General features: G+C 64.8%; 202 protein-coding genes, 5 tRNA genes, 1 other RNA gene and 1 riboswitch (2 of these 209 running past the window's edge). Of the genes, 142 read left to right on the forward strand and 66 right to left on the reverse strand.

What is annotated here, in order from left to right; genetic code table 11:
* Both QF038_RS06675 and QF038_RS06680 read left to right on the forward strand, forming a co-directional pair.
* A protein-coding gene (locus QF038_RS06675; protein ID WP_307609439.1) for an NAD-glutamate dehydrogenase crosses the window boundary here: on the forward strand, window positions 1-1980 show its final stretch. The gene continues 2874 nt to the left of window position 1, outside the view; 1980 of the gene's 4854 nt are visible here — the last part of the coding sequence; the start codon falls outside the window, past its left edge; the stop codon is at window positions 1978-1980.
* Window positions 1981-2008: 28 nt separating this feature from the next.
* On the forward strand, window positions 2009-3475 hold the full coding sequence (locus QF038_RS06680) for a sensor histidine kinase (RefSeq protein WP_307609440.1): 1467 nt from the start codon (window positions 2009-2011) through the stop codon (window positions 3473-3475).
* A gap of 97 nt (window positions 3476-3572) precedes the next feature.
* Here QF038_RS06680 and QF038_RS06685 read toward each other — a convergent pair whose 3' ends face one another.
* A complete protein-coding gene (locus tag QF038_RS06685; protein WP_015937605.1) occupies window positions 3573-3821 on the reverse strand; it encodes a WhiB family transcriptional regulator in 249 nt (82 codons plus the stop codon).
* A gap of 324 nt (window positions 3822-4145) precedes the next feature.
* Here QF038_RS06685 and QF038_RS06690 point away from each other — a divergent pair, with 324 nt between their 5' ends.
* Window positions 4146-4526 carry a hypothetical protein gene (locus tag QF038_RS06690; RefSeq protein ID WP_307613418.1) on the forward strand — a complete coding sequence of 127 codons (381 nt, stop codon included), beginning with the start codon at window positions 4146-4148 and terminating at the stop codon, window positions 4524-4526.
* Window positions 4527-4581: 55 nt separating this feature from the next.
* Here QF038_RS06690 and QF038_RS06695 read toward each other — a convergent pair whose 3' ends face one another.
* A complete protein-coding gene (locus QF038_RS06695; protein ID WP_307609441.1) occupies window positions 4582-8709 on the reverse strand; it encodes an FtsK/SpoIIIE domain-containing protein in 4128 nt (1375 codons plus the stop codon).
* Between the two features lie 156 nt (window positions 8710-8865).
* Between QF038_RS06695 and QF038_RS06700 the strand changes: the two genes are divergently transcribed.
* The 6 genes from QF038_RS06700 to QF038_RS06725 all read left to right on the forward strand — a co-directional run bounded on the left by QF038_RS06700 (window position 8866) and on the right by QF038_RS06725 (window position 16466).
* On the forward strand, window positions 8866-9450 hold the full coding sequence (locus tag QF038_RS06700; protein WP_307609442.1) for an acyltransferase: 585 nt from the start codon (window positions 8866-8868) through the stop codon (window positions 9448-9450).
* A gap of 122 nt (window positions 9451-9572) precedes the next feature.
* On the forward strand, window positions 9573-10760 hold the full coding sequence (gene glf / locus QF038_RS06705) for a UDP-galactopyranose mutase (protein ID WP_307609443.1): 1188 nt from the start codon (window positions 9573-9575) through the stop codon (window positions 10758-10760).
* Window positions 10757-12757, forward strand: coding sequence for a glycosyltransferase (locus QF038_RS06710; RefSeq protein WP_307609444.1), 2001 nt, complete (start codon window positions 10757-10759; stop codon window positions 12755-12757). Before glf ends, QF038_RS06710 begins: the two co-directional genes overlap by 4 nt.
* Window positions 12754-13638 carry an ABC transporter permease gene (locus QF038_RS06715; RefSeq protein WP_307609445.1) on the forward strand — a complete coding sequence of 295 codons (885 nt, stop codon included), beginning with the start codon at window positions 12754-12756 and terminating at the stop codon, window positions 13636-13638. The genes QF038_RS06710 and QF038_RS06715 overlap by 4 nt, the downstream gene beginning before the upstream one ends.
* Window positions 13639-14376, forward strand: a complete 738-nt coding sequence (locus QF038_RS06720) for an ABC transporter ATP-binding protein (RefSeq protein ID WP_307609446.1) — start codon at window positions 13639-13641, stop codon at window positions 14374-14376. It begins immediately after the preceding gene.
* A gap of 116 nt (window positions 14377-14492) precedes the next feature.
* Window positions 14493-16466: a DUF6541 family protein gene (locus tag QF038_RS06725; protein ID WP_307609447.1), complete on the forward strand. Its 1974-nt coding sequence runs from the start codon at window positions 14493-14495 to the stop codon at window positions 16464-16466.
* Window positions 16467-16567: 101 nt separating this feature from the next.
* On the opposite strand, the gene rfbA is transcribed toward QF038_RS06725, so the two are convergent.
* Window positions 16568-17440 carry a glucose-1-phosphate thymidylyltransferase RfbA gene (rfbA, locus tag QF038_RS06730; protein ID WP_307609448.1) on the reverse strand — a complete coding sequence of 291 codons (873 nt, stop codon included), beginning with the start codon at window positions 17438-17440 and terminating at the stop codon, window positions 16568-16570.
* A gap of 102 nt (window positions 17441-17542) precedes the next feature.
* Here rfbA and rfbB point away from each other — a divergent pair, with 102 nt between their 5' ends.
* From rfbB to QF038_RS06755, 5 genes are all read left to right on the forward strand, one after another.
* Entirely contained in the window at window positions 17543-18541 is a 999-nt protein-coding gene (gene rfbB / locus QF038_RS06735) for a dTDP-glucose 4,6-dehydratase (RefSeq protein ID WP_307608976.1), read from the forward strand.
* Between the two features lie 3 nt (window positions 18542-18544).
* Entirely contained in the window at window positions 18545-19951 is a 1407-nt protein-coding gene (locus QF038_RS06740; RefSeq protein WP_307609449.1) for a bifunctional dTDP-4-dehydrorhamnose 3,5-epimerase family protein/NAD(P)-dependent oxidoreductase, read from the forward strand.
* Between the two features lie 144 nt (window positions 19952-20095).
* Entirely contained in the window at window positions 20096-20734 is a 639-nt protein-coding gene (locus QF038_RS06745) for a glycosyltransferase family 2 protein (RefSeq protein WP_091415582.1), read from the forward strand.
* A gap of 32 nt (window positions 20735-20766) precedes the next feature.
* Window positions 20767-21114 carry a DUF2304 domain-containing protein gene (locus QF038_RS06750; RefSeq protein WP_091415585.1) on the forward strand — a complete coding sequence of 116 codons (348 nt, stop codon included), beginning with the start codon at window positions 20767-20769 and terminating at the stop codon, window positions 21112-21114.
* A 110-nt stretch (window positions 21115-21224) separates the two neighbouring features.
* Entirely contained in the window at window positions 21225-22349 is a 1125-nt protein-coding gene (locus tag QF038_RS06755; protein ID WP_307609450.1) for an acyltransferase, read from the forward strand.
* 100 nt (window positions 22350-22449) lie between these two features.
* Here the strand turns inward: QF038_RS06755 and QF038_RS06760 are convergent, their stop codons facing one another.
* Window positions 22450-23559, reverse strand: coding sequence for an NAD(P)-dependent oxidoreductase (locus tag QF038_RS06760; protein WP_307609451.1), 1110 nt, complete (start codon window positions 23557-23559; stop codon window positions 22450-22452).
* A 61-nt stretch (window positions 23560-23620) separates the two neighbouring features.
* Window positions 23621-24508: a glycosyltransferase gene (locus tag QF038_RS06765; RefSeq protein ID WP_307609452.1), complete on the reverse strand. Its 888-nt coding sequence runs from the start codon at window positions 24506-24508 to the stop codon at window positions 23621-23623.
* Window positions 24509-24666: 158 nt separating this feature from the next.
* On the opposite strand from QF038_RS06765, the gene QF038_RS06770 reads away from it, so the two are divergent.
* Window positions 24667-25953: a hypothetical protein gene (locus tag QF038_RS06770; protein WP_307609453.1), complete on the forward strand. Its 1287-nt coding sequence runs from the start codon at window positions 24667-24669 to the stop codon at window positions 25951-25953.
* Between the two features lie 105 nt (window positions 25954-26058).
* On the opposite strand, the gene QF038_RS06775 is transcribed toward QF038_RS06770, so the two are convergent.
* Entirely contained in the window at window positions 26059-28437 is a 2379-nt protein-coding gene (locus QF038_RS06775; protein ID WP_307609454.1) for a GH25 family lysozyme, read from the reverse strand.
* A 46-nt stretch (window positions 28438-28483) separates the two neighbouring features.
* Between QF038_RS06775 and QF038_RS06780 the strand changes: the two genes are divergently transcribed.
* The gene (locus QF038_RS06780) at window positions 28484-28750 is read left to right on the forward strand and encodes a hypothetical protein (RefSeq protein ID WP_307609455.1); all 267 of its coding nucleotides are present in this window, start codon (window positions 28484-28486) and stop codon (window positions 28748-28750) included.
* A 179-nt stretch (window positions 28751-28929) separates the two neighbouring features.
* On the opposite strand, the gene QF038_RS06785 is transcribed toward QF038_RS06780, so the two are convergent.
* From QF038_RS06785 to QF038_RS06795, 3 genes are all read right to left on the reverse strand, one after another.
* A complete protein-coding gene (locus QF038_RS06785; protein WP_307609456.1) occupies window positions 28930-29946 on the reverse strand; it encodes a GDP-mannose 4,6-dehydratase in 1017 nt (338 codons plus the stop codon).
* Window positions 29943-30926 carry a GDP-mannose 4,6-dehydratase gene (locus QF038_RS06790; protein WP_091415602.1) on the reverse strand — a complete coding sequence of 328 codons (984 nt, stop codon included), beginning with the start codon at window positions 30924-30926 and terminating at the stop codon, window positions 29943-29945. Before QF038_RS06790 ends, QF038_RS06785 begins: the two co-directional genes overlap by 4 nt.
* A gap of 81 nt (window positions 30927-31007) precedes the next feature.
* Window positions 31008-32159 (reverse strand): glycosyltransferase family 1 protein, encoded by a 1152-nt coding sequence (locus QF038_RS06795; protein ID WP_307609457.1) that lies wholly within the window; start codon window positions 32157-32159, stop codon window positions 31008-31010.
* An 89-nt stretch (window positions 32160-32248) separates the two neighbouring features.
* Here QF038_RS06795 and galE point away from each other — a divergent pair, with 89 nt between their 5' ends.
* From galE to QF038_RS06870, 15 genes are all read left to right on the forward strand, one after another.
* A complete protein-coding gene (gene galE / locus QF038_RS06800; protein ID WP_307609458.1) occupies window positions 32249-33268 on the forward strand; it encodes a UDP-glucose 4-epimerase GalE in 1020 nt (339 codons plus the stop codon).
* A gap of 177 nt (window positions 33269-33445) precedes the next feature.
* Window positions 33446-34669, forward strand: coding sequence for a CpaF family protein (locus QF038_RS06805; protein WP_307609459.1), 1224 nt, complete (start codon window positions 33446-33448; stop codon window positions 34667-34669).
* Entirely contained in the window at window positions 34666-35523 is an 858-nt protein-coding gene (locus QF038_RS06810) for a type II secretion system F family protein (protein WP_373461531.1), read from the forward strand. Before QF038_RS06805 ends, QF038_RS06810 begins: the two co-directional genes overlap by 4 nt.
* A complete protein-coding gene (locus QF038_RS06815) occupies window positions 35523-36461 on the forward strand; it encodes a type II secretion system F family protein (protein WP_307609460.1) in 939 nt (312 codons plus the stop codon). The genes QF038_RS06810 and QF038_RS06815 overlap by 1 nt, the downstream gene beginning before the upstream one ends.
* A gap of 65 nt (window positions 36462-36526) precedes the next feature.
* Window positions 36527-36823, forward strand: a complete 297-nt coding sequence (locus QF038_RS22300) for a hypothetical protein (protein ID WP_373461625.1) — start codon at window positions 36527-36529, stop codon at window positions 36821-36823.
* 42 nt (window positions 36824-36865) lie between these two features.
* The gene (locus QF038_RS06825) at window positions 36866-37288 is read left to right on the forward strand and encodes a TadE/TadG family type IV pilus assembly protein (protein ID WP_373461626.1); all 423 of its coding nucleotides are present in this window, start codon (window positions 36866-36868) and stop codon (window positions 37286-37288) included.
* Between the two features lie 100 nt (window positions 37289-37388).
* Window positions 37389-37781 carry a hypothetical protein gene (locus QF038_RS06830; RefSeq protein WP_307609461.1) on the forward strand — a complete coding sequence of 131 codons (393 nt, stop codon included), beginning with the start codon at window positions 37389-37391 and terminating at the stop codon, window positions 37779-37781.
* A gap of 29 nt (window positions 37782-37810) precedes the next feature.
* Window positions 37811-38224, forward strand: coding sequence for a pilus assembly protein TadG-related protein (locus QF038_RS06835; protein ID WP_373461627.1), 414 nt, complete (start codon window positions 37811-37813; stop codon window positions 38222-38224).
* A gap of 103 nt (window positions 38225-38327) precedes the next feature.
* Window positions 38328-39443, forward strand: coding sequence for a peptide chain release factor 2 (gene prfB, locus QF038_RS06840; RefSeq protein WP_307609463.1), 1116 nt, complete (start codon window positions 38328-38330; stop codon window positions 39441-39443).
* Between the two features lie 171 nt (window positions 39444-39614).
* Complete coding sequence (gene ftsE, locus QF038_RS06845) at window positions 39615-40394, forward strand: cell division ATP-binding protein FtsE (RefSeq protein WP_307609464.1); 780 nt, start codon at window positions 39615-39617, stop codon at window positions 40392-40394.
* The gene (gene ftsX, locus QF038_RS06850; protein ID WP_307609465.1) at window positions 40391-41305 is read left to right on the forward strand and encodes a permease-like cell division protein FtsX; all 915 of its coding nucleotides are present in this window, start codon (window positions 40391-40393) and stop codon (window positions 41303-41305) included. Before ftsE ends, ftsX begins: the two co-directional genes overlap by 4 nt.
* Before the next feature lie 26 nt (window positions 41306-41331).
* Window positions 41332-42759 (forward strand): M23 family metallopeptidase, encoded by a 1428-nt coding sequence (locus tag QF038_RS06855; protein WP_307609466.1) that lies wholly within the window; start codon window positions 41332-41334, stop codon window positions 42757-42759.
* A gap of 84 nt (window positions 42760-42843) precedes the next feature.
* Window positions 42844-43317: an SsrA-binding protein SmpB gene (smpB, locus tag QF038_RS06860; RefSeq protein WP_050054575.1), complete on the forward strand. Its 474-nt coding sequence runs from the start codon at window positions 42844-42846 to the stop codon at window positions 43315-43317.
* Between the two features lie 77 nt (window positions 43318-43394).
* Window positions 43395-43763, forward strand: a transfer-messenger RNA (tmRNA) gene (gene ssrA / locus QF038_RS06865).
* A 228-nt stretch (window positions 43764-43991) separates the two neighbouring features.
* A complete protein-coding gene (locus QF038_RS06870; protein ID WP_307609467.1) occupies window positions 43992-44975 on the forward strand; it encodes a S1C family serine protease in 984 nt (327 codons plus the stop codon).
* Window positions 44976-45042: 67 nt separating this feature from the next.
* Here QF038_RS06870 and QF038_RS06875 read toward each other — a convergent pair whose 3' ends face one another.
* From QF038_RS06875 to QF038_RS06920, 10 genes are all read right to left on the reverse strand, one after another.
* On the reverse strand, window positions 45043-45411 hold the full coding sequence (locus QF038_RS06875; protein WP_142064599.1) for a hypothetical protein: 369 nt from the start codon (window positions 45409-45411) through the stop codon (window positions 45043-45045).
* Window positions 45412-45454: 43 nt separating this feature from the next.
* Window positions 45455-45901 carry a CrcB family protein gene (locus QF038_RS06880; RefSeq protein WP_307609468.1) on the reverse strand — a complete coding sequence of 149 codons (447 nt, stop codon included), beginning with the start codon at window positions 45899-45901 and terminating at the stop codon, window positions 45455-45457.
* Window positions 45898-46341 carry a CrcB family protein gene (locus QF038_RS06885; RefSeq protein ID WP_307609469.1) on the reverse strand — a complete coding sequence of 148 codons (444 nt, stop codon included), beginning with the start codon at window positions 46339-46341 and terminating at the stop codon, window positions 45898-45900. The genes QF038_RS06880 and QF038_RS06885 overlap by 4 nt, the downstream gene beginning before the upstream one ends.
* A complete protein-coding gene (locus QF038_RS06890; RefSeq protein WP_307609470.1) occupies window positions 46342-47055 on the reverse strand; it encodes a metal-dependent transcriptional regulator in 714 nt (237 codons plus the stop codon).
* Window positions 47056-47086: 31 nt separating this feature from the next.
* Window positions 47087-47845, reverse strand: coding sequence for a class I SAM-dependent methyltransferase (locus QF038_RS06895; protein ID WP_307609471.1), 759 nt, complete (start codon window positions 47843-47845; stop codon window positions 47087-47089).
* A gap of 57 nt (window positions 47846-47902) precedes the next feature.
* The gene (locus tag QF038_RS06900) at window positions 47903-49345 is read right to left on the reverse strand and encodes an aminotransferase class V-fold PLP-dependent enzyme (protein WP_307609472.1); all 1443 of its coding nucleotides are present in this window, start codon (window positions 49343-49345) and stop codon (window positions 47903-47905) included.
* Between the two features lie 36 nt (window positions 49346-49381).
* Window positions 49382-49495, reverse strand: a riboswitch (SAM riboswitch).
* 158 nt (window positions 49496-49653) lie between these two features.
* On the reverse strand, window positions 49654-50466 hold the full coding sequence (gene hisN, locus QF038_RS06905) for a histidinol-phosphatase (protein WP_307609473.1): 813 nt from the start codon (window positions 50464-50466) through the stop codon (window positions 49654-49656).
* Between the two features lie 48 nt (window positions 50467-50514).
* The gene (locus tag QF038_RS06910; RefSeq protein WP_307609474.1) at window positions 50515-51630 is read right to left on the reverse strand and encodes a ribosome small subunit-dependent GTPase A; all 1116 of its coding nucleotides are present in this window, start codon (window positions 51628-51630) and stop codon (window positions 50515-50517) included.
* The gene (aroA, locus tag QF038_RS06915) at window positions 51614-53002 is read right to left on the reverse strand and encodes a 3-phosphoshikimate 1-carboxyvinyltransferase (protein ID WP_307609475.1); all 1389 of its coding nucleotides are present in this window, start codon (window positions 53000-53002) and stop codon (window positions 51614-51616) included. The genes QF038_RS06910 and aroA overlap by 17 nt, the downstream gene beginning before the upstream one ends.
* Before the next feature lie 7 nt (window positions 53003-53009).
* Complete coding sequence (locus tag QF038_RS06920) at window positions 53010-53558, reverse strand: DoxX family protein (protein WP_307609476.1); 549 nt, start codon at window positions 53556-53558, stop codon at window positions 53010-53012.
* A gap of 214 nt (window positions 53559-53772) precedes the next feature.
* Between QF038_RS06920 and QF038_RS06925 the strand changes: the two genes are divergently transcribed.
* On the forward strand, window positions 53773-54627 hold the full coding sequence (locus QF038_RS06925; RefSeq protein WP_373461628.1) for a sigma-70 family RNA polymerase sigma factor: 855 nt from the start codon (window positions 53773-53775) through the stop codon (window positions 54625-54627).
* Window positions 54624-54884 carry a mycothiol system anti-sigma-R factor gene (gene rsrA, locus QF038_RS06930; RefSeq protein WP_091415642.1) on the forward strand — a complete coding sequence of 87 codons (261 nt, stop codon included), beginning with the start codon at window positions 54624-54626 and terminating at the stop codon, window positions 54882-54884. Before QF038_RS06925 ends, rsrA begins: the two co-directional genes overlap by 4 nt.
* Before the next feature lie 129 nt (window positions 54885-55013).
* On the opposite strand, the gene QF038_RS22305 is transcribed toward rsrA, so the two are convergent.
* The 5 genes from QF038_RS22305 to QF038_RS06950 form a co-directional block, all read right to left on the reverse strand.
* Window positions 55014-55088 (reverse strand): 50S ribosomal protein bL37, encoded by a 75-nt coding sequence (locus tag QF038_RS22305; protein WP_369299106.1) that lies wholly within the window; start codon window positions 55086-55088, stop codon window positions 55014-55016.
* Window positions 55089-55234: 146 nt separating this feature from the next.
* The gene (locus QF038_RS06935) at window positions 55235-55849 is read right to left on the reverse strand and encodes a PadR family transcriptional regulator (protein ID WP_307609478.1); all 615 of its coding nucleotides are present in this window, start codon (window positions 55847-55849) and stop codon (window positions 55235-55237) included.
* Window positions 55849-56709: a DUF4097 family beta strand repeat-containing protein gene (locus tag QF038_RS06940; protein ID WP_307609479.1), complete on the reverse strand. Its 861-nt coding sequence runs from the start codon at window positions 56707-56709 to the stop codon at window positions 55849-55851. Before QF038_RS06940 ends, QF038_RS06935 begins: the two co-directional genes overlap by 1 nt.
* Before the next feature lie 81 nt (window positions 56710-56790).
* Window positions 56791-57390, reverse strand: coding sequence for a GDSL-type esterase/lipase family protein (locus QF038_RS06945; protein ID WP_307609480.1), 600 nt, complete (start codon window positions 57388-57390; stop codon window positions 56791-56793).
* A gap of 141 nt (window positions 57391-57531) precedes the next feature.
* Complete coding sequence (locus tag QF038_RS06950; protein WP_307609481.1) at window positions 57532-61341, reverse strand: multifunctional oxoglutarate decarboxylase/oxoglutarate dehydrogenase thiamine pyrophosphate-binding subunit/dihydrolipoyllysine-residue succinyltransferase subunit; 3810 nt, start codon at window positions 61339-61341, stop codon at window positions 57532-57534.
* Window positions 61342-61847: 506 nt separating this feature from the next.
* Between QF038_RS06950 and QF038_RS06955 the strand changes: the two genes are divergently transcribed.
* The 5 genes from QF038_RS06955 to QF038_RS06975 all read left to right on the forward strand — a co-directional run bounded on the left by QF038_RS06955 (window position 61848) and on the right by QF038_RS06975 (window position 67131).
* On the forward strand, window positions 61848-63230 hold the full coding sequence (locus QF038_RS06955; RefSeq protein WP_307609482.1) for a hemolysin family protein: 1383 nt from the start codon (window positions 61848-61850) through the stop codon (window positions 63228-63230).
* Entirely contained in the window at window positions 63227-64297 is a 1071-nt protein-coding gene (locus tag QF038_RS06960) for a hemolysin family protein (RefSeq protein WP_307609483.1), read from the forward strand. The genes QF038_RS06955 and QF038_RS06960 overlap by 4 nt, the downstream gene beginning before the upstream one ends.
* 166 nt (window positions 64298-64463) lie before the next feature.
* Window positions 64464-65444: a metal ABC transporter solute-binding protein, Zn/Mn family gene (locus QF038_RS06965; protein ID WP_307609484.1), complete on the forward strand. Its 981-nt coding sequence runs from the start codon at window positions 64464-64466 to the stop codon at window positions 65442-65444.
* Window positions 65441-66256, forward strand: a complete 816-nt coding sequence (locus QF038_RS06970; RefSeq protein WP_307609485.1) for a metal ABC transporter ATP-binding protein — start codon at window positions 65441-65443, stop codon at window positions 66254-66256. Before QF038_RS06965 ends, QF038_RS06970 begins: the two co-directional genes overlap by 4 nt.
* Window positions 66256-67131 (forward strand): metal ABC transporter permease, encoded by an 876-nt coding sequence (locus QF038_RS06975; protein WP_307609486.1) that lies wholly within the window; start codon window positions 66256-66258, stop codon window positions 67129-67131. The genes QF038_RS06970 and QF038_RS06975 overlap by 1 nt, the downstream gene beginning before the upstream one ends.
* 1 nt (window position 67132) lies before the next feature.
* Here QF038_RS06975 and QF038_RS06980 read toward each other — a convergent pair whose 3' ends face one another.
* Window positions 67133-67648 (reverse strand): Fur family transcriptional regulator, encoded by a 516-nt coding sequence (locus tag QF038_RS06980; RefSeq protein ID WP_307613422.1) that lies wholly within the window; start codon window positions 67646-67648, stop codon window positions 67133-67135.
* Window positions 67649-67742: 94 nt separating this feature from the next.
* Between QF038_RS06980 and QF038_RS06985 the strand changes: the two genes are divergently transcribed.
* A complete protein-coding gene (locus tag QF038_RS06985) occupies window positions 67743-68399 on the forward strand; it encodes an MBL fold metallo-hydrolase (protein ID WP_307609487.1) in 657 nt (218 codons plus the stop codon).
* Here the strand turns inward: QF038_RS06985 and QF038_RS06990 are convergent.
* A complete protein-coding gene (locus QF038_RS06990; RefSeq protein ID WP_307609488.1) occupies window positions 68396-69487 on the reverse strand; it encodes a PLP-dependent cysteine synthase family protein in 1092 nt (363 codons plus the stop codon). The genes QF038_RS06985 and QF038_RS06990 overlap by 4 nt on opposite strands.
* 73 nt (window positions 69488-69560) lie before the next feature.
* On the opposite strand from QF038_RS06990, the gene QF038_RS06995 reads away from it, so the two are divergent.
* Genes QF038_RS06995 through QF038_RS07005 form a run of 3 tightly spaced genes read left to right on the forward strand, consistent with a single transcriptional unit; the run spans window position 69561 to window position 72097 of the window.
* The gene (locus tag QF038_RS06995; protein WP_307609489.1) at window positions 69561-70472 is read left to right on the forward strand and encodes a sulfurtransferase; all 912 of its coding nucleotides are present in this window, start codon (window positions 69561-69563) and stop codon (window positions 70470-70472) included.
* A gap of 9 nt (window positions 70473-70481) precedes the next feature.
* A complete protein-coding gene (locus QF038_RS07000) occupies window positions 70482-71675 on the forward strand; it encodes an NAD(P)-dependent alcohol dehydrogenase (RefSeq protein ID WP_307609490.1) in 1194 nt (397 codons plus the stop codon).
* Window positions 71672-72097 carry an HIT family protein gene (locus QF038_RS07005; protein WP_307609491.1) on the forward strand — a complete coding sequence of 142 codons (426 nt, stop codon included), beginning with the start codon at window positions 71672-71674 and terminating at the stop codon, window positions 72095-72097. The genes QF038_RS07000 and QF038_RS07005 overlap by 4 nt, the downstream gene beginning before the upstream one ends.
* Window positions 72098-72145: 48 nt before the next feature.
* Here the strand turns inward: QF038_RS07005 and hrpA are convergent, their stop codons facing one another.
* The gene (hrpA, locus tag QF038_RS07010; RefSeq protein WP_307609492.1) at window positions 72146-76111 is read right to left on the reverse strand and encodes an ATP-dependent RNA helicase HrpA; all 3966 of its coding nucleotides are present in this window, start codon (window positions 76109-76111) and stop codon (window positions 72146-72148) included.
* A 101-nt stretch (window positions 76112-76212) separates the two neighbouring features.
* Window positions 76213-76380 carry a hypothetical protein gene (locus QF038_RS07015; RefSeq protein WP_307609493.1) on the reverse strand — a complete coding sequence of 56 codons (168 nt, stop codon included), beginning with the start codon at window positions 76378-76380 and terminating at the stop codon, window positions 76213-76215.
* A gap of 81 nt (window positions 76381-76461) precedes the next feature.
* On the opposite strand from QF038_RS07015, the gene QF038_RS07020 reads away from it, so the two are divergent.
* Window positions 76462-77430 (forward strand): GlxA family transcriptional regulator, encoded by a 969-nt coding sequence (locus tag QF038_RS07020; RefSeq protein ID WP_307609494.1) that lies wholly within the window; start codon window positions 76462-76464, stop codon window positions 77428-77430.
* Here the strand turns inward: QF038_RS07020 and QF038_RS07025 are convergent.
* Together QF038_RS07025 and QF038_RS07030 are read right to left on the reverse strand one after the other, a co-directional pair.
* The gene (locus QF038_RS07025; protein ID WP_307609495.1) at window positions 77427-77729 is read right to left on the reverse strand and encodes a protealysin inhibitor emfourin; all 303 of its coding nucleotides are present in this window, start codon (window positions 77727-77729) and stop codon (window positions 77427-77429) included. The two genes, QF038_RS07020 and QF038_RS07025, sit on opposite strands and share 4 nt — an antisense overlap.
* A gap of 64 nt (window positions 77730-77793) precedes the next feature.
* Window positions 77794-78837: a M4 family metallopeptidase gene (locus QF038_RS07030; RefSeq protein WP_307609496.1), complete on the reverse strand. Its 1044-nt coding sequence runs from the start codon at window positions 78835-78837 to the stop codon at window positions 77794-77796.
* Window positions 78838-79139: 302 nt separating this feature from the next.
* On the opposite strand from QF038_RS07030, the gene QF038_RS07035 reads away from it, so the two are divergent.
* Window positions 79140-80981 (forward strand): HNH endonuclease signature motif containing protein, encoded by a 1842-nt coding sequence (locus tag QF038_RS07035; RefSeq protein WP_307613423.1) that lies wholly within the window; start codon window positions 79140-79142, stop codon window positions 80979-80981.
* Between the two features lie 67 nt (window positions 80982-81048).
* Here QF038_RS07035 and QF038_RS07040 read toward each other — a convergent pair.
* From QF038_RS07040 to QF038_RS07055, 4 genes are all read right to left on the reverse strand, one after another.
* Window positions 81049-81124, reverse strand: a tRNA-Arg gene (locus tag QF038_RS07040).
* A gap of 159 nt (window positions 81125-81283) precedes the next feature.
* Window positions 81284-82828, reverse strand: a complete 1545-nt coding sequence (locus QF038_RS07045; protein WP_307609497.1) for a ferredoxin--NADP reductase — start codon at window positions 82826-82828, stop codon at window positions 81284-81286.
* Window positions 82825-83697, reverse strand: coding sequence for an FAD:protein FMN transferase (locus tag QF038_RS07050; protein WP_307609498.1), 873 nt, complete (start codon window positions 83695-83697; stop codon window positions 82825-82827). The genes QF038_RS07045 and QF038_RS07050 overlap by 4 nt, the downstream gene beginning before the upstream one ends.
* Before the next feature lie 3 nt (window positions 83698-83700).
* Window positions 83701-84177 (reverse strand): FMN-binding protein, encoded by a 477-nt coding sequence (locus tag QF038_RS07055; RefSeq protein WP_307609499.1) that lies wholly within the window; start codon window positions 84175-84177, stop codon window positions 83701-83703.
* Between the two features lie 172 nt (window positions 84178-84349).
* On the opposite strand from QF038_RS07055, the gene argS reads away from it, so the two are divergent.
* From argS to QF038_RS07185, 26 genes are all read left to right on the forward strand, one after another.
* Complete coding sequence (gene argS, locus QF038_RS07060) at window positions 84350-86014, forward strand: arginine--tRNA ligase (protein WP_307609500.1); 1665 nt, start codon at window positions 84350-84352, stop codon at window positions 86012-86014.
* A gap of 5 nt (window positions 86015-86019) precedes the next feature.
* A complete protein-coding gene (gene lysA / locus QF038_RS07065; RefSeq protein ID WP_307609501.1) occupies window positions 86020-87489 on the forward strand; it encodes a diaminopimelate decarboxylase in 1470 nt (489 codons plus the stop codon).
* The gene (locus QF038_RS07070) at window positions 87490-88806 is read left to right on the forward strand and encodes a homoserine dehydrogenase (RefSeq protein WP_307609503.1); all 1317 of its coding nucleotides are present in this window, start codon (window positions 87490-87492) and stop codon (window positions 88804-88806) included.
* Window positions 88807-89913 (forward strand): threonine synthase, encoded by a 1107-nt coding sequence (gene thrC / locus QF038_RS07075; RefSeq protein WP_307609504.1) that lies wholly within the window; start codon window positions 88807-88809, stop codon window positions 89911-89913.
* Between the two features lie 2 nt (window positions 89914-89915).
* Window positions 89916-90890, forward strand: coding sequence for a homoserine kinase (thrB, locus tag QF038_RS07080; RefSeq protein WP_307609505.1), 975 nt, complete (start codon window positions 89916-89918; stop codon window positions 90888-90890).
* 298 nt (window positions 90891-91188) lie between these two features.
* Window positions 91189-93372, forward strand: coding sequence for a transcription termination factor Rho (rho, locus tag QF038_RS07085; protein ID WP_307609506.1), 2184 nt, complete (start codon window positions 91189-91191; stop codon window positions 93370-93372).
* Window positions 93373-93637: 265 nt separating this feature from the next.
* Complete coding sequence (prfA, locus tag QF038_RS07090; RefSeq protein ID WP_307609507.1) at window positions 93638-94711, forward strand: peptide chain release factor 1; 1074 nt, start codon at window positions 93638-93640, stop codon at window positions 94709-94711.
* Between the two features lie 35 nt (window positions 94712-94746).
* Window positions 94747-95634, forward strand: a complete 888-nt coding sequence (prmC, locus tag QF038_RS07095) for a peptide chain release factor N(5)-glutamine methyltransferase (RefSeq protein ID WP_307609509.1) — start codon at window positions 94747-94749, stop codon at window positions 95632-95634.
* Entirely contained in the window at window positions 95631-96455 is an 825-nt protein-coding gene (locus QF038_RS07100; RefSeq protein ID WP_307609510.1) for an L-threonylcarbamoyladenylate synthase, read from the forward strand. Before prmC ends, QF038_RS07100 begins: the two co-directional genes overlap by 4 nt.
* Window position 96456: 1 nt before the next feature.
* Window positions 96457-97368, forward strand: a complete 912-nt coding sequence (locus tag QF038_RS07105; RefSeq protein ID WP_307609511.1) for a glycosyltransferase — start codon at window positions 96457-96459, stop codon at window positions 97366-97368.
* Window positions 97369-97374: 6 nt separating this feature from the next.
* Window positions 97375-98334: a glycosyltransferase gene (locus QF038_RS07110; protein WP_307609512.1), complete on the forward strand. Its 960-nt coding sequence runs from the start codon at window positions 97375-97377 to the stop codon at window positions 98332-98334.
* Window positions 98335-98433: 99 nt separating this feature from the next.
* Window positions 98434-100302, forward strand: a complete 1869-nt coding sequence (locus QF038_RS07115) for a nucleoside-diphosphate sugar epimerase/dehydratase (RefSeq protein ID WP_307609513.1) — start codon at window positions 98434-98436, stop codon at window positions 100300-100302.
* On the forward strand, window positions 100302-101324 hold the full coding sequence (locus QF038_RS07120; protein WP_307609514.1) for a glycosyltransferase family 4 protein: 1023 nt from the start codon (window positions 100302-100304) through the stop codon (window positions 101322-101324). The genes QF038_RS07115 and QF038_RS07120 overlap by 1 nt, the downstream gene beginning before the upstream one ends.
* 97 nt (window positions 101325-101421) lie before the next feature.
* The gene (locus tag QF038_RS07125) at window positions 101422-101904 is read left to right on the forward strand and encodes a hypothetical protein (protein WP_307609515.1); all 483 of its coding nucleotides are present in this window, start codon (window positions 101422-101424) and stop codon (window positions 101902-101904) included.
* A complete protein-coding gene (locus tag QF038_RS07130; RefSeq protein ID WP_307609516.1) occupies window positions 101897-102235 on the forward strand; it encodes an AtpZ/AtpI family protein in 339 nt (112 codons plus the stop codon). Before QF038_RS07125 ends, QF038_RS07130 begins: the two co-directional genes overlap by 8 nt.
* Before the next feature lie 81 nt (window positions 102236-102316).
* Window positions 102317-103117, forward strand: a complete 801-nt coding sequence (gene atpB / locus QF038_RS07135; RefSeq protein ID WP_307609517.1) for a F0F1 ATP synthase subunit A — start codon at window positions 102317-102319, stop codon at window positions 103115-103117.
* Between the two features lie 79 nt (window positions 103118-103196).
* Window positions 103197-103400, forward strand: a complete 204-nt coding sequence (gene atpE / locus QF038_RS07140) for an ATP synthase F0 subunit C (RefSeq protein ID WP_009356484.1) — start codon at window positions 103197-103199, stop codon at window positions 103398-103400.
* A gap of 52 nt (window positions 103401-103452) precedes the next feature.
* Window positions 103453-104004: a F0F1 ATP synthase subunit B gene (locus QF038_RS07145; RefSeq protein ID WP_091415703.1), complete on the forward strand. Its 552-nt coding sequence runs from the start codon at window positions 103453-103455 to the stop codon at window positions 104002-104004.
* A complete protein-coding gene (locus QF038_RS07150) occupies window positions 104004-104831 on the forward strand; it encodes a F0F1 ATP synthase subunit delta (protein ID WP_307609518.1) in 828 nt (275 codons plus the stop codon). Before QF038_RS07145 ends, QF038_RS07150 begins: the two co-directional genes overlap by 1 nt.
* Before the next feature lie 82 nt (window positions 104832-104913).
* A complete protein-coding gene (gene atpA, locus QF038_RS07155) occupies window positions 104914-106551 on the forward strand; it encodes a F0F1 ATP synthase subunit alpha (protein WP_142037917.1) in 1638 nt (545 codons plus the stop codon).
* Between the two features lie 73 nt (window positions 106552-106624).
* On the forward strand, window positions 106625-107515 hold the full coding sequence (locus QF038_RS07160; RefSeq protein WP_307609519.1) for a F0F1 ATP synthase subunit gamma: 891 nt from the start codon (window positions 106625-106627) through the stop codon (window positions 107513-107515).
* A gap of 81 nt (window positions 107516-107596) precedes the next feature.
* Complete coding sequence (gene atpD / locus QF038_RS07165; protein WP_307609520.1) at window positions 107597-109051, forward strand: F0F1 ATP synthase subunit beta; 1455 nt, start codon at window positions 107597-107599, stop codon at window positions 109049-109051.
* Between the two features lies 1 nt (window position 109052).
* Complete coding sequence (locus QF038_RS07170) at window positions 109053-109337, forward strand: F0F1 ATP synthase subunit epsilon (protein ID WP_013601509.1); 285 nt, start codon at window positions 109053-109055, stop codon at window positions 109335-109337.
* A gap of 10 nt (window positions 109338-109347) precedes the next feature.
* Window positions 109348-109779: a DUF2550 domain-containing protein gene (locus QF038_RS07175; RefSeq protein WP_091415706.1), complete on the forward strand. Its 432-nt coding sequence runs from the start codon at window positions 109348-109350 to the stop codon at window positions 109777-109779.
* 5 nt (window positions 109780-109784) lie between these two features.
* A complete protein-coding gene (locus QF038_RS07180) occupies window positions 109785-111095 on the forward strand; it encodes an alpha/beta hydrolase family protein (protein ID WP_307609521.1) in 1311 nt (436 codons plus the stop codon).
* Window positions 111092-113641: a bifunctional lysylphosphatidylglycerol flippase/synthetase MprF gene (locus tag QF038_RS07185; protein ID WP_307609522.1), complete on the forward strand. Its 2550-nt coding sequence runs from the start codon at window positions 111092-111094 to the stop codon at window positions 113639-113641. Before QF038_RS07180 ends, QF038_RS07185 begins: the two co-directional genes overlap by 4 nt.
* Window positions 113642-113798: 157 nt before the next feature.
* Here QF038_RS07185 and QF038_RS07190 read toward each other — a convergent pair whose 3' ends face one another.
* Together QF038_RS07190 and nucS are read right to left on the reverse strand one after the other, a co-directional pair.
* Window positions 113799-114002 (reverse strand): cold-shock protein, encoded by a 204-nt coding sequence (locus QF038_RS07190; protein WP_011692441.1) that lies wholly within the window; start codon window positions 114000-114002, stop codon window positions 113799-113801.
* A gap of 324 nt (window positions 114003-114326) precedes the next feature.
* On the reverse strand, window positions 114327-115022 hold the full coding sequence (gene nucS, locus QF038_RS07195) for an endonuclease NucS (protein WP_307609523.1): 696 nt from the start codon (window positions 115020-115022) through the stop codon (window positions 114327-114329).
* 137 nt (window positions 115023-115159) lie between these two features.
* Here nucS and QF038_RS07200 point away from each other — a divergent pair, with 137 nt between their 5' ends.
* Entirely contained in the window at window positions 115160-115516 is a 357-nt protein-coding gene (locus tag QF038_RS07200; protein WP_091415713.1) for an ATP/GTP-binding protein, read from the forward strand.
* Window positions 115517-115551: 35 nt separating this feature from the next.
* Complete coding sequence (locus QF038_RS07205; RefSeq protein WP_307609524.1) at window positions 115552-116352, forward strand: alpha/beta hydrolase; 801 nt, start codon at window positions 115552-115554, stop codon at window positions 116350-116352.
* Between the two features lie 20 nt (window positions 116353-116372).
* Here QF038_RS07205 and QF038_RS07210 read toward each other — a convergent pair whose 3' ends face one another.
* Complete coding sequence (locus QF038_RS07210; protein ID WP_373461534.1) at window positions 116373-117680, reverse strand: AI-2E family transporter; 1308 nt, start codon at window positions 117678-117680, stop codon at window positions 116373-116375.
* A 191-nt stretch (window positions 117681-117871) separates the two neighbouring features.
* On the opposite strand from QF038_RS07210, the gene QF038_RS07215 reads away from it, so the two are divergent.
* The 9 genes from QF038_RS07215 to QF038_RS07255 all read left to right on the forward strand — a co-directional run bounded on the left by QF038_RS07215 (window position 117872) and on the right by QF038_RS07255 (window position 127548).
* On the forward strand, window positions 117872-119575 hold the full coding sequence (locus QF038_RS07215) for a hypothetical protein (protein WP_307609525.1): 1704 nt from the start codon (window positions 117872-117874) through the stop codon (window positions 119573-119575).
* A gap of 52 nt (window positions 119576-119627) precedes the next feature.
* Window positions 119628-120602: a tetratricopeptide repeat protein gene (locus tag QF038_RS07220; RefSeq protein ID WP_307609526.1), complete on the forward strand. Its 975-nt coding sequence runs from the start codon at window positions 119628-119630 to the stop codon at window positions 120600-120602.
* Window positions 120602-121699 carry an NADH:flavin oxidoreductase/NADH oxidase gene (locus QF038_RS07225; protein WP_307609527.1) on the forward strand — a complete coding sequence of 366 codons (1098 nt, stop codon included), beginning with the start codon at window positions 120602-120604 and terminating at the stop codon, window positions 121697-121699. The genes QF038_RS07220 and QF038_RS07225 overlap by 1 nt, the downstream gene beginning before the upstream one ends.
* 14 nt (window positions 121700-121713) lie before the next feature.
* A complete protein-coding gene (locus tag QF038_RS07230; protein WP_307609528.1) occupies window positions 121714-122001 on the forward strand; it encodes a DUF3253 domain-containing protein in 288 nt (95 codons plus the stop codon).
* A gap of 115 nt (window positions 122002-122116) precedes the next feature.
* Window positions 122117-122959 (forward strand): ABC transporter ATP-binding protein, encoded by an 843-nt coding sequence (locus tag QF038_RS07235; RefSeq protein WP_307609529.1) that lies wholly within the window; start codon window positions 122117-122119, stop codon window positions 122957-122959.
* Window positions 122941-124512: a transporter gene (locus tag QF038_RS07240; protein ID WP_307609530.1), complete on the forward strand. Its 1572-nt coding sequence runs from the start codon at window positions 122941-122943 to the stop codon at window positions 124510-124512. The genes QF038_RS07235 and QF038_RS07240 overlap by 19 nt, the downstream gene beginning before the upstream one ends.
* A 21-nt stretch (window positions 124513-124533) precedes the next feature.
* A complete protein-coding gene (gene nagB, locus QF038_RS07245; RefSeq protein WP_307609531.1) occupies window positions 124534-125316 on the forward strand; it encodes a glucosamine-6-phosphate deaminase in 783 nt (260 codons plus the stop codon).
* Window positions 125317-125434: 118 nt separating this feature from the next.
* Window positions 125435-125767, forward strand: a complete 333-nt coding sequence (locus QF038_RS07250) for a DUF3039 domain-containing protein (RefSeq protein WP_373461535.1) — start codon at window positions 125435-125437, stop codon at window positions 125765-125767.
* Entirely contained in the window at window positions 125767-127548 is a 1782-nt protein-coding gene (locus tag QF038_RS07255; RefSeq protein WP_307609533.1) for a DEAD/DEAH box helicase, read from the forward strand. Before QF038_RS07250 ends, QF038_RS07255 begins: the two co-directional genes overlap by 1 nt.
* A 78-nt stretch (window positions 127549-127626) precedes the next feature.
* On the opposite strand, the gene QF038_RS07260 is transcribed toward QF038_RS07255, so the two are convergent.
* Together QF038_RS07260 and QF038_RS07265 are read right to left on the reverse strand one after the other, a co-directional pair.
* The gene (locus QF038_RS07260; RefSeq protein WP_307609534.1) at window positions 127627-128265 is read right to left on the reverse strand and encodes an isochorismatase family protein; all 639 of its coding nucleotides are present in this window, start codon (window positions 128263-128265) and stop codon (window positions 127627-127629) included.
* A 9-nt stretch (window positions 128266-128274) separates the two neighbouring features.
* A complete protein-coding gene (locus tag QF038_RS07265; protein WP_307609535.1) occupies window positions 128275-129603 on the reverse strand; it encodes a nicotinate phosphoribosyltransferase in 1329 nt (442 codons plus the stop codon).
* 198 nt (window positions 129604-129801) lie between these two features.
* Between QF038_RS07265 and clpS the strand changes: the two genes are divergently transcribed.
* The 6 genes from clpS to rdgB all read left to right on the forward strand — a co-directional run bounded on the left by clpS (window position 129802) and on the right by rdgB (window position 134144).
* Window positions 129802-130185, forward strand: coding sequence for an ATP-dependent Clp protease adapter ClpS (gene clpS / locus QF038_RS07270; RefSeq protein ID WP_307609536.1), 384 nt, complete (start codon window positions 129802-129804; stop codon window positions 130183-130185).
* A complete protein-coding gene (locus tag QF038_RS07275; RefSeq protein ID WP_091415741.1) occupies window positions 130178-130744 on the forward strand; it encodes a DUF2017 domain-containing protein in 567 nt (188 codons plus the stop codon). The genes clpS and QF038_RS07275 overlap by 8 nt, the downstream gene beginning before the upstream one ends.
* A gap of 123 nt (window positions 130745-130867) precedes the next feature.
* Window positions 130868-131863, forward strand: a complete 996-nt coding sequence (gene murI, locus QF038_RS07280; RefSeq protein ID WP_373461629.1) for a glutamate racemase — start codon at window positions 130868-130870, stop codon at window positions 131861-131863.
* On the forward strand, window positions 131860-132657 hold the full coding sequence (locus tag QF038_RS07285) for an MBL fold metallo-hydrolase (protein ID WP_307609538.1): 798 nt from the start codon (window positions 131860-131862) through the stop codon (window positions 132655-132657). Before murI ends, QF038_RS07285 begins: the two co-directional genes overlap by 4 nt.
* Window positions 132658-132723: 66 nt before the next feature.
* A complete protein-coding gene (gene rph, locus QF038_RS07290; protein ID WP_091415747.1) occupies window positions 132724-133482 on the forward strand; it encodes a ribonuclease PH in 759 nt (252 codons plus the stop codon).
* Window positions 133479-134144 (forward strand): RdgB/HAM1 family non-canonical purine NTP pyrophosphatase, encoded by a 666-nt coding sequence (gene rdgB, locus QF038_RS07295; protein WP_307609539.1) that lies wholly within the window; start codon window positions 133479-133481, stop codon window positions 134142-134144. Before rph ends, rdgB begins: the two co-directional genes overlap by 4 nt.
* An 89-nt stretch (window positions 134145-134233) precedes the next feature.
* Here rdgB and QF038_RS07300 read toward each other — a convergent pair whose 3' ends face one another.
* The gene (locus QF038_RS07300) at window positions 134234-135028 is read right to left on the reverse strand and encodes a DedA family protein (RefSeq protein ID WP_307613425.1); all 795 of its coding nucleotides are present in this window, start codon (window positions 135026-135028) and stop codon (window positions 134234-134236) included.
* 149 nt (window positions 135029-135177) lie between these two features.
* Between QF038_RS07300 and QF038_RS07305 the strand changes: the two genes are divergently transcribed.
* Together QF038_RS07305 and QF038_RS07310 are read left to right on the forward strand one after the other, a co-directional pair.
* Window positions 135178-136188 carry an exonuclease domain-containing protein gene (locus tag QF038_RS07305; RefSeq protein ID WP_307609540.1) on the forward strand — a complete coding sequence of 337 codons (1011 nt, stop codon included), beginning with the start codon at window positions 135178-135180 and terminating at the stop codon, window positions 136186-136188.
* Between the two features lie 72 nt (window positions 136189-136260).
* Window positions 136261-136740, forward strand: a complete 480-nt coding sequence (locus QF038_RS07310) for a DUF4395 domain-containing protein (RefSeq protein WP_307609541.1) — start codon at window positions 136261-136263, stop codon at window positions 136738-136740.
* Here QF038_RS07310 and QF038_RS07315 read toward each other — a convergent pair.
* Window positions 136721-137803 carry an ADP-ribosylglycohydrolase family protein gene (locus QF038_RS07315; protein ID WP_307609542.1) on the reverse strand — a complete coding sequence of 361 codons (1083 nt, stop codon included), beginning with the start codon at window positions 137801-137803 and terminating at the stop codon, window positions 136721-136723. The genes QF038_RS07310 and QF038_RS07315 overlap by 20 nt on opposite strands.
* A 196-nt stretch (window positions 137804-137999) precedes the next feature.
* Between QF038_RS07315 and QF038_RS07320 the strand changes: the two genes are divergently transcribed.
* From QF038_RS07320 to QF038_RS07335, 4 genes are all read left to right on the forward strand, one after another.
* Window positions 138000-138965 carry an aquaporin gene (locus QF038_RS07320; protein WP_307609543.1) on the forward strand — a complete coding sequence of 322 codons (966 nt, stop codon included), beginning with the start codon at window positions 138000-138002 and terminating at the stop codon, window positions 138963-138965.
* Between the two features lie 67 nt (window positions 138966-139032).
* Window positions 139033-140217, forward strand: coding sequence for an exonuclease SbcCD subunit D (locus QF038_RS07325; protein WP_307609544.1), 1185 nt, complete (start codon window positions 139033-139035; stop codon window positions 140215-140217).
* Window positions 140214-143315 carry an SMC family ATPase gene (locus tag QF038_RS07330; protein ID WP_307609545.1) on the forward strand — a complete coding sequence of 1034 codons (3102 nt, stop codon included), beginning with the start codon at window positions 140214-140216 and terminating at the stop codon, window positions 143313-143315. The genes QF038_RS07325 and QF038_RS07330 overlap by 4 nt, the downstream gene beginning before the upstream one ends.
* Before the next feature lie 191 nt (window positions 143316-143506).
* A complete protein-coding gene (locus tag QF038_RS07335) occupies window positions 143507-144796 on the forward strand; it encodes an MFS transporter (RefSeq protein WP_307609546.1) in 1290 nt (429 codons plus the stop codon).
* 29 nt (window positions 144797-144825) lie between these two features.
* On the opposite strand, the gene QF038_RS07340 is transcribed toward QF038_RS07335, so the two are convergent.
* Complete coding sequence (locus tag QF038_RS07340) at window positions 144826-145560, reverse strand: IclR family transcriptional regulator (protein WP_307609547.1); 735 nt, start codon at window positions 145558-145560, stop codon at window positions 144826-144828.
* Window positions 145561-145804: 244 nt separating this feature from the next.
* On the opposite strand from QF038_RS07340, the gene QF038_RS07345 reads away from it, so the two are divergent.
* On the forward strand, window positions 145805-147136 hold the full coding sequence (locus tag QF038_RS07345) for an MFS transporter (protein WP_307609548.1): 1332 nt from the start codon (window positions 145805-145807) through the stop codon (window positions 147134-147136).
* A 130-nt stretch (window positions 147137-147266) separates the two neighbouring features.
* Here QF038_RS07345 and QF038_RS07350 read toward each other — a convergent pair whose 3' ends face one another.
* The 3 genes from QF038_RS07350 to QF038_RS07360 form a co-directional block, all read right to left on the reverse strand.
* Window positions 147267-147914 carry a phosphoribosyltransferase gene (locus tag QF038_RS07350; RefSeq protein ID WP_307609549.1) on the reverse strand — a complete coding sequence of 216 codons (648 nt, stop codon included), beginning with the start codon at window positions 147912-147914 and terminating at the stop codon, window positions 147267-147269.
* A 96-nt stretch (window positions 147915-148010) separates the two neighbouring features.
* Window positions 148011-148838, reverse strand: a complete 828-nt coding sequence (locus tag QF038_RS07355; RefSeq protein ID WP_307609550.1) for an alpha/beta fold hydrolase — start codon at window positions 148836-148838, stop codon at window positions 148011-148013.
* 67 nt (window positions 148839-148905) lie between these two features.
* Entirely contained in the window at window positions 148906-150309 is a 1404-nt protein-coding gene (locus QF038_RS07360; protein ID WP_307609551.1) for an amino acid permease, read from the reverse strand.
* A gap of 283 nt (window positions 150310-150592) precedes the next feature.
* Between QF038_RS07360 and QF038_RS07365 the strand changes: the two genes are divergently transcribed.
* The 5 genes from QF038_RS07365 to QF038_RS07385 are packed head-to-tail and all read left to right on the forward strand — an operon-like array spanning window position 150593 to window position 156583.
* A complete protein-coding gene (locus QF038_RS07365; RefSeq protein ID WP_091415778.1) occupies window positions 150593-151303 on the forward strand; it encodes an NUDIX domain-containing protein in 711 nt (236 codons plus the stop codon).
* On the forward strand, window positions 151300-152604 hold the full coding sequence (gene nadA, locus QF038_RS07370; RefSeq protein WP_307609552.1) for a quinolinate synthase NadA: 1305 nt from the start codon (window positions 151300-151302) through the stop codon (window positions 152602-152604). The genes QF038_RS07365 and nadA overlap by 4 nt, the downstream gene beginning before the upstream one ends.
* A gap of 17 nt (window positions 152605-152621) precedes the next feature.
* On the forward strand, window positions 152622-154499 hold the full coding sequence (gene nadB, locus QF038_RS07375; RefSeq protein WP_307609553.1) for an L-aspartate oxidase: 1878 nt from the start codon (window positions 152622-152624) through the stop codon (window positions 154497-154499).
* Window positions 154492-155424, forward strand: coding sequence for a carboxylating nicotinate-nucleotide diphosphorylase (gene nadC / locus QF038_RS07380; RefSeq protein ID WP_307609554.1), 933 nt, complete (start codon window positions 154492-154494; stop codon window positions 155422-155424). Before nadB ends, nadC begins: the two co-directional genes overlap by 8 nt.
* A 4-nt stretch (window positions 155425-155428) precedes the next feature.
* Window positions 155429-156583 carry a cysteine desulfurase family protein gene (locus QF038_RS07385; protein WP_307609555.1) on the forward strand — a complete coding sequence of 385 codons (1155 nt, stop codon included), beginning with the start codon at window positions 155429-155431 and terminating at the stop codon, window positions 156581-156583.
* Between the two features lie 30 nt (window positions 156584-156613).
* On the opposite strand, the gene QF038_RS07390 is transcribed toward QF038_RS07385, so the two are convergent.
* Together QF038_RS07390 and QF038_RS07395 are read right to left on the reverse strand one after the other, a co-directional pair.
* Window positions 156614-157462, reverse strand: coding sequence for a fumarylacetoacetate hydrolase family protein (locus QF038_RS07390; RefSeq protein WP_307609556.1), 849 nt, complete (start codon window positions 157460-157462; stop codon window positions 156614-156616).
* A 58-nt stretch (window positions 157463-157520) separates the two neighbouring features.
* Complete coding sequence (locus tag QF038_RS07395) at window positions 157521-158207, reverse strand: DUF1684 domain-containing protein (protein WP_307609557.1); 687 nt, start codon at window positions 158205-158207, stop codon at window positions 157521-157523.
* A gap of 134 nt (window positions 158208-158341) precedes the next feature.
* Here QF038_RS07395 and QF038_RS07400 point away from each other — a divergent pair, with 134 nt between their 5' ends.
* Window positions 158342-159154, forward strand: a complete 813-nt coding sequence (locus tag QF038_RS07400; protein ID WP_307609558.1) for a hypothetical protein — start codon at window positions 158342-158344, stop codon at window positions 159152-159154.
* Between the two features lie 74 nt (window positions 159155-159228).
* Window positions 159229-160035 (forward strand): transglutaminase family protein, encoded by an 807-nt coding sequence (locus QF038_RS07405; protein ID WP_307609559.1) that lies wholly within the window; start codon window positions 159229-159231, stop codon window positions 160033-160035.
* On the opposite strand, the gene QF038_RS07410 is transcribed toward QF038_RS07405, so the two are convergent.
* The 8 genes from QF038_RS07410 to bcp form a co-directional block, all read right to left on the reverse strand.
* The gene (locus QF038_RS07410) at window positions 160036-160506 is read right to left on the reverse strand and encodes a MarR family winged helix-turn-helix transcriptional regulator (RefSeq protein WP_307609560.1); all 471 of its coding nucleotides are present in this window, start codon (window positions 160504-160506) and stop codon (window positions 160036-160038) included.
* Window positions 160506-161648 carry an LLM class flavin-dependent oxidoreductase gene (locus tag QF038_RS07415; protein WP_307609561.1) on the reverse strand — a complete coding sequence of 381 codons (1143 nt, stop codon included), beginning with the start codon at window positions 161646-161648 and terminating at the stop codon, window positions 160506-160508. The genes QF038_RS07410 and QF038_RS07415 overlap by 1 nt, the downstream gene beginning before the upstream one ends.
* A gap of 115 nt (window positions 161649-161763) precedes the next feature.
* Window positions 161764-164982: an efflux RND transporter permease subunit gene (locus QF038_RS07420; protein WP_307609562.1), complete on the reverse strand. Its 3219-nt coding sequence runs from the start codon at window positions 164980-164982 to the stop codon at window positions 161764-161766.
* 69 nt (window positions 164983-165051) lie between these two features.
* The gene (locus QF038_RS07425) at window positions 165052-166554 is read right to left on the reverse strand and encodes a malate:quinone oxidoreductase (RefSeq protein ID WP_307609563.1); all 1503 of its coding nucleotides are present in this window, start codon (window positions 166552-166554) and stop codon (window positions 165052-165054) included.
* Between the two features lie 79 nt (window positions 166555-166633).
* A complete protein-coding gene (locus QF038_RS07430) occupies window positions 166634-168301 on the reverse strand; it encodes an ABC transporter substrate-binding protein (protein ID WP_307609564.1) in 1668 nt (555 codons plus the stop codon).
* Between the two features lie 182 nt (window positions 168302-168483).
* Entirely contained in the window at window positions 168484-169176 is a 693-nt protein-coding gene (locus QF038_RS07435; RefSeq protein ID WP_307609565.1) for a fasciclin domain-containing protein, read from the reverse strand.
* Between the two features lie 277 nt (window positions 169177-169453).
* Window positions 169454-169535, reverse strand: a tRNA-Leu gene (locus QF038_RS07440).
* 116 nt (window positions 169536-169651) lie between these two features.
* Entirely contained in the window at window positions 169652-170125 is a 474-nt protein-coding gene (bcp, locus tag QF038_RS07445) for a thioredoxin-dependent thiol peroxidase (RefSeq protein WP_142057891.1), read from the reverse strand.
* Between the two features lie 96 nt (window positions 170126-170221).
* On the opposite strand from bcp, the gene QF038_RS07450 reads away from it, so the two are divergent.
* Window positions 170222-170680: a MarR family winged helix-turn-helix transcriptional regulator gene (locus tag QF038_RS07450; protein WP_091416069.1), complete on the forward strand. Its 459-nt coding sequence runs from the start codon at window positions 170222-170224 to the stop codon at window positions 170678-170680.
* Between the two features lie 455 nt (window positions 170681-171135).
* On the opposite strand, the gene QF038_RS07455 is transcribed toward QF038_RS07450, so the two are convergent.
* The 3 genes from QF038_RS07455 to QF038_RS07465 form a co-directional block, all read right to left on the reverse strand.
* A tRNA-Lys gene (locus QF038_RS07455) sits at window positions 171136-171211 on the reverse strand.
* A gap of 114 nt (window positions 171212-171325) precedes the next feature.
* Entirely contained in the window at window positions 171326-172390 is a 1065-nt protein-coding gene (locus tag QF038_RS07460) for a sorbosone dehydrogenase family protein (RefSeq protein ID WP_307609566.1), read from the reverse strand.
* A 43-nt stretch (window positions 172391-172433) separates the two neighbouring features.
* A complete protein-coding gene (locus QF038_RS07465) occupies window positions 172434-173594 on the reverse strand; it encodes a hypothetical protein (RefSeq protein ID WP_307609567.1) in 1161 nt (386 codons plus the stop codon).
* 325 nt (window positions 173595-173919) lie between these two features.
* Here QF038_RS07465 and ilvD point away from each other — a divergent pair, with 325 nt between their 5' ends.
* The 10 genes from ilvD to QF038_RS07515 all read left to right on the forward strand — a co-directional run bounded on the left by ilvD (window position 173920) and on the right by QF038_RS07515 (window position 188985).
* Window positions 173920-175641, forward strand: coding sequence for a dihydroxy-acid dehydratase (ilvD, locus tag QF038_RS07470; protein WP_307609568.1), 1722 nt, complete (start codon window positions 173920-173922; stop codon window positions 175639-175641).
* A 393-nt stretch (window positions 175642-176034) separates the two neighbouring features.
* The gene (locus QF038_RS07475; protein WP_307609569.1) at window positions 176035-177942 is read left to right on the forward strand and encodes an acetolactate synthase large subunit; all 1908 of its coding nucleotides are present in this window, start codon (window positions 176035-176037) and stop codon (window positions 177940-177942) included.
* Between the two features lie 2 nt (window positions 177943-177944).
* Window positions 177945-178457: an acetolactate synthase small subunit gene (gene ilvN / locus QF038_RS07480; RefSeq protein WP_050054685.1), complete on the forward strand. Its 513-nt coding sequence runs from the start codon at window positions 177945-177947 to the stop codon at window positions 178455-178457.
* A 92-nt stretch (window positions 178458-178549) separates the two neighbouring features.
* Window positions 178550-179575 (forward strand): ketol-acid reductoisomerase, encoded by a 1026-nt coding sequence (gene ilvC / locus QF038_RS07485; protein ID WP_091415822.1) that lies wholly within the window; start codon window positions 178550-178552, stop codon window positions 179573-179575.
* Between the two features lie 121 nt (window positions 179576-179696).
* Entirely contained in the window at window positions 179697-181286 is a 1590-nt protein-coding gene (serA, locus tag QF038_RS07490; RefSeq protein WP_307609570.1) for a phosphoglycerate dehydrogenase, read from the forward strand.
* Window positions 181287-181496: 210 nt separating this feature from the next.
* A complete protein-coding gene (locus QF038_RS07495) occupies window positions 181497-184295 on the forward strand; it encodes an ABC transporter permease (RefSeq protein ID WP_307609571.1) in 2799 nt (932 codons plus the stop codon).
* Window positions 184292-185047 (forward strand): ABC transporter ATP-binding protein, encoded by a 756-nt coding sequence (locus QF038_RS07500; RefSeq protein WP_091415831.1) that lies wholly within the window; start codon window positions 184292-184294, stop codon window positions 185045-185047. Before QF038_RS07495 ends, QF038_RS07500 begins: the two co-directional genes overlap by 4 nt.
* Before the next feature lie 33 nt (window positions 185048-185080).
* Window positions 185081-186640: a methionine--tRNA ligase gene (gene metG, locus QF038_RS07505; RefSeq protein ID WP_307609572.1), complete on the forward strand. Its 1560-nt coding sequence runs from the start codon at window positions 185081-185083 to the stop codon at window positions 186638-186640.
* Between the two features lie 76 nt (window positions 186641-186716).
* The gene (locus QF038_RS07510) at window positions 186717-187769 is read left to right on the forward strand and encodes a 3-isopropylmalate dehydrogenase (protein ID WP_307609573.1); all 1053 of its coding nucleotides are present in this window, start codon (window positions 186717-186719) and stop codon (window positions 187767-187769) included.
* Window positions 187770-187872: 103 nt separating this feature from the next.
* Entirely contained in the window at window positions 187873-188985 is a 1113-nt protein-coding gene (locus QF038_RS07515; protein WP_307609574.1) for a branched-chain amino acid aminotransferase, read from the forward strand.
* Window positions 188986-189090: 105 nt separating this feature from the next.
* Here QF038_RS07515 and QF038_RS07520 read toward each other — a convergent pair whose 3' ends face one another.
* Window positions 189091-189699 (reverse strand): hypothetical protein, encoded by a 609-nt coding sequence (locus QF038_RS07520; protein ID WP_307609575.1) that lies wholly within the window; start codon window positions 189697-189699, stop codon window positions 189091-189093.
* Between the two features lie 88 nt (window positions 189700-189787).
* Here QF038_RS07520 and QF038_RS07525 point away from each other — a divergent pair, with 88 nt between their 5' ends.
* The 8 genes from QF038_RS07525 (at window position 189788) to QF038_RS07560 (ending at window position 197990) form a co-directional block, all read left to right on the forward strand.
* Window positions 189788-190591 (forward strand): MBL fold metallo-hydrolase, encoded by an 804-nt coding sequence (locus tag QF038_RS07525; protein WP_307609576.1) that lies wholly within the window; start codon window positions 189788-189790, stop codon window positions 190589-190591.
* A gap of 43 nt (window positions 190592-190634) precedes the next feature.
* Window positions 190635-191411, forward strand: coding sequence for a fumarylacetoacetate hydrolase family protein (locus QF038_RS07530; protein ID WP_307609577.1), 777 nt, complete (start codon window positions 190635-190637; stop codon window positions 191409-191411).
* A 48-nt stretch (window positions 191412-191459) separates the two neighbouring features.
* A complete protein-coding gene (gltX, locus tag QF038_RS07535) occupies window positions 191460-192974 on the forward strand; it encodes a glutamate--tRNA ligase (protein ID WP_307609578.1) in 1515 nt (504 codons plus the stop codon).
* The gene (locus QF038_RS07540) at window positions 192974-193711 is read left to right on the forward strand and encodes an HAD family hydrolase (RefSeq protein ID WP_307609579.1); all 738 of its coding nucleotides are present in this window, start codon (window positions 192974-192976) and stop codon (window positions 193709-193711) included. The genes gltX and QF038_RS07540 overlap by 1 nt, the downstream gene beginning before the upstream one ends.
* A 159-nt stretch (window positions 193712-193870) precedes the next feature.
* A tRNA-Gln gene (locus tag QF038_RS07545) sits at window positions 193871-193942 on the forward strand.
* A 138-nt stretch (window positions 193943-194080) separates the two neighbouring features.
* A tRNA-Glu gene (locus tag QF038_RS07550) sits at window positions 194081-194156 on the forward strand.
* Window positions 194157-194655: 499 nt separating this feature from the next.
* A complete protein-coding gene (locus tag QF038_RS07555; protein ID WP_307613426.1) occupies window positions 194656-196380 on the forward strand; it encodes a dynamin family protein in 1725 nt (574 codons plus the stop codon).
* Window positions 196377-197990: a GTPase gene (locus tag QF038_RS07560; protein ID WP_307609580.1), complete on the forward strand. Its 1614-nt coding sequence runs from the start codon at window positions 196377-196379 to the stop codon at window positions 197988-197990. Before QF038_RS07555 ends, QF038_RS07560 begins: the two co-directional genes overlap by 4 nt.
* 25 nt (window positions 197991-198015) lie before the next feature.
* Here the strand turns inward: QF038_RS07560 and QF038_RS07565 are convergent, their stop codons facing one another.
* Both QF038_RS07565 and QF038_RS07570 read right to left on the reverse strand, forming a co-directional pair.
* Window positions 198016-198564, reverse strand: coding sequence for a DUF1697 domain-containing protein (locus QF038_RS07565; RefSeq protein WP_307609581.1), 549 nt, complete (start codon window positions 198562-198564; stop codon window positions 198016-198018).
* A 62-nt stretch (window positions 198565-198626) separates the two neighbouring features.
* A complete protein-coding gene (locus tag QF038_RS07570) occupies window positions 198627-199346 on the reverse strand; it encodes an IclR family transcriptional regulator (RefSeq protein ID WP_009356552.1) in 720 nt (239 codons plus the stop codon).
* Between the two features lie 112 nt (window positions 199347-199458).
* On the opposite strand from QF038_RS07570, the gene leuC reads away from it, so the two are divergent.
* The 6 genes from leuC (at window position 199459) to QF038_RS07600 (ending at window position 206009) form a co-directional block, all read left to right on the forward strand.
* The gene (gene leuC / locus QF038_RS07575) at window positions 199459-200925 is read left to right on the forward strand and encodes a 3-isopropylmalate dehydratase large subunit (protein ID WP_307609582.1); all 1467 of its coding nucleotides are present in this window, start codon (window positions 199459-199461) and stop codon (window positions 200923-200925) included.
* 8 nt (window positions 200926-200933) lie between these two features.
* The gene (gene leuD / locus QF038_RS07580; RefSeq protein WP_307609583.1) at window positions 200934-201536 is read left to right on the forward strand and encodes a 3-isopropylmalate dehydratase small subunit; all 603 of its coding nucleotides are present in this window, start codon (window positions 200934-200936) and stop codon (window positions 201534-201536) included.
* Between the two features lie 149 nt (window positions 201537-201685).
* Window positions 201686-203011: a UDP-N-acetylglucosamine 1-carboxyvinyltransferase gene (gene murA, locus QF038_RS07585; protein ID WP_307609584.1), complete on the forward strand. Its 1326-nt coding sequence runs from the start codon at window positions 201686-201688 to the stop codon at window positions 203009-203011.
* A gap of 10 nt (window positions 203012-203021) precedes the next feature.
* Window positions 203022-203798: a 1-acyl-sn-glycerol-3-phosphate acyltransferase gene (locus QF038_RS07590; RefSeq protein ID WP_307609585.1), complete on the forward strand. Its 777-nt coding sequence runs from the start codon at window positions 203022-203024 to the stop codon at window positions 203796-203798.
* Window positions 203788-204858, forward strand: coding sequence for an NAD(P)H-dependent glycerol-3-phosphate dehydrogenase (locus tag QF038_RS07595; protein WP_373461537.1), 1071 nt, complete (start codon window positions 203788-203790; stop codon window positions 204856-204858). The genes QF038_RS07590 and QF038_RS07595 overlap by 11 nt, the downstream gene beginning before the upstream one ends.
* 2 nt (window positions 204859-204860) lie before the next feature.
* A complete protein-coding gene (locus QF038_RS07600) occupies window positions 204861-206009 on the forward strand; it encodes a D-alanine--D-alanine ligase family protein (protein WP_307609586.1) in 1149 nt (382 codons plus the stop codon).
* Window positions 206010-206071: 62 nt separating this feature from the next.
* Here QF038_RS07600 and QF038_RS07605 read toward each other — a convergent pair whose 3' ends face one another.
* The gene (locus QF038_RS07605; protein ID WP_307609587.1) at window positions 206072-206575 is read right to left on the reverse strand and encodes a DUF3515 domain-containing protein; all 504 of its coding nucleotides are present in this window, start codon (window positions 206573-206575) and stop codon (window positions 206072-206074) included.
* An 87-nt stretch (window positions 206576-206662) separates the two neighbouring features.
* On the opposite strand from QF038_RS07605, the gene thiL reads away from it, so the two are divergent.
* From thiL to rsmD, 4 genes are read left to right on the forward strand one after another with little or no spacing between them, the layout of a single operon-like run.
* On the forward strand, window positions 206663-207709 hold the full coding sequence (gene thiL, locus QF038_RS07610) for a thiamine-phosphate kinase (protein ID WP_307609588.1): 1047 nt from the start codon (window positions 206663-206665) through the stop codon (window positions 207707-207709).
* A gap of 22 nt (window positions 207710-207731) precedes the next feature.
* The gene (locus tag QF038_RS07615) at window positions 207732-208718 is read left to right on the forward strand and encodes a DAK2 domain-containing protein (protein ID WP_307609589.1); all 987 of its coding nucleotides are present in this window, start codon (window positions 207732-207734) and stop codon (window positions 208716-208718) included.
* Window positions 208708-210972 (forward strand): ATP-dependent DNA helicase RecG, encoded by a 2265-nt coding sequence (locus QF038_RS07620; protein WP_307609590.1) that lies wholly within the window; start codon window positions 208708-208710, stop codon window positions 210970-210972. Before QF038_RS07615 ends, QF038_RS07620 begins: the two co-directional genes overlap by 11 nt.
* Window positions 210973-211017: 45 nt before the next feature.
* Complete coding sequence (gene rsmD, locus QF038_RS07625; RefSeq protein ID WP_307609591.1) at window positions 211018-211680, forward strand: 16S rRNA (guanine(966)-N(2))-methyltransferase RsmD; 663 nt, start codon at window positions 211018-211020, stop codon at window positions 211678-211680.
* Window positions 211681-211705: 25 nt separating this feature from the next.
* On the opposite strand, the gene QF038_RS07630 is transcribed toward rsmD, so the two are convergent.
* Together QF038_RS07630 and QF038_RS07635 are read right to left on the reverse strand one after the other, a co-directional pair.
* Window positions 211706-212494, reverse strand: a complete 789-nt coding sequence (locus tag QF038_RS07630; RefSeq protein ID WP_307609592.1) for a spermidine synthase — start codon at window positions 212492-212494, stop codon at window positions 211706-211708.
* Window positions 212494-213723 carry an aminotransferase class I/II-fold pyridoxal phosphate-dependent enzyme gene (locus QF038_RS07635; RefSeq protein WP_307609593.1) on the reverse strand — a complete coding sequence of 410 codons (1230 nt, stop codon included), beginning with the start codon at window positions 213721-213723 and terminating at the stop codon, window positions 212494-212496. The genes QF038_RS07630 and QF038_RS07635 overlap by 1 nt, the downstream gene beginning before the upstream one ends.
* Window positions 213724-213766: 43 nt before the next feature.
* On the opposite strand from QF038_RS07635, the gene coaD reads away from it, so the two are divergent.
* The 9 genes from coaD to ftsY all read left to right on the forward strand — a co-directional run bounded on the left by coaD (window position 213767) and on the right by ftsY (window position 224376).
* A complete protein-coding gene (coaD, locus tag QF038_RS07640; protein WP_307609594.1) occupies window positions 213767-214267 on the forward strand; it encodes a pantetheine-phosphate adenylyltransferase in 501 nt (166 codons plus the stop codon).
* A 123-nt stretch (window positions 214268-214390) separates the two neighbouring features.
* On the forward strand, window positions 214391-214915 hold the full coding sequence (locus tag QF038_RS07645; RefSeq protein ID WP_307613428.1) for a DUF177 domain-containing protein: 525 nt from the start codon (window positions 214391-214393) through the stop codon (window positions 214913-214915).
* Window positions 214916-214951: 36 nt separating this feature from the next.
* Window positions 214952-215155, forward strand: coding sequence for a 50S ribosomal protein L32 (rpmF, locus tag QF038_RS07650; protein ID WP_009356569.1), 204 nt, complete (start codon window positions 214952-214954; stop codon window positions 215153-215155).
* A gap of 21 nt (window positions 215156-215176) precedes the next feature.
* Window positions 215177-215920, forward strand: a complete 744-nt coding sequence (rnc, locus tag QF038_RS07655) for a ribonuclease III (RefSeq protein ID WP_307609595.1) — start codon at window positions 215177-215179, stop codon at window positions 215918-215920.
* Between the two features lie 4 nt (window positions 215921-215924).
* Window positions 215925-216893 (forward strand): bifunctional DNA-formamidopyrimidine glycosylase/DNA-(apurinic or apyrimidinic site) lyase, encoded by a 969-nt coding sequence (gene mutM, locus QF038_RS07660; RefSeq protein WP_307609597.1) that lies wholly within the window; start codon window positions 215925-215927, stop codon window positions 216891-216893.
* A gap of 131 nt (window positions 216894-217024) precedes the next feature.
* Window positions 217025-218311, forward strand: a complete 1287-nt coding sequence (locus QF038_RS07665; RefSeq protein ID WP_307609598.1) for an MFS transporter — start codon at window positions 217025-217027, stop codon at window positions 218309-218311.
* Window positions 218308-219420: a hypothetical protein gene (locus QF038_RS07670; RefSeq protein WP_307609599.1), complete on the forward strand. Its 1113-nt coding sequence runs from the start codon at window positions 218308-218310 to the stop codon at window positions 219418-219420. The genes QF038_RS07665 and QF038_RS07670 overlap by 4 nt, the downstream gene beginning before the upstream one ends.
* Before the next feature lie 137 nt (window positions 219421-219557).
* The gene (gene smc, locus QF038_RS07675) at window positions 219558-223142 is read left to right on the forward strand and encodes a chromosome segregation protein SMC (RefSeq protein WP_307609600.1); all 3585 of its coding nucleotides are present in this window, start codon (window positions 219558-219560) and stop codon (window positions 223140-223142) included.
* Between the two features lie 25 nt (window positions 223143-223167).
* On the forward strand, window positions 223168-224376 hold the full coding sequence (gene ftsY, locus QF038_RS07680) for a signal recognition particle-docking protein FtsY (protein ID WP_307609601.1): 1209 nt from the start codon (window positions 223168-223170) through the stop codon (window positions 224374-224376).
* Window positions 224377-224395: 19 nt separating this feature from the next.
* Here ftsY and QF038_RS07685 read toward each other — a convergent pair whose 3' ends face one another.
* Window positions 224396-225637 carry an MFS transporter gene (locus QF038_RS07685; RefSeq protein ID WP_307609602.1) on the reverse strand — a complete coding sequence of 414 codons (1242 nt, stop codon included), beginning with the start codon at window positions 225635-225637 and terminating at the stop codon, window positions 224396-224398.
* A 227-nt stretch (window positions 225638-225864) separates the two neighbouring features.
* On the opposite strand from QF038_RS07685, the gene QF038_RS07690 reads away from it, so the two are divergent.
* Together QF038_RS07690 and QF038_RS07695 are read left to right on the forward strand one after the other, a co-directional pair.
* Complete coding sequence (locus QF038_RS07690) at window positions 225865-227223, forward strand: ammonium transporter (RefSeq protein WP_307609603.1); 1359 nt, start codon at window positions 225865-225867, stop codon at window positions 227221-227223.
* Window positions 227220-227558, forward strand: coding sequence for a P-II family nitrogen regulator (locus QF038_RS07695; RefSeq protein ID WP_015937412.1), 339 nt, complete (start codon window positions 227220-227222; stop codon window positions 227556-227558). Before QF038_RS07690 ends, QF038_RS07695 begins: the two co-directional genes overlap by 4 nt.
* Before the next feature lie 122 nt (window positions 227559-227680).
* Here the strand turns inward: QF038_RS07695 and QF038_RS07700 are convergent, their stop codons facing one another.
* The gene (locus tag QF038_RS07700) at window positions 227681-229084 is read right to left on the reverse strand and encodes a glucose-6-phosphate dehydrogenase (RefSeq protein WP_307609604.1); all 1404 of its coding nucleotides are present in this window, start codon (window positions 229082-229084) and stop codon (window positions 227681-227683) included.
* Between the two features lie 83 nt (window positions 229085-229167).
* Here QF038_RS07700 and ffh point away from each other — a divergent pair, with 83 nt between their 5' ends.
* Window positions 229168-230686, forward strand: partial view of a signal recognition particle protein gene (gene ffh, locus QF038_RS07705; protein WP_307609605.1) — the 5' portion only. It continues 65 nt past the right edge of the window; 1519 of the gene's 1584 nt are visible here — the first part of the coding sequence; its start codon is at window positions 229168-229170; the stop codon falls past the right edge of the window.

Genomic DNA, 230686 nt, shown 5'->3' on the forward strand with positions numbered 1-230686 from the left:
ATTACCGCCCGCGGCGCTTGGGAATCAGTGAAACGCCACTTCAGCGAGCTGGACCTGGACACGCAGACGCAGCCTTTCAGCGTGGTGGGTGTGGGAGACATGTCCGGTGACGTGTTCGGTAACGGCATGCTGCTCTCAAGGCACATCAGGCTCATCGCGGCATTTGACCACCGCCACGTCTTCCTCGACCCCAACCCGGACGAGGAGACCTCGTTCGTGGAGCGGCAGCGGTTGTTCGAGCTGCCCAGGTCTTCGTGGGACGACTACAACAAGTCACTCATCAGCGAAGGCGGTGGCGTGTTCGCGCGCCAGGCGAAGTCGATTCCGGTGTCGGCCCAGGTCCGGGCTGCCCTGGGACTGCCTGCGGACACCACCGAGCTCAGCCCGCCCGAACTCCTTCGCGCCATCCTGCTGGCGCCTGCGGACCTGCTGTACAACGGCGGGATCGGAACCTACGTCAAGGCGAGCACCGAATCCAATGCCTCGGTGGGGGACAAGGCCAACGACGCCATCCGGGTGGACGGCAAGGACCTGCGCGTCAAAGTAGTGGGCGAAGGCGGAAACCTTGGCATGACGCAGCGTGGCCGAATTGAGGCCGCATTGCAGGGGGTCATCCTGAACACCGATGCCATCGACAACTCCGCCGGCGTCGACTGCTCGGACCACGAGGTCAACATCAAGATCTTCGTGGACCGCATGGTGGCTGCCGGGAAGCTGTCCGCCGAAGAGCGCGCCGGGTTCCTTGCGTCGATGACGGATGAGGTGGGACGCCTGGTCCTTGAGGACAACATCGACCAGAACATCCTGCTGCTGAACGACCGTACCCGCGTGGCCGAGTGGAGCCCGAGCTACGAGCGCCTGATGGACTGGCTGGAGAAGAAAGCTGACCTGAACCGGGAGCTGGAGGCGCTGCCCACCACGGCGGAGCTGCACGAACGGCTGCAGCAGGGCCAGGGCCTGACCTCTCCGGAACTGTCGGTGCTGGCCGCGTACGCCAAAATCGAGCTGGCCTCAGCGCTGCGGGACAGCGACCTGGCTGATGACCCATGGTTCCGGAAGACGCTGCGGGCCTACTTCCCGGAGCAGCTGCGGGATCGCTTCGATGCGGAGCTGGATACTCATCCGCTGCGCCGCGAGATCATCGCCACGGTGGTGGCCAACGACATGATCAACCTTGGCGGCATCACGTTCGCCTTCCGGACTATGGAAGAAACGTCGGCCTCTGAAGTTGCGGTAGCCAAGGCCTTCGTTGCCCTGCGCGAGGTCTACGAGCTCGATGCGATGGTGGAGGAGCTGAACAGCCTGCCGGCGTCGTTCCCGACCGAGCACTGGAGCGCAGTCCACCTGGACATCCGGCGGCTGCTTGACCGGGCCGTCCGGTGGTTGCTGGGACAGGGCAGCGTGTCCAGGCCCATCGCCGACGTTGTGGAGGAATTCAAGCCCCTCGTCGACCCGATGCGGGCGCGCCTGCTGGAGTACCTGCGCGGCGACGACCGGGACAGGGTGGCCGGCTGGCTTGAGACGGCCCGCGAATGGGAGCTTCCCGAGGGGCTGGCCCTGCGCTGGGCGGAGCTGTTCGAGAGCTTTGTCCTGCTGGACATCGCTAAGATCGCAAGGGTTCGCAGGAATCCTGTGGAGGAGATCGCGGCGGTCTACTACACCGTTTTCAACCGGTTCCACGCGGATTCGCTCCTGGAGCGGATCAGCAGCCTGCCGCGGCAGGACCGGTGGCAGGCGTTGGCCAGGGCTGCCTTGCGCGATGATTTATATTCCACAGTCTCGGACATCACGACGGCGGTGCTGGACGCCACCGCTGCGGCCGATTCACCGGAGGCGCGGCTCAAGGACTGGGAGGCGCAGAACGCCGAGCAGTTGGTCCGCGCGAAGAGCATGTTTGATGAGGTCAATGCCCTCGAGGCCGACGATATGGCTTCACTGTCGGTAGCATTGAGGCTCTTGAGGTCAATCGTCCGACGCTAGCCGGTGCTGCGTCGCAAATGGAGGTGCAGTGGCAATCTTTACGGACCCTATCAGGGAACATGCTGATTTCGGGCCGGGCGATGCCGAATGGCTGCACCTCCTGGTGGGGGACTGGCAGATGGTCGCGGACCTGGCGTTCGCCGACCTGGCGCTCTGGTTCCCCCACCCGGACCACGGGTACGTGGCGCTGGCTCACGTCCGGCCGTCCACCACACATACGGTGTTCCATGGCGACTTCGTGGGGGAACCAATCCGCTCCGACCTCCAGCCGCTGGTGGATAAGGCCTGGAACAGCCGCTCTATCGAGCGCTCCAGCGAAACCAACTGGAGCAGCGAAATGGCGCTCCGGGTGGAAGCCGTTCCCATGGTCCGGAACGGGCGAACCCTGGCCGTTGTCACCACGCACATGGACCTTTCAAGTTCACGCATGCCCTCCAGGCTTGAACTGACGTACCGGCAGTGCGCCTACGACCTGCTGCGGATGGGGACGTTGGGGCTATGGCCGGACTTCGCCTCGCCCACGGGTTCCCGCCGCGGCGCACCTCGTGTGGGTGACGGTCTCATCAGGCTGGACGCCGAGGGCGTGGTGCAGTACGCCAGCCCCAACGGTGTGTCCGCTTTCCGGCGCCTCGGTGACGGGGAGTCCCTGGAGGGGCGCTCCCTGGCCGAGGTCACGGCCAGCCTGCTGAAGGACCGCCGCATGGTGGACGAAACTTTGCCACTGGTAGTAACCGGACGGATGCCGTGGCGCAGCGAGATCGAGTCCCGCGGCGTAAGCCTGTCACTGCGGGCCATCCCACTGCGTGATGAGCAGCAGCGCTTCGGCGCGCTGGTCCTTTGCCGCGACGTGTCCGAACTTCGGCGGCGCGAGATGGAGCTGGTGACAAAGGACGCCACCATCCGCGAAATCCACCACCGGGTCAAGAACAACCTGCAGACCGTAGCCGCGCTGTTGCGCATGCAGTCCCGCCGGATGGTGAGCGATGAGGCGAAGCAGGGGCTCGAACAGGCGATGCGCCGGGTGGCAACCATCGCACTGGTTCACGAAACTCTGTCCCAGGGCCTGACGCAGAGCGTCGACTTTGACGAGCTGATCGGCCGGCAGTTCCGGCTTTCCGCGGAAGTGGCGTCGCCGTCGCAGCAGGTCCGGACCGAGCGTTCGGGCATGTTCGGGGAGCTGCCGAGTGATTTTGCCACGCCGCTGGCGCTGGTGATTAATGAACTCGTCACCAACGCTGTGGAGCATGGCCTGGAAGGGCGGGCCGGGACTGTCTGGCTCCTGGCCGACCGTTCCGAAGGGGACGACGGCGAGGAGCTCACCGTGACCATTGCCGACGACGGCGTGGGACTTCCTGACACGCCCCACGTTGAGGGCCTCGGCCTGCAGATCGTGCGCACACTGGTGACCAGCGAGCTGGGCGGGAGCATCCAGTGGCTTCCCCGTGAAGGCGGCGGCACCGCCGTGCAGATCCGGCTGATCCTTCCGGCGAAGTAGCAGGAGACAGCAGAAGGCCCTGGCGGCAACCTTTGCGGGTTGCGGCCAGGGCCTTCTTCTTAAGCTTTTTCAGCCAGCCTTTGAGTGCCTGGACGGATCAGGAGGCGCGGCGGGCGCGTGCTGCGCGGCGCTTCAGGGCGCGGCGTTCGTCTTCGCTCATGCCGCCCCATACGCCGGCATCCTGGCCCGATTCGAGAGCCCACTGCAGGCATGTGTCCACTACCGGACACCGGCGGCAGACGCTCTTGGCTTCCTCGATCTGCAGGAGCGCCGGACCTGTGTTTCCAACGGGGAAAAACAGTTCCGGGTCCTTTTCGAGGCACGCTGCGCGGTTACGCCAATCCATGCTGATCAGTTGCTCCATTTCTGGGAAGTGCCCTTTGTGAAATTATTCACTAGTAGCTACAAAGGAAAGGGGCCCGGCAGGGCCCCGTTGGTCATCTGAATCAAGCCTGTCATGTTAACGCTGTGTAAACAAGGGGTAATAAGGCTTGAAATCCCCGGATCGCTGAGCGATACATCACAGTGGTGGTATTGGGCCTCACCACTGTCCGACTATGTCCGGTAGGGTGCCAGTGTGTCAAGACCTCCGGAAAACCCACCAGACCCGCAGGCTCCAGCAGGGGGTTCCGGGCCAGAACAGCCAAGTGGCCGGGTCCGTCCGCCCGCGGTGCTCGTGGTGGCAGTGATTGTCGCCGCCGAAGCAACCGCCCTGTTGGCCGCGGCCGCCTGGTACGGCTACCAGCTTGCAGCGGGCAGTCCCGTGCTGTCGTTCTGGGGTGCCGTTTTTACACTGGGGCTGTTGCTGGCGTTCTCGGCCTGGCTTTACGCGGTGGCACTTTTTCTCTACCGCGGATACCGGTGGACCAGGGCTGCTGCCCTGGTGGCCCAGTTGTTTGTCCTCACCATCGGCTTTCCTACACTGAGCGCCGGCCTTCCCGTGGGTGGACTGGCGATGCTGGTCCCCGCGTTCACTGCCATTGTGCTGTTGTTCCAAAACAAGGTCATCAGGTTCGCCTCCCGCACGGGCAGTTCGACGCCGGCACTTTGACCGACTCGACTCCTTGCTAGGGCTGCACGCCGCGTTTGCATGCTCGGGTCCGGCACTATGTATGTGGCCCGTTGGAGTTGGCCCAGCCGACTTGGATGCTCCGAGCCACGCTGCGGGAGATTAGCACTCCTCGGCCGGGCGGCGGGTGGGCCTCCACTTCGAACCTTGTTCCAAAGAGGTCCCCATCCTGTAATGAACGCGGAGCCAGCAACACTCCGGTGCCGGACGCGCGGGACTTCATCGCCAACGGCACGCGCTGCGAAAGCAGCGGGCTGTAGTTGGCCGTCAGCACCACCGCGCAGCCCAATGCGTTCAGTTCCCACAGGTGCTGCAGGGCTTCGGCGTTAAGGAGGTCGGCATCGTCCACCAGCGCCACTGTCCCTGGTTGCGTACGGCCCGCCGCTGCCATCGCCACCGACTTCTGCCAGTACTCACTGGGGTCACCATCTGCTTCACGGCGAAGCCATGGCCCGCCTGCCGGATTCATCAGCGGCAACGCCTTCAGGAAGTTGGTTTTCCCGGATCCGGGCCCGCCCAGGACTGTGAGCACGCCTCCGTACGGCAGGCTGATGGATGCTGGCTCGAGCTCATCCCCGCCAACGCCAATCAACAGTGGCCGGCCGTTGCTGCTGTTTGCCCCGTTGTTGTTGCCTGGCGCGCTATTGGCCGGCTTTGGAGACTCGAGGGAGCTGGTCCGATTGCTCGTTGCGCTCGAACTGATCTTGGTGGCCTGCACCAGCGCAGGAAGTGGTTCGATGCGGAAGGGACGCTTTGTGGGCGGCGTCGCCGAGGCCAGGCCCGGCTTGCTCAGGATTTCCGGGTCCGGGCGGTACAGCTGGCTTACGGCGGGGCCGCCGCCGGCGATAGGGCCAAACGCTACGGCCCGTCCCTTGTGCCGTGCTGTGGCCGGCATGCGCGGCCACGCTATGCGGCTGTCCGGATTGGATCCGGTGGGGAAATAGAGCCGGTTAGCAAGCAAAGCGAACGTCCGGGAACTGACAAGTTCCCTATCGCCCTCAAGCATCACCACAATGTCCGCCCGGCTGCCGTCCCGGGCCAGATCTTGCACGAGGTCTTCAGCCCAAGCCAGGGGTCCTGCGCGCAGCGCCGATATCCATGATCCCCATCCGGAAATAGCCAGTACCAGTGGCACCTCGCCCTTCATGCCACCGCGGCTTAGCCGCCGGGCCATCTCCTGTTTCAGGCGCTCCAGCACCCGGACTGCCCGCCGCAGCTCGTGCGTGCCCACCTGCGCTCCAACCCGCCCCGAGGGGGCAAGGCCACGGAAAGTTCCGCCTGCGTCCAGCAGGTAGCAGTGGGCTTCCACCGGATGGAGGGCAAGTTGGGAGACGGCGAATTCGAGGGCATCCAGCGCACCTGAAGACGGGCCGCCGACCAGCGCCAGATGACTGTGCTCCGGGGGCTTCCATACGAGGGGGACCACCTTTTGTTCTTCGGGCAGATCCATCAGTCCGAGTTCGGTCATCCATCCTGCACCTTTCCCTCTGCCGGGGTGGACTGCCGGCAGTCTGCCGTCAGGAACCGGCAGGTTCGAAGGCAGGGGAGCGGCCACCGGACGGCGGGGTGCCGGCCCGTTCTGGCCGTGCCACAGGTCCTGCACGATCTCCACCAACGGCTGGGCAGCTTGGGTGGGTGTCCGCTGCCCGGACGGTTGGCCCCCGCTGCTTTCTCTGCCTGCATCACTGGTTCCATGCGATGTAAAGCAGTCCACGGCGCGTTGCACCTTGAAAACGTCCGCCCGGTCAGACCCACCAGGGGCTGTCCCGATCGTCGCGGTCTGAAATTCCTGCGGCGCCTCAGTACCCCGCGCCATGAAAGCCCGTCCCGGCGTACCCACGCTGATACCGGCTGCATCCTTGGTGTTGATAATGTCGCAGGACTCCATATCGGATTGCACTCGAAGGGCAATGCTGGAGGTGACATTGGCACGGATGTCCGCTGTGACGGCTCCCTGCGGCCGCTGGGTAGCCATCACCAGGTGGATCCCCAGTGACCGCCCGATTGCTGCGATCCGCATCAATTCCCGCAGTACCTCCGGCGCATCGTCAACGAGCATCCTGAATTCATCGATCACAATCACAAGGTGGGGGAGCGGAAAGTTGTGGGAAGCCCAGGTGGAACGGTACGAGGCGAGATCCGGTACCCGGGCGGCGGCCAGTGCCTCCTCCCGCAACCTGATCTCAGCCCTGAGCGAGGCCATGGTGCGTTCGAGCTCGTAGGTGGACAGATCGGTCAGCAGCCCGACGCAGTGGACGAGTTTGGTCAAGGGGCTAAGCCCGGACCCGCCCTTGAAATCAACGAAAAGGAAATTCACGCGGTCTGGCGGATGACTGAGCGCCAATGCCAGGGCGAGCGTGCGGAGCAGTTCAGACTTGCCAGAGCCCGTGGTTCCCGCGACCAGCAGATGCGGGCCGTCTGAGACGAGGTCCAGGCCGTGCGTTCCAGTGGCGCTGATTCCCATAGGCACAGGCAAACCATCGGCCTGTGCGCTCGCAGTCCACCGGGCCGCGACCCCGGCTGGGGAAAGCGGCAGGAAGTCACTGAGCGAGCAGGAGCTGGGGACAGCGTTGTGTCCTTTGTCCGGCGGGGCCGGTTGTCCGGCGAGGTTCCGGCAGAAATCGCTGAACACTGCCTCCGGGGCGAGATCCGGGACGAAGGCAACCTCACCGGCCGGGCTCCGAAGGATGGATGTCCGCTCAGAAATTACCGCCTCCCAGGGGCGGTCACCTCCGCCGGCAGCAGGGAGGAACTGAAGGACCTGCCAGCCAAGCCCCGCCGCCAGGGCGGACGTCGTGTCGTCGTCCTGTGCACTCGAAGTTCCGAGCATGATGAGGACACCACGTTGATGGGCGGAACCAAACCCCTCGGCCAAAATCCTGCGTGCGTCATTGGAGGAAGCGGTGAGAGTGCTGCCCTGCAGGTACCGCGCGGCCAGAGGAAGGCGCTCCGCGTCGCCCACGATGAGAACGCGGGTGGTGCGGGCCCTGGGGTAGCCGGCGAGTTGCATGACGAGCGAACGGACCAGGCCGTCGGCCACGGCTTCCGGTCCCCGGAAGGTGGTCCTGGCGATATCCGGATCCAAAGCTACGGGAACGATGCCTGCGGATGGTAGGCCGGCGGAAGGGTAGCCCGGCTCAACTTTCACGTTTGGCGGTTGGGAAGCCTCGCCAAGCCGCAGCCACACACCGGCCTCCTCAACGCCATCGTCGGAGGAGGCAGTCTGCGTTTTGCCGACCGGTCTTTGGCTGCCCTCTTTCGGGTTGCCTTGCTTCTGGCGGGCGGCCAGCACAAGGCATGCAAGCGACGGGCCCGCCAGGCGTCGTCGTTTCCGGTCTTCCTCCACGGCGGCTGCAACAGCTTTGGCAAGCTCCCGCCGCTGGCGTCGCCCGGCGGCGAGGGGCACGAGGACGGATACTGCTGAAGCGGCTGAAAAGGCGAGGAACATCCACATCCCAGTGATCACGGCAAGCCCCACCCCGATCAGCAACGGAAGGGCTGCCGTCAGGACGAGCACTGTCCGGTTGCTTGCCTCCGTTCGGCCGGTGACGGTGAGGGGCTCCTGGGTGGACATCCCGGCGTCCGCGAGTGCTCTTTCCGGCAGGTCCAGCAGAACCAGCGACATTTTTGTGTTCCCGCAACGGATGACAGAGTCCGTGGAAATGACTGCGTTCCGAACCCTCTCGCCGTCCACGTCGACGCCGTTTGCGCTGTCCAAATCGATGATCATGATGTCCGTTTCGGTGACATCGAGGCGGGCGTGTTCACGGGAGAGTTCGGGGTCGGGGATCACGATCCGGGTACTGCTCCTGCCGATGGTGTACGAGCCGCGGCGTAACGGCACGACGATGCCGGCGCCCACGCCGCTGTGAACCGCAAGGGCGAGGCGAGCATCATCAGCGGGCGCCCGCCGTCGTAAGTTACGCGCGCCGTGCAGGGCGGCCCCCTCGATCAGAACCGCGCCATTAACCAAGGGGGCTTCACCCACCGTGAGTGACTGAAGCGCCTTGCTGCTGACCGATACGCCCCCTGCGCCGAACTGGCGCGTCAGTTGGCTTTGGATGTGGGCACCAGCAGTGCCTTCGGGGGCCTGGATGGTCAGTTCCAGGGGTGCGTCCTGCAGCCCGGACTCCTGGCTGCGGACGAGGGTGCAATGGAATTTCATGCGTATGGATCCTCACGGCCTTTGAATCCACGCTAGCCAGCCGGAGGGCGCCGCAGCCCGGACGAGTTTCTGTATGTGGACAAACTCTGTCGGGGCTCGGTTAGGATCGCTACAGACTTCGATCGCACACGCGGTCCCGGCTATGAAGGAGGCACTGTGAGCACTGTTGCAGACAGCGCTGATGTGTCCGAGGAAGCCATCATCGGGGCAGGAACAAAAGTGTGGCATTTGGCACAGGTCCGGGAGTCCGCGCAGGTGGGGGAGAACTGTGTGATCGGCCGCGGGGCCTATATAGGTCCAGGCGCCATGCTGGGCGACAACTGCAAGGTCCAGAACTATGCCCTGGTGTACGAGCCGGCGGTGCTGGAGGCCGGCGTATTTATTGGTCCTGCGGTGGTGCTGACCAACGACGTTTTCCCCCGGGCTGTGACTCCCGACGGCGAGCTGAAGACAGAGGACGACTGGGACAAAGTCGGTGTCACTATCCGCGAAGGTGCGGCTATCGGGGCCCGGGCGGTGTGTATCGCGCCGGTGACTATCGGTGCATGGGCAACAGTCGCCGCTGGTGCTGTTGTCACCAAGAATGTGCCCGACTTTGCCCTTGTGGCGGGCGTACCCGCCCGGCGTGTTGGTTGGGTTGGGAAGGCGGGCCACCCGCTGCACCACGAAGGCGGAGAATGGGTTTGCCCCCAGACCGGAGCCAGGTACGTTGAGCAGGAAGGCATCCTGGCCGAGGGGTAAAACGACCCGTTTCAGTGGGGCACAGGGGTGCCGGATTCGACGTGCGCTGTGGTGCCTCGGGTAGGCTAGAGCAGCAGACAATGCGCACCATTGCGCTGCCCGCATTCAAACCAGGAGATTTTGTGACCGCTGACCTTGTCATCGTAGGGTCCGGCTTTTTTGGCCTGACAATCGCAGAACAGGCCGCTACTGAGCTCGGCTTGAAGGTGGTTGTCCTCGACCGCCGCCACCACATCGGCGGTAATGCCTACAGCGAAAAGGAAGAGCAAACCGGTATTGAAATCCACCGGTACGGCGCCCACCTTTTCCACACATCCAACGAGCGGGTGTGGGAGTACGTCAACAGGTTCACCACCTTCACCAATTACGTGCACAAGGTCTACGGCGTGCACAAGGGCGAGGTCTATTCCCTGCCGATCAACCTCGCGACCATCAACCAGTTCTTCCGCGCCAACCTCACCCCGGGCCAGGCGAGGGACCTTATCCAGGAGCAGGCTGGCGAGCTTGCAGGAACTGATCCCCAGAACCTCAACGACAAGGGCATCCAGCTGATCGGCCGGCCCCTGTACGAAGCCTTCATCAAGCACTACACCGGGAAGCAGTGGCAGACGGACCCCAAGGACCTGCCGGCGGGCATCATCTCGCGGCTTCCGGTGCGCTACAACTACGACAACCGGTACTTCAATGACAAGTACGAAGGCCTGCCGACGAACGGCTACACAGCCTGGATTGAAAAGATGGCCGAGCACCCCAACATCGAGGTGCGGCTGAATACCGACTTCTTCGACGAGTCGCATGAGTACAGCAAAAACAAGGTTGTGGGGAACATCCCGGTGGTGTACACAGGCCCCGTGGACCGCTACTTCGACTATGCCGAAGGCGACCTGTCATGGCGCACCATCGATTTTGAGGAAGAGGTTCTGGACGTTGGTGACTTCCAGGGCACGTCCGTTGTGAACTACAACGACGCCGACATCCCCTACACCCGGGTGATCGAACCACGGCATTTCCACCCCGAGCGTGACTACCAGACCGAGAAGACGGTCATCATGCGCGAATTCTCGCGGTTCGCCGAGAAGGGGGACGAGCCCTACTACCCGGTGAACACCTCCGCCGACCGGGAGCGCCTGCTCAAGTACCGGGACCTCGCCGCCGCAGAGAAAGCCGTCCTGTTTGGCGGACGCCTGGGCACCTACAAGTACCTGGACATGCACATGGCTATCGGGGCTGCGCTGAGCATGTTCGACAACAAGATCCGGCCGCACTATGAAAGCGGCGTACAGCTGGAAAGTGGAGGCGTGGACGCATGAGCGTGGCCCAGCAGAATAACGAAATGCAAGCCGCAGAAGTTCAGGACGCTGCCGCCTGGACCACGATCCAGCGCGTGATTTTGCCCGGCGAACGGGGGATGGAGACCCTGCCGCTTTATATGGACTCCGGTGTGGTGGCCAGCGCCGTTGAAGTTGCGGCAGGAGCACTCCCACAGATGGACGACCAGGGGCTGAACCGGACTGTTCATGCCGATGACGTGCTCTCCAGGACCACTGCATCGGTCCGGGCCGGTGAGCGGATTTCCTTCGGAACCTACTTCAACGCCTTTGCGGCGTCCTACTGGAAACGGTGGACAACCGTCCGCGAGGTCCGCTTGAATGTCCGCACGTCCGGCCGCGGTACGGTCAGCGTTTACAAATCGAACGCCCGCGGCTCCCTCCAGCATGTCGAGACTGTCAGGGTCCAGGGTGATGCCGAAACCACTTTCGACCTTTCCCTCGTTCCGTTCGGGGACGGCGGCTGGTATTGGTTTGACGTTGCTGCTGGAACCGAGGAAATGCTCTTCCTCGGTGCCGAATGGCAAACATCGGCAGAACGCCGTAAAACGGGCACGGTCACAGTGGAAATCACCACGCTCAATAAGACCGCTTTCTGCATCAACAATCTGCGGATCCTGGGTAGCCATCCGGAAGCATTGGAAAGCGTCAAGGAAGTAATAGTTGTTGACCAAGGTACCGAAAAAGTGCGCGACGCCGACGGTTTCATGCAGGTTCGCCAAGCCTTGGGTGACAAACTCCGAATGATCCATCAGAACAATCTGGGCGGATCAGGAGGTTTCGCCCGGGGCATGTATGAGGCCGTGGAAAATGGAAGCGATTACGTCCTTTTGCTCGACGACGACGTCGTCATTGAACCCGAAAGCATTGTCCGCCTCGGTATCTTCGCGGATTATTGCAAAACACCCACGCTTGTTGGTGGGCATATGTTTGACCTCCACGACCGCAATGTTCTGCACACCCTCGGTGAAGTCGTCAACCCATACTTGATTGGCCCGGATGAGCCGAACCCAGGCCAGCGGATGCGGCACAATTTTGCCCGCGGAAATCTGCGCGATACGCCCTGGATGCACCGCCGGGTTGACGTGGACTACAACGGATGGTGGATGTGCCTGATTCCCACCGAGGTTATCCGTGAGATCGGCTTGTCCTTGCCTGTTTTCATCAAATGGGACGATTCCGAGTACGGCGTACGGGCCAAAGCGGCCGGTTACAACACCGTTTCGCTGCCGGGATCGGCAGTTTGGCACGTGTCCTGGATTGATAAAGACGACCTGGTCGGCTGGCAGGCGTACTTCCACACCCGCAATCGCTTCATCTACGCCCTTCTTCACAGCCCGTACGACCTGGGCGGGGGTCTCCTGGACAATTCCATGAAGTTGGATGTAAAGCATCTCATTTCCATGCAGTACTTCACTGTCCGCGGCAGGATTGAGGCCATGAAGGATCTCCTGAAAGGCCCGGATCAGTTGCACGCGATCCTCGCCACCAGGTTGCCGGACATTCGCAAGATCGCCGAGGAGTATTCGGAATCGCAGTTCAAACCAGAAGTTGAGGACTTCCCGCAACTGAAGTCCGGACGCCCGCCCCGTCGGGGCAGGGGCTTCTCGGCTCCGTCGTACGCGACCATTGTGCCCTGGGCAGCCAAGAACGTCATCCGGCACGTGGCGAAGCCTGTCAAGGAAACTGCAAAGGAACACCCGCAGGCCTTTGTGCCGCACCAGGACAACAAGTGGTGGCGTATGTCGCAATACGACAGCGCCATTGTGTCGAACGCCGACGGAACAGGTGCTTCATGGTACCTGCGCGACCCGAAGCGTGTGCGTGAGCTTCTCGGGGAAAGCGTAAGAGTTTATGGCAAGGTGCTCAAGAACTGGCCTCGCCTTAGGACTCAGTATCGGAATGCGTTGCCTCAGATCACGTCCATGGAGGCGTGGAAGGCCACCTTCGAGAGTAATGCCCAGGACGATGTGAAATGAGTCAGACTGGGGAGGTCGCAGGGCTTGAGTCTCCCGGTGTAGGGGGTGGACTGTTCGACGTATTTCGCCAACGTTTTCTGCTAAAGCTTCTGGTCAAGAAGGAACTCCAGGTTCGTTACCGGGGGTCGGTACTTGGCCTGTTGTGGTCCTACGTGAAGCCCGGTGTGCAGTTTGTTGTGTTCTACATTGCACTCGGCGTTTTTCTGGGACTCGAAAAAAGCGCCCGCAATCCCGATGGGCTGGCAAATTACGCAGTGTATCTCTTCTCGGGCATAGTGCTCATCAACTTCTTTACTGAGGCATTAAGTAACGCGGCCCGTTCAATTGTCAGCAACGGCGGCCTCATCAAGAAGATTTATTTGCCGAGGGAGCTGTTCCCGGTCGCTTCGGTTTGGGTTTCGGGAGTGCACTTCGTTCCACAGCTGCTGGTGCTCATAGTCGCCTGCATGGCTGTGGGGTGGAAACCAACGGCCCTCCAGTTACTTGCTGCCCTGGCCGGCTTCCTTATCGTTACGATGCTGGCGACCGGCCTTGGTCTCCTGTTCGGTTCCGCCAACGTATACTTTCGTGATTTCGAGAACCTGGTAGATATGCTCTTGATGGTGGCCACCTGGGCGTCACCGGTCATGTATGCCTGGACCATGGTGCGGGACAAGATCGGGGATTTCTGGTTCACGGTCTATCAGGTGAACCCGATTACCGTCGGCATAGAAGCGTTCCACTATGCGTTTTGGTTGCCAACGACGGATGGCAGTGCGGCGCTGCCGCCCAACTTGCTATCTCTGTGGATACCCCTCGGTTTTGCCATTTCAGCCGCTGTCTTGGTCCTCGGGCAGTGGACGTTTCGCAGGCTTGAAGGCCGATTTGCGCAGGAGCTTTAAATGTCAGTTGCCATTCAGGTCAGCAACATCAGCAAGGAGTTTGTACTTCGGCATACCCGCTCTATCAAGGAAGCCGTCGTTTGGCTTGCGAAAGGGCGAAAGGGTGATCTTTCTAAAAAGTTTCACGCCTTGCATGACGTAAGCCTGGAAGTCGAAAAAGGGGAGACAGTTGCGCTCCTGGGGCTCAACGGCTCCGGGAAGTCGACCCTTCTCAAGCACATCTCGGGAGTGATGCTTCCTGACAGCGGGTTCGTAGGAACACAAGGGAGAGTCGCGGGACTGATTGAGGTGGGCGCTGGCTTCCATCCCGACCTCTCCGGCCGGGACAACGTTTTCCTCAATGGCGCCATTCTCGGCATGTCGGAAAGCCAGATACGGGAACAGTTCGATTCCATTGTTGAGTTTTCCGAAATTGGTGACTTCATCGATACTGAGGTGAAGTTCTACTCTTCCGGGATGTACCTCCGGCTGGCATTTTCTGTAGCTGTCCACACGGATCCGGAGATCTTTCTTGTTGATGAAATCCTGGCAGTGGGCGATGAACCGTTCCAGCGTAAATGTCTCGATAAGATCAAACAGCTTTCGGACGCCGGAAAGACCCTCATAGTCGTCAGTCATGATTTGGATCTTGTATCGCGCATCTGCGACCGCGGGGTCGTGCTGGACCATGGAAATGTCGTTTTTGACGGTCCTATCGGTGAAGCTGTTACTAACCTGAGGGCGGCGAACCAACGCTAGAGTTGGAATACTGAGCCAGCGGCGGGCTTCAACCCATCTACGAACGAAGAGCAATGTCCTCATGTCGAATTGAGGTATTATCGCGCGTCTCTAACTAAATTTCTGGAGGATTATCTGTGTCCTGGTTTTCCATAGTTCCGCTTGTCTTTGCTGCGGTGGCTATTCTCTTCATTCCAGGAACAGTGGTCGCGCTGGCAAGCAGAATTCGCGGATTGGCACTCTTTGCCGTGGGCCCTGCTATCACCGTGACTTTGGTTGCAGTTGCCGCGGTTGTGGCACCCATGGCCGGCCTCACATGGTCTGCAGTTCCCGTTCTGTTACTGACATTGCTCTTTGCGGCCCTGGCGTTTGCCCTGACAGCCTTCCTTATGAAGGGCAAGGGGCGCAGGGGCGCCGTGGTTGATTGGCGGACTTCCGGATTGCAGTGGGCTGCCGTCATCGTTGCCGCCTTTCTCGTGGGCCGGCGTGTGGTTGCTGTTGTGGGCGCACCCGAGGCTTTCTCTCAAACCTTCGACAACGTCTTCCATTTAAACGCGATCCGGCACGTAGAGGACACGGGTTCTGCCTCTTCTCTTACCATCAGCTCATTTACGGGTGGTTCCTTCTACCCGGCAGCCTGGCATGACCTTGTGTCATTGCTGACGAACCTCACCGGCGCCGACATCCCGGTTGCGGTCAACGTGGTCAATCTTGTGGTGGCCGCCCTAATGTGGCCATTGGGTTGCATGTTCCTCGCCCACACGGTTGCCGGCGCCCGGGTTGCAGTTACCGTTGCGGCTGGCATCCTCGCTGCCGCCTTCGGTTCCTTCCCCCTCCTGCTCCTCGATTTTGGTGTGCTGTATCCGAACTTCCTTGGCAATGCCTTGATACCTGTGGCGCTGGCCTTGGGAATACGTCTGCTGGGCCTGAGGGTGGAGACATCAGAATCCCGAACAGTGGACGGCCTGTTACTGCTGACCAGCCTGCCAGGTATCGCGCTTGCGCACCCCAGCAGCGTTATGGCATTCCTCGCGCTGATGGTTCCACCATTACTGTTTGCCTGGGGCAAGGTAACGGCCCGACTCTTCCAGGCAGACACCGTGTCCTGGCCTCGCCTGCTGGGCATGCTCGCTGTGTTGTTCGCAGGTGTGGCAAGCCTGGTGACCACGTGGCAGAACGTGCGACCCTTGGAAGAGGCCGCCTTTTGGCCCCCCGTGGAAACCACCGGAAGGGCCATCGGCGAGGTGCTCACCAGTTCTGCTGTTGGCCGGCCAGTATCGTGGGCGGTTTCCATCCTGGCAGTTGCCGGGATTGTTTCTCTCATCGTCCGGCGCTCCCAATTGTGGTTCATCGGGACGTATTTGATGGCCGCCAGCCTGTTCGTCGTTGTCGCGTCATTCCCGGTAGGTCCACAGCGCATGTTCATCACCGGGGTGTGGTACAATGATCCGCCCCGGCTTGCATCCCTCTTACCCATAGTGATCCTGCCCCTTGCCACAATCGGCGCGGTAGCTTGCTGGGACGGGTTGGTTTTGCCTGCTGTATGCAAGATGCTCCGGGGCGTCGGAGGTAAATCCTCGCCGGGCAAACCAGCTGCAGCTTTTGCTCTCCCAATAGTCGGCGCGGTGGCCGTTTGTATTTTGGCTTTCGGCACCCAGCAGGCAAACGTCCGGGAAGCCGTCAACGCGGCAGCCCCGGGTTATCAGCTGACCAAGGATTCTCCGCTGATCTCAACTGATGAACTGGCCCTGATCAAAAGACTTGACAGCAAAGTTCCCGAAGGCTCTGTAATAGCCGACAACCCATGGAACGGGAGCGCTTTGGCCTACGCATTCAGCGGGCGTCCTGTCCTGCTGCCGCACATGCATGGCTCGGTGCCGGAAGGTGGGAAGAAGATCATTGACGACTTGAACGATGCCTCGGTGGATCCTTCAGTCTGCCCTGAAGTCGAGCGCCTCAACGTGGACTATGTCCTCGATTTCGGGCACCGCGAAGTACACGGTGGGGACCACGGATACGACGGCTTGGACAATCTGGCGCTGGATGGTGTTGCGCGTCTGGTTGATGAAGAGGGCGAAGCAAAACTCTACGAGATAACAGCCTGCAAGTAGGTTCCTTTTGCCTCAGGGGCTGCGAGGTGCTGTTCCTCAACTGGCAAGCCTGCGGGGGATGGGCCCGCGTCCTTGACGGGCCTGCCCTGGGGGCCTTGGTTCTACGCTTGTGAACCGTTGAGCAGGCCCAGCAAATAGCTTCCGTAGCCGCTCTTAACGAGGGGCTCTGCGCGTGTTTTCAGCTCGTCGTCGCTCAGGAAACCCAGTCGCCAAGCGATTTCCTCCGGAGCACCGATCTTGAGACCCTGGCGGTGCTCAACGGTCCGAATGAAGTTTGACGCATCATTGAGCGAATCAAAGGTTCCTGTATCCAGCCATGCGGTGCCGCGGGGCAGGATCTCAACTTTTAGCTGCCCGCGCTCAAGATACGTTCGGTTGACGTCCGTTATTTCCAGCTCCCCGCGTGGGGACGGTTGCAGGTTCTTGGCGATCTCAATGACGTCATTGTCATAGAAGTAGAGGCCTGGTACGGCATAATGGCTTCGCGGTTTGAGCGGCTTTTCCTCCAAGGAGACAGCCTTGCCTTGCTCGTCGAACTCGACGACACCATAGGCAGCGGGATCCGATACCCAGTAGCCAAATACGGCTCCACCCTCGATGTCCTTAAAGCGCCGCAGCTGGGTGCCCATGCCTTGACCATAGAAGATGTTGTCACCAAGCACGAGTGCAACTGGTTCATTTCCAATGTGCTCTTGACCCAGAATAAAAGCTTGCGCCAAGCCATCGGGACTTGGCTGCTGCTTATAGGTGATGTTGACTCCGAACTGCCAGCCGTCGCCCAGCAACCGTTGGAACTGTTCAGCATCGTGGGGGGTGGTAATAATGAGGATGTCTTTGATGCCGGCCAGGATCAGTGTCGAGAGCGGGTAGTAAATCATCGGCTTGTCGTAGACGGGGACGAGTTGCTTGCTTGAGCCAAGAGTAATTGGGTGCAGCCGCGAGCCCGTGCCGCCGGCCAGAATGATTCCACGCATAGGCTCTATCATTGCCTGCGCGAACGGGCACCGGCAAACCCACAACGTTTGCTGCAACTCCCATCACTGAGGCAGCCTGTCATAGCACGTTAGGCTATGTGAATGCAGAAACTCCTTGTCACTGGCGGTGCCGGTTTTATTGGTTCCAATTTTGTTCACTACGTTCTCGACCACACGGATGACCATGTCACCGTGTTGGACAAGCTGACTTACGCGGGCAATCTGGAGTCCTTGAAGGGTCTGCCGGGGGAGCGGTTCGAGTTTGTCCAGGGGGACATCGCCGACCCTGAACTGGTCGACCGGCTGGTGGCCGGGACTGATGTCGTGGTGCACTATGCTGCTGAATCGCACAACGACAACTCGCTGCACGATCCTCGCCCGTTCCTTGACACCAACATCATCGGCACCTACACGCTGATCGAGGCGGCCCGGAAGCACAACAAGCGCTTCCACCACATCTCCACCGACGAGGTCTACGGCGACCTGGAACTCGATGACCCGGAACGGTTCACCGAGCAGACGCCGTACAACCCCTCCAGCCCGTACTCGTCCACGAAGGCCGGCTCGGACCTTCTGGTCCGGGCGTGGGTTCGTTCGTTCGGGCTGCAGGCGACCATCAGCAACTGCTCGAACAACTACGGCCCGTACCAGCACGTGGAGAAGTTCATCCCGCGCCAGATCACCAACGTCATTGACGGGATCCGGCCCAAGCTTTACGGCAAGGGCGAGAACGTCCGGGACTGGATCCACGCGAACGACCACTCTTCAGCGGTGCTGGCGATCATCGCCAAAGGCAGGATCGGTGAAACGTACCTGATCGGTGCTGACGGCGAGAAGAACAACAAGGACGTCGTGGAACTGATCCTCAAGCACATGGGCGAGTCCCCGGACGCGTACGACCACGTGGTGGACCGGCCCGGCCACGACCTGCGCTACGCCATCGACTCCACCAAGCTGCGTGACGAACTGGGCTGGGAACCGCAGTTCTCCAACTTCGATGAAGGCATCGAGGACACCATTGCCTGGTACCGGGACAACGAAAACTGGTGGCGGCCCCAGAAAGCAGCCACCGAAGCCAAGTACAAGGAACAGGGCCAGTAGAAGATGTCGATCGAGTTTTCGAAGAAGTTAGTTGCCCACGAAACGCCGATCCCCGGCGTCGTCCTCTACGATCTTCCGGTCCATGGTGATAACCGCGGCTGGTTCAAGGAAAATTGGCAGCGTGAAAAGATGGTTGCCCTTGGCCTGCCGGATTTCCGCCCGGTGCAGAACAATATTTCCTTCAATGAAAGGACCGGCACCACGCGTGGCATCCACGCCGAGCCTTGGGACAAGTTCATTTCCGTTGCCACCGGCAGGATTTTCGGTGCCTGGGTCGACCTTCGTGAAGGGCCAACCTTCGGCACTGTCTTCACCGCCGAACTGGATGCAAGCCAGGCGATTTTCATTCCGCGTGGCGTCGGAAATGCCTTCCAGACCTTGGAAGACAACACGGCCTACACCTACTTGGTCAATGACCACTGGTCGGCAGATGCCCAAGGTCAATACACCTTCCTGAACCTTGCCGACGAGTCGGCCGCAATACAGTGGCCTATCCGTCTGCAAGATGCAGAGCTCTCTGACAAGGACAAGGCCCACCCGCGACTGGCGGAGGTTGTGCCCATGCCTCCGAAGAAGATCCTGGTCGTGGGCGCGGACGGCCAGCTCGGCAAGGCGTTGCGTGGGCAGTACGACGGCGACCTGTCGGTTGAGTTCGCAGGCCGTAGTGATTTCGATATCACCGATGCGGGGGCCTTCTCCAACCGTAACTGGAAGAACTACTCAACAATCATCAATGCAGCGGCCTACACCGCTGTGGACGCCGCGGAAACCGCAGAAGGCCGGGCAGCGGCCTGGGCCAACAACGTAACGGCCGTGTCACATCTGGCGAGGATCGCCGTCGAGCATCAGCTGACGCTTGTCCATGTCTCCTCGGACTATGTCTTTGACGGTTCACGGGGCATCCATGACGAAACAGAGGCATTCTCGCCCCTGGGTGTCTACGGGCAGACGAAGGCTGCCGGCGATGCCATTGTGAGTGCAGTTCCACGGCATTACATAGTGCGAACCAGCTGGGTCATTGGAGAGGGTTCCAATTTTGTCCGGACCATGGCCTCTCTTGCCTCACGAGGTATCAAGCCTTCTGTTGTCAACGATCAGGTCGGGCGGCTTAGCTTTACCGAGGACATCGCGGCTGGTATTCAGCACCTGCTCCTGACGGCAGCACCCTACGGGGCGTACAACATCACCAGTGACGGCGATCCGCAGTCGTGGGCCGACATTGCCGCTGATGTGTACGAGTTGTCGGGAGCCAGCCGTGAAGACGTCACCGGGGTTTCCACTGAAGAGTATTTCAGGGGCAAGACGGCAGCGCCGAGGCCGCTGAACAGCGTCCTGGATCTGGCGAAGATCAAGGCGACAGGCTTCAAGCCCTCAGACTCCGTCAGCAGAATGGTGGAATACCTGAGGTAGCGTGCAGGAGTCGTTCCCGTCCGACGTCCTTTTCCCGGGCGGAAAACGCCGCGCGAACAGTCCCCGGAGGATGCCGCGCGCCGTATCCATGCCTTGCCATATGCAACAATTGAACCCGTGAGTCGCACCTGGATCGTAATTCCCATGTACAACGAAGCTACTGTCGTAGGTTCGGTCGTCGAGGGGCTGCGAAAGCAGTTTCCCTACGTAGTCTGCGTCGACGACGGGAGCACCGACGGATCACAGGAGCAGGCGCGGGCTGCAGGCGCAGTTGTGGTTCAGCATCCGATCAACCTCGGCCAGGGTGCTGCCCTGCAGACGGGTATCGAGTTTGCACTGCAGGATCCGGAACTGGATTGTGTCGTCACTTTCGACGCCGACGGGCAGCACCGGGTAGACGATGCCAAGGCCATGGTTGACCGGGTGCGGGCTGGCGAAGCGGATATCATTCTTGGCTCGCGGTTCCTGGACGACCGCACTCAGCTCTCAGCAGCAAAGCGCCTTGTCCTCAAGACGGCGGCGATCCAATCACGAATGGCGACTGGCCTGAACCTGACTGACGCCCACAACGGGCTCCGGGCATTCAACCGCTATGTTGCCTCCAACATCCATCTGACGCAGAACCGAATGGCCCACGCATCTGAGCTCGTGAATCAGTTGGCCAAGCTCAAGCCGAACTACGCTGAGCACCCCGTGGAAATCATCTACACCGACTATTCCAAGGCCAAGGGTCAATCCCTGTTGAACTCAGTCAACATCGTGGCCGAGCTGTTCTTTAAGTAGACCCTCTTCGTATACAAGCCCAAGGTGCCAGTTTGTTAATCATTGTTCAACTTGTTCTCGTTGTTGCCGTCATGGTGGTTTCGCTCGCCCTGATGCGCGGCGGATCCAACGCCAGGCACCTTGCCGTTCGACGCATGCTGCTGATGATCTTCGCGGTAGTCGCGGCGCTGTCCGTTTTCTTCCCGGATGCACTCACCCGGGTGGCGCTATTCCTCGGCATCGGTCGTGGCACAGACCTCGTTCTCTATGGTGCGGTCGTTTCATTGTTCGTCTTTATGGCGACGACGTACCAGCGCTTCCGGCATGCTGAAAATGCGCTGACGAAGCTGTCGCGGCGTATCGCGATCGACGAGGCGCCCAAGCCGGGGGAGCTTGTCTAGTGAGGCAAGCCGGTAGCGTATCCACCCAGGCCGGAAGTGGAGGATCACGCGCCGAGCAGTCGGGGCCAAGGCCCCGGTTCGGGAAAGCGCTTGACCCAAGAAACAACAGCATGAACATGATCCGCTTGGGTCTCGCCGCGCTGGTGCTCTTCGCCCACAGTTTCTACCTGGCCGGAGCGGGGGAAGGGCCCCATGTCCGGGGCGAAAACCTCGGTGGGTGGGCCGTCGCCGGATTCTTTGGGCTCAGCGGGTTCCTCATCACGGGTAGCCGCTTTACGAACGGGCTGGGAGAATATCTGGTCCATCGAGTGGCACGCATCTACCCGGCGTTCCTCGTCTGCCTCGTGGTGACTGTCGCTGTATTCGCGCCGCTTGGTTATGTGCACCAGAACGGAACACTGGCCGGTTACTGGACAACGGAGACCACTCCACTCAGGTTCGTGTTTTCGAACTTGTTCCTCGAGATGAAAAACTACGACGTTGCCTTCACGCCCGCCGTTGTTCCCTTCGCTGGCTCCTGGAACGGATCGTTGTGGAGCCTTTATTACGAATTCCTCTGCTATCTGGTCATTGCCGCTATTGGAGGAATAGCCTGGGTCCGGCGTTCGCCATTGCCCCTGGCGCTGGCTTTTGCAGTGAGCGTCATTGTCTACGCCAATTTGCCTGCGATCACGCCCTTGCTCGCGGACACCAACTTCGCCCTGCTGGCGAAGTTGCTGCCTTTCTTTCTGGGCGGAGCAGTCATCCAGGCATTGTCCAAGTGGATCGGACTGCATTGGGCAGGCGGCCTTGGATCGATCTTTGGCGCGGTGCTCTGCGTCGCCCTCGTTCCTACGTGGGGCGGCCAACTTGCCGCACCGCTTATTGCTTACGGCTTACTGTGGGTCTCGTCCGTGCTGCCGTCCCCGCGGCTGGTTCGCGTTCATGATGTTTCTTATGGGTTCTATATCTACGCTTGGCCAGTACAACAGCTACTCGCGCTCTACGGCGTGCACAACCGGGGAATGGCCGTCTACATCCTCTCGTCCGGTGCCGGAACGCTCGTACTCGCTCTCGCAAGCTGGCTTCTTGTTGAGCGACCTGTCATGCGGGCCGTCCGCCGCCGGCGCAAGACTTCATCCGTTCCAGCGGCCGTAGGGGGCGCAGCACCTGCAACCGGAACGGGGAACCAGCCGGAGACTGCAGGGCCGCAGGCGCAGCCGGAATCAGAGGCAGCGGTGGCCGGGAAGGCCTGATCTTTGCTGTCTTCCCCCCACCCGGCCCGTTCGGCACGGCAAACAAAAGCAGCGGGAGTGTGGCCGTAGCCCACTCCCGCTGCTTGCCGGTCCTGCCGGCCTAGAGGGCTGCTTCCGCCGGCAACCGTCCGTCAATCCACTCGGCAAGGCGGGAAATGCCAGCTTCAAGATCGTAGCGAGGCTCCCAGGGGAGCTGAGCCTTTGCCGGCTCCACATCGGCCCAGGCATGCCGGACGTCCCCTTGGCGGAACTGCCCCGTAACGTGGGGTTCCGGGGCTCCGTAGTAGCGGCTGATGATTTCAGCGGCAGTCCGGATGGTCTGGAACTCTCCGGAACCTATGTCCAGTGCTCCATCATGTGCCTTTTCAGCCACAGCTGCGGCAACAACCGCAGCTGCAACGTCATCGATCAAAACGAAGTCGCGACGGACTTCACCGTCTTCATACAACGGGATGGATTTGCCGGCCTTGGCCATGCGGCAGAAAAGGGACATGATCCCGGTGTAGGGGTTGATCAGGGACTGGCCGGGCCCGTAGACATTCTGAAGACGCAGGACAGCAGCTTCCACTCCATACGATTTCGACCAGGACTCCAGGATGTTCTCCTGGGCGAGCTTGGTGGACCCATAGACGCTGACTGGAGCGGGTGCGACAGCGGCGGCCGACATCGCGACGGGGTGGGCGTCGGGGAAGTCCCACTGAGAGCGGGACAATATTTCATTCGAACGCTGGCCGGGGTAGAAAACGTGTCCATCGACGTCGGACTTCCACGCGCCTTCGCCGTATACGGCCCTGCTGCTGGTCAGAACGATTCGCCGCGGCAGTTTCCCGCTGCGGTTGAGCCCGTCAAGCAGCTGGGTTGTTCCCACGACGTTGACCATGGCATGGCGCGTTGATTCCTCAAGGGACTGGCCTGTGCCCGTTTCAGCCGCAAGGTGAATAACGACGTCGGGGGCCACGGCCGGGAGTACGTCATCCCAGGTTTTTGCGTCAGTGATGTCTGCAACAATGAGCTCCACGCCGGGGTCAAGCTCCGCCGGCCGGGTTTGGCCGGAATGAATCTGCGGATGCAAATTGTCCAACGCGACGACCCTGTCAAAGGATGCCACCAGTGCAGGAGAGATGGCACATCCGATGAATCCGGCACCTCCTGTGACGAGGACGGTACCCCGGTTGGCGGGAGACGTATTCGTGGACGACGGCTGGGTCACAGGTAAAGCCTTTCTAGGGCGGACATCTTCAGCGTCCAGTTTCTCACAGGATAGCCACGGGTCAGGAGCCGAAGGCGTGCCTGGCAGTTGCCCTGATCGCCTTCGTGTTGCGGGAGAATACAGCGGCCGGCAACAGAGTGAGTGCGTGAAGCCGTGATGTCCAGCGGATCCTTGCCGCTGCGGCTGCCTTGTTCCAACCTTTGTCACGGCAGAGTCCCTCGGCAATCCGCGCATATTCACGGTCTCCGGCGAACCGGGTTCCGTCCGACAATGTAGCGGCCGAAGCGCTCTCTGAGTGGCGCCTGTAGGAAAAGGCCAGTGTCGGTACATGGACGAGTGAGGCACCTTGGAGCACCATGTCCATCACCAGCGCCAGATCCTGCACAATGGGAAGCCCGTCCCGGAAGTTGACCTGCCGGATAGCGTCCGTACGGAATGCAAGCGACGGCCAATACAGCCAGTTTCCTCCAAGCAGGCTCACTGCCAGAGGTTCGCCGGACAGTACTGTCGGCGAGGTGGTCTTCGGGCCCACGAACTTTCGTTTCACGGAATCGGCGAGCGACCGCACCACCTGTCCGGTCTCGTCGATGACCTGGACACCGGGCTGTATCACTGAAGCATCGGGAAAATCGGTGTGTGCCCTGAGAACAACATCGACGTAGTTCGGCAGCAGTACGTCGTCGCAGCCGAGGATGACCATGAGTTCCTCCGAAGCCTGACTGACGCAGGTCCGGTAGTTTTCGGTGATCCCCTTGTTGGTTTCGTTGCGCTTGTACGTGACCCGTTCGTCGTCAATGGTTGCGAAGTACTCGCGGACTGTCGGATCGGGGTAGCAGTCGTCGATGACGGTAAGGAGCCAGTCCGGATTTTCCTGGGCCAGGACGCTGGCCACAGTCTCTTTGAGCAAGGCCGGATCGCCCCAGTAGGGGACAAAGATATCGAGCGGCATTTTCCAACTTCCCAGTATGGCGGGAGCTCTCCAGAGCTCATGCAGAGGTGCCAAGACGGCAGCGGCGATTGAGTGCGGGCCCGTCTCCAACACTAATATGTTGCCATGACTTCCCTAGTTAGCCGGCAATTACACCCTTTGGCACAAATGGTCAACGGATGACCCGCATCGAGGGGAACTCCTCACATAAGTCAACGATAGCCGGACGTCAGGCCGCGTCGGTAGGGCTTGCTTCCCTGGCGTCGGCGGCTGCAGGCTACCTTGTCATCTGGTTCGTGCCCAGAGTTTTGAACAAGGCTGACAACGCCGAATTCCTGGCATTCTGGTCTGCCCTCTTCCTCCTCTTCGGGATACTGGGCGGCCTGCAGACAGAAATCCTGCGTTACGTGACAGCTCATACTGCTGATCCGGCACCGCAACGGACTGGGTCGGAACATCAGAAATCCGTGCCGCTGTTCTTCGTTGTCCTCACCCTCTCAGGAACCCTGGCAGTCCTCATCGTGCTGTCTTCGATGCTGTGGGGCCCGGCGGTCTTGGGGCCGAACTGGCTTGCCCTTGTTCTGGTCCTTGCAGGGGCATGCATTGCATTTTCTATCCACGCCGCTTTAGCCGGCGTCCTCAGCGGACGTCATTTCTGGGGTAATTTTTCCGCACTCGTGGCATCCGAATCCTGTTTTAGGCTTCTGCTGGTGTTGCTCGTCGGAATAATTGCCGGGTCCACTGCAGGCCTTGCCGCTGCAGCGGCCGCGGGAGCCTGCGCCTGGGCAATTGTTTCCGTGTTCAGTCCGCAGTTGCGTGCTGCCTTTCGGCAGCCCTTGGCTGTACCCGTGTGGGAGTTTGCCCGGAAGGTAGGCCACGCGAGCGTTTCCACGTCTGCCAGTGCGACGCTTGTGGTGGGCTTTCCGATTCTCTACAGAATCACGACGCCGGCGGATGTCTACCTTGCGTCGGCGCCCCTGCTCCTTGCAATTCTCCTCACGAGGGCTCCGCTCATGGTGCCCTTGGGGACGTTCCAAAACGTGGCTATCGCGCATTTCGTCAGGCATAGGAGCCGGGGGCTGGCAGCGCTTCGGCCCATCGCCCTCGCCATTGCCGGCGTTGCAGCTGTCGGGGCCGCTGCAGCTTATTTCATTGGTCCCTGGCTAATGGTGCTGCTGTTTGGTTCCGAGTACCACGTCGCGCCGTGGGTCCTGGCGGGTCTGACAGTGGCTGCGGCAGTGCTTGCGCTGCTGACGCTTACTGGCGGCATGTGCGTTGCCTTGAACAGGCACCATGTATCGTCAACCGGTTGGCTGGTCGCCAGCGCTGTATCGCTGCTGGTCCTGGTATTGCCACTGGATGCCGACGTGCGTGCCGTGCTGTCCTTGCTTGCCGGTCCACTGCTTGGCGTAGTCATCCACACGCTCTCGCTCTCGCGGTCACAGCCCGCGGCGGCTTCTTCCTAGAAGACGCGGGCGGGTTCCGGGCAAGACGGTTCACAGCAAGATGCGGGGCCCATCCCGGTGGAGTGGGCCCCGCATCTGCAAGCACGGTAGTTAGCGCGCCGCCGCCTAGTACCGCCTGATGGTGTAACCGGCGGCAGGACTCCAAGTGATGGAGCCGCCTTGGAAGTTTTGCCAACATTCAGTGGCACTGCAGGTTTCGCTGTTTGTCGGGAAGCCAAAGAACCCGGTTTGCGCGCCATTGGACCGCCACAGGCCGCCAATGCCGCTGTTGTACACGGCGCCCATGCCAACTCCTGAGGCCCACAGTATTTCGCCTCCGACGAAGCTTTGCGTGCAAGACGTTGCGCCGCACGTTTCTGACGCCGTCGGGAATCCCAGTCGACTTGATTCTGCACCCATCGAAGCCCACAAGGCACCGATGCCGCCCTTGTAGACGGCTACCGCGCCGGTGTTCCGGGACCAGAGAACGTCGCCGCCTCGAAAGCTTTGCTTACAGGAGTCGATGCCGCACGTTTCGTTGCTGGTTGGGTAGCCGAGCCGGCTTGAAGACGCCCCCAAAGCACGCCACAGATTGCCAATGCTTCCCGTATATATGGCCCACTGGCCCGTTTCGGGAGTCCAATAGATGGTGCCGCCCTTGAAGGATTGCAGGCAGGCGGTGCCGGTGCATGACTCCTCGGCTGTTGGATAACCCAATCGAGCTTGCTGGCCACCCATGGAATTCCAAAGCGCCCCAATGCCGCTGTGCCACATCACGCCAAAGGCGGCTGAGATCGTATCCGGGTCCTTGAGGATCTTGGCCCGGGCAAAATCCTGGTAGCACTCTTTACCGTTGCAGAACACGGTATCTGCCACGGGGGCTCCGAAGCGGCCGTTTTCTGCTTGGGACGTGTTCCACTTCTTGGAGATTTCGCCTGCAGCGACAATTTTCGCCCCGTAGTCCTGTGCCCAGAAAATTTCCCCGCCCGAAAACGCCTGGCGGCAGGAGGCGGCACCGCACGTCTCCGTCTTGGCCGGAGCGCCCACCTGGCTGAGCAAGCCCCCCTGGGCGCGCCATTTCCACCCGATGGAGGAGTTCCAGACCGGGACGGCGCCGGTAACAGCCGACCAGGCGAGTGATCCACCCTGGAAGTTTTGAATGCAGCCGCCGGAGTTGCACGACTCGTTATCGACGGGATACCCAAGCCTTCCGTTTTCCGCCCCGAGGGTGGTCCACATCGAACCTATGCCACTCTTTGTTACAGCCCAGGCGCCGGTAGCATCCGTCCAGATGATTTTCCCGCCCTGGAAGGCCTGTGTGCAGGCCGTCGCTGTGCACGATTCGGGTGCCGTGGGGTACCCAAGGCTGCTCGAGGGGCCTCCCATAGCCTGCCACCTGGTGCCAATGCCGCCACGGAATACGGGAACTGAAGGTGTCGCCGTGCTCCAATAGACCGAGCCGCCTTGGAAGCTTTGCTGGCAAGCCGAGGTCGAACAGCTTTCGTCCGATGTTGGATAGCCCAGCCGGCCGTCTACGCCGCCCCATGAGCGCCACACCGAACCGATGGAACTGAAGTACACCGCGTTGGCACCTGTGGCGCCGCTCCAAAGGATCTGGCCGCCGTCGTACTGCCTGTAGCAGCCTCCGGCAGCCAGCCCGCAGTAGAGCGAGAGGGTTTGATTGCCGAGCCGGCTGGACGAGCCGCCCATATCCGTGTACTTGCGAAGAATTGGGTCAAAGCCCGATGCCAAGGCCTGGAGTTCGGGGTAGCTTCCGCTGAATACGTTGGAATCCCCAACGAAAGGACCCATGCTGCTGTACTGCCAGATGTCGTACTTTGCCCAACCGGCCGGCAGTGTTCCGGGGCTCACAGTACGGTAGGAAGCGATGTGCAGTGGTTGGTTACGGAATGCTGGCGTGTTTCCTGTGCATTGCGTCCACCAGTCGGTTGTGGTGTAAATCGCGGGATACCGCCCGGTCAGGGCATAGACGTTGTTCGAGAAGTCCGCGATCCAAAGGATCATGTCGCTTGCTGACATGTTGTAGCAGGTATTGCCAAGCGATGAATAGGGATTGTATTCGATGTCGAGCAGTGGAGGCAGCGTCCAGCCGTCCCCGCTCCAAGCACCACCATTCCTGACAAAGTAGGCTGCTTGAGCGGCGCCGGACGAGACGTTGGGGATGGCAAAGTGGTAAGCTCCGCGGATCATTCCGGCATTTCGCGCCCCACTGTACTGCCCTGCGAATTCGGGGTTGAGATATGTCGTGGCCTCTGAGGCCTTGACGTACGCGAATTGAGCACCCATATTCCGCTGCTGCTGCCAGTTCACTGCGCCCTGGTGGCTACTGACATCCAGTCCCTGGATGCCAGGGGGCATGTAGGTATTTTCGGCTGAGAGGCTGTTCGGAGCAGATTGTTTTGTAAGCTTCTCCAGTCCCTGTCCCATGTGTGCGCCGTGGGCGCCCTGGGCTTCCTTCAGTCTGGTCAGCATGTCGTCCTGCAACGGGGATTCGCTGGCGGTTGGTGCGGGGCTGGCAGGAACAGACGCAATGGCTGTTCCCGGAACAGCTGGTGCCGATGTCGTGGCTGGCGTTACAGGGGCGATGGATTCCTGGGGGAGGGCCGTCTGCTCTCCAGCACTGACAGTGGGCGACGCCGAGGGGGACGTCATCAGCGGCGATGTGCTTCCCTGGCCGGATCCCGGCTGTTCCGCAGCGCTGGTCAGCGCCGCGGGAACGAGCAGGGACCCGACAAGTGAGGCAGTGAGAACCGCCGCTGCCAGCATGCGCCGGCCTTTTGAAGGATGGGCATCCTGAGAGGGATGAGGAGACTTGGGGCTCATTACTTACTCCGGCCGGCAATGCACATATGGCGATTAGAATCGGGTCGTCATTTCCGACGCGGAGAAGTGAAATCCGTCCCCACAGCCTTTGTGACCCGGCCAATGTAGCACCAATGTTACGGATGTAACCAGAGTTGCCTGTTGATGCAAATGTTAAAGCTGTGGGGCTTTGTCCTTTGCCAGCAGATCCTCGTCGTTCCTCACCATCGCCGCTACGAGGGACTCAAAGTCCATCGATGGCCGCCATCCCAGCTCGGAGGAGATTTTGGTGATGTCTCCCCTCATCTCAGCAGCATCACTGGGACGGGCCAGCGATTCGTCGAGCTCCACCACGGACCGCCAGTTGTCGATGCCAACCGCGGCAAAAGCGGCCTCCACAAAGTCCTGCACGGAATGGGAAACGCCGGTGGCCACCACAAAATCCGAAGGGTTGGCCGCGCTTACGATCCTTTCCATGGCGTCGACGAAGTCAGGCGCCCAGCCCCAGTCCCGCACAGCATCCAGGTTGCCCAAGGAAAGCTTGTCCAACTTGCCGGCTGCGATCGCGGCGGCCCCGGCGGTGATCTTGCGGGTCACGAATTTAGCCGGGCGGCGCACAGATTCGTGATTGTAGAGAATCGCTGATGCTGCAAACATCCCGCGTCCCCGGTATACGTTGACCGCGTGATGGGCAAATGCTTTAGCAGCGCCGTATGGAGATACAGGGCTTATGGGCGTCCTTTCGTTCTGCGGCGCAGACTTTGCCTCTCCAAACAATTCGGCACTGGAAGCTTGAAGAAAGCGTATTTCCTTCCCGGTAGCCTGCTGCAGCTGCCACGTCGCCTCGAGCATGGAGACTACGGAAGCGCCGGAAACCAGTGCGGTCTCGTAGGGTTGCTGCCAGGACTGATACACAGAGCTGATGCCGCCCAGGTTGAACACCAGGTCCGGCCTGACAGATTTCAGGACTGAGCCCACGTCATGAGGCTGGGATAAATCGCCAAGGTGGTATTCAACCCCGTCAACGGTGGTCTCGCCGTCGTTGATGTGGGCCGGCACATGGCGGACGAGGCCATGCACCTCCCAACCCTGCGACATGAGCGATTCCGCCAGGTATGAACCGTCCTGCCCTGTTACGCCCGTAATGAATGCGGTGCCGGGACCTGTTCGAGCGTTGTTCTGCCGATTCACCGCATCAGGGCCGACTGCTCGGCAATGTCGTTCTCCACCATCATGCGAACAAGCTCATTGAAGGAGACCTTCGGCTTCCAGCCGAGCTTTTCCTGCGCCTTCGCGGCGTTTCCGATCAGCAGATCAACTTCAGCAGGACGCATGAAGCGCGGGTCCTGCCTGACATACTGCCGCCAGTCATCAAGGCCCGCTGCATCAAATGCCGCTTGGAGAAGTTCTTCGATCGAGTGGGTTTCGCCGGTGGAGATGACGTAATCATCAGCCTCCGGCTGCTGGAGCATAAGCCACATGGCTTCGACGTAGTCCCCGGCAAAGCCCCAGTCACGCTTGGCGTCGAGGTTTCCGAGCACAATCTCGTTCTGCAGGCCCAGCTTGATGCGTGCAACGGCGAGGGAAACTTTGCGGGTTACAAATTCCGGCCCGCGGCGCGGCGATTCATGGTTGAACAGGATGCCGCTGGATGCGTGCATGCCGTAAGACTCGCGGTAATTGATGGTCATGTAGTGGCCGAATACCTTGGCGACCCCATAGGGCGATCGGGGCCAGAGGAGGGTTTCCTCCGTTTGAGGCACCTGCTGGACCTTGCCGAACATCTCCGATGAGGACGCCTGGTAGAAACGCACCTTGGAGATGTCATCACCGGCGTAAAGACGCGTAGCCTCGAGCATGTTCAGGACGCCCTTGCCCGTCACATCGCTGGTCAGTGAGGCGTTTTCCCAGGAGTAGGCCACGAAGGAGATTGCCCCGAGGTTGTATACCTCGTCGGGCTGAGCGATGCCAAGCACCCGAACCAGTGAGGAGACGTCCGTCAAATCCCCGGTCAGCAGCTTGACTTCAGGAACGGTCTGGCGGACCAGGTCGTGCTTCGGGTTGTTCTGTCCCCGGATGAGGCCAAAGACTTCGTAGCCCTTCGAGACAAGAAGCTCGGCGAGGTAGAGGCCGTCCTGGCCAGTGATTCCGGTAATTAGCGCACGGGGCATGGAAAGGTCCTTAGATATTGTTTGCTGGGCTTATGCCACTATATATGGCGGGCGAATTGACCTGGGGAGTTGCCCTGTGGCTCAGGCTGCGGAGCGGTCCCCGGTACGCCGATTGAAGGCGTAGCGGTAGGCCTGCTCGTGAACTTCGGCACAGTGCTTCCAGGTGAACTTCTGTACCTGCCGTAATCCAAGCGTTTGCAATTCTTCCGTCCTGGCTATGGCGGTCCGGACCGCGGATGCAATGGCTTCAGGGTCTTCAGGATCGAAGAGAACGGCTGCGTCACCGACTATTTCGGGCAAGGACCCCGCGGTGGAGCTCGCCACAGGGCACCCGGAGGCCATCGCTTCCAGCGGAGGGAGCCCAAAGCCCTCATAGAGACTTGGGAAGACCATACATGCGGCGGTCCGGTACAGTTCCCTGAGCTCGGCCAATGGCACAAGGCCCCGAACTTCAACGTTGGCAGGGATATCCGTGAGCGTGTCGAGTGCTCCGCCGGTCAGTATGAGGCGCAGCTCAGGGTTGGAGACAGCGAGCAGCTTCATGGCCTCGAAGAGGGTGGCATGGTTCTTATGCTTCCAGCCCCTCGCCGGGTACATGATGAAGTTGCCCCGTTGTCCCAGGTTCGGCGTGAACTCTTTTGCATCGACGCCAAGGTGCGCCGTAAAGATCTTCTCCGGATCGATTCCCAAATGCTTGACAATGCTCTCCTTCGCGAAGTCGCTGATAGTCACGATCGCATCCGCATCGCGAGCCGCTTTTTCGTAAAAGACTTTGCGGTATAGCTTGTCGGCTGGACCAAAAAGCTCCGGGAGGTCAAGATGCTGTACGTCGAGCAGGGTCTGGACGAACGGTGTTTCCTTGGCCGGCTTGGGCAGCGGGACTGTAAACGGAACGTGGAAGACATCCATCGGACGCATCGAACCGAGGATGGACTTCCTCTTGATCATCCCCTTGGCCAGTGTGGCCAATCGTTGACTGGTGGAAGAGCCTCCGGCAAGCCCGGGGACCACTATTTCGTCCGTCCCCTCGGAGAAACCGCGTGCTGCATCGTTGACGTAGCAGGTTGCCTTAACCATGTTCGATGCAGCAAGTTGGCGCGTCAGCTCACGCGCGTAGGTCTCGCTGCCGCCCATCCCTCCCGGGACGAGAGTGAGCATGGAAACGCCCACGTTCAGCACCTTGCTGGACTCATCTTGGGTGCTGTGCGGCAGGGCGGAATCAGGGTTTGTCATGCTGAACATCCTAGCGTCGGGGCCAACCTGCCACCTTGGGCATAGCGTCGCTTGCTGTCGGCATTGATGGCCACCCTAGACTGTTGTGCATGAAGATATTGGTCACCGGTGGCGCCGGCTACATCGGATCGCACACGACACTTTGCCTCCTTGAAGAGGGCCACGACGTCGTAGTCGTCGATAACCTGATGAACTCGAGCCCCGAATCATTGCGCCGGGTCGAAGAGTTGACGGGCAAGCCGGTTGATTTCCGGGAGCTGGATCTACTGGACGGTGCCGCCGTCGATAAGGTTTTCGCGGAGGGCGGCTTCGATGCTGTAGTGCACTTTGCGGGGCTCAAAGCGGTAGGTGAGTCCGTTGAAAAGCCCCTGATGTACTACAAGAACAATGTTGTGGGAACGCTTAACCTGTTGGAGAGCATGGAAGGAGCAGGCGTCCGCCGCCTGGTTTTCAGTTCGTCCGCCACGGTTTACGGGGCCTCGGAGGAGGTCCCGCTGATCGAAAAATCGCCGTTGGACGCCACTAATCCCTATGGCCGGACCAAAGAGCAGATCGAGGATATCCTCTCGGACCTGGGTACTGCCAGCCCGAACTGGAGCATCGCCTTGCTCCGTTACTTCAACCCTGTGGGGGCACACGAATCAGGCCTCATCGGCGAGGACCCGCAGGGTACTCCCAACAATTTGCTGCCATTTGTGGCACAGGTCGCAGTGGGCCGGCGGGACAAGGTGCTGGTATTCGGCAACGACTATCCCACGCCGGACGGTACCGGTGTCCGTGATTACATCCATGTCATGGATCTTGCTGCGGGTCACTTGGCTGCCCTCAAGTATGTAGCGGCGAAAGATGGTGTCTTCCGCTGGAACCTGGGGACCGGCCGTGGATCATCAGTGCTGGAAGTCATAGAGGCCTTCGGGGCGGCCGCCGGCCGGTCTATCCCCTATGAGTTTGCGCCGCGACGGCCGGGGGATGCGGCGGTCAGCTATGCCGACCCGTCTGCTGCCCTAGCGGATCTGGGTTGGTCGGCACGCAGGAATCTCCAGCAGATGTGCCAGGACCATTGGCGCTGGCAGGAAAACAACCCCATGGGATACCAGCAGACGGTCTGAACCCAATTCGGGAGGGCAACGGCCGCGAGCCTTGGGCTCCAGTCGGGCGCCCTCAGCGGCCTTCGGGATAATTATCCACAAGTGACGAAGATATGACTTGGCAGCGTGTTGTACGCTCCCTAGGCTTTACCCAGTTGCACTGCCTCCGCCGGGGGCGGCAGTTGTATTGGGGAACATATGGATGCGCTGGCAATTGTCGAGGACGAAGTCCGCGAGCTGATCCGACGTCGGGGGCTTGATCCTCTGCACCAGACCGGAGAAGTGCGACGCCTGGTTGAGGCAGCAGTAACCGACTATGACGAACGTGCGCTGATGGGTCCGCTTCCTCCCATCGGTCCCTTGGATGCCGCACGGAAGTTCCTCTTTGACGCGGTCGCCGGATTCGGCGTCCTGCAGCCGCTGCTGGACGATCCAACCATCGAAGAAGTCTGGATCAACGCCCCCAGTGAGATCTATGTCGCCAGGAACGGCGAATCGGAGCTAACCTCGCTCAGCCTCACGGAGCAGCAGGTCCGGGACCTGGTGGAGCGCATGCTCAAGAGTTCCGGGCGCCGGCTGGATATGTCGTCGCCCTTTGTTGATGCAGCACTTCCTGACGGATCCCGGCTCCACGTGGTCATCCCGGACGTGACCCGGCGGCATTGGGCGGTCAACATCAGGAAATTCGTCGTCAAGGCGAGCAGGCTCGAGCACTTGGTAGAGCTTGGCACCCTGACACCCCAGGCGGGCCGTTTCCTCGGCGCTGCGGTTTCGAGCGGGCTCAACATCCTCGTGTCGGGAGCGACGCAGGCGGGCAAAACCACGATGCTGAACTGCCTGGCAGCGAGCATCGGGAGCCGGGAACGAGTCGTCACGGTGGAAGAGATTTTCGAACTGCAGTTTCCCTTGCGGGACGTCGTTGGATTGCAGTGCCGCCAACCTAACCTTGAAGGCGAAGGCGAAATTCCACTGCGGCGGCTCGTTAAGGAAGCTCTCCGGATGCGTCCCGACCGGCTGGTGGTAGGAGAAGTCCGGGAAGCCGAGAGCCTTGACATGCTCATCGCCTTGAATTCAGGATTGCCGGGAATGTGCACTGTGCACGCCAACTCGGCCCATGATGCCGTCACGAAAATCTGCACACTTCCGCTGCTGGCAGGTGAGAACATATCTTCTGCCTTCGTTGTCCCGACGGTTGCGTCCTGCATCGACCTGGTGGTCCACTGCAGCCGCCGAGCGGACGGACGCCGGGAAGTTACCGAAATCCTCTCCCTGGGCCGACGTGTGGAGAACGGGATCATCGAATCATCTCCAGTGTTCACCGTCGTCGAAGGCGTGCTGCAGCCACGTGCCAACTCCATGCCCGCGCAGGAGAAGTTCTCCAGGGCAGGTTATGACGTCGCCGCGCTGCTGGATGCGCGATGATGTCGGCCCTTCTTGGAGTTACGGCCGGAACAGGGTTTTTCCTGATCTGGTGGTCCTTCTGGGAGTCGCCGAAACGCCCCGTTCCTAAAGAAAAAGCGAGCCGCCTCGCGGACCTCCTCGCCAGGGCAGGTATAGAGAAAGTGTCGCCCACCGGCCTCCTTGGCTCGTGTGCGGGTCTGGGACTTTTCGTCGCCCTCTTCTTTTTCGCTGTTACCCGTTCCTGGCCGATCTCCTTCTGCTTCGGCCTCTTCGGCGCCTGGCTGCCCATCACGGTCCTTCGCTGGAAGGCAAAGAGGAGGAGCGCATTGCTACGCACCCTGTGGCCTGATGTCGTGGACCACCTCCGTTCCGCCATCCGGGCCGGGTTGCCGCTTCCGGAAGCCCTGATCCAGCTGGGTGACAAAGGACCCGAAGAGTTGCGGCACGTTTTCCGTGACTTCGGCGCCGACTACCGGGCCGGCGGCCAATTCGAAGCATCGCTCAACCAACTCAAGCACCGCCTCGCTGATCCGGTAGCAGACCGAATCGTCGAAGCCCTCCGCCTGACACGTGAAGTTGGTGGCTCGGACCTTGGCAAGCTCCTCGGGACTTTGGCAGAGTTTCTGCGGGAAAATGCGCGAACGCGGAGCGAGTTGGAAGCACGGCAGTCCTGGACCATCAATGCGGCAAGGCTCGCCGTTGCCGCTCCCTGGATTGTCATGATGCTCTTAGCAACAAGACCGGAAGCAGTGCAGGCTTACAACACTCCAGTGGGCGCCGCTGTCCTGCTTGGCGGGCTGGTCGTCTCCCTGGTTTGCTACTCCATCATGCTTCGGATCGGTGCACTGCCGCAGGACGAGAGGGTGCTCAGGTGATGGATATTTCGCCTCCCGCTGTTGTCTGCGGAGTGGTGATGGGGACAGGACTGTGGCTCATCCTTTTCCGTTCTCCCTGGATGCGTGCTCTCACGCTGTCGCAGCGCATCGAACCGCAGTTGAAATCGCAAAATCTTGAATCAAGGCTGCTTCGCAGCGCGGACCAGAACGTCACCCCTTTTGGTCCCCTGGAACGGATTCTTCGCCCGCTGCTGCGCGACGGACTTTCCGCGCTTGGCAGGCTAAACCCGGTGTCCAGGGCTACGGCTCGAAGATTGGCCCAGGCCGGGATCAATAAGTCACCGGTGGATTTCAGGGCTGAGCAGCTGTTATGGGCAGCGACCGGGTTCGCTGCTTCAATCGCCCTTATTGTCCTTGGTGCAGCTTCCGGAAGGTTCAATCCATTGCTGGCCGCGGTGGCCGTGGTGGGATGCGCCGTCGGCGGCTTTATGCTCCGCGACTACTGGCTGGGCGTTCAAATAAAGCGCAGGGAGGCGAGGATGATGGCAGAATTCCCAAGCCTTGCCGAACTTATGGCACTGGCCGTCAGCGCAGGGGAGAGCGCCACTGGCGCCTTGGACCGTGTCTGCCGCAGCGCCAATGGTGAACTCACGAAGGAGTTTTCGAAGGTTCTTGCCGAAACCAGGGCAGGTAAACCCTTGGTCCAGGCTCTCCAGGAGTTCTCATCACGGACAGACCTCGCGCCTCTGGTCCGGTTCGTCGACGGAATCGTCGTGGCTGTCGAGCGGGGTACTCCCTTGGCTGATGTGCTCCGTGCCCAGGCACAGGACGTTCGGGATACGGCCAAGCGCGACCTGATGGAAGCCGCGGGAAAGAAAGAGATTGCCATGATGGTGCCACTTGTCTTTGGTGTGTTGCCCTTGACCGTGGTCTTTGCGGTCTTTCCCGGCATCGCGGCGATCAACCTCGGATTTTGACGGTAAGACAACACGACCAAGAAAAAACCAACAGCCCAAACATAAACAGGAATAGGACGGAAATGATGGAGAAAATGGGGATTCGCTGCATGGTGCTGTTCCTGTCATTGGCGGCAGCGCTGCTTCCGGGCGTGAGCGCCGGGAACGGCAGGAGACTGCAGCTTGAAGGAAGCCGGGATCGGCTGGCAGTAGGCGGACCCTTAAGAAGGACCAAGCACGTCGATAATCCCGAGCGGGGCGACGTTCCTGGCTGGGTCATGATTACTTTGATGTCGGCAGTCCTGGTTGCCGCGCTGCTGGCGCTCGCAGGTCCCGCCCTGGAAGCCATGTTCAATCAGGCGATGGACAAGGTCGGAAGCTAGGCTGTGTTTCCGTCTGCCCGCGGCGGGGCCACCGACTACGCCCTGGACAGCAGACGAAAAAGCTTTGCCCGGGGCGGGATCGAGGCGGGAGCCGAACCCGGCGAGCGGGGCTCGGCCGTGGTGGACTTTGTCCTCGTGGGCAGCCTGCTCACATTGTTTTTCCTCGCGATCATCCAGTTGACCCTGGTCCTGCATGTGAGGAATACGTTGATCGACGCTGCGGCATCGGGGGCCCGTTATGGAACGCTCGCTGACCGGGGTGCCGGTGATGCCGAGGAACGCACCCGCACCCTGATCCAGGCTGCTCTAAACGCAGGGTTTGCGGAACAAATCAGCACCCGCCAGGTCACCTACCAAGGCCTGCGGACCCTCGAGGTGACGGTCCGGGCGCCGATGCCGGTGATCGGACTTATCGGACCCCGCGACATGCTGGAGGTGAATGGCCATGCCGCGATGCAGCCGTGAATCCACCCAGCTTCGCTTCCGCGCCAGGCTGCGGGAAAGCCTATGCCAGGGTCCAGGAAGCCGGCAGCCGGGCGGACACCAGCACGAACGGGGGAGCGCCGTGGTTGAGTTCACCTTCCTCGCGCTCCTGCTGATGGTTCCGTTGGTGTACTTCATCATCACCATGAGCCAGATCCAGGGCGGCTCCTTTGCCGTGGTCGGGGCGGCGGACCAGGCCGCCAAGGTCTACATAGCCCAGCCTGATGCCGCCACCGCGCAGGCTGCCGCCGAACAGGCCGTGGCGATCGCGCTGGCGGATTTCGGACATCCGGCTGAAGAGGCCCGGGTGGCAACAACATGTAATCCGGCAGACTGCCAAGCCGCAGGAAGCACCGTGACGGTGACCGTGAACCTGACAGTGCCGCTCCCGTTCCTGCCTTTCAACGATGGCTTCCGGCTCAGCGCCAGCGAGGTGGAGGCGTCGTCCACCCAACTCGTGGGCAGGTTCCGGTGAGACAACATCCAAAGAACGAAGACGGCCAGATGATGGTGCTGATCCTTGGCTACGTTGTGCTGGCCTTGCTGGTCACTACAGTGGTCATCGGCATCTCCTCGGTGTACCTCGAACATAAGCGGCTGCTTTCCCTGGCCGACGGCGCCTCCCTCGCCGCGGCGGACAGCTACACTCTGGGCGAAGTGGCAACGCAGGGCGGCAGCCCGTCGGCGGTTCTCAGCTCTGCCAGGGTCAGGAACGTGGCAGCCGACTTTGTCTCGAGGAGCCCCGCCTCCCAGCGCTTTGACAGGCTTGCCGTCACGGGGGCGACCGGTACACCTGATGGATCCACCGCCGTCGTGGTGCTCACGGCTGCAGTGCACCCGCCCGTGGTGAACTTCCTGATTCCCGCCGGGATAACCATCGAGGCGACCTCCACAGCACGCTCCCGGCTCACCCGTTGACACCCCATGCTCAGGGCCCGAAAAGTCCGAAATATGCGCTGCCGGTCGAGGGGACAGCCATCCAGGATCAGGCCCTTCCCGGATAGCGTAGGCTTAAACAACCATGGCCAATATTGATTTTTCCGCTGAAATCCGCGCCCTTCGCGCCACCTACGACTCCATTGAAAGAGTCTCCGACGTAGAAGCTCTGAAGGAAGACATCGCCGAACTGAGCGAGCGGGCAGGCGAACCGGACCTCTGGGACGATCCGGCAGCGGCACAGAAAATCACCTCCCGCCTGTCACACCGCCAGACTGAACTGGAGCGTCTCAACAGGCTCGTTTCCAGGATCGATGACCTCGAAGTCCTGGTGGAGCTTGGACAGGACGAGGACGACGCCGATTCCATGGCGGATGCGGCAGCCGAACTCGAGTCGATCAAGAAGGCCCTGAAGGAACTCGAAGTCGTCACCCTGCTGTCGGGTGAATACGACGAGCGCGAGGCCGTAGTCTCCATCAGGGCCGGAGCCGGCGGCGTGGACGCAGCCGACTTCGCCGAGATGCTGATGCGCATGTACCTCCGCTGGGCCGAACGCCACGGTTACCCCACCACCGTCATGGACACTTCCTATGCCGAGGAAGCCGGACTGAAATCGGCAACCTTCGAGGTCAAAGCCCCGTACGCCTTTGGAACGCTCAGCGTTGAAGCCGGAACGCACAGGCTGGTCAGGATCAGCCCCTTCGACAACCAGGGCCGTCGCCAGACATCCTTCGCCGCCGTCGAAGTCATCCCGCTCATTGAGCAGACCGACTCCATCGAGATTCCGGACAACGAAATCCGCGTCGACGTGTTCCGCTCCTCCGGGCCCGGCGGCCAGTCCGTCAACACCACGGACTCCGCCGTGCGCCTGACCCACATTCCTACCGGCACCGTGGTGTCCATGCAGAACGAGAAATCGCAGCTGCAGAACCGGGCTGCCGCCATGCGCGTGCTGCAGTCCCGGCTCCTTCTCCTCAAGAAAGAGCAGGAAGACGCCGAAAAGAAGGCGTTCGCCGGAGACGTTAAAGCCTCCTGGGGTGACCAGATGCGGTCCTATGTCCTCAATCCCTACCAGATGGTCAAGGACCTGCGGACCGAGCATGAAGTCGGCAACACCGCGGCCGTTTTCGACGGCGAAATCGATGACTTCATCGACGCCGGCATCCGCTGGCGCACGGACAACCGCAACGCAGAGAAGTAGCAGCCGGAAGCCGCAGCAAGCGACACGCCCCTTGAAACCCGCCTGATTCACAGGCTTCCCTGCGTATAGTCGAGGGGCCGGGGCCCTACTTTCCCCAAACGAAAACCCGCGCACCGGCTGCAGAACTGGGCTGCATCAGAATCAGCCATGCCCTGCAGGGTACTTAGGGCCATGATCCGATTCGAAAATGTCACCAAGGTCTACGACCAGAAAGCCCGGCCTGCGCTGGACTCTGTCAACCTTGAGATTGACCGCGGCGAATTCGCCTTCCTCGTCGGCGCGTCCGGCTCCGGCAAATCCACCTTCCTCCGGCTCGTCCTGAAGGAAGACCGGGCAACCTCCGGCGCCGTCTATGTCGCCGGCCAGAACGTCGCCAAAATCTCCAGCTGGCGCGTGCCGCGGCTCCGCCGGGGGATCGGCGTCGTCTTCCAGGACTTCCGCCTCCTGCCGCAGAAGAACGTCTTCGCCAACGTGGCCTTCGCCATGCAAGTCATCGGCAAGAGCCGCAGCGTCATCCGTGACACCGTTCCCGAGGTCCTGAAGACCGTTGGCCTGGAGGGCAAAGAGCACCGCATGCCCCACGAACTCTCCGGCGGTGAGCAGCAACGCGTGGCCATAGCCCGTGCAGTGGTCAACCGGCCGGGGATCCTCCTCGCGGATGAGCCCACAGGAAACCTGGACCCCACCACGTCCATGGGCATCATGGGCATCCTGGACAAGATCAACCAAAACGGAACCACCGTGGTGATGGCCACGCACGACGACGACATCGTCAACGAAATGCGCAAACGCGTGGTGGAGCTTAAGAACGGCGTGGTCATCCGCGACGAGGCCAAGGCACTGTACACCTCCATGATTCCCGTCGTCGGCCAGTCGCGCAGGCTCAAGGACGCCAGCGGCCGGGAGACCCCCGAAGCCGAACAGCCGGGCGAAGGCGAGGGACAGCGATGAGGCTTGCATTCATCCTCAGCGAGATCGGCAGCGGCCTCCGCCGCAACCTCTCCATGGTTGTCTCCGTCATCCTGGTCACTTTCGTCTCGCTCACCTTCGTGGGCGCGGCGGGCATGCTCCAGATGCAGATCAACCAGATGAAGGGCTACTGGTATGACAAAGTCCAGGTGGCCATCTTCCTGTGCAGTGAAGGTTCGACGGCGGCCGGTTGCGCCAGCGGGCCCGTCACCGCAGAGCAGCAACAGAGCCTGAACTCCCTCCTCGAATCCCCTGCGGTGGCCCAGTACATCAACGACTTCCAGTACGAGTCCAAAGACGAGGCCTACAAGCACTTCAAAGACCAGTTCTCGAACTCACCCATCGTGGACTCCGTGACTCCGGACCAGCTGCCGGCATCCTTCAGGATCAACATGAAGGACCCGGAGAAATACCAGATCATCAGCGAGACCTTCGCGTCCCAGCCGGGCGTGGAGACCGTCATTGACCAGCGCCAGCTGCTCGAACGGCTGTTCTCGGTTATGAACGGGGCCTCCCTGGTGGCCGTCAGCATCGCCGGTGTGATGATCGTCTGCGCCATCCTGCTGATCGCCACCACCATCCGGCTCTCCGCCTTCAGCCGGCGGCGGGAAACGGGCATCATGCGCCTGGTGGGCGCTTCAAAGACAGTAATCCAGCTGCCGTTCATCCTGGAAGGCGTCATTGCGGCAGTCATTGGGGCTGCACTGGCCTCCGCCACGCTGTGGGCCGTTGCGCACTTCTTCCTCGGCGAATACATGTCCCAGCAATACCCGGACACGGCGTTCATCTCCTCGGGCCAGACGCTCATCCTTGCACCGGCCCTGATAATCCTTGGCGGATCCTTGGCGGGAATTTCGTCTCTCTTGACCTTGCGCCGATACCTTCGGGTCTAGGTATGCAAACCGAACAAGGAATGCCCATGAACGTAACGGATCCAACGTCCCCGCGGTGCCCGCACACAACCCGGCGCAAGGCGCCCCGACGCGCCGGCGTGATCAGCGCGGTGCTCGCCGTTGTCCTCGCCGCAGGGCTGGCATCCTCCAGCCCGGTAGCTTTCGCCGACGAGCTTGAAGACAAGCAAAAGGCGCTTGAAGCCGAAGCCGCGAGGGTCCAGCAGTCACTGGAATTCGTTGATTCGCGCATCGCCAAGGCTGCATCCGACCTGGTCATCTACCAGGGCCAGCTGCCCGGCGCGCAGCAGGCACTCCTTGAGGCCCAGGGCAGGGTTGCCGGGGCAGTCAAGGAAGTGGAAGCGCTCTCCGCCCGGGTGGACATGGCCCAGCAGAACAAGGCCAAAATCACGCAGCAGCTTGAAACGGACAAACAAAAGATTGCCGACACCAAGAAGCTGATCGGCCAGATCGCCACCCAGGCCTACAAATCCGGGGGAGTGCCGTCCAACCTGTCCTTGTTCTTCGGCTCGAACAACGGCGGAAGCCTGACCGAAACCATGGATCTTGCGGACCAGGCCATGCGCAGCCAGAACGCCGCCATGGACAAGCTGTCCCAGCAGAACGCCACCAACGTCAACTCCGAAGCACGCCTCCAGGCAGTCGAAGCGGAAATCAAGGACTTGAAGGCCAAGGCTGACGCCGCCCTTGAGCGGGAGAAAGCAGCCCGGGACGAAGCAGCTGCCAGGAAGGACGAGGTGGACCGGCTGATTGCGGACACCACCCGCCTTGACGCTGAACTGCAGGCTGCCAAGCCCGGTATCCAGTCCCAGCTCGCCAGCGTCCAGGCCAGCCAGAATGCCGTGGCAGCCGAAATCGAGGAGCGTGACAGGAAACTGCGCGAGGCCTGGGAAGCCGAGCAACGCCGGCTTGCGGCGGAAGCCGCAGCAGCAGCGGCCGCGGCCGCGGCAGCGAGGAACCAGCCGCCGCCACCCGTCCAGCCGTTCGTGCCGCCGGTAGGTTCGCCGTCGGCCTTTGGCCTCCGGCATCCATTTGACGGCAGCGTCCCCATCACGTCCGGCTTCGGCTGGCGTGCAACGCCCCCCGGAACCATCGACTTCTACGGCCAGGGCGGCTACCTGCACACCGGCATCGACTTCGGTGCAGCTTGCGGCACGCCAGTGTATGCGGCGGCAGCAGGTGAGGTCTTCAGCTCAGGCTGGAACTCAGCCGACGGCGGCGGCTGGCGGGTGAAGATCTCCCATGGCTTGGTTGAAGGCAACACCTTGAACACGATCTATTACCACAACTCCAGCATCGTGGTCTCGAACGGCCAGCGGGTATCGCAGGGACAGCTGATTGCCTACTCCGGCAACACAGGCAATTCCACCGGCTGCCACGCCCACTTTGAAACCTGGCTGAACGGCAATGCCGTGGACCCGATGGGGCTGCTGTAGGGGTCATAAGCCTGCCGTACACTGGTATGACTCCGCGCCGGCAGGCCTGGAGGACATCCGATTCTTGAACTGAGGAGCTTTCCCTTGCCTAAAGAAAGTGGCCGTAAAGTGGTGGCCACCAACCGCAAGGCCCGGCACGACTACCATGTGCTGGACACCTACGAGGCTGGAATCGCGCTGATGGGAACCGAAGTGAAGTCCCTGCGGGAGGGCCATGCCTCCATGGTGGACGGATTTTGCACCTTCTACAACGACGAGCTGTGGATGGAAGCCATCCACATCCCGGAGTACAACCAGGGCAGCTGGACCAACCATGCGGCACGCCGCCGCCGGAAGCTGCTGCTGCACCGCGAGGAACTCATCAAGATCTCGCACAAAGTGCGCGAATCGGGCTACACGATCGTCCCCCTGCAGCTGTACTTCGTTGATGGCAGGGCCAAAGTGGAGATCGGCGTGGCACGCGGCAAGCGCGAGTACGACAAGCGGCAGACCCTCCGCGAACAGCAGGACAACCGCGAAGCGCAGCGCGAAATGCGGGAGCGCAACCGCCGCCGCTAGGCTGGAATGAATTCCCTGAATGATGCGTTATGATGGGTAGTCCGGTGGGCTTGCCTGCCGGTTTGGTAAAAGAATATGGGGATGATCGGTTTCGACGATGTTAGTCGCGACAGGTGAAGCGGGCCGAGGATGCAGAATTATCTCGTAAACGCTGTCTGCAAACCAATAAGTGCCAATTCTAAGCGCACTGACTTCGCTCTTGCTGCCTAAGCAGTAAGACAGTCCGTCAGCCCGAGGTTGCTATCGCCCCGGATCCTGGCGTCATTTAGATAGCCACTGCTGTCCACCTCCGTCATCGGGGTGAACGGGACTTTTAGATGACTGGGCCCGGATCAGCCAGCTGTTTGCAGCATGGCTGGGGCCGAGAAAATCCGACGCAAACTGCGCCCGGAGAAGCCCTGACAACACGACATCGGACGGGGGTTCAATTCCCCCCATCTCCACATTTGTGATGACGTCCTCCCGCAGGGAGGGATTCATCGGGAAACACCCCGGTCCTCGGACCGGGGTGTTTTTCTTTGCCCGGGGGCTGCGCAGCGTGGCCAGTGGGCACCCGTACACCCCGTTCACCGACGGCGTAGCGCGGACGGGACTATGCACCCGCCAGCGATCGTTGTCACCGGTAGGACCCGGACAAGCAATGCCGCCGGGATCTGCCAACCAGGAGGTGCCTCATGAACCAGGGGAGCGAGCCAGCGTCACAGGCGTCCGACGTCGACGCCCTGGACTCGTATTCGCAGACAGTCATGCGCGTCGCCGCCACCGTCACACCCCACGTGGCTGCCTTGGAAATGTCCGCGGGCCGCCGCAACGGCCGCGTCCGCGTAGGCGCGGGATCCGCGGTTCTTTTTACCGAGGACGGATATCTCCTGACCAATTCCCACGTGGTGGCGGGCACAGACAAGGGGCATGCTGTTTTCGCCGACGGCAGCCGGATGGACCTGGAGCTCGTAGGTGCAGACCCCCTGTCCGATCTCGCGGTGGTCCACGGCAGGGCGCCGCGGATCCCGCCGGCCCAATTTGGAGCTGCTGAATCCTTGCGCGTGGGCCAACTTGTGGTCGCCGTCGGTAACCCGCTCGGCTTGGCCGGTTCAGTAACGGCGGGCGTGGTGAGCGGCCTTGGCCGTGCCATCCCGGTATGGGCTGGCGGCAACCGACGGGTGATCGAGGATGTCATCCAGACGGACGCCGCACTCAATCCGGGGAACTCCGGGGGAGCGCTGGCTGATACCCACAGCCGGATCGTAGGCATCAATACTGCGGTGGCCGGCGCCGGACTGGGCCTGGCCATCCCCATCAACGCCACCACCCGGCGGATCATCGCGGCATTGCTGGCTGACGGGCGTGTACGGCGGGCCTACCTGGGCCTGGTCAGCACGCCTACCCGGCTTACCCCCAGTGCAGTGATCAGGACCGGCCAGCGGGATGCACTGCGGGTGGTGGAAGTGCTGCCTGGTTCCCCGGCGGACAAGGCAGGCTTGACGGCCGGAGACATCCTCCTCGCGGCCGGCGGCCGCCCGGTCAGTGACGCCGAAAGCCTGCAGCGTCTGCTGTTCGCCGACGCCATTGGCGAACCGCTCCAGCTAGCCGTGCTGCGGGATGGCAAGGAAGCCCACCTCACCGCAGTGCCCGAAGAGATGACCAGCAACGGAAAGTAGCCATCGGGCCGGCACCGCCTGGACAGCAGCGGACCCGCGCCGGGCCGGACCCGGAAGCCGGGCCGGCTTAGTCCTGGCCCGCCACGTCCGCGATGCCCACGAAGCGTGTGCCCACGCCGTCGAACTCGCTGCGGACGTAACCCTGCCGCAGTGGTGGAACATCCGCCGGATCGTGGTGCGCGCACACCACGTAGGTAAACTCCGGCCACCACTTCTTGGGCCGCGCCGCTTCCTCGTAACCGCAGACAGCGCACTCCAGGTGCACCCAGACCGGCCGCTTTCCTGTTCGATTGGCGCGGGACTGGACCAGCCACGGCGGCGGGTTGTCCAGGATCTTCCCGAGTTCCGCCTCGGTCATCCACTTTGGAAGGCCATGGCGCTGAGCCATTTCCATCGGTACATCCAGGGCAATGGCCGCGTCACGTCTGCTAATCATCACCATCCACGATACGGGAGCCCGCCAAATCGGCTTCCGCAGCTCAAGAAGCGAGGGCCAACCCTGCAGCGGCCGCGCCAAAACCAAGAACCAGATTGCCGGCCAGGTTCAACGCCGCGGCACCGAACCGTGCTTCTGTCAGCAGGCGGACAGTTGCCGTGGTCCAGGAACTGAAGGTGGTGAGGCCGCCTGCCAGTCCGGTGGCAAGTGCGGGCTGCCATTCCGGGGCCAGCCCCAGCTTGAGGGTGACCGCATGGGCGGCGCCGATGATGAAGCACCCCACGACGTTCACCAGGAGCGTGGCCCACGGCCAGTGCAGCCGCTCCCTGCGCCCGGGGCCGCGGGCACCAGCGCCGGGGGGTCGCGAGCCATGCGTTTCAAGCCCGCGGGCAGCCCGGAATGCCGTGTGGTGCGCGAACCAGCTGTCCACACCAAAACGGAGCAGCGCACCGGCAACCCCAAACACCCCTACGAGGGCAGCAGTCATCATGGCCGCCCACTCACCCGGCCGCCGTCGCGCCCGTCCAGCCAGCCCGCCACAACCTTTCCGGACCGCCACCCCGTACCGGCCGCTGCCAGCCCCAGCACCAGTGACAGCACCAGGTAGGCAATCCACGTAAAGTGGGAGCCCGCGCGGGCCAGCTGGTCCACCGCGAACACCACCGCCGAGAACGTGGTGAACGATCCCAGGAGGCCCGGGCCCAGGCCGGCGCGAAGCCAGAACGCGGTGTGCGGCCGGGCCATCCACACCGTGGTCAGCAACGCCAGAACAAAGCTTCCACCAACGTTGATCCACAGCGTGGCCCACGGCACCGACCCCGGAAGATCCGGAAAGAGAAGTCCCAGCCCAAAGCGGAGCTCAGTACCGATCAGGCCCCCAACAGCAACAGCAAACCAGGCACCCGCCGCCGGCACGCCGCCAGGCTTCACTCAGGGGTCCCCGAGCAGGCAGCCGGGGTGGGGATGGTCGCTGTGCACCCACAGTGCGGAGGTAATTTCGTCGGCCAGGTCATAGTCCCTGGTCCTGCCCGAGTTCCGGATTCGCACCACCAGCGCCCCGCCGAACGGCTTGCGGCCCACCACCTCCACTTCGGCGTCGAGGTCTATTTCCTCGGCGGAGAGGTAGCGGAGCAGGTCCGGGTTTTCGTCGCTGATGCGGGTGATCCTGCCGGTGTGCCCCTGGTCCAGCTCACCCAGCAGGTGTGCGCGGGGCATCCGGACTGTGCCTTCGGCGGTGGGGATCGGGTCCCCATGGGGATCGCGCTGCGGGTCACCGAGTATGGCTGCCACACGCTCAATGAAGGTGTCAGAGACGGCGTGCTCCAGCAGTTCGGCTTCGTCGTGGACCTCGTCCCACTTGTAGCCCAGCTGCTGGACCAGGTAGGTCTCGATCAGGCGGTGGCGGCGCACCATGGCAAGCGCCAGCCGGACACCCTGGTCCGTGAGGGTGATGGCGCTGTAGGGTTTGTGGTCCACCAGCCCCTGGTCCTTCAGCTTGCGCACCATTTCGGATACCGAAGAGTTGGCCACCCCGAGGCGCTGGGCCAGCTGGGAGGACGTGATGGGCTTGTCCTGCCATTCGGTGAACGAGTAGATGACCTTGACGTAATCCTCGATGGAGGAGGAGGGCGCGCTGGTCTTCACAGCACCAAGCCTACCCGTTCACCGCCGGCGGTTATGCTTTGCTGGCCCGCCAGGTGAGCGTGAGATAGGGCAGTTCGAGCTCTTCATCCAGGCTGTGGCCCAAGTGCTGGTGCAGATACCAGTCGAGGTTGGCCAGCACTTTTGCGCGGGTGGTCTCACCGGCCCGCAGGTAATAGCTCCGCGACTTCGTCAGCTCCACGAGGTCGATAGTGGTGACACTGTCCTGCCAATGCGTTACGTGGCCCTCAAGACCGCGGAACTCCGGCCCCACCTGCGGCCGGAAATCCGGCTTGTAAACGTCTCCGGCATGCATGATCCGCGAAAGCCGGTGAACCCAGGGAACCGAGGTGTCCAGCTGGTTCCAGATCAGGCCCAGGGTTCCGTGCGGACGCAGGACGCGTGCCAGTTCGGTGCTGGCCGCGAGGGCATCGCACCAGTGCCAGGCCTGGGCAACGCTGACGACGTCGAACGCTGCCGCGGGCAGTCCAGTCGCCTCCGCGGTGGCCCGGACAGCTGTGACGTCAGGATAGTGCGCCCGCAACTGTTCGAGCATGTCCTCGGAAGGGTCCACGGCGGTGACTGACAGGCCCATGCCGAGTAGGAGTTCGGTGAACTTCCCGGTACCGGCCCCGGCGTCAAGGGCATCGCGGGCTCCAGCGGGGACCAGCCATTGTGCGGATTCTTCCGGGTAACCCGGCCGGACCTGCTGGTAGTGCCTGCCGCCGTCCTGGAAGCTCTGGCCGAGCTCCCGCCGCCGTCCGTGGTCAAGTTTGGGGCCACCCCGTACCACCTGTGGCCCTCCTTCGATTGATGCCCTTTGGGTATCCTCCGAATTTACCGCAAGTGCTTAGTCGTCGATGCAGGGAGCGGCACCCGCGGTCCCGGGGGTGTTGGGAGCCCAGTGCGGGTAGGTCCGCGTGTCGTTTGCGGGAACCCAACGTCCGGCGTCCACCACGTAGTCCCAGCCCAGCCCGTCGTTACGCAGCGCCGCGATGCCGGCAAGGAGGCGTTCGGCGTCTTCCAGGCGGGAGCCGACGCCGAAGCTGGCGCGCAGGGAGCCGGAGGGCAAACCCAGGCGCTTCAACAGCGGGTGGGCGCAAAAACGTCCGTCGCGCAGGCCCACGCCGTGTTCGGCGGACAGGTAGGCGGCCACCAGGCCAGCGTCGTAGCCTTCCACCGAGAAGTTGACCACGCCGATGGTGTCCGTATCCGGGTTGGTATCCTTGAAAATCTGGTGGACGGTGACGCCGTCGATCTGCTGCAGGCCTTCCACCAGGAAAGAGCGGATGGCCGCTTCGTGCGCATGCCACTGTTCCTGGTCGAGCCCGGCGATCACCTGGGTTGCGCGCGCCAGCGTGGCGGCGCCCAGGACGTTAGGGGAGCCGCCCTCATGGCGGGCCGGGCCGGTGGCCCAGCTGACGCCGTCGAGCCTTGCTTCCTTGACGGCGCCGCCCCCGGCAAGGTGCGGCGTTCCGGCATCCAGCCAGTCGGTCGGGCCCACCAGCACGCCGGCGCCGAACGGTGCGTACAGCTTGTGGCCGGAAAAGGCGAGGTAGTCGATGCCGTCCGCTGCAATGTCCACGCGGCGGTGCGGTGCCAGCTGGGCGGCGTCCACCACGATCCGTGCGCCGTGGTCATGGGCAAGCGCAGCCAGGGCCCGGACGGGAAGGATCTCGCCGGTGACATTGGACGCGCCGGTGACGGCGAGCAGGCTCACGCCGCCCTGCTCCAGCTCCGCGCGGACGGCGTCGATGGTGCCGGCGATGGTGTCGGCGGCAACGATGCTGCGGTGCGGGACGCCCTGCCACGGCAGCAGGTTGGCGTGGTGCTCGATGTCCAGGTAGAGGACGTCGCCGTCAGGCCGTCCGTCTGTTTCTGGCAGGCAGCCGGCCAGCAGGTTCAGCGAATCCGTGGTGTTCCGCGTGAAGATTACGGAGTCATCCGGGCGGCCGCCCACGAAGTCGCGGACGATGTTTCGCGCGTTTTCGTAGACGGAGGTGCTGATCTGTGATGCATAACCGGCGCCGCGGTGGACGCTGGCATAGAACGGCAGGATCTCGTTGAGGTACGCCGAGACCACGGAGAGGGCCGGAGCCGAGGCCCCATAGTCAAGGTTGGCGTAGCGGATGTGGCCGCCGTGGATCAGCGGCGCCTGGATTTCTGCGCCGGTGACGGCAGCGAGCGGAGGGCCGGCAGCGGCGCGGCGGGCATCAAAGGTGGTTCCGGCCTGTGCTGTTTCAGATCCGGCAGCTTCGAACGTTGCGTTGGGGGAGACGGTGGCAGTTGTCACGAAAGACCTCACTTCAAAAGGACTCCCGCTCCCGGGAATCCGCGCTTGCCGCATCCGCTCCGGACCGGCCTGGTCGTCACCCGGGGCACCCCACCGCGGTTGGAGGGTTGCCGGCCAGCAAACCGGGGTTTCGCGCTGGCACTCGTGACCTGGTTAAGAGCGTAGAACATCGGGTTGGGAGGTTTTAAGTCGGGACGATTGTTAAGCGCTTTGTTACGCGCGGCCGGAAAGAGCTTCTTTTGCCGAAGAAACGACGGCGGGCACCTCCCCAAGGAGGCGCCCGCCGCTGATTCTTCGATGGTCTTCTGTTACAGGAGGTCGTCCAGCTCCGGGTTCAACCTGCGGAGTACCTCCGAGTGCAGGATGGAGTTGGTGGCCAGGGCGTTGCCGCCGAAGGGCCCGTCTTCCCCTTCCAGGGAGGTGAAGCGCCCGCCGGCTTCCACCACGATCGGTACTAGCGCGGCCATGTCATAAAGGTTCAGTTCAGGTTCGCAGGCGATGTCCACAGAGCCCTCGGCCACCATGCAGTAGGACCAGAAGTCGCCGAACGCCCTGGTCCGCCACACATCCTCGGTGAGGCCCAAAAAGTTCTCCAGGTTGCCGCGTTCCTTCCAGCCTCCCAGGCTGGAATAGGAAAGGGAGGCGTCGGAGAGCCTGGAGACGTTCGAGACGCGAAGCCGCGTGGCCGCAGCGAGGGAACGGCCCATGTACGCGCCCATCCCCTTGGCCGCCCACCAGCGTTTGCCCAGGGCCGGTGCGCTGACCACACCTACCACCGGTTCGCCTTCATCCACCAGGGCGATCAGGGTGGCCCAGACCGGGACGCCGCGGACAAAGTTCTTGGTGCCGTCAATGGGATCAATGATCCAGCGGCGTGAGCCGTGCCCTGTGCTGCCGAACTCCTCACCCAGCACGGCGTCGCGCGGGCGGGAACGGGATAACTGGCCGCGGATGGCTTCTTCGGCGGCCTTGTCCGCGTCCGTGACCGGCGTCAGGTCAGGCTTGGTCTCCACCTGGAGGTCCAGGGCCTTGAAGCGGCCCATGGTCTGGTCATCCACGGAGTCGGCCAGCACATGGGCCAGGCGCAGGTCATCGTTGTAGCTTGAAGCGGGTTGGATCATGGTTCCAAACTACCGTCTGCGCGCGGTTCTGCTGGGAGATCGGCCCTGTCAGTTGACGCTGCCAAGCTCCTTGGCCTCCTGGGCCTCCATGCGGGGATCGGTGCCGAGGAGCCTGCGCAGGGAGGCCAGCCGGGCAACACCCGTGGCCCCGGCATGGCCGCCTGCCACCCAGGCATCCAGGCCGCAGTTCACAGCCATGGCAGTGTGCTTGCAGCCCCGCTCGCAGTCCTCAATGCCGGGGTAGAGGTCCGGGAAGGAACGCAGGATCCGGTCCGGGTCCACGTGGGCCAGGCCGAAGGAGCGGATGCCCGGGGTGTCGATGATCCAGCTGCCCGGCGGCGCGTCCGATAACCTCAGCGCCAGGGCTGACGACGACGTGTGGCGGCCGCGGCCCGTCACGGCGTTTACCCCGCCGGTGGCACGCTCGGCCCCGGTCAGTGCGTTCACCATGGTTGATTTGCCCACGCCCGAATGCCCCAGCATGACGGTGACTTTTCCGTCCAGGTAACCGCGCAGCTCTGCCACCGCGTTGATGTCCAGCCGGGCCGACAGCCCGTCATCGGAGCGGGCGTCGATACCGGACGCCGCGGAGTCCGCCGTCCGGCTGATAATGACCGGGAAGTCCAGGTGCGTGTAGTTGGATAACAGCTCCGCCGGATCCTTGACGTCCGCCTTGGTGACCAGCAGGATCGGCTCGATCCCGGCGTCGTACGCAGCCACCAGGGCGCGGTCGATGAAGCCGGTGCGCGGCTCCGGGTTGGCCGCGGCCACCACAATCACCAGCTGGTCCGCATTGGCCACGACGGCCCGTTCCACGGGATCGGTATCATCGGCGCTGCGCCGAAGGAGGGTTTTGCGGTCCTGGATTTTCACCAGCCGGGCCAAGGTGTTGGGGTCGCCGGAAACGTCTCCCACCAGCGACACGAAGTCGCCCGCCACCACCGGGTTGCGGCGCAGCTCGCGTGCCCGGGCGGCGATGACAACACGTTCGTTGCCGGAGTCCTCGCCCACCACTGCCGTGTACCGTCCGCGGTCAACGGTGACGATACGGCCGGTGACGGCGTCGTCATGGCTGGGCCGGTCCTTGGTGCGGGGCCTTGAGCCTTTTTTGCTGGGCCGGATGCGGACATCCGACTCGTCCCAGGAGTCAGTGCTCCGCGCCACCGGCTGAACCTTCCGACACTGCACTGGAAACACCGGTCTGGGCCAGCATGTCCGCCCACAGCCGGGGGAAATCGGGCATCGTCTTGGCGGTGGTGGCGATGTCCTCCACCTGGACGCCCTCCACGGCCAGGCCAAGGATGGCTCCGGCCGTGGCCATGCGGTGGTCCGCGTAACTTTGTACGACGCCGGCATGCAGCTTCGCGGGCCGGATCACCAGGCCGTCGCTGGTCTCCTCGGCGTCGCCGCCCAGGCGGTTGATTTCGGTAACGAGGGCTGCCAGCCGGTCCGTCTCGTGTCCGCGCAGGTGTGCGATGCCGGTGAGCCGGGAGGGGGTGGTGGCCAGTGCGCAGAGCGCGGCGACCGTAGGCGCCAGTTCACTGGTGTCCGCGAAATTGGCACCCTTGATTTCCGCTCCGCCTGTGACGGTGAGGACACCATCACGCAGGCTGACATCGGCACCCATCTCGGCCAGGATGCTGCGCCACAGATCCCCTACCTGCTGCGTCTGTTCCGGCCAGCCCGGAATCCGGACGGTCCCGCCGGAGGCCAGTGCGGCGGCAAGGAACGGGCCGGCGTTGGACAGGTCCTGCTCGATCTGCTGGTCGAAGGCGCGGATAGGCCCGGGAGCAACAACCCAGTGGTTCGGGACAGAATCGTCAACCACAACCCCGGCGCCGCGCAGGACGGCAACTGTCATGTTGATGTGGTCCAGGCTGGGCACCGGTTTGCCGACGTGCTCCAGGTGCAGCCCCTCGGTGAACCTTGCGCCTACCAGCAACAGGGCCGAGACAAACTGCGACGAGGCACTGGCGTCGATGACCAGGTGGCCGCCCTGGACCTCGCCCGAGCCTTCCACCACGAACGGCAAGGACGACGGCGTGCCGCCATCCTGGCCGGAAACAGCCACTCCCAGCGCCTTCAGCGCTTCGATGATGGTTCCCATGGGCCGCTTCCGGGCATGCGGGTCGCCGTCGAACAGGCTGGCGCCATTGCGCAGGGCGGCCAGCGGCGGCACGAACCGCATCACCGTTCCGGCGAGGCCGCAGTCGATCGTGGCTGCGGACGGTGTCCCGTCCGCGGCGATCGGGAGGACCTCAAGGTCCGGCCCGAAGGCACCGTCCCCCGGCACTTCGGTGATGGTGGCGCCAAGCTGGCGGAGCGCCTCGATCATCAGTGCGGAGTCCCTGGAGTGCAGCGGAGCGCGCAGCCGCGACGGGCCGTCGGCCAGGGCGGCGAGCACCAGGTACCGGTTGGTCAACGACTTTGAGCCGGGCACGGTGACCGTGGCATTCACAGGGCGGGACGCGAAGGGGGCGGGCCAGTGGGGAAGGGACGGTCCGGTGTTGTCCCGGGCGGCGGCTGGTGCGGTCATGTCCTGCTTATGCCCCCGTGGCGTGTTCGACGGCGCGGCGCATAACCTTGTCGGCTTTGTGCAGCTTTTTGTTGGTGGTCTTCCGGGCATCCGCGGCGAGGTGCGCGGCGCCCTTCCTCGCGTCGGCCGCCAGGTGCTCGGCACGCCAGGCGAGCCCCGGCTTTCCCGCAGTGTCCACGGAAGCAAGCAATGCCCCTCCGCTCAAGGACAGGTTCTTCAGCAGCTGGTTGCGGCGGTTCGTACGGCCCTCCTTGCTGCTGATGTCCGCGCTGCGCCACTCGACGAACGTATTGAGCATGGAAACCACAGTCAGCACGGTGGCCGAAAGGCGGGAAAACTTCCCCAGCCCGAACAGGACGCCGGCGCCCACCTGGGTGCCGCCGATGATCCGGGCCAGTGTCTTCTCATCCGTCTGGAAAGGCAGCGCCGCCGCTGCCTTGCTCAGCAGGGGCGAGAGCTGTTGCGCGGTATCGTCGGCATTCTTGAGCTTATCCATCCCGGCAAGAACAAAACTGGAAGCCAGCATGGGCCGTGCGAGTGTGCGGACAAAGGACATGGATTTCCTCCTGGGTGGACGAACCGCGTCTGGTGCGGCGGAGTCCGTTCTAGTCTTGCACTTTTGGGGAATATTTGCCTGAAGCCGCAGGTTATGGAAACTGGGCCTGGAAAGCCGGGCCCACAAGACAAAGCACCGGACAACAGAGTGGAGTTGGCCCTTGAGGCGGGTGTTGGACGGAATCGAAGCAGCAGGCCCGGTGGCTATTCACTCGATGGGGGCCGAACCCCCTGAGTATGGTCCGCCGCGTGCGCAGAGCCTGACAGTAGACTTGAAGGCAATGAGTACCTTGGATCCGGCCGTTTCGGCCATGTATGAGGCTTCGCAGAACGAAGCCAAGAGCAGCGCTGATATCCGGCCCGAGCGGGCAGAGCCGGCGGAAGACTCCGGGCAGCCTGCGGAAGACTCCGGGCAGCCTGCGGAAGCAACCGAAGAAGCGGTCAACATTTCCACGGAATCCGCGGAGGACCGCCGTGTCCGGTTTGAACGCGACGCGATGCAGTACGTCGATCAGCTGTACTCCGCGGCCATGCGGATGGCCAGGAACCCAGCCGATGCAGAGGACCTCGTCCAGGAGGCCTACACCAAGGCCTTTTCCGCGTTCCACCAGTACAAGCCGGGAACCAACCTCAAGGCCTGGCTGTACCGGATCCTGACGAACACCTATATCAACCTGTACCGCAAACGGCAGCGCGAACCGCTCCAGTCCAACTCGGACACCATCGAGGACTGGCAGTTGGCGCGTGCTGAGTCACACACCTCCAGTGGGCTGCGGTCCGCTGAGGCGGAGGCGCTGGACCACCTGCCGGATTCGGACGTCAAGCGCGCGCTTCAGGCCATTCCCGAAGAATTCCGCCTTGCGGTGTATTTCGCGGACGTTGAGGGGTTTGCGTACAAGGAAATCTCAGACATCATGAACACCCCCATCGGAACAGTGATGTCCCGGCTCCACCGCGGCCGGAGAATGTTGCGGGACATGCTCGCGGAATACGCCGCCGAGCGAGGATTCAAAACAGCCGCAGTTGCACCGGACGCGGCGGAAAGCACACAACAGGAGAACAGGAAATGAGCGACTGCCAGGGATTGGGCGACTGCGACGATACCCGGATGCAACGCATCTACGAGTACCTTGACGGCGCGCTGACACGTGAAGACATCACGGAAATCAAGACGCACCTTGATGAGTGCCCGGAATGCACGGAGCAGTACGACCTTGAGTGCGTCATCCGCAACATGGTCAAGCGTTCGTGCACCGAAGCTGCTCCGGACAACCTGAAGAACGCCATCCTGGACCGGATCCACTCGATCCGTCCAGTGGATGCGTAGCCGGTAGGGGACGCACAGTAATACCGGACGCGCAGGCCGCGATCCCCGGATCCCGATGAGATACAAAGGACCCCGAAAGCCGAATGGCTTCCGGGGTCCTTTGCTGTAACCGCTATACCTGGCATGTGCCTAGGTGTTGGGGCGCTTCCCGTGGTTCGCGCCGCCACGCTTACGGTCACGACGCTTGCGTGCACGCTTGCTCATAGCTGGCCTCCTTACTGTTGGTACTCAAAAAAGAGCTGCCCTCAAGTCTCCCACATGATCTGATGCCCCGCGAACCGGCGACTGCCGCGTGACCTGCGGTTCGATGAGGCTTCGCCCGTACCAGGCGAGGGGAAGGCTCCCGCAGCCTAGTTCCGAAGTGAGTTGCGGATGGCGATGCCCGCCTGCTCCAGCACCGTCCGAAGCGTTTCCAGAACCACGGGACTCAGGGGTTGCTTTGCTGCCTGCTGCCGGAGTTCGGCGCGAAGATCGTCCCTGAACGCCTGGAGCATCAGCTCGGCTTCCTTCAACGAACTTTTGCTGTCAGCAGCCGGGCCACCTTTGAGGGCCATGAACGCGGCAGATGCGGCACCGGCCCTTGCCGCTTCGGCGGTGGCCGCGAGGTCGGCCCTGAGGCCGCGCATGTTGCTGCGGATATCCTCACGAAGGTTGTCTGCCAGCCGGCGCACTGACGCAGAGATTTCCTTCTCTACTCCTGCCAGTTCCTCACGGCGCAGGTTGAGTTCCGCCAGGCCGGCCGGAGTGATGCGGTAGTTGGTCCGGCGGCCAGAGGTTTCGGTGACCACCAGGCCCTCTTCCTCCAGTTTTCCGAGCCTGGGGTAAATGGTTCCGGCGCTGGGGGAGTAGGTCCCGCCAAAGCGTTCCTTGAGTGCCTTGATCAGTTCGTAGCCGTGCTTTGGACCCGATTCGAGGAGGGCAAGCAGGTAAAGCCGCAGGGCGCCGTGGGCAAAGACGGCAGGCATCAGTGCCGTTCTTCCGCAGACCCCGTGGTGTTTCCGTTCGCCTCGCCGGGCGCCCTGTGCAGGATGGAGGTCTTGCCCGATACGGAATTGGTCCTGACCAGCATGAGTTTGGCGTCCGGGCCGGCAATCGTCTCCACCTTGCCGCCCGTGACGTGGTACTGCTGGTTGCCGATCACCACTGCTCCGGTGGCCGATTTGGCGACGATATCCACGCCGACGTCGTGGGGGATCCGGATGGTGAGGTTCCCGGAAACTGAATTGGCGCCGAAATCCTGGGCGAAATCCAAGAGGTCGAAGTTCATATCGCCGCTGACCGTGTTGGCGCGGATGTGGCTGAAGTGGCCGGAAGCGGTGACCTCGCCCGAGACGGTCTTGGCAGTGAGGACACCGCTGTGGTTCCGGGCGCTGAGTTCGCCGCTCACGGTGGTGACGACCAGTTCGCCGTCGGTGCCGTCGGCCATGACGGAACCTGAGACGGTGTTCAGGCGTGTACGGGAGGCCATTCCTGACACCAGGCCGTCACCGCTGACCGTGCCTGCCTCAACGTCCACGGTGGCAGGCAAGGCAATGCTGATGACGGCGTAGTTTTCACTGTGGTGGTTCACCGTTCCCATGAGGTTCTTGAACCAGCCCTGCGGCCCGTGAAGCTGGTGCCGGACCTCCAGCCGGCCGTCCTGCAGCGAAACAGCCACGGGGTCGCCCTGCACTTCGGAAATCTCGATCCGGGTGTAGGGCTGTTCGTGGGCCACTACATCGAACCGGCCACGGACCATCCCCAGTTTCAGTGATGAGACAGACCCGACGTCGATTGTCTCCGCGCCCGTGACATCCCAGTTCTGGTCAGGTGTTGTTCCAGCCATGGCTCCTCCAAAGACGATATATCGTGTGTGACCAACGTACTCCCGGGGCGGGAGGACTTCAAGATATATTGCGAAGAAACGTTACTCTGGCGCTGCCATCCCCAGCCACTGGAACCAGCCGCGGTGCAGCACCAGCCAGGCCATCAGGCCGTAGCCCGCCTGCCCCGGGGTGCCCCCGTTGGCGGCAAGGTCCTGGCGCCACTGTTCGTGGTTCAGGAGCGGGGAGAAGGTGTCCACGTAGAGGTGCTTGCGGCGGGTGGTGACGTCAGCGAAAGCGGTGTTCAACTCATCGAGTCGCCGGTTCTGGGCCGGGTCGAGGGTGGGCGGCGGCCCAACAACAAACACCTCCAGCCGGTTCTGCGAGGCAGAATCGAGGATGTTGGCCAGATTAAGCCGGCTGCGCGCCGTGGACAGGCCAAATTCAATATCGCGTCCGGACAGGCCGATGACCAGGCGGTTCTCGTACTGGCTGCTGAACCTCCGGCCGGTCTCCTCCAGCCAGCGGGCGGCCAGGCCCTCCGTACCTTCCTGCGGGCAGGGGAGTGCGTAGCTCTCCAGGACCATCCCGTCCTGGGGAGTGCGGGCCAGTACGCGGCCCAGCCAGCCCAGCGCCCGGGGGTCGCCCAGTCCGGCCAGCAGTTCATCTCCTACAGCTGCGATGCGCAGCTTCCTGTCTTCCACACGTTCCTCTTTACTTCGGTGCCTGCCGGCCGCCACCCGGGAAAGTTTCCCTGTCCGGGCAGGCGCTGTCCATCCCATTAAACAGAACTGCCCGGCCGGAGTCTGGTATTTCGACGTCCGGCCGGGCAGCCTTATTGGTTATTACCGTGCAAATGCCTGCTTCAGCAGGGCATCCTGCTCCGCGGCGTGGCGCTTCATGGAACCTGCAGCGGTGGACGCCGATGCCGGGCGCGACACGAGGCGGACCCTGCGATCAAGTGCGTCCGGAAGGTTCAGCCCGATGAACGGCCACGGTCCTTGGTTGGCAGGCTCATCCTGCGCCCAGACAACCTCGGCGTTCGGGTACTTGGCCAGTTCGGCGGCAATCTCCGCGTGCGGCAGCGGGTAAAGCTGCTCCACCCTGACGATCGCCGTCGTTGTGTCGCCGGTCTTCTGCCGCGTGGACAGCAGATCGTAGTACAGGCGGCCGGAGACCAGCAGGACACGTTCGACGGCGTCTGCGGCCAGCTGCTCATGCTCAGGGATCACAGGGCGGAAAGTGCCGTTCGTGAAGTCTTCCACGGATGAGGCGGCAGCCTTGAGGCGCAGCAGCTGCTTGGGCGTGAAGATGATCAGCGGCTTCCGCGGACGGCTGTACGCCTGGCGGCGCAGCAGGTGGAAGTGCGAGGCGGCCGTGGTGGGGTTGGCCACGATGATGTTCTCTTCGGCACACAGCTGCAGGAAGCGCTCGATCCTTGCGGAGGAGTGGTCCGGGCCCTGGCCCTCGTAGCCGTGCGGCAGCATCAGCACCAGCGAGGACCGCTGGCCCCACTTCTGCTCGGCCGAGGAGATGAACTCATCGATGATGGTCTGGGCGCCGTTGACGAAGTCGCCGAACTGGGCTTCCCAGAGGACGAGGGCGTCGGGGCGTTCCACCGAGTAGCCGTACTCGAAGCCCATGGCCGCGTATTCGGACAGCAGCGAATCGTAGATCCACAGCTTGGCCTGGTCGTCGGAGAGGTTGCCCAGGGGCAGCCATTCCTTGCCGTTGGCGCGGTCGTGGAAGACAGCGTGGCGCTGAACGAAGGTGCCGCGGCGAGAGTCCTGGCCGGCCAGGCGAACGGGCACGCCTTCCATGATCAGTGAGCCGAAGGCTGCGATCTCGCCGAAGCCCCAGTCGATGCCGCCTTCACGGGACATCTGTTCGCGCTTCTCGAGCAGTTGTTTGAGCTTCGCGTGGACGGTAAAGCCCTCGGGAATCTCCACGTGCGCCTTGCCGATCCGGGCCAGCGTGTCAGCGGAGATGGCTGTGGACACCGGCGTGTTGGTGTTGGAATCGGACTGCTGGGCGATGGGCCGCTCGATGTCGGAGACTGCTGCCGAGTCCGCCGTGATGATCGGAATCGGGGAGGTCTGGGCTGCGTGGGTCTCAGCGAAAACGCGCTCCAGCCGTTCCTGGTAGTCGCGGAGCAGCTGCTCGGCCTCTTCTTCGGTGATGTCACCACGGCCGATGAGCGACTCGGTGTAGAGCTTGCGCACCGAACGCTTGGCTTCGATCAGGTTGTACATCAGCGGCTGGGTCATTGAGGGGTCGTCGCCCTCGTTGTGCCCGCGGCGGCGGTAGCAGACCATGTCGATGACAACGTCCTTGTGGAACCGCTGGCGGAACTCGTAGGCGAGCTGGCCAATGCGGACCACGGCCTCGGGGTCGTCGCCGTTCACGTGGAACACCGGGGCCTGGATCATTTTGGCAACGTCGGTGGAGTACGTGGACGAACGGGACGAGGACGGAGCTGTGGTGAAGCCCACCTGGTTGTTGACCACGATGTGGATGGTTCCGCCGGTGCGGTAGCCGCGCAGCTGGGACAGGTTCAGGGTCTCAGCGACCACGCCCTGGCCTGCGAAAGCGGCGTCGCCGTGGACCACGATGGGCAGCACCGGGAAGGACTCGCCCTGGTCCAGGCGGTCCTGCTTGGCACGGACGATGCCCTCGAGGACGGGGTCCACAGCTTCGAGGTGGGACGGGTTGGCGGCCAGGTAGACCTTGGTCTCCTTGCCGTTGTCCGAGGTGAACGTGCCCTCGGTGCCCAGGTGGTACTTGACGTCGCCGGAACCCTGGACCGAACGGGGATCCTGGGTTCCTTCGAATTCGCGGAACACCTGTGCATAGGTCTTGCCGGCGATGTTGGTCAGCACGTTCAGGCGGCCACGGTGGGCCATGCCGATGGCGACCTCGTCCAGGCCGTCATCGGCGGCGTCGGACATGATGGCATCCAGCAGCGGAATCAGGGACTCGCCGCCTTCAAGTGAGAAGCGCTTCTGGCCCACGAACTTTGTCTGCAGGAACGTCTCGAATGCTTCAGCAGCGTTCAGCTTGGACACGATGCGCAGCTGTTCTTCGCGGCTGGGCTTCGAGTACGGGTGTTCGAGCTGGTCCTGGAACCACTTGCGCTCGGCAGGCTCCTGGATGTGCATGTACTCGATGCCGGTGGTGCGGCAGTAGGCGTCGCGCAGGACGCCCAGGATGTCGCGGAACTTGAGCATGGACTTGCCGCCGAAACCGCCGGTGGGCCACTCGCGGTCCAGGTCCCACAGAGTCAGGCCGTAGGTGAGGACGTCAAGGTCCGGGTGCTTCCGCTGGACGTATTCCAGCGGATCGGTGTCCGCCATCAGGTGGCCGCGGACGCGGTAGGAGTGGATCAGCTGCTGGATCCGGGCCACCTTGTTGATCTCGTCGGCCGGATCAACCTGCTTGTCCGCGCTCCAGCGTACGGGCTCGTACGGGATGCGCAGGGACTCGAAGATGTCGTCGTAGAAGTTCTGCGCGCCCAGCAGAAGCTGGTGGACCAGCTTCAGGAACTCGCCGCTGCCGGCACCCTGGATCACTCGGTGATCGTAGGTGGAGGTCAGGGTCAGGACCTTGCTGATGGCGTTCTGGGCGATGATCTTCTCGCTGGCGCCCTGGAATTCGGCGGGGTAGTCCAAGGCGCCGACGCCGATGATGGCTGCCTGGCCCTTGGAAAGGCGGGGCACCGAGTGCACGGTGCCGATGCCGCCCGGGTTGGTCAGGGAAACCGTGGTGCCCTGGTGGTCCTCGGCCGTCAGCTTGCCGTTGCGGGCGCGCTTGATGAGGTCCTCGTAGGTGTGCCAGAACTCGGAGAAGTTGAGGGTTTCCGCCTTCTTGATGTTCGGCACCATCAGCAGGCGGGTTCCGTCGGGCTTGGGCATGTCGATGGCGATGCCGAAATTGACGTGTGCCGGCTGGACGGCGACGGGCTTGCCGTCCACCTCGTCGTAGTACACGTTCATCGACGGGAACTGGGACAGCGCACGGATGACTGCGTAGCCGATCAGGTGCGTGAAGGAGACCTTGCCGCCGCGGGCGCGTGCCAGGTTGGAGTTGATGACAACACGGTTGTCGATCAGCAGCTTGGCGGGGATGGCCCGGACGCTGGTTGCGGTGGGCACCTCGAGGCTGGTGACCATGTTGGTGGCGATCGCCTTGGCCGGCCCGCGCAGGATGGACACAACGTCCTCTTCGGGGGCGGTGGGGGCCTTGACGTTCTTGGGCAGCTGCGCGGGGATGGGCTGCGAACCGGTGCCGGACTCGGTCTTCTTTCCGCCATCGCGGGCAACGGTGGCGGGGGCTTTCTTGACGGCAGCGGGGGCGGCAGGTGCCGCAGAGGCGGGCGGGGCCGACGGCGGAGCGGGCGGTGCCGCAGCCGGCGGCGCTGCCGGTGCTGCAGGAGCCGCGTTCACGACCGGCATTTCCCTGGTTGCGGGATGGGCAGTGGCTTGCGCCGAATTTCCGTTGGAAGAAGAACTGCTGCCCGAGCCGAAGGATTCAAACAGCGGCCACCATTTGGCGTCAACAGCGTTCTTATCCTTTTGATACTGCTCGTACAGTTCGTCAACGAGCCACTCGTTTCCGCCAAATTCCTCTGGTAGACGGTGGCTAGGCTGCTCTGGCACTTGAAATACGCCTCTTCCATGAGTTTGATTTCTCTCCGGCCCACGGTGCCTCAGCACTACGTATTAACCGGTCTCTGCGTCCTCTGAACCCAGACCATTGCCAGTCTAGTGAGCATCTTGTGGTAACTGCCAATAAGGGTGACCCAAATCATGATGAGACGCAAAAAGGGCCGAATATGGCGGACGGGGGCACCTGCCAGGCTCGCAGGACCGGGGACTCGCTCCTGTAGACTGAAATTCTTATGGACAGTAAATCTAGGTGCCGGCCTGGGGGCTGTCAGCGGGGCGTAAGCAGCGCCGCACAGTCCACCCGAAGAGCCGGCAAACCCCGAACACGCGCCCATCACCATTCGCTGGCATTGCCGGCAGGAGCTGCAAAGGATACTGCGTCGGCCTCGGCTGACCACCCTCCGCCGGACCGATATTCCTGGCGCGGGTCCTTTGCAAATGGCTCCCTGACTACCCAGCCAAAGTCCATGGCTACCGCTGTCCAGGCGGGATGCTGAATGGAATGGCTTCTCCTCGCAGCCGGATTGCTGCTGATCGCCGGCACAGGCTTTTTTGTCGCCGTCGAATTTTCACTCATTGCACTTGACCAGGCAACGGTCCAACGGGCCATTGACGACGGCGACGACGGCGCCATTCCTTTGCTCGCCTGCCTCAAGTCGCTCTCCACGCAGCTTTCCAGCTGCCAGTTGGGCATAACGCTCACCACCTTGCTGACCGGTTACGTGATGGAGCCCTCGGTAGGCAAGCTCCTGGAAGCCCCGCTGGCCGCCGTTGGACTTCCTGACGTTGCAGTCGCCTCCATTTCGCTGGTCATGGCGATGGTGCTCGCAACCCTGCTCTCCATGCTCCTGGGTGAACTGGTGCCCAAGAACATGGCCATCGCCTTGTCCTTTCCGGTAGGCCGCGCCCTCGCCAGGCCGCAACTGGTCTTCACCGCCGTGTTCAAACCCGCCATCGTGGTCCTCAACGGCTTCTCCAACAGGGTCCTGAACGTTTTTGGGCTGGAAGCGAAGGAAGAAATTTCCGGTGCCCGGACTCCTGCTGAGCTGGCATCCCTGGTGCGGCGCTCGGCTGCGATGGGAACGCTCGACGCCGGTACCGCCAACTTCGTGGCGCGCACACTGAATTTCTCCACCCGCACTGCCGCCGACGTGATGACTCCGCGCATCCGCGTGGAAACCATCGAGGCGGACCAGCCGGTGTCCGACATCCTGGCGGCCGCGCGCCGCACGGGATATTCACGGTTCCCCGTCATTGGTGAATCGGCGGACGACATTAAGGGCCTGGTCCACGTCAAGAAGGCAGTGGCAGTGCCGTGGGACCGCCGGCAGAACCTCGAAGCCGGGGCCATCATGACCGAAGTGCTCCGCGTCCCGGAAACCATCCACCTTGATGCCCTGCTGGCAGAACTGCGCGAGGGCAACCTTCAGTTGGCGGTGGTACTGGACGAATACGGCGGAACCGCAGGAATCGCCACCCTCGAGGACCTCGTGGAGGAAATTGTGGGCGAGGTGGCCGATGAGCACGACAAGGTCCGCCCGGGCCTGCTCCAGAGCGCTTCCGGTGACTGGTACTTCCCTGGCCTGCTCCGCCCGGATGAACTGTCCGAGCAGATCCCCGGCCTGACCGTCCCTGACGAGGCAGCGTACGAAACAGTGGGCGGCTATGTGATGAGCGAGCTCGGCCGGATCGCTGTTGTCGGGGACACGGTCGCCGTGGAGGGCGGAACGCTGAGCGTCACCAGGATGGATGGCCGGCGGATCGACCGGATCTGCTTCCGTCCGGCCGCGCCGGAGCCTGAGGCAGCGGACCCTGGCGACAGGACCACCAACGGCAGGCAGGGCAACGGCAGGACTAAAAACGACAGGACCGAACGATGAGCGACTGGGCCGGAATACTGTGGCTGGTTGTCCTCCTTTTTGGCAACGCGTTTTTTGTGGCCGCTGAATTCGCCGTGATGTCTGCCCGCCGCAGCCAGATCGAGCCGCTGGCCGAGGCCGGTTCCAAACGCGCGCAGACCACCCTGCGGGCCATGGAGAACGTTTCGCTGATGCTGGCCTGTGCCCAGCTGGGTATCACGGTCTGTTCGCTGCTGATCCTGCTGGTGGCAGAGCCGGCCATCCACCACCTGCTGGCGGTGCCGCTGGAGACACTGGGCCTGCCCATGGAGATCGCCGATGTGACGGCCTTTGCCGTGGCGCTGATGCTCGTGACGTTCCTGCACGTAACTTTCGGTGAGATGGTGCCCAAGAACATCTCGGTGTCCGTGGCGGATAAGGCAGCGCTCTTCCTTGCCCCGTCGCTGATGTTTATCGCCCGGCTGGTGAACCCGGTCATCTACGTCCTGAACTGGTCCGCCAACCACATCCTCAAGCTGCTCCGTATCGAGCCCAAGGATGAGGTGAACTCCTCCTTCACCCTGGAGGAAGTGCAGTCGATCGTGCAGGAGTCCACCCGCCACGGACTGGTGGATGACGAAGCGGGCCTGATTACCGGCGCACTCGAATTTTCCGAGTACAACGCCGCTGACATCATGGTTCCACTTGAAAAGCTGGTGATGCTGAAGGCCGCCACCACGCCGGTGGAGTTCGAGAAGGCCGTGAGCCGTACCGGGTTTTCCCGGTTCCCGATGCTCGACGACGACGACATGCTCTACGGCTACCTCCACGTGAAGGACGTCCTGTCCATCCCGGAGGTCGCGTACGAACGGCCCATCGCCGAAAGCCGGATCAGGTCCCTGGCCAACCTCGCCCTGGACGATGAAATTGAAAAGGCGATGTCGGTGATGCAGCGAACAGGTTCGCACCTGGCACGCGTCATCGGGCCGGACGGAAACACCAAGGGTGTGTTGTTCCTCGAGGACGTGATCGAACAGCTGGTGGGTGAAATCCGTGACGCCACGCAGGCCAGGGGCGTGCGGCGTCTGGGCCAGCCCAACGGGGCCTAGCAGCCGCGCTGGCGCTGCCGCAGGGGAGCCCCGGAGTCAGGGGCCCTGCCATGCTGATGCGTGACAGGGCTTCCTGCGCCCCTTTTCCTAAATAGGAATCATTCCCATTTAGGTATAGGCTTTAGTGGTTCCCTTGCGATCCCACAACCACTGAACTGAGGTTTACGTGCGCCGTTCCGCCGCCGCCCGAACGTCCCTTGCCCTCTTTGCCGGGCTTGGCCTGCTGCTTAGCGCATGCAGCCCCCAGCCCGAGGCCTCCGGAGGGACCGCGGCTGACGGAATCAACGTGGTGGCTTCCACCAACGTTTACGGGGACATTGCAAAGACGGTGGGCGGCGACAAAGTGAGCGTGACCGCCATCATCAACAAGACCAGCCAGGACCCGCACTCCTACGAGGCCAGCGCCCAGGACCGGCTGGCCGTCTCCAAGGCAGACCTCGTGGTGGAAAACGGCGGGGGCTACGACGACTTTCTGCACACCCTGGTCAAAGACAGCAGCATTGAAGCACACAACGTGCTGAACGCCGTCGAACTTTCCGGCCTGGCGCATCCGGAGGATGAACCCGCGGACGCGGCGGCGGCGGAGCCTGCGGGCGGGGAAGGGCACGATCACGGCGAGTTCAACGAGCACGTTTGGTACAGCCTGGCCGCCATGGGCCGGCTGGCCGACGACCTTGCTTCACGTCTGGGTGAGCTGGAACCGGGTTCAGCCGCCACCTTCACGGCCAACGCCGGCACTTTCAAGTCGGAACTGGATCAGCTGGCCGGAAAGCTTGGGGCGTTGAAGACCAGCGCGGCCGGGGACAAGGTAGCGGTCACTGAGCCCGTGCCGCTCTACCTGCTCTCCGATGCGGGGCTGGAGAACGCTACTCCAGAGGACTACACTGCTGCGATTGAGGAAGGCTCCGACGTCCCGCCGGCCGTACTCAAGGCCGCAACTGACCTGGTTGCCTCAAAGTCCGTCCGGTTCCTTGCCTACAACGGCCAGACCGAAGGTCCGCAGACTGAAGCGCTGAAGAAGGCGGCCGAAACGGCAGGTGTCCCGGTGGTCGATTTCAATGAAACGCTGCCTGAGGGCAAGACCTACGTGCAGTGGATGACGGACAATGTGAACAACGTCAGCAAAGTTCTGGAGACCAATAATTGAAACCTGTGGTCAGCCTCGCCGGGGCGTCCCTCGCCTTCGGCCAGCGGACGCTGTGGGAGGACCTGGACCTGGAGATCAGGCCTGGTGAGTTCTTCGCAGTGCTTGGCCCCAACGGCAGCGGGAAAACGAGCTTCCTCAAAGTCCTGTTGGGTCTGCAGAACCTGCACCGGGGCACCGCCATGCTCGGTGGACACCCCGTTGAGCGCGGCAGCAGCCTGATCGGTTACATCCCTCAGCAAAAATCGTTTGCCCGTGACACGCCGATGCGTGCCCGGGACCTGGTGGGCCTGGGGGTGGACGGTCACCGCTGGGGGCTTCGCCTCTCCTCGGCCAAGGCCAACCGTAGGATTGATGAGCTCCTTGACCTGGTGGGCGCGTCGGACTACGCCAAGGTTCCGGTGGGCCAGCTCTCCGGCGGTGAGCAGCAGCGGCTGCGCGTGGCCCAGGCGCTGGCAACAGACCCAAAAGTCCTGCTCTGCGACGAGCCGCTGCTCTCCCTGGACCTGCACCACCAGCAGGCCGTCAGCGCGCTGATAAACAAGCAATGCCACGAGCAAAACAGTGCGGTGGTTTTTGTCACCCACGAGATCAACCCCATCATCGACTATGTGGACCGGGTGCTGTATCTGGCCGGCGGCCGCTTCAAGGTGGGCACTCCGGAGGAAGTGATGACCACGGAGGTCCTCTCCGACCTGTACGGCAGCCATGTTGAGGTTATCCATGCCAACGGACGCATTGTGGTGGTGGGCCTGCCGGACGCCACCACCCACCATCATGCTGAGGCGCATGCCCTTGCAGGAGAGGTGGCCTGATGGATGCCGACAGTATTATTGGTGCCATTTTCAGCTTCGAGAATTACGGCGAGCTGCTGGTCCTGGTCCAGAACTCCATCTGGGCCGGCGCCGTCCTGGGCCTGCTCGGCGGCCTGGTGGGGACGTTCGTGATGAAACGTGACCTTGCGTTCGCCGTCCACGGAATTTCGGAACTGTCCTTCGCCGGTGCGGCCTTCGCCCTGCTGATTGGCGCGGATATCGTCTTCGGTTCGCTCATCGGCTCGGTGGCTGCCGCGCTGCTGCTCGCCGTGATGGGAGTCAGGGCAAGGGACAAAAACTCCATCATCGGGGTGATCATGCCATTCGGGCTGGGCCTCGGGATCCTGTTCCTGTCCTTGTATGAAGGCCGTGCCGCCAACAAGTTCGGTTTGCTGACCGGGCAGATCGTTTCGGTGGATACCGTCCAGCTTCAAGCGCTGGCCGGAACCGCCGTTGTGGTGATGGTGGTCCTGGCGGCCATCTGGCGGCCACTGAACTTTGCCAGCGTCGATCCCGAACTTGCCGAGGCCCGCGGCGTTCCGGTCCGGACGCTGGGCATCATCTTTATGGTCCTGCTGGGCATCAGCGTGGCCCTGTCCATCCAGGTGGTGGGAGCCCTCCTGGTGCTGGCCCTCCTCATTACGCCGGCTGCTGCGGCCCTCCGGGTGACGTCGTCGCCTGTGGCCGTGGTGGTGCTCAGCGTGGCCTTTGCCGTCACGGCCATCGTTGGCGGAATCCTGCTGGCCCTGGGCGGACGTATCCCTATCAGCCCGTACGTCACCACGTTGTCATTCCTGATCTACGTGGTGTGCCGGAGCATCGGTTCCGTCCGTGCTTCCCGCGGGATCAACGGGCGGGTACTGCAACCGCAGTAACCTACAGGGTGCCGGCGGCCTTGCGTGCCGTGCACTCCGGGCAGAGCCCAAAAATCTCCACCGTGTGCGCCACCTCGGTGTAGCCATGTTCGGCTGCGATCCGGGCTGCCCACGTTTCCACGGCCGGCGCTTCCACTTCCACTGCCTTGCCACAATTCCGGCACAGCAGGTGGTGATGGTGGCCCGTTACGGCGCACCGGCGGTACACCGCCTCGCCGTCGCCGTTGCGCAGCACGTCAACGAGTCCTTCGTCGGCCAGGGACTGGAGGATCCGGTAGGCAGTAGCAAGGGAGACAGAGACACCCTGGTTCTGCAGGATCCGGTAAAGCTCCTGCGTGCTGACGAAGTCATCCAGTTCGTCCAGTGCGGCACTGACCGCCAGCCGCTGTTTCGTGACCCGCTGTTCCTTGACTGCACCTGCGCCCGCAGCAGCTGTACCCGCTCCGGCATTGACGGCGCCGCCGGAAGCCGGGGCCGAAGCGGGCTTGGTTGACTCAGCCTTGGTGCCGAACGGCATGGATGGACTCGCTTCCCTAAGGATGGTGGCAAAGATCCAGATTACCAGCCGAAGCTTCGTGGACACGGTCCGGGCCGGACCCTAGGCTGGCGCTATGAAGCTGACCAAATACACCCACGCCTGCGTCCGCCTCGAGAAGAACGGCCGGATCCTGGTGCTGGATCCCGGAACATTTTCTGAATCGGCAGAGGCGCTGGCCGGTGCCGCCGCCGTTCTGGTCACCCACGAACACAACGACCACATAGACGTCCCGGCAGTGGTGAACGCTTTGAAGGAGAACGTCAACCTGGCGGTTTTCGCCCCGGCGGGTGTCGCGGAGAACCTGCGCAATGAAGCCCCGGACGCCGCGGCCCGGATCAACACGGTGGAGCCGGGTTCGTCGTTTGAAGCGGCAGGCTTCGACGTCCGGAGTTTTGGCGGCCAGCACGCCCTCATTCATCCGCAGATCCCGGTGGTGGCCAACATCGGCTACCTCCTGGACGGGAACGTCTACCACCCGGGTGATTCGTTCGTGATCCCGGACGGCATCGACGTGCAGACGCTGCTGGTGCCCCTGCAGGCACCGTGGAGCAAAGCGGCGGAAGTGGTGGACTTCGTGATCGGCGTCCGGGCGCCGCGCGCATTCCAGATCCACGACGGCCTGCTCAATGACAACGGCCTGAAGATCGTGGAAGGCCACGTCAAGCGGCTGGGGGCAAAGTACGGCACCGAGTACCGGCACCTGGCTGCCGGGGAGTCGGTGGAGGTCTAAACCGGGCCCGCGTCCCAGGTGCCAGTATCAAAGAAGCGCCTGATCACCCCTTCGTAGGGTGCCGGGTCCAGGCCTTTGGACGCCAGCCAAGTCGGGTTGTAATAGTTGCCCGCGTAGCGCTCGCCGCCGTCGCACATCAAAGAGACGATGCTGCCCCTGCGGCCTTCGGCGATCATCGCCGCGACGAGCTGCCAAACTCCCCAAAGGTTCGTTCCCGTGGAGGGGCCGGCATGGAGCCCGGCAAGCGTGCGGAGGTGGCGCATGGCGGCGACAGATGCCGCATCCGGAACCTGGACCATGTGGTCAATGACCGAGGGCACAAAACTGGGCTCCAAGCGCGGCCGGCCGATGCCCTCGATCCTCGAGGGCAAGCCAGTGGCAGGGCTGGACGTGCCACCGCGCCAGCCGGGGAGGAAGGCCGAGTTCTCCGGATCCACCACCAGCAGGCGGGTTGGGTGGCTGTGGTAGCGCAGGTATCTGCCGATCGTGGCACTGGTGCCGCCGGTGCCAGCGCCCACCACGATCCAGTCCGGTACGGGGTGCTCCTCCAGTTCGAGCTGGCCGAAAATCGACTCCGCGATGTTGTTGTTCCCGCGCCAGTCCGTAGCGCGCTCAGCGTAGGTGAACTGGTCCATATAGTGCCCGCCGCTGGTGGCGGCCACCTCTTCCGCCATGGCATAGACCTCGGAAGCGTGGTCCACCAGCAGGCAGGAGCCGCCGAACTGTTCAATCAGGTCAATCTTTTCCTGGCTGGTACTGCGGGCCATGACCGCGATGAATGGCAGCCCCAGGAGCTGGGCAAAGTACGCTTCGGACACCGCCGTACTGCCGCTGGACGCCTCAACGATGGTGGTGTCCTCCCTGATCCAGCCGTTGACCAGGCCGAACAGGAACAGCGACCGCGCCAGCCGGTGCTTGAGGCTGCCGGTGCGGTGCGTTGATTCATCCTTCAGGTAGAGCTGGACTCCCCAGTGTTCCGGCAGGGGTATCAAGTAGAGGTGGGTATCGGCTGAGCGGTTGTTTTCTGCCGTGATTTTCCGGATGGCTTGGTCCGCCCAGGCCCGGCCCGCGCTGCGCTCGATCTTCACCGCACCAGCCTACCTGCGGCTTCGAGGGCTGCCGTTAGAGTGGGATCGTTGGCCGCCTGATGTAAGGAGCACCGTGAAGCCACTGCTGGATGTTGCCGCCCTGGAGGAACGCCGTGTCCGCGGCCTGCATACGGTGCTGCTGGATGTGCGGTGGGCGTTGGGCGACCCGTACGGCCACGACCACTTCCTGCAGGGCCACTTGCCGGGCGCTGTGTTTGTTGACCTGGCCGGCGAACTTGCGGACCCCGCTGTGCCGGAGCGCGGCAGGCATCCGCTGCCGTCACCGCTCCAGTTCCAGGACGCGGCCCGGCGCTGGGGCATCAACAACGGCGACGTTGTGGTGGCGTATGACGACAGCGGCAACATGGCCGCGGCCCGTGCGTGGTGGATGCTGCGGAACGCCGGCCTCACCGAGGTTTACCTGCTCGACGGCGGGCTGGCTGCCTGGCGCGCAGCAGGACTGCCGCTCGACCAAGGGGAAGTCGTGCCTCCGTCCGGGAACGTGACGCTGGCGGACGGGCAGATGCCGGTCCTGGATGCAGCCGCTGTTACGGCCTGGACGGAGAATCAGCAGGTCCACGGCGGGGCCCAACCGGACAGGCTCCTCCTCGATGCACGCGCCGCCGAAAGGTACCGCGGGGAGATTGAGCCTGTTGATCCGCGGGCCGGCCATATCCCCGGCGCCGTCAGCGCGCCAACCTCACAGAATGTAGACAGCAGCGGCCGGTTCCTGCCTCCTGCCGAGCTGCGCCGCCGCTTCGAAGCGCTGGGCATCAGCGACGACGTCGAGGTGGGGGTCTATTGCGGGTCCGGCGTCACTGCTGCGCACCAGGTGGCCGCCCTGGAGCTGGCCGGATTCCGCGCCGCTCTCTACCCCGGGTCCTTCTCCGAGTGGTCCAGCAACCCCCTGCTGCCGGTGGTGACCGGGCCCGGTCCCCGCGGCGACGGGCCTGCAGAGTGGAAAGTCCAGGGCGGGCAAGGGTAGCGTCGCACTATGACTCCTGGACGTCCCGTGCCGCCGCCCCTTGCCAAACCTGCCGCCCCCGAACCGGCAGTCCCTGAAACCGTCACCCCCGGTTCCGCTGCCGCTGGTTCCAGGAATTCCGACGGCGGCGTCCTGGCCGCCGCGTACGGCGCCACGTCCGCGGACAGCGGCCTGGTCCCGCTGACTCTTGCGCGGCGCACACCCAAACCTGACGACGTCGAAATTGGCATCGAGTTTTGCGGACTGTGCCACTCGGATGTCCACGCTGTGCGGGGCGAGTGGGGCGGCCAGGCCTATCCGCTGGTCCCCGGCCACGAGATTGTTGGAACCGTAAGCCGCGTCGGTTCCGGTGTCACCGACTTCGCCCCGGGGGACCGGGTGGGGGTGGGTTGCATCGTGGACTCCTGCCGGGAATGCGAGAGCTGCCTGGACGGCCTGGAACAGTACTGCGAGAACGGAATGACTGGCACCTATGGTGCCGTTGACCGCCGGAACGGCGATGCGATCACCCAGGGCGGCTATTCCTCCACGGTGGTGGTGGACCGCCGCTATGTCCTTCGCGTGCCGGGATCCCTGGACCCGGCCGCCGTCGCCCCGCTGCTGTGCGCCGGCGTCACCACCTACTCGCCGCTGCGGCATTTCGACGTCGAAGAAGGCGACGTTGTGGGAGTCGTAGGGCTCGGCGGGCTCGGCCACATGGCAGTCAAGCTCGCCAAGACCATGGGCGCGAAAGTGGTGGTGTTCACCACCTCGGAGTCCAAGGTGCCGGCCGCCCTGGAACTTGGCGCTGACGAGGTTGTCCTGTCCCGGGACGAAGCGGCGATGGCCGCGGCAAACCGCACCATCGACCTGATCATCGACACCGTGGCCGCACCCCACGACCTGAACCCGCTGTTCCGCACCCTGCGGGTGGACGGTGCGCTCTTCCAGTTGGGCCTGCCGTCCGAGGCAATGCCGCCAGTGAACCCGCGGGCACTGATCCGCCGCCGGATCGCCTACGCCGGCTCACTGATCGGCGGAATCGCGGAGACGCAGGAAATGCTGGACTTCTGCGCCGAACACGGCGTGGTGGCGGACATCGAAGTGGTCCGCGCGGACCAGCTGAATGAGGCCTACGACCGGATGGTTGCAGGCGATGTGAAGTACCGGTTTGTGCTGGATACCAGCACCCTGCAGGCACCCGCCGAGGAGGCAGACGCATGAGCACGCTATTCACCAGGATCCTGAACGGCGAAATCCCCGGCCGGTTTGTGTGGCGCGAAGACGACGTGTCCGCGTTCCTCACCACGGGTCCGCTGGCGGACGGACATACGCTGGTGGTCCCCACCGAGGAAGTGGACCGCTGGACGGACGCTTCCCCGGAAACGTTGGCGAGAGTCATGGAGGTGGCCCGCCGCATCGGCGCTGTCCAGGTGGACATCTTTGACGCGCCGCGCGCCGGGCTCATCGTTGCCGGGTACGAGATCAACCATCTCCACGTGCACGTGTGGCCGTCCAGGAGCATGGCCGACTTCAACTTTGCGTCCGCTGACCAGAATCCCGACCCCGAAGTCCTCGACGCCAATGCCGAAAAACTGCGGCAGGGACTGCGCGACGCCGGGTATGGCGAGTTCGTCCCGGCCTAGACTGTTCGGCTGGATCTTTTACCTGGGCCGTTGGCCCAAGCCCTTTTCCTAGGCCGGCGCGAGCGCTTTGTTGAGCACGGCACGGATCCGCTTCTCGGACACTGAATAGGCCGTTCCAAGCTCGACGGCGAACAGGCTCACCCGGAGCTCCTCGATCATCCACCGGACCTGGGCGAGCTCGCCCCCGGCCCGCCGGCCCGGAAGCAGGGCTGACACGGCGTCGTCGTAGTCATCCTCAAGGCGCTGCACGGCTGCCATGTTTAGGGCGTCGCGCTGGACGTTGCCGGGCAGGCGCTCCAGGCGCTTCTCAATGGCGGCGAGGTAGCGGGGGAGCTGGCTGAGCTGTGCGTAGCCGGTACGGGCCACGAAGCCGGGGTAGACGAGTTGCTCCAGCTGGCTCTTGATGTCATTGAGCGCGCTGATGAGCGCCAGGCTGGTGGTGCCCTTGAGCTGTTTTTCGATCCGCCGCGTACTGGCGAGGATCCGCTCCACCACCGCCGTCACACTGAACACCGTGTCGATCAGCTCGGCGCGGACCACCTCATACAGTGCGTCGAAGGACTTCCGGTCCCACGGGAGTTCGGCTGGAGTGAGCTTATCGATGGCCGCGAGGGCGCAGTCGGCGATCAGGGCCGAAACGGACCCGTGCGGGTTCTGGCTGAACGTCAGCTTCTCGGTGTTGCTCAGGTGCTCCAGGACGTAGCGGTCCGGAGCTGGAACCCGCAAGGCCAGCAGCCTGATCACGCCGCCGCGCATGGCATCCCGCTGCTCGTCAGCGGTCTGGAAAACCCGCAGTGCCACGGACTTGCCTTCGTCCACCAAGGCCGGGTAGCCGGTGACGGTGTGGCCCTTGACGATGTTGCTGACCTGGCGCTGGATGGTTCCGAAGCTCCACTCGGTCAGGCCCTCCTGCTCCCGGAATCCGGCAGGGGCTGAGCCTGCCGGCACCTGGGCGGGGGCTTGCGAGCGTGACGTGCCGCCGTCGTCCGCCCTCCCGGCGGCACGGCCAGCCTTGCCGCCCGGAGCGGTAGAGGCAGGCGTGGCACCCAGGGACTCGGCAATGGCGCGGCGGGTGGCAGGCGCCAGCTCCTCCTGAAGCGCCGCGAGGTCCTTGCCTTCACCGAGGACCCTGCCCTTGCTGTCCACAACCTTGAAGGTGACGCGGAGGTGCGGCGGCACGGCATCCCAGTTCCATGAACGCGGCGGAATGACGTGTCCGCGGATCCGGCGGAGCGCAAGCTCAAGGGATGGCTCCAGATCGTCGGAGACCGGGTCAAAATCGGACTCCAGCACAGCCACTGCCTGCCGCGCCACGTCCGGGGCCGGCACGAAGTTCTTGCGGACCTGCTTGGGCAGGGACTTGATCAAGGCCGTCACCAGCTCAACGCGCTGCCCGGGGATCAGCCAGCGGAACGCCTTGTCATCCAGCTGGTTAAGGAACAGGACCGGCACTTCTGCCGTCACGCCGTCGGACGGATCCGGCGGTGACCCCGGAGCAACCGGATGGAACTCATAGGTCAGCGGCAGCTCAAAGCCCTTGTGCAGCCAGGTCTTCGGGTATGCAGAAACATCCAGATTGTCCGCGTCATCGCTCAGGAGCAAGGATTTGTCGTAATCGAGGAGGTCCGGGTTCTGCTGCCGGGCTTCCTTCCACCACTTGTCAAAATGCCGCTCCGACACCACATCCGGGCCGATTCGCGCGTCGTAGAACTCGAAGAGTGTCTCGTCGTCCACCAGCAGGTCGCGGCGGCGCATCCTTGCTTCCAGCTCCTCAACTTCCTGCAGGAGGGCGCGGTTGCGGTGGAAGAACTTGTGGTGGGTTTTCCAGTCACCCTCCACCAGGGCATGCCGGATGAAAAGCTCCCTGGCGACGACCGGGTCAACCCTGCCGTAATTGATCCTGCGCTGGGCGATGATGGGCACGCCGTACAGAGTGACCTTCTCGTAAGCCATCACCGCGCCCTGCCGGGTGGACCAGTGCGGTTCGCTGTAGCTGCGCTTCACGAGGTCCGGGGCCACCTGCTCTGCCCAGACCGGATCAAACTTTGCCGCCACCCTGGCCCAGAGCCGGCTGGTTTCCACCAGCTCCGCCGCCATCACGAACGTAGGTGACTTCTTGAACAGCGCCGACCCGGGGAAAATGGCGAAACGGGTGCCGCGGGCGCCGGCATACTCGCGCTTGCGCTCGTCCAGGATGCCGATATGACTCAGCAGTCCGGACAGCAAGCTGATGTGGACGCCGTCGTGGTTGCCCACGGGGTCCGCGAGGCGCTTGTTGTCCAGGCTGATGCCCAGGGGCCGCGCCAGCTGGCGCAGCTGGGCAAACAGGTCCTGCCACTCACGCACCCGCAAGTAGTTGATGAACTCTGCCCGGCACAGCCTCCTGAACGCGGAGGAAGACAATTCCTGTTGCTTTTCCTGCAGGTAGTTCCAGAGGTTCAGGAAGCCGGTGAAGTCCGAGTTCTCGTCCTTGAACCGGTTATGCTTTTCGGCTGCCAGCTGCTGCTTGTCCGTGGGGCGCTCGCGGGGGTCCTGGATGGTGAGCGCTGCCGCCAGGATCATCACTTCGCGGACGCAGCCGCGTTTGCCCGCCTCCACGATCATGCGGCCCAGCCGGGGATCCACCGGCAGCTGGGCGAGTTTTTGTCCGACGGCGGTGAGGCCGCCGCCGCTCTTGGGACCGCCTTTTCCGTTCTGCGGGGTGGCCGACGCCAGGGCGCCGAGTTCGCGCAGGAGCGTGACGCCGTCGTTGATTGCCCGGGTTTCCGGGGGCTCCACAAACGGGAAGTCCCCCACGTCCTTGGGGCCGCGCGCCACGCCCATGGCGGTCATCTGCAGGATGACGGCGGCAAGGTTGGTGCGCAGGATTTCCGGATCCGTAAAGAGGGGCCGGGACTCGAAGTCTTCCTCCGAGTACAACCGGATGGCGATGCCGTCCGAGACGCGGCCGCAACGCCCTGACCGCTGGTTCGCGGACGCCTGGGACACACGCTCGATGGGAAGGCGCTGCACCTTGGTGCGGTGGGAGTAGCGGGAGATGCGGGCCGTGCCGGTGTCGATGACGTACTTGATGCCCGGCACGGTCAGGGATGTTTCCGCCACGTTAGTGGCGAGAACGATGCGGCGCTTGTTGCCGGGATGGAACACCTTGTGCTGTTCCTGCAGGCTGAGGCGGGCGAACAGGGGGAGTACTTCTGTTCCCGTCAGCCTTCGGTTGGACTGGATGCGTGCGTTGAGGGCCTCGGCGGCGTCGCGGATCTCACGCTCGCCGGAGAAGAACACCAGGATGTCGCCGGGCGCCTCCAGGGCGAGTTCGTCGACGGCGTCACAGACGGCGTCGAGCGGGTCGCGGTCTTCCTCGAGTTCGTCGTCAGAGGCGTCCTCTTCATCCGTGCCGGCCGGCGGCTGCGACAGCGGGCGGTAGCGGATTTCCACCGGGTACGTCCGGCCGGACACTTCCATGATGGGAGCAGGTTTTTCGGGCGTACCGAAGTGGTTGGCGAACCGCTGCGGATCGATGGTGGCGGAGGTGATGATCACCTTCAGGTCTGGACGCTGCGGCAGGATGCGCTTGAGGTACCCGAGGATGAAGTCGATGTTGAGGCTGCGCTCGTGGGCCTCATCAATGATGATGGCGTTGTACTTGCGCAGCAGCTTGTCGCGCTGGATTTCCGCCAGCAGGATGCCGTCGGTCATCAGTTTCACCTTGGTAGCGCGGCTGACTTCGCCGGTGAAACGGACCTGGAAGCCGACTTCCTGGCCGATATCCACACCGAGCTCCTCGGCAATGCGTTCGGCCACGGTACGGGCAGCCAGCCGGCGCGGCTGGGTGTGGCCGATCAGGCCGTTCTCACCGAGGCCGAGTTCAAGGCACATCTTGGGGATCTGGGTGGTCTTACCGGAGCCGGTCTCGCCGGCGATGATGGTGACCTGGTTCGCTGCGATGGCTGCCATCAGGTCTTCGCGGCGCTCGGAGACCGGCAGCTCGGCAGGATAGGAAATGTGAAGTGTCATGGCTGCTGCAAGTCTACTGCGGGAGCCCGGGCTTCCCGTTTCGACCCTATACAGCTGTTCGGCCGCGAGGGCTTGGTGGTGCGGTGGTTCGGCGGGTGGTTCTAGAAAATGCGGAGTGTGTAGTTGGAGCTGGGAAGGTCCAGGGCGGACCATGCTTCGTGGGATTCGACGGGAGGCGTATGCCCCCGGCCATCGCGCAGGAGCGATGAAACGGTGGCAGCGAGGACAACGAGCAGGAGGACGATGAGGAGGGTTATGAGGATTTCCATGCCTCCATGCTTCTCCTGTTCAAGAACAAGAAAAAGTGGCAGAAATGCCCAAAAAGCTATAATTCCTGCCACAATGGGAGCATGCTGAAATCAGTAGCAGTCATCGTGGTTCCCAACTTCTCGATGTTCGAATTCGGCACTGCCTGTGAAGTGTTTGGAATCGACAGGTCCGGCAGGGGGAGCGGCGTCCCCGCCTTTGACTTTCGCGTCTGTACGCCCAACCCCGGCAGCGTCAGGCTCAAGAACGGCCTGTCCATGAATGTGGAGCTTGGCCTCGAAGCCACCGCCGACGCCGACCTGGTCATCATGGCGCCCTACGGCAGGGACGATGATCTGCCCGAATCGGTCCTGGAAGCACTGCGCGCTGCCGATGCCAGGGGAGCGTGGGTGATGTCCATCTGCTCCGGAGCTTTTGCCCTCGCCCGCGCCGGGCTCCTGGACGGCCGGCGCTGCACCACGCACTGGCACTATTCGGGCCAGCTGGCCGCCCAGTACCCGCAGGTGCAGGTGGACGAAAACGTACTCTATGTCCAGGACGGTAACATCATCTCCTCCGCCGGCACTGCCGCCGGGATTGATGCCTGCCTGCACCTTGTACGCGTGGAACTCGGAGCGAACGTTGCCGCCGCCATTGCCCGCGACATGGTGGTCCCCCCGCACCGCGACGGCGGCCAGGCGCAGTTCATCGACCGTCCCATGCCCACCTGTGGCTCGGCTCCGATGGAGCAGCTCCTTCGCTGGATGGTGGAGCACCTGGACCGTGAGCACACGGTGAATGAGCTGGCAGCGCGGGTGCACATGTCTGCCAGAACGTTTGCCAGGAAGTTCAGGTCCGAAACCGGCGCAACCCCGGCGGCCTGGCTGAATTCGCAGCGGGTGCTTCGGGCCCAGGAGCTGCTCGAATCCAGCGATCTGAACATCGAAGAAATCGCACGGGAGGCCGGCTTCGGCCATCCGGTGCTGCTGCGCCACCACTTCGCCAAAGTCCTGGACACCAGCCCTCAGTCCTACCGCAGGGCATTCCGGGGCCAGCTGGAGGAAGCGGTTTAGCCTTTCCGCTCCTCAGCGGCAGCCCTGGTGCTGTCCACCAGTACACGCCACGGGCCGGTGACTGCCTGCTCAGGAAGGGCGGCGCGATGTTGCCCGGCGCGAATGGAGTAGATGAACCGGTCCGGCTGGGCTCCTGCGAATTCTGCTGCGGCTGCCCTCGGTGTCCGCGGAACGGCGTCCCAGGGGCATGCTTCCACAATGGGCTGCCACTGGTTCCTTGCCGTCTCGGACTCAGCGTTGACAGTCCAAATCCGGGTCATCGCCGCGACGCCGCCGGTGCGCTCCACACTGATCTTCATGGCCTGGTTCCTGGGTGGTACCTCGGGCCTGGTGGCCCGAAGTACGGCACAGCCAGGCAGCCCGTTAAAGCTTGACCTTCACAGTTTCCCACGCGTTCCGTACGGCGTCATGCTCTTTTGATCCGGAACCGAAAAGCTCGGTGGCAGCCGCAGCCGTGGCGCGCGCAAAGACGGTGAAGGTGGCGCCGGAGGGAAGAGAACCTCCGGTGAGCGTCTCGTACCAGATGCGCCCGGGGGTGTCCCACGCGTTTCCGCCCAGCTGTTCGGCCAGCACACAAAACGCACGGTTGGGGATGCCGGAATTGATGTGGACTCCGCCGTTGTCAGCACTGGTCTTCACGTATGAGTCCATGGAGTCCGGCTGTGGATCCTTTCCCAGCACGTCGTCGTCGTAAGCCGTGCCGGGGGCCTTCATGGAGCGCAAGGCCTGCCCCTGAACCTGGGAGGTGAAAAGGCCCTCACCAATCAGCCAGCTGGCTTCGGCGGTGGACTGGTTCTTTACATACTGCTCCACGAGGGCGCCGAATACGTCCGACATGGATTCGTTGAGTGCGCCGGCCTGGTTCCGATACACCAGTCCAGCTGAATACTGGGTGACCCCGTGCGCGAGTTCGTGGCCGATAACAGTGAGGGACTTGGTGAAGCGGTCAAAAACTTCGCCGTCACCGTCACCGAAGACCATCTGCGTGCCGTCCCAAAAAGCGTTGTCGTACAGCTTGCCGAAGTGAACGGTGGCGTTCAACGGCAATCCCCGGCCATCGATCGAGTTCCTGCCGAAGACGTCCGCATACAGCCGGTGCGTGTGGCCGAGCCCGTCATAGGCCTCATCCGCTGCCGGATCTCCGGTAGCGGGCTCACCCTCTTTCCGGACAAGTTTGCCGGGAAGGACTTCTGAACCCGCGGCGTCGAAAACGGTGCGGTTTGATGGTCCGGGTTTCGCCTGGCGCACTCCTGCAGGAGTCTCGGGAGCAGCTTGGGTCCGTGCGGCGTGGACTGAGCGGACGTGGCCCAGTGCTTCCCTGGCGGCCCTGGCTGCCGCAGAGAACTCCGGCGCGTCCTGCCTGGCGAGGCGCCGCAACAGGTAGGGCGGAATGATGGAGCAGTACATGTGAGACCCCTTTGCTTCTGTTGGTGTGAACAGCCTACGAGGGGGCACCGACAAAGCGGCGGAGCGCGCAGGGCCCACGCCGTCAATGTATTTGGCACACTGCGTCGGAGTCTGGTGCCAGCAAGTGTTTGCTGGCCGGTTTCATGGGGCGCACAGAGGCGTCCGGTTTTGTCAGACCCCGCCAAGATGATGGAGGTATGGGAACGGACCGGGCGGTGGTGCAGGCGGATGACGTCACTGGTGCGCTCGCTGAGCGTTCGGAGGCGCCCGGTTTTGTCATACCCCTTCAGGAAGATGGAGGTATGGAAATGAATCCGGCGGTGGTGCAGGCGGAGGGGGCGGTTGATGCGTCGGTCGCGGCTTTTATGGCTGCGCTGAGAGATACTGCCGAGTCCGATAATGCAGAGTCCGGCCCGGACGTTTCCGGTGGTGGGGGTGATGGCGCTGACGGTGCTGATTCCTTTGGGTTTGATGATCCGTTGCAGCGGTTGGTGGATGCGGCGGTGGATATTCTGGCGGCGGTGGGTCGGTCGGAGGCGAAGATCGCGGCGGTGAAGGCGTTGGCGGTGGCAGTGCTGGCCGGGGCCACGAGGGCGTTGAACGGCCCGGCGTCGTCTCCCCAGGAGGCTTCGGCGCAGGAGAGGAGCCTGGTGGCTGAGGTCGGGTGCGCGCTGGCGATCGGTGACCGGGCCGCGGGGGCGCTGCTGGCTGAATCCCACGCCCTGACCACGTCATTGCCCAGGGCGTTGGCGGCGTTGCGGGCCGGGACGATGTCCTGGGCCCATGCCCGGACGATGGTGGAGCAGACCTCCTGCCTGGACCCTGCTGCGGCGGCGGCGTTGGAGGCGCATTTCCTGGACCCGGACGCCCCGGGCGCGGCCCGCGGGTGCCCGATCGGGGAGATGCCGGCGTACCGGTTCAAGGCCCGGGCCCGGGACTGGCGGGAACGCCACCACCCCGAAAGCCTGGAGAAACGCCACGCCAGGAGTGTGGCGGACCGGCGGGTGGAGTACTGGCCGGACAACGACGGGATGGCCTGGGTCGCCGCGCTCCTGCCCGGGGACCAGGCCTCGGCGATCTGGAACAGGCTCAGCGCCATCGCCCGCGGCAAGCAAGGCCCCGCCGAAACCCGCAGCCTGCCCGAGCTCAAAGCAGACACCTTCACCGAAGGCCTCCTCACTACCGGCACCACAGCCGGCAACACCGCCAACGACGTGGGTACCGGCGGCGATCGCGGAGCTGGCGATGAAATCAGCGCAAGCAGTGTCAGCAACGGTGCTGACAGTACCGGCGGCGGCAACAGTGCCGGGGACGGCGAACCGGATGGTCCCCGCCAAGGTGATGGAACCACTTCAGGAACAGCTCCTGGTTTAGGATCACCGATCCGGGCGCAGGTGCTGGTCACCGTGCCGGTCTGCTCCCTGATGGGCCTGACTGATGAGCCGGCGATGCTGGACGGGTTCGGACCCATCCCGCCTTCGATGGCACGCAGGCTCGTCGCAGATGGGGCCGCCTCGTTCTACCGGGTTCTGGTGGATCCGCGGGATGGGGCGCCGCTGGAGATCGGCCGCACCAGCTACCGGGTGAGCAAGGCGATGCGGAACTGGCTCAGGCTGCGGGACGGCAAATGCCCCTTCCCCGGCTGCAACAACCCATCCCTGGACAACGAGGCGGACCATATTCTGGCCTGGGCCAAGGGCGGCAGCACGGGGGTATCGAACCTGGGACAACCCTGCCGGAAACATCACAAGCTTCGCCACACCAGCGGCTGGAAACCCACCCCGGCCAGCAAAACAGAATCACCCGGCTGGACCTCACCCACCGGACGGCACTATAAAAGCGAATACCAGGACTGGGAACCACCCCACTGGCCAGACACAGCCGTGCCCGAGAGCATCCGTGAGTTCGATGAACTCCTGCAACTGTGGGAACTCCCCGATGACCTTTCCGGAGTACCGACACCGCCGGAGGACCTTTCCGAAGCCTGCCCTCCGCCGGTCGAACCACCTTTCCCCCATGAACTTTTTCAAGACGACATTCCGGAAGAGACGTTTGCGGACTGGTTCCTGTCGCAAGACAAGCCCCCGAAAGACCCGTTACCACACCTGCTAACCCAACCCGGTAAGCCGGCTACCTGGGGTTAGCGGGTTAGCCACCACCTGATCCGGATAAAAGAGAAGCACCCTGGCCGTGTGACCAGGGTGCTTCAGATGGTGCCCTCGATAGGATTCGAACCTACGACCTTCTGCTCCGGAGGCAGACGCTCTATCCCCTGAGCTACGAGGGCAATCCGGGGTTCCTGCCGTTGCGGGCGGGACGTCCTAGAGCTTAGCAGTAAGGTGGCCCGCAAGGGAAAATCGCCCCCGCCGCGAGTCCTTCAAAGCCAGCCAAGGTCAGCAACTGCAGCCAGCCAAGGCTAGCAATCAAGACCACAAGGCTTCGGATATCAGTACCCGGAGAACGAATCCACGTGCACGCGCCTCGCCCCGGCCTCACGCGCCGCCCGCCGCAAAGAGGCAACGCTGGCCGGTGAACCCGAAATATACACATCGCGCTCGGCCACATCCGGGACCGCGGCCCTGAGGGCTTCCCCGTCCAGCGCAGAGCCGTCCGCCGGGAAGGCAGTGATGTGTGGGGGAGGCACCGAGCCATCCGCGATCCTGGCGATCACCCGAACGCCTGCCGCGTTCAGCTCGTCAGCATAGGCAACCTCATCGGCAGTCCTGGCAAGCAGGAGGAGGACAGCGTCGCGGTCCCGCAGGCCGCCGGATGAGATATGCGAGAGGAACGGGGTGATGCCGATCCCGGCGGCAATCAGAAGCACTGGCTTCCGGGGATCGCGGGGGAGCACAAAGTCGCCACCCACCGAGGTGGCTGTCACCGCATCGCCGGGCTTCAAGGAAAGCAAGACCTTCTTGGCGGCGGACACGGGCTCGGCCGTCCGCACGCCAAACTTCACCAGGCGCTCACCGGGGGAGCCCGTCAAACTGAACACCCGGCGTCGTCCTTTCCCATCCGCCTTCGCGTGCGGAAGGTCCAGCTCCATGTACTGCCCCGGCAGGAAACGGACGGGGCGGGAGGGCTCGAAGGAGAACTCGGTGGTACTGGGTGTCAGTGGCCTCGTACCGGTGAGCGTCAAGCTCACGCCGCCCCTTTGGCCCGCCATAAAAGCGAGCAGATTGCCCAGCAACAGCGCACCCTCTGGTGAATTCGCCAGGAAGCCGAAGTTGTAGGGGACGGCAAACACCACGCCCACCACGGCTGCCAACCCCAGTTGCTGCCACCTGCGCGGCGGCAGCGTCAGCGGCTCGGTGAGCATGAACCCCACAAAGAACAGCAGCGGCCGCTGGGCAAGAGCCTGCCACAGGGCCATTCCTGCCGACATGCCGGCCTGCAGCAGTTCCTGGCTGATGATTGCCGTGGCCACCACAAGGAAGACGGCCGCCATCAGGAACTTCCGGGTGCGGTACAGGACCAAGAGGACACCAGGAACCAGCAGCCACAGGATGGCAGGCGTCGCAGCCCACCACGTGGCAATGTTCAGGCCCGTGAGCCCGGCCGCGAAGGCGCCTGCAGCCGCGGGATTGAAGATATGGCGGCCGCGCCACGCCAGGGCGTACTTCGACGCCGAGGCGAGCACGCAAGCCAACGCCACCCCCGCCACATCCATGGGCACGAAGGACGGCCAAAACAGGAAATACAGCAGCAGGCCGGTGATCAACGAGGACTCCGAGTGGGGCCGCACATGGAACAGCGCCGCCAGGGCCCTGTTCGAGGCGTACGTCAGGCCCAGGCACAGGACCAGGTGTCCGAGCATCTCGGGGATGCCGAACGTCAGCCAACCAAGGGCATCGAGCAGCAAGCTGTAGGCCGCAAGCGCCGCGAGGACCAGGAGGACCAGCCGGTACATGGTGAACCGGCCCAGCGCCGTATCCACGCGGCCGGCCAGGGAGGGGGCCGGCCCTGCTTTTGGAGTTTCAACAGGGCTCATGTGAACAGTGTCCCTTCGAAGTCGGCGGAGCGGGCCGCGCTGCCATCGGAAAACACGGTGAGCCAGGAGAAATCGAATTGCTCCTGGAGCTGGTCTCCGGGGACAAAGAAAAGGGCGGTGGCCAAGGCGTCGGCCAGCATTGCGGTGTCCGCCAGGGCCCACGTGGCGACGGCGGTCCGGACGGGTTCGCCAGTGGTGCCGTCCAGCACGTGGTGCAGTCCGTCCCCCCAGGCGCGCCGGTTGGAAGCCGAGGCGCACAGGGCCCGGTCCGCCAGCGGAACGATCCCGATGGCCTGTGCAGGATTGTAGGGATGCTCCAACGCCACCTCGGTGGGCAGCGGACCGCACGCCAGCAGGTCGCCGCTGGCATCGATGATGAATGCGTCCAGCCCTTCGGCAAGAAGCTCGTCCGCGAGCAGGTCAACCAGCAGGCCTTTACCAGCAGCCCCGATATCCAGCACCACCGGGGCAGTGGTGGTGATGGTGGTGCCAGCCCACTCAAGGACCGCGTCCCAGGGCGGCGCCGCTAGAGGGGAGCCGGAGGGCTTAAGGGAATATCCGGCGTCGTACCCCAGCCGTTCAAGGGAAGCGCCGATCAGTGGGGTCATGGCGCCGTCGGTCATGCCGTACAGGGTCCGGTACAGGGCACCAAGCCGAACGGCCTCATTCGCAAACTCATATCGTCCCGGCTTGCGGGCCAGGGCGCTGACGCGGGAATCGGATCGGAAACGGGACCACTCGGCGTCGAAACGCTCCACCCGTTCCGCCAGACGCGCCCTGACCGGCCCACTCAGCGGAACGGGCGTGGAAATCTCCCACTGCGTCCCGATCCCCTCGAACGCAAAATCCTCCCAGTCCCCATCCGGCACAGGCTACTGCGCCTCCTGCTTGATCTTGTCCACTGCCTGGTTGAACCCGCCGCTGGTCAGCGAAGAACCGGCAACTTTGGAGACATTAAGTTCGTCGATGTTCTTGCCCACGATCTGCGCCGCAATGCCGCCGGCGAATTGCCCCTGGAACTTGCGGGTGTTCGGGTTGGACGGGTGCTGGGTGATGTTGACGCCCGTGACGGTGCCACCGGCCAGGGTAAGTTCCACCCCCACCGTCTCCGTTCCATTGGGGGAAACGTAATTTCCATCAGCGCTGTAGGTTCCGTCCTTGTACGTGGAACCGCTGCCGGCCAGCGACGACGTCCCGGCGGACGGACTGGCGGCAGAAGTCTCCGCAACGCTGCCCCCGGGGGCGGCGGGTGTGCTCTCGGCGGCGGAAGGCGCGCATCCGGCTACGGTTCCAGCGAGGGACAGGCCGGCGATTCCGGCGAAAACACTCTTGCGGACTGACGGTCTCATCAAGGCTCTCATTTCGTTTAAGTGTTCGTGGCAGTGTTTACGAAGGTGTCAACGTCAAACCCAGCGTATTGGTTCACCTTGTAGCTGGCTTGTGTATTCCCTGTGGAATGCCTGTCACGGCGCTGAACGTCCCAATTCTTTTGCTGTCACCAGCCCCCGGTAGGCTAGAGGGGTGACTCCCGAAGAACTCTCCCTCGCCATATCCGCCTGCCTGAAAGACGCCGTCGCCGCCGGCGAGATCGCCCTTTCAGCATCAGCAGTGCCAGACGAGGTACGCGTGGAGCGGCCCAAGAACCGCGAGCACGGAGACTGGGCCACCAACATTGCCCTGCAGCTTGCCAAGCAGGCCGGCACCAACCCGCGCGAGTTCGCCACCGTGCTGAGCGCGCGGCTTAAATCGATCGACGGCGTCTTCGCAGTGGATATCGCCGGACCCGGCTTCCTGAACATCACCGTGGATGCTGCCACGGCCGGCGCGCTCGCCAAGGTCATTGTTGAGTCCGGAAGGCAGTACGGAACCAATACGGCGCTCGCCGGGCACACGGTGAATATGGAGTTCGTCTCCGCCAACCCCACAGGCCCCCTGCACATCGGCCATACGCGCTGGGCCGCCCTGGGCGATGCCATTGCGCGCGTGCTCCGCGCCTCCGGAGCGGACGTCACGGCCGAGTACTACATCAACGACGCCGGCTCACAGATGAACACCTTTGCCACCTCCGTGTACTCCCGCCTGCACGGCCTCCCCGTCCCCGACGGCGGATACCCCGGACAGTACATCGCTGACCTTGGCCACGAGGTGCTCACGGCACACCCGGATATCCGCGAACTCACCGAAGTTGCTGCCCTGCCGGTCATCCGCGCGGCCGCCTATGAGGCCCAGATGAAGGACATCAAGGCCACCCTGGCGGACTTCGGCGTCGAGTTCGATGTGTTCTTCTCCGAGCAGGAACTGCACGACGCCGGCGCTATCGAAAGTGCCGTTGCCCGCCTTCGCGAGCAGGGCCACGTGTTCGACGACGGCGGTGCCGTCTGGCTGCGGACCACCGACTTTGGCGACGACAAGGACCGCGTGATGATCCGCGCGAACGGCGAGCCCACCTACTTCGCCGCGGATGCCGCCTACTACCTCTCCAAGAAGGACCGCGGCTTCACCGAGAAGATCTACCTGCTCGGCGCGGACCACCACGGGTACATCAACCGGCTCAAGGCCATCGCCGCCTGCGCCGGGGACGATCCCGAGGTGAATATCGAGGTGCTGATCGGCCAGCTGGTGTCCGTGAACGGCGCCAAGCTGTCCAAGCGGGCCGGCAACATCATCGAGCTCAAGGACCTGATCGACTGGCTGGGCAAGGACGCCGTCCGCTACTCGCTGGCGCGGTTCCCCGCAGATTCGCCGCTGACGCTGGACCCGGAGCTGCTGAAGAAGCACAGCAACGAGAACCCGGTGTTCTACGTGCAGTACGCCCATGCCCGCTCCCGTGGCGCCGCCCGCAACGCGGTGGCAGCCGGGGTGGAGCGCCAGGTGGACGGCAAGGACAGCTTCGACGCCGCGCTCCTGGACCACGCCACCGAAAACGAACTGCTCTCCTACCTGGGCAGCTACCCTTCCATCGTGGCCAAGGCCGCGGAACTGCGCGAGCCGCACCGCGTGGCACGGCACCTCGAAGCGATCGCCGGCGCCTACCACCGCTGGTACGACGCCTGCCGCATTGCGCCGATGGGCGACGAACCGGTGACCGATGTGAACCGCACCCGGCTGTGGCTCAACGATGCCACCAGCCAGGTGCTGGCGAACGGCCTGGACCTGCTCGGCGTTTCCGCGCCGGAACGGATGTGACGGAAATGTCTGTACAGACCGGCAACACTGCGTCCCCGTTGGCGCCCGAATGGCTTGCAGTCCCCGAGGACCTGAATGCCCTGCAGGAACCGATGTGGGCCAGGACTGTTGAACGGAACGACGACGGCGGCCTGGCAGTTGCCGGCGTTTCCGTTGCCGCCCTGAAGGAACAGTTCGGCACTCCATTGTTCGTGATGGACGAATCGGACTTCCGTTCCCGCGCACGAGCCTTCAAGGACTCCTTTGACGCCGCCTTTGCCGACATCTGCGGCGGCGTGGACGTCTACTACGCCGGTAAATCCTTCCTGTGCACCGCAGTGGTGAAGTGGGTGGAGGAGGAAGGGCTGCGCCTGGACACCGCCTCCGGCGGCGAACTGGCCGTGGCCGCCCGCGCCGGGATCCCGGGGGAGCGCGTCGCCCTGCACGGCAACAACAAGTCCGACGCCGAGATCAACCGTGCGCTGGACATGAAGCTGGGCCGCATAGTGGTGGACAGCCTGGCTGAGCTGGAACGGGTCGGGGCCATCGCCCAGGCCCGCGGCGACCAGGCAAAGGTCATGCTGCGGCTCACCCCCGGCGTGCACGCCCACACCCATGAGTTCATCGCCACCGCCCACGAGGACCAGAAGTTCGGCCTCTCCATGGCGGGGGACACCACCGGGCAGGCAGGCCTGTCAGCCGCGGAGGAAGCCGTAGCAGCAGCGTCCGCACATGCGGGGATTGAACTGCTGGGACTGCACTGCCACATCGGCTCCCAGATCTTCGAACCGGACGGCTTCGCGCTGGCCGCGGAGAAGCTGCTCCGCTTCCTCGCCGCCATGCAGGAAAAGTACTCCATCGTGATGCCGGAACTGGATCTCGGCGGCGGCTACGGCATCGCATACACGCCGGTGGACACCCCCCGCCCCGCAGCAGAGATCGCGACGGCGATGGCCGCCGTCGTGCGTTCCACCTGCGCTGAGCTGGGCATTGACGCCCCCCGCATCTCCATTGAGCCAGGACGCGCCATCGTGGGCAGCACCACCTTCACCCTGTATGAGGTGGGAACCCTGAAGACCGTGCGCGTGGATGCGCCCGGAACTGCGAGTGACGGCGGCAACAACGTTACGTATCCGCGCCGGTATGTTTCGGTTGACGGCGGTATGAGCGATAACGCCCGGCCGGTGCTGTACGACGCGGATTATTCGGCCGTCCTGGCCTCCCGCACGTCCTCCGCCGCGCCCCAGCTGTCCCGCGTGGTGGGCAAACATTGCGAGAGCGGCGACATAGTTGTTAGAGATGTATATCTGCCCGAGGACGTGGCAGCCGGTGATCTGCTTGCTGTACCGGGGACCGGCGCCTACTGCTGGGCCCTGTCAAGCAACTACAACTATCTGGCCCGGCCGGGCGTTGTCGCGGTGCGCGACGGATCTGCCCGGCTGATTGTCCGCGGGGAAACCGAAGAAGATCTGCTGAACCGCGACATGGGAGCCTGAATGACGGAAATGCGAACCCTGAAAGTAGCCCTGCTGGGCTGTGGCAACGTTGGGGCCCAGGTTGCGCGGATTCTCATTGAGGATGCCGACGCCCTTGCCGCCCGGACCGGGGCCCGGCTGCAGCTCAGCGGGATTGCGGTGCGCAACGTCAACTCCCGCCGCGACGTGGACCTGCCCCAGGAACTGTTCACTACGGACGCCGAGACCCTGGTCAAGGACGCAGACCTGGTGATCGAACTGATGGGCGGCATCGAACCTGCCCGCACGTTGATCCTCTCCGCGCTGCGCAATGGCGCCTGCGTGGTCACCGGCAACAAGGCACTCCTCGCCCAGGATGGCCCCACCCTCTACGAAGAGGCTGACAAGGCCCACGTCCAGCTGTCCTACGAAGCAGCCGTGGCCGGCGCCATTCCCATCCTGCGCCCCATCCGCGACAGCCTGTCCGGTGACCGGATCACCCGCGTGCTGGGCATCGTCAACGGCACCACCAACTACATCCTGGACCAGATGGACTCCACCGGAGCCCAGTTCGCCGACGCCCTGGCCGAAGCCCAGCGCCTTGGCTACGCGGAAGCGGACCCCACTGCCGACGTCGAGGGCCACGACGCCGCCGCGAAAGCCGCGATCCTCGCGTCCCTTTCGTTCCACACCCGGTTCGCCCTTGAGAACGTGCACTGTGAAGGCATCACCTCCGTCAGCGCCGCGGACATCGCCGCTGCCAAGGATGCAGGTTTCGTCATCAAACTGCTGGCGATTGCCGAGAAGCTCAGTGATGCCGACGGCGGCGAGGGCGTGTCCGTCCGCGTCCACCCCACGCTCCTGCCGCGCGAGCACCCACTGGCCGCCGTCCGCGGGGCCTTCAACGCCGTATTCATCGAGGCGGAAAACGCCGGCGAGCTGATGTTCTACGGCCAGGGTGCCGGCGGAACCCCCACGGCCTCCGCAGTACTGGGCGACCTCGTCTCAGCCGCCCGCCGCCTGGTGCTCGGCGGCCCCGGACGCACCGAAACCACCACGGGCCATGTACCGGCGCTTCCCATCGACGCGGCCGTCACCAGCTACTACATCGGCCTCGACGTGGCGGATGAGCCTGGCGTCCTGGCAAGGATTGCCCAGCTGTTCGCCGAGCACGGCGTGTCCATCGAAATCATGCGGCAGACCATCCACCGCGACGCCGAGTCCAACGTTGAGTCGGCCGAACTGCGGATCGTTACGCACCGCGCGTCAGAGGCTGCCCTTGCAGCCACCGTCGAGGCCGTGAAGGGCCTGGACGTCATCAATTCAGTTACATCCGTTCTGCGGGTAGAAGGAGTCTAAGTGGCTCACCAATGGCGCGGCGTCATCCGCGAATACGCTGACCGTCTGCCCGTGACCGAGTCCACCCGGGTCATCACCTTGGGTGAGGGCGGTACCCCGCTGGTGCACGCGCAGAAGCTTTCCGGGCTCACCGGCTCGGAGGTGTACCTGAAGGTGGAGGGCATGAACCCCACCGGCTCCTTCAAGGACCGCGGCATGACCATGGCCATGACCGCCGCCGTTGCCGCCGGGGCCAAGGCCGTTGTATGCGCCTCCACCGGCAACACCTCCGCCTCTGCCGCAGCGTACGCAACAGCGGCCGGCCTGAAGTGCGCGGTGCTGGTGCCCGAAGGCAAGATCTCCATGGGCAAGCTCAGCCAGGCGATCGCCCACGGCGCCACGCTGCTCCAGGTGGACGGCAACTTCGACAACTGCCTGGACATCGCCCGGAAGCTGGGGGAGTCCTACCCCGTCTTCCTCGTCAACTCCGTCAACCCCGCCCGCATCCAGGGCCAAAAGACTGGTGCCTTCGAGATCGTGGACGCCCTGGGCGACGCCCCGGACATCCACGTCCTGCCGGTCGGCAATGCCGGAAACATCACCGCCTACTGGAAGGGCTACAAGGAGTACTCCGCTCCCTTCGAATCCGACACTGCCGGCACGTTGCCCGCCGTCTCCACCAAGACGCCCGCGATGTGGGGTTTCCAGGCAGCCGGGGCCGCGCCGTTCGTTGCCGGCCACCCCATCACGGAACCGGACACCATCGCCACCGCCATCCGGATCGGCAACCCCGCTTCGTGGGACGGAGCCATCGCTGCCCGCGATGAGTCCGGCGGATTCATCGACGCCGTCACCGACGAGGAAATCCTCAACGCCCACCGCTGGCTGTCCGCACGCGAAGGCGTCTTCGTGGAGCCCGGTTCCGCGGCCGGCGTCGCAGGCCTGCTCAAGAAGCACGCCGCCGGCGAGGTGCCGTCCGGCAAAACCATCGTCATCACAGTCACCGGCCACGGCCTGAAGGACCCCCAGTGGGCCCTGCGCACCGAGGACGGCAGCGACGTCCAACCGGTCAAGGTGTCCAACGATGTTGTCACCGTTGCTGCTGAACTGGGACTGGAAGAAAAATAACCTTGGACACCACCTCGCAGGCCACCGTCGGCGTGCAGCTCATTGAAGCCGGACAGAGCGTTACCGTGCGCGTTCCGGCCACCACCGCCAACCTGGGCCCGGGCTACGACAGCCTGGGCCTGGCCCTGGCGCTGCACGACACCCTGACGGTGGAGAGCCTCGAATCCGAGGAACTCGTGTTCGACCTCGCCGGCGAAGGCGCGGAAACGCTGCCCCGGGACGCCAGCCACCTGGTGATCCGTGCCATGGAAGCGGCCTTCGAACGGCTGGGCTTCCGCCACGGCGGCCTCAAGGTGACAGCGGAAAACGTTGTTCCGCACGGCCGCGGCCTGGGTTCCTCGGCGTCGGCGGTGGTGGCAGCAATTTCGGCAGCCAACGCGCTGGTGCCGGCGGCAAGCCGCCGTGGAAAGGACTGGATCCTCCAGCTCACCAGCGAACTTGAGGGCCACCCGGACAACGTGGCACCGGCCATTTTCGGCGGACTGGCGCTGTCCTGGCAGGACAGTGACCAGTACAGCAGCACCAGTGCGGCAGTGTCCGGGACTGTGGTTCCGGTGGTGGCAGTTCCGGACTTCGAGCTGTCCACGGAAACGGCCCGGGCGCTGCTGCCGGCATCCGTGGGGCACCACGCTGCAGCGATGAACGCGGGGCGCGCCGCCCTGTTGATCCACGCCCTCACCACAAAACCTGAATTCCTGCTGGCCGGAACCGAGGACTACCTCCACCAGAGTTACCGCGCCGAAGCCATGCGCCCCAGCGCCGCCCTCATCTCGGCGCTCCGCGCAGCCGGCCACGCAGCGGTTGTCTCAGGCGCCGGGCCTACGGTGCTGGTCCTGGCCGACGGACAGGCTGAAGCGGCCGCCGTCGTTGCTTTCATCGAAGAGTTCACCGCAGCGAACACGCCGGACATAGGATGGCGTGTTCTGAAGCTGGCAGTGGACGTTGAAGGTGCTAAGGTGGAGTTGCACCGGCGGTAATTGACGCCTATCTGATCTGCTTCTGCACTTAGTTGCAACCTGATCTCCTACTGCGCAATCTATTCCGGTGCCACCTGCTTGGTCTGTCGCAGGAATCTGCAGCATTGAAACTGCCCCTGAAACGTCAGTCCACAGTTCCACCTTGGGCGGAGCGCAGCGTGAATCAGTATCCGGCCCTGCTGGCCGATATCCATCCGGCAAGGCCGAACAATCCCGGCTGCAGATCTGAACTGCAGCCCAGATCAAATCATCGCGCCCAGCTCCTCGTCTGGACGCCGTCGAGGGGGAAGGATCCTTCGTGACCGAAACCACTGAGCTGTCGCCAGCTGTGGAACTATCATCTTCTGCTGCCGATTCGGCAGCACCCGCCAAGAGCAGCGGCCTTGCCGGCCTGAAGCTCGCCCAGCTGCAGGCACTCGCCAGCCAGCTCGGAATCTCCGGCGGTTCCCGGATGCGCAAGGGGGACCTGGTTGCGGCCATCTCCGCCCACCGCGCCGGTACTCCCGTGACTAAGGCCCCGGCCAAGTCAGCCGCAAAGCGCACCGAAAGCGTCGCCGCACCGGCAGCTACGGCTGTTGCTGCACCCGCAGCTGCCGCGCCGGCCGAAACCACGGAAGCGCCCGCCGAAGGCACCCGTGTACGGGGCCGCGGCCGCAGCCGCCGTGCCGTGAGCGACGGAGTTGTGGCACCGGCAACTGCTGATGCAGCCGCCGAAGCCCCGGCTGCTCCGGTTGAGGCTCCCGCCGCCGCGGAAGCTCCCGAAGCAACGGAAGGCGCCGCCGAGCGCCGCCAGCCCCGCACCCGCAACCGCCGCCGCGGGGAAGCAGCCGTGGCAGCACCGCAGGCGGCAGAAGCCGCCGAGGCACCTGCAGAGCAGGCCGACGCTGAGCAGCGCACAGCTGAGCAGCGCAGTGTTGAGCAGCGCACAGCTGAACAGGGCACGGCAGAGCCGCGCACCACTGAGCGCACTGCGGACCGCACGGAAACCGAAGAAGCCGGCCAGCGCACGGACCGCCGCGGACGTGGCCGGGACACCCGTGACGGCGACAGCGGCCGGGACAACGCCGGCAGCCGTGAGGCAGGCCAGCGCGAAGGCGCCCGCCGCGAGGATACCCGCGACACCCGGGACAGCGATGATTCCGACGGCGGCAGCCGCCGCAACCGCCGCAACCGCCGTGACCGGAACGACCGCAACGACCGCTCCGGTGGCCAGGACCGGGACAACAGCTCCCGCAACGACCGCTTCCGCGACCGCAACGACCGCCGCCGCGGACGCGCCCAGGGACCCGACGTCGACGACGTCGAAGTCACCGAGGACGACGTCCTGCTGCCCGTTGCAGGCATCCTCGACGTCCTCGAGAACTACGCCTTCATCCGTACTTCCGGCTACCTGCCCGGCCCCAACGACGTTTACGTCTCCCTGGCCCAGGTCAAGAAGTACAACCTCCGCAAGGGCGACGCCGTGGTCGGCGCCATCCGTGCCCCGCGTGACGGCGAAGACCGCAGCCAGCAGTCCGCCCGCCAGAAATTCAACGCCCTCGTCCGCGTCACCTCGGTCAACGGCAAGACCGCCGAAGAGCTCAAGGACCGCGTCGAGTTCGCCAAGCTGGTTCCGTTGTACCCGTCCGAGCGGCTGCGCCTCGAGACCGATCCCAAGAAGATCGGCCCCCGCGTCATCGACCTCGTCGCCCCCATCGGCAAGGGCCAGCGCGGCCTGATCGTCTCCCCGCCCAAGGCCGGCAAGACGCTCATCCTGCAGTCCATCGCCAACGCGATCACCACCAACAACCCTGAGGTCCACCTCATGATGGTGCTCGTTGACGAACGCCCTGAAGAAGTCACGGACATGCAGCGCACCGTCAAGGGTGAGGTCATTGCCTCCACCTTCGACCGTCCCGCCGACGACCACACCACCGTGGCCGAACTCTCCATCGAACGCGCCAAGCGCCTCGTGGAAATGGGCATGGACGTGGTGGTCCTGCTGGACTCCATGACCCGCCTGGGCCGCGCCTACAACCTGGCAGCACCGGCCTCCGGCCGCATCCTGTCCGGTGGTGTGGACTCCGCCGCCCTGTACCCGCCCAAGCGCTTCTTCGGTGCAGCCCGCAACATCGAAAACGGCGGCTCGCTCACCATCCTGGCCACCGCCCTCGTGGAAACCGGCTCCAAGATGGACGAAGTCATCTTCGAAGAGTTCAAGGGCACCGGCAACATGGAGCTCCGCCTGTCCCGCCAGCTGGCAGACAAGCGCATCTTCCCGGCCGTGGACGTCAACGCGTCCGGCACCCGCCGCGAGGAGAACCTGCTCTCGCCCGAGGAAGTCAAGATCATGTGGAAGCTGCGCCGCGTCCTCTCCGGACTCGAAACCCAGCAGAGCCTTGAACTCCTGACCAACAAGATCCGGGAAACCCAGAGCAACGTTGAGTTCCTGATGCAGGTTCAGAAGACAACACTTGGTGCGAAGTCCGATAACGACAAGTAGCTGAGTTCGGGGCGGGGTGCGGATTCCTCGCGTGGTTCGCCGCGCGGGTTTTCCGTCCCCGCCTTCGCCGTTCGGTTTTGCCGCCCCCGCCCCTACGCTGGGCGGCTTTCGATCTTCGATCGTTAGCCGCCCAGCTCCGGCAGGCCCGATGCCACACTCCCGGGGCGGCAAAACCGAACGGCTCTTCAGTCTGGTCGCCTTCCCGGTTTGTCTTCCTTCGCAGTCGCATCACTAGACTTGTACAAGTCGAAAGAGGTTTTGAAAAATGTTTGAGTCCGTACAGGGCCTGCTTGATGAGCATGATGCTATCCAGGCGCAGCTGGGGGATCCGGCTGTTTATGCTGACCAGCGGCTTGCCCGGAAGCTGGGGCGGCGGTCGGCTCAGCTTAATGGCATCGTAGAGGCCTACCACAAGTGGGAAGGCATTCGGGACGATCTTGCTGCTGCCAAGGAGATGGCTGACGAGGATCCTGAGTTCGCTGCCGAGGTTCCTGAACTGGAGGAGGCGCTGGAGGTTGCTGCGGCGAAACTGCGCCGCCTGCTCATCCCGCGCGATCCTGACGACGCCCGCAACGTGATCCTTGAGGTCAAGGGTGGTGAAGGCGGCGACGAGGCGGCCCTGTTCGCCGCGGACCTCCTGCGGATGTACAGCCGTTACGCGGAAACCCGCGGCTGGAAGACCGAGATCATCTCCGCCACTGAGTCGGACCTCGGCGGTTACAAGGACGTCCAGATGGCCGTCAAGGGCAACTCGAACGATCCGGCCGAGGGGGTGTTCGCGCGGCTCAAGTTCGAGGGCGGCGTGCACCGCGTGCAGCGCGTTCCGGTCACCGAATCCCAGGGCCGCATCCACACCTCGGCCGCCGGCGTGCTGGTCCTGCCCGAAGTGGACGAACCCGAAGAGCTCGAGATCAACCAGAACGACCTCAAGATCGATGTCTACCGGTCCTCCGGTCCTGGCGGCCAGTCGGTGAACACCACCGACTCAGCGGTGCGCATCACCCACCTTCCCACCGGAATCGTGGTGGCCATGCAGAACGAAAAGTCGCAGCTGCAGAACCGCGAGGCCGGCATGCGCGTCCTGCGTGCCCGCATCCTCGCCCACCAGCAGGAGCAGATCGACGCCGAAAACTCGGCCCAGCGGAAGTCCCAGATCCGCACCATGGACCGCTCGGAGCGCATCCGCACCTACAACTACCCGGAAAACCGCATTGCGGACCACCGCACCGGATACAAGGCCTACAACCTGGACCAGGTCATGAACGGCGACCTGGAACCGGTCATCCAGTCCGCGATCGAGATGGACGAACAGGCACGCCTGGACGCCATTGGCGACTAGTTCCTCGCTGGACATCAGGACACGACATTCAGGACATGACATTCGGGCAAGGCCAGTCGCTCGCTGACGCCGTCACTGCGGCCACGGCAATCCTGCGCGACGCCGGTGTTCCCAGCCCGCGCGTGGACGCGGAACTGCTCGCCGACCACCTGCTGAACGTGGGACTGGGCCGGCTCCGCGCCATGATGCTCGGTGACACGCCGGCACCGGAAGGCTACGAAGCCCTTGTGGCCGAGCGGGCCAGCCGGATTCCGCTCCAGCACATCACCGGCGTGGCGCACTTCCGCTACCTCGAGCTGGCTGTGGGGCCCGGCGTGTTCGTTCCCCGCCCCGAGACCGAATCGGTGGTCCAGCTGGTCATTGACCACGTCAAGGACTTTGCTCATCCACGGATCGTGGACCTGGGTACGGGATCCGGCGCCATAGCCGGTTCCATCGCCCACGAAGTGCCCGGAGCCGAAGTCCACGCGGTGGAGTTCAGCCCCTTCGCCCACGCCTGGGCGGCAAAGAACCTGGCGCCCTTGGGCGTCCACCTCGTCCTGGGGGACCTGCGCAACGCACTGCAGGAGCTGAACGGAACGGTCGACGTCGTGGTTTCCAACCCGCCCTACATCCCGTCCGAGGCCATCCCCAACGAGCCCGAAGTAGCCCTGCACGACCCGCCAGAGGCACTATACGGCGGGGGAGCTGACGGTATGGAACTTCCGACGGCGGCAGCCGCCTCGGCCGCCCGGCTGCTGGTACCCGGCGGCTACTTCGTGATGGAACATGCAGAAGTCCAGGCGGAATGGATCGCGGCAATGCTGGGCCGGTCAGGATCGTGGACCAGCATCAGCACCCACCGGGACCTCAACGGCAAGGAGCGCGCCACCAGCGCCGTGCTCGCGGACCAGACCCTACGCAATGAAAGAATGGGCCAGTGACCACAACCTATAACTGCACCAGTGATGACGAGCGGGCACAGGGCCTGGAGCACGCGCAGCGCGCGATCAGCGAAAAGAAGTGCGTCGTGCTCCCCACGGACACGGTTTACGGCATCGGGGCCGACGCCTTTTCACCGCAGGCCGTCACCATGCTGCTGGTATCAAAAGGGCGCAGCCGCACCATGCCACCACCGGTGCTGATTCCGCGGCTCAACGCCCTCGACGGGCTCGCCACCGACGTCTCCGCTGACGCCCGCAAGCTGGCCGAGGCATTCTGGCCTGGCGGATTGACGTTGATCCTGCACGCCCAGCCGTCGCTGGACTGGGACCTCGGCGAAACCAAGGGGACCGTGGCCTTGCGCATGCCAGCCGATGACATCGCCCTTGAGCTGCTGACACTGACGGGCCCGTTGGCCGTCTCCTCTGCCAACCGCACCGGCCAGGCACCAGGACAGACTGCCGCCGCTGCCCGCGAGCAGCTTGCAGAATCCGTTGAGGTCTACCTTGAGGGCGGCTTCCGGCCGAAGGAAGGCGAGACCGCCGTGCCCTCCACCATTGTGGACGCCACCGGGCCCCTCCTGCGTGTGGTGCGCAATGGAGCCGTCAGCCTGGACCAGCTCCGGGAACACGTTCCGGGTGTCCTGGGTTTGGGCGAGATTCCCATGGCTGCGGAAGAACCGCAGGAGCCGGTAACGGCGGAGGCGTCTGACGCGCCGGAGACTGCCGGGGATTCTGCGGCAGCGGGCCCCGCGGCTGCCCAAGCCCACAGCGCGGCCGGCAGCAGTGCCGTCAGTACCAACGACAACAATGCGGAGAACTGACATGCAGCCCAAAGTTGCCGTTGCAGCCGTAACGTTTGACCGCCACGAGGAGCTTGCGCTGCTCTTGAAAGGCCTGGCCGAGCAGATCGCGCCCATCCATTCGATCGCCCTGGTGGACTCGGGCACGGTCCCGGCCACCGACGTCGTCAATGCCGGGGGAGCGAAGAACATCAACTACCTGCGCTCCGAAGCGAACCTTGGCGGCGCGGGCGGGTTTGCGTACGCCATCCTGGCCGCCATGGCCAGCGGCGCCGAGTGGATCTGGATGATGGACGACGACGGCCATCCGGAAGACGCCAGCTGCCTGGCCGAACTCCTCCGCACCGCAGAGGAGCACCAGCTTGACATCATCAGCCCCCTGGTAGCCGCCACTGCAGACCCCAACCGGCTGTCCTTCAACTTCCGCATCAACGGGCTGCTCACCAACGACCGCTCGAGACTGGCTCCGATGGGCTACCTGCCGGACATGGTTCACTTCTTCAACGGTGCGCTGATCCGGACCGAGGTTTTCTACCGGATCGGTATCCCCGACGTGAAGTTCTTTATCCGCGGCGACGAAGTAGACTTCCTGTCGCGCGTGAAAAAGGCCGGGCTCAAGTACGGCACGCTGGCCACTGTCGCCGTGCAGCACCCGGCTACGTGGACGGAGATGAAACCGGTGTTCGGCGGGTTCATCACCCCGGTCATTCCCGAGGGTGAGTTCAAGCGCTACTGCTATTTCCGGAACCGTGGCTACCTGACCCGCAAGTACCGCAACCTGCGCTGGTTCAGCGCGGACATCGTCGGCTTCCCCTATTACTTCCTGAAGGCCGGTGACCTCAAGGGCCTGGCGCACTGGTTCAGGGCGTATTCCACCGGCTTCCGCGGTAAGGGCTTCGGCTCGCCCGCGGAACTGATGTCCGCCAACAGCTAGGCCGCCGTGGAAAACCTGTACGCCGTCGTCGTTACCTACAACCGCGCCGACTTCCTGCGCAACCTGCTCGATTCCTTCGCCCGGCTGGACACTGCCCCGGCGCGGATCCTGGTGGTGGACAACGCGAGCAGCGACCATACGCCGGACGTCGTTGCCCGGGCCGCCGCAGCCGGGCTGCCCATCCAGTACGAACGGCTGGAGCAGAACATCGGCGGGGCCGGCGGGTTTTCCCGCGGCGTGGAACTGGCCCTGGAGTCCGGCGCCGAATGGCTGTGGCTGATGGACGACGACGTTGAGGTGCTTCCCGGCGCCGTGGAGGCACTGGAGAAGTTCACGCCCGAATACTCCTGCATGATCGGCCGCCGCTACGACGCCAACGGCAAACCGTTCTTCTGGCAGCACCATTTTGTCGAGGCACTCGGCATTTTCCTGCCCGTCTCCCGCGACGTGTTCCGGCATTCCGATGTGTTCCGTACCAATGTGGGGAACTTTGAAGGCATGCTCATCAGCGCTTCCGTGGCCCGGAACATCGGCCTGCCGGACCCGCGCTTCTTCATCACATGGGACGACCTGATCTACGGCTGGCTTGCCGCGCAGCAAACCCCGGTGGTGTACGTCAACGCCTTTGTCATCAAGAAGGTCCGTGCCCAGCGCCAGGTTGACCTGGGACTGCGCCACCTCAACGATTCATCCGACCTCAGCCGCCGCTACGTGATGCGCAACCGCGGGCATGTGGCGCACTACCTGCGGGCCCACGGCAAATTCAACCGGGCGGGTTTCGCCGCGGGTACCGCGCTGACCTTCCTCAAGGAACTTGTCCGCCTGGTCCTCGTTGAGCGGACCCTCAAGGGGTCCGGTGCGCTCTGGCAAGGGTGGCGCGAATCGCGCACCATCCTTGCCGACGCCGGGTGGAAACCCATGCCGCCGCTGCCGGTGTATCCGGGCAGCGGAACCCGAAGCGATTAGTATCGTTCTAAGCCCCGGCGACGTCCGACAGTTTCGCGGCGGGGTATTTTGAAACAGGCGCCTGGCCGCCGTGGTAGTGGAAGTCGGTTGCATCTTTCGTTGAGTACACAATCAGAAACGCGCGGACCTGCCGCAGTACGGGACGAGAAGCCCGCCCTCTGGATCTGGATCCAGCTCTTCCTCGACTCCATGTCGTGGGTAGTTGCGATCGGCCTGGCGCTGCTGCTGCGCTACGAAATGGGCATCCGGGTGGAACAGCTCGCCGGAGCCTGCCTCATCGCCGCCATCGCGGTGGTGGCACAAATGCTGGCCGGCTACTCCCTCGCCCTGTACCGGGGCAGATACCCGTTCGGCAGCTTCCAGGAGGCAAAGGCGCTGGTATTCGTCACCGTCATCGTGGCGGCAGCCATCACCGTGAGCCTGCTGGTGCTTTATGCGGAGATCAACATCGGCCGCAGCGTGGGCCTGATCGCCTTCCCCTTCGCCTGCCTCTTTATGTGCGCGGCCCGCTATGCCAAACGCCTCTATGTAGAGGGCAAGACCCGGCCCGGTGACGGGGCCCAAAACACGCTGGTGTACGGCGCCGGATTCCTCGGCAACTCCCTGGTGACCAGGATGCTGCAGGACCCGGATTCCCCGTACTTCCCAGTGGGCCTGGTGGACGACGACCCCGCAAAGAAGCACCTGAGGCTCTCCGGCGTCCAAGTGCAGGGCCGCGGCGACGACCTGCCGGCGATCATCCGCCGCACCCGCGCGAAAGTGCTGGTCCTCGCGTTCGCCAACGTCGAGGCCACCGTGGTCCGCCGCATCTCGGACGCTGTGGCCGGTCTGAACGTGCGCGTACTGGTGCTGCCCCCGCTGCGGGACATGCTGGGCACCGGTGCACCTGCCGGTTTCTCCGACTTCCGCGACGTCGCGGTGGAGGACCTGATCGGACGCCGTCCGGTGGACATCGAGGTTGACGAAATTGCCGGGTACATCAAAGGCAAACGAGTGCTGGTGACCGGAGCCGGAGGCTCCATCGGATCGGAACTCTGCCGGCAGATCGTGCAGTTCGATCCGGCGGAACTGATCATGCTGGACCACGACGAAACAGGCCTGCAACAGACCCAGATCTCCATCACCGGCCACGGCCTCCTGGCAGGCCGGGATACCGTGCTGGCCAACATCCGCGACGGCGAAGCCCTGCTGGACATCTTCGAGGACCGCCGTCCTGAGGTGGTGTTCCACGCTGCGGCCCTCAAGCACGCGCCGCTGCTGCAGCAGTATCCGGTGGAAGCCTGGAAAACGAACGTCTGCGGCACCCTGAACGTGCTGCGCGCCGCCCAGCGCGCCGGCGTCACACACTTCGTGAACATCTCAACCGATAAAGCGGCCAACCCCACCACCGCCCTTGGCCACTCCAAACGGGTTGCCGAAAAACTTACCGCCTGGATGGCTGGGCAGACGTCCGGGAAATACGTCTCCGTCCGCTTCGGCAACGTGATGGGCAGCCGCGGCTCGATGCTGCCGCTCTTTACCGAACAGATCCGCGTCGGCGGTCCCGTCACGGTTACGGACCCCGACGTCACGCGCTTCTTTATGACCATCCCCGAAGCCTGCCAGCTCGTCATCCAGGCCGGTGCCATCGGTACCGGCGGGGACGTGCTGATCCTGGACATGGGCGAACCGGTCCGGATTCTGGATGTGGCGCAGCGGATGATCGCGATGTCGGGCAAGGACGTGGAGATCATCTACACCGGGCTGAGGCCGGGGGAGAAGCTGCACGAGGAATTGGTGGGCACCGGTGAACTGGACAAACGCCCCCTGCACCCGAAGATTTCGCACACCAGGGCCATGGAGCAGGATCCCGCCAAGCTTGACCTCAACATCTGGCTGGCCCGCTGCGAGGCAGAACAGGGCGCCAGCATCGCCGTCATTCCCGACGACGAGGCCAACGACGCCGGTGAAATCCGGGTGGCGTCGTGATGCCGCTGCTCCTGGTGGCCGGGATCACACTGGCGGCCAGCCTGCTGCTCCCCCTGGCCGTGAAGCCGCTGCTGGTCCGGATGGGCGTGGTGGATGTTCCCTCCGCACGCTCATCGCACGTGAAAGTGACAATCCGCGGAATGGGCCTGGCCACGGCCCTGGCCACGGCGATCGGGTACGCGGCAGCGCTGCTGCTGGGGGTTGTCACGGTGGACCGCTCCATATCCGCCGTTGTGCTGGCCATAATTGCCGCCTGTGCCGCTGTTGGCTGGATCGAAGACCTGCGCGGCATGTCCATCCGCGGCCGGGCAGCCGCCCAGCTCGGGATCGGTGCCGCCGGCTCCGCAGTACTCATCGTCCTCACGGGCCAGTCGTTCTGGTGGCTGCCGCTAGGTGCAGTGGCTATCGCCGCCTACGTCAACATCGCCAACTTCATGGACGGCGTCAATGGCATTTCGGGCCTTCATGGGGTGACGGCAGGGGTTGCCTACGCCGTTGCCGGATTGCTGTCAGAACAGCCCTGGTTGACCGCCGGCGGCGCGGTTCTGGCAATGTCCTTCCTCGGTTTCCTCCCATGGAACCTGGGCCGCGGCCCGGTTTTCCTGGGCGACGTCGGCAGCTACCTGTTGGGTGCGTCGATAGCTGCCCTCGCGGTGGCCGGCTTCCTCGGCGGCGTCTACGTCGAGTACGTCCTCTCGCCGATCCTGGTGTACGCGGCGGACACCGGTTACACCCTGCTCCGCCGGATCAAGGCGGGGGAGCGGTGGTACGCATCGCACCGGGAACACGTCTACCAGCGGCTCACGGACGTGGGCTTCTCGCACCTTATGTCGGCCGGAATCGTCACACTGTGCACGGCCGCAGTGATCATCCTCGGGTTCGTTGCGGCGACGGCCACGCTTCCGATTGTTGCGCTGTGCGTCGCTGCAAGCATGCTGGTGCTGGCTTTGTACCTGGCCAGCCCGGACCTGATCCGCCGGTACCGCCGCCCGTCCAAGGTAACCCGCCTGCCCGTGACCTGAACGCTGTTCTATCTCGTGTAGAATTTGAGGGCAGCCAAAGCTGCCCTCCACACTGCCTACTGGCCACCTGCCTTTTGGTGCCGACGATTGGGATCGAATGACCTCCAACGCCGAGTCCGGACCTGCGTCCGGCAACGGAAGAGTTGGCGCATCCGGTCCCACGCCGTCCCTCTGGCTGAACCTCCTCAAGCGCAGTTCGCTGGCCGCGGCGGCCGGACTTGTCCTGTGCGCCGTTCCTGCAGCAATCCTCGCAGGACCGGGCGGCGCCCTGTCCGGTACCGCCGGCGGGTTGCTGGTGATGCTGTTCTTCGGCATCAGCCTCCTGGTGGGGCACTTTGTGGGACGCAGCAACCCTTCCGGGGCCATCGGCATGTTCGTGGCCACCTACTTTGTCAAAGTTGTGGGTTTTGCCGCCGTCCTGTTTGTGGTCGGTGCTCCGGCGTGGCTGAACGGCCGCTGGTTCGTCGCCGGGGCCGTAACCGCCGTCGTCCTCTGGCAGGCTGCAGAAATCCATGGTTTCAGCAAAGCCCGCCTGCAGATCTACAACGATCCAGAAACCAAGGAAACTCCCGATGCGTGATCCCAGGAAGCCCAACGAAGGCACCGACGGCGACCGGGGATCGAAGGGTTCAGCTCCCGATGTATCAGGCGACGGAACCAGCGGCGGATACAACGCCGGCATGGCCGTATTCAGCTACATCATTGGCGGAATCATCGTCTGGAGTTTGATAGGGTGGGGACTGGATTATCTGTGGGGAACGCGCTGGATTGTGCTCGCAGGCGCTCTGCTTGGAGCCGTCGGAGGTTTTTACCTTTCCCACATGCATGGCCTGACCAGTTCTCGAAAAAATGCTGGGGAGCGCCATGCTGCCAGCGGGCCGTCCCAGGACGGCGACACTAATGCCAAATAATTTCACAGGGGGAACAGCAGGCCATCAGGCTGCCGGTCCCCGCCCAACGCCCAATGATGGACACTGCAGAGAGGAAACGCGTTGATCGCGCTTGCGCTCCCGGCCCAAGATTCAGGAGAGTTTACTCCTCCTGGTATTAACGAAATGCATTTGCCGGCAATCCTGCCGTGGGGTGCCGCAGAAGGATTCTCCAAGCAGATGCTGCTGGTCCTCCTCTCTGTCGTCTTTATCGCCGTCTTCTTCGTGCTCGCCGCACGCAAGCGGCAGCTGGTACCCGGCAAGCTCCAGTTCGCCGGTGAAGCCGCCTACGGCTTCGTCCGCAACGGAATTGCCAAGGACATCATCGGCGGCAGGGACTTCATCAAGTACGTCCCGCTGTTGTTCAGCCTGTTCTTCTTCATCCTGGTGAACAACATCTACGGCGCCATCCCGTTCTTCCAGCTCCCCACGTTCTCGCACGTCGGCGGCGCCTATGTACTGGCGGGCATTGTCTACTTCACCTGGATCGCCATCGGCGTCAAGAAGAACGGACTCCGTTACTTCAAGCTGGCCACTGTGCCCTCCGGTGTTCCCTGGTTCATCCTTCCGATCGTCATCCCGATCGAGATCATCTCCAACTTCCTGGTCCGGCCCGTCACGCACAGCCTCCGTCTGTTCGCGACCATGCTCGCAGGACACCTCATTGTGATGATCGCCGGCTACGGCATCGAGTTCCTCATCATGCAGGAGAACGTGCTGCTCAAGGGAACCTCCGTCCTGGTCCTGGCCGGCGCCATCGCCATGTACATGCTTGAAGCCCTGATCATGGTCCTGCAGGCCTACGTGTTTACCCTGCTGACAGCGATCTACATCGAAGGCGCGCTTCACGCCGACAGCCACTAAGGCACCCTAAGCTTCCCCTCGCGGGGATAGAGCAACCCAAACAACCTGCCACATGGGTGGCATCTTGAAAGGAAGAAAAATGGAAGGCAATCTCAACCTCGTAGGTTACGGTCTGTCCGCAATCGGCGGTGGTATCGGTGTTGGTCTCGTATTCGCTGCGTACATCAACGGCGTCGCCCGCCAGCCCGAAGCACAGCGTGTCCTGCAGCCGATCGCATTCCTCGGCCTTGCGCTGACCGAAGCCCTCGCCATCCTCGGCCTGGTCTTCGCCTTCGTTCTCTAGTCCTTAGAACGAAGCGAACTTACAGAACCGAGTAGAAAAGGACGGGTGAAATATGAATCAGCTGATCATCTCAGCCGCCACTGAGGGCGAGGTCAACCCCCTGGTTCCCAATGTCTGGGAAATGGGCGTTGTCCTCGTGGGCTTTGCCATCCTCATGTTCATCGTGGTCAAGTTCGTTGTCCCGATGTTCGAAAAGACCTTCGCCGAGCGTGCCGAGGCCATTGAAGGCGGCATTGCAAAGGCTGAAAAGGCCCAGGCTGAGGCGTCTGCTGCACTCGAAGAGTACAAGCAGCAGCTGACCGACGCCCGCGCCGAAGCCAACCGCATCCGTGAGGAAGCCCGCGCCGAAGGTGCCCAGATCCTCGCGGACCTGAAGGAAAAGGCAGCTGCAGAGTCTGCCCGCATCACGGCCCAGGCCCACGCCCAGATCGAATCCGAGCGCCAGGCGGCTGTTGTGTCGCTGCGTTCAGAGGTGGGCACCCTTGCCACCACCCTCGCCGGCCGCATCGTCGGCGAATCGCTGAACGACGACGATCGTGCAGCACGGGTTGTGGACCGCTTCCTGGCAGATCTGGAGACCCAGAACGCAGGTGCAGCTAAGTAATGGCAGGCGTATCGAGCGGATCGCTGGCAACAGCCCTGGCCGAGTTGGAAGCCAAGCTTCCGACGGCGTCGCTGCAGCTGGCAAAGGAACTCTTCGGGATTCTGGGAATGGTGGACAGCTCGGCTGGCTTGCGCCGCGCCCTGACTGACCCGTCCCGCAACGGAGACGAAAAGTCGGCGCTGGTCAGGCAGCTGGTTGGCGGAAAAGTCTCCGCTGATGCTGCGGAGATCGCGGGTGGACTGGCCAGCTCACGCTGGGCAAACGCCCGGGATATCGGCGATGCACTCGAGACTCTTGCCGCAACGGTGGTCATTTCCGTTGCTGAAAACAAGTCGGCCGTTTCTGCCTCCGGAATCTCTGGCCTGGAGGAGCTGGAGAACGATCTGTTCTCCTTCAACCAGGCCGTTGCCTCCAACCACGAGGTACAACGTGCTCTGTCCGAACCGCAGGCCAGTGCTGCAGCCAAGGCGACGCTGGCCGAGAGGCTGGTTCCCGGTGTGAGTGAGGAAGCAAAGGTCCTCATCACGCAGGCGGTCACCCAGCCCCGTGGCATCAAGGCCACCCGGCTGGTGGAACGGTTCGCTGAATTGGCGGCCAAACGGCAGCAGCGCTGGATTGCAACGGTCAGCGTGACCCGCCCCTTGACGCAGACGCAGCTGGCACGCCTCCAGGCGGGCCTGAATGCACTGTACGGGCGGGAACTGAAGGTCAACGTCAATGTTGACCCGGCACTTATTGGCGGCATCCGCGTCCAGATCGGTGACGAAGTGCTCGACGCTTCGGTCATCACCCGCCTGGGCGAGCTGCAACGCCAGCTGGCCGGCTAGCCGGACAAGCACACCACAACTGATAGAAACCCCGGTCATCGTGGACAACGATGATCACAAAACAGGAGAGCAGGGACTGCAGATGGCCGAATTGACCATCAACGCCGACGACGTCCGTAATGCGCTGAACGAGTTCGCGGCGTCCTACGAACCCGGAAACGCAGAACGCGTAGAGGTCGGCCGCGTAACCACCGCTGGTGACGGCATCGCCCGTGTTGAGGGCCTTCCCTCGGTCATGGCGAACGAGCTGCTGCGCTTCGAGGACGGCACCCTGGGCCTTGCCCAGAACCTGGACGTCCGCGAAATCGGCGTTATCATCCTCGGTGACTTCACCGGTATCGAAGAAGGCCAGGAAGTCCACCGGACGGGACAGGTTCTGTCCGTTCCCGTCGGCGACGCCTTCCTCGGCCGTGTTGTTGACCCGCTGGGCGTGCCCATCGACGACCTCGGCGAGATCAAGGCCGAGACCACCCGCGCACTGGAGCTCCAGGCTCCCGGCGTGACCCAGCGCAAGTCGGTGCACGAGCCGATGCAGACCGGGCTCAAGGCCATCGACGCCATGATTCCGATCGGCCGCGGCCAGCGCCAGCTGATCATTGGCGACCGCCAGACCGGCAAGTCCGCGATCGCGATCGACACCATCATCAACCAGAAGGCCAACTGGGCTTCCGGCGATGTGACCAAGCAGGTCCGCTGCATCTACGTGGCAATCGGCCAGAAGGCGTCAACCATTGCCGCCATCCGCCAGACCCTCGAGGATAACGGCGCGCTGGAGTACACCACCATCGTGGCGTCCCCCGCATCCGACCCCGCTGGCTTCAAGTACCTGGCACCGTACGCCGGTTCGGCCATCGGGCAGCACTGGATGTACGGCGGCAAGCACGTCCTCATCGTGTTTGATGACCTGTCCAAGCAGGCTGAGGCCTACCGTGCAGTGTCGCTGCTGCTCCGCCGCCCGCCGGGACGCGAAGCCTACCCGGGCGACGTCTTCTACCTGCACTCCCGCCTGCTGGAGCGTTGTGCAAAGCTCTCCGACGAGCTGGGCGCAGGTTCCATGACCGGCCTGCCGTTGATCGAAACGAAGGCCAACGACGTTTCGGCCTACATCCCCACCAACGTGATCTCCATCACCGATGGCCAGATCTTCCTGCAGTCGGACCTCTTCAACGCCAACCAGCGTCCTGCTGTTGACGTGGGTGTGTCCGTGTCCCGCGTGGGTGGTGCCGCACAGGTGAAGTCCATGAAGAAGGTCTCCGGCACGTTGAAGCTGGACCTCGCCCAGTACCGCGACATGCAGGCATTCGCCATGTTCGCCTCGGACCTGGACGCCGCTTCACGCCAGCAGCTGACCCGCGGTGCACGCCTGATGGAACTGCTGAAGCAGGGCCAGTACTCGCCGTTCCCGGTGGAGAACCAGGTTGTGTCCATTTGGGCCGGCACCAACGGCTACCTCGATGACGTTCCGGTTGAGGACATCAGCCGCTTCGAGTCGGAGTTCCTGGAGCACCTGTCCCACAAGTCCTCCATCCTCACCACGCTGGCGCAGACCAACGTGCTGGATGATGACACCGTTGCAGCTCTGAAGTCCGCCATCGTGGACTTCAAGAAGGGCTTTTTCGGCGAGGGTGACAACCACCTGGTAGGCGCCGGCCACGAGGAGCATGACGCTATCTCTGAGGGCGACGTTGACCAGGAAAAGATCGTCAAGCAGAAGCGCTAATTCCACTGACCGGGTGTGCCGGGCCGCCAAGGTCCGGCACACCCGGTTTAGGGAATGTTAGGAAAGGATAAGTATGGGAGCCCAGATTCGGGTCTACCGCCAGAAGATCAGCTCGACCACGTCGATGCGCAAGATCTTCAAGGCGATGGAACTGATCGCTACCTCGCGCATCGGCAAGGCCCGTGCGCGCGTAGCAGCTTCACTGCCTTACGCGAACGCGATCACGCGCGCCGTTTCTGCTGTCGCCAGCCAAAGCGAAATCGACCACCCGCTGACCACTGAGCCGGAGCAGATCCGCCGTGCCGCCGTCCTGGTAATCACCTCGGACCGCGGCCTGGCCGGATCCTACTCGGCAAGCGTGCTCAAGCAGGCGGAAGGTCTCAACGAGCTGCTCCACGCTGAAGGCAAGGAAGTCAAGACGTACCTCGTCGGACGCAAGGCGCAGGCCTACTTCGACTTCCGGAACCGCGAACACGAGCGGGTCTGGACCGGAGGCACCGACGCACCGGAGTTCGCCACCGCCCGTGAAATCGGCGAGGCGCTGTTGACGGAATTCGCCACCGACTATGAAGAGGGCGGCGTGGACGAGATCCACGTGGTGTACACCCGCTTCAAGTCCATGGTTACCCAGGAGCCCACGGTCATCCGCCTGCTTCCCCTGGAAGTAGTGGAAGAGCAGGCCGCTTCTGAATCGGACCTGTTGCCGCTGTACGAGTTCGAGCCGGAAACCGAGCGTGTACTTGACGCCCTGCTGCCGCGCTACATCGAGTCACGCATCTTCGCAGCCATGCTGCAGGCAGCAGCTTCCGAGCTGGCTGCACGCCAGCGGGCCATGAAGTCTGCGGGTGACAACGCCACGGACCTCATCAAGAAGTACACGCGTCTGCGCAACACGGCCCGCCAGGCTGAAATTACGCAGGAGCTTTCCGAGATTGTTGCCGGCGCCGACGCCCTCGCGTCCTAGCCTGCAGCAGCCGGTTCCGCTGGACCTGCACCACCACAGATAAACTTAAACCCACGCCATCTACTGAGTGAAGTGAGAGAGATGACTGCCACTGCTACCGAACACGTAGCCGCAACGTCCGGTGCCACCGGCCGCATTGCGCGCGTAATCGGCCCGGTTGTCGACGTCGAATTCCCGGCCGACGCAATCCCGTCCATCTACAACGCCCTCACCACCGAGATTACTCTCAACGGTGTAACCAAAACGATCACGTTCGAGACCTCCCAGCACCTGGGTGACAACCTCGTCCGCGCCATCTCCCTGCAGGCCACCGACGGACTCGTCCGCGGCACGTCCGTAGTGGACAGCGGTGCCCCCATCTCCGTGCCGGTCGGCGACGGCGTCAAGGGCCACATCTTCAACGTCCTGGGCCAGCCCCTGGACGTTACCGAGGCGGAACTGGAGATCAGCGAACGCTGGCCCATCCACCGCAAGGCACCGAGCTTCGCTTCGCTCGAAGGCTCCACCGAGATGCTTGAAACCGGCATCAAGGTCATCGACCTCCTCACCCCCTACATCAAGGGTGGAAAGATCGGCCTGTTCGGCGGCGCCGGCGTGGGCAAGACCGTTCTGATCCAGGAAATGATCACCCGTGTTGCCCGCAACTTCGGTGGTACTTCGGTATTCGCCGGTGTGGGTGAGCGTACCCGCGAAGGTAACGACCTCTGGGTGGAAATGGAAGAGGCAGGCGTCCTCAAGGACACCGCCCTTGTATTCGGCCAGATGGACGAGCCGCCGGGAACGCGTCTGCGCGTGGCCCTGTCCGCACTGACCATGGCGGAATACTTCCGCGATGTGCAGAACCAGGACGTGCTGCTCTTCATCGACAACATCTTCCGCTTCACCCAGGCAGGTTCCGAGGTTTCCACCCTCCTCGGCCGCATGCCTTCGGCTGTGGGCTACCAGCCCAACCTGGCTGACGAAATGGGCCTCCTGCAGGAACGCATTACGTCCACCAAGGGCCACTCCATCACCTCGATGCAGGCCATCTACGTTCCCGCAGATGACTACACCGACCCGGCACCGGCCACCACCTTCGCACACCTCGACGCGACCACGGAACTTTCCCGTGAAATCGCCTCCCGTGGTCTGTACCCGGCTGTTGACCCGCTGACGTCCACCTCCCGCATCCTGGATCCCCAGTACATCGGCAAGGACCACTACAACACGGCTGTCCGTGTGAAGCAGATCCTGCAGAAGAACAAGGAACTCCAGGACATCATCGCCATCCTTGGTGTTGACGAACTCTCCGAAGAGGACAAGATCGTCGTGTCGCGTGCACGCCGCATCCAGCAGTTCCTCTCGCAGAACACCTACACCGCAAAGCAGTTCACCGGCGTCGAAGGCTCCACGGTTTCCATCAAGGACACCGTCGAAGGCTTCACTGCCATCTGCGACGGCGAGCTGGACCACATCGCGGAGCAGGCGTTCTTCAACGTCGGCGGCCTCGATGACGTTGAGCGCCAGTGGGCCAAGATCCAGGAACAGACCAAGTAATATGGCTGAGCTTGAGGTTGAGATTGTCGCAGCGGACCACTTCGTGTGGTCCGGAGCGGCCAAGATGGTCAAGGCCCGCACCAGCGATGGTGAAATCGGAATCCTGCCCGGCCACTCGCCCCTGCTGGCGATCCTGGCCGAGGGTGAGCTGGCTATCCAGCCGGTATCCGGGGACCGTATTGCGGTAGATGTTGACGGCGGGTTCTTCTCCGTGGACAACAACCGCGTGGTTATTGTTGCTGACAACGCCCACCTGGGCGGCTCGGCTACCGCTGGGATCCGCTAGCACCACCTTGATGGACGCACCGAGTCTTCCGTTCATCGCCATGGCAATCACGTTTGGATTGCTGGTATTTGCACTGTGCCTTTCGGGGGTGCGCCGCTTCAACCTGCGGCGTGCCCTCGGCACGGTGGACGCCTCCATTTGCACGGCTGGAAACAGCTGGCAGGTGGGGGTTTGTCGTTATCAGGACAACGACCTTGAGTGGTTCCGCCTGTTTTCGTTGAGCGTACGGCCGAAGCACAAATTCAAGCGGCACTCACTGGAGCTGCTGGGCCGCCGCAAGCCCACCGAGGCCGAGGCAGTGAAGGTCCAGCCCGACGTCGTTATTGTTGAACTCCGCTACGAGGGGCAGGACCTCCGCCTTGCCATGAAGTTCGACGCCTACGCCGGGCTGTCCTCCTGGCTGGAGGCCGGGCCGGTCATCGGCGTGGGCACCTGGCGCTAGCCAACGTGGACTGGGTTTTTGACGTCCGTCTCACCGACGGCCCGGTGTACTGGGCTTCCCTGGTCCTGGGCCTGGCGGGTGCCGTGTATCTGCTCGCACCTCCCGTGCCGACCGGCCGGCGGCGCTGGTTCGTCCAGGTGGTTGCCGCCGTTGCGGCAGCCTTCGCGCTGGTGGCAACGGTCCACTGGGCGCTGATCAATCTTTTCTCCGTCTTCCCGGAAAACATCCCCGACGCCGTCCTGCTATGGGTGGTGCCCGCCGTGGCTTCCCTGATACTGCTCCTGTTCCGGCTGCCCCGAAGCAGCTGGCGCCGCCGCGCCACCGGCTTCGCCGCGGTCCTTCTCGTCGCGGCCCTGTCCTGCGTACAGGTCAATGCCTACTTCGGCCTGAACCGAACCGTCAGTGACCTTCTGGGCACTGCCGTGGCCCGCATCCCCACGCTTGAATCCGGCCTGATGCGGCAGGACGGAGCGGCCGACGGCGTCCCGCTCCACGGGTGGGTGCCGCAGGGTGAGCTTCCGGCCGGGGGAGTCCTGCGCAAGGCTGCCATTCCCGGCACCGCCTCGGGCATGGCCACCCGCGACGCGTACATCTACCTGCCGCCCGCGTACTTTGCCAGGAACCGGCCTGCCCTTCCCGTGCTGGTCCTGGTTGCCGGCCAGCCGGGCGGACCCCCGGACTGGCTGACCGGCGGGGCTTTGGACGGACACATGGACTCCTTCGCCGCAGCCCACGGTGGCTTGGCGCCGGTGGTGGTGATTCCCGATCCCAACGGTTCCCAGTCCGCAAACACCATGTGCATGGACAGCCAGATAGCGCAGGCCGATACGTTCCTTTCCCGCGATGTCCCCGACTGGATCAGTTCAACGCTGGCCGTAGACACCGACCACCACCAGTGGGCCATTGGCGGCTTTTCCTTCGGCGGCACCTGCGCTCTGCAGATGGGGACCCGGCACCCCGACTTGTTCCCCGCCATCCTTTCGTTCTCCGGCGAAGCGGAGCCTGCGCTTGCCAAGGAACGGCAAAAAACCATTGATGCCGCCTTCCCGGGGAAGCCGGAGGAGTTCGAACGGCAGACCCCCCTGGCACTTATGAAGGAGCGGCGCTTCGAATCCAGCGCCGTGTACATGACGGCAGGACAGGACGACCCGGAATTTGTGGCCTACCTTAAAACCCTTGCCGCTGCCGCCCGGGACGCCGGCTTCGACGTCCGCGCCTACGAGGTGGAACATACGGGCCATTCCTGGGACACGTCCTCCAAACGGATTGCCGATGCCCTGCAGTTCCTTTCCGGCAGGTGGGGGTTGGGCCAGTGACTTCCGGACAGCAGATCCGAACGGCATCCCTGGCCTGGACAACAGTGGTACGCCCCGCACGGGACCGCATCCTCACCGGACTGAAATCAATGCCGTTCTCGGTGGCGGTGCTTGCGGTGCTCCTGGTGACCGGTGCCGTCACGGGCAGCTTCCTGGCAGGGCCGCCGGAGCAGTTGCTCGACGGGGCCGGAGTCAGCGGACCGGGCCTGCGCGCCGGCAACTGGTGGTCCCTCTTTACCAGCCTGTTCTTCGCCACCAACCCGTTGGCGTACATTTCAGCGTCGCTGATGATCCTCCTGCTGTTGGGCCTGGCGGAGCGGAGGCTGGGAACACCTGCCACGGTGGCGCTGTTCCTCGGCGGCCAGTTCGGGGCCGTCACGGTCTTCCTGCTGATCACCCAATTGGCCGGCTACCTTGGTGACGGATGGCTCGACCGGATGGCAGACGACATCCTGATCGGACCCTACCCGGCAGTTCTGGCGGCAGGCCTTGCAGCCACCGGACGGCTGTCCGTCCTCTGGCAGCGCCGGCTGCGGACCGGCGTGCTTTCAATCTCGCTCCTGCTGGTGCTGTACATCGGGCACGCCGAAACGGTCATCGGCCTGATTGGCGCCGTCCTGGGACTCCTGGTGGGCTGGTGGATCCAGGGTGATCACGGCCAGCTGCACCGGCACCGTTCCACCGGCCGTGAGGCCCGGAACCTGCTTGCCCTCACGGTTGCCGTCTTTGCGGTGGGCCCGATCCTTACGGGCATCGCGCGTGCACCCACAGGTCCGCTGGCACTCCTGCGGGAGGTGGTGCTGAATCCGATGCCCACCCTTGGCCAGTTGGCGTTCAACTGCGGCACCACGGTGGAGGCATCCTGCCTGGAAGCCGGAAGGGCCGGTTTTGCCGGGCCCTTTGGCCTCGCCCTGGCAGTGGTCCCCGTGGTGCTGCTGCTGATCTGCGCCGACGGGATACGCCGGGGCCGCCGCCTCGCCTTGAACATCGCCATTGCCATCCAGCTCGCCGTGACCGCCCTCGCGGCCGTCTACCTCGCCCTTTTCGCCCTGGTTCCGTCCCGGCCGCATGGCACCTCCGCGCCGCCGATGGGTTCGGCCTTTGCCCACGTGCTTCCACTGGTCTGCGTACCCCTGCTGCTCGCGGTGCTCCTCTGGCTGAACCGCAGGCAGTTCCGTGTCCAGACAGTTCCGGCCGCACGCCGGATGCTGGCCTTCGTGGTGGGAGGTTCGTGGCTTGTCCTGGCCGCCGGCTACGCCATCGCCTGGTTGTGGGCCGGGGGACTGATGCGCGACGGCGGCCTGCTGGGGCTCTTTGCCGAGCTGGCCCGGCAGTACGTGCCGGTACCTATTCCGCAGCAGTACCACCGCGTTTTTGCCGACCGGAACACTGTGGAAGCGGTTCTCTTTGCCTACTCGGGCCCCGTGTTCTGGGTTATTGCCCTGGTTACTGTCTGGTGGGCCCTGCTGAGCGGACACCACGGCAACGATTCCGGTCGGCAGGACAGGATCAAGGTACGTCAGCTGCTCCACCAGGGCGGCGGACCGCTGTCCTGGATGGCGCTGTGGGAACCGAACACGTACTGGTTCAGCCCCGACGGCCGTGGTGGGTTCGCATTCCAGCGGCACGGCAGCGTGGCACTGACGCTCGGCGGTGCTCTTGGGTCCGCAGACGCACAAGTCCGCGTGACGGAGGAGTTTCTTGGATACTGCGGGCGCGAGGCCATGATCCCGGCGCTCTACTCCTGCGACGATGGGGTTTGGCCCATGTTGCAGGAGCGCGGGTATTCCCGGGTCGCCGTGGCGCAGGAGACGCGCCTGGCCATCCGCGAACTGGAGTTCAAGGGCAAGGAATGGCAGAACGTCCGTACCGCCTTGAACCGGGCGGCGAAGCTGGGGGTCGAAGCCGTTTGGGGAACGTATGCCTCCCTGCCGGCGGCACTGCGTTCAAAGCTCAGCGAAGTCTCGGAAGAATGGGCGGCCGGGAAAACAGTTCCCGAAATGGGCTTCACCCTGGGCGGGATCGACGAGCTCGACGACCCGGAGGTGCTGTGCTGCCTCGCCGTGGATGGCAACGGTACCGTTCACGGCGTGACCAGCTGGCTGCCGGTGTACGACGGCGGGCGGCTGGTCAGCAGGACACTGGACGTTATGCGCCGGGGCGCCGACGGTTTTCCGGGCGTGATGGAATTCCTGATCGCTTCCGCGGTACTTGAGCTGCGCGATTCCGTTGAGGTCATCTCCCTCTCGGGTTCTCCGCTGGCGAGCCTTCCCGGCTCCGCGGCCGGTGCCAACCCGGACGGGCAGGACCGGGCGGACAACCTGGTCCGGATCCTGGACCTGGTGGGGCACGCCCTGGAACCGATCTACGGATTTCGTTCACTGGCCGCATTCAAGTCGCGCTTCAAACCCGAGTACCGCGCCCTTTATCTGTATTACCAGGATCCGTTGCACCTGCCGGCCATTGGCCGGGCATTGACGCGGGCCTACCTGCCCGGGCTTTCCCTTCCGCAGGGCGCCCGGCTGGTCCGCAAATTGGTGAACTGAACCCGGCTGCATTTACGGCGACAATCCGCATTGCATGGATATACCGGTCAACTTGTGCAACTGGACGGGGGCTGAATTAAACAACAATGGTCCCCGGCATAATTGCCGGGGACCATTGTTTCGCTGCCGGCCGCATTAAGCGGCCGGCAGGCGGGGACTAAACCAGCGTGACGCCGGTAGCCTGGGGACCCTTGGCGCCCTGGCCGATCTCGAACTGAACACGCTGGTTCTCGTCGAGGGTCTTGAAGCCGCCGGTCTGGATTTCGGAGTAGTGAACGAAGACATCACCATCGGAGTCATCCGGGGTAATGAAGCCGAAGCCCTTTTCAGCGTTGAACCACTTGACGGTTCCCTGTGCCATTTATTTCTCCTCATTGTGGAACTTTTTAAGATCGGCACACCTCGTGCCGGCCTTGGTCACTCCGCGAGAAGAATCCTGGATTGCCCGTCCGGAAAGGGACCGGCGCTGCAGGAGCTTCGCGCTCGCAACATGTCTTGCGAGCATGAAAAACACCTACACAAAGACTGAGATAAGAATTTCATGCCGGTAGGCAGAGGTCAACGGTTTGGGGGACTAAACGCATAAATTTTAGGTAAAAGGGCGGTTAAATGTCCTTGCTGGAGCGAATTCAACGCCGCGGGAAGGGCAGTCTGCTGATTATCTGCGTCCTGGTTAAAAGCAGCGTCAGAAAAGCCGGGACTCAACGTCGTCCACGCCGCGCATTGCATCGTAGTCGAGGGTTACGCAGTCAATGCCCCGGTCGTTCGCCAGGACTTTCGCCTGGGGCTTGATCTGCTGGGCAGCGAAGATCCCGCGGACCGGTGCCAGCAACGGATCCCGGTTCAGCAGTTCAAGGTACCGGGTGAGCTGCTCAACGCCGTCGATATCGCCGCGCCGCTTGAGTTCCACGGCCACTGTTGCCCCGTCCGCGTCCCGGGCCAGGATGTCCACGGGCCCGATTGCCGTGAAGTATTCCCGGCGGATCAGCGAATACCCTTCGCCCAGCGTTTCAATCTGCTCGGCCAGGAGCCGCTGCAGGTCCGCCTCCACGCCGTCCTTGATGAGGCCGGGGTCCACGCCCAGGTCATGCGAGGAGTCGCTCAGCTTTTCATGGATATTGATGATGAGGCGGTCATCGGTCTTGGCAGACTGCACGGTCCACTGCTCAACGACGCCCAGTTCCAGGTCCACGTCTTCCGGGGACGAAACCCGCAGGGTGGCCGGCGGGCTCATCCAGTTCAGCGGCTTGTAGGAGCCGCCATCGGAATGGACCAGGACTGAGCCGTCGGCCTTGACCAGCAGGAGCCTGGTGGCAAGGGGAAGATGGGCTTTAAGCCGGCCAACGTAATCAACAGAGCATCGGGCTATCACAAGTCGCACGCCGTACAGACTACCGTCTGGTGCGGCAGGTGCCCGCCCCGGATGGGTTTGGGACGGGCTTTGCCACGGCCCGCACGGGCTGTCCGGGAGAAGGCCAGGAGAGGCCGGCACTGTCCCGGCTGGGGCAGAATGGAGGCATGCCGCGTTCCAACCGACCCCGCCGTCCAGTATCCGGAAAAGCCGGAGCCGGGTCCGGCCGGGCGGGGGGAAAGAAAGGGAGCGCTGACGTTCCCGAGCTGGACCTGGAACGCGCGCGTGCAGGCATCGCCCGCCGGGAGAGTGCTCCCGACGGCGAGTGGATGGTCCGCACCATGACCGCCAAAAACGCGGAAAAGACCTACATCTGCCCTGAATGCTCCACCGCCGTGCTCCCCGGAGTCGCCCACCTGGTGGTGTGGAAGGATGACCATCTTTTTGGCGCGGCAGCCGGCCTGGCGGAACGGCGGCACTGGCACACCAACTGCTGGAAGACCCGCAGCTACCGGTACCGGTAACGGCACGGCGCGCGGCTGTCGCTAAGCTGGCAGGCATGACTTTTGATCCGGCGTCGTACGAATTCAGCCAGTCCACCGGCCCCACGCCCATCCGTGCTTCCACTGTCCTGCCGGCCAGGCGTGAAAACGTGGAGCTGAAGACGCAAGACGGCCACACCCTGGTGGGAGAACTGGCGCTTCCGGAGTCCGGACCGGTGAACGCAACCCTTATTACCCTGCATCCGCTGCCCACCCACGGCGGTTTTATGGATTCGCATGTTTACCGCAAGGCTTCCTACCGGCTGCCGGCGCTGGCCGGAATCGCGGTGCTCCGGTTCAACACCCGCGGCACGGAGTCCCCTCGCGGCACCAGCACGGGATCTTTTGAAGAGGGCATCGGGGAGCAGCATGATGTGGAGGCGGCCGTCCGCTTCGCCGTGGAACGCGGCCTGCCCAACCGCTGGCTGGTGGGCTGGTCCTTCGGCACCGAGCTTGCCCTGATGTACGGTGCGGTTGAACCGGTGGCGCAGCAGATCGAGGGTGCCATCCTGCTCTCGCCCCCGTTGCACCGGGCCAAGGACTCCCACCTCAGGCAGTGGGCACAGTCCGGGAAGCCGCTCACGGTGCTGGTGCCCGAGCATGACGACTACCTGCAGCCGGAGGCCGCGAAGGAGCGCTTCAGCCTGGTGCCGCAGGCCCGCCTGGTGGGCGTCAAGGGTGCCAAGCACTTATGGGTGGGGGAGAAGTACGCCGGGCGGGTCCTGAATGAGATTGTCCATGAGGTCACGGGCGCAGGCCCGGCGGGAGCTAGCCTTCCGCAGGAATGGAACGGGCCGGTGGCCAACGCGCCGGCCTAGCGGTTTGGAAGTTCCGGTGCCTAGTGCTTGTCCTGCCGCACGATATAGATTTCCTTGATCAGCAGCAGGATTGCCGCCGCAGTGGGAATGGCGATCAGGGCTCCCAGGACACCCAACAGGCTGCCGCCTGCGATGACTGAGATGACAGCCACCGCGCCGGGTACGGCCACGGCCTTCTGCATGATGCGCGGCGAGATGAAGTACGCCTCGAACTGCAGGTAGGCGAAGTAGCAAATGGCATAGAGCGTGGCGGTCTGCCAACCCACAGTGAGGGCGATGAGGACCACCACCACGCCGGCGATCATGGCCCCGACCAGGGGGATAAAGGCGAGCAGTGCCACCACAAAGGCCAGGAGCAGGGCGAACGGAACCCCCACAATCGTCATGACAATAAAGGCGAACGTGGCATTCAGGAGTGCCACGCAGGCCTGGCCGATGACGTAGTTGCCCACCGATTTGGTGATTTCCTCGGACAATGCCTCCACCCGGTGGCGCCGTGAGCGCGGCGCAAGCCGGTAGCCCCACCTCTTCATTGCCGGCAGCGCCGCCAGGAAGTACAGGCTCAGCACCAGGACGATCAGGGCCCCGAACAGTCCGTTGGCCACCGTGGAGCCGAATCCCACAACTCCGCCCGCGATGCCGCCCACGGCTTCGGGGTCGTTGACGAACTTATTGACTTCCTCGGCGATCCGGTCACGGACGCCGAACTGGTCATCGAGGGTACGGAACAGGTCCGAGTTCATGAAGTCCCTGACCCATACCGGTGCCTGCTCCACGATCTCGGTGACCTGGCCGACGATGGTGGGGATGAGGGTGGCGAAAAAGCCGACGACGGCGGCCACCAGCACGCTGACGGATACCAGGATGCCGGCCGGGCGGGGAATCCTTCGGCGTTCCAGCCACCCGACCACCGGTTCAAGGCCCAGGGCGATGAAGAGCGCCGCGACGATCCACAACAGCAACTGGGTGGTGTGGGAGCCGATCCAGTAGACCAGCAGTGCCACCCCCACGCCCACGGTGCCCATAAAGCCCATATAGAGCGGGTGCTGGGGGGACATGCGGGGGCCGGGGTCACCGAACTGCGGCCGGCTCACGCCGTCGGGATCTTCGCTGGGCTCCTCGTGCTGTGAGTACTCCGGCGGCATTTCGAACCGGAGCCTCGGCTGGGCTCCAGGCAGCGGCTGGCGAAGGCGGCGGACCACCAGTCCGAGGGCAGCGGCCGCCCCCCTCCGGTGCGTCGGGGCAGGGTCCTGGGGCGCCTTCGCCGAAGGCTCTGCACCCTCCGGATTCTCGTATGCCGCGGAGGACTCGTCCGTCTTGTCAGTCACTGGGATGTGGGGCCTGTTCGGTGCGTGGCGCCGCTGCTGCGGGCCGGTGTGATGATCATCGCAAACACTATCAGCAGCCTTGTCAACACCCGCGGAAGGGCGTTGTCCGTGGGCCGCGGCAGGCGCGGTTGCGCCTGCCGGTCGGGGGCCGTGATAACAAAACCGTTACTATTGAAGCTAAACCCCCGCTGATGATAGGTGTTCCCTTGCGTTTAAAGACTGCAGTCGCACTCGTGCTGCTCGGCCTCCTGACACTGCTGGCCGGCATCGGCCAGAGAACCATCTGGGCCCCTTCCGAGACGTTCACGGCCTCTGCCCCCGCAGATGGGCAGGCGGCGCCGCTGACCGTCATCGACCAGAAGCTGCGTACCCTGCACGGCGGAACCGTCAAGATCAACGTCGAGGGTGACGGTAACTTCCTGCTCGCGGCCGGCCGTCCCGACGACGTGGACGCCTGGGTGGGTCAAACCGCGCACGACACCGTCACGGGGGTTTCGGAGGACGGAAAGTCCCTCCAGGTTGATCACGCGGACGGCGAGGCCACGGCGCCAAGCCCGGCCGGCTCCGATCTGTGGGTCTCCACCGAAAACGCAAGCGGCGAGCTGGAATACTCCTGGACACCGCCCGCCGACGGTGACTGGACGCTCCTGCTGGCGTCCGACGGGACCCGGCCCGCGCCGGCCTCCATCTCCATGACGTTCCCGAACGATACCTCAACGCCCTGGGCCATCCCGCTGATGGTATTGGGCTCGCTCCTGATCCTGGCCGGCATCGTGCTGGCCCTGCTCTCGGCCCGCAAGCGCAACGGTGAAGGCGACGGCAAGGGCAGCGGGTTTGCCCAGCGTGCCCGTGCCCAGTCCGAGGCCCGCACGTCCTCCCGACTGGGCATGGTGGCCGCCGGAGTGGTCACCGTGGCCGTGGTTGCCGGAGCAGGCACCGCCGCACAGGCAGCGTCGCCCGCACCCTCATCAGATCCGGCATCAACAGCACCGGCCGCCGGGCAGGAGCAGGCCGGCTCGCCGGTGCTGCTGGATGCACAATTCCGCCGCATCCTGGAGCAGGTCTCCAGCGCAGCGGACACCGGTGACGCAGCCAAGGACGCAGCGAAGCTGGCCGAGCGCGTCGGCGGAACCGAGCTTGAAGTCCGGACGCAGAACTACAAGATCCGCTCCCAGGTGGGATCGTACGAGCCACGCATGCCGGTCCGCTCCACCAAGCTCCTCACCACGGTGGTCACCAAGGACCGCGAGTGGCCCCGGTCCGTGCTGGCCGTGACCCAGGGTGACGGCAACGTGGTGCCGCAGCTGCTGACCCTCGTGCAGGCGTCACCGCGCGAAAACTACAAGCTGGTGGAAACCAATCCGCTGCAGCCCGGCACTACCTTCCCCACCATCAACCGCGGGACGGAAACACTGGCTGCCGGTGACAAGAGCGGGCTGCTCTACAGCGGTGAAGAAGCCATGTCCGGCCTGGCCGACCGCCTGACCAGCGCCGATTCCGCCTTCAAGGACAAACTGGTGGAAGGCGAGTCCTCGCCGTACATCGCCGACACACTGTCCTACCAGTCCGAGGTGGTCAAGGCCGGCGAGAACGGAAACTTCTCGTTCACGCACAAGGTGGTTCCGGAAAGCACCGTTGTGTTCCGCACCGCGGACGGCGGCGCGCTGGTCCTGGGCCGGATCAACTTCGGCTTCGAGGGAACGCCCAAGGCTGCCGGCGACAAGCTGACCATCGGCGACGACGCCGCGGCCCTGGCCGGCGGCAAGGAAACCACCACCGGTATGGTCCTCAGCTTTGCCGAATCAATGGCTGTGTACGTTCCGCCGGCAGGCTCCACCGATCCCATGAAGCTTGTGGCAGCAACCCGCGGGCTGGTAGGGGCCAGCTTCAAGTAGTCCCGATTGTGCAGTACCCCCGGCAGCGGCCGGAGTGGCTAGAGTGGAAAGCATGAGTTCGCCAGCTTCCCGCCCAGTCCCTCCTGCCGCTGCCAACCTGCTTAACCTGCGCGGCGCCGTCGATCTTTCCTCCCTGAAGCAGCGCCCGGCGCCGTCCGCACCGCCCCCCGCAAGCGGCGGTGACCAGCCCGGCCAGGCCCCCGGTGCCCCGGAACTGAAGGTCAACGTCACTGAGGCCAATTTCCAGCAGCTCGTGGAGCTCTCAGCGCAGGTCCCTGTGGTTTTTGCACTGTGGGCCTCCTACTCGCCCGAATCCGCCGGGATGCTGGACGTCCTGGAACAGGTGGTGGACAGCTACGGCGGCCGGCTGGTCCTTGGCGCGGCCGACATCGAGGCCTTCCCGCAGCTGGCCCAGGCGTTCCAGGTTCAGGCGGTGCCCACCGCCGTTGCCGTGCTGAAGGGGCAGCCGGTCCCGCTCTTCCAGGGCGGTGCCGACGAACAGCAGGTCCGCAACCTCTTTGACGAACTGCTGAAAGTCGCCGCAGCCAACGGCGTGACGGGCAGCCTGGGCGCGGGAGCGGGAGCAGAGGCGGAGCCCGCACCGCTCCCGCCGCTGCACCAGGCCGCGTTTGATGCGATTGAAGCGGGTGACTACGCGGCTGCGGCCGACGCCTACCGCCAGGCGCTGAAGGACATGCCGGCCGACCATGAGGCCAAGGCCGGCCTGGCCCAGGTGGAGCTGATGCTGCGGCTCCAGCCGCTGACGGCCCAGGACAGCGAAGCCCTCCGCACCCAGGCAGCGGATGAACCGGACAACCTGGATGCCCAGTTTGCCGTAGCAGACCTGGACATTGCCGGCGGACATATCGAAGATGCACTGAACCGCCTGGTCACCTTCATTGGCCGGAACTTCGGCCCCGAACGCGAGACCGCCCGCGTCCGCCTGCTGGAGCTGTTCGAGGTGGTGGGAACGTCGGATGAGCGCGTTGCCAAGGCGCGCCAGGCCCTGGCCCGGGTGCTGTTCTAGTGTCCGCACTGTTTGAGCCGCTCAAACTCCGTTCGCTGGAGCTCCAGCACCGCGGCTGGGTTTCGCCCATGTGCCAGTACAGCTGCGATCCCGACGACGCGCCGGGAGTTCCGCACGACTGGCACCTGATGCACCTGGGCTCCTTCGCGGCCGGCGGCGCGGCGCTGATCCTCACCGAGGCGGCCGCCGTCAACGCCGAAGGCAGGATCAGCCCCCGGGACGCCGGCCTGTACAACGACGCCCAGGCGGAGGCCTGGCAGCGGATCACCTCCTTCGTGCACCGCTATGGCGCCGCGGACGCCAAGATCGGTGCCCAGCTGGCTCATGCCGGCCGGAAGGCTTCCACCTATTGGCCCTTCTCGGGCCAGCACGGCAGTGTTCCTGAGTCCGACGGCGGCTGGACCACCGTGGGACCCTCGCCGTCGGCCTTTGACGGGTATGCCGAGCCCGCCGAAATGACGGAGGAGCAGATCCAGCAGGTCATCAGCGACTTCGCCGCGGCGGCAGTCCGTGCCGTTGATGCCGGATTCGACACTGTGGAGATCCACGGGGCACACGGCTACCTGCTGCACCAGTTCCAGAGCCCGCTGATCAATGCACGGACTGACGCCTGGGGCGGAGACGAAGCGGGCCGGAACAGGCTCATGCTTGCGGTGGTGGATGCGGTGCGGGATGTCATTCCTGATTCGATGCCGCTGCTGCTGAGGATTTCGGCCAGCGACTGGGCTGAGGGCGGGGTGGATCTCCCCGCGTCCGTGCGCCTGGCCCGCCAGGCCGCCGAACGCGGCGTGGACCTTGTGGACGTTTCCAGCGGCGGAGCGGTGGCCCACCAGCAGATCAAAGCCGGTCCCGGCTACCAGACCGGGTTCTCCGCCGCGATCCGCAGCGAGGCGGGAGTGCCCACCGGTACCGTGGGCCTGCTGACCTCCGCAGGCCAGGCCGAGCACGCCATCGCCACCGGTCAGGCCGACGGCGTTTTTATCGCCCGCGCCGCCCTGCGGGATCCGCACTGGTGGCTGCGTGCAGCCTTCGAACTGGGCCACAACATTCCGTGGGTGCCGCAGTACGAGCGCGCCGTGCCCCGCAGAACCTTCTGACCGGCGGGTGTGACATGGCGGACGGGAAACGCGAAGACGCGCAGGCCCCTGATGGCAGCTTGGGCCAGCAACTCGAGGCCACCATCCTCGCGCTCCTGGCCGCCAGGGCCGCCACGTCCACCATCTGCCCTTCGGATGCAGCCCGCGCTGTTGGCGATGACACCTGGCGGGACCTGATGGAGCCTGTCCGCGAAGCTGCGCGGCGGCTGGTGGACGCCGGCGAGGTGGAGATCACCCAAGGCGGGTCAGTGGTGGATCCGGCCACCGCCAAAGGTCCCATCCGCATCCGCAGGAAGCCGTAGGACCGGCGCGCAGGACCAAGGCGGCAGGATTGGCCGGCTTTTGGCTCCCGCGCCTGACTTTTTCTACTCCTGCAGGAGGACCCCGCGGCCGCAGGGTGAGGACTAGTCTGGCTTCATGACAGCCCAGCACCCTGATCCGGTACAGCCTTCTGGTCCGGTACAGCACCCTGAACCGGTACCGCAGCCTCCGACACAGCCAGCGCCCGTAGCGGCACTGTCCATCCGCGGGCTGGCCAAGCGCTTCGGGCAGAAGATCGCGGTGGACGGCATCAGCCTGGACGTGCCAGCCGGTTCCTTCTTCGGGATCGTAGGCCCGAACGGCGCCGGCAAGACCACCACGCTGTCGATGGCCACCGGGCTCCTCCGCCCTGACTTCGGCACAGCCGTGGTCCACGGGGTTGACGTTTGGGCCCGGCCGCTGGAGGCCAAGCGGCTGATGGGCATCCTGCCCGACGGCGTGCGGCTGTTCGACCGGCTCACCGGTGAGCAACTGGTCACCTACGCCGGGCTGCTGCGGGGCATGGACAAGGACGTGGTGGCCAGCCGCGTGGGGGAACTGCTGGCGGCCCTGGACCTGGCCCAGGACGCGGGCACGCTGGTAGTGGACTACTCCGCCGGCATGACCAAAAAGATCGCCCTGGCCTCGGCCCTGATCCATGCGCCCCGGCTGCTGGTGCTGGATGAACCTTTTGAGGCGGTTGATCCTGTCTCTGCCGCCAATATCCGCTCCATCCTGGACAGCTACGTAGCCTCGGGCGGGACGGTGATCGTCTCCAGCCACGTGATGGACCTGGTGCAGCGCATGTGCGACCACGTGGCTGTGGTGGCCGCAGGGCGGCTGCTCGCGGCGGGAACCGTTGACGAGGTCCGGGCCGGGGCGTCCCTGGAGGACCGGTTCGTCCAACTGGTGGGCGGCCGCAGCCACACGGAAGGGCTGGAATGGTTGCGCACCTTCTAAGGCTCAAACTGACGCTGCTGCGCAACGGCCTGCGCCGCAGCCCCTGGCAGCTGGTGGGAATGGCCTTCGCCGGACTGTATGCCCTGGGCGTGGTGGCCACCCTGGTGGTGGTGCTGGTGCTGCTCCGCCGCGCCGAACCCGAACTCGTGCAAACCGCCATGGTGCTCGGCGGTGCGGCGGCCATCCTGGGCTGGGGCATCATTCCGGTGGTCGCATCTGCCACGGACATGACCCTCGACCCTGCCCGCTTCACCACCTTTGCCATCCCCATGAACCAGATGCTTGCAGGGCTGGCGCTGGGCGGGCTGATCGGTATTCCCGGGCTGGCCACAACACTGGTGGCACTGGCCACGGTAGTCACCTGGTCCCGCGGCGTGCTGCCAGCGCTCGCAGCCCTCGTAGGGGCAGTGCTGGGAGTACTGACCTGCATTGTGCTGTCCAAGGTGGTCACCACGGCAACTGCGAGCCTCGCCGCATCCCGGCGCTTCAAGGACGTCAGCGCCATCGCCTTTATGGTGCCCCTGGTCCTCCTTGGCCCGATCGTAGCGGGAGTCAGCCGCGGAATTTCGGCCTCGACAGGCTTCCTGCCGGAGTTTGCGCAGGCAATGTCCTGGACTCCGCTCGGTGCCCCCTGGTCCATTGCCGGGGACATCGCTGCAGGGCGCCCGGGACAAGCCATCCTGAAGTTGCTCATTTCCGTTGCGGTCCTGGCCGGACTCGCCTGGTGCTGGAAGCTGCTGCTGGAGCGGGCCCTCGTCAATCCCCCGTATTCGGGCAGCGGCAAGCGCAAGGGCGGAAAGCTGGGCCTGTTCGGGCTCCTGCCCGCTGTTCCTGCCGGCGCCGTGATGGCCCGGTCCCTCACGTACTGGATCCGCGATCCGCGCTACTCCGGCTCACTCATTGTGGTACCGCTGCTCCCCGTGCTTCTGGTGTTCCAGGGCAGCCAGACCGGAGACTTCAGCACGCTTGCCTTCCTGGCGCCCCTGACGGCGTTTATCCTGGCCTGGTCCATCTCCGCCGATGTCTCCTATGACAACACGGCCTTCGCGCTGCACCTGGCCAGCGGCGTCCGGGGTGTGGACGACAGGCTGGGCCGGGCGCTCGCCTGCCTGGCCTTCGCCTTGCCGGTTGTCCTGGCGTTTGCCATTGGCCACGCTGCTTTCACCGGGCAGTGGGCTTCCCTTCCGGGCCAGCTGGGGTTGAGCCTGGGAATCCTCTTTACGGGGCTGGGACTGTCCTCCGTGGTGTCTGCCCGGTACACGGTGGCCGTTCCGCTGCCGGGGGACAGCCCCTTCAAGAAGCCGCCCGGGAACGTGGGCCAAACCCTCGCAGTGCAGTTCGCCGGCATGGGGATTCTGTTTGTCCTGGTCCTGCCCGAGGCGGCGTTGCTCATCGCCCAGCTGGTTACGGGCAACAGCCTGTTCGGCTGGCTCAACCTGGCTGCGGGGCTCCTGCTGGGGCTTGCGCTTCTTGTCACCGGCGTGCGGCTGGGCGGGAAATGGCTGGACGCCCGCGGCCCGGAGCTGCTGGCCCAGGTCACCGTCAACCGCTGAACAGACCCTGGAAGGAACAAGATGGAAGTTGTCATCCTCAACGGCAGCAAGCAGATCGGCAAGCTTGCAGCTGACGCCATCGAGGAGCTGCTCCGGCACAAGCCGGACGCTGTCCTCGGCCTGGCCACCGGGTCCTCGCCGTTGCCCATCTACGATGAGCTGGCGGCCCGCCACGACCGGGACGGCCTGGACTTCAGCCGGGCGCACGGGTTTTCCCTGGACGAATACGTTGGCCTTCCCGCAGGCCACCCGGAATCCTACCGCGAGGTGATCCGGCGCGAGTTCACTGACCGGGTGAACATCTCCCCGGAGAACGTCCACGGTCCTGACGGCACGGCCACAGACATTCCCGCCGCCTGCCGGGCGTACGAGGAGTCCATCGCTGCAGCGGGCGGCATCGACCTGCAGCTCCTGGGCGTGGGCACCGACGGCCACATCGGGTTCAATGAACCCGGATCCTCCTTCGCCTCCCGCAGCCGGATAAAGAGCCTCATCGAACAGACACGCCGGGACAACGCCCGGTTCTTCAACAGCCTGGCCGAAGTCCCGCACCACGTCCTCACCCAGGGGCTGGGCACCATCATGGAAGCAAGGCATGTGATCCTGGTGGCAACGGGAGCACAAAAGGCGCAGGCAGTGCGGGAATTTGTTGAAGGACCGGTGGCCGCCATCTGCCCGGCATCGGTACTGCAGTTCCATCCCCACGCCACCGTCCTGCTGGACGAGGCAGCCGCCTCGGCCCTGAAACTGGCGGATTTTTACCGCCACACCTATGACAACAAACCCGACTGGCAGGGCCTCTGACCGCAGGCCGGCGGGCAGGGTGACCGGGATAAAAGTACGACGGCGGCAGGTCCCGGGCGGCGCGGCCGGAGCCTCCGGCGTCGAACCTCCAGCTGCCGGAACGGCTAAGATGGATCGCATGACTAGCATGACGGACCCTCTCGAGAACGACCCGATGCGTGAGCTTTCCGGGGCTGGATCGTCCACAGCCACCATTGAGCGCGAGGAATTGCGCCAGGAAGTGGAGCCCGGGGACCGGGAGCGCTTTTCGCACTATGTGCGCAAGGAAAAGATCATGGAGTCCGCGCTGACGGGGGAGCCAGTCATTGCCCTGTGCGGCAAGGTCTGGACGCCGGGCAGGGATCCGCAGAAGTTCCCGGTGTGCCCCATGTGCAAAGAGGTCTATGACGGCCTCCGCCCGGGCAACGACGGCGGCAAGGGTCCCGGAGGGGACTCAGGCAACAACAAGTAGTGACGGAGACGCTCTTTGGCGGCCCCACCCTGCCTCCGGCTTATCCGGAACGTGCAGCCTGGGGAACCGCCCCGAAACTCCGTGCCTGGCAGCAGGAAGCGCTGGACCTCTACCTGAGGGCGAGTCCGCGGGACTTCCTGGCGGTAGCTACTCCCGGTGCCGGTAAAACCACCTTCGCGCTGCGGATCGCATCCACGCTCATTGACTCCGGTGCCGTAAACCGGGTGACAATTGTGGCGCCCACCGACCACCTGAAGCGCCAGTGGGCGGACGCGGCAGCCAAGGTTGGCATCGCCATCGACCCCAACTTCAAGAACTCGGACGGCCAGCACGGCCGCGGCTTCATAGGTGTGGCCGTCACGTATGCCCAGGTGGCCAGCAAGCCCCTGCTGCACCGGGCCAAAACGGAGGCGGCGCGGACCCTGGTGATCCTGGACGAAATCCACCACGGGGGCGAGGCCCTGTCCTGGGGCGACGGGTTGCGGGAGGCGTTCGACCCCGCGGTCCGGCGGCTGTCCCTGACGGGCACCCCGTTCCGTTCCGACACCTCACCCATCCCCTTCGTCGAATACGCCGAAGACCGGGACGGCATCCGCCGCTCAAAAGCTGATTACACCTACGGCTACGGCAACGCCCTGCGGGACCACGTGGTGCGTCCGGTGATGTTTATGGCCTACTCCGGGCAGATGCGCTGGCGCACCAGTGCCGGTGAGGAAATGGCTGCCTCGCTCGGTGAAGCCGCGGTCACCAAGGACATCACGTCCCATGCCTGGCGGACCGCGCTGAACCCGGCCGGTGAGTGGATTCCGGCCGTCCTGGCCGGTGCGGACAAACGGCTCAGTGAAGTGCGGCGGACCGTGCCCGACGCCGGCGGCCTGGTCATTGCCACCGACCACGAGGACGCTCGGGCCTACGCCGGACAGCTGAAAAGGATCACGGGGCAGTCGCCCACCGTCATTCTGTCCGATGATGCGAAGGCCTCCAGCAAGATCGAGGAGTTTTCGGCCGGGGACCAGCGCTGGATGGTGGCCGTCCGCATGGTGTCCGAAGGCGTGGACGTTCCGCGTCTTTCTGTCGGCGTCTACGCCACATCCACTTCCACGCCGCTGTTTTTCGCCCAGGCCGTGGGCCGCTTCGTGCGTGCCCGCAAAAGGGGAGAGACGGCGTCGGTCTTCCTGCCGTCGGTCCCGCAGCTGATGGCCCTGGCCAACTCCATGGAAATGGAACGTGATCACGCCCTGGACCGGCCGGAGAAGGAGGACGGGGACGGGCTCTTCAACCCCGAAGACTCGCTCATGGACGAGGCCAACCGCGAGGAGAAGGCCTCCGACAGCCTGACCAAGGGCAAGTTCGAGGCACTGGACTCCCAGGCGTCCTTCGACCGTGTGCTGTTCGACGGCGGCGAGTTCGGAACCGGCGGCGAGGTTGGCTCCGAGGACGAACTGGACTTCCTGGGCATTCCCGGGCTGCTGGATGCCGAACAGGTGGGCACCCTCCTGCGGCAGCGCCAGCATGAACAGCTCAACCGCAAGAACCGGAAGGCTCCCGCGGCTGCCCAGGCTCCGGCACCGGCTGTCCCGGACCACCGGCTGCTGATGGACCTCCGGAACGAGCTGGCCAAAAACGTGGCCGCCTGGTCAGCCCGGACCGGTACGCCGCACGGTGTGGTGCATACCAAGCTGCGCACGGTGTGCGGCGGTCCGCCCGTTGCCCAGGCGAACGAGGAACAGCTTCAGTCACGCCTGCGGAAGCTCCAGGACTGGTTCGTCGGCAGGAAATGACAGTGTTTGGCGAACAGAAGAGGCCCGGTGCACAGCACCGGGCCTCTTCTGTAGTTGCAGTTCCGTAGCTGCGGGCGGTCAGGCGACGTCCACGCCGCCGAGTTCCAGTTCTGTGACGGTTTCCTCCAGGTCATCGGCAATTCCCGCTGTGAGGGAGCGGATGACCGTGACGGAATAGCCTGCCTGTACGGCGTCCAGCGAGGTGGCCTTGACGCAATAGTCCGTGGCGATGCCCACCACCACAACCTCCTCGACCTCGTTGCTCTGCAGCCAGTCGTCCAGGCCGATCGCGTCTTCGTCCGGGGCGAACCGGTCAGCGTCGCCGGAACCGGGCAGCGCGCCCGGCTGCCGTTCACCGGTGGGCACGGCGTCCTCGGGAGCCAGCAGCCCCTCAAAACCGGAGTAGGCGGCGGCGAACTGCCCTTTCTGGAAGTAGGCCTCGATGTATTCGGTGTCCAGGTCCGGGTGGAGCTCGGCTCCGCGGGTCCCGGCAACGCAGTGCGGCGGCCAACTGTCAACGAAGTCAGGGGTTTCGGAGAAGTGGCCGCCGGGATTGATGTGCCAGTCCTGGGTGGCCACGATGTGGTCGAACTCGTTGTGGTGCGCGTCCACGTATTCGCTGATGGCGCCGGCCACGTCCGCGCCGCCGGCAACGGCCAGGGAGCCGCCTTCGCAGAAATCGTTCTGGACGTCGACGATGATCAGGGCCCGGGACATCAGTTCTCCTCAGTTTTCTTCATAGTGAGTGGGAATGGCTGCTTCCCCGCGCTGGAGGCGGTTGACCACGGCGGGCAGTTCGGCCATGGTTTCGGCGTGCCGGCGGCGGGCCCGGACCACGCCCTCATGGCCGGTCCAGCCCGGCATCAGTTCGCCGTTCTTCATGAACTGCTGCAGCAGCGGGCGGTCGTTACCGTCGTCCTCCGGCCGGTGGCCCACGCCCACCACCTCGGCGGTGGCAATGCCCCGTTCGTCCAGTTTCCGCAGGGCGTACTTCCGGCCGCCCACGCTGGCCTTGTTCTTGGCGGCCTTGGCCACGGAAACGAAGTTGCCGTCGCCGTCCGTGCGGCTGACCAGCTTGTAGACCATGCTGGCAGTGGGTGCTCCGGACCCGGTCACCAGAGAGGTTCCCACCCCGTAGGAGTCCACGGGCGCGGACTGCAGCGCGGCAATGGCGAATTCGTCCAGGTCCGAGGTGACCACGATCTTGGTGTTCTCGTTGCCCAGCTGGTCCAGGAGCTGGCGGACCCACTGGGCCTGCGCCACGAGGTCGCCCGAATCAAGCCGGACGGCGCCAAGGCGTGGACCGGCCAGGTCTACGGCCGCACGCACGGCCGTTTCGACGTCGTACGTGTCCACCAGGAGGGACGTGCCCTCGCCGAGGGAGGCAATCTGTGCCTCGAAAGCATCCCGCTCCGTATCGTGCAGGAGGGTGAACGAGTGTGCGGCGGTGCCCACTGTCTTAACCCCGTACCGGATGCCCGCCTCGAGGTTGGACGTGCTGTCGAAACCGGCAATGATGGCTGCCCTGGCGGATGCGGTGGCGGCCTCCTCGTGGGTGCGCCGGGAACCCATCTCGATGCAGGGGCGGCCGCCGGCAGCACTGACCATCCGGGATGCGGCGGAGGCGATGGCGCTGTCGTGGTTGAGGACCGAGAGCAGGTAGGTCTCCAGCATGCAGGCCTCGGCGAAGGTGGACTCGACGATGAGGATGGGGGAGTACGGGAAGTAGGCCTCGCCCTCGGGGTAGCCCCAGATATCTCCGGAGAAACGGTAGGACGCCAGGTACTCCAGCGTTTCCTCGTTCACCACCTTGGTGCGGGACAGGAAGTCCAGTTCCGCCTCCCCGAAGCGGAAGTTCGCGATGCCCTCCAGCAGCCGGCCGGTGCCTGCCACGATGCCGTACCGCCGGCCGTCCGGGAGCCGCCGGGCAAAGGCCTCAAAGATGGACTTCCGGTGCGCGGCGCCCGAATGAAGCGACGCCTGCAGCATGGTCAGCTCGTAATGGTCAGTGTAAAAGGACGTGCGGGGATGGTCCCAGCCGGCTGAGGTGCTCACGGAAGTCACTCTAGTCCCCACCGGCTCCCACGTCTCGCTCCGCTTCGCCGCGGGGCCCTCGCCGGTGTGGGCCCATCCACCGGCTCCCACGTCCCGCTTCGCTTCGCCGCGGGGCCCTCGCCGGTGTGGGCCCATCCATCGGCTCCCACGTCCCGCTTCGCTTCGGGCGTGGGCCCATACTCCCCATAGAATGGACAGATGACCTTAAGCGTTGCGCTCGGCCCTGATACGCAAGAGGGCACCCGGACCGGCACAGAGGAGTCCACCGACTTCCTGGCCGCACCGGACATCCCCTGGAACCTGGTGATCTGGAATGACCCCGTAAATCTCATGAGCTACGTCAGCTATGTTTTCCAAAGCTACTTCGGCTATTCGGAGACCAAAGCGAACAAGCTCATGATGGAGGTCCACAAAAAGGGCCGCTCGATTGTTGCCAACGGCAGCAAGGAACAGGTGGAGCGCCACGCGGTGGCCATGCACGGCTTTGGGCTGTGGGCCACGGTGGAGAAGGCCAGCGGCGGACCGGGCGGCAATTCGGGCAAGTCCGGCGGGTCCGGCCAGGGTAAGGGGAAGCGTGGCTAAGGCGTTCAAGTACGGACTCAAAGGCATTACCGGCTACCTGGAGCCCACTGAGCGGGAGCTGCTGCGCAGCCTCATTGACGACGTGATCTCCATGCTGCAGCCGGAGGACCGCTCCGGCCAGGATCCGCTGGCTGCCCTGATCGGGCTCGACATGGATGTTGCCGAGCCCTCGGACAGGGCAGTGAAGCGGCTCCTTCCGAACGTGATGAAGAACGACGGCGCTGCGTCCCTTGAGTTCCGCCAGCTCACCGAGCGTTCCTTGCGTGAGACGAAGATCGGCGCCCTCCGTGCTGCGGCCCTGGACCTGGACAAGGACGAGATCGTTCTCTCGGCCGAAGGCGCCAAGCACTGGTCGATGGCGCTGAACGATGTCCGGCTGGTCCTGGCGGAGCGGCTGGACATCCAGGACGAAGAGGACGCCGAACACGTCCACCTCATGCAGGACTGGTCCCAGGCGGAGGATGTGGAGAGCTACCTGGCCCTGGTCTACAACTTCGCCACCTGGCTCCAGGAATCGCTGGTGCAGGCCATGCTGCAGTCGCTGGACACCCGCCGTTGAGGCGTGGCCCCGGCCGTCCGTGTCAGCCGTGTGAGAAATTAGACATGAGTCGCAGGCCACAACATGATGGCTGAGGCCGCAGGGAAGACCTATCCTCGAATAATCATGACAACAGCCTCGAGCATGGATCCATCAGCTGAAGCAGCAGGATCCGAAGCCAGCGACCTGCAGGCCGCCGCCGTGGAATCACGGCCCATCGGTGTCTTCGATTCCGGAGTAGGCGGCCTCACGGTGGCACGCTCCATCATCGACCAGCTCCCCAACGAGTCCATCCTCTACGTAGGGGATACCGCGCACGGGCCCTATGGCCCGCTGCCCATCGCGGAAGTCCGGGCCAACGCCCTGGGCGTGATGGACGAACTGGTGGACTCCGGCGTCAAGCTGCTGACCATTGCCTGCAACTCAGCGTCGGCCGCCGTGCTCCGCGACGCCCGGGAACGGTACACCGCGAAGTACGGCATCCCCGTCATCGAGGTCATCCAGCCGGCGGTGCGGCGCGCCGTTGCTGCCACCCGCAGCGGACGGGTGGGCGTGATCGGCACCTCCGCCACCGTGGGCTCGCGTGCCTACGAGGATACGTTCGCCGCCGCTCCGGACCTGGACATCACCTCGGTGGCCTGCCCGGAGTTCGTCAGCTACGTCGAGGCAGGAATCACCACGGGCCCGGCCCTGCTGGCCGTGGCGGAGCAGTACCTTGCCCCGCTCAAGGCCGCCGGCGTGGACACCGTGGTCCTCGGCTGCACCCACTACCCGCTGCTGACAGGTGTCATCTCCTATGTGATGGGAGCGGACGTCACCCTGGTGTCCAGCGCGGAGGAAACAGCCAAGGACGTCTACCGCGCCCTGGCCACCCATAACCTGCAGCGCACTGAAACAGCCGCGCCCGAACACCACTTCGTGGCAACCGGGGATGCCGGCCAGTTCGAAGCGCTGGCCCGCAGGTTCCTGGGCCCCGAGGTCCTGTCCGTCCGGCACGTGGACCATGTGGCGGCCCAGTATCCCACCGGCAGCCTGGCCCGTATTACCCCGGAAATGATCGCCGCCGCGCAGCGTGCCGGCACCCGCCAGCGGATCTCCAACTTCGTGGGAAGCTCCGTTACCGGGGGTCCGGGCCAATGAAGCTCACCATTGTCGGCTGCACCGGGTCATTTCCCGGGCCAGGATCCCCGGCGTCGTGCTACCTGCTGACCGCCAACGACGGCGAGCGGACCTGGAAAGTGGTCATGGACCTGGGCAGCGGCGCATTGGGCGCCATCCAGCGGTACACCGACCTTGAGGACATCGACGCGATCTTCCTGACCCACCTGCACCCGGACCACTGCATGGACCTCTGCGGCCTGCACGTCGCCGTCCGCTGGAAGCCGGGCGGCTGGGGCAGGGGACGGATTCCTGTGTGGGGGCCGGCCGCCACGGCAGACCGGATGGCCACCGCCTACGGCCTGGAGCTGGACCCCGGCATGCGCGAGGAGTTCGACTTCACTAACTGGGCCGAGCGTGAGCCCGTGACCGTGGGGCCCTTCACCGTGACGCCCTTCGCCGTGAACCATCCCATTGAGGAGTGCTACGCCCTCCGGGTGGAAGTGGTGGAACCGGACAAGGAAGGCAACCGGATCGCCAAAACGCTGACCTACTCGGGCGACACGGACTCCTGCGCAGGCCTCGAGGAGGCTGCCAAGGACGCGGACCTGTTCCTGTGCGAAGCGGCCTTTGAAGAAGGCCGGGATGACGGCATCAAGGATGTCCACCTCACCGGCAAGCGCGCCGGGGAAGCCGCTGCCGCGGCCGGTGCCCGCAGGCTCCTGCTCACCCATATTCCGGTGTGGACGTCGCAGACCACCGTGATGGCGGAGGCCCGTCCGGCTTTTGGCGGCGACGTTGCCGTGGCAGTTGCCGGAGTGCACTACACCATCTAAGTGCGGGGACCGCCCGTACCTTTACCCGAAACGCCCATGCCGTGCGGCAGTGGATAAGCTAAAGGCATGACTTCTGAAGCAACTGCAGTGCCCATCGTGCGCGGCGACGGCCGCGCCCCGGACCAGCTCCGGCCCATCAGCATCACCCGTGGATGGTCCAACCAGGCCGAGGGATCGGCCCTGATCGAGTTCGGCAACACCAGGGTGCTGTGCACGGCTTCCCTCACTGCAGGGGTTCCGCGCTGGCTCAAGGGCGAGGGCCGCGGCTGGGTTACGGCCGAGTACGCGATGCTGCCCCGCGCAACCAACACCCGGTCCGACCGCGAATCCGTCAAGGGCAAGATCGGTGGCCGCACGCACGAGATCTCCCGGCTCATCGGTCGCTCCCTTCGCTCCATCATTGACACCAAGGCCCTGGGTGAGAACACCATCGTGCTGGACTGCGACGTGCTGCAGGCGGACGGCGGCACCCGGACCGCCGCCATCACCGGTGCCTACGTAGCACTCGCGGACTCCATCCGGTTCGCCCGCGACAACAAGCTGATCGCCAAGAACGCCCAGCCCTTGATTGATACCATCGCGGCAGTATCGGTGGGCATCATCGACGGCGTTCCCATGCTGGACCTGCCCTACGTCGAGGATGTCCGGGCCGAAACCGACATGAACGTGGTGGTCACCGGCTCGGGCAAGTTCGTGGAGGTCCAGGGAACAGCCGAAGGCGCGCCCTTTGACCGTGCCGAACTGGACCAGCTCCTGGACCTCGCCCTGCTCGGCACCACCCAGCTTGCGGCCATCCAGCGCGAAACCTTGGCAGACACCCTGTGACAGTGGCCTCCGCCGCGGGGCAGGGGACAGCCCCGCGCCTGGTCCTGGCCACCCACAACAAAGGCAAGCTCCGGGAGCTCCGCGAGCTCCTGCGCGGGCAGGTACCGGGGCTCGACGTCGACACGCAGGTTGTGGACGCGGCAGCGGCAGGTGCCCCCGACGTCGTCGAAACGGGCGTGACGTTCGCCGAGAATTCCCTGCTCAAAGCGCGGGCTGTCGCCGAAGCGACCGGACTGGTGGCGATCGCCGATGATTCCGGGCTCGCTGTGGATGTGATGGGCGGAGCGCCCGGCATCTTCTCGGCCCGGTGGGCCGGCAGCCACGGTGACGACGCCGCGAACCTGCGGCTGCTGCTTAACCAGCTTTCCGACGTTCCGGACGCCCACCGCGGCGCCGCCTTTGTATGTGCGGCGGCGCTCGCGGTGCCGGCGGCCAACGGGGATGCCGGGCGTGAAGTAGTGGAGTACGGGCAGCTGGAGGGCGTGCTCCTGCGCGAACCGCGCGGTGACGGCGGGTTCGGCTACGACCCCGTGCTTCAGCCGGCAGGGGAGACCCGCAGCTGCGCGGAACTGTCCGCCGACGAGAAGAACGCCATCAGCCACCGCGGCAAGGCCTTCCGGGCGCTCCTGCCTGCCATTGTGGAGGCCCTGCAGGACCGCTGAGCAGGGACCGCGAAGATGACACAAAGAAGGGTGCGCTCCGGGCCGAAAGCCTGGAACGCACCCTTCTCTACGCTGTGGAAGACGTGCTGCTACTCCGGGCGCATCCCGTCAACGTGGCGGGGCGTCTTGTGCTCTTCCTCGGGCGCGTGTTCTTCGATGAACTCGTCCACCGGGTCCGTGCCGTAGGCCGTGGCCTGGCGCCTTGCGGACATGCCGCGCAGGACTTCTACTCCGATGGGCAGTACCGAAACCAGCACGATGGCGATGAAGATGATGTCCAGGTTGTCCCGGACCCAGGGGATCCGGTCGCCGAGCAGGTATCCCAGGAGTGTCACGCCGCCGCCCCAGAGGAAGGCGCCGATGACGTTGTACAGGAAGAACTTCTTTTTGCTCATCTGGGCAACGCCCACAATCACCGGGACGAAGGTCCGGATGATCGGGACAAAGCGGGCCAGGATCAGCGCCTTGCCGCCGTGCTTTTCGAAAAAGGCGTGTGCATTTTCCACGTTCTCCCGCTTAAAGAGGCGGGAATTGGGCTTGTTGAAGATGGCCGGGCCGGCCTTCGAACCGATCAGGTAGCCGGTCTGGTTGCCCACGATGGCGGACACAACAATCAGCAGCGCGAGAAGCCACACGTTGAACTTGATGGTGTCGGTGGCCACCAGCAGGCCCGCGGTGAACAACATGGAGTCTCCCGGCAGGAAGAAGCCCACCAGCAGCCCGGTTTCCGCGAAGACAATTCCGCAGACAAGCAGGACCACCCAGGGTGCCAGGGCGGGATCAGCCAGGAAGACCTGGGGGTTCAGCCAGTCGGGCAGGAAGGAGGCCAGCTGTGGCTGCACCGGTCCTGCACCGCCCAGCATGGACACAGCGAAGTCGTTCATCACAGGAAAGTTCACTCCTCAAGGGTACTTGACACGCCTCTTCCTCCCGGTGGCGGCGGAAGGCGCCGGCCGGGGCGGCCGGGTGATTTCGGTGACAGGACGGCATGGGCGACACGGGAACGATCACCTCCGAAGGTAAGGTGGGGCCCGTGGGTTTGGACTTTACGGCGATCGACTTCGAGACTGCGAACGGATTTCGGGGCTCTCCGTGTTCAGTGGGCCTGACGAAAGTCCGGGGCGGCAGGGTTGTGGAGGAAGCCTCGTGGCTCATGCGCCCGCCGGCCAGCCACGACCACTTCGACTACCACAATGTCCGCATCCACGGCATCACTGCCGCCGACGTCGCGGGCACGCCCCGGTTTGGGGAGCTCTTTCCCGAGATCGGCGCTTTTATTGGCGATGACATCCTTGCGGCGCACAACGCAGCCTTCGATCTCGGTGTGATCCGCTCCGGGCTGGAGGTCTCAGGGCTCCCCGGTCCGGCCTACGACTACGTCTGCACGGTGATGCTGTCCCGGCGCTGCTACTCCCTGGTGTCCAATTCCCTGCCCTTTGCCGCCGAGGAGGCCGGGGTACCCCTGGTCAACCACCACGACGCCGCCGAGGATGCCCGTGCCTGCGCCGGCATCCTGATCGACATCGCAGGCCGCAACCAGGCCAACAGTATCGCTGAGCTCTACCTGTCTCTGGGGCTCGTGATGCCACGCCAGGAGGCGTTCGACCCCGCCCGGGACACGTTGTCGAAGCCAAGCCTCGCTGCCCTGTCCGGCGCGGCGGGCAGCGGTGCGGGGCTGGTCCGGCAGTTCCAGGGCGGCTGGCCGGAAGAGGGAGCCAACCCCGAACCCAATCCGCTCGCCGAGCCAGGCCACCCGCTCTACGGCCAGACAGTCGTCTTCACCGGGCAACTGTCCATCGGGCGGCCGGAGGCGAAGCAGCGTTCTGCCGAATTCGGTGCCAGGCCGGAGAGCCGGGTGACGGGACGCACCACGGTCCTGGTGGTGGGGGGCGGCTTCGTGGCCTCGGACCTCCGCTCGGGAAGGCTCACCGGCAAGGCCCGCCGGGTGCTGGAGCTGCACGAGCGGGGGCAAGCCATCGAGGTTCTTTCCGAGGGTGAGTTCCTGCAGATGGTCGGCAGTTTCGCCGAAGCCGTCAGCGCCTGAGCAGCCCGCACCCACGGTCACGCGGCGCAACAAACCTTCCGCCCGGCGTCGGCCTCCACCTAGCCTTGCCTCATGCGCAAGCTCTTTGCCTTCCCCAACCCCGTGAACGAGTACGCTGCCCGCGTGACGGCGGGGCTGGTAGTTGTCCTGTCGCTGGTGACGGCAGCCGCGGGATCAGGATGGGGACTGCTGGCCATCGCGGCCGGGTTCTGGCTCCGCGTCCTCTTCGGGCCCCGGATCTCGCCGCTGGCACTGCTGTCCGTCAAAGTCATCACTCCACGGCTGGGCCGGGTGAAACTGGTTCCCGGGCCGCCCAAGCGCTTCGCCCAGGGCATGGGGGCTATGGTCTCCACCGCGGCCCTGGCCTTGTTCGCGGCCGGCGCTGTTCCTGCCGCCTGGACCATGCTGGCAACCCTGATCGTGGCGGCGTCGCTTGAAGCGTTTGCCGGCTTCTGCCTCGGCTGCGTGGTCTTCGGATTCCTGCAGGGGCGCGGGCTGATTGCGCAGGAAGTCTGCGAGGCCTGCAACAACGTCAGCCTTCGCCGGTTGTAACCTTGACCAGTTGGTCGGCCATGCCCCGGATCACGTCTTGCCCTTCCAGCGCCGCAAGCCATTCCTGGGGCAGGCAGGCCTCACCGTAGAAGGCACCGAGGATGTTCCCGGCGATGGAGCCGGTGGAATCGCTGTCGCCGCTGTGGTTGACGGCCAAGGCAACAGCATCACGGAAATGCTGCGCAGGTTCCGCCGGGGCGGCATCCGGGAGAGTGGCCAGTACGGCGTAAAGCGCGACGGCGAGGGCTTCTTCAGCAACCCAGCCCTCACCGAGTGCCTGGACCATTTCCTCGGATGTCACCACGCCCTTGCCCGCCAGCCGCAGTGCGGCCTCCAGCCGTTCCAACAGTTCGGGGGCTGCACCGTCGAGGCCTGCGGTATGGGCCAGGGCCCCGGCTGCCGCTTCCCGGAGCCCGTCGCCGGCCACCACATGGTGAATGAGCAGGCTGAAGGTCCCCGCGCTCTGGCGGGCGGACGGGTGGCCATGGGTGAGCGAGGCGGCGTCGGCACTCAGTTTGTAGACGGCGTCGGGCGTGATGTGCGGGATGAGCCCGAACGGGGCCGAGCGCATCACTGTTCCGCAGCCTTTGGAATCAGGGTTCACGGGCCGGAACGAGGTGCCCATTTCCCCGGTGGCGAGTCCGGAAAGGCAGGCTTTGCCGGGATGCCGCCGCTGGTGGAGCACCTCCTGGGCGTCAATCCAGCGCGGCTGGGGGACCGGGGCGGAGGCGGGCGCTGTTTCCCCCTGGGTGGCATACCAGCGCAGGTACGCGAGCCACAGGCAGGCGTTGACGTCGGCGCCAACCCCCGAGTTTGCCCACTCCAGCGCCTCCACGAGCCCGTCCACTGTGTACAGGGTCATTTGGGTGTCATCGGAGAAGCGGCCCGGTCCCGCCAGGGCTTCGAAGCCCGTCAGGCCGGCCGAGCCGTAGCGGGCGCGGATCTGCTCAATCGTGTCGAACTCCACGGCGTAACCCAGGGAGTCGCCGAGGGCGCCGCCCAGCAGTGATCCGTGGATACGGGACTTAGGGGAGGGGATGGAAGCGTCCGGCTCGATACTCATGGTTGCAAATTTACCGTGGCCGCCGGCGGCCGGCCGACGCCGCTGGCGGATACCGGCAGCATCGTTGCCGGCACTGGTGTCCCCTGCTGCTCGGCTGCTGTCGGCCGGCGTCCAGCGAACGCACAGTCTGCACTGGAATAATGCCGGGGTTGCCTGATCGCAACGTCCGTTTCCGCCTACCTCGAAGGTCATCACCATGAGCACGCCCGTCCCGGCCCGTCACGATGCAGTTCCGCCGTCCGGTGCTGTTGCAGCCCAGCCACGGCTTCTGCCACGTTTGGTCGCCGAGGCGTTTGGAACCTTCTTCCTGGCGCTCGCCGGGCTCGGTGTGCCGCTGTTCAGCCTCCCACAGTCCAGCCCGCTGCCGGCCGCCCTTGCTGCCGGGCTCGCGGTGACGGCGGCCATGCTGGCTTTCGGCCACGTTTCAGGCGGGCACTTCAACCCTGCCATCACGGCCGGCCACCTCGTGGCCGGCCGGATCCGCCTGGGGGGAGCTGCCGCCTATACCGTGGCCCAGGTAGCCGGGGGAATGGTGGCCGCGTTCGCTCTCTACGGAATCCTGCGCACGCTTCCAGGGATCGCGGACAGCCGGACGGCCTTCGACACCGTCACCGCCGGCTTCGGTGAACACTCCATCATCCAGGCCCCGCTGGCGGCCGTGCTGCTGCTGGAGATGATCGGGGCCGCGATCATCACCGCCGTGTTCCTGGGAACAGCCGACCGGCGCAGCGGCCCAAGCGCAGCGCCGGTTGCCGTTGGCCTGTCCTTCGCCGTCCTTCTGCAGCTGGGACTGTCGGTGGGCAACCTGCCTTTCAACCCCGCCAGGGCCGTTGCCTCCGCAGTGTTCAGCTCGGGGTGGGCTGTTGAACAACTCTGGGTATTTGTTGCCGCTCCCTTCGCAGGCGCCGTCATCGCCGGACTGGCGTTCCGGAGCTTCAACGCCGCCTCCTCCGCTGCCGCCGCGTCCGCCGATTCCGCTGACGTCCTGGCGGCCGGGAATGCTGCCGAGCAGCTCCCGGCGGTTGCCGGCAACGCTGCCGACCCGGTCCCGCCGGTTGAAGAGTTCGTGGCAGCCCGTGAGGCGGACCCAAAACCAGCTGCCAGGAACACAGAGGCAGAAGCCAGCGAGGCCCAGGAATTCTTCGACGGAAAGCGCGGCTGAACCTGCCGGTGATGCGGCAGCTGCGGCGTTTGCCGGAACTGTCGGTGGCAGCCGATAGCTTAGAAGCATGAGGTTACTTCACACATCGGACTGGCATCTGGGCCGGTCCTTCCACGGCGTCGGCATGCTGGACGCGCAGCGGGCCTTTGTCGACCAGTTGGTGGACGCCGTGGCCCGCCATGCCGTGGATGTTGTGCTCATCGCAGGAGACGTCTACGACCGCGCACTCCCGGGGGTGGACGTGGTCCATCTCCTGGACGATGCCCTGGTCCGGGTGACGTCGGCAGGGGCGCAGGTGGTGCTGACCAGCGGCAACCACGATTCCGCCATCCGCCTCGGATTCGCCTCGCGCCTGCTGGAGCGCGGCGGCGTGCACCTGCGGACCAGGCTGGACAGCCTGGACCAGCCCCTGCTGCTCCGAGCCGGCGGAGCAGCCGGCGGAGCAGCTGATGGTGCCGTGGTTGCCATTTACGGCATACCCTGGCTCGAACCACGGCTTGTGGCCGATCAACTTGGCGTCCAGACGCCCAGCCACTTCGAGGTGACCCGGGCGGCAACAGCGTTGATCCGGCAGGACATTGAAAGGCGCTCGGCCTCGGCCACCGTACATTCTGTGGTACTGGCGCACACCTTTGCCAGCGGCGGGATCAGCTCGGACAGTGAGCGTGACCTCAGCATCGGTGGCGTGGGGGCAGTACCCCTGGACCTCTTCGACGGCTTCAGCTATACGGCACTGGGCCACCTGCATGGGCGGCAGTCCCTGTCGCCCCAGGTCCGGTACTCCGGATCGCCGCTGGCGTACTCCTTCTCCGAAGCATCCCACCAGAAGGGGGCGTGGCTCATCGACATCGATGCCGGCGGCGTGACTAAAGTCCAGGAAGTCCTGTGGGACGCCCCGCGCACCCTGGCGGTCCTCCGGGGGCCCTTGTCCGAACTGCTTGAGTCCCCCGAATATTCATGGGCCGAAACCGCCTACTGCCAGGTGACCCTGACCGACGCCCAGCGTCCCGCCCGGGCCATGGACCAGCTGCGGGCACGTTTCCCGGACACGCTGGTCCTCAGCTTCGACCCCGAGGGGGGCGCTGCCGGCACCGCCTCCACCTACAGCAGCAGGCTGGCCGAAGCCCCGGATGACCTCGCTGTGTGCTGCGGCTTCCTGGAGCACGTCCGCGGCCGCGTTCCGGATGACGCCGAAAGGGCTGCGCTCGCCGCCGCCCTGGAAAACGTCCGGCTGCAGGAGGCCTCGCTGTGAGGATCCACCGCCTCCGCATCTCCGGTTTCGGTCCCTTCGCCGGCACCGAGGAGATCGACTTCGACGCCCTGAGTGCGCATGGCCTGTTCCTGCTCAATGGGCCCACGGGCGCGGGTAAAACCAGTGTGCTCGACGCCATCTGCTTTGCACTCTACGGCTCAGTGCCGGGAGCCCGCCAGGACGGAAAGCGGCTCCGCAGCGACCACGCCGAGCCCGCCCAGGAACCAGCGGTGAGCTGTGAATTCTCCGCGCAGGGCCGGCGTTTTGACGTCACCAGGTCGCCTGCCTGGGAAAAGCCCAGCGCCAGGGGCAAGAACGGGTTCACCACCCAACAGGCCAAAACCCTCCTGCGGGAACGCGTGGACGGAACGTGGGTGGAGAAATCCACGCGCAATGATGAAGCCGGGGCCGAGATACTCGCCCTGCTGGGAATGGACCGGGAGCAATTCACCCGGGTGGTGATGCTGCCGCAGGGTGATTTTGCCGCCTTCCTGCGCTCCAAGGCTACGGACCGGCTGGAGCTTCTGCAGAAACTTTTCGGCACGGAGCGGTTTGAAGCCGTGGAGCAGGAACTCTCGCAGCAGGCGCAGGCAGCAAAGGAGGAAGTGGCTGTCCTCAACGGCCAACTGGAACTCCTGGCGGCGCGGGCCGAGTCAGAAGCAGAAGCGCTGCAGTTCCAGGAGACTGACGCACCGCCGGAGGACATCCGGGTGCCAGATGCTTCGGCGGACGCCCGGGCCCTGCGGCTCGAGTGGCTGAAAGAACGTGCGGCGGAACGAAAACACCAACTCTCGGAGCTCGCGCTGGCTGCGGAGTCGGAACACCAGGAACGGGTCAGCGCCGTTGCAGCGGAGACTGCACTGCGTGAACGCCACCGCAGGCTCGAGGAAGCAACAGCCAGGCAGGCTGCCGTGCAGGAAACCCTTCCGCGGCTGGAGGACCTGACCCGCCGGCTGGGCCGCCACCGCCAGGCAGAGGTTCTTGCCGGGCAGCTGCGCAGCGTTGATGCCGGGGCTGCCAAGGTCCGGCGGGCGGCTGACGCCATGGAATCGGCTTTCACCCTGCTTCGCCTGGCCGCCGACGAAGACCCGGAACTCGGCCAGCTGGACCTGGGATCCGCGCACCATGTCCCGCAGGACATCGACGGACCGGCGGTGTTTCCAGGCGCTGCAGAAGAATTGAACCGGCTTCGGTCCCTCCTGGCTGTTGTGGAGGCACGGCTTCCGGACGAGGACCGCCTGAAGGTGCTCCGGTCAAAGCACCAGCAGTTGCTGGCAAGACAACAGGAACTCACGGCATCCAATGCTGCCTTGGACCGCCGCGTGGAGGATCTGCTCAACGAGCGGGCTCGTCTCACCTCGGGCTTGGAAGCACTGGAAGGACGGGCCGGGGCGGCAGCGCTGCGCGCGAAGGAAGCAACTGCCGCCGGGGAGCTGCTGGACGTGGTCCGGCGGTACGGTGCTGCCGTTGCCGCTCGGGATGCGGCGAAGCTGGCTCACGACAAGTCACGCGAGCACCAGTTGGAGACCAAACGCCGCTGGCTCGATGTACGGGAGCAGCGGCTCGCCAACGCGGCTGCCGAACTGGCCGCCAAACTGGTCGCGGGGGAGTCCTGTCCGGTGTGCGGCAGCGCAGAGCATCCCTCGCCGGCGGCCGGTGACGGGGGCGGTCCCGGCCTTGAACAGGAAGAGGACGCTGCACATCAGGTGTATGAGGCCGCGGAAGCAGGATTCGCCGGTGCCAGCCAGCGGCTGGCCGAGGCAGATCAACTGGTGGCGGTCCTGGCTGGCCAAGGCGGCGGGACGCCCATGGAAGAGGCCGTCACCGGGGCTGAGGAAGCGCGCCTGGCTGCGGCCGACGCCGCCCAGGCCGTAGGCGAACTCGCGGCGGCGCGGGCGCGGCTGGAAACACTCGAAGCGGGCGTCACCTCAGCCCAGGCATCCCGGGCCAGCGCCGAGGCGGACCTCGCGACCGTTGTATCCTCCCTCGCCGACCTCGCCGAACAGTCATCGACCCTTGACCAGGCACTGGCAGAGTTGCGGGCAGGGCACCGGAGCCTTGCGCAGCGGCTGCGCGCCCTCGGAAACGCGGCCGCCATGCTGTCCAAAGCCGTCGAAGCCCAGGCTGCGCTTGTCACTGCCAACGCCCAGGCGGCGGAGGCCCGGGAGCACCTGGAACTGGCCTTGCCGGAAGCCGGGTTTGCTTCCGCGGATGAAGCCAGGGCACACCTGCTGGCCGCCAATGAGGCTGCTGCCCTCGAAGCTGAAATACGGTCGGTCCACGACGAAGCTGCCAAGGTTGCCGAGCTGTTCGCGTCGGACGAGGTTGTGCTCGCCGTGAAGGAAACGGCCGACGGGATTGAGATGGACCAGCAGCGGCTGCCTGCCCTGCAGGCTGATGCAGCCGCTGCCCTGCAGGCGGCGCGCGACGCTGAGGTGGCCGTGGGCCTGGCATCGCGCTGCCTTGAATCGTTGACAGCCATCGCTGCCAGTTATGACGAGCTTGCCGGCTCGGCCCGCGGCCCCGCCGCCCACGCCCGGATGCTGTCCGGCCTGGCGGATGCGGCGGCAGGCCGGGGAGACAATACCTACCGGATGAGCCTGAACAGCTATGTGCTGGCAGCGCGGCTGGAGCAGGTGGCCCTGGCAGCCTCGGAACGGCTGGTGGCCATGAGCGATGGCCGGTACCTCTTGCAGCACACCGACGCCAAAGCGGCGCGCGGTGCCAAATCCGGGCTGGGCCTGGAAGTGGTGGATCAATGGACAGGGCACCGCCGGGACACCTCCACGCTCTCCGGTGGCGAATCCTTTATGGCGTCACTGTCCTTGGCGCTCGGACTGGCTGACGTTGTCCAACAGGAGTCCGGCGGCGTGGAAATCGAAACGCTTTTTGTGGACGAGGGGTTCGGCAGCCTTGACGAGCAGTCATTGGAACAGGTGATGGATGCCCTCGAAGGCCTTCGGGATGGCGGCAGGGTGGTGGGACTGGTGAGCCATGTAGCGGAGATGAAGCAGCGGATCGGCATGCAGCTCCAGGTACTCAAGGGACGCAACGGCTCCACCCTGCGGATATCGGAGGCTGTCGAGGTCCCGCTCTGACTGGGCGGACGGGAGTAAACCCAGGCTCCCGGGGCCTACGGGGGAACGCCGGATATACTTGGACAGTTACCGGGTTCGGCGCATCGGGAGGAGGGACGATGCGCACTTACTGAACGAGCCCGGAATTGACATCTTCGACCTCCCTTTCTCCCGACCAGCCTTCGTCTTCGCGGCATGCTCCTGCACCTGCCATGCCGGATTCTCCTGCGACGGGTAACGGTTCTTCCGCCGGCCCGGGCAGCCCGTCCGGCAGCCGTTTCGCCAGGCTTCCGCGGCTTGCCGGCCGCAGCTTTATCCCCCTCGGTATTTTCGCCCGCCTTCCCCTGGCCATGCTCACGGTAGGAACCTTGACCCTGGTGACGTCCAACAGCGGTTCCTACGCGCTGGGCGGCACCGCCGCAGGGGCAGTCGGCATTGGGTCCGCCCTTGGTGCGCCGATCCTGGGAACCCTGGCGGACCGACGCGGCCAGCGTCCGGTGCTGCTCTTCGCAGCTGCCCTCAACACCGGAGCGGTGGTGGCGCTGATCCTTGCGGCTGCCCTCCTGGGCACATCCGGTAGTTTTACTGCCGGGGTGTTGGCCGCCGCGTTCCTTTCCGGGGCAAGCTGCCCCCAGGTGGGACCGCTGGCCCGGGTGAGGTGGATGGCACTCACATCACAGGGGAGCGCGTCGGACAACAGGCGCGACCTGGACACGGCACTGTCCTACGAGAGCACCGCCGATGAAATCACCTTTGTGCTGGGCCCTGCCCTCGTAGGGATCCTGGCCAGCCTCCTGGCGCCCTGGCTGCCGCTGGCGCTGGCGGCGGCGATGACCATCACGCTGGTGCCCGCCTTCGCTACGCACCGCACGCACCGCGCGGTCCCGGTGATCCGGCGCCCGGCAGGAGCACGAACGGCGGAACAAGGAACTGCAGGGCGCAGCTTGCCCGCAGCCGTTGCCGTCCCGGTGGTGGCCATGGTTTGCATGGGGACGTTCTTCGGATCCACACAGGCGGCCTTGAGCTCCTTTTCCGCCCACTATGCCACTTCGGAAATCGCTGGACTGCTTTATGCCGTGATGGGGCTCAGTTCCGCCGCGGCCGCCCTGTCGGTCGCCTATTGGCCGCAGCGATTTGGGCTGTCCTGGCGCTGGGTGGCCTCTGCTGCGCTGATGGCAGCGATGGCCGCGCTCCTGCTGATTCCCGCGTCATTGGGCTCAATGGTGCTGGTGCTGCTGATCCTGGGGGTCCCGGTGGGACCGGTGATGGTAACGGTCTTCGCCGTGGGTGGGGCAGTGGCCCCGGCCGGACGCTTGGGAACCGTGATGACGGCGCTGGCCAGCGGAATTGTTGCCGGTACGGCGATTGGTTCAGCAGTTGGCGGCCGGCTGGCGCAGGACCACGGCTTTTCGGCGGCATTCCTCGTCCCCGCCTGTGCGGCAGCGGCCCTGGCGCTCCTTGGTGCCGCGGCCGCCGTCGTACTGCAACGCCGCCACGCCTGACCTGTTCTGACCTGCGCCGGCGGGGGCGCTCAGGCCAGCTGACGCTCGATCCTGGCCGCACTCTCGGCCAGCGCAGCGCCCACCTCTGACCGGTCATGGGCTGACCGGATATATACGACGGCGAGCGCTGCCGGCCGTCCGCCCGGAACCCGGACCGGTGCCGCCAGCGAGGACACGCCGGCGATGACTTCGTCATGGCTGGCGGAGTATCCGGCCCGCCGGGCCTCCGCCGCCTCCGGGCGGTACGGGATGCCGGTCTCGAGGCGCTCCCACTCCGCTTCCGTGAGCGCCGACTGAATGGCAATGCCCGGTGCTCCGGCGTTGATGGGGTGGCGGGTGCCGGGATGCTGCGCGACAGTAGCCCCACTGTGCCGCGGCTCCACGGTGACGAGCGTGATGCAGTCGTGGTGGTCCCACAGCGCCACGAAAGCAGTCATATCCCAGGTGTTGGCCAAATGCGTCAGTTCGGGAAGGGCTGCGCTCTGCAGGTTCCTTGAAACGCCTCGGGCAAGGACGGCCAGTCCGGGGCCGGGCTGGACCCGCCCTGCGTCGTCGCGGACCAGCAGCGAGTGGTCCTCCAGCGTGCGAAGGATCCGGTAGGCCACCGAACGGTGGACGCCCATGGCATCGGCCAGTTCGGCAATCGTCAGCGGACCTGGCGCCGCAGCAAGGATTTCCAAAGCGCGGATGCCCCGGGAAAGCGTCTGGGAGGGCGAGGCCTGCGTCGGCGCGGCTCCGGCCGGGGCTGCAGCGCTGGAAGTCATGGTTTCCATCCTAGGCCCGAGCGTCCGGATAGCGAAGCGGCGGTTCACATATAGAACCTGCTGGTCCAGCTCTTGCCGGGTCGGGCCAGCTCACCGCGTCAGTCACCCATACCCGAGGCGGCAAATTCGCAGAATCCGTGTCCTGCCTCACATTTTCGTAGTACCCTACTAACTAACTGACCGTTCTGTCGGTAATCGTGAAGGCGTCCTGGCAGCCCCGCTGCCAACAAACAATGGAGTTTCAATGACCACACCTTCCAAGGTGGATACGCTCTCCGGTCCCAGCACCCGCCGGGAGGAGCGCAAAGTCCTGGCCGGCACCCTGGTCGGCACCACTATCGAGTGGTATGACTTCTTTATCTTTGCCCAGTTGACGGCAACGCTGCTGTCGCCACTGTTTTTGGCACCGCTGAACCAGTCCAACCCCGGCCTGGCGCAGATCCTCTCCTTCGCCCTGATCGGCATCAGCTTCCTGTTCCGGCCGCTGGGCGCGGTGGTGGCAGGCCACCTTGGCGACCGGCTGGGGCGCAAAGCGATGCTCGTCTTCACCCTGGTAATGATGGGGGCGGCCACCGCCCTCATCGGCATGCTGCCCACCTACGCCCAGATCGGCGCCTGGGCGCCTGTGCTGCTGATCCTCCTCCGGATCATCCAGGGCTTCTCGGCAGGCGGCGAATGGGGCGGTGCGGCATTGATGGCAGTGGAGCACGCACCCCTGAACAAGCGCGGACTCTTCGGGGCTTACCCGCAGATCGGCGTGCCGGTGGGCATGATCCTGGCCACGGGCCTGCTCTTCTTCCTCAACAGCAGCATGTCCAAAGAGGACTTTGCCGCCTGGGGCTGGCGGATGCCGTTCCTGCTCTCCATCGTCCTCATCGTGGTGGGCTACCTGATCCGGCGTGCCGTGGCAGAAAGCCCGGTCTTCCAGGAGATGGCCATGCGGAAGCAGGAAAGCAAGGCGCCCCTGGGTGAACTGGTCCGCAGCCACAAAAAGCCGGTCCTCTACTCCACCATGATTTTCATCGGCAACAATGCTGCCGGGTACCTGCTGATTGCGTTCTTCATCTCCTATGCCACCCGGACGCTGCAGATGCCCACGCCCCAGGTCCTCCTGGCCACCACGCTCGCATCCTTTGGCTGGCTGATCTTCACGCTGGTGGGCGGCTGGCTCTCCGACCACATTGGCCGGGTCAAGACCTTCCTCACCGGCTACGCGATTGTCTTCGCCTGGATGATTCCCATGTTTGCCCTGATCGACACCAGGAACATCTGGCTCTACGGCCTGGCCCTGTTCGTTCTCACCATCGGCCTTGGGCTCTCCTACGGCCCCATGTCCGCCATGTACGCCGAGATGTTCCCGGCCAATGTCAGGTATTCGGGCATTTCCATCGGCTACGCCTTCGGTGCCATCCTGGGCGGGGCCTTCGCCGCCACCATCGCTGAAACGCTGCTGCAGACCACCAAGTGGGCCGGGTCCATTGGCATCTACATTATGGTGCTGTGCGTCATCTCGGCCATCGGCGTGATCCTGGCCAAGGAAACCAAGGGCAGGCCGCTCGGCGTCAGCCACCACTAATCCCCACCGTCTCCCTAACCTCGCTCCGCTCGGCCAGGGAACCCGGACGGCGTGGGCCCATCCACCGTCCCCCTTACAACGAAAGCGGGTCCGGACCTCATCGGTCCGGGCCCGCCGTCGTTATGTGCGGCTACTGCCGCAGGAAGCTGATGGCGTCATCGTCCGTCAATTGTTCGAAGTGGCGGTAGAAGCTGCCCACTGCCCGGAATTTTCCCGGCAGATGCAGGCACAGCACGGCATCGCACACCCGCTCCACGGACGCGGCGGCTTCTATGGAGCCCACGGGAGCGGCGGCCACCACCGTCTCGGCCCCACCCTCACGGACGGCCTCGACGGCGGCCCTCATAGTGGCTCCGGTTGCCAGCCCGTCGTCGACCAGCAGGACGGTCTTGCCGGAGATTTCCAGGTCTGCTCCTGGGTAGAGGTCCACGCGGCGGAGCAGTTCGACTCTTTCGCGCTGCTCCACCTGGCGCAGGAGTTCCTCACGGACCCCATGTTCCAGGACCCGGTCCAGCAACGGTTTGTTCAGCAGCCGCACAGTCCGCCCGCGGGCCCAGGCCAAGGCTCCGTACGCGGTTTCCTCATGCCCGGGAATGCCGAGCTTGCGCACCAGGACGGCACCCAGCGGAAGGTACAGGGCCTTCGCTGCTGCCGCCGCCACGGGGATTCCACCGCGCGCAAGTCCCATCACAACGGTGCCCGGGCGCTCGCGGAACTGCGTCAAAACCGCAGCCAGCCGCTCGCCGGCCTCTGTGCGGTCTTCGAAACGCATATCCATGGGGTCCTCCCGGCTGTTCCAGCCTTCCCTTTCAGCCTACCGCCGGGAAGCCTACGGCAGGAGGGCCTGGGTGGCAGGGGGTCTGTTGCAGCCGGATCAGACCGCGAGGAAGGAGATGGCCGCCTGCTTGAAGGCGCGGCTGGTGACGGCGTTGGTGTGGTTGCGGCCCGGCAACGTCAGCTGTTCGGCCAGGCCGCCGGCGCCTTGGGCCAGTTCGGCGAGCTGCGGCAGGCTGCCGGCGCGTTCGTCCTGGTCCCCGGCGACCAGGAGCATCGGCACGTGCGGGACTGCCTCGGCGGGGTCGTAGGGTTCGGCCTTGATGGCTTCCACCAGGGACAGCAAGGCGAAGATGTTGTTGCTGGGCAGCAGCAGCGCCATTTTGAGCAGCCTGGCCGTTGACTCGTCAGAAATGGGGGTGCCGTCGGCCAGGTAGTCCTGGGCGGCCACGAGGTCGAACTCAGCCAGCGGGTCCGCGGTGTTCGGCCCGCCCAGGACAATCCGGTGCACTATTTCGGGTTGGGTGGCCGCAAACTCCCAGGCGAGCCGGGAACCCAGGGAATACCCCACAACGTCCAGCCCGCTGGCAGGGTCACCGGCCTGCAAAGGCCGCACGCCGGCGTCGAACGCTACCTGCAGCAGGTCCGCGCGGATCCTGCTGGGGGAGTAGGAATCGCGGTCCTCCGGGGCACCACTGCGGCCGTGCCCGGGCAGGTCCACCATGATGACGCGCCGGCCGGCATCAAGCAGTGACGCCAGCCAACCAGTGTCCTCCCAGTTGAGTTTGCTGGACGACGAGAAGCCGTGCAGGAGCAGGACGGGGCGGAGCCCGGCGTCCACGGCAGGATCATGCACCGCCACATACAGCTGGGGGTCGGTACCCTCCACGGTGTGCGAATGCTGCTCGCCGGTGTGCCTGCCGCTCATGGTGTCAGTCCTCATCAACTACGGCGCCCAGGGAGACCCGGCGCGTCGGAACCTCGTGCTTCGGAAGTTACTCTACCTGCCTTGCCGCCACCTGCTCGGGCTGGCGGGTCCTGGCGCTGAGCCGGGCACCCACTGCACAGGCTGCTGCTATTGCCGCGATCAGTCCGAAGGTGCTGAACAGCTGGACACGGCTGCTCTCGGCGCTGAAGCCCACCGCGAAGATCAGGCCCAGCAGGACCAGACCCACAATTGTCAGGGCCGGGAAGCCCTGCATCCTCAGCGGCAGGGGAGTTCCCTCCCGGTCCGCGCGGCGCCGCAGGACCAGCTGCGAGACAAGCGCGCTGCCCCACACCACCAGGCAGGTTGATCCCACCAGCTGGAACAGGGCGGGAAGGATGCGCTCCGGGAACAGAAGCTCCAGGACTGTGGCCAGGAAACCGAAGGCGACGGACACGCCGACGGCCAGCATGGGCACGCTGGCACCGCCCAGGCGGGCCAGGAAGCGAGGGGCCTCGCCGCGCCGGGCAAGGGAGTAGACCATCCGGGACGCGCCGTAGAGGTTGGCGTTCAGTGCGGAGAGGAGGGCGACGACGGCCACGAGGGTGATGGCCGTTGCGGCGCCGGGGATGCGGGCGGCGTCCAGGACGCCGGCAAAGGGTGAAGCCAGGCTTTCCGATGTTGCCGGCAGGACGGCGGCGATCACAAAGACGGAGCCAATGTAGAAAACCAGGATGCGCCACACCACCGTCCGGATGGCTTTGCCCACACTGTGTTCCGGGTCCTCGGTCTCGGCCGCCGCGACGGACACAATCTCCGTGCCGCCGAAAGCGAAGATGACCACAAAAAGCGCCGCTGCAATTCCGCCGAGTCCCGCGGGGGCGAAATCGGAGGTCAGGTTGGCGAGGCCGGGGGATGCCACGTCCGGCAGCAGGCCCAGAAGCAGGGCAGCGCCGATCACCAGGAACAGGACAATGGCCGCGACCTTGAGGATGGCGAACCAGAATTCGAATTCACCGAAGTTCCGGACTCCGGCCAGGTTGATGGCCGTGAACACCACCATAAAGATCAGGGCGAGCGCCCAGACCGGGACCACAGGCCAGACGGTGAAGAGGAGCCCGGCCGCGCCCAGTGCCTCGGCGGCAATCACCACCACCAGCTGCAGCCACCACAGCCAGCCGATGGTGGCTCCGGCCGTTTTGCCCATGGCCCGTTCGGCGTAGACGGAGAAGGCGCCGCTGTTCGGGTTCGCTGCGGCCATTTCGCCCAGTGCCCACATCACCAGGATGATCAGGGTGCCGGCCACCAGGTAGGAGATCAGCACGGCGGGACCGGCCGCCTGGATTCCTGCCCCGGAGCCGAGGAAGAGGCCGGCGCCGATCGCGCTGCCCAGGCCCATCATGGTGAGCTGGCGGACTTTCATGCTGTGGCCCAGGTGGCTTTCCGGACGCGCCTGGGTGGACTTCATTGTCATCTGCTGCTGAACCTTCTTGGGGTTTGGATGGTGGCTCCTCGTGGGACCTTTTGAATTTACCTTCTCCCGGCCATGGTGCCTGCATCCGGGGGCTGCCGGCGCCGGCTCCCGGCTCCGAGGCAATCCCTCCCCCTCGCTTCCGCGCCGGCAGGACGTAGAAACATTTGGCAATTGAGGGGCGGTTGCCCGTAGAATCAGTTATGGTCAAGTTGACCATAACTATGGCGATCATATGACGCAGGCTTCAACGGGGAACCTGGCAGGTTCGGAAGGTGGTGGGAAAATGTACTTGAGCTCGGCGAACGTCTCCGAGCGACAGGCTGCACCGCCCTCGCTCGCCATCTCCACCGTCATTTTCGCGCTCCGGCCCAGTGAAAGCTCCGGACGGCCCACGCTCTGGCTGCCGCTGGTGCGGCGGATCCGGGAACCGTTCAAAGGCCTCTGGGCGCTGCCGGGTGGACCACTGAGCCACTCCGAGTCCCTGCAGGACGCGGCATCACGCAACCTGCGGGAGACCACCGGCCTCGCCCCGAGCTATCTCGAGCAGCTCTACGCCTTCGGCGGCCTCCACCGCTCGCCCACCCAACGGGTGGTCTCGATTGTGTACTGGGCCCTGGTCCAGCCGACGGAAGCCGCCTTGGCGGACGAGTCCGAGAACGTCAGATGGTTTCGGGCGGATCGGCTCGGCGAACTCGCCTTCGACCACAACGCCATTGTGGACTACGCGCTCTGGCGGCTGCGGAACAAGCTGGCCTACGGATCCGTGGCCTACCACCTGCTGGGGGAGTACTTTACCCTGGCCCAGGTCCGGGAAGTCTACGAGGCTGTGCTGGACCGCCAACTGGACCCGGCGAACTTCCGGCGCCAGCTCAAATCCACCCCGGAGATCGAGGAAACCGGGGAATACCTCCAGGGCGGCAAACACCGCCCGCCCCGCCTCTACCGCTTTACCGGCCGGCCCGGCCTTGACCCAGACAACAGGAGCACACTATGAGCAGCGTCAACACAGCAATCCAGCTGATCACGCGCGAACAGGCAGAGAACGGCGCGGCGGCAAAGGGCAGCACCTGCAGCCCGGCCCTGGCCAAGGGCCCGTGGGACTATGACCTTGCCGAGGCGCTCGCCGGCGTTCCCGCCTATGGCCCCGGTGCCTCCAGCGCGGACGTTGCCCCCGCCGCCACGCCGCGCCAGGGGCAGCTGCCCGAAGAGTACAAGCGCGCCAGTGACGCCGAGCTGGGCGAGAGGATCCTTGCCGCCAAGGCTGCGCTGGGGGACCGGGCCGTCATCCTGGGGCACTTCTACCAGCGCGATGAAGTCATCCAGTACGCGGACTTCGTGGGCGACTCCTTCCAGCTGGCCAACGCAGCACTTACCCGGCCGGACGCCGAGGCCATCGTCTTCTGCGGCGTCCACTTCATGGCCGAAACCGCCGATATCCTTTCGGCACCCGAGCAGGCCGTCATCCTGCCCAACCTCGCGGCCGGCTGCTCCATGGCGGATATGGCCGACGCCGACTCCGTAGCCGAGTGCTGGGAGCAGCTTGAGGAAATCTTCGGCAGCGAGCCCGACGCCGACGGCCGGGTTCCGGTCATCCCCGTCACCTACATGAATTCCTCCGCAGCCCTGAAGGCTTTCTGCGGCGAGAACGGCGGCATCGTCTGCACCTCCTCCAACGCCAAGACCGTCCTCGAATGGGCGTTCCAGCGTGCCCGGCGGGTGCTGTTCTTCCCGGACCAGCACCTGGGCCGCAACACGGCCAAAGCGCTGGGTGTGCCGCTGGAGCAGATGCCCATGTGGAATCCCCGCAAGGACCTCGGCGGCAACGACGAGCAGGCACTCCTGGATTCCCGGGTGATCCTGTGGCACGGGTTCTGTTCCGTGCACAAGCGCTTCAACGTGGCGCAGATCGAAAAGGCCAGGGCCGACTTCCCCGGCGTCCAGGTGATCGTGCACCCCGAGTGCCCCATGGAGGTGGTGGATGCGGCGGATTCCGCCGGCTCTACCGACTTCATCAAAAAGGCCATCGCCGCGGCCAGCGAGCCCACCACCTTCGCCATCGGCACCGAAATCAACATGGTGAACCGGCTCGCGGCCGAGTACCCGCAGCACACCATCTTCTGCCTGGACCCGGTGATTTGCCCGTGCTCCACGATGTACCGGATCCACCCGGGGTACCTGGCATGGGTCCTTGAGGAGCTCGTTGCCGGGCGGATTGTCAACCGGATCAGCGTGGCGGACTCCGTGCAGGACAACGCCCGCACCGCGCTTGAGCGCATGCTCGCCGCCAGGCCGTAATGAACCGGCAGCCGATCATGCCTCCCTCTGCAGGCGGTGAGACATTCGAACCCGGCGCCCTGCCCTGCAGCGGCGCGAAGACCGTCGGCGAGTCCCCTCGCCGGCTGATCGTGGTTGGCAGCGGTATCGCCGGACTGTATGCCGCACTGTTGGCGCCCGACGCCGGCGCCGATGTTGTGCTGCTGAGCAAAGGCCAGCTCCGCGAGAGCAACACCTGGTACGCCCAGGGCGGTATTTCGGCAGTACTGGACGAGCCCACCCCCGGGGACACGGTTGCAGCCCATATCGCCGACACCCTGCAGGCGGGCGCGGGGCACTGCAACGAAGCGGCAGTCCGGCTGATGTGCACCCAGGCCCGCCGGGATATCGCCGGGCTGGAACGGTTCGGCGTGCGCTTCGATCCCGGTGCCGGCGGCGGCCTGGCACTGGGGCTGGAGGCGGCCCACTCCGCCCCCCGCATCCTGCACGCGGGCGGTGACGCGACCGGCGCGAAGGTCGCAGCTGGCCTGATCGAAGCCGTGCTTGCCCGCTGTGAGGGCGGCACCCTGACCATCCACACCGGTGCCCACGCCACATCGCTCCTGCTGCAGGACGGCCACGCCACCGGCGTCGAGTTCCTGCAGGATGGCCGGACCCACACACTGCACGGGGACGCAGTGCTGCTGGCCACCGGCGGAGCAGGACAGCTCTTTGCGCAGACCACCAACCCCGCGGTGGCCACCGCAGACGGCCTTGCGCTCGCCGTCCGAGCCGGTGCGGCAGTAGCTGACCTGGAGTTCTTCCAGTTCCACCCCACCTGCCTGGTGCCCGCCGCCACCTCGAAGGCGGGCACGGCGCGCGGGCTGGACCAAGATCCGCTCCTCATCTCCGAAGCCGTCCGCGGCGAAGGGGCCATCCTCGTTGACGGCAACGGCAGGCGGTTCATGCGGGCCTACCACCCCGACGCCGAACTCGCCCCGCGCGACGTCGTGTCCCGCAGCATCGCCCTGCACCTGGCCAAGCTCGGCGACCCCAACGGCCACGTCTACCTTGACGCGCGCCTCATCGAACAGGCCAAGGGAGCAGGCTTCCTGGCGAAGCGCTTCCCCACCCTCACGCAAAGGACGCTCGACGCCGGCATCGACTGGACCAGGGAACTGGTCCCGGTTGCCCCGGCAGCCCACTACTGGATGGGCGGAATAGCCACCGACCACCACGGCCGGACCACGGTGCCCGGGCTGTACGCCGCCGGGGAAGTTGCGTGCACCGGTGTCCAAGGTGCAAACCGGCTGGCCAGCAACTCCCTCCTTGAGGGACTCGTCTTCGGCCGCCGCGCTGTTGAAGACTTCCTGGCTGGTGACGACGGCGGTGGCTGGGGATCGCCTGAGGGCACCCCTCCGCATGCTAGCTCGGCCGCTGGCGGCCTCCCTTTGACGCATGCTTCCGGGGCACCCTCAGACGACCACACGCATGTCACCTTCCCGGGTGCTTTAGAAGGCGGGGCGGGCGAAACGGGTGCTGGGGGCGGAAGCCTGCTGGCCAACTTCGGTGGGGATGGTGGTGGGGGTGACGGCACTGACCCCACTTTCTCGCGGGATGCACTTCGTCGGTTGATGACAGCCAAGGCTGGGGTGCTGCGCTCGGGCGAACTGTTGGCTCAGGCGGGGGACATGCTTGGGCGGTGGGCCGACGTCGTTCGTCCTGGAACTGTTGTCCCCGGGGAGCTGGACCCGTCGGCCCATGAGGACCGGAACCTGTTGCTGGCCGCGCAGCTGCTGGTTGCTGCCGCCCGGCAGCGCACGGAGTCCCTGGGCGCCCATTACCGCAGCGATGACCCCACGGACGCTGCCGGCATCGCTGCCGAAATTGAAGAATCTTCCCGAACCCGCCCGAAAGCGAGCCTTCTCCATGAGTGAACTGGCCACCACCGAAAATCCCGTGACCGCACCGGCACGGGCCGGCGTCCGCAGCCTGGACCTCACGCTGCCGTCGGCACCCGTGCGGGACATCCTGGAACGGGCGTTCGCCGAGGACGCTCCTGCAGGGGACATTACCTCCCAGCTGTTGATCCCTGCCGATGCCCGCGCCACCGCCGTACTGAACGCACGGGTTCCCGGAGTCTTCAGCGGCGCCACGGTGTTCCGGGACGCCATGCTGCTGGTGGACCCCGAAACGGACGTGGAGCTGCTGCTCGCCGACGGGGAAATGTTCGACGCCGGCACGCACCTCGCGCGGGTCAGCGGACGTGCCCGGTCGGTGCTGCTCGCAGAACGCGTGGCACTGAACCTCGTGCAGCGGATGTCCGCCATCGCCACGAAGACCGCCGAATTCGTCGAACTGACCGAAGGCACGTCCGCCCGGATCACCGACACCCGCAAGACCACCCCCGGGCTGCGGATCCTGGAGCGGTTCGCCGTGCGCTGCGGCGGCGGCGCCAACCACCGGTACAGCCTCTCCGACGCCGTCCTGGCCAAGGACAACCATCTTGCCGTAATGACAGGAGGGGACCCGGCCAAACTGACCGGGCTGCTCGCCGCGGCCAAGGCGCAGCTCGGGCACACCACCCACTTCGAGGTTGAGGTGGACCGGATGGACCAGATCGAGCCCGTGCTCGCGGCCGGGGTGGACACCATCATGCTGGACAACTTCACCCCGGAGGAGTTGAGGGCCGGTGTGGCGCTGGTGGCCGGACGCGCACGGGTTGAGGCGAGTGGAAACGTGAACCTCGCCACTGTGGCCGGGATCGCGGCCACGGGAGTGGACGTTATCTCCATCGGCGCCCTGACGCACACGGTGGCCGCCCTGGACCTCGGGCTGGATGTCGAACTGACGGTGGCATGAACCCATGATCTTCCTCGACGCCGCCGCCACCACCCCCGTCCGCCGTGAAGTGCTGGACGCGATGTGGCCGTACCTGACCGGAGAGTTCGGCAATCCCTCCAGCCACCACACCCTCGGCGAGGCTGCAGCCACCGCGCTCGCGGATGCGCGGCGGACGGTGGCAGCGGTGCTGGGCTGCCGGGCGGGCGAGGTAACCTTCACCGCGGGCGGAACGGAAGCGGACAACCTGGCGGTGAAGGGCATCGCCGTGGCCAGGCAGGCTGCTGACCCGCAGCTCAACCGGGTGGTGATCAGCGCCGTCGAACACCCCGCCGTGGAGGAATCGGCACGGTACCTGGAGCGCTTCCACGGCTTCATCATTGATGTGGTTCCGGTAGACGGGACCGGACAGGTGACCCCGGAGGCGTTTCAAAAAGTGCTGACGCCGGAAACAGCGGTGGCCACCGTGATGTACGCCAACAACGAAGTGGGAACGGTCCAGCCCATTGCCGAACTGGCAGCCCTGACACACGAACTGGGCATTCCTTTCCACACGGACGCCGTCCAGGCAGCCGGGTGGCTGCCGCTCGACACGAAGGCGCTGGGTGTGGATGCGATGAGCATTTCAGGGCACAAGCTGGGTGCGCCCAAGGGATGCGGAGTGCTGTTCGCCCGTGGACGCACCAAACTCGAGCCGCTGATCCACGGCGGCGGGCAGGAACGCGGCCGCCGGTCAGGAACAGAGAACGTGGCCGGCGCCGTGGGCCTGGCCACCGCCCTGACATTGGCATATGCAGGCCAGGAGGAACAACGACGGCGGGTCACCGCACTGCGGGACACATTCATCAGCGCTGTGCTCGGCGGCGTTCCCGGCGCCGTCCTTACCGGGCATCCTTCTGTGCGACTGCCCTCCGTGGCATCGTTCTGCTTCCCCGGAACCAGCGGCGAGTCAGTACTCCTTGAGCTCGAACGCCTGGGCGTGGTCTGCTCCAGCGGCTCAGCCTGCGCGGCAGGCTCGGACGCGCCCTCGCCGGTGCTCACGGCACTGGGCGTTGCGCCCGAGGTGGCCCAGACGGCGGTACGGTTCAGCTTCGACGCAACGGTGACCGAAGCGGAATTGGCCGCGGCGGCAGCGGCGGTGGAATCCGCCGTCGGACGGGTCAGGGCGCTCGGCGCCTGACTGCACCAAAGCCCCTGAGGCGCTCCCTGCTCAGCTGCCGGAAGGCGCGGGCCAGGGCGAGGCAATCACAGGATTAACGAGCTCACCAATCCCTTCGACACGGCACACCACCGTGTCGCCCGGGGCCAGCGGAGCGCACTCTGCCGGGAAACCCGTCAGCACCAGGTCGCCCGGGTGGAGGGTCATAAACGAGGTCACGTACACGAGGATCTCATCGACTTTCCAGCCCAGGTCAGCGGTGCTGGCGGCCCGGAGGGGAGTGCCGTTGTGCACCACGTCCACGGCCAGGTGGGAGTCGTCCAGGCCGGTCACCATCCACGGTCCCGTGGGCGTGAACGTGTCCTGGCTCTTGGCGCTGATCCAGAGTTCATCGGTCTTCTGCAGATCCCGGCACGTGACGTCGTTGCCGATGGTGAAGCCCAGGACGGCGCGGCGGGCGTTGGCTGGAGTCAGGCCCCGCGACCTGGTGCCGATCACAATGGTCAGCTCCGCCTCCGGATCCACCCGCCGCATGCCGGGCGCCAGTTCTATCGCGTCTCCAGGCCCGATAACGCTGGTGGCCGCCTTGTGGAACGCCTGCGGCCGCAGCTCCCGCCCGGACTGGCCGGTGTTGTGTGCCATCCCCAGGACATTGGCGGGCACGCTCGGAGCGAGGAATGAAAAGGAATCCTCCCCCACCCGGTCCCCGGGCTGCCACCCCTCCCGCGGGTGGCTGGAGGCGTTAACCAATGAATCCCGAAAGGGGCTGCCAGTAACCGTCCACGTGCTGCCGTCCGCCCCGCCAAAGTCCGCCGCATCGCTGGCAACGAAAAACTGTTCCATTGGATAGGCAGGGGACAGGGGACGGACGCGCGCAATGCGGCGGGGGAGGGCAGTCATGAGGGAATCCTACGGGGCGTTATGAATCAAACGTGGCGGGAAGCCGGCTGCGGTTCCGTCAGTAGAGCTCGCCCACCGGAATTTCCACGGCCAGCCGGTTGGACGGCCCGGGCAGCGGGCACGCCCAGGCCTCGTTATAGGCGCAGGACGGGTTGTAGGCGAAGTTGAAGTCCAGCACAAAAGCGGCGTCCGGACCGGTCCCGTCGACCCCGTGGAACGCGCCCTTGATGGTGTCCAGCAAGTACCGTCCCGCCCCGTAGCTGCCGCCGGGCTGGCCTGCCGTGGCATCACGGAACGGTACAAAAATACCGCCGCCGTAGCCATGCAGCTTCCACACCCCGAGCTGGCCCATCTCGGGCAGGTCGAAAGTTCCCAGCCGGATAAACCGGACCACGCCGTCCGTGGCGGTCTCCACGCTCATCTCCCGCCCCGCACCTTCCTTGGTCAGCGGCACATGGAAACGGTAGATGGGATCGTAGTCCGCCGTGTTGAGCCCGGAAAAGCGTGCCTTGTCCTGTGCCGTGAGGGCTGAGGCAGGGTGCGTGGCAAACATCAGGTCGCGCTGGTGGCGCCAGTAGGAGTGGGCCTCGGACGGGTTCTCGAGCGCCAGCTTCCGGACATTGGCGTAGAGGGCGAAGGTCCGCAACCGCCAGTCGGCGATGTCGACGGCGGAGATGTTCGCCAGGGTGTCGCCGGCTCCGCCCAGGGTTTCTTCGGCTGTGCCGTGCTGCTGATCGTGCGCCATAACCCCAGCCTAGTCCCCGCACCGTACCGGGCCCGCCCGACGGCGACACGAACCTCCAGTGCCTGCCCTCGCCGAGGGGAAACGCCCCTCCGCCCATCCCCGCCTGCCGCCCCCGGTCCGGTTAGGCTGGCTGCATGAGTGGCATGGCAACGACGGTGCGGTCCGGTGTATCACTGCTGGTGGCGGGCGCCTTCCTCGCCGGCTGCTCCAACGCAGGGCCGGTCCAGCCGGGCTGGACTGCGCAGCCGGGTCCGTCCGGAGCCGCAGGCTCCAGCGCTTCCGCGCCCGCATCCGACGCCTCCTCAACGGCGGCCTCCGATGGCGCAGCTCCCGCCTCCGCCTCCTCCGGCGCGCCGCAGGCAGTGGGCACGGCTTCGGCCTGGAAGACTTTTTCGGACGCTGGCAGGACCGTCAGCTTCGACCTGCCGGAGGACTGGGTCGCCCAGTCCGTCACGCCGGAGGAAGGCACCTTGCCCGGTGCGCTGAAGATCGAAGTGAAGAAGCCCGACGGCACGTTTATGGCAGCGCTGCGGACCGGGCTGCCGCCGTCGTCCGCGGAATGCCCGGAAGCATCCCGGCGGGCTTACACGGTGGTCAGCAGTGTGCCGGTGGAGGTGTCCGCCACAGGCGGGGAGGGGACCATACCGCCCAGGGCGGTATTTCGTGTGATCCAGGGTTACAAATACTTTGGCTCCTACGGCCTGACCAACGTGGCGGGCGGCACGGACGGCCAGGCCTGCGAGCTCCGGAACATCCTGCGGGGCCCGGCCGGAAAGGGTGACTACTCGTTCGGCGACGTCGTCTCCGTCAAGGCCTTCGCCCCCGACGAAAAAGTGGCCCCCGCCAAGGCGTTCGACACCCTCGACCAGGCCGCCCGGTACGCCAACGAGGGCACCGAATTCGCCAACGTCCAGCGGATGCTAATGTCTCTGAAGATCAAAAACTAGTTAGTCCCGTACCCGGCCCGAGTGCTGCGACAAGCGGTGACTTTTCTTCCACCGCACCCAACCCGGAAAGAGCCATGGAACGCAGTGTTTCCGCACGACTGGTCTTCAAAACCGCAACCAACACCAAGGTGGCCATGGCCGTCGCGGTGGCGAGGAACGTGGGCTATTCCTCCTTTGAGGAGTCACTGTCCGTCACGGCCGGGGGCGGCCAGGTTCCGCTGACCGAGGTGGCCGACCACCACGGAGGCCGGTTCCACTACATGGAGTTCGCCGATCCGGCGGAGGTGACGGTGGAATACTCCGCCACGGTGGCCGGAAAAGCCGAGCCGGAAGAGGCGGAGCTTGCCGACCGAATCCGCTACGTCCGGCCCAGCCGCTACGCTGAGTCCGACCGCCTCCTGCCCACCGCCTACGCCGAGTTCGAGGGGGTCCAGGGCGCCGGTCTGCTGCACGCCGTCAGGAACTGGGTGAACGGGGAACTGCGCTACCTCAGCGGAGCATCCCGGGGCACCGACGGCGCAGTGGAAACCCTGCTCAGCCGGCGCGGAGTTTGCCGGGACTTCGCGCACCTGGCCATCGCATTGCTGCGCTCAAAGGACATTCCCGCCAGGCTCGCCGCCGTCTACGCTCCCGGCCTGGCACCGATGGATTTCCACGCCGTGGCCGAGGCCTACGTGGAGGGTGCCTGGCACGTCATCGATCCCACGGGGCTGGCCCCGCGGGAATCGATGCTTCGGATCACTGCCGGCCGGGACTCCGCTGATACCGCCTTCCTGTCCACCGTGGGCGGGAGCCTGATCCTTCACCAGCTGCAGGTCACCGCAGTTGTCAACGGCATCCTGCCGGTGGAGGATCCTTCCCGCCTGATGCAACTGGGCTGATCACCTCCGGTCAGCGGGCCCCAGCGAATTGCGCAGCTTCTCCGTGAGCCGCCGCAATTCCGTCTGCTCTTCAGGTGTCAGGGCCGGACCCATCAGGGTGGAGATGTCCCGGACGTGCTCGCGGCCGATCTCCTTCTGCAGCTCCCGGCCTTCCTCCGTCAGTTTCAACAGCACGCCCCGGCCGTCCTCCGGCGCCGGCATCCTAACCACCAGCCCCCGCTTCTCCAGCCGCTCCACCATCCGGCTGAGGCTGGACTGGCTGAGGAGGACGTTGTCGTTGAGCTCGTTGAGGCGAAGCCACCCTGTGGGACAGCGTGACAACGTGAACAGGACGTCATACTCGTTGACGGCAAGCTTCCGGAAGGCCGGACCGGCCTGAAGCTTGCGCATGACGGCCACCTGGGCCCGGAACAGCGACTCCCAGGTCTCGGCTGCGAGGCGTACCGGTGATTCGGGACTGTTGCCGGCCATCATGCCTCCACGGAGGACTTTTCAGTGCCCCGGGCGTCCTGGCCCTGCCCTGCCTGCGCCTCCTGGGCGGCCAGCGCCGCGGCAACCCGGTTGGCATGGGTAGGCGGTTCGGGAACGTGGGCCGGCGTGAGGGCGGCGTACTCCTTGCGCAGGACAGGCAGGACTTCCTCACCGAACAGGTCCAGCTGCTCCAGCACGGTCTTCAGCGGCAGGCCGGCATGGTCGATCAGGAACAGCTGCCGCTGGTAGTCGCCGAAGTACTCCCGGAAGGTCAGGGTCTTTTCGATAACCTCCTGCGGGCTGCCGACGGTCAGGGGCGTCTGCGAGGTGAAGTCCTCCAGGGAGGGCCCGTGCCCGTAGACCGGAGCGTTGTCGAAGTAGGGGCGGAACTCCTTGACGGCGTCCTGCGAGTTCTTCCGCATAAAGAACTGGCCGCCCAGGCCCACGATCGCCTGGTCTGCCTTGCCGTGGCCGTAGTGCTCGTAGCGCTCACGGTAGAGGCTGATCAGCTGCTGGTAGTGCTCCTTGGGCCAGAAGATGTTGTTGGCAAAGAAGCCGTCGCCAAAGTACGCGGCCACTTCGGCGATCTGCGGCGTGCGGATGGAGCCGTGCCACACGAAGGGGGCCACGCCGTCGAGCGGGCGCGGGGTGGAGGTGAAGTTCTGCAGCGGGGTGCGGAACTTGCCGGACCAGTTCACCGTATCTTCGTCCCACAGCTTGCGCAGCAGGCTGTAGTTCTCGATGGCGAGCTCCACGCCGTCCTGGATGTTCTTGCCGAACCAGGGGTAGACGGGAGCGGTGTTGCCGCGGCCCAGGACCAGGTCCACGCGGCCGTCGGCGAGGTGCTGGAGCATGGCGAAGTCTTCGGCAATCTTGACCGGATCATTCGTGGTGATCAGCGTGGTGGCCGTGGACAGGATGATCCGTTCGGTCTGCGCCGCGATGTAGGCAAGGGTGGTGGTGGGGGAAGAGGAGAAGAAGGGCCGGTTATGGTGCTCGCCGATGGCGTAGACATCCATGCCGATTTCCTCGACCTTCTTCGCGATGGCGACGGAGGCCTTGATGCGCTCGTTCTCGGTGGGGGTCCGGCCCGTGGTGGGGTCCGTGGTGATGTCACTGACGCTGAAAACACCGATCTGCATGATATGCCTTTCCGTTGCTTGGACTTGCTGGCCTTGGTTCCAGTATAGGCCATTTAGATGCGTTTGCATCTATCGACGGATACAACGCTGCCGCACGGAAAATATTCCGCAGTTTTTACTCGGGGCTTCCAGGTGCTGCGCGACGCCCGCTGACCTTGGGTATCATGCCGGTGGTCCAGTCGCGGAACTCCTCGTCGACGTCGGCGCCGGGGCCGAATTCCGGGCGCTCATGCAGTTCCCGTAGCAGCGCCTTCTTCTCCCGGCGCCCCTCCACCAGGCGGTAGAGGACGGGAACCAGGACCAGGGTCAGGGCAGTTGACGAGACGAGGCCGCCGATAACCACCACGGCCAGGGGCTGCGAAATGAAGCCGCCGCCGCCCGTCAGCCCGAGGGCCATCGGAGTCAGGGCGAACACCGTGGCCAGGGCGGTCATCAGGATGGGCCGGAGCCGCTGGCGCGCGCCGTGGGTGATGGCATCCGCCACGTTCATCCCCGGCCGGCCGTCGCGCGGTTGCCGGTACTGGTTGATGAGGTCGATCAGCACAATGGCGTTGGTGACCACGATGCCCACCAGCATCAGCATGCCGATCAACGACGGCAGGCCCAGCGGAACCCCCGTCACCAGGAGCAGGGCCACGGCGCCGGTGGCCGCGAACGGCACCGAGACCAGCAGGATCAGGGGCTGGATGAGGGATTTGAACGTGGCCACCATGATCACGTAAACGATGGCGATCGCCGCAAGCAGGGCAAGCCCAAGCTGCTGGAACGACTCCTGCTGCTGCGTGGTGGCGCCGCCGATTTCGGCGGTGACCCCGGCCGGCAACTGGACCCCGGCGAGGCGCTTCTGGACCTCCGTGTTCACGGCACCAAGGTTGGATCCCGACGGCGTCACGGACACGCGTGCGGTGCGCTGGCCGTTGCTGGCGGTGATGGACACCGGGACGTCCACCTGTTCCACCGCGGCAATGCTGCCGAGCGTCACAGGAGCGCCGGCGGCGGGAAGCGGAATTGCGCGGACAGCGTCAATGCTGGTGAACCTGGTGCCCTTGCCGATCTGGACCGGGAAGTCGTCGGTGTCGATCCGCACGGTCCCGGCAGGAATGGGGCTGATGGTCGACGCGAGGACGCCCGCCACCTGTTCCTCGTTGAGCCCCGCGGCGACGGCTTTGGCACGGTCCACTTTCACCTGCACCACGGGCTGGCTGGCGGCCAGGTTGGTGGCCACTTCGCTGGTGCCCGGGACACCGGTCATGGCATCGACCATGGTGTCGCTGGCAGCCTGCAGGTCCGCGGTGGTGGCCGCCTTGATGGTGATGTCCACCGTAGAGGACGTTCCGAAGCCGCCCTGCTGCGTCCCGACGGAGACCTTTCCTGAATCAGGCACTTTTGCCAGCTCGTTCCGCACAGTTTCCTGCAGCCGGGCCTGGTCCGCCTTTTCATCGGTCACCACGGTGAAGGTGGAGTTGGAGGATCCGGTGGAGGTGATGGCGGCAAACCCGGCCTGTGCATTGCCGCTGGTCACCTGTACGTCACGGACGCCGTCGATCCCGCGCAGGACCTCCTCGAGGCGGATGGCGGCGGTGCTGGTGTCCGCCAGGCTGGTGCCGGCCGGCAGCACCTGCCGGACGGTCAGGCTGTTCTGCCCGGAATTTCCCAGCAGGTTAGTGGCCAGCAGGGGTGCCATGGCCGCGGTGCCGCCCAGGACCAGGGCGGCGGCAACCAGGGTGACTACCGGATGCTTCTGGGTCTTGGTGAGGATGGGAAGATACCCGCGCTGGAGCCTGCTGCGCTGCTCTGCCTCCTGGGCCTTGGCACGGGCCTCGGAGGCATTGCGGCGCGCTGCCACGCTGCCCGGCGTGAGGCCGGGAGTCCGAAGGAACCAGTAGGCAAGCACGGGAACGATGGTCAGCGAAACCAGCAGTGACGCCAGGAGCGCCATGGTGACGGTGAGGGCAAACGGCCTGAACAGCTCGCCTGCGAGTTCGCCCACGAAGGCAATGGGCAGGAAGACTGCCACTGTGGTCAGCGTGGAAGCCGTGATGGCGCCGGCCACTTCGCGGATGGCGGTCAGGATGGCGGTGACCTTGTCCTCGCCGTAACTGAGGTGCCGCTTGATGTTTTCGATGACCACGATCGAATCGTCCACCACCCGGCCGATGGCGATGGTGAGCGCGCCAAGGGTGAGGATGTTCAGCGAGTAACCGGTGGCAGACAGGCCGATAAAGGTGATCAGGAGCGAGAGCGGGATGGATACGGCCGTCACCAGGGTGGAGCGCGCGGACATCAGGAACACCAGGATGACGGCCACGGCGAAGCCCAGCCCCAGCAGGCCTTCGGTGGTGAGGTCCTTGATGGATTTTTCGATGAACGGGGCCTGGTCGAAGACCGGGGTGAACTTCGCGTTGGATCCCAGTTCTGCCTCAAGCTCGGCCAGGGTGTCACGGACCGCGTGCGAAATGCCTACGGTGTCGCCTTCGGGCTTCTTGGTGACGGAAACCGCAAGGGTTTCCGCTCCGTTGGTCCGCGTGATGGAAGTCCGTTCGTCATCCTTGACGGAGACGTCAGCCACGGAACCGATGGTGGCGGCGTTTTTGGCTCCGGAGAGCGGCAGGGCCTTGATGGCGTCCAGGGAATCAACGGGACTGCCGATCTGCAGGGACAGCGTCTTCCCCTGCTCCTCGAGGGTGCCCGCGGGAACCAGCGCGCCGTTGTTCCCCAGGGCGTCGCGTATGGACGTGATGCTGGCTCCGGATGCAGCCATGGCATCGGGGCGGGGAAGGATCTCGATGTGCTGGGTGGCGCCGCCGGTCACATCGGCGCCGCGGACGCCGTCGATCTTCTGCAGGCGGGGCACGCTCAGCCGCTGCAGGTCCGCGTTCAGTTCGCTGAGGGACTTGTCCGAGGACACCGCCAGGAACACGATGGGAAAATCGCTGATGCTTCCCGCAATCGCCTGCGGCTGGACGTCCTCGGGGAGGTTCCGCTTGGCGTTGGAGATGGCCCGGTCAATCTGGTTCCGGGCGCGGTCCAGGTTGGAACCATAGGTAAAGACCATGGTGATCTGGGAGACGCCGTTGCGCGACGTGGAGGAGGTGGATTCCAGCCCCTCCACGCCGTTCAACGCAGTCTCCAGCGGCCCGCTCACCTGCTTGTCCACCACTTCCGGCGAGGCACCGGGCATGGCGGTGAGCACCGTGATCTGCGGAAACTCGATCGACGGGATGAGCTCCTGCTTCAGCGAGGACATGGTGATCACGCCAAAGACGGAGGCGAAGACCGTGATAAGTGCGATCAGAGCCCGGTTTGCCAGTGAAAGTTGTGCCAGCCGGAACATCGCATGGTCTCCTGTGGGGTTGTGACTGACTGTTGCGGGCCAAGCAGCCGGCCACCGGCCCCGGCAGGGTCAGTGGTTGGCGGTAACGCTTTCCAGCTGCAGCGACCTGGCGGTTGCCTTCTCGAGCTCCGCGGCAAGTTCCGGGTTGTCGTCGAGCTTGACGCCGTAGCCGGGCATCATGTCCTTCAGCTTGGACTGCCAGCCCTTGAAGTTCTTCGGGAAGGCCTTCTTGAGCAGTTCGATCATGATGGGTACCGCAGTGGAGGCCCCGGGGGACGCACCCAGGAGTGCGCCGATGGAACCGTCACGGCCGGCAATGACTTCAGTACCGAACTGAAGGATCCCGCCCTTCTGCGGGTCTTTCTTGATGATCTGTACACGCTGGCCGGCCGTGATGAGTTCCCAGTCGCCCGCCTTTGCCTCCGGGTAGTACTCGCGCAGGGCTTCCACCTTGTCGGCGTGCTTTTTGGCCACTTCCTTGACCAGGTACGCGGTGAGGTCCATGTTGTCCTTGGCAACGGCCAGCATGGGGATGATGTTGCTTGGCCGGATGGACAACGGCAGGTCCAGGTAGGAGCCGTTCTTCAGGAAGTTGGTGGAGAAGCCTGCGTACGGGCCGAACAGCAGCGAACGCTTGCCGTTGACGTACCGGGTGTCCAGGTGGGGCACGGACATGGGCGGGGCACCCACGGACGCCTGGCCGTACACCTTGGCGCTGTGCTGGGCGGCGAGGGTCTCGTCCGTGCAGCGGAAGAACTGCCCGGAAACCGGGAAGCCGCCATAGCCCTTGCTTTCCGGAATCCCGGAGGCCTGCAGCAGGTGCAGGGCACCGCCGCCGGCGCCCACAAATACGAACTTGGCATGGATCTTGCCGTGTTCGCCCGACCGGGGGTGCTTCAGCGAAAGGTTCCAGCCGCCGTCGGACGCCCTGGAGATGCCGGTGACATCATGGCCGTAATTAATCTCGACGCCGTTGTTCCCGAGGTAGGTGGTCAGTTCACGGGTGAGTGCCCCGAAGTCCACGTCGGTGCCCTCGGCGGCGCGGGTGGCCGCGATCCGCTGCTTGGGATCGCGGCCCTTGACGATCAGCGGAGCCCACTTGCCGATCTTGCCGTGGTCCTCGGAGTACTCCATGCTGCGGAAAAGGGGATGCGGCTTGAGGGCTTCATAGCGGGTCTTCAGGAACCGGGTGTTCTCCTCGCCGATCACAAAGCTCATGTGCGGCACGGTGTTGATGAAGCCCTTGGGTGAACCGATCAGGGACTGGTCCACCAGGTGGGACCAGAACTGGCGGGAAAGCTGGAACTGCTCGTTGATGAGCAGTGCTTTGGTGGGGTCCACCGAGCCGTCTTTGGCTGCGGGGGAGTAGTTGAGTTCGCAGAGGGCAGCGTGGCCGGTTCCGGCGTTGTTCCACGGACCGGAGCTTTCCAGGCCCGGCTCGTCCAGCCGCTCGAACATGGAGATGGTCCAGTCCGGTTCCAACTGCTTGATGAATGCCCCCAGCGTGGCGCTCATGATGCCGCCGCCAATCAGGACGACGTCGGCATGTGGGGTCTTGGAAATGAAGGTCACGATCAGTCTCCGATTGCAGCGGCTCTGGCTGTCACAGAATATCCCCGTGCAGCCCTACTACTGAAATTGGGCTGGCCCGTCAAGGCTTCAGTTGTACTTTGGTGAAAACTTCATTTAATACAGGCGACGCCGGATAGCTCACCACACGGTCGGACAAGGCCAGTGCCGAGATGGGGAAGGCAACGGGGACCGCGGGAACAGTAGCGGCAATCTGGGCATTGATGGTGTGATACTGCTCATCCCGCTCCTGCCCCTCGGGCATTCCGCGGGCCCTGTTGATTTTGGAGAAGACCTGGGGATCCTGGTAGCCGAACTCGCCGTTCTTCTCGCCGAAGAGGGGGCCAACGAAATTGTCGGCATCCGAGTAGGACCCGTTCCAGCCCAGCAGGTGGAGTGCGTGGTCCCCCGGGGACTGCACCTTTTGCAGATACCCCTCAGACCAGTCCACGGGGACGGGCCTGACGTTGAAGCCCACGGCGGTGAGCTGGCGGCTGATCTCGGCGTAAACCTTCTCCGGAGTGGGCAGATAGGGCCGGGTGACGTTCAGCGGGTAGTAGAACCTCAGCTCTTCACCGGCGTATGCGGCCTCCTTGAGATACTCCTTGGCCTTGGCGGGGTCGTGCCCCAGCGCGGGGGCGTCGTTGTTGAACCCGCTGATCTTCGGCGGGACGAACTGGGTGGCCACGGCAGTGTTGTCGATGAAGAACTTGCGGATCAGCGTTTCTTTGTCGATGGCCAGTTCGATGGCCTGCCGGACTTTCTGGTTCTGCAGGACCGGGATCTCCTGGTTGAGCCCTAAGTACATTACGGAGAACGGGTCCCGCTGCACAATCTGCTTTCCGCGCTTCACCAGCTGGTCGAAGTTGCCCACCGTCACGGCGTCGTAGCCGTCGATTTTCCCGTCCAGCAAGGCCTGGAGGCGGGCCTGGGGGTGGTTGTAGGCCACAAAGTTGATGGTGGCGATCTGGCCACGGTCTCCCCAGTAGGACGTATTGCTGGCCAGGGTGACGCTGCCTTCGTCCCAGGACTTCAGGATGAAGGGACCGGTGCCCACCGGACTGGCGCCGAAGGCGGACACGGCCTGGCCCGCGCGGTTCTGGTCCAGCACGTCGGCATTGCCTGCCGCAAGCGCAGCGGGGGAGGCGATGGCGAAGGCCGGCAGGGTCAGGGCCTGCAGGAATGCGGTGAAGCGCTGGGTGAGGTCGATCTGCACGGTATCGGCCGCCACCGCGGTGCAGCTTTTGAAGATGGACAGCTCCGGCTGGTCCGAGTGAGCCTTGAACACGCCTTTGAACGAGCTGCCCGGGGCCTGCCGGCGGAGGTTCTCCGGAAACGCAAACCAACGGTTGAAGTTGGTGCACACCGCGTCGGCGTTGAAGGGGGTTCCGTCGTGGAAGCTCACACCACTGCGCAATTTGAAGGTGTAGGTGCGACCCTCGTTGGTTTCGCTCCACTCTGTGGCCAGCAGGGGGGTGGGTTTCCCGGTGGTCTGGTCCACGCCGACGAGTCCTTCGAGGATCTGCCGGGTGATCCGCTGGGATTCAACATCGCTTGACAGCGCGGGGTCGAGGCCCAGTGGCTGCACCGCTGTGCCGAAGTTGAAGGTTGCGGCGGGTTCCGTCGTGCTGGGGGCAGGGGAAGCGGGCGACGGCGACGGGGCCGGTACGCCGGTGCATGAGGTGACGCTCAACGCCAGGAGGGCGGCACCGGTCGTGAGGACCGTCCGCCGCGATGGACTGCTGGGCACGCGTTTATCACCTCGGGATCTTGCCGGCACCGCCGGTTGCGGGCCGGGACCCAGTCTAGTTGACCTGGAGGTGCGCTTTCCGGGAGGCGCATGACTCCGCCTCGTGTTCGCAGCCGCCACCTTAAAGGCCCGGGGCCCGTCCTTCTCGGAACGGGCCCCGGGCCTTGCTGCTGCAGCCTGGATTACTTGGGCATCAGCACTGAATCGATGAGGTAGACCGTTGCGTTCTTGGTCTTCACGCCGCCGCAGATCACGCTGGCGTCATCCACCTTAAGGGTGTCACCACTGCCCGTGACCGTGACGGAGCCGCCTTGGACAGTGGCGTGGGTGCCGGTGATCTTGTCCGGGGTGATCTGGCCGGGAACCACGTGGTAGGTCAGGATCTTGCTCAGGAGCGCATCATCGGTCTTCAGTGTTTCGATGGTGGCGGCGTCGATCTTGGCAAAGGCGTCGTCCACCGGCGCGAAGACAGTGAATTCACCGCCGTTGAGGGTGTCCACCAGGTCCACCTTCGGGTTCAGCTTGCCGGAAACGGCAGCCGTGAGGGTGGTCAGGATGGGGTTGTTGGATGCTGCCACCGCAACGGGGTCCAGCGCCATGCCTTCCACCGAACCAGCGCCCGTGGGTACCTGCTGGGCGTAGGCGGCGCAGCCGGTGCCCACCAGGTTGGCGGCCGGATCCATCATGGCTGCGGAGGAGCTGGCAGACGGTGACGGGGCCATGGTGGAGGCTTTCGCCGAAGCGGAGGCTGACGGCGCGGCGGCCGGAGCGGAGGAGCTGGACGTGCCTGCCGAGCCGCCGCAGGCGGTCAGGCTGAGCAGAGCTGCAGCTGCAACGCCTGCGACGCTGAAAGTGGTGCGCTTGATGGTCTGCATTGTGGTTCTCCTTGGGTTGAACATGTCGCCTGGCCGTGAACGGGATGTTCGCGGCGCTGATTGCTTCCGGTTGGTGGGCACCTGCCTTGGCTGGTGTCTCACTGGGTATTCGGCTGCTGCGGAAACATGGATGGGTCGACGTCAAGGACTTTTTCAGCGCACTGGTGTTACCCGGGCATTTCCGGGGACTGATGACCGCCGGGCGGCGGCAAGGAAACAAAAAATCCCCCGGCCTTCGTGACATGGTCACGAAGGCCGGGGGATCTTTGACAGGCAGTGCGCAAGGGGGGACTTGAACCCCCACGCCCGAAGGCACAGGAACCTAAATCCTGCGTGTCTGCCAATTTCACCACTCGCGCTTGGCCTTCGGCGCCGCACGTTCAGGCGCCTGTGTCAGGGCCAGGAATGTACGACGGCGGATGCCAGTCTTTATTGTAGCGTCGCGCGGGCGGGACCTGCGTCAGCGGAGGCCGGGTCAGGCGTCCAGCTTCAGGTCCCGGCGCAACTTGGCCACATGGCCGGTGGCGCGCACGTTGTACTGGGCCAGTGCCACCTTTCCGTCGGGATCCACCACAACGGTGGACCGGATCAGGCCCTCGTAGGTCTTGCCGTAGTTTTTCTTCTCGCCCCAAGCCCCGTATGCCTCCGCCACGGCATGGTCCTCGTCCGAGAGCAGCGGAAAGGTGAGGGTTTCCTGGGCGGCGAACTTGGCGAGCTTTTCCACCGGATCGGGGGAAATGCCCAGGACGTCATAGCCTGCCGACTGCAGCGAGGACAGGTTGTCCCGGAAGTCGCACGCTTCCTTGGTGCAGCCGGGGGTTGCCGCGGCGGGGTAGAAGTACACGATGGTCTGGCGGCCCGGCCGCGGTGCCAGGCTGACGTCCTTCCCCGTCGAGTCTTTCAGGGTGAACTGCGGTGCGTCGTCACCTGTTACGAGTCGGTCAGCCATTGTTTTTCTCCTTGTTGCAGGCGGGACACATCAGCCTAGTAAGCAGGGCGGAACAGTGCTAATCGGCACTTGGCTATACTTGCTGCTATGCCTGATATGGATCAATGGCCCACAGGGCGCCTCTTGTCCACTGCTGCGCGCCTCGTTGAACACTCCTGGAATGAAAAACTCGGCGCTATCGGTCTCACCCATGCCGGTGTTATCGCCATAGAGGTCCTCAACGCGCAGGGCCCCATGACCCAGGCGCAGCTTGCCCAATACGTACGTGTCCAGGCCCAGACCATGGGCAAAACCCTGAGCCGCCTCGAAGCCCACGGGCATATCGCCAGGGTCCGCAGCACCTCTGACCGCCGCAGCCATGTGGTGTCCCTTACTGAACGGGGCAAGGAAGCCGTCGCCGCCGCCGTCGAGATGGAACGTACGGTCCTTGCAGCGGCCACCATTGACCCCGACGCCCTGCGGCAGGAACTCAAGGCTGTTGTCCGCGAGCTGGCAAGCCAGTTCGGTACCACCGCCACCGCGGCGTTAGTAGAGAACCCGTCCATGACGCCATAGGGCCTCACGCCCGCTTCGGCCGGCACTGCCGGTCCTCAGCGTGATCCCAGCTGTTACAGGCTGCGGTCACGCTTTATTTTTGCCCTGCACCTGCCGCCCGCCTCCGGGAACGCGCCATCACGTCCAGCAACGAATCGGGGAACGCGCCATCACTCATGGCCGCCAGGTTGGAATCGCGCGCTCACTTCCCGCAAGCAGTCGGCCGACACTCCATCAGCTTCTGCAACCAATCAGCTAACGCTCCATCAGCTGACGCACGCTGCCGAGGCAGGCCGCCGTCGGACTTCACGGGAAACTGATGGAGCGATGCACAAATAGCTGCAGGAGGTGATGGAGCGTTTTGTTCCAGACTCCAGCTATGCGAATGCTGGGCCGCTAAACCCGAATGCTTGAGGTGCCGAAAAACAAAACAGCCCCCGGTTTGCGTTTCCGCAAGCCAGAGGCTGTTTTCCCAGTGGTGCACCCCCCGGGACTTGAACCCGGAACCCATTGATTAAGAGTCAATTGCTCTGCCAATTGAGCTAGAGGTGCATCTTTTGTTTCGATCGTTTGGGCTTTTTCTTTCCCCGTTGATCTCCGCAACGACATGAAACTCTACACGAACTTTTGGTGCATGTGAAATCGACGGCGGCAGCCGGGGTCTGGTCAGCCCGGAGGGGGCAAAACCAGCACAAAGTCGGGGTTTTCATTGTTTGTCAGCAGCCAAAAACCGCCGTCCGGGGTGTGGACCACATCCCGGATCCGCCCGTATTCCCGTGTGAAATAGGCCACAGGAGAGCCTGCTTCCTCGCCAGCCAGGGGCACCGTCCACATCCGCTGGCCACGCAGTGCACCCAAGTACGCCGTTGAGCCCACAATTTCCAGGCCGCTGGGCGAGGACTCGCTGGTTGCGGGCCAGACGACTTTTGCGTCCCGGAATTCGGGGCGGTGGGGTGCTCCGGTGACGGCGGGCCAGCCGTAGTTGCCGCCGGGCACAATCAGGTTCAGTTCATCATTGACGTCAGGCCCGAACTCGCTGGCCCATAGCCGCCCCTCTGCGTCCCAGGCCAACCCTTGGACGTTCCTGTGTCCCAGGCTGTAAACGGCATTCCCGAACGGATTGCCTGGTGCCGGGGCGCCGTCGGCTGTCAGGCGGAGGATCTTCCCGCCCAGCGCCTCGGGGTCCTGCGGCTGCTCCCTGCGCTGGGAGTCGCCGGTGCCTACATACAGGAAGCCGTCCGGTCCGAACCGGATCCTGCCCCCGTTGTGGGTGGACGCTTTCGGAATCCCGGTGAAGATCACTTCCGGTTCTCCCAGGGAAAGCGTGCCGTCGCCGGCTGCTGCCAACCGAAGGCGCGCAATCCTGTTGTCCTGCCCCGACGTGAAGTAGGCGTAGAGGTAACGGTCCGTCGCAAAGCCGGGAGACAGCGCAAGTCCCAGCAGGCCGCCTTCTCCTCCCGGAACCACGCCTGGAACTTCACCCAGTTCAGTGGCAGCACCGGAGCGGACTGTTTTGAGGAGGGCAGTATCGCGTTCAGAGATCACCGCTGTTCCGTCCGGAAGGAACACTGCGGCCCAAGGGATTTGCAGCTGAAGATCCATGCGTTGGGGTGGTCCCGGCGTCGGCTCTGCAGACGTGCTCAGTGAAGGGCTGCTGCCCGTGGGCGTTCCCTCCGGGTTGCCCGTGCAGGCAGACAGGAGCAGGGCGAGGCAAACACCAGCGGCCGCCATGACGTGCGCAGCCGGGTGCGTCCGCCGGCGGGAACTGGCTCCGCTAAATGCGCCTCCGCCGCGGCGCCCTGAAACCGGCAGCCTCTGCATGGGCAGGCGACTCGAACCACACATCAGCCCTTGTCTGCTCATACTCGGGGTGTCCCTCCTCGTAGTAGACCATGGCGCCCGCGTCACCCTTGACGGTGTAGTCCCACGGCCCGCTTCCGTCAGCAGTGGCCGACGCCGAGCCCGCGCCATAGGGCTCGTCCGCCGCCAGGTGCCCGGTTGTTTTCGGTGCAGCCGGCTCTGTGGCCGACGGTCCTGTTTCGAACGCGGGCATTGCCGACGGCGGGTCCTGGGTATGGTCTGCGCCGGTTTCCACCAGCGCAGAGGACTGCGCCCGGTCCTGCGTTTCCGTTGCTGCGGCGTCGGTGGGGAGTCCAATGCCTGCGCCGCCTGGGGGAGGCGGCACGTCGGAGTTTGAAGCGTTTTGGGTGTGTTCAGTGTGGTGGGGACCGGCCGCGGACGGCTGCGGGGCGGCGGCTGCCGTGCCGGCGTCCTCCGGTTCTTCCACTGCCGCCGTCTCAGCCCCGGGAAGGGTAGGGGCCTGCGGGGCGGTGTATTCAGCGTGGTGAACCGGCTGCGAGTCCGCGGCGCCCTCATCCGTGGTTTCGGAAGGCACAGCCTCGAACCCCGCCTTCGGGGCCGTCCCTTCCCGGTGGGACGCGCTTTCACGGGCGGGGGCTGAGCCTGATGCCTCCGACCACTGGGTTTCCCATTCGGCCGCATCCTGGATCCGGCGTTCTTCGCGGGCGGCACCTACTCCGCTGCCGGCACCTACTCCGCTGCCGGCGACTGCGGCGCCAAGTGCGGACGACCCGGTACCGCTGTGCTGTGCCTCCGCAGCAGGGGACCTGTCCGGCCTGGCCACCCGCTCGGCCGGCTCCTCCGCGGTGGTGGGCGCTGTGGGCTCTGCCGGGCGGCCGAATCCCGCCGCGCTGGCAATACCAGTGGTACCCGCGGCCTCGGCGGACGCTGCGGCGCTGCCGCCGGAGAGTGCACCGTCAGTCCGGGTACTACCATCGACGCCGGGCCTTTCCGCCTGCCCGGCGGCCCGGTCCGGGGATGACTCCCGGGCGGCAGCGGACTTTTTGGCGTTCAGCCGCCACCACACAACACCCGCCAAAACAGCGAGCAGAATGATCAAGAAGACAGCTTCCATGGCAATCCCTTCAGTCGGTTGGGCAAGCTCCTTTGCCCGACGCTACGTCGGGTCCAGATCGCTGTCCAGCACTTTGACCTGCCGCGACGCCGTGTGCCGCGGACACTGCAGGTGGCGCTCTGTCCAGGCGGGGCGGCAACACGACGTCCGTCAGCCGGCGCGCCGGGCGCACCGTTGCGCCACGCCACAAAAGCCATGGGGCAAGGGGGAGCATCTCACTATGCGAGATGACAGTCCACTATCTGATCGGAAATATTCCCGGTTTTGCGCTTAACCGGCCCGGGTCTGTCGTCGCGCCGTTCCGCGGAGCCATAGACTTTCCCCTATGAGTGAGGACACCCTGGTGGGAACCGACAGCAAGCCTGACATCAAGCCGCGCAGCCGGGTAGTTACTGACGGCATTCACGCTGCTCCGGCCCGCGGCATGTTCCGCGCCGTCGGCATGGGCGATGACGACTTCGCCAAGCCCCAGGTGGGTGTCGCCAGCTCCTGGAACGAAATCACCCCCTGCAACCTCTCCCTGAACCGGCTGGCCCAGGGCGCCAAGGAAGGGGTCCACGCCGGCGGTGGGTTCCCCATGCAGTTCGGCACTATCTCGGTCTCGGACGGCATCTCCATGGGACACGAAGGCATGCACTTCTCACTGGTTTCCCGCGAAGTCATTGCCGACTCCGTGGAAACCGTGATGCAAGCCGAGCGCATCGATGGCTCGGTCCTGTTGGCCGGCTGTGACAAGTCCCTCCCGGGGATGCTCATGGCGGCCGCCCGCCTGGACCTGTCCAGCGTCTTCCTCTACGCCGGCTCCATCATGCCCGGCTGGGTCAAGCTCGAGGACGGCTCCGAAAAGGAAGTCACGCTCATCGACGCCTTCGAAGCTGTTGGCGCCTGCGCCGCCGGCAAGATGAGCATGGAAGACCTGACCCGCATCGAAAAAGCCATCTGCCCCGGCGAAGGCGCCTGCGGCGGCATGTACACGGCGAACACCATGGCCTGCATCGGCGAGGCCCTGGGCATGTCCCTGCCGGGCTCGGCCGCCCCGCCCTCGGCAGACCGCCGTCGTGATGAATTCGCCCGCAAGTCCGGCGAAGCGGTAGTCAACCTGCTGCGCAAAGGCATTACCGCCCGCGACATCATGACCAAGAAGGCGTTTGAGAACGCCATCGCCGTCACCATGGCCTTCGGCGGTTCCACCAACGCCGTCCTGCACCTGCTGGCCATCGCCCGCGAGGCGGAGGTGGAGCTCACCCTTGACGACTTCAACCGCATTGGCGACAAGATCCCGCACCTGGGTGACCTCAAGCCTTTCGGCCGCTACGTGATGACCGACGTCGACAAGATCGGCGGCGTGCCCGTCATCATGCGCGCTTTGCTCGACGCCGGCCTGCTGCACGGCGACTGCCTGACTGTCACGGGCAAGACCGTGGCCGAAAACCTCGAAGCCATCAACCCGCCCGACCTTGACGGCAAGATCCTGCGCGCACTGGACAACCCGATCCACAAGACCGGCGGCATCACCATCCTGCACGGCACCATGGCCCCGGAGGGCGCGGTGGTGAAGAGCGCAGGTTTTGACGCCGACGTTTTTGAAGGCACAGCACGTGTCTTCGAACGGGAACAGGGCGCCCTCGACGCGCTGGACAACGGCAAGATCCACGCCGGCGACGTTGTGGTCATCCGGTATGAAGGACCCAAGGGCGGGCCGGGCATGCGCGAAATGCTTGCCATCACCGGCGCCATTAAGGGTGCGGGCCTGGGCAAGGACGTCCTGCTCCTCACGGACGGCCGGTTCTCCGGCGGCACCACGGGCCTGTGCATTGGCCACGTCGCTCCGGAAGCGGTCGACGGCGGCCCGATCGCCTTCGTGAAGGACGGCGACCGGATCCGCGTGGACATCGCAGCCCGCAGCTTCGACCTCCTGGTGGACGAGGCGGAGCTCGAAGCCCGCAAGGTGGGCTGGGAGCCACTGCCCGCCAGGTACACCAAGGGTGTCCTCGCCAAGTACGCCAAGCTGGTACACAGCGCCAGTACAGGCGCATATTGCGGCTAAGGCCTACCCAAGGGATTCGGCGCTGGGCGCCGAATCCCTTGGGGCCCTCGGCCTCAGCCTTATTAAGCCCTGCCGCTTTTTGCGGTTGGCTACAGTAGGGCGGGTGGGGGTTGATCCTGTACGGCAGGATCAGTTAGTGGACAATGAGGTCCACATGGTGAGATCGGGTGGTGCCTCGTTGACACGTATCTCACCAGAGGGAAAACTGAACGCATGACTTTCGTTACCAGCTGCGCCGCTGCAGATGCAGTCGTCGTCCTTGCCAAGCGCGTGGCACATTAGCCCTGGTAACGAACCGTCACGCGCAAACCCCTCGAAGAGCCGCCAGGCTGAGGGGTTTTTTTATTTCCCGCAGTTTCCGTGTAACACAGATGATCCACAAGGAAGAGTCCGATGAGCAAAGGATCGCCGATCAGCCCCTCGCTGATGGCTACCAAGTCCGCTGGAGCCCCCAAGGCTCCGGAACGCGCCGACCGTACGGCTGACCACGCCGTCGTCGTCGCCGACCTTGCTGCCGCCTCTCCTGTCCTTGGGCCGAACAACGTTGTACCCCCAACGGTGATGACCGGCTCGCAAGCTATTGTCCGCTCGCTCGAAGAACTCGGCGTCGACGATATTTTCGGTTTGCCCGGTGGCGCGATCCTGCCCACCTACGACCCCTTGATGGCCTCCAGCATGAATCACGTCCTGGTCCGTCACGAACAGGGAGCCGGCCACGCCGCGCAAGGCTACGCCATGGTCACCGGGCGGGTGGGCGTCTGTATCGCCACCTCGGGCCCCGGCGCCACCAACCTCGTTACCGCCATCATGGATGCCCACATGGACTCCGTGCCGCTGGTGGCCATCACCGGCCAGGTGTCCAGCGGTGTGATCGGCACCGACGCCTTCCAGGAAGCGGACATTGTGGGCATCACCATGCCCATCACCAAGCACTCCTTCCTGGTGACCGACCCCAACGACATCCCGCACGTGATGGCGGAGGCCTTCCACCTGGCCTCGACCGGACGTCCGGGTCCCGTCCTGGTGGACGTGGCCAAGGACGCCCAGGTGGGCCAGATGACCTTCTCCTGGCCGCCGCGGGTGGACCTGCCCGGCTACCGACCTGTTACCCGCGGGCACAACAAGCAGGTACGTGAAGCTGCCAAGCTGATCGCCGCAGCCCGCAAGCCGGTCCTGTACGTGGGCGGCGGTGTTGTAAAGGCACATGCCTCCACAGAGCTGCTGGCACTTGCCGAAGCAACCGGGGCTCCCGTTGTCACCACGCTGATGGCAAAGGGTGCCTTCCCCGACTCCCACCCGCAGCACATGGGAATGCCGGGCATGCACGGGAGCGTCTCGGCTGTGACCGCCCTGCAGCAGTCCGACCTCCTCATCACCCTCGGCGCCCGGTTTGATGACCGCGTGACGGGTGTGCTGAAGACATTCGCCCCTAACGCCAAGGTCATCCACGCCGACATCGATCCGGCCGAAATCTCCAAGAACCGCACGGCGGACGTACCCATCGTGGGCTCGGTCAAGGAGATCATTCCTGAGCTGACCGACGCCGTCCGCACCCAGTTCGAGGCATCAGGCACTCCGGACCTCACCACCTGGTGGGCATTCCTGAACAACCTGAAGGAAACCTACCCGCTGGGCTGGACCGAACCGGAAGACGGACTGACCGCCCCACAGAAGGTCATCGAGCGGATCGGCGCCCTGACCGGGCCGGAAGGCATCTACGTGGCGGGCGTTGGCCAGCACCAGATGTGGGCGGCGCAGTTCATCAAGTACGAGCGCCCGCACGCCTGGCTGAACTCGGGCGGAGCCGGCACCATGGGCTACGCCGTCCCGGCCGCCATGGGCGCCAAGGTGGGGGAGCCGGACCGCGTGGTCTGGGCCATCGACGGCGACGGCTGCTTCCAGATGACCAACCAGGAACTGGCCACCTGCGCCATCAACAAAATCCCCATCAAGGTTGCCGTCATCAACAACTCCTCCCTGGGTATGGTGCGCCAGTGGCAGACCCTCTTCTATGAGGGCCGCTATTCAAACACCGACCTCAACACCGGCCATGACACCGTCCGCATCCCGGACTTCGTCAAGCTGGGGGAGGCCTACGGCTGCGCCTCGTTCCGCTGCGAACGCGATGAGGACATCGACGCCACCATCCAGAAGGCACTCGAAATCAACGACCGCCCGGTGGTCATCGACTTCGTGGTGAGCCCCAACTCCATGGTGTGGCCGATGGTGCCCGCCGGCGTGAGCAACGACCAGATCCAGGTTGCCCGCAACATGACCCCGGAATGGGAAGAAGAGGACTGACCATGAGCCGCCATACACTCTCCGTCCTGGTTGAAGACAAGCCGGGCGTCCTGACCCGGGTTGCAAGCCTCTTCGCCCGCCGGGCCTTCAACATCAACTCCCTGGCCGTCGGCCCCACCGAGGTTCCGGGCATCTCCCGGATGACCGTGGTGGTCGACGCCGATGGCGACCTCATCGAGCAGGTCACCAAGCAGCTCAATAAACTGATCAACGTCATCAAAATCGTTGAGCTGACCTCCGAATCTTCCGTACAGCGCGACCACATCCTGGTCAAAGTACGTGCGGATGCCGCAACTCGTCTGCAGGTGACCCAGGCTGCAGACCTGTTCCGCGCTTCAGTGGTCGACGTCTCCACCGATTCCGTCGTCATTGAAGCAACCGGCCATCCCGAAAAGCTCACGGCACTGCTCTCAGTGCTGGAGCCCTTCGGCATCCGCGAAATCGTGCAGTCCGGCACCCTGGCCGTTGGACGGGGATCCCGCTCCATGAGTGACAGGGCGTTGCGCTCCGCGTAGGAACCTGCCCGGGCCCCGCCCGGCAGAGCGCGACGCCCGTAACCGCACCACCACATATCTATCTACAAATCCACTCAAGAGGAGTTACGCAAGTGACTGAAATGTTTTACGACGACGACGCCGACCTGTCGATCATCCAGGGCCGCAAGGTTGCCATTGTGGGCTACGGCTCCCAGGGCCACGCCCACGCACTGAACCTGCGCGATTCCGGCGTCGAGGTTGTTATCGCGCTGAAGGACGGCTCCAAGTCAGCCGCCAAGGCCGAGGACGCCGGCTTCACCGTCAAGAACGTTGCCGACGCCGCCGAATGGGCAGACGTCATCATGATCCTGGCACCGGACCAGCACCAGCGCTCAATCTACAACGACTCCATCAAGGACAAGCTGAAGCCGGGCAAGGCCCTTGCTTTCGCCCACGGCTTCAACATCCGCTTCGGCTACATCCAGGCACCGGAGGGCGTTGACGTCATCCTCGTTGCCCCGAAGGCACCGGGCCACACGGTCCGCCGCGAGTTCGAAGCGGGCCGCGGCATCCCGGACATCATCGCCGTCGAGCAGGACGCTTCCGGCGCCGCCTGGGAACTGGCCAAGTCCTACGCCAAGGCCATCGGCGGCACCCGCGCCGGCGTCATCAAGACCACCTTCACCGAAGAGACCGAAACCGACCTCTTCGGCGAGCAGGCTGTCCTCTGCGGCGGCGTGTCGCAGCTGGTCCAGTACGGCTTCGAAACCCTGACCGAAGCCGGCTACCAGCCGCAGATCGCCTACTTCGAGGTGCTCCACGAGCTCAAGCTCATCGTTGACCTCATGTGGGAAGGCGGCATCGCCAAGCAGCGCTGGAGCGTTTCCGACACCGCCGAGTACGGCGACTACGTCTCCGGCCCGCGCGTCATCACCCCCGCGGTGAAGGAAAACATGCAGGCTGTCCTCGCCGACATCCAGTCCGGTGCCTTCGCCAAGCGCTTCATCGAAGACCAGGACAACGGCGGCGTGGAGTTCAAGGAACTGCGTGCCAAGGCCGAGCAGCACCCCATCGAGGCTGTCGGCCGCGAGCTGCGCTCCCTGTTCTCCTGGCAGCAGCAGGACGTGGACTACGTTGAAGGTTCTGCGGCCCGCTAAAGGGTTCCTGACCTACTAAATGGGCGACGTGAGGCCGGGTTCACACTTAACAATGTGAGCCCGGCCTTTCCGTCGGCCTAGACTTGTTCCATCCCCAGGACTGCAACGCAGAGGATCAGCCGTGTCAAAACCCGTAGTACTGCTCGCCGAAGAACTTTCCCCCGCCACCATTGAGGCCCTCGGCCCGGACTTCGAAATCCGCCAGACCGACGGCGCTGACCGCTCCCAGCTGCTTTCTGCCATCGGTGACGTTGACGCGATCCTGGTCCGTTCCGCCACCCAGGTGGACGCCGAGGCAATCACCGCGGCGAAGAACCTGAAGGTCATCGCCCGCGCCGGCGTGGGCCTGGACAACGTGGACATCAAGGCCGCCACCCAGGCCGGCGTCATGGTGGTCAACGCCCCCACCTCCAACATCGTCTCCGCCGCCGAGCTCACCGTGGGCCACATCCTCAGCCTGGCCCGCCACATTCCGCAGGCCAGCGCAGCCCTCAAGGACGGCGAGTGGAAGCGCTCCAAGTACACCGGCATCGAACTGTTCGAAAAGAAGATCGGCATCATCGGCCTCGGCCGCATCGGCGCCCTGGTGGCAGCCCGCCTGAAGGGCTTCGACACCAAGATCCTTGCGTACGATCCCTACATCACCTCCGCCCGGGCAGCGCAGCTCGGCGTGCAACTGGTTACCCTGGACGAGCTCCTGGCGCAGTCCGACTTCATCACCATCCACATGCCCAAGACCCCTGAAACCGTGGGCATGCTCGGCGCAGATGCGTTCAAGAAGATGAAGAACACCGCCTACGTGGTGAACGTTGCCCGCGGCGGCCTGGTGGACGAGGAAGCACTCTTCACCGCCCTGCAGGACGGTGAGATCGCCGGTGCCGGCGTGGACGTCTTCGCCAAGGAGCCCAGCACCGACCTGCCGTTCTTCAAGCTGGACAACGTGGTGGTCACCCCCCACCTCGGTGCGTCCACCGACGAAGCCCAGGAAAAGGCCGGCGTCTCAGTGGCCAAGTCCGTCCGCCTCGCCCTCGCAGGCGAGCTGGTTCCCGACGCCGTCAACGTCGCCGGCGGCATCATCGCCCCGGACGTCCGCCCGGGCATCCCGCTGATCGAGAAGCTGGGCCGGATCTTCACCGCCCTTACCCACGACTCCCTGACGCAGTTCGACGTCGAGGTGGCCGGCGAGATCTCCTCCCTGGACGTCAAGGTCCTGGAGCTGGCGGCACTGAAGGGCATCTTCGCCGACGTCGTCACCGAACAGGTCTCCTACGTCAACGCCCCGGTCATCGCCGAGCAGCGCGGCATCAACGTCCGCCTGATCACCACCCCGGAGACGGAGTCCTACCGGAACGTCCTGACGCTGCGCGGGGCACTCAGCGACGGCAGCCAGATCTCCGTGGCCGGTACCCTGACCGGTCCCAAGCAGATCGAAAAGCTGGTGGGCATCAACGGTTTCGAAGTTGAAATTCCCATCAGCGAGCACCTTGTGGTGGTCGCCTACACCGACCGTCCCGGCGTGATCGGCACTATCGGCCACATCCTGGGCATGAACAACATCAACATCGCCGGCATGCAGGTGGCGCGCCACGACCAGGGCGGCCAGGTGCTCGCGCTGCTGACCATCGACAGCTCCGTGCCCCAGCAGGTCCTGGATGCCATCAAGGCCGGCATCGGCGCCGAGATGGTCCGGGAAGTGGACCTGGAGGACTAAGCCCAGGGGGAAACGCCGAAGCGTCGGCCTCCGCTCGGCGCGTCCGGGCGGGCCACGTATGATTGGCCGGTCTGCTTACAATGGCTGGGTCCTTACTGGGGACCATGCCGGCAGGCCGGCCAATACCTTTTGCACATCCGTCCGTAATCGCCCACGTCCGCCGCGCGCGGACTCGAATGTGCGCACGCAATCCAGGTTTCAGGGAGTTCAATGAACGCCGTCCAGAGGTTCATCAGAAGCAGGGTGCTGCTGTTGACCGCGGCCATCTTGATCGCAGCCATGTGCTTGTCGGTCATCGTCCAAAGCCAGTCGCAGGCGGCGCTCAGCCGGACCGTGGACGAAAATTCACGGGGACTCTACGACGTCCTGGTGCAGGCCAAGGCGCCCTCCGGTGCAATGCTGCAGCCGGAGATCGCCAACGGCACCGGCGGCATCACCTTCGAGCAGCTGGAAGCCATCAGGAAGATGTCCGGCACCTCGGTGGCAGCGCCCATCAGCCTGGTGTCCCGCGTGACGCAGAACCTTGAAGCCCCGCGGCTGGACGCCATGGACTACCTCGGCTACAACGCCGGGCTGGCGGGAACCGCGACGGCGGACCAGGCCGCAGGCGCCACCGCCCCGGCCCAGTGGCCCGCGGCAGAGTCCGTGTTGAGCGACCAGGCGAAGAAGTACCGCCTGACGGCCAGCGCCGTGAGCTCCGACGGAATATCAGAGCAGACCCTGTTCAAGTCCACCGCGGAAGGCACCCTGGGCAAGGCCAAACTCGTCGAGGAGCAGGCCGCGGGGGGCAGCAGCATCCGCATTGCCGCCCCATCCGGTGAAACGGGCATCAAGTTCCCGTCGCCCGCCGGCGGTTCCGAGCACAACCTCTTTAACCTCTCAGTGTCGCTGCCCCTGGCCCCGGAAGTGACCGAGTCCGTGGTCGCCGTCGATCCTGCCGCCGAACGCGCCCTGCTGGGATCCGCCGGGGACTTCCTTGCCCCGCTGGAAAAGGCCCCTCCCGGCGACGCCCGGAACGCCGGCGCCGTGGGCCGCTACCTGGAAGGCCTCTTCACCAACGGCATCGGCCTGGACCAGCTCAAGGAAGGACCCGACTTCCTGGGTGTGAAGCTCAAATACTGGGCACCGCTGATGACCCAGTACCAGCAGGCCAAGCGCACCGGCCAGCTCACCGCCGAGTCCCAGGCCATACCCCTGGTGGTTCGCTCGGGCACGTCCCTGGACCTGAAGTACAACGTCAAGATCGAGGAAATCGACGACGCCGGCAAGGTGGTCAAGGACGTCGGAACAGTTTCCAGGTCCCTGGGCCAGGACTACCTTCCGTTTGTTTCGAAGGACCCGTTCGTCCTCTCCTGGCCCGGCTCCACAGACCACACGTCCCTTCTGGGCGCCACGGGCAACTTCAACCAGGGGCTTTACACGCCCGCTGAATGGAGCACGGACTTTGCTGCGGCCCCTAAGTACACCGACGGCAAAACTGCCTCCAACGGTGCAGTGGACAAGGCCGCGGTCCCGGGCGAGTGGGTCACCGTAAACCGGCTCCCCGAAAAGAGCGCCAATGGCGCCCCCGTGGACCAGACCCAACGCGAACCCGTGGACGAGCGGTCCTACCGCGAGAACCTCGAGACCGGCGGGAAGAAGGTCGCAGCTCCGCTGGCCATGGTGTACGGAACCTTCGACCCCTCTGCTGTGTCGAAGGCGGCCGGTGACGTCAACAGGCTTCCGCTGGGCGGCTATGACCCCACTCCGTTCAGCCTGGTCAAGGATCCCGAGGGCAAGGACGTTTCGGCCGCGGAGCTGAAGCCTTCCCTGAGCGCAACCGGCCTTGCCAGCCAGTCCGCGGGCGCCATCACCGACTACTACGGACTCGCGGCTGCCCGCGGCTACACGCAAAACGCCTCGGTCATCGATGCCGTCCGTGTCCGCGCAGATGCTCCCGGAAGCTGGAAGGAGGCCCAGCCGGAGGTGGAAAAGCTGGCCGCCGAGATCCGCAGTATGGGACTGGAAGCCACCATCGTGGCCGGCTCCGCCCGTGAAGATGCCAGCATCTTCGTTCCCGGCTACTCCAAGGACGACGCCGGCAAGGAATCTGCCCTGGGCACGGTCCAGCAGTCCTGGGTCCGGCAGAACGCGGCCGAGGCCGTGACGGGGTCCCTCTCCGGAACCAACGTCACGCTGCTCTTCCTCACGCTGTGCGGAGCTGCACTCCTGACCGGCGCCTCCACCGTCAGCTACATCCGCAAACGCCGGTCCGAAGCCGGGACCCTCCGCGCGATGGGCTGGACCCAGCGCCGGATCCGCAGCTGGGTGCTCGAGGAATTCGGCGTGGGTGCGGTCCTGCTGGCCGTGGCGGGCCTCGTCCTGAGCCTCGTCAGCTGGAGCGTCGCCACTGCACTGGTGTCCGTTTCCGTCCTGGTCCTCTACGCTGCCGCGGCCTTCTTCGCTGCACAGCAACTGCGCCACCGCGACGTTATTGACCAGGAGCCGCAGCACGACGAAAGGCTCATCCCGGTGGACTCGCCGCTGACCTTTGCGAACCGGCAGTTGGGCACCAACAAGTTCAATACCTTGTCCCTGGCTGTTGCGGTGGGCGTCTTCGGCGCCGCCGTGGGCGGGCTGATCGCGCTGCTGATCGACATTCCCCGCGCGGCCGGCGCCAGCGCACTGAGCGGCCTCGCGGCCGCCAGTGTGGCCTTGCCGAGCATCCTCCTGGCGCTCTCCGGCGTGGTGGTGGGACTGGTGCTCACCCTCGTCACCGGACGCTTTGAACTCAATGCCAAACGCCAGTACCTTGGCATCCTCGAAGCAATGGGCTGGAACCCGGACATGCTCCGCCAGGTCCGGTTGTTCGAGAATGCGCTGGTGGGAACCGTGGCCCTGCCGCTGGGCGTGCTGGGCGCCCTGGGCATCGGCCTGCTGCTGGCCCCCTACGCCGCCCTGTGGGCAGGCGTGGCCGGGCTTGTGGCTGTACTTTGCTGGATACCGATTGCAACGAAAGTGGTCCAATGACAAACCAGACGAATGTCCAGCGGAGCCGCCGGTCCGGCTCCGGCGACGTCCCCCTGCAGACGCGCGCCAACACCATCGTCAAGGCCGCTGACCACGGGACGCCGCTGGAACTGAGCGATATCACCATTCGCTACGGTGGCGGCAAGGGCGGTGCCGAAGCCGTCAGTGTGGTGGAAGGCTTCGACCTGACGCTGCACGCGGGGGAGATGCACTGCGTCGCCGGCCGAAGCGGCTCCGGCAAGACCAGCATCCTGACCGTCAGCGCGGGCCTGACCCTGCCGACGTCGGGCCGTGTCTTCTGGGAAGGCGACTCCCTGGAAAGCATGGGCGACGACGAAATCGCCGACCGCCGTCGCGCCCTCATCGGCTACGTGGACCAGGGCGGTGCGCTGATCGATGGCATGAGCGCCCTGGAGAACGTGCTGCTGCCGGCTGTTCCCGACGGCGAAGTGGACCAGCGCCGGGACATGGCCAAGGACCTGCTGGACCTGGTGGGCCTGGGCCGGCGCATGCGGCACCGCCCCGCCCAGCTCTCCGGCGGCGAACGCCAGCGAGTGGCCATCGCCCGCGCACTGATCCTGGGCACCCGGGTCCTGGTGGTGGACGAACCCACGGCGAGCCTTGACCGCGCCTCCGCCAACCGCATCATCAGCATCCTGAAGGACACCACGTCCGACGGCATCGCGGTGCTCGTTGCCTCGCACGACCACGAACTCGTCCGGCTCAGCGATACCCTGACTGAACTGATCTAGCCTGTCCCTCCGCACCGAAGGTAACGTCCTCCCGTGACTGCTTCAGAGAAAACGCCGTTCTACATCACCACGGCCATCACCTACCCCAACGGCGTGCCCCACATCGGTCACGCCTACGAGTACATAGCCACCGACGCCATGGCTCGCTTCAAGCGGCTGGACGGCTATGACGTGATGTTCCTGACCGGCACCGACGAGCACGGGATGAAGATCGCCCAGACGGCTGAGAAGGAAGGCATCACGCCCAAGGAGCTGGTGGACCGGAACGCCGAGGTCTACAAGGCCGCGCATTCCGCCCTGGGCATCACTTACGACCGCTTCATCCGGACCACGGACCAGGACCACTACGCTGCCTCGCAGGCCATCTGGAAAAAGATGGAGGCCAACGGGGACATCTACCTGTCCAAGTACGAGGGCTGGTATTCCGTCCGGGACGAGGCGTTCTACGGCGAGGATGACACCGTGGTCAAGGACGACGGCGTTCGCTACTCCAAGGAGACGGACACCGAGGTGACCTGGACGGCCGAGGAGAGCTACTTCTTCCGGCTGTCGGCCTACCAGGACAAGCTCCTTGCGCTCTACGAGGCGCAGCCGGAGTTCGGCGCCCCGCAGTACCGCTTCAACGAGGTCATCAGCTTCGTCAAGCGCGGCCTGGAGGACCTGTCCATCAGCCGCACCACGTTCGACTGGGGCGTCCCGGTCCCGGGCAACGACAAGCACGTCATGTACGTCTGGGTGGACGCCCTCACCAACTACCTCACCGGTGTGGGCTACCCCGACGTCGACTCGGACAAGTTCCGGAAGTTCTGGCCCGCCGACGTCCATGTCATCGGTAAGGACATCTCCCGCTTCCACGCCATCTATTGGCCCGCTTTCCTGATGAGCGCGGGGCTGGAACTGCCCAAACGCGTGATGATCCACGGGTTCCTGCACAACAACGGCGTGAAGATGTCCAAGTCGCTGGGCAACGTGGTGGCCCCCGCCGACTTCGTGGCACAGTACGGCCTTGACCAGGTGCGGTTCTTCTTCCTGCGTGAAGTGCCGTTCGGAGCCGACGGAAGCTACAACCATGAGGCGATCGTTGGACGGATGAACGCCGACCTCGCCAACAACTTCGGGAACCTGGCACAGCGTTCACTGTCCATGGTGGCGAAGAACTGCGGTGCCAAGGTACCCGTTCCCGGCGCGTTCACCGCCGAAGACAACGCAATCCTCGCCCAGGCCCGCGGCCTCCTCGACGCTGCACGGGCCGCGTTTGACAAGCAGGAATTCAGCCGCGCCCTCGAAGCAATCTGGGCTGTGCTGGGTGACACCAACGCCTACTTCGCCGAGCAGGCCCCCTGGGTGCTGCGGAAGACCGACGTCGAACGCATGAATACGGTCCTCTACGTCACCCTGGAAGTCCTGCGCATCGTGGCCATCCTGGCCCAGCCGGTGATGCCCACGGCAACTGCTGCACTTCTGGACACCCTGGGCCAGGCCGAAGGGGAGGCCCGCCAGTTCTCCGCCATCGATACGCCCATTGCGGCCGGAACGGCACTGCCGGCACCGGCCCCGGTGTTCCCGAAGTACGAGGAGCCGGCTGAATCCTGAACGGCTGTGACAACGGCCGTGTTCGGATAATGAGACAGCTTGACCAGCATCTGGATGACTTGGCTACCCTGAAAGTATGAGCGCATCCTCCATCGATCTTGCAGTTATCCCCGGCGACGGCATTGGCCCTGAAGTCATTGCAGAGGCACTTAAGGTGCTGGAAAAGGCTGTGGCCGCGGAGGGCGTAGAGCTCAAGCAGACCCACTACAAGCTCGGCGCGGAGCACTGGTTGGCCACCGGGGAAACCCTCCCGGACCACGTCCTGGCTGACCTCCGCACCCGGGACGCCATCCTGTTCGGCGCCGTCGGGGCGGCCCCCGGCGATACCCGCATCCCCTCGGGCATCATCGAGCGCGAGATGCTGCTCAAGCTCCGCTTCAGCCTGGACCACTACGTCAACCTGCGGCCTTCGCGGCTTTACGGAACGGTGGGGAGCCCGCTGGCCAACCCCGGCACCATCGACTTCATCGTGGTGCGCGAAGGCACCGAAGGCCCCTACGTCGGCAACGGCGGCACGCTGCGCGCCGGTACGCCCCACGAGGTGGCCACCGAAGTCTCGTTGAACACCGCCCACGGCGTGGAGCGCGTGGTCCGGGACGCCTTCCGCCGCGCCAGCGCCCGCGAACGCAAGCACGTGACCCTCGTCCACAAGCACAACGTCCTGGTCTACGCGGGACACCTCTGGAAGCGCACGGTCGAAGCCGTGGCCCAGGAGTTCCCGGAGGTCACCCACGACTACCTGCACGTGGACGCTGCCACCATCTTCATGGTCACCGACCCTTCCCGCTTTGACGTGATCGTGACCGACAACCTCTTCGGCGACATCCTTACCGACCTCGCCGCAGCCATCACCGGCGGCATCGGCCTGGCAGCTTCCGGAAACATCAACATGGACCGCACCGCGCCGTCCATGTTCGAGCCGGTACATGGTTCGGCACCGGACATTGCCGGCCAGGGCAAGGCCGACCCCACCGCCGCCATCCTGTCCGCAGCACTCCTGCTGGACCACCTCGGCTACACCGCGGCGGCCCGCCGGATCGAAGCAGCAGTAGTTGCCGACGTCGAAAAGCGCGACGGCGGTGCCCGCAGCACCAGCGCTGTGGGCGACGCCATCGCCGCAGGCCTCTAGCCGCGCCAGGGCCAGCCGGCAACGGGCGTAAGCTTGTCTCGAATCACCAAATGCCGCCTTGCCGTTCAACGCTGAAGCCAAGGCGGCCGATCGTGGAGGAACCATGACTCAGACTGCCCACGGCGTCGAATTTAGCCAGCAACTCTCGGCCACCCCGAAGTCTGCTGAAGAGCGTGCAGCCATCCTGGAGAACCCGGGATTCGGCAACTACTTCACCGACCACACCGCCATCGTCGACTACAGCGTTGACGAGAACGGCAATGGCGGCTGGCACAACGCCCGGATTGAAGCGTACGGGCCGATCGTCCTCGATCCCTCCGCCGCTGTTTTCCACTATGGCCAGGAGATCTTCGAGGGGCTCAAGGCCTACCGTCACGCCGACGGATCCATCTGGACCTTCCGGCCCGAGGCCAACGCCGCCCGCCTGAACAAGTCCGCCCGCAGGCTTGCCCTGCCCGAACTGCCCGCGGAGTACTTCCTGGGCGCCATCCGGGAACTGGTCGCAGCCGACAAGGAATGGGTGCCCAGCGGCGACGGCGAAGCCCTGTACCTGCGGCCGTTTATGATCGCCACCGAAGCGTTCCTGGGGGTCCGAGCGGCCCGAGAGGTCTCCTTCCGCGTGATTGCTTCCCCGGCCGGCAACTACTTCGGCGGGGAACTGAAGCCCGTTTCCATCTGGATCTCGCGTGAGTACGCCCGCGCCGGCCGCGGCGGAACCGGCGATGCCAAGTGCGGCGGCAACTACGCGGCCTCGCTCATCGCCCAGCAGGAAGCTGAAGCCAACGGCTGCAAGCAGGTCCTCTTCCTGGACCACTTCAACGACGACGCCGTCGAAGAACTGGGCGGCATGAACGTCTTCTTCGTGATGAAGGACGGCTCGCTGGTCACGCCCGCGCTGACCGGCACCATCCTGGAAGGCGTCACCCGGATGTCCGTCATCCAGGTGGCCAAGGACATGGGCCGCGAAGTCACCGAGCGGAAGATCACCCTCGATGAGTGGCGCGACGGCGTTGCTTCCGGCGATATCGCGGAAGTCTTCGCCTGTGGCACGGCGGCAGTCATCACGCCCATCGGTGTGTTGAAGGACGCCACCGAGTTCATCGGCTCAGAAGATGCCAAGGCAGGGGAGACCACCATGGCCATCCGCGAACAGCTGCTCGGCATCCAGACCGGCGCGGTCCCCGATACCCACGGCTGGCTCACCCGGCTCGCATAGTCCCGCTTTTTCCTGACTGTAAAAATTACGACGGCGCCTGCCGGGGATGAGCCCGGCAGGCGCCGTCGTCATTCTTTGCAGTGCGGAGGACCAGCGCGGGGAAGATCAGCGCCGGGCAGCCTTCCGTGCGGCATTCTTCAGTGCCTTGCGGGAAACGGGCTTCAGGGCCTTCCTGGCAGCTTCCTCCTCCAGCGCCCGCCGGCGCCGGGCGTCAAGGAGGTCGTTCCACAGGGTGCTGGCGAAAACTCCGCCGTCCTGGGTGTACAGCTCATAGGGATACGAGGCAAGCCCGGCCGGCGGAGTTCCGTCAGGAAGCTGTTCGCCGGAGGTCCGGGCCACTGCATCCGCTACCGCCCACGTTTCGGTCAGGTGGGGCACCAGGTTGGCTTCCACAAACGCGTTCGGGTCGGCGGATACTGCAGCCCTCTCGAGCAGGATCTCGAGCTGCTGCTCCAGATGTTCGGCGGCTGCGGCTGCAACTGACGTCCCCTCTTCGGTTGCCTTGGCCAGCACGGCTTCCTGTTCGGCCACCGCCTCCGCCCAGTCTTCTGTACGGCGGAATGCCTGCCAGGTGGGGAACCAGACCACGGCGCCGGTGGCGTGGTTGTGGATGTGCCGGAGGCCCGTGCTCTTCTCGGTTCCTGCGTGGTCGTTTCCGGCCGCGGCAGCACCGGCGAGGAGCTCTGACAAGGCGGGTGTTGGTGATGTGGTCATGATGGCGGTGCTTTCGGTAGGGAAGTGACGATCTGTAGCCACAACCCGACTCAGGGTCCCGCTTATTCCGCCGGACTGCAAAGATGGGATGGTGACTTCAGCTTCCGGCCCCGTCCTTCAGCGCAGCTCGGCCCTGACGCAGTTCATCCTGGCCCCCAACCCCGGGCCCATGAGCCTGGAGGGAACCAACTCCTACATCCTGCGGGCTCCCGGATCCGCCGGTGCCGTGGTGGTGGACCCGGGTCCCCTGGACGAGGCGCACCTGCAGGCCCTTGCCGCGGCGGGGACCGTGGAACTCATCCTCATCACCCACCGCCATGCCGACCACACCGCCGGTTCGGCCCGGCTGCACCAGCTCACCGGGGCTCCTGTCCGTGCCGCAGATCCCGCCCACTGCCACGGAAGCGGCACGGTGCTGAAGGGCGGCGAGGTAATCTCGGCAGGCGGGCTCGAGGTCAGGGTTGTGGCAACTCCGGGGCACACCTCCGATTCCGTGTGCTTCCACCTTCCCGGTGACGGCCCGCATGGTTCAGTGTTCTCCGGGGATACCATCCTTGGCCGCGGCACCACCGTGCTTGACTACCCTGACGGCACCCTCGCTGACTACCTCGCCTCGCTGGACAGGCTGGAGGAGTTGGGGCCCGCGGTTGTCCTTCCCGCCCACGGTCCAGTGCTGCCGTCCCTTGTGGACATCGCCCGGGCCTACCGCAGCCACCGGCTCGAACGGCTGGCGCAGATCCGCGCCGTCCTTGACGGGCTGGGCCGGGACGCAGCCGTTGGTGACGTGACGGATGCGGTCTATTCCGACGTCGACCGTTCCGTCCGGCGTGCCGCCGAGACCTCAGTTGCGGCGCAGCTTGACTACCTGCGCGGCGAAGCGGCGCGGCCGTAGTGCCGGCCCGGCTGGGATCGGGCGAGACGGTAGGGTAGGAGCCATGCGTATTGCCAGGTTTGTCGTTGATTCTGATCCCCTTTACGGCGTCGTCGAAGGTGAGGCAGGCAGCGAAGTCATCACTGTTATCCATGGAGATCCCTTCTTCAACGGGGTGGAGCGCACTTCGGTCCGCCACAAGCTGGAAGACGTGCGGCTGCTGGCGCCCATCATTCCCCGCAGCAAGGTAGTGGGCGTAGGCCGCAACTTCGTGGAGCACGCGCACGAACTCGGCAACGAAGTTCCCGCCCAGCCGCTCCTCTTCCTGAAGCCCAACACCGCCGTCGTGGGCCCGAATGATCCTGTAGTGCTCCCTGAGTTCTCGGAGGAAGTCTCCTTTGAGGCGGAACTGTGCGTGGTCATCGGCCGGATCTGCAAGGACGTGCCTGAAGAGCGCGTTGACGACGTCATCTTCGGCTACACGTGCGGCAACGACCTCACTGCACGGGATGTCCAGAAAAGCGACCTCCAGTGGACCCGCGCCAAAGGCTTTGACACCTCCGCGCCGCTGGGACCGTGGATCGAGACGGAACTTGATCCCGAGGACGTGCAGATCCAGGCCCGGCTCAACGGTGAGCTGCGGCAGGACGGCAGCACCAGCCAGATGATCAGGGGGGTGCGGGAACTCGTGTCCGTGGTCTCCCAGGCGTTCACCCTCCTGCCCGGCGACGTCATCATGACCGGAACACCGGCCGGGGTTGGCCTGGTCAGCGCCGGCGACCGCATTGAGGTGGAGATCGAGGGCATCGGCCGCCTGTCCAACCCCATCGTCCGCCGCTGACCCCTGCCGCGGTGGCGGCTGGCGGCAGACGGTAAAGTTGAAGCCACTATGACTACTGCTTCTGCGTCGAATGCTGCCTCCATCCCGCCCGTCACCGCGGAGACGCCCGTACGGGTGCGCTTCTGCCCTTCGCCCACCGGCACCCCGCACGTGGGGCTGATCCGTACCGCCCTCTTCAACTGGGCCTACGCCCGCCACACCAAGGGCACCATGGTGTTCCGGATCGAGGACACCGATGCAGCCCGTGACAGCGAGGAAAGCTACCACCAGCTGCTGGATGCGCTGAAGTGGCTGGGGATCGACTGGGATGAGGGCGTGGAGGTGGGCGGCCCGCATGAGCCCTACCGGCAGTCGCAGCGCAGCGGCATCTACCAGGACGTGATCGCCAAGCTGCTCGAGGGCGGATTCATTTACGAGTCCTATTCCACCCCGGAGGAGATCGAGGCCCGCCATCGCGCCGCAGGCCGCGATCCGAAGCTCGGCTACGACGGCTTTGACCGCCACCTGACGGACGAGCAGCTCGCCCAGTACAAGGCCGAAGGCCGCGAGGCCGTGCTGCGCCTCCGGATGCCGGACGAGGACATCACCTTCACCGACCTGGTGCGCGGCGACATCACCTTCCGCGCCGGATCGGTGCCGGACTTCGCGGTGGTCCGCGCCAATGGAGCGCCGCTGTACACCCTGGTCAACCCCGTGGATGACGCCCTTATGGGTATCACCCACGTGCTCCGCGGCGAAGACCTGCTCAGCTCCACGCCCCGGCAGATCGCCCTTTACCGCGCCCTCTACGCCGTGGGCGTGGCACAGTACATGCCGGAGTTCGGCCACCTGCCCTACGTGATGGGGCAGGGCAACAAGAAGCTTTCCAAGCGTGATCCCGAATCCAGCCTGTTCCTGCACCGGGAGCGCGGCTTCATCCCCGAGGGCCTGCTGAACTACCTTTCCCTGCTGGGCTGGTCGCTAAGCGCTGACGAGGACATATTCACCGTTGAACAGCTGGTGGAGCATTTCGACATCCACGATGTGCTCGGCAACCCGGCACGCTTCGACCTCAAGAAGGCCGAAGCCATCAACGGAACGCACGTCCGGATGCTGGCACCGGAGGTTTTCCGGGAGCGGCTGGCGCCGTACCTGCGCGCCGCGGATCTCGTGGGCGAGATCCTGACCGACCGAGAAGAGCAAATCCTGACCGAGGCCGCGCCGCTGATCCAGGAGCGCATCACGCTGCTGGGGGAGGCGCCCGAAATGCTGGCCTTCCTCTTCAAGGCAGATGACGCCATCGACGTCGCCGCTGATGCGCTGAAGGGACTGCCGGAGAACCTGACCGAGGTCCTGGACGCTGCTATCGCTGTCCTCGAACCGGTGGAGGACTGGACGCCGGACAACATCCAGGCTGCCCTGAAGCAAGCTCTGGTCGAGGACCTGGGCCTCAAGCCCCGGCTGGCTTTCGGGCCCGTGCGGACCGCAGTTTCCGGCCGGCGCATCTCGCCTCCGCTGTTCGAGTCCATGGTGATCCTCGGCAAGGAGTCCTCCCTCCGCCGGCTCAAGACATTCCGCGGCTGATGACTGCTCCCAGCCAGGCAGAGGGTGCCGTCCTGGTCACGCCCTTCGGCGCAGTCCGCGGGGTGCTGTTCGATATCGACGACACCCTGGTTGACCTCGAATATTCGATGACCACCGCCCTGCGGGAGGTCAGCGAACACCTCCTGCCCGGCCTCAACCAGGCGGGATGGGAGCGGTTCGGGCGGATTTTCACGCACGAGACCACGCACTATTACGACCGGTACCTGGCGGGCGAGCTGACGTTCAATGAGCAGCGTCTGCTCCGTGGCCGCGCTGCACTGGGTCATTTTGGGGTTGAGTTGGGCGAAGGCGAGCAATCGCACCAGTGGCTGAACGCGTACATGGAGAAGCAGCCGGCCTATGTGAAGCCTTTTCCGGACGTGATGCCGCTGCTGGACAGGCTGGACCGGGCAGGCATTCCCTATGGTGCCGTCAGCAACAACGTCCATGATTACCAGCGGGCAAAGCTTGACGGGGCAGGACTTGAACGCGTCCGCCGCCTCGTGGGAACAGACACCCTGGGAGTGGCTAAACCTGATCCGGCGATTTACCTCGAAGGAGTCCGGCTGCTGGGCACGGACCCTGCCCACACGCTGTATGTCGGCGACAACCGCCTGCTCGACGCGGAAGGCTCGACGGCGGCCGGCCTCCTTGGCGTCTGGCTCAACCGGGCGGGGGAGCAGGCCCCCGGATTCAACGGCAACTCAGTGTCTTCGCTGCAGGAGCTGATCGCCTAACGAGTGGCGTGTGCGGGCCGCCGGGACCGGCGGCCCGCACGCTCCACTGGCCGGGGGAGGAGCCGATTTGTGCGAGCCGGAAGTGTCGGGTAAAGTAATTTCTCGTGCTGAGGGGCACGGAGCAGGGCAAAAGCCCTGAATCCGGCCCGAAAGTATCATTGGGATATGGTGTAATTGGCAACACTACGGTTTCTGGTACCGTCATTCTAGGTTCGAGTCCTGGTATCCCAGCTCTGTTCAGAGCCCGCTAACGGGCAGGAGAACAGACGGTTTCAGCCGGTCCGCCGATTTGAAACCACAGCGAAGTGTATGAAAGAATCACTGAGCTTGACCAGCGGAAACGCCGGTCAGAAGTACGGTAAAGTACACGGCCCCATCGTATAGCGGCCTAGTACGCCGCCCTCTCACGGCGGTAACGCGGGTTCGAATCCCGCTGGGGTCACCAATGAAACGGTCCCGGGCAGATGCCCGGGGCCGTTTCGCGTTTCACTCGAAATTCGGTGTGGGCCCTCCTTCATGGAACTCATCGCCCTGGCCCAAACCCGAGAACGCCCCATCACGTCCTGCAGCTAAACGGGTGACGCTCCATCACGTCTTGTTGCCTTTCGCACATGCCCGGTTAGCGGCCCCACATCCCTCCATCACGTCCTGCAGCTAAAAGGGCAACGCGCCATCACGTCCCGCAACCGGTAACGCCCGGTCACTCCTGGCACCGACTCGAGGTGATCTCGCGCACGTTGCGCCGGCAGCAGTGCCGTCGAACATCACCAGAGGTGATGGGGCGTTGGAGGGGCTGCAACCCACGGCCGCAATATCTTTGGAACTGATAGGGCCCTGCGGAACGCGACCAGCCTGCCCTGAACTGGCATGATGTTCCTGTGACCTCCCGGAACGAGCGGAACGAGCAGGACTTACCGCGCGACGCACAGCCAGCGCCGCCGGCGATGGCGGCTGTGGCCCTGCTGGAAGAGGTGCGGGATGACCTTGCCGCTGCCTCGCTGCCGCTGGCCTTGCCCGAGGCAGAACAGGCCAGGCGCGACGCCGCCAGCGCCGTGGCCCAGCTGGACGACTACATCCTCCCGCGGTACCGCAGCCTGGACGCCCCGCTGCTGGCCGTCGTCGGAGGCTCCACCGGGGCGGGCAAGTCAACGCTCGTCAACGCCTTGGTAGGCCATCCCGTCACCCGGTCCGGAGCCATCCGCCCCACCACACGCCAGCCCATCCTGCTGCACCACCCGTCGGAGGCGGCCTGGTTTGAGGGCCAGCGCGTCCTGCCCACCCTGAGCAGGATCCGCGGATATGTCGCCAGCAGGCCGGTGCCGGCCACCAGCGCCGGGCCGCTCCCGGACGCCGGCGCCATGTCCTCCCTTGTCCTCGTGGCAGACCCCGCCATGCCCGAAGGCATCGCACTCCTGGACGCTCCTGACGTCGACTCCATCTCCGACGACAACCGCAAGCTTGCGGGGCAGCTCCTCGCCGCTGCCGACCTGTGGATTTTTGTCACCACTGCCAACCGCTATGCCGACGCCGTTCCCTGGAGACTGCTCCTCGACGCAGCCGGCCGGGACATCATGGTGGCAGTAGTTCTGGACCGGGTGCCCCAGGGGGCGGAAGCCGAGGTCAGCGAGGACCTGCGCAGGCTCCTGGACCGCGAAGGCCTGGGTGCCGCGCAGCTGTTCATCATTCCGGAGACTGCCCTCGACCCGCTGGGCATGCTCCCCGCCGCTACAGTCCTCCCGCTGCGCACCTGGCTGGCGGATCTTGCTGCCGACTCTGCAGGCCGTTCCGACATTGCACGCCGCACCCTGAACGGGACCGTCAGGGCCTTGGCTACCCGCGTTGCTGAAGTGGCCCAGGCCGCGCGGGAACAGCAGCGGGCCGTAGGCAACCTCGAAGCCGCTGCCGTGTCGGCCTACAACGGCGGGGCTGCCCGCATCCTCGATGCCACCAGGGACGGCTCACTCCTTCGCGGCGAAGTGCTGGCCCGCTGGCAGGACTTCGTGGGCACCGGGGAATTCTTCCGGACCCTGGAACAAAACGTTGGCCGGTTCCGCGACCGGCTGGGCGCCTTCTTCCGGGGCGAACCGCCGCCCGCCATCCGGGTGGAAGCAGCCATCGAGACAGGCTTGCAGGCCGTCATTGTGGATGAAGCCGCAAATGCTGCCGAGGACACGGACCAGCGCTGGCGGACCGACCCCGCCGGGCGTCATCTGCTGGGTACTGACGACCTTTCCGGAACCACTCCCGGGTTCGAAGACAGGGCGGCCGCCGAAATCAGGGCCTGGCAGGAAGCCCTGATGGAGATGATCCGCACCGAGGGCCAGGGAAAGCGGACCCAGGCGCGCTGGCTGTCCTTCGGCATCAACGGCCTGGGCGCTGCCCTGATGATCGTGGTGTTCTCCATGACGGCCGGACTGACAGGACTCGAAGTGGGTGTGGCGGGTGGTACCGCCGTGGTGGGCCAGCGGCTGCTGGAAGCGGTCTTCGGGGAGGATGCTGTCCGCCGTATGGCCGAAAAAGCCAGGGAAGACCTGCACGTGCGCTGCCAGCGGCTGCTGCAGGACGAACAGCAGAAATTCCTGTCGCGGCTCCCTGAACATGACGACCCTGCCGCCGGGTCCCTCGCGGCCCACGCGGAGGCGCTGGCCCGGCTGGCGGACGCTGCATGAGCCGCCACACCGACACCCGCGATTCGTCGCGGCTGGACCGCAGGCTCACGGCCCTGAACGACGCCCGGGAACTGGGCGAAGGTGTCCTTCCCGACGAGTCTCTCCAAAACGTGTTCAGAGTGCTGGAGCGTGCCAGCTCCCGGCGGTCGCTGTCCGCTGACCACACCGTGGTGGGATTCTTCGGTGCCACCGGCAGCGGCAAGTCCTCGCTGTTCAATGCTGTGAGCGGAGCGGAAATCGCGACGGCGGCAGCTCGGCGTCCCACCACCTCTGAACCTCTGGCGGGGGTGTGGGGAGCTGAGGGCAGCGAACCGCTGCTTGACTGGCTGGAGGTCCGGAACCGCCATCATGCAGCAGCCGTGGATGGCTTCGCCGGCGAGGACACAGGGCTGATCCTGCTGGACCTGCCGGACTTCGATTCCACCAAGGCAGCGAACCGTGAAGTGGTCCAGCGGATGGTGGGCCTGGTCGACGTCCTGGTCTGGGTCCTTGATCCCCAAAAGTACGCCGACGCAGCTGTCCACAATGACTTCCTGTCACGCCTGGCCTCGCACGGGGCCGTCACACTGGTGGTCCTCAACCAGGTGGACCGCCTTCCTGCCCACGACGTGCAGCCGGTCCTGGAATCCCTGCGGGCAATCCTTGCCCGCGACGGACTCGCCAAGGTCCAGGTTCTCGCGGCGTCCGCACTCACCGGGACAGGGGTGGACAAGGTCCGGGATGCCATCCGCGGCGTCGCGGTGAAACGTAAAGCCCAATCGCAGCGGCTCACTGCCGACATCACCCGGGCCTCGGCGGAATTGGGCGCAGTGTCCGGTGCCGGAGAGGCGGCCGGGGTCCGGCCCGCTGCAAAGACGCGCCTTGCGGACGAGCTGGCAATTGCAGCGAACGTTCCTGCTGTGGTCCGGGCCGTGGGGCAGTCCTACCGGCTGGAATCGGTGAAGCGGACAGGCTGGCCCGTCACCCGCTGGCTTTCCCGCTTCCGGCCGGATCCGCTGCGACGGCTTAATCTGCGCAGCACGGCACCTTCTGAATTGAACCGGACCTCGCTGCCCTCAGCCGGAGCGCCGGAGCGTGCCCGGACTGATGCGGCGGTGCGCGAATTTGCCGACGCCGCCAGCGCCGGCGCCCCTGGTCCGTGGCGGGCAGCTATCCGGAGCGCCGCGAGGGAAGGCAGGGAGCGGTTGTCCGATGCCCTTGACCAGGCCATTGCCGGAACCGACCTGGGCGCCAACCGGAAGTCGTGGTGGTGGGGTCTGTTCAATGTGGTGCAATGGCTGGCGCTGCTCACAGTCCTGGGAGGGCTGGGCTGGCTCGGCGTCCTGGCCGCGCTTGGCTACTTCCAAATGCCAGTACCGGAAGTGCCCAGGGTGGAGGGCTGGCCGGTGCCGACGCTGATGATCGCCTTGGGGGTGGTCCTGGGGATCTTCCTGGCCATCACCGGCCGTTTCATTGCGGCGGCCGCCGCGAACGCCCGGGCTGCGCGGGCCCGGAAACGGCTTAACGCAGCGGTTGCCGCCGTGGCCCAGGAACTCGTTGTAGAACCTGTGGAGGTTGAAGTCAGCAGGCTTTCAGCCTTCAATGCGGCACTGAAGGCGGCGGCCGGGTAGAAGTACGGCGCCGGCCGGGAGTCAGTCAGCCGGCCGCGGAGAGTTCGACGGCGGCATCCCTTACTTTGATGAGGGTGCGCAGATTCCGCGTGGTTGTGGAGGCCTTGAACCTGGTCTTGGCCGTGACTTTGCTGAACGGACTGTCGAGGGTTCCCCCGGCGGGGGCCAGCCAGGCCAGCGCCTCGGGGCCCAGCCGCTTTTGCTCCGCGCCCTCCAAGGCGGCGCCGGCCGCGTCGAGTTCATCCAGCATGCCAATATCGGAGGAGAGCGTGATGTAGGTGTGCGTCGTCTTATCGTCGTCCGGGTAGGGGCAGGCAGTTACCAGTTCCGCCACCCGGGCTGCGTCCAGGACTACCACCCAGGCGTCATAGCCGAAGGTGTCCCGGAGGCATTTCTCGCACTCCCGTTTTACTGCGGCGGCTTCCAGGTTGCTGGTCAACACCACGTTTCCGCTGGCAAGCAGGGTCCGGGCGTCCGGAAAACCGGCGGACGTGAGCGCCTCCCGGAGCGCCGCCATCTTGATGTTGATGCCGCCCACGTTGATGCCCCGAAGAAACACTGCATAGCTGCCCATGGCGAAATCCTAGCGTCCGCAGCACCGCGGCGAGGGCAAGCCGGCAGGCAGGCGTTAGTGCGTCAGTCGTTGTTTTTCCGCAGCGCCTCGGTGAGGATGCGGCCGGCGTTGCACACCACCTCGGCATGCAGCCTGCCGGGCTGGCGGGTGAGCCGTTCAATAGGACCGGAGATTGAAACTGCCGCAATCACCCGGCCCGAGGGTCCGCGCACCGGTGCGGACACTGACGCGACCCCAGGCTCGCGCTCGCCGAGGCTCTGGCCCCAGCCCCGCCGTCGTACTCCTGCCAGGACGGTAGGCGTAAAGCGGGCAGACTGCAGCCCCTCGAGCAGCCGGTCGTGGTCTTCCCATGCCAGCAGCACCTGGGCGGCCGATCCGGCCTTCATGGACAACTGCGTGCCAACCGGAATGGTGTCGCGCAGGCCGATGGGGCGCTCGGCGGAGGCCACACAAACGCGCCAGTCACCCTGTCGGCGGAAAATCTGGGCACTTTCGCCGGTGGCGTCACGCAGCTGCATCAGCACCGGCCCGGCGGAGGCAATCAGGCGGTCCTCGCCGGCAGCAGACGCAAGTTCCACCAGGCGGCTTCCCAGGACAAAGCGGCCCTGGATGTCACGGCTTACCAGTCGGTGGTGCACCAGGGCCAAAGCAAGGCGATGGACTGTGGGACGGGCCAGGCCCGTTGCCGCCACAAGCTGGGCAAGCGTGGTGGGCCCGGCCTCTAGTGCATCAAGCACCTGGGCCGCTTTATCAATGACTCCGACTCCACTAGAATTGTCCATGTAATGATATTGCCGTCTCATTATCTGAGATGCAAATCTTTCGGCTGGCGCAGTGCGAAGGCGTACTGGTTCAGTGGAACTCATCAGTCAACAGCAGTGAAGGGAGATGGCCATGGCAAAGACATTGGCCGAGAAAGTCTGGGACGCGCACGTGGTGCGCAAAGGCGACGGCGAAGGTGCCAATGCCCAGCCCGACCTTCTTTTCATCGACCTCCACCTGGTCCACGAGGTCACGTCCCCGCAGGCGTTCGAAGGCCTGCGCCTGGCCGGCCGCCAGCTGCGCCGCCCGGACCTGACCATCGCCACGGAGGACCACAACACTCCCACGCTGGACATCGACAAGCCTATCGCCGACCTGACCAGCCGTACGCAGATCCAGACGCTGCGCAACAACTGCGCCGAGTTCGGTGTGCGCCTGCACTCCCTCGGCGACGCCGAGCAGGGCATCGTCCATGTGGTGGGTCCGCAGCTGGGCCTCACGCAGCCGGGCATGACGGTGGTCTGCGGCGACTCGCACACGTCCACCCACGGCGCCTTCGGGGCGCTGGCCATGGGCATTGGAACCTCCGAGGTGGAGCACGTCATGGCCACCCAGACGCTGTCCCTGAAGCCGTTCAAGACCATGGCCATCAACGTTGAAGGCACGCTCCGTCCGGGCGTCACCGCCAAGGACATCATCCTGGCCGTCATCGCCAAGATTGGCACCGGAGGTGGCCAGGGCTACGTCCTGGAATACCGTGGTTCCGCCATCCGCGCCCTGTCCATGGATGCCCGCATGACCATCTGCAACATGTCCATCGAGGCAGGCGCCCGCGCCGGTATGGTGGCTCCGGACGAGACCACGTACGAGTACATGAAAGGCCGCCCGCACGCGCCCCAGGGCGCCGACTGGGACGCCGCCGTCGAGTACTGGAACACCTTGCGTACCGACGACGACGCCACCTTCGACGTCCAGGTGGACCTTGATGCCAACACGCTGGAGCCGTTCGTTACCTGGGGCACCAACCCCGGCCAGGGCGTTTCCCTGTCCGAATCCGTGCCCTCGCCGGAGGACTTCGGCGACGAGAACGCCAAGGCTGCCGCCGAACGCGCCCTGCAGTACATGGGCCTCGAAGCCGGAACACCAATGAAGGACATCCGGGTGGACACCGTCTTCCTGGGCTCCTGCACCAACTCTCGAATGGAAGATCTCCGCGCTGCCGCCGACATCATCCGCGGACGCCAGAAGGACCCCAACATCCGGATGCTGGTGGTCCCGGGCTCTGCACGGGTCCGCCTGGAAGCCGAGGCCGAAGGCCTGGACAAGGTCTTCAAGGACTTTGGCGCTGAATGGCGTTTTGCCGGCTGCTCCATGTGCCTGGGCATGAACCCGGACCAGCTGGAGGTGGGGGAGCGCTGCGCCTCCACGTCCAACCGCAACTTCGAAGGGCGCCAGGGCAAGGGCGGCCGGACCCACCTGGTGTCCCCGGTGGTGGCCGCAGCCACGGCTATCCGCGGCACCCTGAGTTCGCCGTCGGACCTTGATCCCGATCCGGTGGTTGAGCCTGCCGAAACCCCCATCCGTACCGACGCAGCCTAGGACACGCCATGGAAAAGTTCACCACCCACACCGGAATCGGCGTCCCGCTGCGTCAGAGCAACGTGGACACGGACCAGATCATCCCCGCTGTCTACCTCAAGCGCATCACGCGCACAGGCTTCGAGGACGCCCTGTTTTCCGCGTGGCGCAAGGACCCGTCCTTCATCCTGAACCAGGAACCGTTCAACGCCGGTTCCGTCCTGGTGGCGGGCCCCGACTTCGGCACCGGCTCCTCCCGCGAACACGCTGTCTGGGCGCTCAAGGACTACGGCTTTAAAACTGTACTCTCGTCCCGGTTCGCCGATATCTTCCGCGGCAACTCCGGCAAGCAGGGCCTGCTCGCGGCACAGGTGGCGCAGGACGACATCGAACTGATCTGGAAGGAGCTCGAGAACGCCCCCGGTACCCAGGTCACCGTGGACCTCGTCTCCAAGACCGTAGTGTGCGGCAACATCGTGGCGCCCTTCGACATCGACGACTACACGCGCTGGCGCCTGCTCGAAGGACTGGACGATATCGGGCTGACGCTCCAGCACGAGGCGGACATCACTGCCTATGAGGCCACCCGCCCCGCCTTCTTCCCCAAAACCCTGCCGGCCCGCCTTTCCTGAGCGGGCGGAAGTACCTCCGACTGTGCGACGGCGGCCCGCCACGCCCTGCCGCCGTCGCACGCGTATTTCGGTTCGGTAACGCGACCTCCTATGCTTGGTTGGAGCCTTTGCAAGGTTTTGTGGGCTAGTTATCGTGAGGAAACCGGTATATGAGTAGTGTTCTGACAATCCGTGGCGGAGTCCCGCTGGCGGGCCGCGTGAGCGTCCGGGGAGCGAAAAACCTCGTTCCCAAGGCGATGGTGGCAGCGTTGCTGGGCAACGAGCCGTCCGTGTTGCGGAACGTGCCGGAGATCAAGGATGTGGAGGTCGTCACCTCCCTCCTTCAGCTCCACGGTGTGACGGTGGTCAAGGACCCGGTCAACGGGGACCTCACCCTGGACCCAAAGGCGGCCAAGACGGCGCCAAGCACCGCAATTGACGCCCACGCCGGCGACTCCCGGATTCCCATCCTGCTGTGCGGTCCCCTGATCCACGCCATCGGCGAAGCCTTCATTCCCGATCTCGGCGGCTGCAAGATCGGCGACCGTCCCATCGACTACCACCTCGATGTGCTGCGCCAGTTCGGTGCCGTGGTGGAGAAGCGGCCCGGCGGCATCCACATCTCCGCCCCCAAAGGCCTGCACGGCGCCAAGATATCCCTGCCCTACCCGTCCGTCGGCGCCACTGAGCAGGTGCTGCTGAGCGCCACCCGCGCGGAGGGCATCACCGAACTCTCCGGAGCGGCAACGGAACCGGAGATCATCGACCTGATCGCCGTGCTGCAGAAGATGGGCGCCATCATCAGCGTCCAGACCGACCGCACCATCCGCATCGAAGGCGTCCGTGACCTCGGCGGCTACAACCACCGGGCGCTCTCGGACCGCAACGAATCGGCGTCGTGGGCATCCGCTGCGCTGGTGACCAAGGGTGACATCTTTGTTGAAGGCGCCTCACAGCGCGACATGATGACGTTCCTGAACACCTACCGCAAGGTGGGCGGCGGGATGGACATCGGCGAAGACGGCATCCGCTTCTACCACAAGGGCGGAAAGCTCAACCCCCTGGTCCTGGAGACGGACGTGCACCCCGGTTTTATGACCGACTGGCAGCAGCCGCTGGTGGTGGCGCTGACCCAGGCTGAAGGTGTTTCGATTGTTCACGAGACCGTGTACGAGAACCGCTTCGGCTTCACAGATGCGCTGATCCGGATGGGCGCCAGCATCCAGGTGCACCGTGAGTGCCTGGGCAGCGTGCCCTGCCGGTTCGGTCAGCGGAACTTCCTGCACTCGGCAGTCATTTCCGGGCCCACCCAGCTTAAGGGAACCGACATCGACGTGCCGGACCTCCGCGGCGGCTTCAGCCACCTGATCGCTGCCCTGGCCGCCACGGGAACATCCCGCGTAACCGGAATCGACATCATCAACCGGGGCTACGAGCGCTTCACCGAAAAGCTTGCCGGGCTGGGCGCCGACTTCGACATCACCCCCACGAAGTAGCGGAACCGACGTGAAAGAGTCTGCGAAAAGCAGGGCCACCTTTATGTTCATCGCCGGCATTGTCCGGCCCTTGATGAACCTCATGATGAGCAAGAAGTGGGAGGGAACGGAGAAGCTTCCCGCCGGGGGCTTCATCGCGGCCCCCAACCACTGCACCGAAATTGATCCGCTGGTGGTGGGCCACATGCTGTACAACCAGAAGCGTGCCCCGCACTTCCTGGCCAAAGCGGGCCTCTTCAAGGTTCCTGCATTTGGTTGGCTGCTCCATGCCACCAAGCAGGTCCCGGTGGAGCGTTCGACTGCGGGAGCGAACCGCTCGCTGCAGGTTGCGCAGGAGATCGTCGCCGAGGGCGGGGCCATCATCATCTATCCGGAGGGCACCCTGACGCGTGATCCGGACCTGTGGCCGATGAAGGGCCACACCGGCGCCGCGCGCCTGGCCCTTGAAGGCGGCATTCCCGTGGTTCCGATCGCCCACTGGGGCGCGCACGAGGTGTTCCCGCGCTACGGCAAGAGGTTCCACCTCTTCCCGCGCAAGCGGTCCCGTGTTCTAGTCGGCGATCCTGTAGACCTCAGTGCCTTCTTCGGCCGTCCCCTGGACAAGGCCACACTGGCCGGAGCCACTGACGCCATCATGGATGCCATCACCGGTCTCCTTGCGGAGCTCAGGGGAGAGCAGCCGCCGGCGGTGCGTTGGGATCCGGCAAAGCAGCAGCAGTCAAAGCACGGGCGCTTCGTGGAGCGCGGCCAGGCCCAGACCGGCGAACGGACGCCCGGTGATTCCTGAGGGGACGGTGATTCCTGAAGGGATACAGGGGGGATCGGCCCGTTCCGTTGCCGTGCTCGGGGCCGGCTCCTGGGGGACCACGTTTGCGAAAATCCTGGCCGATGCCGCCACCGCCGCCGGTGAGCCGCGTGCCATCCGGCTGTGGGGCCGGCGCACTGAAGTGGTGGAGGAAATCAACACCTTCCACCGCAACAGCCAATACCTGAAGGACATCGCCCTCCCGGAGAGCATTACGGCCTCCACAGAGGTCCGTGAGGTGCTGGCCGGCGCCGATCTGGTGATACTGGCTGTGCCGGCCCAGTCCCTGCGCCCGCAACTGCGCGGGTGGAAAGGCATGATTGCCCCCGGCGCCATGGTGGTTTCACTGATGAAGGGACTGGAACTGGGCACCGATGCCCGGATGAGTGAGGTCATCAGTGAGGAACTTGGCGTTCCAACGGAACGCATCGCCGTCGTTTCCGGTCCCAACCTTGCCATGGAGATTGCCCGCGAGGAGCCCACAGCATCCGTGGTGGCCTGCACTGATTCCGCTGCTGCCGGCTGGATAGCCCGCACCTGCACAGCACCATACTTCCGGCCTTACACCACAGCGGACATCGTGGGGGTGGAAATCGGCGGCATCGTTAAGAACGTCATCGCGCTGGCAGTAGGTATTTGCGAGGGCCGGCAAATGGGGGACAACACCAAGGCTTCCGTTATCACCCGCGGCCTTGCCGAAACATCCCGCCTGGCGCTGGCGCTGGGCGGGGACGCGAAAACCATGGCAGGCCTGGCAGGCCTGGGTGACCTGGTGGCCACGTGCTCTTCTCCGCTGTCGAGGAACCATACCGCGGGGCGGCTGCTCGGCCAGGGCCTGACGCTGGAGGAAGTGGGCCAGAAGATGACCCAGACCGCCGAAGGCATCAAATCCGGCCAGGCCGTCCACGAACTCGCGGCAAAGCTTGGCGTCGAGATGCCCATCACGGCCGCCGTCGTCGCTGTGCTGGCAGGCAAGCTGTCCGTTGACCAACTGGGGCCTGTCCTGCTGGCCCGGGAACTGAAACCTGAAGGCGATTACTGACCATGTCCCACCACAATCTCACCGCATCAGAACCGGCCGGCGGGGCAAAGCCCCGGGTGGCGGTGTTGTTCGGCGGACGTTCCAGCGAGCATGCCGTGAGTTGCGTGACCGCTGCCGGCGTCCTTGGTGCCATTAACAAGGACAAGTATGAAGTGATCCCGATTGGGATTGCCAAGACGGGGCAGTGGGTTCTGGCCCCCGCCGATACCGGGCAGTGGTCACTTGCCGCATCCTCGCTGCCCGAGGTGGTCCCGTCGTATAAAACGGTGACGCTGGCCCAGATCGGCGGCGAACACCAGCTGATCGTGGCTTCCCCGAACGAGGTTCCACAGGAGCTCGGAGCCGTAGACGTGGTGTTCCCCTTGCTGCACGGACCGTTCGGCGAAGACGGCACTATCCAGGGGCTCCTGGAACTCTCGGACACGAGGTACGTCGGAGCCGGCGTCCTGGCCTCCGCAGTGGGCATGGACAAGCACTTTATGAAGGTGGTTTTTGAAGCTGCCGGGCTTCAGGTGGGCCCCTATATCGCCGTGACCGACAGGCAGTGGCGCAAGGATGCTGAATCCGTGCGGAAGCAGGTTGACCGCCTCGGTTTCCCTGTTTTCGTCAAGCCTGCGAGGGCTGGATCCTCGATGGGTATTTCGAAGGTGGACTCGCTGGAGGAGCTGGACGCTGCCATTGAGGAAGCACGGCGGCACGACCTCAAACTCGTCGTCGAAGCGGGAATCGTGGGCCGCGAAATTGAATGCGCAGTCCTTGAAGGCAGGGGCACCGATGCCCCCCGCACCTCCATGCCCGGCGAGATCTCCGTTGCCGGGGGCACGCACGAGTTCTACGACTTCAATGCGAAGTACGTTGAGGACGACGCCGCAGCGCTCAGCTGCCCGGCAGACCTGCCCGAGGAAGCGATCACCAGGGTCCGTGAACTTTCGGCGGCTGCTTTTGACGCGGTGGGTGCAGAGGGTTTGAGCCGGGTGGATTTCTTCTACACACCGGATGGCCAGCTGATCATCAACGAGATCAACACCATGCCGGGCTTCACCCCCAAGAGCATGTACCCGCAGATGTGGGCCGCCTCCGGCCTGGGATACGCGGACCTGATCGACGAACTCATCTACCTGGCACTGAACCGGAAGACCGGCCTGCGCTGACCTTTGGCGGTGGTTGAGTTGGCCGGGCGTTGAGCTTGTCCGGCGGTTGAGCTTGTCGAAACCTACTGGCTTTGCGGGAGGTCCTGCAGCTCCTCCTGGCCCACGCAGTTCCGGCTGGCCGGGACCTCTGCTGCGGCAACGGCCAGGTCTGCAAGTACCGTGGCGGAACTGATCCTGTCCGGGTCCATCAGGATCTCCGTGGCGGGCTCCCGGCCGTAAGTGGTGAGCGTCCACACCGGGTCGCCTTCCTTGATGACCCAGTCGATCCCGTTGACGGTAACGCACCGGTCGGTAGTGGGTCCCGGCACATTGACGCCGCATCGCAGGACCACCAGTGAGGGATCGCCCCAGGCGGCAGTTGCCTGGCTGTTCGTCTTGCGGAGGGCTGAGTCCCCGATGGCCTCGGGGAGCGCCACCATCATGGGGGCGCAGGCCGGGTTCGCCGCATCCTTGGCGGCCGGCACGTCCACCACCGGTGAACAAGCAGCCAGCGGAAGGGCGGCAAAAGCCCCGATCAGCGCCATCCTGGCACGGCGGGCGGTCAGGGAGGCGTGGGGGTGGTGCATGATCCAAGCCTATCGCCGGAGCCGGGCCGGTCAGGACACCAGGAGGTACGGCCAGCCAATGTCCGTGGCCCGCTGTAGCGTAGTGGCGTGCCAGAAAACCGTTTGACCGTCCCCCCGCAGCCCTCAGCCGTTGCTGCCCTCTCCGAAGCCGAATTGCTGGCCCGGATCTTCCCCCGCCTTTCCATGGCCGGGTCCTACTCAGAGGCCACGCTGTTGGGTCCGGGGGATGACGCTGCCGTGGTGGCGGCGCCGGACGGCAGGACTCTCATCAGCATTGACACGCAGGTCCAGGACCAGGATTTCCGCCTGGAATGGCCAAACGGCTACCGGACCACCGGGTTCGACGTCGGCTGGAAGGCCGCGGCGCAGAACCTCAGCGACATCAATGCCATGGGGGCCACCGCCACGTCGCTCGTCGTGAGCCTCACCCTCCCGCCCGAGACACCGGTGAGCTGGGTGGAAGACCTTGCGGAAGGGCTCACTGCCGGCATCAAGGACCTCGGAGCAACCAGATGCTCGGTGGCGGGCGGCGACCTCGGCCGCGGCCGGGAAATTTCGGTCACCGTCGCCGTCCTCGGCACCCTCGACGGCGGTCCTGCAGTGCTTCGGTCAGGGGCACAGCCGGGGGATGTCCTTGCGCTTGCCGGTATGGCCGGGCATGCTGCTGCTGGCCTGGCCCTCCTGGAGTCGACCGAAAACGTTGATGCCCTTGGGGAACGTGAGCGCGCCTTCCTCGACCTGCAGTGCAGGCCGCGGCCACCGCTGGAAGCCGGTCCCGCAGCACGGACGGCCGGTGCCACGGCCATGCTGGATGTCTCGGACGGACTGCTCCGGGATGGGTTGCGGCTGGCTACGGCCAGCAGCGCCGCAATCGACCTGGACCCGGCACAACTGCACGTGCTGGGGGAGGTGCTGCGGCCTGCCTCGGAGCTGCTGGGCACGGACCCGGCGGCCTGGGTGCTCAACGGCGGGGAGGACCACGGCCTGCTCGCCACATTCCCTGCTGATGTTCAGCTGCCAGCCGGATTCACTGCGATAGGCTCAGTACAAGCATTGGGAAGCAATGAAAGCCCGAGCGTCAAAATTGCGGGCCGGCCCGCGGACGCCGGGGGATGGGATCACTTTGCACACTAAGGTTGCCGCCAACGCGCAAGCGATGAAGAGGTGGTTGGGCAAGGCTGAGACCGTTATTGGGAACCATAGCGACCGTCTCAACGCCATCAATATCTTCCCGGTAGCGGACGGGGACACTGGCACCAACCTGTACTTGACCGTCCGAGCGGCTGCCCGGTCCGCTGCTGCAGCGCAGGACCAGCCCGCGCAACTGGACGTCGGCGTCGTCCTGGCTGCCGCCGGCCAGGCTGCTATGGAGGAAGCCCGCGGAAACTCGGGGACCCTATTGTCGGTGTTCCTGTGTGCCGCGGCGGAACCACTCGCGGGCCACACCCGGCTGACGTCCACGCTGCTGGCCGCCGCGCTGAACCGGGCCCAGATCAGGGCATGGTCAGCCCTCAGCGACCCGGTTCCCGGAACCATGCTTTCCGTGATGGAGGCTGCGGCGCGGGCCGCGGCCGCGGTGGACGCCGGGCAGAACGGTGACGACAGCAACCACGCCCTGGGCCTGGCACTGGACGCCGCCGTTGAAGGTGCCTTGGCCGCCGTGATCCGCACGGAGGACCAGCTGGACGCGCTGACCTCGGCCCGGGTAGTGGATGCCGGGGGAGTGGGAATGCTCCTGATCCTGGATTGCCTCCGTTCTGCCGTCCTGGGTGTGGAACTGCAAAGCGAACTGCTCGACGGCCTCCACGGCTATGACGTCTCCGATCCCCACATCCACACGGCACTGCCGGACGATGACGGCGTCGAAGTCATGTGCACCATCAACCTTTCACCGCTTCATGCGGCCACGCTCCGCCAGCAGCTCGACGAGATCGGTGAATCCGTGATCATGAGCCAGGTGGGGGGCAACGAAGACGCGGACGGGAACTACCGCTGGCGGGTCCATGTGCACGTTCCTGATCCCGAGCCTGCTGTCAGTATCATCCGGGCCCTGGGAGAACCCTCCCACATCAGTATCAGCGAGCTCGCGCTGCCGCGGGAATCCCACACAGACGCAGTGAACTCCAGTGGGCATGACCGCTGAACTCGATCTTGTGCTCGAACGGCGGATCGGCAAGCGTTCGGCATCCGTCATCGAAAAGCACCTGGGCATCACCACGGTTGACGGGCTGCTGAACTACTTCCCGCGCCGCTACATGAACCGCGGTGAGCTCACGCCCATCAGCGAACTCCCCCTCGATGAAGAGGTCACCCTCATCGCCCGGGTGCTCTCCAGCAGCACCCGGAACATGCAGGCCCGCCGCGGGACCATCACCGACGTCATGGTGTCCGACGACGACGGGCGGCAAGGGCTGCGGCTGGTCGGCGGAACGGACTACCGCGGGAAAGTCCCCGGCACCCTCAAAATCACCTTCTTCAACGGTTTCAAAGCAAAAACAGATCTCCTGCAGGGGCGCCGGGCCCTGTTCTCCGGAAAGGTCACCAAATTCAAGGGACAACTGGGCCTCACCAACCCGGACTTTCAACTCCTGGATGACGATCCGTTCAGCGAGGGCAGCCAGGACCCGGAAAAACTCGCCGCCATGCCCATCCCGGTCTACCCGGCCACTGCCAAACTGCCCAGCTGGAAGATCCAGAAGGCCATTCACACCCTGCTGGAAACGCTGGACCTGGACGCGTTGCCCGACCCCGTTCCGCCCGCCGTCGCCCGGCGTGAAAAATTCCTGCCGGTGGCCGAGGCATACCGCCTTATCCACGCGCCCGAAACCGCTGAGGACTGGCGCCGGGCGCGGGACCGGCTCCGCTACCATGAAGCACTGGTGCTGCAGTCCGCCCTGGCCCGCCGCCGGGCGCAGCTGGCCGCGGAGGAAGCCACAGCACGGCGCCAGGTTCCCGGCGGGCTGCTGGCAGCCTTCGACGCTGACCTGCCCTTCACCCTCACCGCGGGGCAGGCCGCCGTCGGAAAAACCTTGGCCTCGGAACTTGCCCGCGACTCGCCGATGAACCGGCTGCTGCAGGGTGAAGTGGGCTCCGGCAAAACCATCGTGGCGCTGCGGGCCATGCTGCAGGTGGTGGACGCCGGGGGACAGGCCGCGCTGCTCGCCCCCACCGAAGTACTCGCCGCCCAGCACTACGATTCGATCCGCCGCTCCCTGGGGCCGCTCTCCAGGGACGGCCTGCTGGGCGGCCTCGGCGATACCTCGGTCCAGGTCACGCTGCTCACGGGTTCGATGCCCACGGCAGCCCGCAAGCAGGCCCTGCTTGATGCCGCCTCGGGGACAGCAGGGATCATCATCGGCACCCACGCCCTGCTGAGCGGCAACGTTACGTTCTTCGATCTTGGCCTGATCGTGGTGGATGAACAGCACCGCTTTGGCGTGGAGCAGCGGGATGCCCTGCGTGCCAAGGCCCGGAAGCCGCCCCACCTGCTGGTCATGACCGCCACGCCCATCCCGCGAACCGTTGCCATGACCGTTTTCGGTGACCTTGAAACGTCGGTGCTGGACGAACTGCCCGCAGGCCGGGCGCCGATCAGCACCCATCTGGTGGGCCTGTCCGAAAACCCCGCGTGGGCGGGGCGCATCTGGGCCCGTTCCCGGGAGGAAATCGACAACGGGCACCAGGTGTATGTGGTCTGCCCCAAGATCGGCGCGGACGACGACGGCGACTTCAGCCCGGAGGAAACGGACCTGGCTGATGGCCTTGAGGGGGAAAACGGGCGGGAACTCGCATCGGTGACTGCCGTCGTCGAACATCTCCAGGCCGAGCCGGCACTCACCGGTGTTCCCCTTGCTCCACTGCACGGAAGGCAGCTGCCGGACGTGAAAGCGGCCGCCATGGCCGGCTTCGTGGACAACCAGGTCAAACTTCTCGTCTCCACCACCGTCATTGAGGTGGGCGTTGACGTTCCCAACGCCACGCTGATGGTCATCCTCGACGCCGACCGGTTCGGCATCTCCCAGCTCCACCAGCTGCGCGGCCGGGTGGGCAGGGGTGGGCTGCCCGGAACCTGCCTGCTGGTCACCGCCCTGGAACCCGGCCACCCGAGCCGGAAGAGGCTCGAGGCGGTGGCCGCCACTACGGACGGGTTCGCCCTTTCCCAGGAGGACCTCAAGCTCCGCCGCGAGGGTGACATCCTGGGCGCGTCCCAGTCCGGCGGCCGCTCCACCCTCAGGCTGCTGCGTGTCCTCGAGCATGAAGCTGTCATCAGCCGGGCAAGGGACGATGCCCAGCAGATCGTGTCACACGACCCGACGCTGGCTGCACACCAGGAACTGGCTGAAGCTATCGACAAGTACCTCAACCCCGAAAAGGAGGCGTTCCTTGAACGCGGTTAGCAAGGCGGACCCCAAAATGCGCGCCGGCGGAAGCAGAGGCGCGCAGTGAGCCGGATCATTTCCGGGGCAGCAGGCGGCACACCGCTGCAGGCTGTCCCTGGCTCCCTGACCAGGCCCACCACAGACCGTGTCAAGGAAGCACTATTCTCGCGGCTCGAGGCCTTTGACGTCATCAGCGGTGCCAGGGTGCTGGACCTCTACGCCGGTTCGGGATCCCTGGGTGTGGAGAGTGGCAGCAGGGGAGCCCAAACCGTGGACCTGGTGGAGTCCGATGCGAAGGCGAGTGCTGTGTGCCAGCGCAACGCCGACCTCATTAACGGGGTCCTGGGCCGAAAAGCCGTAACGGTCCACCGGTCCAAGGTGGAGCCATTCCTTGAGCGCGCCGCTGCCGCAGCAGCCTGGGACCTGGTGTTCCTGGATCCGCCCTATCCCCTGGAGGAGGTGGCCCTGGCCGCGGTGCTCGAAAAGCTGGCCGGCCACCTGGCTCCCGCGGCCGTGGTGGTGGTGGAGAGGTCGTCACGCTCGCCAGAGCCTGCGTGGCCGGTCAGGCTGGCGCGGTTCGCGGAGAAGAAGTACGGCGAAACCAGGTTGTGGTTCGCTGAGCCCTTTGTCCCTGACGCCGTCGACCCGGACGCCTTGATTGCCGAAGGCGTGGATGCGGACGGGAGCGGCTCCGGTTCCGTTGAGGCGGACGGCAGCAGCCGGTAGGAAACTGTTCCGGCGGGACGCCTGATCAGGCCGCGAGGACGTCCAGGTCCACACCGGCCAGGACCCTGGCCGGATGGGGCCCCCGGGCGGTCAGTTCCTCAGACCAGCCCGCGGGCCAGGATGTTTGGGTGCCGGCCAGGATGATGTTCCCGGGGTAGCGGCCGTCGAACATGCCTGCTTCAGCAACAGCGGCGACGTCCCCCATTGCGCGCCGCATCGCCGCGGCCTGGCTGCGGACCAGGGTGAGGCCAGGTTCGTCCCCCACGTTCACGATCAGGAGACCCTGCGGGGCCAGCCGCTGCCTCAGCTCGCTGTAAAACTCTGTGCAGGCAAGGTGCGCGGGGGCCGCCGGGCCGGAGAAGATGTCCAGGATGACGACGTCGAAGCGGAGTCCGGGATCAAGCTCCGTGAGTGCGTCCCTGGCGTCTCCGATGATGGCGTGCAGGTCTGTCCCGTCAGGGAGTGGCAGCTGCCGGAGGACGAAATCGAGAAGTTCCCGTTCCAGCTCCACCGTGTACTGAATGGATCCTGGCCTGGTCGCCTGGATGTAGCGGGCCAGTGTCAGGGCGCCTGCTCCCAGGTGCAGCGCCGTGACCGGCGTTCCTGCGGGGGCCGCCAGGTCCACCAGATGCCCGATCCGCCTCAGGTACTCGTAGAAAATGTGGTCAGGCCGCGCCAGGTCCACGTGGGACTGTTCTGCCCCGCCGATACTGAGCACGTAGCCGCCCCCGGTGAAAGCATCCGGCTCGATGGATGCATGCTGTCCACTGGTGCGAAGGAACCGGGCCGCACCCCGCCCGCTGCCTGCCTGCATCAAACCAGCCCGCCAAGGGTTGCCAGCCTGGCTGCGGCCTCCTCAAGGACCTCCGTCCTTTTGCAGAAAGCAAAACGAAGCAGGCTGCGTGTCCTCTCTGCCCCTTCCGGGTGGCAGAACACCGGGACCGGGATCGCGGCAACGCCCACCAGTCCGGGCAGCCTGCGGGCCAGGTCCACGGAGTCGTGGATTCCCAGCGGCGCCGTATCGACGTTGACGAAGTACGTGCCCTGCGGGGAGTAGACATCGAAGCCTGCCGCCCTCAGCCCTTCGCTCAGAATGTCCCGCTTGCGCTGCAGCGTGGCGGCAACACCATCGTAAAAGGCGTCCGGCAGGCCCAGTCCGGTGGCAATGGCCGCTTGGAACGGGGTGCCCGAACTGTAGGTGAGGAACTGCTTGACCGTCCGGACAGCGGACACCAGGTCCTCCGGGCCCGTCACCCAGCCGATCTTCCAGCCTGTGAGCGAAAATGTCTTGCCGGCCGAGGAGATGGTGATGGTACGGTGACCCGCTCCGGGCAGGGAAGCCACCGGCACGTGGCGGGGACCAAAAGTCAGGTGTTCATACACTTCGTCGGTGATGATCAGGCAGTCGTGCTTCCGGGCCAGGTCAACGACGCGCTGCAGGACACTCCGGGGAAACACCGCGCCCGTGGGGTTGTGCGGGTTGTTCAGCAGCACCACCCTGGTCCGCCCGCTGAAGGCCGCTTCCAGGGCGGCCGGGTCCGGCATGAAGTCCGGGGCCAGCAGCGGAGCCGTGACGTGGGTGGCGCCGGAGAGCCCAATCACAGCGCCGTAGGAATCGTAGAACGGCTCGAAGGTCAGGACCTCGTCTCCGGGGCCGGTGAAAGCCAGCAGGGCGGCGGCGATGCCTTCAGTGGCGCCGGTGGTGATGATCACCCCGGTCTGCGGATCAGGGGTGAGGCCATAGAACCTTTCCTGGTGCGCAGCCACCGCTTCGCGCAGTTCCAGGATGCCCTTGCCGGGCGCGTACTGGTTCATGCCGGCGGCGATGGCGGCGCGGGCAGCTTCCCTGATCTCCAGCGGACCGTCCTCGTCCGGAAAGCCCTGCCCCAGGTTGATGGCACCGGTCTGCGCCGCGAGGGTGGTCATCTCTTCGAAGATGGTCACGCCCAGCCCGCCATCGGGTCCGAGGAGGTTGGCTCCGAGCGCGGTCCGCTGCCAGGGGGCAGGGGCCATGGGGGTGGAAACTTCCCGTGGTGGATGCATCCAGTCATGGTATCCCGGCCTTTCCATGGGGTAGGTTCGGAGCATGAGACGCGCTGTCTGCCCCGGATCCTTCGACCCCATCCACAACGGCCATCTCGAGGTTATTGCCCGGGCGGCCAGCCTGTTTGATGAAGTCATCGTGGCGGTATCCACCAACCCGGCCAAGAAGTACATGTTCACGCTCGCGGAGCGGCTGGAGATGGCCCGTGAAACCCTCGCGTCGCTCAAGGGCATCGTGGTGGAACCCGTAGGCGAAGGGCTGCTCGCAGAGTATTGCCGGCAGCGGGGTGTGTCAGCCATCGTCAAGGGCCTTAGATCGTCCTCCGACTTCGACTACGAGCTGCCCATGGCCACGATGAACCGGCAGCTGAGCGGAGTGGAAACGGTCTTCCTGCCTGCCGAGGCACATTACATCCACCTGTCCTCCACCTTGATCAAGGAAGTCGCGGGCCTGGGCGGCAGCGTCTCCGATTACGTTCCCAGATCAGTGCATCGGAGGATGCTGGCGGGCGGGTCGGCGGACGATCAGCAGCCAAGAGGGTAGGCTTGTCAGGTACTTCGGCGGTCCCCGCTGGCTGGTTTGAGTCCCCGCGGCTCTTCAGGCTAAGATGGTACGTCGGTCATATGTTCAACAGGAGTTCTCATTAAAAGAGATGCTGGTTCGCCCCTGGCGTTCGACGTCAAGGACCTCGGACGCAGTCCGGGAAGCATGCGGACACTGAAGGAACATGTACCCGCACCGGGTGATCTTGGTGTGGCGCTCATTGGTGTTCAGGAAGGCTCGGAAATCGAGCTGGATCTGAGGCTTGAGGCCGTACACGAAGGAATTCTGGTATCCGGAACCGCACTCACCGAAGTAACCGGTGAATGCGGCCGATGCCTGGATCCCCTTGCGTATGACCTTGAGGTCAATGTGCAAGAACTTTTCTTCTATGAGGGCGTACAGCTTTCGGACGAAGAAGATGATGAAGAGCAACGTCGAGTCGAGCACGATGTAATCGATCTTGAACCGGTGTTGCGGGACGCGGTTGTCACCAATCTGCCGTTCCAGCCGGTGTGCCGGGAAGACTGCCAGGGCCTTTGCTCCGAATGCGGAGTTCGCCTGGAAGACGAGCCGGGGCACCACCACGAGGTCTTGGATCCTCGCTGGGCTGCCCTAGCTGATATGGCTAAGCCTGACCGGCAAAATTGATTTGTACGTGTTTGTCTAGAGAGAAATGAGTTAGCCGTGGCTGTTCCCAAGCGGAAAATGTCTCGCTCGAATACCCGCGCCCGCCGCTCGCAGTGGAAGGCGACCGCCCCCCACCTGGTGAAGACCGTGGAGAACGGCCAGGTTACCTACAGCCTGCCGCACCAGGCGAAGGTCGTCACCGACTCGGCCGGCACCGCGCTGTTCCTTGAGTACAAGGGCCGCAAGGTCGCGGACGTCTAATCGGCCCCTCAGGCTGACATGATGTCTTCAACTGAAGAGCTTTTGAAGCGTCTCGGTGTCTCAATTGACGCCGGGACGCTTCGTCTTGCGCTCACACACCGTTCCTACGCCTACGAAAACGGCGGCATCCCCACCAACGAGCGGCTGGAATTCCTGGGCGACTCCATCCTGGGGTTCTCCGTGACGGACGCCCTGTACCGGGACAATCCGGACCTGCCCGAAGGTGATCTGGCGAAGCGCCGATCGGCCGTGGTCAGTACCCGTGCCCTTGCCGGCATCGGGCGCAGCCTGGGTATTGGCGACTACATCTACCTTGGGCAGGGTGAAAAGCTCACCGAGGGCAAAAACAAGGCGTCGATCCTTGCCGACACCATGGAGGCGCTGATCGGTGCCACCTACGTGTCCAACGACATCGAGACGGCCCGCCAGCTGGTGATGCGCCTGATCGGGCCCCTACTCAAAGACGCTGCCGCCCTTGGCGCCGGGACCGACTGGAAAACCAGCATCCAGGAACTTGCGGCAAGCCGGCAGCTTGGGACCATCCACTATGCGGTGGAGGGCTCCGGCCCGGACCACGCGCGGGTTTTTACCGCAGTCCTGCACATCGGCGGCACGGCGTACGGCCGGGGAACCGGCCACTCCAAAAAGGAAGCGGAGCAGGAAGCTGCTGCTGACGCCTGGCGGGCCCTTTCCGGCACTGCGGCTTCAAACGCTGCGGCTTCCGCCACCGGGGGCAAGTCCGCCGGTTCCATAGCCGCCAAGTAGCGCTGTGCCCGAACTTCCCGAAGTAGAGGTGGTCCGCCGCGGCCTGGTGAGCTGGGTGCGCGGCCGGACCATCGAATCCGTGGAAGTCCTGGACGAACGCTCCATCCGCCGCCACGTGCTCGGGACGGCGGACTTCGTCGGGAACCTCGAAGGGGCCACAGTCGCCGACGTCGTACGCCGGGGGAAATTCCTCTGGATGCCGCTGCTCGACGCAACCGCCGGCACCGCTGAAGACCCGGCAGGGGACGGGCGTCCCGCCGTCGCGCTGATGGCCCACCTTGGCATGAGCGGCCAACTCCTCATGCAGGACGCGGATGTCCCGGACGAGAAGCACCTCAAGGTGCGGTTCCGGCTCAGCCCCAATGGCGGCATGCCCGAACAGCTGCGGTTCGTGGACCAGCGGATCTTCGGCGGCCTGTTCGTCACCTCACTGGTACCCACGGACGACGGCGGCCCTGGCGGCCTCGCCGAATCGCCGCTGCCCCTGATAGCAGAGGAAGCGGCACACATCGCCCGCGATCCGTTGGACCCCGCCTTCTCGTTCGATCTTTTCTACCGCCGTTTGCGCAAGCGTAAAACGGGATTGAAGCGGGCCCTGCTGGATCAGGGCCTCGTATCGGGCATCGGCAACATCTACGCCGACGAAGCCCTGTGGCGTGCCCGCCTCCACTTCGCCCGGCCCACGGACACCCTCCGCCGGTCCGAAGCGGAACGGGTGCTGGGCAGCGCCCGTGACGTTATGCTCGATGCCCTGGCCGCCGGCGGGACAAGCTTCGACTCTCTCTATGTCAACGTCAACGGCGCCTCGGGGTACTTCGACAGGTCTCTCAATGCCTATGGCCGGGAGGGCCAGCCGTGCCGGCGGTGTGCCGCTGCGGGAATCCATGCAGTCATACGGCGCGACCAGTTCATGAACCGCTCTTCGCACACCTGCCCGGTGTGCCAGCCCCGTCCCCGCAACGGCCGCTGGTAGTCCGCCGGCCGCATATTCTGCGGATTCTTCGGTTCCGCAATGTGGACCCGGCTGCGAAACTTTGTCGATGAAGGCCAAGCGCAGCACGCCCGCGCATGGCTCCCTTGCCGCACAAAAGGAACGGGCAGCCCTTGTACATCTCGATGTCGGACCGCAAAGGCGGCCAGCAGGACCTGCAGGAAACAGGCGGCCACGCTGGCCTGACAGCCTTCAGGTTGTCCCCGGTGATCATCTGGCTCGGCATCGTGAGCATGGTGACCGACGTTTCCTCGGAGTCTGTCGCGGCGGTCCTTCCGCTGTATGTCACAGGATTTCTGGGGCTGTCCACCATAGCCTTTGGTGTCATAGACGGCATCAACCAAGGTGCCAGTGCCATTGTCCGGATCGGGGCGGGATGGGTCTCCGACCGTACGGGACACCCCAAACGCGTGGCGGTGGCAGGGTATGGGCTGTCCATGGTGGCCAGGGTCGGGTTTCTCTTCGCCGGTGGCTTCTGGGCCATCGCCGGGACCGTCACCGGTGACAGGATCGGAAAGGGGATCCGGACGGCTCCCCGTGACGCACTCATATCGGCTTCCGCACAGCCCGAATACCTGGCCCGGTCCTTCGGGATTCACCGAATGCTGGACAACATCGGTGCGGCCGCCGGACCACTGATCGCCTTCCTCATCCTGATGCTGATACCCAACGGGTTCAGCACGGTTTTTGTCGTGTCCCTGGCCTTCGCCATCATCGGCGTGGCGGTTCTGGTGCTTGTGGTGCCGGACAAACTGAAGCTTTCGGCACGGGAGGGCGAAGAGAGGTCCCGGCCCGCGTTCCGCTGGTCCCAGCTGAAGTGGCCGCGCCTCAAGGAGCAGGGTCTGGCCCGCCTTACAGCGGTCACCGCGCTGCTTGGCCTGCTCACCATCGGCGATGGGTTTGTCTATCTTCTCCTTCAGGACCGGGAGGCCTTTGCCGTCCAGTGGTTTCCGCTCCTTTACGTTGGAACGAACGTTGCATTCCTGGTCTTCGCAGTTCCGCTGGGCCGGTTGGCTGACCGGTGGGGGCGGGTCCAAGTCTTTCTGGTCGGCCACGTGGCGCTCCTGGCGTGCTACGTGCTGGCGGTACTTCCGCTGGGCGGGACTGCCGCCACGCTTGGCTGCCTGGTGCTGCTGGGACTGTTTTACGCCGCCACAGACGGCGTGCTCTCGGCCCTGGTCAGTCAACTGGCGCCGCCGGAACGGCTGGGAACTGCCTTGGGCACCGCGCAGACCGTGGTGGCACTGAGCAGGACGGCAGCGGCAGCCTGCTTCGGCCTCCTCTGGTACCTGCTGGGCCCTGGGGCCGCGGCGGCCTGCGTCGCAGGCTTGCTGACGCTGGCAGTCCCAGCTGCTGCGATCGTCCTTCGCGGCCCGGCCGGAAGGACGGCAACACCGTGAGCAGGACCCGCGTAGACGCTGCCACAAGGAGGCGCAACCCTGGCGCCAATGCCTCGCATGGCCACGGCAGCACCGGTCTTGAAACACCAGGCACGGGAAGCCGACGGCGGTTGGCGCTCCTGCTGGCAGTGGCCACCCTGGTCCTGGCCGGGGCAGGAGCCTACGGACTGTCGGCTTTCCAGCAGGAGCAGGCGGGCCGGGAAGCCGCATCAACGGTAAGGGTGGTTTCGGCCACATCCTTGCCGGCGGAGCCTTTCGTGATGTTCCGCAACACTGCGCCCGGGCGGGGCTACGGGCAGGCCGCCACTGTCGCGTTGGCCGATCCCTCCGGCGAGCGGGCCTTGAGCGGTCAACCTTGCGACCGCGTCTACGCCTCAAAGGAAGTGGTCAGCTGCCTCCAGACCATCAACGACGTTCCTACAAAATACGAGGCCGCAACCTACGATTCGTCGCTGAGGCGCCTCGATGCCTGGGCACTGGGCGGCATCCCCAGCAGGACACGGCTGAGCGGAGACAATTCGCTGATCGCCACAACGGTTTTTGTTGCCGGACATTCCTATGCCTCCGCCGGCTTCTCCACCGAAACCGTTATCCGTGGTAGGGACGGCGCCGTCCATGGCAACCTTGAAGAGTTTTCGCTGATTTTAGACGGAACACGGATTAAGGCCTCTGACCGGAATATCTGGGGCGTCACCTTTGCGCCCGGTGACCCCGCTGGTTTCTACGCCACGGCATCATCGCAGGGCCACATCTGGCTGGTCCGGGGCGACCTTACCGCCAGGACGCTGACGGTGGTGGCGTCAGGGGTTGAGTGCCCCTCGATTTCACCGGACGGAAGCCGCATCGCTTTTAAGAAGAGCACCACCGGCACGCTGGTGGGGCGCCGGAACATCGCCGTGCTGGACCTCGCAGCCGGCACAGAAACAGTCCTGGGTGAGGAGCGTGACATTGATGACCAGCTGGAATGGCTGGACAACAACACCGTTGCTTACGGCGTACCAAGGGACGACACGGGGCAGGACAGCGATGTGTGGGCAATTTCCACCGAAGCCGGAGCGGCTCCCCGGTTGTTCATCGAACACGCATGGTCGCCGGCAGTGGTGCGCTGAGGGTCTGCCGCCGTACCCGGCAGATCTCCGGATACGGCGGGAACGGCCGGTAAATCCGGGGCATTGCGCTGCAACACAGTAGATTTGGTGCAGGGAAGAAGCATTCGCCCAACGCCATCCAGGAGATCCGAAAAGCCTTGCACCTCAAAAGCCTGACCGTCCGGGGGTTCAAGTCCTTTGCGTCCGCCACCACCTTCGAGTTCGAACCCGGGGTCACGGCCGTGGTGGGCCCGAACGGCTCGGGCAAGTCCAATGTGGTGGATGCCCTGGCCTGGGTCATGGGGGAGCAAGGGGCCAAGACCCTGCGCGGCGGGAAGATGGAAGATGTCATCTTCGCGGGAACCTCGGGCCGGCCACCACTGGGGCGTGCCCACGTCTCGCTGACTATTGACAACACCGACGGTGCGTTGCCCATCGAGTACAGCGAGGTGACCATCTCGCGCACGCTCTTCCGGGCGGGCGGATCCGAGTACGCCATCAACGGCGCAAGCTGCCGCCTGCTCGATATCCAGGAGCTGCTGTCCGATTCCGGCCTGGGCCGCGAGATGCACGTCATCGTAGGCCAGGGCCAGCTGGACAGGGTCCTGCACGCCACCCCGGAGGACCGCCGCGGTTTCATCGAGGAAGCCGCCGGCATCCTCAAACACCGGCGCCGCAAGGAACGGACTGTGCGCAAGCTCGAGGCCATGCAGGCCAACCTGCAGCGACTCACCGACCTCACCGGAGAAATCAGGCGCCAGCTGACCCCGCTGGGCAAACAGGCCGAGGTTGCCCGCAGGGCCCAGCGCGTCCAGTTCGACGTCCGTGACGCAAGGGCAAGGCTTTTGGCGGACGACCTTGTCCAGCTGCAACAGGCCCTGGAGCAGGACGTCGCCGACGAAGCCGCCCTGAAAAACCGGCGGGCCGCCGTCGAACAGGAACTTGAGGCCAGCCGCCGGCAGCAGGCCGCCCTGGAGCAGCTCGCCGCCGAGGCGACGCCGAAACTCAACGCCGCACGGGACAGCTGGTACCGGCTGACGGCCTCGCGCGAGCGGCTCCGCTCCCTCGGATCGCTGGCCCAGGAACGCAGTCGCCTGCTCGGTTCCACCGAGCCCGCCCCGGCCGGCCGGGATCCCGAACAGCTGGAGCGCCAGGCCGCCCGGGTCCGGGAAGAACTGGCAGAACTCGAACGCAACATCCTGGACAAGCGCAGCGCCCTGGAGACCGCCAGCGCAGCAAAGGCGGACGCCGAAGCCGCAGCGCTGGCCGAAGACAAGCGGCTGACAGCAGTGTTGCGGGCCGCCGCCGACCGGCGTGAAGGACTGGCACGGCTCGCCGGGCAGGTCTCCGCTGCACGGTCACGGGTGGAATCCGCGCAGGCCGAATTGGGCCGGCTACGGGAATCCCAGTCTGCCGGGCTGGAGCGCCGCGCCCGCGCCCAATCCGAGTTCACCGCGCTGGAAAACCAGGTGGCAGGGGTCGAAGAGGGCGAGGAATCCCTTGATGCCGAGTACGAGGCCGCCAGCGAGGCCCTGGACGCGGTGTTGCAGGACATCTCCTCGCTGACCGCCGCCGTCAGCGAGGGAATCCGGAAACGTGATGCCCTCGCGGCGCGCCTCGACGCCCTGAAACTTGGGCTCACCAGGAAAGACGGCGCAGGGCACGTCCTCCAGGCAGGCCTGGACGGAGTGCTGGGAACCCTCGCCGCGGAACTCACCGTGGAACCCGGCTTTGAATCTGCAATAGCCGCTGCGCTGGGGGAGGCCTCGGAGGCGGTGCTGGTCCGGGACGGGGAAACAGCAGCCGCTGTGGTTCAGGTCCTTAAGGATGACGACGCCGGCCGCGCGTCGCTCCTGCTGGCTTCCGCGGGTGCCACGTCCGGATCCGGGGACCGTCCGCCGTCCCTCCCCGAGGGAGCCGTGTGGGCCACAAGTCTCATTACGAACGCCGGCGCCTTCGGTCCTGCTGTGGGGAGCCTGCTGGACAGCACCGCCGTCGTCGCCGATATCCAGGCGGCCGCCGCCGTGGTGTCAGCCCATCCAGCGATCACCGCGGTCACCCGGGCTGGGGATATCTTCACAGCGGTATCCGTCACGGGCGGATCAGCCAAGGCGCCCTCGCTCCTGGAAGTCCAGGCGGCAGTGGACGACGCCGAAGGCCGGCTTTCAGCCGTCACGGCTGAGCTTGAGCGGAGCAGGTTCGCCCTTGCCGGCGCTGAGGCCCGGCGGTCCGGGGCACAGGAACGTTCCGACGCCGCCCTCGACCGCCTGCATGAATCGGATGCACGGCTCGCTGCCGTCGCCGAACGCCTGGGACACCTCAACTCCGTCCTTCGCAGCGCCGTGGGTGAAAGCGAAAGGCTCGCGGCGTCGCTGGCCCGGGCCGAAGAAAATGTCGCAGCGGAGGAGGAAGCGCTCGCCGCTGTGGCCGCGAGGCTGGCAGCTGCCCAGGAAGCGCCGCTGGAGCAGGAGCCTTCCACGGAGCATCGTGATGCCCTGGCCGTGGCCGCATCCGCCGCCCGGGCCGCCGAGGTGGAGGCCCGGCTGTCGCTTCGCAGTGCGGAGGAACAACTGGCCGCCACGCAAAACCGTGTGGCCTCACTGGAGCGTGCGGCAGCCACGGAGCGCCGCGCCCGCGAGGAAGCAGCGGAACGCGCCCGCCGGCGCCGCGCCCAGGCGAAGCGCGCGGCGGCAGTCGGAGCCGCCGTCGAACTGGCCCTGCGGTGCATGGATGTGTCCGTGGACCTCGCGCGGCACGAACGCGACCTCGCGGAGGAGAACCGCGAACAGCGGGACCGTGAACTGCTGCACCTCCGGACAGCGAACGACACCTTCGCCCGGGAACTCGCCGAGCTCACGGACAACGTGCACCGGGATGAGCTGGCCCGCGCACAGCAGCTGGCCCGGATCGAGGCCCTCGAAAGCCGCTCCATTGATGAGCTGGGAATTACTCCGGACGCCCTGGTGGCGGACTACGGGCCCAACGTGCCCGTTCCGGTTCCGGCCGAAGAAAGCGGCGACAAATGGGCGGCCCTGCGCGCCCCGGTGGATGCCGGCGGAACAGAGATTGTCGAAGGAAAGCCCTACGTTCGCGAGGAGCAGGAGAAACGGCTCCGCAAGGCCGAACGCGATCTGGCCAGCCTGGGCCGGGTCAACCCCCTGGCGCTGGAGGAATTCGCCGCGCTCGAGGAGCGCCACCAGTTCCTCAGCACACAGCTGGAGGACCTTAAAGCCAGCCGCAAGGACCTCCTGGACATCATCAAGGAAGTGGATGACCGCGTGCAGCGGGTGTTCACCGAAGCCTTCGAAGACACCCAGGCGCAGTTTGTCCGGGTCTTTGCCAGGCTCTTCCCCGGCGGCGAGGGACGGCTGGTGCTCACGGACCCGGCCGATATGCTGACCACCGGCATCGAGGTGGAGGCCCGCCCTGCCGGCAAAAAGATCAAGCGCCTCTCGCTCCTGTCCGGCGGTGAGCGCTCGCTGACCGCCGTTGCGCTGCTGGTGGCCATCTTCAAGGCCCGCCCGTCGCCGTTTTACGTGATGGATGAAGTGGAGGCTGCCCTTGATGACACCAACCTGGGCCGGCTCATCACCATCTTTGAGGAGCTCCGGGAATCGAGCCAGCTGATTGTTATCACCCACCAGAAGCGGACCATGGAAGTGGCCGATGCCCTGTATGGCGTGACGATGAGGGGCGACGGCGTCTCCACCGTGATCAGCCAGCGCCTGGGCGCGGAAGTGTAGGCAGGGCGTATGAGAAGCTAGGGGAGTGAATGACATCCTCCCCATAATTTTGTCCATTGTTGCTGCCTTGGCGGTTATTGGCGGGCTGATTCCGGTCCTGCTTAAGACGCGGAAAAACATCAACCAATACCCGGGCACCCGGGATGCCAACGATCCTGTGATGCCCCTCGGCGGCAGCACGGCCGTCGAGGACAGGCCGGCCACCTCAACGGATGCCAAAGCCACCGGCACGGTGGACGTGGAGGACCTCGACACCACCACGGTCCCGGACGATGCCGCGGGGCTGGAACTCATCCCCGTCGAGACGCCGCTTCCGGTGGCAGGCCGGCTCATGCGCCTTCGCGAACGGCTGGTCCGTTCCAACAACATCATGGGCAAGGGGCTTCTGGCCTTGCTGTCCAGCGACACGATCGACGAAAGCGTCTGGGACGAAGTCGAGGAAACCCTCCTCCTTGCCGACCTTGGCACCGAACCCACCATGCAGCTGGTTGATGCCCTGCGTGAGCGCGTCAAGGTGCTGGGCACGCGGACGCCCGAGCAGGTCAAGGTGCTGCTCCGCGAGGAACTCATCAAGCTCGTTGATCCCACCATGGACCGCACCCTCAATGTCCAGCGGCACGACGACAAGCCCGCCGTGATGATGGTGGTCGGCGTCAACGGCGTCGGCAAGACCACCACCGTGGGCAAGCTTGCCCGCGTGCTTGTGGCGGAGGACAAGGACGTGCTCCTGGGCGCCGCCGATACGTTCCGTGCCGCCGCCGCCGAGCAGCTGGCAACCTGGGGCCAGCGGGTGGGTGTGCCAACCGTCAAGTCAGACATCGACGGCGCCGACCCCGCCTCGGTTGCCTATGAAGCGGTCAAGGCCGGCATCGACCAGGAGGTTGACGTCGTGATGATCGATACCGCCGGCCGGCTCCAGAACAAGGTTGGCCTGATGGACGAGCTCGGCAAGGTCAAGCGGGTTGTCGAGAAGCTGGCCGAGGTGGACGAGGTCCTCCTGGTGCTCGATGCCACCACCGGCCAGAACGGGCTGAACCAGGCGCGTGTGTTCTCCGAGGTGGTCAACATCACGGGTATCGTCCTCACCAAGCTGGACGGTACAGCCAAGGGCGGCATCGTCGTCGCCATCCAAAGGAGCCTCGGCGTTCCGGTCAAGCTCATCGGGCTGGGCGAAGGCGCTGACGACCTTGCACCCTTCGAAGCTGAAGCGTTTGTGGACGCCCTCCTGAACTAGCTGGCCTCGCCGGAGACCCTCATGCCTTGGCGGGCCTGAGGGTCTCCTTGGTTCCCAGCCACACGCAGGCTGCCACCACCATGACCGCGCCGGTGACACCGAAAGCCCAGCCATAGCCCAGCCGGTCCGCCAGCAGACCTGCCACGACAGGCCCAACGATCGCGCCGACGTCGGACACCATCTGGTACACCGCCAGCACCTTGCCCCCTGACCGCTCGTTGCCGATCACGTCCGCGACGGCCGCCTGCTGGGCCGGCCCGAACAGCCCGGAGCCGACGCCGGCCACCGCTGAGGCGGCCAGGAACCACGCGAGCTGGTCAGCGAAGCCGATGGCGGCAGTGGCGGCTCCCGCCACCAGCAACCCCGCGATCATCATGGGCCTGCGTCCCATGCTGTCCGCCAGGCGCCCGGAAAAGGTCAACGCAGCGGCGTTCCCTGCTGCAAACACGGCCAGCGCCAGCCCCGCGGCCTCCGGCCCTGCGCCGAAGACGGCAGCGGCCAGCAGCGGAACGGTAGCCATCCGAACGCCGAAGGTGCCCCAACCGTTTGCGAAGCTGGATGTCAGCGCGGCCCGGTACGCCCCGGTTGCCAAAGCCTGGCCAAAGTTCATCTCCGGTGCGCGCTGCTGTGCTTCCGCGGAACCGCGGCGCTGGTGGCTCAGCTGTGTCTGCACCACCAGCGCGGCAACAATCAGTGCCGCGGCGTATGCCAGGAACGGGATCCGCAGGCCGAAGCCGGCCAGCAGTCCGCCAACAATGGGACCGCACACGTTGCCGACCAGGAACGCTGATGCATAGGCCCCGGAAACCCGGCCGCGGCTCTCCGGCGGTGCCAACCGGATCACCAGGGCCATCGACGCCACCGTGAACATTACCGAGCCGGCGCCGCCGAGACCGCGGAAGAGCAGAAGCTGCCAGTAGTCCTGGGCGAAGGCGCAGGCCGCCGTCGACCCGGCCACGATCAGCAGCCCCGCCACGTAGACCGGCCGTTCCCCGAGCTTGCCAATGAGGCTCCCGCCGGCGGGGGCAAACACCAGCCGCATGAACGCGAAGATCGCAACAATCACGGAAGCCTCTGTGTTGCCCACCCCGAATGTTGTGGCGAATTGCGGCAATACGGGCGCAACAAGCCCGAAGCCAAGCGCAATGAGGAACGCTGCGACGAGCATCACCTTGATGTCCCGCGGAAGAGGGTCCCGCTGCGGCCGAAGGCGGGACAGGATCCTTGCAGTGGCGCCGCTTCCGCGGGGTGCTGCCGTCATGGTGCGTTGAATCCTTGCAGTGGGAGGGCCGGGGGCCGGCGGGAATCGTGAAACACAACCGTAACAAGCGCGATATGCACCATTTACTTCCTAGAGGTTGTTGTAACAGGCCGGCAATCTAAATCCTCCGCAGGCGAAACACGCCGACGACACACTTTTTACAGGACGCAAAAAGGCGTTGGCAGGCGGAGGACTTCCGCAAGATTCGATGAGAGAGGACGTGCACCATGGAACTTACCGCAGGTCACGTTTGGATCATGGTGGCGGCAGCCCTTGTGCTGTTCATGACACCCGGTCTGGCATTTTTCTACGGCGGCATGACCCGTGCCAAGGCAGCACTGAACATGATGATGATGAGTTTCATCTCCATCGGCATGGTGGGCGTTGTCTGGGTTCTCTGGGGTGCCTCCATGAGCTCCGGCGAAGGATTCCTGCAGATTGTGGGCAACCCGTTCGCCACCTTCGGCCTTGAGGGGATCGACACCCCTGACGGCCTGATCAAGGTCGGCTACGCGGCCACCTTCGCGATCATCACCGTCGCACTGATCAGCGGTGCCATCGCGGACCGCGCGAAGTTCGGCGCTTGGACCGTATTCGTCCCCGTGTGGGTCACGCTGGTTTATTGCCCGTTGGCCTACATGGTGTGGGGCGGCGGACTGTTCGGCCCCGAGGGTGCAGTAGGCCAGGCACTCGGACCCGCCATTGACTTCGCCGGCGGCACCGTGGTCCACATCAACGCAGGCGTCGCGGCACTGGTGCTGGTCCTCATCATCGGCAACCGCAAGGGCTTCGGCAAGGACCCGAACCACCGCCCGCACAACATTCCGTTCGTGATGCTCGGTGCAGCCATCCTCTGGTTCGGCTGGTTCGGCTTCAACGGCGGCGCCGCCACCACGGCTGAGCAGGGCGGCCTCATCTGGATCAACACGCTTGCAGCCCCGGCGGCAGCCATGCTCGGCTGGCTCGTCACCGAACGTATCCGCGACGGCCACCCCACCTCGCTGGGCGCAGCCTCCGGTGTTGTTGCCGGCCTCGTGGCCATCACCCCCGCCTGCGCCAACGTCAGCCCCGTCGGCGCCCTCGGCCTCGGCGTGGTAGCCGGTGTGGCCTCCGCCCTGGCCGTGGGACTCAAGTTCCGCTGGGGCTTCGATGACTCGCTGGACGTCGTCGGCGTCCACCTCGTCTCCGGCATCATCGGCACGGTTGCCCTGGGCTTCATCGCACTGCCCACCGACGGTGTAGGCGGCGGCCTGTTCTACGGCGGCGGCATGACCCAGATGTGGGCACAGCTCGCAGCAGCCGGAATTGCTATTGCCTACTCTGCCATCCTCACGGCCATCATTGCCCTGGCCATCCACAAGACCATGGGCTTCCGCGTCTCGCAGGAACAGGAAACGGTGGGTGTGGACCTCAGCCTGCACGCCGAGACTGCCTACGAGTTCGGTGTAAGCGGCCACGGCGGAAGCTTCCAGCCGCTGCACGACCTGATCACGGGCAAGAACCAGCAGGAAGGCGTGCCGGCGGCTGAAGCGGCTGCTGCGCCGAAGAAGGAATCAGCAACAGGCAAGGAAAGCGTGGGGGCATGAAACTGATCACCGCAATCGTCAGGCCGGAAAAGCTCGAAGCCATCCGGGAAGGACTGGAAGCCTACGGCGTACAGGGCCTGACGGTCAGCGCGGCCAGCGGCTACGGCCGGCAGCGCGGCTACACCGAGGTCTACCGCGGAGCCGAGTACAACGTGGACCTGCTGCCGAAGATCCGGGTGGAAGTCCTGGCCACGGACGAGCAGGCTGATGACATCCTGGACGTCATCATCGCCAGTTCGAACACCGGACGTGCCGGGGACGGCAAGGTGTGGACCATGGACGTTTTCGAAGCAGTCCGGGTCCGTACCGGGGAACGCGGAGTCGCCGCCATCTAGGCAGCTTCTCCTACCGGCAGGCTAAGCCAGCAGATGGAAAGTGCGGGCAGGGAACCGAAAGGTCCCCTGCCCGCTCTTTTGTTTGGTTTAGGCCCGGAGCGGCCGCCTGCGCCGCCCGCGGCCTACTCTGCCCGCGCGGTACTGGACCAGCCCGCCGGCCCGGCCGACCCGGCGTCGTACTCATCCATGGGGACGCTGCCCTGCTGCCATGCCTTCAGCACCGGCTCGACGATCCGCCAGCACTCCTCTGCGGTATCGCCCCGCACGGAGAGCAGAGGGTCACCGGTGAGCACACCCTCAAGGACTTCACCGTAGGGCAGGAGCTCGGAGGCGCTCAGCTCCGCCTCCAGTGTGATCCGGGACAGGCTGAGGATTTCGCCCGGACCGTTCACATCGACGTCGAACTCGAGGGTGTCCGGTCCGAAGCCGATCCGCAGCTGGTTCGGCGAGTCCACCCCGGTAAAGCCCTTGGGCAGATGGGGGACGGGGCGGAACGTCACCACGGCCTCCTTGCGCTTCACACCCATCGCCTTGCCGGACCGAAGAATGAACGGGACGCCCTTCCAGCGCCAGTTATCGATTCGCACCTGGATCTGGGCGAGGGTTTCGGTCCCGCGGGAGGCGTCCACGCCGTCCTCCTTTGCGTAATCCGGAACGTCCTTGCCTCCCACAGTGCCGGCCGTGTATCGCGCCCGGTGCGTGGACTCCGTGTAGGCGGCGGGGACGCTGCCGGCGCGCAGTACCGTGGAAATGGCGTCGCGCAGGTCCCGTTCGCTGATGGTCGACGGCGGCTCCATGGCCATCAGGGCCATGATCTGCAGGAGATGGCTCTGGATCATGTCACGCAGTGCGCCTGCGCCGTCGTAGTAGCGGGCCCGGCCTTCCAGCGCGAGGTCTTCGTCGAAGATGATCTCCACCTTTTCCACGTGATGCCGGTTCCAGACCGGTTCCAGGAAGTTGTTGGCGAACCGCAGGCCAAGGATATTCAGCACCGTGGCCTTGCCCAAGAAGTGGTCCACGCGGTGGATGTGGTCCTCCGGGACCAGGCGCCCCAGGGTCTGGTTGAGCGAACGGGCGGATTCTTCGCTGGAACCGAAGGGCTTTTCCATCACCAGTCGGGTGCCTGCCGGAACCTGCTCCGGGCGGAGCGTCTCGCAGGCCAGTTGGCTGATCCGGGGCGGCAGTGCGAAGTAGACGGCGGCAGGGCCCTCGAGGGTGGCGAGCAGAGAGGCCAGGGCGCCATCGGCAGTGACATCCAGTTGGTGGTACACGGTTTCCTTTTCCAGGTCCGCCAGCGCCTTCTGTCCCTCGGGGTCCGCGGACTCCGCCGACCCGGCAAACGACTGATGCACCCTGTCCCGCCATTGCTCCGGTGTCCAGGGATCGGAGCCTGCCCCGACCAGCCGCAGCCCTGCCGCCCGGCCCTTTGCCACGAGGCGTGCGAGGCCCGGGAGGAGCAGCCGGCCGGTGAGGTCTCCGGAAGCGCCGAGGATGAGCAGGGTTCTTACAGTTGTTTGGCTCGTCATTTCGCCAGCATGCCACCTTGCGGGCCGGCTTGGTACCCTAGATAGTCGAGTCCCGATCATCCACTGAAAGAAGTGCACGGCACGTGTTCAATTCACTCTCTGACCGGTTGACAGCAACCTTCAAAAATCTCCGCGGCAAAGGCCGCCTCACTGAGGCCGATGTTGATGCCACAGTGCGGGAGATCCGCCGCGCCCTCCTGGACGCGGACGTTGCCGTTCCCGTAGTCCGTGAATTCACCAGCCGGGTGCGCGAACGCGCCCTGGGTGCCGAAGTTTCCGGCGCGCTGAACCCGAGCCAGCAGATCGTCAAGATCGTCAACGAGGAACTCGTGGAGATCCTAGGCGGCGAGACCCGCCGGATCCGCCTGGCCAAGAACGGCCCCACCATCATCATGCTGGCCGGCCTCCAGGGCGCCGGCAAGACCACCCTCGCGGGCAAGCTCTCCAAGTGGCTGAAGTCCCAGGGCCACAGCCCCCTGCTGGTGGCCTGTGACCTGCAGCGCCCCAACGCTGTCACCCAGCTCCAGGTGGTGGGCCAGCGGGCCAAGGTACCGGTCTTCGCGCCCCACCCGGGAGCCACGTCCTCCGAGCTGGAGCACCCGGCAGGGGACCCGGTTCAGGTTGCCCGCGCCGGTGTCGAGGAAGCCCGCCAGAAGCTCCACGACGTCGTGATCGTGGACACCGCCGGCCGCCTCGGCGTCGACGTGGACATGATGGAGCAGGCACGCCAGATCCGCAGGGCCATCGTGCCCAACGAAGTCCTGTTCGTTATTGACTCGATGATTGGCCAGGACGCCGTGAACACGGCCCTCGCCTTCGACGAGGGCGTCAACTTCACCGGCATCGTGCTGTCCAAGCTCGACGGCGACGCCCGCGGCGGTGCGGCCCTCTCGGTCGCGTCGGTCACCGGCAAGCCCGTGATGTTTGCGTCCACAGGCGAAGGCCTGGACGATTTCGAGCTCTTCCACCCGGACCGGATGGCTTCGCGCATCCTGGACATGGGCGACGTCCTGACGCTCATCGAGCAGGCCGAGAAGTCCTGGGACAAGGACGAAGCTGCCCGGATGGCGAAGAAATTCGCCGACCAGGAGGATTTCACCCTCGAGGACTTCCTGGCCCAGATGCAGCAGATCCGCAACATGGGCTCCATGAAGAAAATGCTCATGATGATGCCCGGCGCGCAGAACATCCGCCAGCAGCTCGAGCAGTTCGACGAGCGTGAAATTGACCGTGTCGAAGCCATCGTCCGGTCCATGACACCGCACGAGCGCCTGGCCCCGAAGATCATCAACGGTTCGCGCCGCGCCCGCATTGCCCGTGGTTCCGGCGTGCACGTTTCCGAGGTCAACGGCCTGCTGGAGCGTTTTGCGCAGGCCCAGAAGATGATGAAGAAGATGGCCCAGGGCGGCATGCCGGGCATGCCCGGAATGCCGGGGCTTCCCGGTGCCGGCGGCAGCGCCCGGAAGAATGCGAAGAACGCGCCCAAGAAGAAGGCCAAGTCCGGCAACCCGGCCAAGGCTGCCCAGGAGCGCAAGGACGCCGAGGCCCGACGCGCCAACGCTGCCAAGGCCCTTCCCACCGGCGCCGCGTTCGGCCAGCAAT

This window comes from Pseudarthrobacter sp. W1I19 (assembly GCF_030817835.1).
Lineage (GTDB): Bacteria > Actinomycetota > Actinomycetes > Actinomycetales > Micrococcaceae > Arthrobacter.

Coding starts and splice junctions, on each gene's coding strand:
- QF038_RS07000 (WP_307609490.1), top strand. CDS start 70,482: ATGACTCCTGGACGTCCCGTGCCGCCGCCCCTTGCCAAACCTGCCGCC.
- QF038_RS06685 (WP_015937605.1), bottom strand. CDS start 3,821: ATGGATTGGCGTAACCGCGCAGCGTGCCTCGAAAAGGACCCGGAACTG.
- QF038_RS07600 (WP_307609586.1), top strand. CDS start 204,861: ATGTCCCACCACAATCTCACCGCATCAGAACCGGCCGGCGGGGCAAAG.
- QF038_RS07530 (WP_307609577.1), top strand. CDS start 190,635: ATGCGTATTGCCAGGTTTGTCGTTGATTCTGATCCCCTTTACGGCGTC.
- QF038_RS07035 (WP_307613423.1), top strand. CDS start 79,140: ATGGAAATGAATCCGGCGGTGGTGCAGGCGGAGGGGGCGGTTGATGCG.
- QF038_RS06770 (WP_307609453.1), top strand. CDS start 24,667: ATGACCCGCATCGAGGGGAACTCCTCACATAAGTCAACGATAGCCGGA.
- nadB (WP_307609553.1), top strand. CDS start 152,622: ATGCCTCCCTCTGCAGGCGGTGAGACATTCGAACCCGGCGCCCTGCCC.
- QF038_RS06710 (WP_307609444.1), top strand. CDS start 10,757: ATGAGCGTGGCCCAGCAGAATAACGAAATGCAAGCCGCAGAAGTTCAG.
- QF038_RS07525 (WP_307609576.1), top strand. CDS start 189,788: ATGGTGACTTCAGCTTCCGGCCCCGTCCTTCAGCGCAGCTCGGCCCTG.
- QF038_RS07250 (WP_373461535.1), top strand. CDS start 125,435: ATGACTAGCATGACGGACCCTCTCGAGAACGACCCGATGCGTGAGCTT.
- QF038_RS06795 (WP_307609457.1), bottom strand. CDS start 32,159: ATGACAAACCCTGATTCCGCCCTGCCGCACAGCACCCAAGATGAGTCC.
- QF038_RS06815 (WP_307609460.1), top strand. CDS start 35,523: ATGGATATTTCGCCTCCCGCTGTTGTCTGCGGAGTGGTGATGGGGACA.
- QF038_RS07690 (WP_307609603.1), top strand. CDS start 225,865: ATGGAACTTACCGCAGGTCACGTTTGGATCATGGTGGCGGCAGCCCTT.
- QF038_RS07630 (WP_307609592.1), bottom strand. CDS start 212,494: ATGCAGGCAGGCAGCGGGCGGGGTGCGGCCCGGTTCCTTCGCACCAGT.
- QF038_RS07120 (WP_307609514.1), top strand. CDS start 100,302: ATGCCGCTGCTCCTGGTGGCCGGGATCACACTGGCGGCCAGCCTGCTG.
- QF038_RS07400 (WP_307609558.1), top strand. CDS start 158,342: ATGAGTGGCATGGCAACGACGGTGCGGTCCGGTGTATCACTGCTGGTG.
- galE (WP_307609458.1), top strand. CDS start 32,249: ATGAAGATATTGGTCACCGGTGGCGCCGGCTACATCGGATCGCACACG.
- QF038_RS06980 (WP_307613422.1), bottom strand. CDS start 67,648: ATGCCGTTCGGCACCAAGGCTGAGTCAACCAAGCCCGCTTCGGCCCCG.
- QF038_RS07315 (WP_307609542.1), bottom strand. CDS start 137,803: ATGAGTATCGAGCCGGACGCTTCCATCCCCTCCCCTAAGTCCCGTATC.
- QF038_RS07615 (WP_307609589.1), top strand. CDS start 207,732: ATGAAGAGGTGGTTGGGCAAGGCTGAGACCGTTATTGGGAACCATAGC.
- prfB (WP_307609463.1), top strand. CDS start 38,328: ATGGCCAATATTGATTTTTCCGCTGAAATCCGCGCCCTTCGCGCCACC.
- hisN (WP_307609473.1), bottom strand. CDS start 50,466: ATGATCCAACCCGCTTCAAGCTACAACGATGACCTGCGCCTGGCCCAT.
- QF038_RS07015 (WP_307609493.1), bottom strand. CDS start 76,380: ATGGAAATCCTCATAACCCTCCTCATCGTCCTCCTGCTCGTTGTCCTC.
- QF038_RS07635 (WP_307609593.1), bottom strand. CDS start 213,723: ATGCATCCACCACGGGAAGTTTCCACCCCCATGGCCCCTGCCCCCTGG.
- QF038_RS07170 (WP_013601509.1), top strand. CDS start 109,053: ATGGCTGAGCTTGAGGTTGAGATTGTCGCAGCGGACCACTTCGTGTGG.
- nagB (WP_307609531.1), top strand. CDS start 124,534: ATGGAAGTTGTCATCCTCAACGGCAGCAAGCAGATCGGCAAGCTTGCA.
- QF038_RS07025 (WP_307609495.1), bottom strand. CDS start 77,729: ATGAAGATCAGTGTGGAGCGCACCGGCGGCGTCGCGGCGATGACCCGG.
- rfbA (WP_307609448.1), bottom strand. CDS start 17,440: ATGCGTGGAATCATTCTGGCCGGCGGCACGGGCTCGCGGCTGCACCCA.
- QF038_RS07350 (WP_307609549.1), bottom strand. CDS start 147,914: ATGGATATGCGTTTCGAAGACCGCACAGAGGCCGGCGAGCGGCTGGCT.
- QF038_RS07395 (WP_307609557.1), bottom strand. CDS start 158,207: ATGGCGCACGATCAGCAGCACGGCACAGCCGAAGAAACCCTGGGCGGA.
- QF038_RS07055 (WP_307609499.1), bottom strand. CDS start 84,177: ATGAGACCGTCAGTCCGCAAGAGTGTTTTCGCCGGAATCGCCGGCCTG.
- QF038_RS07555 (WP_307613426.1), top strand. CDS start 194,656: ATGGCGGCTGTGGCCCTGCTGGAAGAGGTGCGGGATGACCTTGCCGCT.
- QF038_RS07150 (WP_307609518.1), top strand. CDS start 104,004: ATGGCAGGCGTATCGAGCGGATCGCTGGCAACAGCCCTGGCCGAGTTG.
- QF038_RS07335 (WP_307609546.1), top strand. CDS start 143,507: ATGCCGGATTCTCCTGCGACGGGTAACGGTTCTTCCGCCGGCCCGGGC.
- QF038_RS07420 (WP_307609562.1), bottom strand. CDS start 164,982: ATGTTCCGGCTGGCACAACTTTCACTGGCAAACCGGGCTCTGATCGCA.
- QF038_RS06740 (WP_307609449.1), top strand. CDS start 18,545: ATGTCGATCGAGTTTTCGAAGAAGTTAGTTGCCCACGAAACGCCGATC.
- QF038_RS07510 (WP_307609573.1), top strand. CDS start 186,717: ATGAGCGCATCCTCCATCGATCTTGCAGTTATCCCCGGCGACGGCATT.
- QF038_RS06790 (WP_091415602.1), bottom strand. CDS start 30,926: ATGCCCCGTGCGCTAATTACCGGAATCACTGGCCAGGACGGCCTCTAC.
- ftsX (WP_307609465.1), top strand. CDS start 40,391: ATGAGGCTTGCATTCATCCTCAGCGAGATCGGCAGCGGCCTCCGCCGC.
- QF038_RS07475 (WP_307609569.1), top strand. CDS start 176,035: ATGAGCAAAGGATCGCCGATCAGCCCCTCGCTGATGGCTACCAAGTCC.
- QF038_RS07385 (WP_307609555.1), top strand. CDS start 155,429: ATGATCTTCCTCGACGCCGCCGCCACCACCCCCGTCCGCCGTGAAGTG.
- QF038_RS07005 (WP_307609491.1), top strand. CDS start 71,672: ATGAGCACGCTATTCACCAGGATCCTGAACGGCGAAATCCCCGGCCGG.
- QF038_RS07325 (WP_307609544.1), top strand. CDS start 139,033: ATGAGGTTACTTCACACATCGGACTGGCATCTGGGCCGGTCCTTCCAC.
- QF038_RS07685 (WP_307609602.1), bottom strand. CDS start 225,637: ATGACGGCAGCACCCCGCGGAAGCGGCGCCACTGCAAGGATCCTGTCC.
- QF038_RS07390 (WP_307609556.1), bottom strand. CDS start 157,462: ATGACTGCCCTCCCCCGCCGCATTGCGCGCGTCCGTCCCCTGTCCCCT.
- QF038_RS07105 (WP_307609511.1), top strand. CDS start 96,457: ATGCAGCCCAAAGTTGCCGTTGCAGCCGTAACGTTTGACCGCCACGAG.
- QF038_RS07200 (WP_091415713.1), top strand. CDS start 115,160: ATGCCGCGTTCCAACCGACCCCGCCGTCCAGTATCCGGAAAAGCCGGA.
- nadC (WP_307609554.1), top strand. CDS start 154,492: ATGAGTGAACTGGCCACCACCGAAAATCCCGTGACCGCACCGGCACGG.
- QF038_RS06755 (WP_307609450.1), top strand. CDS start 21,225: ATGAACATGATCCGCTTGGGTCTCGCCGCGCTGGTGCTCTTCGCCCAC.
- leuC (WP_307609582.1), top strand. CDS start 199,459: ATGGCAAAGACATTGGCCGAGAAAGTCTGGGACGCGCACGTGGTGCGC.
- QF038_RS07300 (WP_307613425.1), bottom strand. CDS start 135,028: ATGAACGACTTCGCTGTGTCCATGCTGGGCGGTGCAGGACCGGTGCAG.
- prfA (WP_307609507.1), top strand. CDS start 93,638: ATGTTTGAGTCCGTACAGGGCCTGCTTGATGAGCATGATGCTATCCAG.
- coaD (WP_307609594.1), top strand. CDS start 213,767: ATGAGACGCGCTGTCTGCCCCGGATCCTTCGACCCCATCCACAACGGC.
- QF038_RS07260 (WP_307609534.1), bottom strand. CDS start 128,265: ATGTCCCGGGCCCTGATCATCGTCGACGTCCAGAACGATTTCTGCGAA.
- QF038_RS06720 (WP_307609446.1), top strand. CDS start 13,639: ATGTCAGTTGCCATTCAGGTCAGCAACATCAGCAAGGAGTTTGTACTT.
- QF038_RS06780 (WP_307609455.1), top strand. CDS start 28,484: ATGGCTGTTCCCGGAACAGCTGGTGCCGATGTCGTGGCTGGCGTTACA.
- QF038_RS06715 (WP_307609445.1), top strand. CDS start 12,754: ATGAGTCAGACTGGGGAGGTCGCAGGGCTTGAGTCTCCCGGTGTAGGG.
- QF038_RS07355 (WP_307609550.1), bottom strand. CDS start 148,838: ATGAGCGGCAGGCACACCGGCGAGCAGCATTCGCACACCGTGGAGGGT.
- hrpA (WP_307609492.1), bottom strand. CDS start 76,111: ATGACACTTCACATTTCCTATCCTGCCGAGCTGCCGGTCTCCGAGCGC.
- QF038_RS07365 (WP_091415778.1), top strand. CDS start 150,593: ATGTACTTGAGCTCGGCGAACGTCTCCGAGCGACAGGCTGCACCGCCC.
- QF038_RS07540 (WP_307609579.1), top strand. CDS start 192,974: ATGACTGCTCCCAGCCAGGCAGAGGGTGCCGTCCTGGTCACGCCCTTC.
- QF038_RS07695 (WP_015937412.1), top strand. CDS start 227,220: ATGAAACTGATCACCGCAATCGTCAGGCCGGAAAAGCTCGAAGCCATC.
- QF038_RS07125 (WP_307609515.1), top strand. CDS start 101,422: ATGACCTCCAACGCCGAGTCCGGACCTGCGTCCGGCAACGGAAGAGTT.
- QF038_RS07415 (WP_307609561.1), bottom strand. CDS start 161,648: ATGCAGATCGGTGTTTTCAGCGTCAGTGACATCACCACGGACCCCACC.
- clpS (WP_307609536.1), top strand. CDS start 129,802: ATGACCTTAAGCGTTGCGCTCGGCCCTGATACGCAAGAGGGCACCCGG.
- QF038_RS07450 (WP_091416069.1), top strand. CDS start 170,222: ATGGATCAATGGCCCACAGGGCGCCTCTTGTCCACTGCTGCGCGCCTC.
- QF038_RS07620 (WP_307609590.1), top strand. CDS start 208,708: ATGACCGCTGAACTCGATCTTGTGCTCGAACGGCGGATCGGCAAGCGT.
- QF038_RS07030 (WP_307609496.1), bottom strand. CDS start 78,837: ATGTACTGCTCCATCATTCCGCCCTACCTGTTGCGGCGCCTCGCCAGG.
- QF038_RS07560 (WP_307609580.1), top strand. CDS start 196,377: ATGAGCCGCCACACCGACACCCGCGATTCGTCGCGGCTGGACCGCAGG.
- murA (WP_307609584.1), top strand. CDS start 201,686: ATGAGTAGTGTTCTGACAATCCGTGGCGGAGTCCCGCTGGCGGGCCGC.
- QF038_RS07405 (WP_307609559.1), top strand. CDS start 159,229: ATGGAACGCAGTGTTTCCGCACGACTGGTCTTCAAAACCGCAACCAAC.
- QF038_RS07145 (WP_091415703.1), top strand. CDS start 103,453: ATGAATCAGCTGATCATCTCAGCCGCCACTGAGGGCGAGGTCAACCCC.
- gltX (WP_307609578.1), top strand. CDS start 191,460: ATGACTACTGCTTCTGCGTCGAATGCTGCCTCCATCCCGCCCGTCACC.
- QF038_RS07235 (WP_307609529.1), top strand. CDS start 122,117: ATGACAGCCCAGCACCCTGATCCGGTACAGCCTTCTGGTCCGGTACAG.
- QF038_RS07465 (WP_307609567.1), bottom strand. CDS start 173,594: ATGGAAGCTGTCTTCTTGATCATTCTGCTCGCTGTTTTGGCGGGTGTT.
- QF038_RS06855 (WP_307609466.1), top strand. CDS start 41,332: ATGAACGTAACGGATCCAACGTCCCCGCGGTGCCCGCACACAACCCGG.
- aroA (WP_307609475.1), bottom strand. CDS start 53,002: ATGACCGCACCAGCCGCCGCCCGGGACAACACCGGACCGTCCCTTCCC.
- QF038_RS07190 (WP_011692441.1), bottom strand. CDS start 114,002: ATGGCACAGGGAACCGTCAAGTGGTTCAACGCTGAAAAGGGCTTCGGC.
- QF038_RS06920 (WP_307609476.1), bottom strand. CDS start 53,558: ATGTCCTTTGTCCGCACACTCGCACGGCCCATGCTGGCTTCCAGTTTT.
- QF038_RS07570 (WP_009356552.1), bottom strand. CDS start 199,346: ATGGACAATTCTAGTGGAGTCGGAGTCATTGATAAAGCGGCCCAGGTG.
- QF038_RS06745 (WP_091415582.1), top strand. CDS start 20,096: ATGTACAACGAAGCTACTGTCGTAGGTTCGGTCGTCGAGGGGCTGCGA.
- leuD (WP_307609583.1), top strand. CDS start 200,934: ATGGAAAAGTTCACCACCCACACCGGAATCGGCGTCCCGCTGCGTCAG.
- rfbB (WP_307608976.1), top strand. CDS start 17,543: ATGCAGAAACTCCTTGTCACTGGCGGTGCCGGTTTTATTGGTTCCAAT.
- QF038_RS06935 (WP_307609478.1), bottom strand. CDS start 55,849: ATGCCTGCCGTCTTTGCCCACGGCGCCCTGCGGCTTTACCTGCTTGCC.
- atpD (WP_307609520.1), top strand. CDS start 107,597: ATGACTGCCACTGCTACCGAACACGTAGCCGCAACGTCCGGTGCCACC.
- QF038_RS07175 (WP_091415706.1), top strand. CDS start 109,348: ATGGACGCACCGAGTCTTCCGTTCATCGCCATGGCAATCACGTTTGGA.
- QF038_RS07240 (WP_307609530.1), top strand. CDS start 122,941: ATGGTTGCGCACCTTCTAAGGCTCAAACTGACGCTGCTGCGCAACGGC.
- QF038_RS07045 (WP_307609497.1), bottom strand. CDS start 82,828: ATGAGCCCTGTTGAAACTCCAAAAGCAGGGCCGGCCCCCTCCCTGGCC.
- QF038_RS07495 (WP_307609571.1), top strand. CDS start 181,497: ATGAACGCCGTCCAGAGGTTCATCAGAAGCAGGGTGCTGCTGTTGACC.
- QF038_RS07020 (WP_307609494.1), top strand. CDS start 76,462: ATGCTGAAATCAGTAGCAGTCATCGTGGTTCCCAACTTCTCGATGTTC.
- murI (WP_373461629.1), top strand. CDS start 130,868: ATGGATCCATCAGCTGAAGCAGCAGGATCCGAAGCCAGCGACCTGCAG.
- QF038_RS07605 (WP_307609587.1), bottom strand. CDS start 206,575: ATGCACCACCCCCACGCCTCCCTGACCGCCCGCCGTGCCAGGATGGCG.
- QF038_RS07700 (WP_307609604.1), bottom strand. CDS start 229,084: ATGACGAGCCAAACAACTGTAAGAACCCTGCTCATCCTCGGCGCTTCC.
- QF038_RS07520 (WP_307609575.1), bottom strand. CDS start 189,699: ATGACCACATCACCAACACCCGCCTTGTCAGAGCTCCTCGCCGGTGCT.
- QF038_RS07435 (WP_307609565.1), bottom strand. CDS start 169,176: ATGCAGACCATCAAGCGCACCACTTTCAGCGTCGCAGGCGTTGCAGCT.
- ftsE (WP_307609464.1), top strand. CDS start 39,615: ATGATCCGATTCGAAAATGTCACCAAGGTCTACGACCAGAAAGCCCGG.
- bcp (WP_142057891.1), bottom strand. CDS start 170,125: ATGGCTGACCGACTCGTAACAGGTGACGACGCACCGCAGTTCACCCTG.
- rsrA (WP_091415642.1), top strand. CDS start 54,624: ATGAGCGACTGCCAGGGATTGGGCGACTGCGACGATACCCGGATGCAA.
- QF038_RS07220 (WP_307609526.1), top strand. CDS start 119,628: ATGAGTTCGCCAGCTTCCCGCCCAGTCCCTCCTGCCGCTGCCAACCTG.
- QF038_RS07460 (WP_307609566.1), bottom strand. CDS start 172,390: ATGGCGGCCGCTGGTGTTTGCCTCGCCCTGCTCCTGTCTGCCTGCACG.
- atpA (WP_142037917.1), top strand. CDS start 104,914: ATGGCCGAATTGACCATCAACGCCGACGACGTCCGTAATGCGCTGAAC.
- QF038_RS07320 (WP_307609543.1), top strand. CDS start 138,000: ATGAGCACGCCCGTCCCGGCCCGTCACGATGCAGTTCCGCCGTCCGGT.
- QF038_RS06835 (WP_373461627.1), top strand. CDS start 37,811: ATGATGGTGCTGATCCTTGGCTACGTTGTGCTGGCCTTGCTGGTCACT.
- QF038_RS07205 (WP_307609524.1), top strand. CDS start 115,552: ATGACTTTTGATCCGGCGTCGTACGAATTCAGCCAGTCCACCGGCCCC.
- nadA (WP_307609552.1), top strand. CDS start 151,300: ATGAGCAGCGTCAACACAGCAATCCAGCTGATCACGCGCGAACAGGCA.
- QF038_RS06955 (WP_307609482.1), top strand. CDS start 61,848: ATGGAATGGCTTCTCCTCGCAGCCGGATTGCTGCTGATCGCCGGCACA.
- QF038_RS07130 (WP_307609516.1), top strand. CDS start 101,897: ATGCGTGATCCCAGGAAGCCCAACGAAGGCACCGACGGCGACCGGGGA.
- QF038_RS07285 (WP_307609538.1), top strand. CDS start 131,860: ATGAAGCTCACCATTGTCGGCTGCACCGGGTCATTTCCCGGGCCAGGA.
- QF038_RS07360 (WP_307609551.1), bottom strand. CDS start 150,309: ATGACAATGAAGTCCACCCAGGCGCGTCCGGAAAGCCACCTGGGCCAC.
- prmC (WP_307609509.1), top strand. CDS start 94,747: ATGACATTCGGGCAAGGCCAGTCGCTCGCTGACGCCGTCACTGCGGCC.
- rph (WP_091415747.1), top strand. CDS start 132,724: ATGACTTCTGAAGCAACTGCAGTGCCCATCGTGCGCGGCGACGGCCGC.
- atpE (WP_009356484.1), top strand. CDS start 103,197: ATGGAAGGCAATCTCAACCTCGTAGGTTACGGTCTGTCCGCAATCGGC.
- QF038_RS06880 (WP_307609468.1), bottom strand. CDS start 45,901: ATGATGACTGCTGCCCTCGTAGGGGTGTTTGGGGTTGCCGGTGCGCTG.
- QF038_RS07500 (WP_091415831.1), top strand. CDS start 184,292: ATGACAAACCAGACGAATGTCCAGCGGAGCCGCCGGTCCGGCTCCGGC.
- QF038_RS07345 (WP_307609548.1), top strand. CDS start 145,805: ATGACCACACCTTCCAAGGTGGATACGCTCTCCGGTCCCAGCACCCGC.
- rnc (WP_307609595.1), top strand. CDS start 215,177: ATGTCTTCAACTGAAGAGCTTTTGAAGCGTCTCGGTGTCTCAATTGAC.
- QF038_RS07515 (WP_307609574.1), top strand. CDS start 187,873: ATGACTCAGACTGCCCACGGCGTCGAATTTAGCCAGCAACTCTCGGCC.
- QF038_RS06940 (WP_307609479.1), bottom strand. CDS start 56,709: ATGGCTGGAACAACACCTGACCAGAACTGGGATGTCACGGGCGCGGAG.
- lysA (WP_307609501.1), top strand. CDS start 86,020: ATGTCTGTACAGACCGGCAACACTGCGTCCCCGTTGGCGCCCGAATGG.
- QF038_RS07230 (WP_307609528.1), top strand. CDS start 121,714: ATGGCGGACGGGAAACGCGAAGACGCGCAGGCCCCTGATGGCAGCTTG.
- QF038_RS06765 (WP_307609452.1), bottom strand. CDS start 24,508: ATGCCGCTCGATATCTTTGTCCCCTACTGGGGCGATCCGGCCTTGCTC.
- QF038_RS06870 (WP_307609467.1), top strand. CDS start 43,992: ATGAACCAGGGGAGCGAGCCAGCGTCACAGGCGTCCGACGTCGACGCC.
- QF038_RS06925 (WP_373461628.1), top strand. CDS start 53,773: ATGGGGGCCGAACCCCCTGAGTATGGTCCGCCGCGTGCGCAGAGCCTG.
- QF038_RS06960 (WP_307609483.1), top strand. CDS start 63,227: ATGAGCGACTGGGCCGGAATACTGTGGCTGGTTGTCCTCCTTTTTGGC.
- QF038_RS06805 (WP_307609459.1), top strand. CDS start 33,446: ATGGATGCGCTGGCAATTGTCGAGGACGAAGTCCGCGAGCTGATCCGA.
- QF038_RS07215 (WP_307609525.1), top strand. CDS start 117,872: ATGATAGGTGTTCCCTTGCGTTTAAAGACTGCAGTCGCACTCGTGCTG.
- QF038_RS07310 (WP_307609541.1), top strand. CDS start 136,261: ATGCGCAAGCTCTTTGCCTTCCCCAACCCCGTGAACGAGTACGCTGCC.
- QF038_RS06695 (WP_307609441.1), bottom strand. CDS start 8,709: ATGAAATTCCATTGCACCCTCGTCCGCAGCCAGGAGTCCGGGCTGCAG.
- QF038_RS22300 (WP_373461625.1), top strand. CDS start 36,527: ATGGAGAAAATGGGGATTCGCTGCATGGTGCTGTTCCTGTCATTGGCG.
- QF038_RS07070 (WP_307609503.1), top strand. CDS start 87,490: ATGACGGAAATGCGAACCCTGAAAGTAGCCCTGCTGGGCTGTGGCAAC.
- ilvD (WP_307609568.1), top strand. CDS start 173,920: ATGAGTGAGGACACCCTGGTGGGAACCGACAGCAAGCCTGACATCAAG.
- QF038_RS06875 (WP_142064599.1), bottom strand. CDS start 45,411: ATGATTAGCAGACGTGACGCGGCCATTGCCCTGGATGTACCGATGGAA.
- QF038_RS06985 (WP_307609487.1), top strand. CDS start 67,743: ATGAAGCTGACCAAATACACCCACGCCTGCGTCCGCCTCGAGAAGAAC.
- QF038_RS07410 (WP_307609560.1), bottom strand. CDS start 160,506: ATGGCCGGCAACAGTCCCGAATCACCGGTACGCCTCGCAGCCGAGACC.
- QF038_RS06810 (WP_373461531.1), top strand. CDS start 34,666: ATGATGTCGGCCCTTCTTGGAGTTACGGCCGGAACAGGGTTTTTCCTG.
- QF038_RS07160 (WP_307609519.1), top strand. CDS start 106,625: ATGGGAGCCCAGATTCGGGTCTACCGCCAGAAGATCAGCTCGACCACG.
- QF038_RS07340 (WP_307609547.1), bottom strand. CDS start 145,560: ATGACTTCCAGCGCTGCAGCCCCGGCCGGAGCCGCGCCGACGCAGGCC.
- ilvN (WP_050054685.1), top strand. CDS start 177,945: ATGAGCCGCCATACACTCTCCGTCCTGGTTGAAGACAAGCCGGGCGTC.
- QF038_RS06975 (WP_307609486.1), top strand. CDS start 66,256: ATGGATGCCGACAGTATTATTGGTGCCATTTTCAGCTTCGAGAATTAC.
- QF038_RS07565 (WP_307609581.1), bottom strand. CDS start 198,564: ATGGGCAGCTATGCAGTGTTTCTTCGGGGCATCAACGTGGGCGGCATC.